199 protein-coding genes, 1 tRNA gene, 1 other RNA gene, 2 pseudogenes and 1 riboswitch (1 of these 204 cut by a window edge) are annotated in these 229,818 nt (G+C 66.6%); of the genes and pseudogenes, 94 read left to right on the top strand and 109 right to left on the bottom strand.

What is annotated here, in order from left to right; all coding sequences use genetic code 11:
- Nucleotides 1-380, top strand: partial view of a 2-hydroxychromene-2-carboxylate isomerase gene (locus WJ16_RS03830; protein ID WP_069255914.1) — the 3' portion only. The gene continues 259 nt to the left of window position 1, outside the view; the window shows 380 of its 639 coding nt (coding positions 260-639); its start codon lies off the left edge, out of view; the stop codon is at nt 378-380.
- A 69-nt stretch (nt 381-449) separates the two neighbouring features.
- The gene (locus tag WJ16_RS03825) at nt 450-1,397 is read left to right on the top strand and encodes a LysR family transcriptional regulator (RefSeq protein WP_069255913.1); all 948 of its coding nucleotides are present in this window, start codon (nt 450-452) and stop codon (nt 1,395-1,397) included.
- A 28-nt stretch (nt 1,398-1,425) separates the two neighbouring features.
- On the opposite strand, the gene WJ16_RS03820 is transcribed toward WJ16_RS03825, so the two are convergent.
- The 4 genes from WJ16_RS03820 to xdhA all read right to left on the bottom strand — a co-directional run bounded on the left by WJ16_RS03820 (nt 1,426) and on the right by xdhA (nt 6,479).
- Entirely contained in the window at nt 1,426-1,827 is a 402-nt protein-coding gene (locus WJ16_RS03820) for a polyketide cyclase (RefSeq protein ID WP_069255912.1), read from the bottom strand.
- An 88-nt stretch (nt 1,828-1,915) separates the two neighbouring features.
- Nucleotides 1,916-2,533: a xanthine dehydrogenase accessory protein XdhC gene (gene xdhC / locus WJ16_RS03815; RefSeq protein WP_069255911.1), complete on the bottom strand. Its 618-nt coding sequence runs from the start codon at nt 2,531-2,533 to the stop codon at nt 1,916-1,918.
- Nucleotide 2,534: 1 nt separating this feature from the next.
- On the bottom strand, nt 2,535-4,889 hold the full coding sequence (gene xdhB, locus WJ16_RS03810; RefSeq protein WP_069255910.1) for a xanthine dehydrogenase molybdopterin binding subunit: 2,355 nt from the start codon (nt 4,887-4,889) through the stop codon (nt 2,535-2,537).
- Nucleotides 4,890-4,907: 18 nt separating this feature from the next.
- Nucleotides 4,908-6,479, bottom strand: a complete 1,572-nt coding sequence (gene xdhA, locus WJ16_RS03805) for a xanthine dehydrogenase small subunit (protein ID WP_069255909.1) — start codon at nt 6,477-6,479, stop codon at nt 4,908-4,910.
- A gap of 336 nt (nt 6,480-6,815) precedes the next feature.
- Here xdhA and WJ16_RS03800 point away from each other — a divergent pair, with 336 nt between their 5' ends.
- Complete coding sequence (locus WJ16_RS03800) at nt 6,816-8,030, top strand: MFS transporter (protein WP_069255908.1); 1,215 nt, start codon at nt 6,816-6,818, stop codon at nt 8,028-8,030.
- A 123-nt stretch (nt 8,031-8,153) separates the two neighbouring features.
- Here WJ16_RS03800 and WJ16_RS03795 read toward each other — a convergent pair whose 3' ends face one another.
- The gene (locus tag WJ16_RS03795; protein ID WP_069255907.1) at nt 8,154-9,044 is read right to left on the bottom strand and encodes a DMT family transporter; all 891 of its coding nucleotides are present in this window, start codon (nt 9,042-9,044) and stop codon (nt 8,154-8,156) included.
- Between the two features lie 137 nt (nt 9,045-9,181).
- Between WJ16_RS03795 and WJ16_RS03790 the strand changes: the two genes are divergently transcribed.
- On the top strand, nt 9,182-10,117 hold the full coding sequence (locus tag WJ16_RS03790; RefSeq protein ID WP_069255906.1) for a helix-turn-helix domain-containing protein: 936 nt from the start codon (nt 9,182-9,184) through the stop codon (nt 10,115-10,117).
- A 28-nt stretch (nt 10,118-10,145) separates the two neighbouring features.
- Here WJ16_RS03790 and WJ16_RS03785 read toward each other — a convergent pair whose 3' ends face one another.
- The gene (locus WJ16_RS03785; protein ID WP_069255905.1) at nt 10,146-11,357 is read right to left on the bottom strand and encodes a pyridoxal-phosphate-dependent aminotransferase family protein; all 1,212 of its coding nucleotides are present in this window, start codon (nt 11,355-11,357) and stop codon (nt 10,146-10,148) included.
- Between the two features lie 752 nt (nt 11,358-12,109).
- On the opposite strand from WJ16_RS03785, the gene WJ16_RS03780 reads away from it, so the two are divergent.
- The 5 genes from WJ16_RS03780 to WJ16_RS03760 all read left to right on the top strand — a co-directional run bounded on the left by WJ16_RS03780 (nt 12,110) and on the right by WJ16_RS03760 (nt 17,734).
- Entirely contained in the window at nt 12,110-13,093 is a 984-nt protein-coding gene (locus WJ16_RS03780; RefSeq protein ID WP_069255904.1) for a LysR family transcriptional regulator, read from the top strand.
- A 30-nt stretch (nt 13,094-13,123) separates the two neighbouring features.
- A complete protein-coding gene (locus WJ16_RS03775) occupies nt 13,124-14,122 on the top strand; it encodes a 2-hydroxyacid dehydrogenase (protein WP_069255903.1) in 999 nt (332 codons plus the stop codon).
- Nucleotides 14,123-14,302: 180 nt separating this feature from the next.
- On the top strand, nt 14,303-15,070 hold the full coding sequence (bluB, locus tag WJ16_RS03770) for a 5,6-dimethylbenzimidazole synthase (RefSeq protein ID WP_069255902.1): 768 nt from the start codon (nt 14,303-14,305) through the stop codon (nt 15,068-15,070).
- Nucleotides 15,071-15,310: 240 nt separating this feature from the next.
- Nucleotides 15,311-16,480, top strand: a complete 1,170-nt coding sequence (locus WJ16_RS03765; RefSeq protein WP_069255901.1) for an MFS transporter — start codon at nt 15,311-15,313, stop codon at nt 16,478-16,480.
- Between the two features lie 93 nt (nt 16,481-16,573).
- Nucleotides 16,574-17,734, top strand: a complete 1,161-nt coding sequence (locus tag WJ16_RS03760; protein WP_069255900.1) for an MFS transporter — start codon at nt 16,574-16,576, stop codon at nt 17,732-17,734.
- Between the two features lie 172 nt (nt 17,735-17,906).
- Here the strand turns inward: WJ16_RS03760 and fahA are convergent, their stop codons facing one another.
- Genes fahA through WJ16_RS03735 form a run of 5 tightly spaced genes read right to left on the bottom strand, consistent with a single transcriptional unit; the run spans nt 17,907 to nt 23,838 of the window.
- A complete protein-coding gene (gene fahA / locus WJ16_RS03755) occupies nt 17,907-19,211 on the bottom strand; it encodes a fumarylacetoacetase (protein ID WP_069255899.1) in 1,305 nt (434 codons plus the stop codon).
- On the bottom strand, nt 19,208-20,542 hold the full coding sequence (hmgA, locus tag WJ16_RS03750) for a homogentisate 1,2-dioxygenase (RefSeq protein WP_069255898.1): 1,335 nt from the start codon (nt 20,540-20,542) through the stop codon (nt 19,208-19,210). The genes fahA and hmgA overlap by 4 nt, the downstream gene beginning before the upstream one ends.
- A 15-nt stretch (nt 20,543-20,557) precedes the next feature.
- Nucleotides 20,558-21,919: an MFS transporter gene (locus tag WJ16_RS03745; protein ID WP_069255897.1), complete on the bottom strand. Its 1,362-nt coding sequence runs from the start codon at nt 21,917-21,919 to the stop codon at nt 20,558-20,560.
- Complete coding sequence (locus WJ16_RS03740) at nt 21,916-22,146, bottom strand: DUF2783 domain-containing protein (protein ID WP_069255896.1); 231 nt, start codon at nt 22,144-22,146, stop codon at nt 21,916-21,918. Before WJ16_RS03740 ends, WJ16_RS03745 begins: the two co-directional genes overlap by 4 nt.
- A gap of 30 nt (nt 22,147-22,176) precedes the next feature.
- Nucleotides 22,177-23,838 carry an FAD-dependent oxidoreductase gene (locus tag WJ16_RS03735; protein ID WP_069255895.1) on the bottom strand — a complete coding sequence of 554 codons (1,662 nt, stop codon included), beginning with the start codon at nt 23,836-23,838 and terminating at the stop codon, nt 22,177-22,179.
- 353 nt (nt 23,839-24,191) lie between these two features.
- Here WJ16_RS03735 and WJ16_RS03730 point away from each other — a divergent pair, with 353 nt between their 5' ends.
- Nucleotides 24,192-24,995, top strand: a complete 804-nt coding sequence (locus tag WJ16_RS03730; RefSeq protein WP_069255894.1) for an EAL domain-containing protein — start codon at nt 24,192-24,194, stop codon at nt 24,993-24,995.
- 243 nt (nt 24,996-25,238) lie between these two features.
- On the opposite strand, the gene WJ16_RS03725 is transcribed toward WJ16_RS03730, so the two are convergent.
- Both WJ16_RS03725 and WJ16_RS03720 read right to left on the bottom strand, forming a co-directional pair.
- Nucleotides 25,239-25,649 (bottom strand): GFA family protein, encoded by a 411-nt coding sequence (locus WJ16_RS03725; RefSeq protein WP_069255893.1) that lies wholly within the window; start codon nt 25,647-25,649, stop codon nt 25,239-25,241.
- Nucleotides 25,650-25,777: 128 nt separating this feature from the next.
- Nucleotides 25,778-26,569 carry an IclR family transcriptional regulator gene (locus WJ16_RS03720; RefSeq protein ID WP_069255892.1) on the bottom strand — a complete coding sequence of 264 codons (792 nt, stop codon included), beginning with the start codon at nt 26,567-26,569 and terminating at the stop codon, nt 25,778-25,780.
- Between the two features lie 114 nt (nt 26,570-26,683).
- Here WJ16_RS03720 and WJ16_RS03715 point away from each other — a divergent pair, with 114 nt between their 5' ends.
- A complete protein-coding gene (locus WJ16_RS03715; RefSeq protein WP_069255891.1) occupies nt 26,684-27,871 on the top strand; it encodes an acyl-CoA dehydrogenase in 1,188 nt (395 codons plus the stop codon).
- A gap of 150 nt (nt 27,872-28,021) precedes the next feature.
- Here the strand turns inward: WJ16_RS03715 and WJ16_RS03710 are convergent, their stop codons facing one another.
- Nucleotides 28,022-28,660 (bottom strand): peroxiredoxin, encoded by a 639-nt coding sequence (locus WJ16_RS03710; RefSeq protein WP_034182833.1) that lies wholly within the window; start codon nt 28,658-28,660, stop codon nt 28,022-28,024.
- A gap of 318 nt (nt 28,661-28,978) precedes the next feature.
- Between WJ16_RS03710 and WJ16_RS03705 the strand changes: the two genes are divergently transcribed.
- From WJ16_RS03705 to WJ16_RS03695, 3 genes are all read left to right on the top strand, one after another.
- On the top strand, nt 28,979-29,281 hold the full coding sequence (locus WJ16_RS03705) for an ElaB/YgaM/YqjD family protein (RefSeq protein ID WP_006494044.1): 303 nt from the start codon (nt 28,979-28,981) through the stop codon (nt 29,279-29,281).
- Nucleotides 29,282-29,406: 125 nt separating this feature from the next.
- Nucleotides 29,407-29,796, top strand: a complete 390-nt coding sequence (locus tag WJ16_RS03700) for a phage holin family protein (protein WP_069255890.1) — start codon at nt 29,407-29,409, stop codon at nt 29,794-29,796.
- Nucleotides 29,797-29,839: 43 nt separating this feature from the next.
- Nucleotides 29,840-30,292, top strand: a complete 453-nt coding sequence (locus WJ16_RS03695) for a DUF3318 domain-containing protein (protein ID WP_069255889.1) — start codon at nt 29,840-29,842, stop codon at nt 30,290-30,292.
- A gap of 53 nt (nt 30,293-30,345) precedes the next feature.
- On the opposite strand, the gene WJ16_RS03690 is transcribed toward WJ16_RS03695, so the two are convergent.
- The 7 genes from WJ16_RS03690 to glyA form a co-directional block, all read right to left on the bottom strand.
- Nucleotides 30,346-30,792 carry a type IV pilin protein gene (locus WJ16_RS03690; protein WP_069255888.1) on the bottom strand — a complete coding sequence of 149 codons (447 nt, stop codon included), beginning with the start codon at nt 30,790-30,792 and terminating at the stop codon, nt 30,346-30,348.
- Nucleotides 30,789-31,313, bottom strand: coding sequence for a hypothetical protein (locus WJ16_RS03685; protein WP_175913012.1), 525 nt, complete (start codon nt 31,311-31,313; stop codon nt 30,789-30,791). Before WJ16_RS03685 ends, WJ16_RS03690 begins: the two co-directional genes overlap by 4 nt.
- A 140-nt stretch (nt 31,314-31,453) precedes the next feature.
- A complete protein-coding gene (locus WJ16_RS03680) occupies nt 31,454-32,287 on the bottom strand; it encodes a type IV pilus assembly protein (RefSeq protein WP_069255887.1) in 834 nt (277 codons plus the stop codon).
- Entirely contained in the window at nt 32,277-32,678 is a 402-nt protein-coding gene (locus WJ16_RS03675) for a hypothetical protein (RefSeq protein ID WP_069255886.1), read from the bottom strand. Before WJ16_RS03675 ends, WJ16_RS03680 begins: the two co-directional genes overlap by 11 nt.
- A gap of 5 nt (nt 32,679-32,683) precedes the next feature.
- The gene (locus WJ16_RS03670; RefSeq protein ID WP_069255885.1) at nt 32,684-33,247 is read right to left on the bottom strand and encodes a GspH/FimT family pseudopilin; all 564 of its coding nucleotides are present in this window, start codon (nt 33,245-33,247) and stop codon (nt 32,684-32,686) included.
- Nucleotides 33,248-33,400: 153 nt separating this feature from the next.
- Nucleotides 33,401-33,880, bottom strand: coding sequence for a transcriptional regulator NrdR (gene nrdR, locus WJ16_RS03665; RefSeq protein WP_006476792.1), 480 nt, complete (start codon nt 33,878-33,880; stop codon nt 33,401-33,403).
- Nucleotides 33,881-33,886: 6 nt separating this feature from the next.
- Entirely contained in the window at nt 33,887-35,134 is a 1,248-nt protein-coding gene (gene glyA / locus WJ16_RS03660; RefSeq protein ID WP_069255884.1) for a serine hydroxymethyltransferase, read from the bottom strand.
- A gap of 137 nt (nt 35,135-35,271) precedes the next feature.
- Nucleotides 35,272-35,372: riboswitch (ZMP/ZTP riboswitch) on the bottom strand.
- 180 nt (nt 35,373-35,552) lie between these two features.
- Here glyA and WJ16_RS03655 point away from each other — a divergent pair.
- From WJ16_RS03655 to WJ16_RS03615, 9 genes are all read left to right on the top strand, one after another.
- Entirely contained in the window at nt 35,553-36,299 is a 747-nt protein-coding gene (locus WJ16_RS03655) for an SDR family NAD(P)-dependent oxidoreductase (RefSeq protein ID WP_069255883.1), read from the top strand.
- Nucleotides 36,300-36,399: 100 nt separating this feature from the next.
- Nucleotides 36,400-36,885 (top strand): tol-pal system-associated acyl-CoA thioesterase, encoded by a 486-nt coding sequence (gene ybgC / locus WJ16_RS03650; RefSeq protein ID WP_069255882.1) that lies wholly within the window; start codon nt 36,400-36,402, stop codon nt 36,883-36,885.
- Between the two features lie 130 nt (nt 36,886-37,015).
- Nucleotides 37,016-37,693, top strand: a complete 678-nt coding sequence (gene tolQ, locus WJ16_RS03645; protein WP_006484959.1) for a protein TolQ — start codon at nt 37,016-37,018, stop codon at nt 37,691-37,693.
- Between the two features lie 10 nt (nt 37,694-37,703).
- A complete protein-coding gene (gene tolR, locus WJ16_RS03640) occupies nt 37,704-38,153 on the top strand; it encodes a protein TolR (protein ID WP_006484943.1) in 450 nt (149 codons plus the stop codon).
- A complete protein-coding gene (gene tolA / locus WJ16_RS03635) occupies nt 38,150-39,205 on the top strand; it encodes a cell envelope integrity protein TolA (protein WP_069255881.1) in 1,056 nt (351 codons plus the stop codon). Before tolR ends, tolA begins: the two co-directional genes overlap by 4 nt.
- Before the next feature lie 109 nt (nt 39,206-39,314).
- Nucleotides 39,315-40,610 carry a Tol-Pal system beta propeller repeat protein TolB gene (gene tolB / locus WJ16_RS03630; protein WP_069255880.1) on the top strand — a complete coding sequence of 432 codons (1,296 nt, stop codon included), beginning with the start codon at nt 39,315-39,317 and terminating at the stop codon, nt 40,608-40,610.
- 17 nt (nt 40,611-40,627) lie between these two features.
- A complete protein-coding gene (pal, locus tag WJ16_RS03625; protein WP_006484980.1) occupies nt 40,628-41,140 on the top strand; it encodes a peptidoglycan-associated lipoprotein Pal in 513 nt (170 codons plus the stop codon).
- Nucleotides 41,141-41,159: 19 nt separating this feature from the next.
- The gene (gene ybgF, locus WJ16_RS03620; RefSeq protein ID WP_069255879.1) at nt 41,160-41,909 is read left to right on the top strand and encodes a tol-pal system protein YbgF; all 750 of its coding nucleotides are present in this window, start codon (nt 41,160-41,162) and stop codon (nt 41,907-41,909) included.
- Nucleotides 41,910-42,017: 108 nt separating this feature from the next.
- A tRNA-Lys gene (locus tag WJ16_RS03615) sits at nt 42,018-42,094 on the top strand.
- A gap of 297 nt (nt 42,095-42,391) precedes the next feature.
- On the opposite strand, the gene WJ16_RS03610 is transcribed toward WJ16_RS03615, so the two are convergent.
- From WJ16_RS03610 to WJ16_RS34630, 3 genes are all read right to left on the bottom strand, one after another.
- Nucleotides 42,392-44,245 (bottom strand): hypothetical protein, encoded by a 1,854-nt coding sequence (locus tag WJ16_RS03610; protein ID WP_157126714.1) that lies wholly within the window; start codon nt 44,243-44,245, stop codon nt 42,392-42,394.
- 319 nt (nt 44,246-44,564) lie between these two features.
- Nucleotides 44,565-46,892: an NHL repeat-containing protein gene (locus WJ16_RS03605; protein ID WP_157126713.1), complete on the bottom strand. Its 2,328-nt coding sequence runs from the start codon at nt 46,890-46,892 to the stop codon at nt 44,565-44,567.
- A gap of 77 nt (nt 46,893-46,969) precedes the next feature.
- Nucleotides 46,970-48,052, bottom strand: coding sequence for a beta-propeller fold lactonase family protein (locus WJ16_RS34630; protein WP_069255876.1), 1,083 nt, complete (start codon nt 48,050-48,052; stop codon nt 46,970-46,972).
- Between WJ16_RS34630 and WJ16_RS34625 the strand changes: the two genes are divergently transcribed.
- Entirely contained in the window at nt 48,051-48,380 is a 330-nt protein-coding gene (locus WJ16_RS34625) for a hypothetical protein (RefSeq protein ID WP_069255875.1), read from the top strand. The genes WJ16_RS34630 and WJ16_RS34625 overlap by 2 nt on opposite strands.
- A gap of 315 nt (nt 48,381-48,695) precedes the next feature.
- Here the strand turns inward: WJ16_RS34625 and yiaA are convergent, their stop codons facing one another.
- Together yiaA and WJ16_RS03585 are read right to left on the bottom strand one after the other, a co-directional pair.
- Nucleotides 48,696-49,139, bottom strand: coding sequence for an inner membrane protein YiaA (gene yiaA, locus WJ16_RS03590; RefSeq protein WP_011351064.1), 444 nt, complete (start codon nt 49,137-49,139; stop codon nt 48,696-48,698).
- A 102-nt stretch (nt 49,140-49,241) separates the two neighbouring features.
- Nucleotides 49,242-50,189: a cupin domain-containing protein gene (locus WJ16_RS03585; RefSeq protein WP_069255874.1), complete on the bottom strand. Its 948-nt coding sequence runs from the start codon at nt 50,187-50,189 to the stop codon at nt 49,242-49,244.
- Nucleotides 50,190-50,318: 129 nt separating this feature from the next.
- Here WJ16_RS03585 and WJ16_RS03580 point away from each other — a divergent pair, with 129 nt between their 5' ends.
- The 3 genes from WJ16_RS03580 to cysC all read left to right on the top strand — a co-directional run bounded on the left by WJ16_RS03580 (nt 50,319) and on the right by cysC (nt 53,008).
- Nucleotides 50,319-50,648, top strand: coding sequence for a carboxymuconolactone decarboxylase family protein (locus WJ16_RS03580; RefSeq protein ID WP_044844086.1), 330 nt, complete (start codon nt 50,319-50,321; stop codon nt 50,646-50,648).
- Between the two features lie 220 nt (nt 50,649-50,868).
- Nucleotides 50,869-51,702: a class II glutamine amidotransferase gene (locus WJ16_RS03575; protein WP_069255873.1), complete on the top strand. Its 834-nt coding sequence runs from the start codon at nt 50,869-50,871 to the stop codon at nt 51,700-51,702.
- Between the two features lie 775 nt (nt 51,703-52,477).
- Nucleotides 52,478-53,008, top strand: a complete 531-nt coding sequence (gene cysC, locus WJ16_RS03570) for an adenylyl-sulfate kinase (protein ID WP_091921266.1) — start codon at nt 52,478-52,480, stop codon at nt 53,006-53,008.
- Between the two features lie 123 nt (nt 53,009-53,131).
- Here cysC and WJ16_RS03565 read toward each other — a convergent pair whose 3' ends face one another.
- From WJ16_RS03565 to WJ16_RS35735, 21 genes are all read right to left on the bottom strand, one after another.
- Entirely contained in the window at nt 53,132-53,812 is a 681-nt protein-coding gene (locus tag WJ16_RS03565; protein WP_069255872.1) for a GNAT family N-acetyltransferase, read from the bottom strand.
- The gene (locus tag WJ16_RS03560) at nt 53,809-55,137 is read right to left on the bottom strand and encodes an aminotransferase class I/II-fold pyridoxal phosphate-dependent enzyme (RefSeq protein WP_069255871.1); all 1,329 of its coding nucleotides are present in this window, start codon (nt 55,135-55,137) and stop codon (nt 53,809-53,811) included. The genes WJ16_RS03565 and WJ16_RS03560 overlap by 4 nt, the downstream gene beginning before the upstream one ends.
- Before the next feature lie 64 nt (nt 55,138-55,201).
- Nucleotides 55,202-56,113, bottom strand: a complete 912-nt coding sequence (locus WJ16_RS03555; RefSeq protein WP_069255870.1) for a UDP-3-O-acyl N-acetylglycosamine deacetylase — start codon at nt 56,111-56,113, stop codon at nt 55,202-55,204.
- On the bottom strand, nt 56,110-63,741 hold the full coding sequence (locus tag WJ16_RS03550; RefSeq protein ID WP_069255869.1) for a type I polyketide synthase: 7,632 nt from the start codon (nt 63,739-63,741) through the stop codon (nt 56,110-56,112). Before WJ16_RS03550 ends, WJ16_RS03555 begins: the two co-directional genes overlap by 4 nt.
- 3 nt (nt 63,742-63,744) lie before the next feature.
- Entirely contained in the window at nt 63,745-65,274 is a 1,530-nt protein-coding gene (locus WJ16_RS03545) for an LTA synthase family protein (RefSeq protein ID WP_069255868.1), read from the bottom strand.
- Complete coding sequence (locus tag WJ16_RS03540; protein WP_208606991.1) at nt 65,271-66,062, bottom strand: SDR family NAD(P)-dependent oxidoreductase; 792 nt, start codon at nt 66,060-66,062, stop codon at nt 65,271-65,273. Before WJ16_RS03540 ends, WJ16_RS03545 begins: the two co-directional genes overlap by 4 nt.
- Nucleotides 66,055-67,260: a capsule biosynthesis protein gene (locus WJ16_RS03535; protein WP_069257947.1), complete on the bottom strand. Its 1,206-nt coding sequence runs from the start codon at nt 67,258-67,260 to the stop codon at nt 66,055-66,057. Before WJ16_RS03535 ends, WJ16_RS03540 begins: the two co-directional genes overlap by 8 nt.
- A gap of 391 nt (nt 67,261-67,651) precedes the next feature.
- Nucleotides 67,652-68,608 (bottom strand): phytanoyl-CoA dioxygenase family protein, encoded by a 957-nt coding sequence (locus WJ16_RS03530; protein WP_084636001.1) that lies wholly within the window; start codon nt 68,606-68,608, stop codon nt 67,652-67,654.
- 140 nt (nt 68,609-68,748) lie between these two features.
- Entirely contained in the window at nt 68,749-71,082 is a 2,334-nt protein-coding gene (locus WJ16_RS32805; RefSeq protein WP_236858175.1) for a glycosyltransferase family 2 protein, read from the bottom strand.
- 193 nt (nt 71,083-71,275) lie between these two features.
- Nucleotides 71,276-73,540, bottom strand: coding sequence for a glycosyltransferase family 2 protein (locus WJ16_RS03525; protein ID WP_084635999.1), 2,265 nt, complete (start codon nt 73,538-73,540; stop codon nt 71,276-71,278).
- Between the two features lie 20 nt (nt 73,541-73,560).
- Entirely contained in the window at nt 73,561-74,103 is a 543-nt protein-coding gene (gene rfbC / locus WJ16_RS03520) for a dTDP-4-dehydrorhamnose 3,5-epimerase (protein WP_069255866.1), read from the bottom strand.
- Nucleotides 74,100-74,984: a glucose-1-phosphate thymidylyltransferase RfbA gene (gene rfbA, locus WJ16_RS03515; protein ID WP_069255865.1), complete on the bottom strand. Its 885-nt coding sequence runs from the start codon at nt 74,982-74,984 to the stop codon at nt 74,100-74,102. The genes rfbC and rfbA overlap by 4 nt, the downstream gene beginning before the upstream one ends.
- 18 nt (nt 74,985-75,002) lie before the next feature.
- Nucleotides 75,003-75,893, bottom strand: a complete 891-nt coding sequence (gene rfbD, locus WJ16_RS03510; RefSeq protein WP_069257944.1) for a dTDP-4-dehydrorhamnose reductase — start codon at nt 75,891-75,893, stop codon at nt 75,003-75,005.
- A 2-nt stretch (nt 75,894-75,895) separates the two neighbouring features.
- Entirely contained in the window at nt 75,896-76,954 is a 1,059-nt protein-coding gene (rfbB, locus tag WJ16_RS03505) for a dTDP-glucose 4,6-dehydratase (protein WP_069255864.1), read from the bottom strand.
- 101 nt (nt 76,955-77,055) lie between these two features.
- Complete coding sequence (locus WJ16_RS03500) at nt 77,056-79,965, bottom strand: rhamnan synthesis F family protein (protein WP_069255863.1); 2,910 nt, start codon at nt 79,963-79,965, stop codon at nt 77,056-77,058.
- Nucleotides 79,966-79,967: 2 nt separating this feature from the next.
- Nucleotides 79,968-81,818, bottom strand: a complete 1,851-nt coding sequence (locus WJ16_RS03495) for a methyltransferase domain-containing protein (protein WP_069255862.1) — start codon at nt 81,816-81,818, stop codon at nt 79,968-79,970.
- 42 nt (nt 81,819-81,860) lie between these two features.
- Nucleotides 81,861-82,514 carry an ABC transporter ATP-binding protein gene (locus WJ16_RS03490; protein WP_069255861.1) on the bottom strand — a complete coding sequence of 218 codons (654 nt, stop codon included), beginning with the start codon at nt 82,512-82,514 and terminating at the stop codon, nt 81,861-81,863.
- A 13-nt stretch (nt 82,515-82,527) separates the two neighbouring features.
- Nucleotides 82,528-83,322: an ABC transporter permease gene (locus tag WJ16_RS03485; RefSeq protein WP_069255860.1), complete on the bottom strand. Its 795-nt coding sequence runs from the start codon at nt 83,320-83,322 to the stop codon at nt 82,528-82,530.
- A complete protein-coding gene (locus tag WJ16_RS03480; RefSeq protein ID WP_236858174.1) occupies nt 83,312-84,424 on the bottom strand; it encodes a KpsE/RkpR family capsule polysaccharide export protein in 1,113 nt (370 codons plus the stop codon). The genes WJ16_RS03485 and WJ16_RS03480 overlap by 11 nt, the downstream gene beginning before the upstream one ends.
- The gene (locus tag WJ16_RS03475; RefSeq protein ID WP_069255859.1) at nt 84,421-85,605 is read right to left on the bottom strand and encodes a polysaccharide biosynthesis/export family protein; all 1,185 of its coding nucleotides are present in this window, start codon (nt 85,603-85,605) and stop codon (nt 84,421-84,423) included. The genes WJ16_RS03480 and WJ16_RS03475 overlap by 4 nt, the downstream gene beginning before the upstream one ends.
- 206 nt (nt 85,606-85,811) lie before the next feature.
- Entirely contained in the window at nt 85,812-85,937 is a 126-nt protein-coding gene (locus tag WJ16_RS35735; RefSeq protein ID WP_257785857.1) for a hypothetical protein, read from the bottom strand.
- 105 nt (nt 85,938-86,042) lie between these two features.
- Between WJ16_RS35735 and WJ16_RS03470 the strand changes: the two genes are divergently transcribed.
- The 4 genes from WJ16_RS03470 to WJ16_RS03455 all read left to right on the top strand — a co-directional run bounded on the left by WJ16_RS03470 (nt 86,043) and on the right by WJ16_RS03455 (nt 91,828).
- The gene (locus WJ16_RS03470; RefSeq protein ID WP_069255858.1) at nt 86,043-87,194 is read left to right on the top strand and encodes a glycosyltransferase family 4 protein; all 1,152 of its coding nucleotides are present in this window, start codon (nt 86,043-86,045) and stop codon (nt 87,192-87,194) included.
- Nucleotides 87,195-89,234, top strand: a complete 2,040-nt coding sequence (locus WJ16_RS03465; protein WP_076605867.1) for a capsular polysaccharide biosynthesis protein — start codon at nt 87,195-87,197, stop codon at nt 89,232-89,234.
- A gap of 231 nt (nt 89,235-89,465) precedes the next feature.
- Nucleotides 89,466-90,278 (top strand): mechanosensitive ion channel family protein, encoded by an 813-nt coding sequence (locus WJ16_RS03460; RefSeq protein WP_069255857.1) that lies wholly within the window; start codon nt 89,466-89,468, stop codon nt 90,276-90,278.
- A gap of 122 nt (nt 90,279-90,400) precedes the next feature.
- Nucleotides 90,401-91,828, top strand: coding sequence for a mannose-1-phosphate guanylyltransferase/mannose-6-phosphate isomerase (locus tag WJ16_RS03455; RefSeq protein ID WP_069255856.1), 1,428 nt, complete (start codon nt 90,401-90,403; stop codon nt 91,826-91,828).
- A 185-nt stretch (nt 91,829-92,013) separates the two neighbouring features.
- Here WJ16_RS03455 and WJ16_RS03450 read toward each other — a convergent pair whose 3' ends face one another.
- On the bottom strand, nt 92,014-92,697 hold the full coding sequence (locus tag WJ16_RS03450; RefSeq protein ID WP_069255855.1) for a DedA family protein: 684 nt from the start codon (nt 92,695-92,697) through the stop codon (nt 92,014-92,016).
- A 173-nt stretch (nt 92,698-92,870) separates the two neighbouring features.
- On the opposite strand from WJ16_RS03450, the gene mutL reads away from it, so the two are divergent.
- Nucleotides 92,871-94,868: a DNA mismatch repair endonuclease MutL gene (gene mutL, locus WJ16_RS03445; protein ID WP_069255854.1), complete on the top strand. Its 1,998-nt coding sequence runs from the start codon at nt 92,871-92,873 to the stop codon at nt 94,866-94,868.
- A complete protein-coding gene (miaA, locus tag WJ16_RS03440; protein ID WP_069255853.1) occupies nt 94,865-95,839 on the top strand; it encodes a tRNA (adenosine(37)-N6)-dimethylallyltransferase MiaA in 975 nt (324 codons plus the stop codon). The genes mutL and miaA overlap by 4 nt, the downstream gene beginning before the upstream one ends.
- A 5-nt stretch (nt 95,840-95,844) precedes the next feature.
- On the opposite strand, the gene tetR is transcribed toward miaA, so the two are convergent.
- Nucleotides 95,845-96,474 carry a tetracycline resistance transcriptional repressor TetR gene (tetR, locus tag WJ16_RS03435; RefSeq protein WP_069255852.1) on the bottom strand — a complete coding sequence of 210 codons (630 nt, stop codon included), beginning with the start codon at nt 96,472-96,474 and terminating at the stop codon, nt 95,845-95,847.
- Between the two features lie 63 nt (nt 96,475-96,537).
- Between tetR and tet the strand changes: the two genes are divergently transcribed.
- On the top strand, nt 96,538-97,731 hold the full coding sequence (gene tet, locus WJ16_RS03430; protein ID WP_069255851.1) for a Tet(A)/Tet(B)/Tet(C) family tetracycline efflux MFS transporter: 1,194 nt from the start codon (nt 96,538-96,540) through the stop codon (nt 97,729-97,731).
- Between the two features lie 34 nt (nt 97,732-97,765).
- Here tet and WJ16_RS03425 read toward each other — a convergent pair whose 3' ends face one another.
- Nucleotides 97,766-98,161: a YybH family protein gene (locus WJ16_RS03425; RefSeq protein WP_069257941.1), complete on the bottom strand. Its 396-nt coding sequence runs from the start codon at nt 98,159-98,161 to the stop codon at nt 97,766-97,768.
- Between the two features lie 110 nt (nt 98,162-98,271).
- Nucleotides 98,272-99,327, bottom strand: a complete 1,056-nt coding sequence (gene purM / locus WJ16_RS03420; protein WP_069255850.1) for a phosphoribosylformylglycinamidine cyclo-ligase — start codon at nt 99,325-99,327, stop codon at nt 98,272-98,274.
- A gap of 250 nt (nt 99,328-99,577) precedes the next feature.
- Between purM and hda the strand changes: the two genes are divergently transcribed.
- The 8 genes and pseudogenes from hda to WJ16_RS03385 all read left to right on the top strand — a co-directional run bounded on the left by hda (nt 99,578) and on the right by WJ16_RS03385 (nt 105,670).
- On the top strand, nt 99,578-100,312 hold the full coding sequence (gene hda, locus WJ16_RS03415) for a DnaA regulatory inactivator Hda (protein WP_069255849.1): 735 nt from the start codon (nt 99,578-99,580) through the stop codon (nt 100,310-100,312).
- 11 nt (nt 100,313-100,323) lie between these two features.
- Nucleotides 100,324-101,001 carry a histidinol-phosphatase gene (locus WJ16_RS03410; protein ID WP_069255848.1) on the top strand — a complete coding sequence of 226 codons (678 nt, stop codon included), beginning with the start codon at nt 100,324-100,326 and terminating at the stop codon, nt 100,999-101,001.
- Between the two features lie 5 nt (nt 101,002-101,006).
- On the top strand, nt 101,007-102,548 hold the full coding sequence (gene pcnB / locus WJ16_RS03405) for a polynucleotide adenylyltransferase PcnB (protein WP_069255847.1): 1,542 nt from the start codon (nt 101,007-101,009) through the stop codon (nt 102,546-102,548).
- A 35-nt stretch (nt 102,549-102,583) separates the two neighbouring features.
- Nucleotides 102,584-103,126, top strand: a complete 543-nt coding sequence (gene folK / locus WJ16_RS03400; protein ID WP_069255846.1) for a 2-amino-4-hydroxy-6-hydroxymethyldihydropteridine diphosphokinase — start codon at nt 102,584-102,586, stop codon at nt 103,124-103,126.
- A complete protein-coding gene (locus tag WJ16_RS03395) occupies nt 103,123-103,809 on the top strand; it encodes a deoxynucleoside kinase (protein ID WP_069255845.1) in 687 nt (228 codons plus the stop codon). The genes folK and WJ16_RS03395 overlap by 4 nt, the downstream gene beginning before the upstream one ends.
- A gap of 45 nt (nt 103,810-103,854) precedes the next feature.
- The gene (gene panB / locus WJ16_RS03390) at nt 103,855-104,670 is read left to right on the top strand and encodes a 3-methyl-2-oxobutanoate hydroxymethyltransferase (protein ID WP_069255844.1); all 816 of its coding nucleotides are present in this window, start codon (nt 103,855-103,857) and stop codon (nt 104,668-104,670) included.
- Nucleotides 104,671-104,835: 165 nt separating this feature from the next.
- A pseudogene (locus tag WJ16_RS35900) lies at nt 104,836-105,215 on the top strand (BPSL0067 family protein).
- Nucleotides 105,212-105,670, top strand: a complete 459-nt coding sequence (locus WJ16_RS03385) for an STY0301 family protein (RefSeq protein ID WP_069255843.1) — start codon at nt 105,212-105,214, stop codon at nt 105,668-105,670. The pseudogene WJ16_RS35900 and the gene WJ16_RS03385 overlap by 4 nt, the downstream one beginning before the upstream one ends.
- Before the next feature lie 207 nt (nt 105,671-105,877).
- On the opposite strand, the gene WJ16_RS03380 is transcribed toward WJ16_RS03385, so the two are convergent.
- The 5 genes from WJ16_RS03380 to grpE form a co-directional block, all read right to left on the bottom strand.
- Complete coding sequence (locus WJ16_RS03380; protein ID WP_069255842.1) at nt 105,878-107,815, bottom strand: chorismate-binding protein; 1,938 nt, start codon at nt 107,813-107,815, stop codon at nt 105,878-105,880.
- A 4-nt stretch (nt 107,816-107,819) separates the two neighbouring features.
- Nucleotides 107,820-108,956, bottom strand: a complete 1,137-nt coding sequence (gene dnaJ, locus WJ16_RS03375) for a molecular chaperone DnaJ (RefSeq protein WP_069255841.1) — start codon at nt 108,954-108,956, stop codon at nt 107,820-107,822.
- 255 nt (nt 108,957-109,211) lie between these two features.
- Complete coding sequence (gene dnaK, locus WJ16_RS03370) at nt 109,212-111,164, bottom strand: molecular chaperone DnaK (protein WP_069255840.1); 1,953 nt, start codon at nt 111,162-111,164, stop codon at nt 109,212-109,214.
- A 147-nt stretch (nt 111,165-111,311) separates the two neighbouring features.
- A complete protein-coding gene (locus WJ16_RS03365; protein WP_069255839.1) occupies nt 111,312-111,764 on the bottom strand; it encodes a thioredoxin family protein in 453 nt (150 codons plus the stop codon).
- A 10-nt stretch (nt 111,765-111,774) separates the two neighbouring features.
- The gene (gene grpE, locus WJ16_RS03360) at nt 111,775-112,320 is read right to left on the bottom strand and encodes a nucleotide exchange factor GrpE (RefSeq protein WP_069255838.1); all 546 of its coding nucleotides are present in this window, start codon (nt 112,318-112,320) and stop codon (nt 111,775-111,777) included.
- 354 nt (nt 112,321-112,674) lie between these two features.
- Between grpE and WJ16_RS35205 the strand changes: the two genes are divergently transcribed.
- Nucleotides 112,675-112,836, top strand: coding sequence for a hypothetical protein (locus WJ16_RS35205; RefSeq protein ID WP_006476841.1), 162 nt, complete (start codon nt 112,675-112,677; stop codon nt 112,834-112,836).
- Here the strand turns inward: WJ16_RS35205 and WJ16_RS03355 are convergent.
- From WJ16_RS03355 to hrcA, 3 genes are all read right to left on the bottom strand, one after another.
- Entirely contained in the window at nt 112,808-113,215 is a 408-nt protein-coding gene (locus WJ16_RS03355; RefSeq protein ID WP_069255837.1) for an RNA-binding S4 domain-containing protein, read from the bottom strand. The genes WJ16_RS35205 and WJ16_RS03355 overlap by 29 nt on opposite strands.
- 66 nt (nt 113,216-113,281) lie before the next feature.
- Nucleotides 113,282-114,346, bottom strand: coding sequence for a ferrochelatase (hemH, locus tag WJ16_RS03350; RefSeq protein WP_069255836.1), 1,065 nt, complete (start codon nt 114,344-114,346; stop codon nt 113,282-113,284).
- Between the two features lie 147 nt (nt 114,347-114,493).
- Nucleotides 114,494-115,516 carry a heat-inducible transcriptional repressor HrcA gene (hrcA, locus tag WJ16_RS03345; protein ID WP_069255835.1) on the bottom strand — a complete coding sequence of 341 codons (1,023 nt, stop codon included), beginning with the start codon at nt 115,514-115,516 and terminating at the stop codon, nt 114,494-114,496.
- A 131-nt stretch (nt 115,517-115,647) separates the two neighbouring features.
- Here hrcA and WJ16_RS03340 point away from each other — a divergent pair, with 131 nt between their 5' ends.
- Nucleotides 115,648-116,550 carry an NAD kinase gene (locus tag WJ16_RS03340; RefSeq protein ID WP_069255834.1) on the top strand — a complete coding sequence of 301 codons (903 nt, stop codon included), beginning with the start codon at nt 115,648-115,650 and terminating at the stop codon, nt 116,548-116,550.
- A gap of 19 nt (nt 116,551-116,569) precedes the next feature.
- Entirely contained in the window at nt 116,570-118,219 is a 1,650-nt protein-coding gene (gene recN, locus WJ16_RS03335) for a DNA repair protein RecN (protein ID WP_069255833.1), read from the top strand.
- 118 nt (nt 118,220-118,337) lie between these two features.
- Here the strand turns inward: recN and glnE are convergent, their stop codons facing one another.
- Entirely contained in the window at nt 118,338-121,139 is a 2,802-nt protein-coding gene (glnE, locus tag WJ16_RS03330; protein ID WP_069257940.1) for a bifunctional [glutamate--ammonia ligase]-adenylyl-L-tyrosine phosphorylase/[glutamate--ammonia-ligase] adenylyltransferase, read from the bottom strand.
- A 229-nt stretch (nt 121,140-121,368) separates the two neighbouring features.
- Here glnE and WJ16_RS03325 point away from each other — a divergent pair, with 229 nt between their 5' ends.
- From WJ16_RS03325 to WJ16_RS03300, 6 genes are all read left to right on the top strand, one after another.
- Nucleotides 121,369-125,568: a YhdP family protein gene (locus tag WJ16_RS03325; RefSeq protein WP_069255832.1), complete on the top strand. Its 4,200-nt coding sequence runs from the start codon at nt 121,369-121,371 to the stop codon at nt 125,566-125,568.
- Nucleotides 125,569-125,631: 63 nt separating this feature from the next.
- On the top strand, nt 125,632-126,459 hold the full coding sequence (locus tag WJ16_RS03320; protein ID WP_069255831.1) for a carbon-nitrogen hydrolase family protein: 828 nt from the start codon (nt 125,632-125,634) through the stop codon (nt 126,457-126,459).
- 85 nt (nt 126,460-126,544) lie between these two features.
- A complete protein-coding gene (tldD, locus tag WJ16_RS03315; RefSeq protein WP_069255830.1) occupies nt 126,545-128,011 on the top strand; it encodes a metalloprotease TldD in 1,467 nt (488 codons plus the stop codon).
- A gap of 402 nt (nt 128,012-128,413) precedes the next feature.
- The gene (aroG, locus tag WJ16_RS03310; RefSeq protein WP_069255829.1) at nt 128,414-129,487 is read left to right on the top strand and encodes a 3-deoxy-7-phosphoheptulonate synthase AroG; all 1,074 of its coding nucleotides are present in this window, start codon (nt 128,414-128,416) and stop codon (nt 129,485-129,487) included.
- Between the two features lie 112 nt (nt 129,488-129,599).
- A complete protein-coding gene (locus WJ16_RS03305; RefSeq protein ID WP_069257939.1) occupies nt 129,600-129,869 on the top strand; it encodes a type II toxin-antitoxin system Phd/YefM family antitoxin in 270 nt (89 codons plus the stop codon).
- Entirely contained in the window at nt 129,866-130,255 is a 390-nt protein-coding gene (locus WJ16_RS03300) for a type II toxin-antitoxin system VapC family toxin (RefSeq protein WP_069255828.1), read from the top strand. The genes WJ16_RS03305 and WJ16_RS03300 overlap by 4 nt, the downstream gene beginning before the upstream one ends.
- 78 nt (nt 130,256-130,333) lie before the next feature.
- Here WJ16_RS03300 and hmpA read toward each other — a convergent pair whose 3' ends face one another.
- Together hmpA and WJ16_RS03290 are read right to left on the bottom strand one after the other, a co-directional pair.
- Nucleotides 130,334-131,542: an NO-inducible flavohemoprotein gene (gene hmpA, locus WJ16_RS03295; protein ID WP_069255827.1), complete on the bottom strand. Its 1,209-nt coding sequence runs from the start codon at nt 131,540-131,542 to the stop codon at nt 130,334-130,336.
- A 92-nt stretch (nt 131,543-131,634) separates the two neighbouring features.
- Nucleotides 131,635-132,186 carry a cob(I)yrinic acid a,c-diamide adenosyltransferase gene (locus WJ16_RS03290; protein ID WP_069255826.1) on the bottom strand — a complete coding sequence of 184 codons (552 nt, stop codon included), beginning with the start codon at nt 132,184-132,186 and terminating at the stop codon, nt 131,635-131,637.
- Between WJ16_RS03290 and WJ16_RS03285 the strand changes: the two are divergent.
- The 6 genes and pseudogenes from WJ16_RS03285 (at nt 132,089) to proC (ending at nt 139,450) form a co-directional block, all read left to right on the top strand.
- Nucleotides 132,089-133,769, top strand: a pseudogene (locus tag WJ16_RS03285) (FAD-binding oxidoreductase). The gene WJ16_RS03290 and the pseudogene WJ16_RS03285 overlap by 98 nt on opposite strands.
- A gap of 41 nt (nt 133,770-133,810) precedes the next feature.
- Nucleotides 133,811-135,304, top strand: coding sequence for an FAD-linked oxidase C-terminal domain-containing protein (locus WJ16_RS03280; RefSeq protein ID WP_069255825.1), 1,494 nt, complete (start codon nt 133,811-133,813; stop codon nt 135,302-135,304).
- 122 nt (nt 135,305-135,426) lie between these two features.
- Nucleotides 135,427-136,515 (top strand): glycolate oxidase subunit GlcE, encoded by a 1,089-nt coding sequence (glcE, locus tag WJ16_RS03275; protein ID WP_069255824.1) that lies wholly within the window; start codon nt 135,427-135,429, stop codon nt 136,513-136,515.
- 7 nt (nt 136,516-136,522) lie between these two features.
- The gene (glcF, locus tag WJ16_RS03270; RefSeq protein ID WP_069255823.1) at nt 136,523-137,749 is read left to right on the top strand and encodes a glycolate oxidase subunit GlcF; all 1,227 of its coding nucleotides are present in this window, start codon (nt 136,523-136,525) and stop codon (nt 137,747-137,749) included.
- 137 nt (nt 137,750-137,886) lie between these two features.
- On the top strand, nt 137,887-138,585 hold the full coding sequence (locus WJ16_RS03265; protein ID WP_069255822.1) for a YggS family pyridoxal phosphate-dependent enzyme: 699 nt from the start codon (nt 137,887-137,889) through the stop codon (nt 138,583-138,585).
- 52 nt (nt 138,586-138,637) lie between these two features.
- Nucleotides 138,638-139,450: a pyrroline-5-carboxylate reductase gene (gene proC / locus WJ16_RS03260; protein WP_069255821.1), complete on the top strand. Its 813-nt coding sequence runs from the start codon at nt 138,638-138,640 to the stop codon at nt 139,448-139,450.
- 97 nt (nt 139,451-139,547) lie between these two features.
- Here the strand turns inward: proC and ubiA are convergent, their stop codons facing one another.
- The 7 genes from ubiA to recG all read right to left on the bottom strand — a co-directional run bounded on the left by ubiA (nt 139,548) and on the right by recG (nt 147,836).
- A complete protein-coding gene (gene ubiA / locus WJ16_RS03255; protein WP_069255820.1) occupies nt 139,548-140,411 on the bottom strand; it encodes a 4-hydroxybenzoate octaprenyltransferase in 864 nt (287 codons plus the stop codon).
- Nucleotides 140,412-140,720: 309 nt separating this feature from the next.
- Nucleotides 140,721-141,209, bottom strand: coding sequence for a non-specific DNA-binding protein DpsA (dpsA, locus tag WJ16_RS03250; protein WP_069255819.1), 489 nt, complete (start codon nt 141,207-141,209; stop codon nt 140,721-140,723).
- A 121-nt stretch (nt 141,210-141,330) separates the two neighbouring features.
- Nucleotides 141,331-141,570 carry a hypothetical protein gene (locus WJ16_RS34620; protein WP_157126711.1) on the bottom strand — a complete coding sequence of 80 codons (240 nt, stop codon included), beginning with the start codon at nt 141,568-141,570 and terminating at the stop codon, nt 141,331-141,333.
- Between the two features lie 34 nt (nt 141,571-141,604).
- A complete protein-coding gene (katG, locus tag WJ16_RS03245) occupies nt 141,605-143,791 on the bottom strand; it encodes a catalase/peroxidase HPI (protein WP_069255818.1) in 2,187 nt (728 codons plus the stop codon).
- 101 nt (nt 143,792-143,892) lie between these two features.
- The gene (locus WJ16_RS35730) at nt 143,893-144,021 is read right to left on the bottom strand and encodes a hypothetical protein (protein WP_257785856.1); all 129 of its coding nucleotides are present in this window, start codon (nt 144,019-144,021) and stop codon (nt 143,893-143,895) included.
- Nucleotides 144,022-144,414: 393 nt separating this feature from the next.
- Nucleotides 144,415-145,374 (bottom strand): hydrogen peroxide-inducible genes activator, encoded by a 960-nt coding sequence (locus tag WJ16_RS03240; protein WP_069255817.1) that lies wholly within the window; start codon nt 145,372-145,374, stop codon nt 144,415-144,417.
- 125 nt (nt 145,375-145,499) lie between these two features.
- Nucleotides 145,500-147,836: an ATP-dependent DNA helicase RecG gene (gene recG, locus WJ16_RS03235; protein ID WP_069255816.1), complete on the bottom strand. Its 2,337-nt coding sequence runs from the start codon at nt 147,834-147,836 to the stop codon at nt 145,500-145,502.
- Between the two features lie 167 nt (nt 147,837-148,003).
- Between recG and queA the strand changes: the two genes are divergently transcribed.
- The 5 genes from queA to secF all read left to right on the top strand — a co-directional run bounded on the left by queA (nt 148,004) and on the right by secF (nt 154,079).
- Complete coding sequence (gene queA / locus WJ16_RS03230; RefSeq protein WP_069255815.1) at nt 148,004-149,071, top strand: tRNA preQ1(34) S-adenosylmethionine ribosyltransferase-isomerase QueA; 1,068 nt, start codon at nt 148,004-148,006, stop codon at nt 149,069-149,071.
- Between the two features lie 153 nt (nt 149,072-149,224).
- Nucleotides 149,225-150,412 carry a tRNA guanosine(34) transglycosylase Tgt gene (tgt, locus tag WJ16_RS03225; protein ID WP_069255814.1) on the top strand — a complete coding sequence of 396 codons (1,188 nt, stop codon included), beginning with the start codon at nt 149,225-149,227 and terminating at the stop codon, nt 150,410-150,412.
- 246 nt (nt 150,413-150,658) lie between these two features.
- A complete protein-coding gene (gene yajC, locus WJ16_RS03220; RefSeq protein ID WP_006476868.1) occupies nt 150,659-150,982 on the top strand; it encodes a preprotein translocase subunit YajC in 324 nt (107 codons plus the stop codon).
- Between the two features lie 106 nt (nt 150,983-151,088).
- The gene (secD, locus tag WJ16_RS03215) at nt 151,089-153,110 is read left to right on the top strand and encodes a protein translocase subunit SecD (RefSeq protein ID WP_069255813.1); all 2,022 of its coding nucleotides are present in this window, start codon (nt 151,089-151,091) and stop codon (nt 153,108-153,110) included.
- An 18-nt stretch (nt 153,111-153,128) separates the two neighbouring features.
- A complete protein-coding gene (gene secF, locus WJ16_RS03210) occupies nt 153,129-154,079 on the top strand; it encodes a protein translocase subunit SecF (RefSeq protein WP_069255812.1) in 951 nt (316 codons plus the stop codon).
- Nucleotides 154,080-154,465: 386 nt separating this feature from the next.
- On the opposite strand, the gene WJ16_RS32790 is transcribed toward secF, so the two are convergent.
- Nucleotides 154,466-155,038, bottom strand: coding sequence for a lysozyme inhibitor LprI family protein (locus WJ16_RS32790; RefSeq protein WP_236858173.1), 573 nt, complete (start codon nt 155,036-155,038; stop codon nt 154,466-154,468).
- Nucleotides 155,039-155,384: 346 nt separating this feature from the next.
- Between WJ16_RS32790 and WJ16_RS03200 the strand changes: the two genes are divergently transcribed.
- Nucleotides 155,385-156,935 (top strand): S41 family peptidase, encoded by a 1,551-nt coding sequence (locus WJ16_RS03200; protein WP_208606989.1) that lies wholly within the window; start codon nt 155,385-155,387, stop codon nt 156,933-156,935.
- 18 nt (nt 156,936-156,953) lie between these two features.
- Here WJ16_RS03200 and WJ16_RS03195 read toward each other — a convergent pair whose 3' ends face one another.
- The 4 genes from WJ16_RS03195 to WJ16_RS03180 all read right to left on the bottom strand — a co-directional run bounded on the left by WJ16_RS03195 (nt 156,954) and on the right by WJ16_RS03180 (nt 160,193).
- The gene (locus WJ16_RS03195; RefSeq protein WP_069255810.1) at nt 156,954-158,231 is read right to left on the bottom strand and encodes an MFS transporter; all 1,278 of its coding nucleotides are present in this window, start codon (nt 158,229-158,231) and stop codon (nt 156,954-156,956) included.
- A gap of 186 nt (nt 158,232-158,417) precedes the next feature.
- Nucleotides 158,418-158,999, bottom strand: a complete 582-nt coding sequence (locus WJ16_RS03190; protein ID WP_069255809.1) for a YceI family protein — start codon at nt 158,997-158,999, stop codon at nt 158,418-158,420.
- Nucleotides 159,000-159,063: 64 nt separating this feature from the next.
- Nucleotides 159,064-159,624 (bottom strand): YceI family protein, encoded by a 561-nt coding sequence (locus tag WJ16_RS03185; RefSeq protein ID WP_069257936.1) that lies wholly within the window; start codon nt 159,622-159,624, stop codon nt 159,064-159,066.
- An 8-nt stretch (nt 159,625-159,632) separates the two neighbouring features.
- Nucleotides 159,633-160,193, bottom strand: coding sequence for a cytochrome b (locus WJ16_RS03180; RefSeq protein WP_069255808.1), 561 nt, complete (start codon nt 160,191-160,193; stop codon nt 159,633-159,635).
- Between the two features lie 257 nt (nt 160,194-160,450).
- Between WJ16_RS03180 and WJ16_RS03175 the strand changes: the two genes are divergently transcribed.
- The 6 genes from WJ16_RS03175 (at nt 160,451) to WJ16_RS03150 (ending at nt 168,092) form a co-directional block, all read left to right on the top strand.
- Nucleotides 160,451-161,116, top strand: a complete 666-nt coding sequence (locus tag WJ16_RS03175) for a paraquat-inducible protein A (protein ID WP_069255807.1) — start codon at nt 160,451-160,453, stop codon at nt 161,114-161,116.
- Nucleotides 161,113-161,742 (top strand): paraquat-inducible protein A, encoded by a 630-nt coding sequence (locus tag WJ16_RS03170; RefSeq protein WP_069255806.1) that lies wholly within the window; start codon nt 161,113-161,115, stop codon nt 161,740-161,742. The genes WJ16_RS03175 and WJ16_RS03170 overlap by 4 nt, the downstream gene beginning before the upstream one ends.
- On the top strand, nt 161,735-163,354 hold the full coding sequence (locus WJ16_RS03165) for a PqiB family protein (RefSeq protein WP_069255805.1): 1,620 nt from the start codon (nt 161,735-161,737) through the stop codon (nt 163,352-163,354). The genes WJ16_RS03170 and WJ16_RS03165 overlap by 8 nt, the downstream gene beginning before the upstream one ends.
- Nucleotides 163,351-164,076 (top strand): PqiC family protein, encoded by a 726-nt coding sequence (locus tag WJ16_RS03160; protein WP_069255804.1) that lies wholly within the window; start codon nt 163,351-163,353, stop codon nt 164,074-164,076. Before WJ16_RS03165 ends, WJ16_RS03160 begins: the two co-directional genes overlap by 4 nt.
- A gap of 412 nt (nt 164,077-164,488) precedes the next feature.
- Nucleotides 164,489-166,612 carry a site-specific recombinase gene (locus WJ16_RS03155; protein ID WP_069255803.1) on the top strand — a complete coding sequence of 708 codons (2,124 nt, stop codon included), beginning with the start codon at nt 164,489-164,491 and terminating at the stop codon, nt 166,610-166,612.
- A 166-nt stretch (nt 166,613-166,778) separates the two neighbouring features.
- Nucleotides 166,779-168,092 (top strand): THUMP domain-containing class I SAM-dependent RNA methyltransferase, encoded by a 1,314-nt coding sequence (locus WJ16_RS03150; protein ID WP_069255802.1) that lies wholly within the window; start codon nt 166,779-166,781, stop codon nt 168,090-168,092.
- A 96-nt stretch (nt 168,093-168,188) separates the two neighbouring features.
- On the opposite strand, the gene WJ16_RS03145 is transcribed toward WJ16_RS03150, so the two are convergent.
- Nucleotides 168,189-168,653, bottom strand: coding sequence for an SRPBCC family protein (locus tag WJ16_RS03145; protein ID WP_069255801.1), 465 nt, complete (start codon nt 168,651-168,653; stop codon nt 168,189-168,191).
- Nucleotides 168,646-168,978, bottom strand: a complete 333-nt coding sequence (locus WJ16_RS03140; protein WP_069255800.1) for an ArsR/SmtB family transcription factor — start codon at nt 168,976-168,978, stop codon at nt 168,646-168,648. The genes WJ16_RS03145 and WJ16_RS03140 overlap by 8 nt, the downstream gene beginning before the upstream one ends.
- 169 nt (nt 168,979-169,147) lie before the next feature.
- Between WJ16_RS03140 and WJ16_RS03135 the strand changes: the two genes are divergently transcribed.
- Nucleotides 169,148-169,552 carry a VOC family protein gene (locus WJ16_RS03135; protein WP_047851604.1) on the top strand — a complete coding sequence of 135 codons (405 nt, stop codon included), beginning with the start codon at nt 169,148-169,150 and terminating at the stop codon, nt 169,550-169,552.
- Nucleotides 169,553-169,625: 73 nt separating this feature from the next.
- Nucleotides 169,626-170,312, top strand: a complete 687-nt coding sequence (locus WJ16_RS03130; protein ID WP_069255799.1) for a helix-turn-helix transcriptional regulator — start codon at nt 169,626-169,628, stop codon at nt 170,310-170,312.
- Nucleotides 170,313-170,391: 79 nt separating this feature from the next.
- Here WJ16_RS03130 and WJ16_RS03125 read toward each other — a convergent pair whose 3' ends face one another.
- Nucleotides 170,392-171,315 (bottom strand): carbon-nitrogen hydrolase family protein, encoded by a 924-nt coding sequence (locus WJ16_RS03125; RefSeq protein WP_069255798.1) that lies wholly within the window; start codon nt 171,313-171,315, stop codon nt 170,392-170,394.
- A gap of 80 nt (nt 171,316-171,395) precedes the next feature.
- Between WJ16_RS03125 and WJ16_RS03120 the strand changes: the two genes are divergently transcribed.
- The 3 genes from WJ16_RS03120 (at nt 171,396) to mnmA (ending at nt 174,202) form a co-directional block, all read left to right on the top strand.
- Nucleotides 171,396-172,316 (top strand): LysR family transcriptional regulator, encoded by a 921-nt coding sequence (locus WJ16_RS03120; RefSeq protein ID WP_069255797.1) that lies wholly within the window; start codon nt 171,396-171,398, stop codon nt 172,314-172,316.
- 234 nt (nt 172,317-172,550) lie between these two features.
- Complete coding sequence (locus tag WJ16_RS03115; RefSeq protein ID WP_069255796.1) at nt 172,551-173,060, top strand: NUDIX hydrolase; 510 nt, start codon at nt 172,551-172,553, stop codon at nt 173,058-173,060.
- Complete coding sequence (mnmA, locus tag WJ16_RS03110) at nt 173,057-174,202, top strand: tRNA 2-thiouridine(34) synthase MnmA (RefSeq protein ID WP_069255795.1); 1,146 nt, start codon at nt 173,057-173,059, stop codon at nt 174,200-174,202. The genes WJ16_RS03115 and mnmA overlap by 4 nt, the downstream gene beginning before the upstream one ends.
- Before the next feature lie 37 nt (nt 174,203-174,239).
- On the opposite strand, the gene WJ16_RS34610 is transcribed toward mnmA, so the two are convergent.
- The gene (locus tag WJ16_RS34610) at nt 174,240-174,416 is read right to left on the bottom strand and encodes a hypothetical protein (protein WP_208606988.1); all 177 of its coding nucleotides are present in this window, start codon (nt 174,414-174,416) and stop codon (nt 174,240-174,242) included.
- Between the two features lie 339 nt (nt 174,417-174,755).
- Here WJ16_RS34610 and WJ16_RS03105 point away from each other — a divergent pair, with 339 nt between their 5' ends.
- Nucleotides 174,756-176,375 carry an FMN-binding glutamate synthase family protein gene (locus tag WJ16_RS03105; RefSeq protein WP_069255794.1) on the top strand — a complete coding sequence of 540 codons (1,620 nt, stop codon included), beginning with the start codon at nt 174,756-174,758 and terminating at the stop codon, nt 176,373-176,375.
- Between the two features lie 116 nt (nt 176,376-176,491).
- Here the strand turns inward: WJ16_RS03105 and WJ16_RS03100 are convergent, their stop codons facing one another.
- Complete coding sequence (locus tag WJ16_RS03100; RefSeq protein WP_069255793.1) at nt 176,492-177,106, bottom strand: glutathione S-transferase family protein; 615 nt, start codon at nt 177,104-177,106, stop codon at nt 176,492-176,494.
- A 183-nt stretch (nt 177,107-177,289) separates the two neighbouring features.
- Between WJ16_RS03100 and WJ16_RS03095 the strand changes: the two genes are divergently transcribed.
- From WJ16_RS03095 to WJ16_RS03050, 10 genes are all read left to right on the top strand, one after another.
- Entirely contained in the window at nt 177,290-178,675 is a 1,386-nt protein-coding gene (locus WJ16_RS03095; RefSeq protein ID WP_069255792.1) for an aminopeptidase P N-terminal domain-containing protein, read from the top strand.
- A 40-nt stretch (nt 178,676-178,715) separates the two neighbouring features.
- Complete coding sequence (locus WJ16_RS03090) at nt 178,716-179,903, top strand: UbiH/UbiF/VisC/COQ6 family ubiquinone biosynthesis hydroxylase (protein WP_069255791.1); 1,188 nt, start codon at nt 178,716-178,718, stop codon at nt 179,901-179,903.
- A gap of 124 nt (nt 179,904-180,027) precedes the next feature.
- The gene (gene dusB / locus WJ16_RS03085; RefSeq protein ID WP_006497523.1) at nt 180,028-181,095 is read left to right on the top strand and encodes a tRNA dihydrouridine synthase DusB; all 1,068 of its coding nucleotides are present in this window, start codon (nt 180,028-180,030) and stop codon (nt 181,093-181,095) included.
- Nucleotides 181,092-181,325, top strand: coding sequence for a Fis family transcriptional regulator (locus WJ16_RS03080; RefSeq protein WP_006476892.1), 234 nt, complete (start codon nt 181,092-181,094; stop codon nt 181,323-181,325). Before dusB ends, WJ16_RS03080 begins: the two co-directional genes overlap by 4 nt.
- Nucleotides 181,326-181,369: 44 nt before the next feature.
- Complete coding sequence (gene purH, locus WJ16_RS03075; protein ID WP_069255790.1) at nt 181,370-182,935, top strand: bifunctional phosphoribosylaminoimidazolecarboxamide formyltransferase/IMP cyclohydrolase; 1,566 nt, start codon at nt 181,370-181,372, stop codon at nt 182,933-182,935.
- A 151-nt stretch (nt 182,936-183,086) separates the two neighbouring features.
- Nucleotides 183,087-183,629, top strand: a complete 543-nt coding sequence (gene ruvC / locus WJ16_RS03070) for a crossover junction endodeoxyribonuclease RuvC (RefSeq protein WP_069255789.1) — start codon at nt 183,087-183,089, stop codon at nt 183,627-183,629.
- A gap of 154 nt (nt 183,630-183,783) precedes the next feature.
- Nucleotides 183,784-184,365 (top strand): Holliday junction branch migration protein RuvA, encoded by a 582-nt coding sequence (gene ruvA, locus WJ16_RS03065; protein WP_069255788.1) that lies wholly within the window; start codon nt 183,784-183,786, stop codon nt 184,363-184,365.
- Nucleotides 184,366-184,498: 133 nt separating this feature from the next.
- Nucleotides 184,499-185,569, top strand: a complete 1,071-nt coding sequence (ruvB, locus tag WJ16_RS03060) for a Holliday junction branch migration DNA helicase RuvB (protein ID WP_069255787.1) — start codon at nt 184,499-184,501, stop codon at nt 185,567-185,569.
- Nucleotides 185,570-185,597: 28 nt separating this feature from the next.
- Nucleotides 185,598-186,548: an oxygenase MpaB family protein gene (locus tag WJ16_RS03055; protein ID WP_069255786.1), complete on the top strand. Its 951-nt coding sequence runs from the start codon at nt 185,598-185,600 to the stop codon at nt 186,546-186,548.
- 162 nt (nt 186,549-186,710) lie between these two features.
- On the top strand, nt 186,711-187,838 hold the full coding sequence (locus tag WJ16_RS03050; protein WP_069257935.1) for a ParB/Srx family N-terminal domain-containing protein: 1,128 nt from the start codon (nt 186,711-186,713) through the stop codon (nt 187,836-187,838).
- 59 nt (nt 187,839-187,897) lie between these two features.
- On the opposite strand, the gene WJ16_RS03045 is transcribed toward WJ16_RS03050, so the two are convergent.
- From WJ16_RS03045 to tyrS, 3 genes are read right to left on the bottom strand one after another with little or no spacing between them, the layout of a single operon-like run.
- Nucleotides 187,898-188,560, bottom strand: coding sequence for a histidine phosphatase family protein (locus WJ16_RS03045; RefSeq protein WP_069255785.1), 663 nt, complete (start codon nt 188,558-188,560; stop codon nt 187,898-187,900).
- 23 nt (nt 188,561-188,583) lie between these two features.
- Entirely contained in the window at nt 188,584-189,042 is a 459-nt protein-coding gene (gene dtd / locus WJ16_RS03040) for a D-aminoacyl-tRNA deacylase (RefSeq protein WP_069255784.1), read from the bottom strand.
- Entirely contained in the window at nt 189,039-190,280 is a 1,242-nt protein-coding gene (gene tyrS / locus WJ16_RS03035) for a tyrosine--tRNA ligase (RefSeq protein ID WP_069255783.1), read from the bottom strand. Before tyrS ends, dtd begins: the two co-directional genes overlap by 4 nt.
- Nucleotides 190,281-190,422: 142 nt before the next feature.
- Here tyrS and WJ16_RS03030 point away from each other — a divergent pair, with 142 nt between their 5' ends.
- Nucleotides 190,423-191,583 carry an anhydro-N-acetylmuramic acid kinase gene (locus WJ16_RS03030; protein WP_069255782.1) on the top strand — a complete coding sequence of 387 codons (1,161 nt, stop codon included), beginning with the start codon at nt 190,423-190,425 and terminating at the stop codon, nt 191,581-191,583.
- A 113-nt stretch (nt 191,584-191,696) separates the two neighbouring features.
- On the opposite strand, the gene erpA is transcribed toward WJ16_RS03030, so the two are convergent.
- The 4 genes from erpA to rplM are packed head-to-tail and all read right to left on the bottom strand — an operon-like array spanning nt 191,697 to nt 193,119.
- Nucleotides 191,697-192,068 carry an iron-sulfur cluster insertion protein ErpA gene (erpA, locus tag WJ16_RS03025; protein WP_069255781.1) on the bottom strand — a complete coding sequence of 124 codons (372 nt, stop codon included), beginning with the start codon at nt 192,066-192,068 and terminating at the stop codon, nt 191,697-191,699.
- Between the two features lie 20 nt (nt 192,069-192,088).
- On the bottom strand, nt 192,089-192,277 hold the full coding sequence (locus tag WJ16_RS32775) for a hypothetical protein (protein WP_226240777.1): 189 nt from the start codon (nt 192,275-192,277) through the stop codon (nt 192,089-192,091).
- A 9-nt stretch (nt 192,278-192,286) separates the two neighbouring features.
- Nucleotides 192,287-192,679 (bottom strand): 30S ribosomal protein S9, encoded by a 393-nt coding sequence (rpsI, locus tag WJ16_RS03020; protein ID WP_011883283.1) that lies wholly within the window; start codon nt 192,677-192,679, stop codon nt 192,287-192,289.
- Between the two features lie 11 nt (nt 192,680-192,690).
- Nucleotides 192,691-193,119: a 50S ribosomal protein L13 gene (gene rplM, locus WJ16_RS03015; RefSeq protein WP_009687896.1), complete on the bottom strand. Its 429-nt coding sequence runs from the start codon at nt 193,117-193,119 to the stop codon at nt 192,691-192,693.
- Between the two features lie 311 nt (nt 193,120-193,430).
- Between rplM and WJ16_RS03010 the strand changes: the two genes are divergently transcribed.
- Nucleotides 193,431-193,736 (top strand): DUF1090 family protein, encoded by a 306-nt coding sequence (locus WJ16_RS03010; protein ID WP_069255780.1) that lies wholly within the window; start codon nt 193,431-193,433, stop codon nt 193,734-193,736.
- Between the two features lie 411 nt (nt 193,737-194,147).
- The gene (locus WJ16_RS03005) at nt 194,148-194,612 is read left to right on the top strand and encodes an OsmC family protein (protein WP_076605865.1); all 465 of its coding nucleotides are present in this window, start codon (nt 194,148-194,150) and stop codon (nt 194,610-194,612) included.
- Nucleotides 194,613-194,681: 69 nt separating this feature from the next.
- Here the strand turns inward: WJ16_RS03005 and rnpB are convergent.
- The 3 genes from rnpB to pyrC form a co-directional block, all read right to left on the bottom strand.
- Nucleotides 194,682-195,093: RNase P RNA component class A (gene rnpB / locus WJ16_RS03000), an RNA gene on the bottom strand.
- Between the two features lie 12 nt (nt 195,094-195,105).
- Nucleotides 195,106-195,996 carry a DUF3025 domain-containing protein gene (locus WJ16_RS02995; protein ID WP_069255778.1) on the bottom strand — a complete coding sequence of 297 codons (891 nt, stop codon included), beginning with the start codon at nt 195,994-195,996 and terminating at the stop codon, nt 195,106-195,108.
- Nucleotides 195,993-197,057, bottom strand: coding sequence for a dihydroorotase (gene pyrC, locus WJ16_RS02990; protein ID WP_069255777.1), 1,065 nt, complete (start codon nt 197,055-197,057; stop codon nt 195,993-195,995). The genes WJ16_RS02995 and pyrC overlap by 4 nt, the downstream gene beginning before the upstream one ends.
- A 204-nt stretch (nt 197,058-197,261) precedes the next feature.
- On the opposite strand from pyrC, the gene WJ16_RS02985 reads away from it, so the two are divergent.
- Together WJ16_RS02985 and WJ16_RS02980 are read left to right on the top strand one after the other, a co-directional pair.
- Complete coding sequence (locus WJ16_RS02985) at nt 197,262-198,167, top strand: class II glutamine amidotransferase (RefSeq protein WP_069255776.1); 906 nt, start codon at nt 197,262-197,264, stop codon at nt 198,165-198,167.
- Between the two features lie 523 nt (nt 198,168-198,690).
- Nucleotides 198,691-203,952, top strand: coding sequence for an autotransporter outer membrane beta-barrel domain-containing protein (locus WJ16_RS02980; RefSeq protein WP_069255775.1), 5,262 nt, complete (start codon nt 198,691-198,693; stop codon nt 203,950-203,952).
- A gap of 91 nt (nt 203,953-204,043) precedes the next feature.
- On the opposite strand, the gene WJ16_RS02975 is transcribed toward WJ16_RS02980, so the two are convergent.
- From WJ16_RS02975 to WJ16_RS02950, 6 genes are all read right to left on the bottom strand, one after another.
- Entirely contained in the window at nt 204,044-204,769 is a 726-nt protein-coding gene (locus WJ16_RS02975) for an amino acid ABC transporter ATP-binding protein (RefSeq protein ID WP_069255774.1), read from the bottom strand.
- Nucleotides 204,766-205,443: a glutamate/aspartate ABC transporter permease GltK gene (gene gltK, locus WJ16_RS02970; RefSeq protein ID WP_069255773.1), complete on the bottom strand. Its 678-nt coding sequence runs from the start codon at nt 205,441-205,443 to the stop codon at nt 204,766-204,768. Before gltK ends, WJ16_RS02975 begins: the two co-directional genes overlap by 4 nt.
- Nucleotides 205,443-206,183 (bottom strand): amino acid ABC transporter permease, encoded by a 741-nt coding sequence (locus tag WJ16_RS02965; RefSeq protein ID WP_069255772.1) that lies wholly within the window; start codon nt 206,181-206,183, stop codon nt 205,443-205,445. The genes gltK and WJ16_RS02965 overlap by 1 nt, the downstream gene beginning before the upstream one ends.
- Before the next feature lie 84 nt (nt 206,184-206,267).
- A complete protein-coding gene (locus tag WJ16_RS02960; RefSeq protein ID WP_069257934.1) occupies nt 206,268-207,161 on the bottom strand; it encodes a glutamate/aspartate ABC transporter substrate-binding protein in 894 nt (297 codons plus the stop codon).
- A 218-nt stretch (nt 207,162-207,379) separates the two neighbouring features.
- A complete protein-coding gene (locus WJ16_RS02955; protein ID WP_069255771.1) occupies nt 207,380-208,666 on the bottom strand; it encodes a Glu/Leu/Phe/Val family dehydrogenase in 1,287 nt (428 codons plus the stop codon).
- Nucleotides 208,667-208,968: 302 nt separating this feature from the next.
- Complete coding sequence (locus WJ16_RS02950; RefSeq protein ID WP_069255770.1) at nt 208,969-209,922, bottom strand: LysR substrate-binding domain-containing protein; 954 nt, start codon at nt 209,920-209,922, stop codon at nt 208,969-208,971.
- Nucleotides 209,923-210,151: 229 nt separating this feature from the next.
- Between WJ16_RS02950 and purB the strand changes: the two genes are divergently transcribed.
- Entirely contained in the window at nt 210,152-211,540 is a 1,389-nt protein-coding gene (gene purB / locus WJ16_RS02945; RefSeq protein WP_069255769.1) for an adenylosuccinate lyase, read from the top strand.
- Nucleotides 211,541-211,622: 82 nt separating this feature from the next.
- On the opposite strand, the gene WJ16_RS02940 is transcribed toward purB, so the two are convergent.
- On the bottom strand, nt 211,623-213,044 hold the full coding sequence (locus WJ16_RS02940; RefSeq protein WP_069255768.1) for an NAD(P)/FAD-dependent oxidoreductase: 1,422 nt from the start codon (nt 213,042-213,044) through the stop codon (nt 211,623-211,625).
- Nucleotides 213,045-213,321: 277 nt separating this feature from the next.
- Here WJ16_RS02940 and WJ16_RS02935 point away from each other — a divergent pair, with 277 nt between their 5' ends.
- Nucleotides 213,322-213,984, top strand: a complete 663-nt coding sequence (locus tag WJ16_RS02935) for a TetR/AcrR family transcriptional regulator (RefSeq protein WP_069255767.1) — start codon at nt 213,322-213,324, stop codon at nt 213,982-213,984.
- A gap of 62 nt (nt 213,985-214,046) precedes the next feature.
- Here WJ16_RS02935 and WJ16_RS02930 read toward each other — a convergent pair whose 3' ends face one another.
- From WJ16_RS02930 to edd, 4 genes are all read right to left on the bottom strand, one after another.
- On the bottom strand, nt 214,047-214,550 hold the full coding sequence (locus WJ16_RS02930; protein WP_069255766.1) for a gluconokinase: 504 nt from the start codon (nt 214,548-214,550) through the stop codon (nt 214,047-214,049).
- A gap of 13 nt (nt 214,551-214,563) precedes the next feature.
- Nucleotides 214,564-215,925, bottom strand: coding sequence for a GntP family permease (locus WJ16_RS02925; RefSeq protein WP_069255765.1), 1,362 nt, complete (start codon nt 215,923-215,925; stop codon nt 214,564-214,566).
- A 219-nt stretch (nt 215,926-216,144) separates the two neighbouring features.
- Nucleotides 216,145-216,771, bottom strand: coding sequence for a bifunctional 4-hydroxy-2-oxoglutarate aldolase/2-dehydro-3-deoxy-phosphogluconate aldolase (gene eda, locus WJ16_RS02920; RefSeq protein ID WP_069255764.1), 627 nt, complete (start codon nt 216,769-216,771; stop codon nt 216,145-216,147).
- Between the two features lie 23 nt (nt 216,772-216,794).
- A complete protein-coding gene (gene edd, locus WJ16_RS02915; protein ID WP_069255763.1) occupies nt 216,795-218,651 on the bottom strand; it encodes a phosphogluconate dehydratase in 1,857 nt (618 codons plus the stop codon).
- 282 nt (nt 218,652-218,933) lie between these two features.
- Here edd and WJ16_RS02910 point away from each other — a divergent pair, with 282 nt between their 5' ends.
- Nucleotides 218,934-219,779, top strand: a complete 846-nt coding sequence (locus WJ16_RS02910; protein ID WP_034206404.1) for a MurR/RpiR family transcriptional regulator — start codon at nt 218,934-218,936, stop codon at nt 219,777-219,779.
- 99 nt (nt 219,780-219,878) lie between these two features.
- Here the strand turns inward: WJ16_RS02910 and WJ16_RS02905 are convergent, their stop codons facing one another.
- The 9 genes from WJ16_RS02905 to WJ16_RS02865 all read right to left on the bottom strand — a co-directional run bounded on the left by WJ16_RS02905 (nt 219,879) and on the right by WJ16_RS02865 (nt 229,159).
- Nucleotides 219,879-220,301, bottom strand: a complete 423-nt coding sequence (locus tag WJ16_RS02905) for a CopD family protein (protein ID WP_107312379.1) — start codon at nt 220,299-220,301, stop codon at nt 219,879-219,881.
- Nucleotides 220,302-220,320: 19 nt separating this feature from the next.
- Nucleotides 220,321-221,592, bottom strand: coding sequence for a glutamate-5-semialdehyde dehydrogenase (locus tag WJ16_RS02900; protein WP_069255762.1), 1,272 nt, complete (start codon nt 221,590-221,592; stop codon nt 220,321-220,323).
- A 135-nt stretch (nt 221,593-221,727) separates the two neighbouring features.
- Nucleotides 221,728-222,822 (bottom strand): DNA polymerase III subunit delta, encoded by a 1,095-nt coding sequence (holA, locus tag WJ16_RS02895; RefSeq protein WP_069255761.1) that lies wholly within the window; start codon nt 222,820-222,822, stop codon nt 221,728-221,730.
- Nucleotides 222,823-222,840: 18 nt separating this feature from the next.
- Complete coding sequence (locus tag WJ16_RS02890) at nt 222,841-223,395, bottom strand: LPS-assembly lipoprotein LptE (RefSeq protein WP_039361502.1); 555 nt, start codon at nt 223,393-223,395, stop codon at nt 222,841-222,843.
- A 38-nt stretch (nt 223,396-223,433) separates the two neighbouring features.
- Nucleotides 223,434-226,028, bottom strand: a complete 2,595-nt coding sequence (leuS, locus tag WJ16_RS02885) for a leucine--tRNA ligase (protein WP_069255760.1) — start codon at nt 226,026-226,028, stop codon at nt 223,434-223,436.
- Between the two features lie 291 nt (nt 226,029-226,319).
- Nucleotides 226,320-226,775, bottom strand: a complete 456-nt coding sequence (locus WJ16_RS02880; protein WP_069255759.1) for an ExbD/TolR family protein — start codon at nt 226,773-226,775, stop codon at nt 226,320-226,322.
- Between the two features lie 24 nt (nt 226,776-226,799).
- Nucleotides 226,800-227,468, bottom strand: coding sequence for a MotA/TolQ/ExbB proton channel family protein (locus WJ16_RS02875; RefSeq protein WP_069255758.1), 669 nt, complete (start codon nt 227,466-227,468; stop codon nt 226,800-226,802).
- Between the two features lie 18 nt (nt 227,469-227,486).
- Entirely contained in the window at nt 227,487-228,284 is a 798-nt protein-coding gene (gene dapB, locus WJ16_RS02870) for a 4-hydroxy-tetrahydrodipicolinate reductase (RefSeq protein ID WP_069255757.1), read from the bottom strand.
- A 62-nt stretch (nt 228,285-228,346) separates the two neighbouring features.
- On the bottom strand, nt 228,347-229,159 hold the full coding sequence (locus WJ16_RS02865; protein WP_069255756.1) for an outer membrane protein assembly factor BamE: 813 nt from the start codon (nt 229,157-229,159) through the stop codon (nt 228,347-228,349).
- A 142-nt stretch (nt 229,160-229,301) separates the two neighbouring features.
- Between WJ16_RS02865 and fur the strand changes: the two genes are divergently transcribed.
- Nucleotides 229,302-229,730 (top strand): ferric iron uptake transcriptional regulator, encoded by a 429-nt coding sequence (fur, locus tag WJ16_RS02860; RefSeq protein ID WP_034182711.1) that lies wholly within the window; start codon nt 229,302-229,304, stop codon nt 229,728-229,730.
- Nucleotides 229,731-229,818 lie beyond the last annotated feature (88 nt).

Genomic DNA, 229,818 nt, shown 5'->3' with positions numbered 1-229,818 from the left:
CGTTCGATTCCGACAAGGTGCTGCGCCTCGCGATCGCGCTGCGCGCCGATATCGCGACGGTGCTGGAGATATTCCGCTTCATCTGGCGCGACGGCAACGACCCGTCGACGCCGGAAGGCTTCGCGGCGCTGTGCGAACGCGTCGGCGTCGGCCACGGCGACGAGCTGATCGAATTCGAGGAAACCGCCGCGCAACTGGCCCGCAACAATGCCGACGCGATCGCGCTCGGCGTGTTCGGCGTGCCGACCTTCTGGATGAACCGGCAGCTGTTCTGGGGCGAGGACGCGCTGCCGATGGTGCTGTACTGCGCGCGCACGCCGAACTGGCTCGAATCGCACGAGGTCAAGCGGATCAGCACGCTGCCGAAGGGCCGGGCGTGATGGCCGGTATCACGCACGCGAACGCGCGGCTGCGGTAAGGTTACGCTTCGCGTGAATCACCCTTCAACGATGGAAGACGACGACCGTACCGCCTCGCTCGACATCTGGCTCGTGCGCGTGCTGCGCACGCTGCTGCTCGAGCGCAGCGTCACGCAGGCCGCGCTGCGGCTGAACCAGACGCAGCCCGCGATCAGCACCGCGCTGCGCAAGCTGCGCGAGACGCTGAACGACCCGATCCTCGTGCGCGGCAAATCCGGGATGGTGCCGACCGAATACGGCGCGTCGCTGCTCGGGGCCGCGTCGCGCGCGCTGCGCGAGGTCGACTTCATCGCGACGCCGCACGGCGACTTCGATCCGTCGTCCGCGCGGCGCACGTTCCGCGTCGCGGCGCCCGACTACCTGAACGATTTCTTCATGCCGACGCTGATCGAGCGCTTTCGCGACGCGGCGCCGCATGCGCATCTGGAAATCGATTCGCTGAATCCCGCGCTCGATCACGCGGGCGCGCTCGAATCGGGCGCGCTCGATCTCGTGATCGGCAACTGGCCGAAGCCCGACCCGCAGTTCGCGCGCCAGGACCTGTTCTCCGACACGATCGTGTGCCTGATGCGCGACGCGCATCCGCTCGCGCACGCGCCGCTCACGCGTGAAGCGTATGCGTCGGCCGCGCACGTCGCCCCGACGCCGTACACCGGCGACAAGCGCAACGCGATCGAGATCGGCCTTGCACGCGCACGCCTCACGCGGCGCATCGTGACGACGCTGCCGTACTTCGGGATCGTGCCGCAGGTGTTGCTGCAGTCGGACCTGATCTTCACGACGACGCGCCGCTTCGCGACGCACTACGCGCAACTGCTGCCGCTCGTCGTCGTCGCGCCGCCGGTGCCGTTCCCGCGCATCAAGAGCTACCTGCTCACGCATCCGCAGCCCGACCGCCCGACCGACATCGCGTGGCTATGCGCGCTGATGCAGAGCGTGTCCGACGAGCTGACGGTCGCCCGCGCGCGCAAACGCTGATACGCGACGCAAAACGGCGCGCGGCCGCTCAGGCCGTGCAGAAGGTTTCCTGTAGATGGGCCCAGCGCACGACGCCTGCCGCGTCGCGCTCGAACACGGCGGTCGCGCGACGCGCGGGCAGTTCGCCCGCGCTCGCGTGCTGCGCTTCGAGATAGGTGATCACCGCATGCGACGTGTCGGCCGCGAGCACGCGGATGTCCGACAGCGTGATGCGCAGCCCCGGCTTGGCGCCGCCGAGCGTCGCGAACAGCGCGCGCATGCCGGCGTGATCGACCACGCGGCCGTCGGTCAGGATCATCGTGAATGCGGCGGAAAACGCGGCCATCAGCGTGTCGAGCGCGTCGGGCGCGGTATCGACGCCGGACAGCCAGCGCTCGATGGCGACGAGGCTCGCGTCGAGCGTGTCGAGATAGATCGGGTGATCGGACATGGTGCGGGCACGGTAAGGCGCGGCCCGATGCCGCGCGTCGCCGTGCAGTGTATGCAAAAACGCGCGGCGCTGCGCTGAGCGCGCCGCGCTACCGCGCACAGGACACGTCGTCGCGCGCACGCCCCGACGCGGCCGCCTTCGCATCGGCCACCGGCATGCCCGAGCGCGCCTGCAGCAGCTCCGCGCACACGGCCACCGCGATCGCGCCCGGCGCCTTGTCGACGATGCCCGCAACGCCGATCGGGCACACCATCTCCACGAGCCGCGCCGGATCGACGCCGCGCGCGGCGAGCCGGCGCTCGAACTTCACGCGCTTGGTGCGCGAGCCGATCATCCCGAAGTACGCGTAGTCGCGCCGCCGCATGATCTGCGCGGCGAGCGAGAAGTCGAGCGCGTGGTTGTGCGTCATCACGAGGAAGTACGCGCCGGGCGGCGCCGCGTCGACGACCGCCTCCGGCGTGTCGGTCGGCTCCGGCTGCACGTTCGGCGGACATTCGTCCGGGAACAGCTCGTCGCGCGTGTCGACCCACTGCACGACGCACGGCAGCGCGCCGAGCAGCGTGACGAGCGCGTGCCCCACGTGCCCGGCGCCGAACAGCACGATGTGCATCGGCGCCGGCGTGCCGGTCGCGCGGTTGCGCTGGCCGGTACCCGGCTCGAAAGCCGGGCGCTGCGCGGTGCGAAGCGGGCGGGCGGGGCCGTGCATGTCAGCCTGCCTTCGCCGCGCGCACCGCGTTGACCGCGCGCAGGATCGATTCGCCGGTCGCCGGCGCATCGAGCGGCGGGTTCACGCGGTAGTCGCCGACCGCGGCCACTGCGTCGCGCACCGCGAAGAACACCGAGAACGGCAGCAGCAGCGGCGGCTCGCCGACGGCCTTCGAACGGTGGATGCTGTCCTCGACGTTGCGGTTCTTGAACAGCTTCACGTTGAACTCGGGCGGCGTGTCGTTCACCGTCGGGATCTTGTACGTGGACGGCGCATGCGTCATCAGCTTGCCGCCCTTGTTCCACCACAGCTCTTCTGTCGTGAGCCAGCCCATCCCCTGGATGAACGCGCCTTCGACCTGGCCGACGTCGAGCGCCGGGTTCAGCGACGCGCCCACGTCGTGCAGCGCATCCACACGCAGCGTGCGCATCTCGCCCGTCAGCGTGTCGATCACGACTTCCGACACGGCCGCGCCGTACGAGTAGTAGTAGAACGGCCGGCCCTGCAGCTTCGACTGGTCCCAGTACAGCTTCGGCGTCGCGTAGAAACCGTCGGACCACAGCTGCACGCGCGCGAGGTACGCCTTAGCGATCACTTCGCCGAACGGCACGCTCGCGCCGCCGACCCACACGAAGTCGTTGCCGAACTTCACGTCGGCCGCATCGACCTTGCCGTCGCCGAACTGCTTCGCGGCGAACACCGCGAGCCGCTCGCGCAACTGACGCGCCGCATCCTGCGCGGCCTTGCCGTTCAGGTCCGAGCCCGTCGAGGCCGCCGTCGCGGACGTGTTCGCGACCTTGCTCGTGTCGGTCGCCGTCACGCGGATCCGGCCGAAGCGGATGCCGAGCTCGTGCGCGACGACCTGCGCGACCTTCGTGTTGAGCCCCTGCCCCATCTCCGTGCCGCCGTGGTTCACGAGCACCGAGCCGTCGGTATAGATATGCACCAGCGCGCCGGCCTGGTTGAAGTGCGTGACGTTGAACGCGATGCCGAACTTCACCGGCGTGAGCGCGATGCCCTTCTTCAGCACCGTGTTGCGCGCGTTGAATTCGCGCACGCCCGCGCGCCGCGCGCGGTAGTCGCTCGTCGCCTCGAGTTCGCCGAGCAGCTCGGGCAGCACGTTGTCCTCGACGGTCTGCCCGTACGGCGTCACGTTGCGCTCGGTCTTGCCGTACAGGTTCGCGTAGCGCACGTCGAGCGGATCGCGGCCGAGCGAACGCGCGATGTCGTCGAGGATGTACTCGATCGCGAACGCGCCCTGCGGGCCGCCGAAGCCGCGGAACGCGGTGTTCGACTGCGTGTTGGTCTTGCCGCAGTAGCCGGCGATCGCGACGTCGCCCAGCCAGTACGCGTTGTCGAAGTGGCACACCGCGCGCGTCATCACCGGGCCCGACAGGTCGGCCGAGAAGCCGCAGCGCGACGTCATGTCGAGCGCGACGCCGTCGATGCGGCCATCGTCGTCGTAGCCGACGTCGAAGCGGTAATGGAAGTCGTGCCGCTTGCCGGTGATCATCATGTCGTCGTCGCGGTCCGGACGCAGCTTCACCGGGCACAGCAGCTTCCATGCGGCGAGCGCCGCGCAGCACGCGAACAGGCCCGACTGCGATTCCTTGCCGCCGAAGCCGCCGCCCATCCGGCGGCATTCGACCAGCACGTTGTGCGACGCGACGCCGAGCACGTGCGCGACGAGGTGCTGCATCTCGCTCGGGTGCTGCGTCGAGCAGTACACGTGCATGCCGTCGTCGTCCTTCGGCACCGCGTACGCGATCTGGCCTTCGAGATAGAACTGCTCCTGCCCGCCGAGCAGCATTTCGCCGGACTCGCGGTGCGGCGCGACGGCGAGCCGCGCGGCCGCGTCGCCGCGCGCGAGCTTCAGCGGCGGGATCACGTAGGTTTCGGCCGCCCGCGCTTCCTGCGCGGTGAGGATCGCGGGCAGCTCCTCGTAGTCGACCTGCGCGCGGCGCGCGGCGAGCCGCGCGGTTTCGTGCGACGTCGCGACGACGATGAACATCGGCTGGCCGACGAACTGCACGACGCCCTTCGCGAGCACCGGGTCGTCGTGGATGATCGGGCCGCAGTCGTTGACGCCCGGGATGTCGTCGGCCGTGAACACGGCGACCACGCCCGGCGTCGCGCGCACCGCGTCGAAGTTCATCGACACGATTCTTGCGTGCGCTTTCGCCGACAGGCCGAGCGCCGCGTGCAGCGTGCCCGCGACGACCGGGATGTCGTCGGTGTAGGTCGCGCGCCCGCTCACGTGCAGGTGGGCGGATTCGTGCGCGCGCGAGACGTGGACCTGCGCGGCGTCGGCTTGCGGGTCGAGGGTGCTCAGGAACGGTTCTGCTTGCTGGTTCATGTTCGGTGTTCTCCGTCTTCAGACGCGCGCCGCGTCGGTGCCGGCGTCGGTGCCGGCTTCGGCGGCCACTTCACGCACATTCAGGGCTTGCGGCGGCAGCGGGTCGTGCGCACGCGTCTCCAGCCAGAATCGGTACATCAGGTTCTTCGCGGTATCGAGGCGGTATGCGCTCGTCGCGCGCATGTCGGACAGCGGCTGGTAGTCGCGCTCCAGCGCCTGCATCGCGGCCTGCGCGGTGGCTTCGTGCCACTGCGCGCCGTCGAGCACGGCTTCCGTTTGGGCCGCGCGCTTCGGCGTCGCGGCCATCCCGCCGAACGCGACGCGCGGTTCGCGGATCGTGTCGCCGTCCGCGATGAACGCGAACGCCGCGCACACGGCCGAGATGTCGGAGTCGAACCGCTTCGACAGCTTGTACGTGCGAAACTGCAGCTTCTCGCGCGCGCCGGTGCGGGTCGGCACCCTCAGGCCGACGACGAATTCGTGCGGCGCCATGTCCTTCTGCTGGTAACCCGTGTACAGCGCCTCGAGCGGCAGCTCGCGCACCGTGTCGCCGCCGCGCAGCACCACGCGCGCGCCGAGCGCGATCAGGCCCGGCATCGAATCGCCGATCGGCGAGCCGTTCGCGACGTTGCCGCCGATCGTGCCCGCGTTGCGGATCGGCAGCGACGCGAAGCGCTTCCACATCTCGGTCAGCTCCGGATACGTGCCGGCGAGCGCCGCGTAGGCCTTCTCGACCGTCACGCCCGCGCCGATCTCGATCCAGTCGCCGCGTTCCGCGACGCGCCGCAGTTCGGCGATCTGGCCGACGTAGATCAGGTCGTCGAGCCGGCGCATCTGCTTGGTGACCCACAGGCCGATGTCGGTGCTGCCGGCCAGGATGCGCGCGTCGGGCCGCTCGGCCTTCAGCGCGGCCAGCGCGTCGAGCGTGCGCGGCGCCGCGAAGCGCGCGCCGTTGAGCGTCGTGTAGTCGAACGTATCGTCGCGCTTGAGCGACGCGAGCGTGCGGGCCAGCGCGGCCGTGTCGACCGGTGCCGACGGAGCCGGCCCACCTTCGCCGGCCGCGTCAAACATCTGCACGGCCGCATCGACGATCGGGCGATAGCCGGTGCAGCGGCACAGGTTGCCGGTCAGCGCATCGGCGATCTCGGTGCGCGTCGGCACGTCCTTCGCCTTCGCGCACGCCGTGCCGCAACCTTCGTGGCCGTGCTTCTCGTACAGCGCCCACATCGACATCACGAAGCCGGGCGTGCAGAACCCGCATTGCGACCCGTGGCAGTCGACCATCGCCTGCTGCACCGGATGCAGCGTGCCGTCCGGCTGGCGCAGGTCCTCGACCGTCAGCAGCGCCTTGCCGTCGAGCGTCGGCAGGAACTGGATGCATGCGTTGACGGCCTTGAACTCGACCGCGCCGGCGTCGGTCAGTTCGCCGACGACGACCGTGCACGCGCCGCAGTCGCCTTCCGCGCAGCCTTCCTTGGTGCCGGTGCAATGCGCGTCTTCGCGCAGATACTGCAGCACGGTGCGGGTAACGTCCGCGCCGCTGACTTCGCGGATCGCGTGACGATGGTAGAAGCGGATCGGCTCACTCATGTCTCGATGATTCTTCAAATGGGGGGCAAGGCGGCCCGCGCAGTGCGCTCGACCGACGTTTTTCTGACAGTTTGCACGCTATCACCATCAAATTTCGCAACCCATAGCCCATCACGCATGGGGCCCATATAACTGACGCGATATGAGCGCCGCGGCGGCCCGGCGGCCTGCCTGACGGGGCTCCCGGCCCTGTCCCCGCGCCGCCGCCACCGTCCGTCGGCCTCCAGAACAGGTCGCGATTAACTAAATGGTACCTGCGCCAAAACCGGTTCCATGGGAAAATCCCGATTCCCTTTTCCCCGTCTTTCGTGCGTTTCGCTCATTCGTTCCGACCCCATGTCAACCGACTCCGCCACACCGCCGCGCAGCGGGTTCGCGGTCACGCTGCAAATCGTGTCCGTCGTCTGCTTCACGTTCATCTGCTACCTGACCATCGGCCTGCCGCTCGCGGTGCTGCCGGGCTTCGTCCATGACGACCTCGGCTTTTCCGCGATCGTCGCGGGCGGCGCGATCAGCGTCCAGTATTTCGCGACGCTCGCATCGCGGCCGCTCGCCGGGCGCTTCGCCGATACGCTCGGCCCGAAGCAGACGGTGCTGCGCGGGCTGATCGGCTGCGGTGTGTCGGGCGTGCTGCTGCTCGTCGCGCTGCTGCTCGCGCACTGGCCGGTCGCGAGCCTCGTGCTGCTGGTCGCGAGCCGGCTCGTGCTCGGCGTCGGCGAAAGCCTGTGCGGCACCGGCGCGATCCTGTGGGGTATCGGCCGGGTCGGCGTCACGCACAACGCGAAGGTGATCTCGTGGAACGGCATCGCGACCTACGGCGCGCTCGCGCTGGGCGCACCGGTCGGCGTCGCGATCGCGCATACGCTGAATCCGGCGCTGATCGGCGTGATCGTCATCGCGCTGGCCGCGCTCGGCTTCTACCTCGCGCGCCTGATCGATCCGGTGCCGCTCGTGCACGGCGAACGGATGTCGTACGCGAGCGTGTTCACGCGCGTGCTGCCCCACGGCCTCGGCCTCGCGCTCGGCTCGGCCGGCTTCGGCTCGATCGCGACCTTCGTCACGCTGTACTACGCGGCGCGGCACTGGCCGAACGCCGCGCTGTCGCTGACCGTGTTCGGCACGCTGTTCATCGGCGCGCGCCTGCTGTTCGCGAACACGATCAAGACCTACGGCGGCTTCCGCGTCGCGATCGTGTCGTTCGCGTTCGAATGCTCGGGCCTCGTGCTGCTGTGGCTCGCGCCCGTGCCGCACGTCGCGCTCGTCGGCGCCGCGCTGACGGGCTTCGGCTTCGCGCTGATCTTCCCGGCGCTCGGCGTCGAGGCGGTCGCGCTCGTGCCGCCCGCGAGCCGCGGTGCGGCGCTGTCCGCGTACTCGGTGTTCCTCGACCTGTCGCTCGGCATCACGGGCCCGCTCGCCGGCTATGTCGCGGGCGCGTTCGGCTATCCGCAGGTGTTCCTGTTCGCGGCGGTGGCGGCCGCGGCGGGCGTCGCGCTGTCGATGGTGCTGTACCAGCGCCAGGCGCGAGTGGCGGAAAGCGGCGCGGCGGCCTGATCGCGCGGCCCGTTGCAACGAAGCCGGTCGCGGCAATCACGCGGCCGGCCACCCCAAATAAAAACGCCCGCATCGCGCGGGCGTTTCCGTATCCGGACGAAGCCGGTGCGGCGGGCAGGCCGGTCACGCGGCCCGGAGAAACAACCGCCGCGTCAGGTCGAACGCGACCAGGTTGCCGGCCACCACCAGCAGCAGCCCGACGACCGCGAGCGGCGACCACTGGTAACCCTCGAACACCGTCGACACGGCCAGCGCGACGATCGGAAACAGCACCGTGCAGTACGCGGCCCGCTCCGGCCCGATCCGGCCGACGAGCGTCAGATACGCGGTAAAGCCGATCACCGAGCCGGGCACGGCCAGGTAGACGAGCGCGCCGAGATAGCGCGGGCTCGTGTCGAGCGTGAACGGCAAGCCGGCCACCGCGCTGCCGACGGTCAGGATCGCCGCGCCGATCAGCATCGCCCAGCCGTTGGTCACGAGCGGATGCAGCCCCATCGACTGCATCCGGCTCGACAGCAGGTTGCCGGCCGAGAAGCACATCGTGCCCGCGAACGCGATCGCGAGGCCCATCCAGGTCGCATGGTCGTCGAGATGGCCGGCCATCTGCTGCCAGAACAGGCACGCGATGCCGGTCAGCCCGAGCAGCGCGCCGGCGATCGCCGACGGCCGCAGCGGACGGCCCATGAACAGCCGGCCGTTGATCGAGTTCAGCAGCGGCGCGGTCGAGAAGATCACCGCGACGAGGCCGCTCGGCACGACCTGCTCCGCGTAGTAGAAGCACAGGAAGTTCACGCAGAACAGCGCGAAGCCCTGCGCCACAAGAAAGCGCCACGCTTCGCGCGGCGGGCGCACCGGCCGGCGCATCACGCGCAGCAGCGCGAACAGCACGGCGGCCGCGAGCCAGAAGCGCCATGCGATCGACACGGGCGGCGGCACCGAGCCGAGCTGCCACTTGATCGCGATCCAGGTGGTGCCCCAGATCAGCACGGTGACGAAATAAAGCGACAGGTTCATGGCGGCAACGATCCGAAAAGACGAATGAAACGGGAATCCGACTATGCCGCCGCCCGGCGCGCGCCGATTGTCCGGAATTGCGGTCTTTTTCGGGACGCCGCACGCGGCGCTGCGCACCCGCTTATACTCGGCGCATCATGAGCGTCTCTCTTTCCGCCCCGCCCGTCGACCACCCCGCCGCCCTGGCCGGCGGCGATCTGCCGTTCGGCCTGCAGTCGGTCTGCCGCACGCTCGCCGACGCGAACGCGACGCTCGAGCGCTTCGCGTGGCTCGGCGACCATCTCGCGATCGCAGAATGGACGCGGATCACCGACGAAAGCGAGACGATTTACGAGCAGCCGGGTCACCACACGCTGTCGTGCTACCTCGACGGCGGCTACCGGACCGAGCGCCAGCGCGTGCCGCGCTACGGCGCGCCGAGCCTGCTGTGCGCGCTGCCGGGCGACCATGAATCGCGCTGGTGGGTGCGCGGCGAGATGCACTTCATCCACCTGTATTTCCTGCCCGAGCACTTCACGCAGCGTGCGATCCGCGAGCTCGACCGCGAACCGCGCGAACTGAAGCTCGCCGACCGCACCTACTTCGAGGATGCGCGCGTCGCCGCGCTGCTGCGCGCGCTCGCCCTGGATGGCTGGGACGACGCCGACGAACGGCTGCGCGTGAACGAGACCGCGCACGAAGTGCTGAGCCTGCTGCTGCGCGGACAGAGCGCGACGCGCACCGACACGTCGTTCCGCGGCGGCCTCGCGCCGGCCGTGCGCCGCCGCGTGCGCGACTACATCGACACGTACCTGACGCAGCCGCTGACACTCGGCGAACTCGCCGAAGTGGCCGCGCTGTCCGAATACCACTTCTCGCGGATGTTCCGGCTGTCGTTCGGCCGCGCGCCGCATGCATGGGTCGCCGAGCAGCGCCTCGCGCGGGCGCGCGAGCTGCTGCGCACGACCGCGCTGCCGCTCGCGCAGATCGCGGCCGACTGCGGGTACGCGAATGCCGGCCACTTCAGCCATCGCTTTCGCGACGCGCACGGCACGACGCCGAATACGTACCGGCGCGCGATGCAGGGCCGCTGAGCGCGGCCCCTTTCGTCGCTTTCGCGCGTTACGCGCCGCGCCGCGACAGTTCCTGTTCGAGCGCCGCGACGCCGGCCGGCAGGTCGACCGGCACCTTGAGGTCGACCATCGTGCGGCCGAACGCATGCAGCGTGCGGAACAGGTTGTGTTCGCGGCATTGCTCGCCCATCTGCCCGATCCGCACGATCGGCAACCCGAACGAGCCCGAAATCTCGACCTGGTACTGCTTCGAGATATGCCCGCAGACCATGCCCGGCGTGAGCCCTTCCGGCGTCTCGATCCCGACGACCGAATTCAGCCGGCAATCCTTCGGCGCATAGAGCTTGAGCCCCATCGACTCGACCCCGGCCTGCAGCGCGAGCGAGCAGCGCAGATGGCGCGCGAAGCGGCTTTCGAGCGTCTCCGCGCACACGAGCCGCAGCGCCTCGTGCAGCGCGAGCACGCCGGACACGGGCGCCGTGTAGTGATAGCCGGCGTTGTGCCAGAAGTTCTCCGCGAGCGCCATGTCGAGGCACCAGTGCGCGTTCGGTTCGGGGCGGTGCTTCATCCGCTCCCACGCGGCGTCGGAGAATGCGATCAGCGACACGCCCGGGATCGACGACAGCCCCTTCTGGCCGCCGGTGATCACCGCGTCGATGCCCCACGCGTCCATCTCGAGCGGCATCGTCGACAGCGTGCACACCGCGTCGACCACGACCAGCGCGCCGGCCGCCTTCGCGATCGCCGCGATGTCGCGCAGGTCGCGGTTCCACACGGTGTTCGACGTCTCGCCCTGCACGATCGTGACGATCTCGGGCCGCTCGCGCGCGATCGCGTCCGCGACCTCGTCGAGACTGGCGACCGCGCGGTCGGCCACTTCGAGCGTCGCGACGTCGGCGCCGACGCGCGTGGCCATCTCGGCCATCCGCGCGCTGAAGAAGCCGTTGCGGATCGACAGCACGCGCGTACCGCGCCACGCGAGGTTCGAGATCGCCATTTCCATCGCGGCCGATCCGGGGCCCGCGACGCCGAGCACCCACTTCGTGCGGGTCTGGAACACGTAGCGCGCCATCTCCTTCACCTGCTCGATGATCTTCGCCATCGTCGCGCCGAGGTGATTGATCACGATCGTGTTCGCCTTCGCGACGGCGGCCGGGATCGGAACCGGGCCGGCGCCCATCATCAGCAACGGTTCTTCGGGCAGGATCGCGTCGAGCGGCACGACGACGGGACAGGGAATCGGCGAGTAATCGATGGACATGGCTGGTCGAGAAGAGGAAAGGAAGTGCACTGACGCCCGCCTCGCGGCAAGCGAATTGATCGATCATTCCGCGTTCCGCCGTCACGCGCAAGAGGCACGCGCGGCCGGACAGCGCGGCGGTGGCCCGGTCGCCGGACCGGGCCGGTCGGCCGTATGCGGGCGGCGGGCCGGTCGATCCGATTGAAAAAGGAATGCCGGCCGGGCCGTGAAACGGTTCCATTCGTGCGTCAAGCGCGCGATTTACTTACCCAATAACGCCACGATTCGCCGACATCGACGGTTCAGACCGACTTCCGCCTCGAAAAAATAGACCCGCTCCACGGTAAAAATCTCCTCCGGGAATCATATAAGCGAAATTCGCGCACGAGCGAAGAACATCCATTACGTCTACATGTATTGGGGCACGCTTTCTGGCAATACCTGATCCAACCCATGCGAAATCCATGCAAGCCATTGATTAACATGGCAAACATTCGCCACAGTCACATTAATTCATTTACCGGATCGCCTTTGAACGGCAGCCATACGAGACAGCACTTCGTTTAACGCGTTACCCTCGATTTCGATTTTCCGCAACCCGCCCCTTTTCTCAGGTTGACGGATATCGCCTCTGTATTTAACAATTGTCTGCGGAATCGAAAAAAACGATTTTTCGATACAGGAAAGAACCGGGTATCGCACGATGCGCTTTCGAGGCCGTGCGGCGAAATACCACCACCATAATCAATCAACCGGGCCAGAAATACGCAGCCATGAACCAGATTCAGACCATGCGTGTATTCGTCTGCGTCGCCGAGCAGCAGAGCTTCCGGCGCGCGGCACACCATCTCGGCGTGTCCAATGCCCTCGTCACGCGTTCGATCGCGATGCTCGAGGGTCACCTGAACACCCGGCTGATCCATCGCACCACGCGCAACCTGTCGCTGACCGAGGCCGGCGTGCGCTACCTCGACGGGTGCCGCGCGCTGCTGGAGGAATTCGATCACCTCGAATCGTCCGTCGCGCATGCCGTGCGCGAGCCGGCCGGCACGCTGCGCGTCGTCGCGTCGGGGCTGCTGTCGCCGCTGGCGCTGACGCCGCTCGTCAGCAGCTTCCGGCACCGCTACCCCGAGTTGCGCGTGCAGCTGACCGTCGCCGAAGGGCCGCTCGACGTGCTCGATTCGGGTTACGACGTCGGCATCGTCACCGGCAACCGGTTCGACGGCAACCCGACGCTGATCGGCCATGCGCTCGCGCCGAACCCGTTCGTCGCGTGCGCGGCGCCGGCCTATCTCGAGCGGCGCGGCGAGCCGCGCGTGCCCGACGACCTCCCCGGCCACGACTGGGTCACGCTCGCACCGCACCAGCATGCGCCCGCGTGGCAACTGGTCGGCCACGACGGCGTCGCGCATGCCGTCACGGTGCGCCCGACCTGCACGGTCAACCAGCTCGCGCTCGTCCAGGCGGCCGCCGTGGCCGGCGCCGGTATCGCGGTGCTGCCCGAGCCGTGCGTCGCCGACGCGCTCGCGAGCGGCACGCTCGTGCGGTTGATGGCCGGCTACCGGATCGACGATCCCGATACGCAGTTGTCGCTCGTCTACCCGAATCGCCAGTACGTGCCGGCCCGCACGCGCAGCTTCGTCGAACATGCGCTCGACCACTTCAGCGCGCAGCCGGCCCGCGAACGGACCGACTACGGCTTCCTGCGGCCGCCGCGCGGGCCCGATCGCGCCGACATCGTCACGGGCCTGCAGTAAACTGCGCGCGTCAGCCATCGGAGGTGCAGCGTGCGCGTGATCCTGTTCAGCAGCCGCCAGTACGACGACGATTCGTTTGCGGCCGCCAACCGGCAGTTCGGCTATCGGCTGCACTTCCAGCCGTCGCACCTCGACGCGGAAACGGCGATCCTCGCGCACGGCTATGACGTCGTTTGCCCGTTCGTCAACGACAGCGTCGACGCGGCCGTGCTCGAACGGCTCGCGGACGGCGGCACGCGCCTGATCGCGCTGCGCTCGGCGGGCTTCAACCATGTCGACCTGGCGGCCGCCGAGCGGCTCGGCGTCACGGTCGTGCGGGTGCCCGCCTATTCGCCGCACGCGGTTGCCGAACACGCGGTCGCGCTGATCCTGGCGCTCAACCGGCGCCTGCCGCGCGCGGTCGCGCGTACCCGCGAGGGCGACTTCTCGCTGAACGGGCTGCTCGGCTTCGACCTGCACGGCAAGACCTTCGGCGTGATCGGCACCGGCCTGATCGGCAGCGTGTTCGCGAAGATCATGATGGGCTTCGGAATGCACGTGCTCGCGCACTCGATGCCGCCGTACGACGACGAGCTGATCGCGTTCGGCGCACGCTACGTCGAGCTCGACGAGCTGCTGCAGCGCGCCGACATCGTCAGCCTGCACTGCCCGCTGCTGCCGTCGACCCACCACCTGATCAACGAACGGACGCTCGCGCGGATGAAGCCCGGCGCGATGCTGATCAACACCGGGCGCGGCGGCCTCGTCGACGCGCACGCGCTGATCGACGCGCTCAAGAGCGGCCGGCTCGGCCATCTCGGGCTCGACGTGTACGAAGAGGAAAGCGGGCTCTTCTTCGAGGATCACTCCGACCTGCCGCTGCAGGACGACGTCCTCGCGCGCCTGCTGACGTTCCCGAACGTGATCGTCACGTCGCACCAGGCGTTCTTCACGCGCGAGGCGCTCGCCGAGATCGCGCACACCACCCTGCTGAACATCGAAGCGTGGCATGCGGGCACACCGCAGAACGTCGTCACCGCGAATCGCTGAGAAACCAACGAAATACCCGCATTTCACGCGTGCCGGCGAGAACGCAATCGTTTGCTTTTCGATTTCGCTGCACCGCCGACATTTTTCGTCAACAATTTTGCGCTTTGTTTCGACTGATGTAGCGATTCCCGCGCCGCGTCTGCTATCGTTGCGCCGACGTTATCCCGCCGCCTGCCCCTCATGCGTTTCGACGACTCCGACATCGCCGCCGTCTACCGCGCCATTTTCGAACGGCGCGACATGCGCCACTTCACGCCGGCGCCCGTCGATCCGGCCGTGCTCGCGCGTCTGCTGCGCGCGGCGCATCACGCGCCGAGCGTCGGCTTCATGCAGCCGTGGCGTTTCATCCGCATCACCGATCCCGCGCTGCGCACCGCGATCCACGCGCTGGTCGAGGCCGAGCGGCGCGCGACCGCCGACGCGCTCGGCGAGCGCCAGGACGAATTCATGCGGCTGAAGGTCGAAGGCGTGCGCGAATGCGGCGAGTTGCTGGTCGTCGCGCTCGCCGACGGCCGCGAGCGCCACGTATTCGGCCGCCGCACGTTGCCGGAAATGGACCTGGCGTCTACCGCATGCGCGATCCAGAACATGTGGCTCGCGGCCCGCGCCGAAGGGCTCGGGATGGGCTGGGTGTCGCTGTTCGACGTCGACGCGCTGCGCGCGCTGCTGCGGATGCCCGACGGCGCGAAGCCGATCGCCGTCCTGTGCGTCGGGCACGTCGACGCGTTCTATGCGAAGCCGATGCTCGAGCAGGAGCGCTGGGCCGCGCGGATGCCGATCGAAGCGTGCCTGTTCGAAAACGGCTGGGACGATCCGGCCGCGGCCGATGCGACCGGAGCGCCTTCGTCGCTCGCCAACGCGGAACCGGCAGCGGGTACCGGCGCCGGCGCCGACGCGGCAAACTCGCCGACTCCAAGCGTCGACGGGTTCCCGGAACGCGTCGCCTGACGCGCACACCGGCGCCGCCGCCGTTCCGTCCCCCCGCCCGATTCACCGCCGCAAACCCCGCCGAATCCCACACTGTGAGTTTCCCGCGCGCTGCCCCGTCGCACGCCGGCAACATCCGTTTTGGCCCCAAGCATAGGGGTTTTCACTGAAGTAGAATCGCGACTGTCGTCCGCCTCGCCGTCCGTCCGCCCCGCGCATCCCGCGCCCGCCCGAGCGACGGCTTTTCCCGAGCCTTCCGCGATGCCCTTACCTCTTTTCGCCCTCGCCGTCGCCGCATTTGGAATCGGTACCACCGAGTTCGTGATCATGGGGCTGCTTCCGAACGTCGCGCGCGACCTCGGCGTGTCGATCCCGGCTGCCGGGATGCTCGTGTCGGGCTATGCGCTCGGCGTGACGATCGGTGCACCGATCCTCGCGATCGTCACCGCGAAGATGCCGCGCAAGCGTGCGCTGATGGGCCTGATCGGGCTGTTCATCGCGGGCAACCTGTTCTGCGCGATCGCGCCCGGCTATGCGGTGCTGATGGCTGCGCGCGTCGTCACCGCGTTCTGCCACGGCGCGTTCTTCGGGATTGGCTCGGTGGTCGCGAGCAATCTCGTCGCGCCGAACCGTCGCGCGCAGGCGATCGCGCTGATGTTCACCGGCCTCACGCTCGCGAACGTGCTCGGCGTGCCGCTCGGCACCGCGCTCGGCCAGGCGTTCGGCTGGCGTGCGACGTTCTGGGCCGTCACCGGCATCGGCATCGCCGCGGCCGCCGCGCTCGCCGTCTGCCTGCCGAAGCACCTCGCGATGCCCGACACCAGCATCACGCGCGAATTCGGCGTGCTGAAGCACCCACAGGTGCTGATGGTGCTCGGCATCAGCGTGCTCGCGTCGGCGAGCCTGTTCAGCGTGTTCACGTACATCACGCCGATCCTCGAGGACGTGACGGGCTTCTCGCCGCGCCAGGTCACCTACGTGCTGCTGCTGTTCGGCCTCGGGCTGACGGTCGGCGGCACGCTGGGCGGCAAGCTCGCCGACTGGCGCCGGATGCCGTCGCTGATCGCGACGCTCGCATTGATCGGCGTGGTCCTCGCGCTGTTCGCGGGCACGATGCATCTGCCGTTCGCCGCGCTCGCGACGATTTTCGTGTGGGGCATCCTCGCGTTCGCGATCGTGCCGCCGCTGCAGATCCTGATCGTCGACCGCGCGAGCGACGCGCCGAACCTCGCATCGACGCTGAACCAGGGCGCGTTCAACCTCGGCAACGCGACCGGTGCATGGCTCGGCGGCATGGCGATCGGTTCCGGCGTGTCGCTCGTGAGCCTGCCGTGGGTCGGCGTCGCGATGGTCGTCGCCGCGCTCGCGCTCACGCTGTGGTCGGCGTCGCTCGAACGCCGCCCGGTGGCCGTGCCGACCGAATACGTATGAAGCCGCGCTGTCGCGATCGTTGCGCACGCAACCCCACGCGGACCTGATGGCCTTCATGGACCTTTCAAGGGCCGCGGTGTAGCATCCCGGCCGATGAAAGCCATTCTCAATCGTGATTTCCTTGCGCTGATCCTGAGCGTCGCGGTCGTCGGTCTCGGCACCGGCGCCACGCTGCCGCTCACCGCGCTCGCACTGACCGAGGCCGGACACGGCACCAACGTCGTCGGCATGCTGACGGCCGCGCAGGCGCTCGGCGGCCTCGCGATCGTCCCGTTCGTCACCGCATTGGCGCGGCAGATCGGTGCGCGCCGCGCAATCGTCGTGTCGGTCGTGCTGCTCGCGGCGGCTACCGCGCTGATGCAGTTCACGTCGGACCTGGTCCTGTGGGGCGCGCTGCGCGTGCTGTGCGGCGCCGCGCTGATGCTGCTGTTCACGATCGGCGAGGCGTGGGTCAACCAGCTCGCCGACGATGCGACGCGCGGCCGCGTCGTCGCGATCTACGCGACCAATTTCACGCTGTTCCAGATGGCGGGCCCCGTGCTCGTGAGCCAGATCGCCGGCGCGACGGGCATCCGCTTCGCGCTGTGCGGCGCGCTGTTCCTGCTCGCGCTGCCGACGCTCGCGACGATCCGGCGCGCGCCGCTCGCCGGCGACGACGCGCATCACGAAGCGCACGGCCGCTGGCTCGACGTGCTGCCGCGCATGCCCGCGCTGATCATCGGCACCGGCTTCTTCGCGCTGTTCGACACGCTCGCGCTGTCGCTGCTGCCGCTCTATGCGATGGATCACGGCGTCGCGAGCGCGACCGCCGTGCTGCTCGCGTCGATCATGCTGTTCGGCGACACCGCGATGCAGTTCCCGATCGGCTGGCTCGCCGACAGGCTCGGCCGCGAACGCGTGCACCTCGGCGCGGGCTGGATCGTGCTCGCCGGCCTGCCGCTGCTGCCGTTCGTCATCGCGAATCCGTGGCTGTGCTGGCCGCTGCTGTTCGTGCTGGGCGCGGCGGCCGGCAGCATCTACACGCTGTCGCTCGTCGCGTGCGGCGAGCGCTTTCGCGGTGCGGCGCTCGTCACCGCGAGCTCGCTCGTCTCGGCGTCGTGGAGCGCCGCGAGCTTCGGCGGCCCGCTGGTCGCCGGTGCGCTGATGGAACAGCTGGGCAGCCACGCGCTGGTCGGCGTGCTGGTCGTCTGCGTCGCGGCGTTCGTCGCGGCCGCGCTGTGGGAGCGCCGCGCCGCGTTGCAGCGCGCGGTCTGACACCGGCACATACGCGCCGCGACGCAGCAACGCGCGGCGCCGACACGACCGTCGCGCGCACTCGCGCGGCGCGGCCCCGGCAGCGCCGTTCGCACCGCGAAAACGACGACGGCCCGCGCCATGCGGGCCGTCGTGTTCGGGTCGCGATACGTCGCGTATTACGCGTTACGCGTTACGCCTTCAACGCCGGCAGGATCTTGCCGGCACACGTGCCGAACCCGACGCGATAGCCGTCGCCCTCGCACCATCCGGCGAGCGTGAGCTCGTCGCCGTCCTCGATGAACGTGCGGCTGCCGCCGCCGTTCAGCGCGACCGGCTCCTTGCCGTTCCACGTCAGTTCGAGCAGGCTGCCGAACGAATCCTTCGTCGGCCCGCTGATCGTGCCCGAACCCATCAGGTCGCCCACGCGCGTGTTGCAGCCCGCGACCGTGTGATGCGCGAGCTGCTGCGCCATCGTCCAGTACATGTGTCTGAAGTTCGTGCGGCAGATCGACGTCGCCTCCGCTGCCCCGTCGGCGCGCAACGTCACTTCGAGCGCGATGTCGAACGCACGCTTGCCCGCGTGCCGCAGATACGCGAGCGGCTGCGGCGACTGCTCGGGCTGCGCGACGCGGAACGGTTCGAGCGCGTCGAGCGTGACGATCCACGGCGAAATCGTCGTCGCGAAACCCTTCGAGTTGAACGGGCCGAGCGGCACGTATTCCCACTGCTGGATGTCGCGCGCGCTCCAGTCGTTCAGCAGCACCATCCCGAAGATGTGCGCTTCCGCGTCCTCGCACGCGATCGGTTCGCCGAGCGCGTTGCCCTTCCCGACGATGAAGCCCGTCTCCAGTTCGATGTCGAGCTTGCGGCATGCGCCGAATACCGGGCGCTCCTGGTCGGGCAGCTTCAACTGCCCGTTCGGGCGCCGCACCGGCGTGCCGCTCACCACCACCGACGACGCACGGCCGTTGTAGCCGATCGGCATCTCCGACCAGTTCGGCAGCAGCGCGTTCTTCGGATCGCGGAACATCGAGCCGACGTTGGTCGCGTGCTCCTTCGACGAATAGAAATCGGTGTAGCCGGGAATCTCGACCGGCAGATGCAGCGTCGCATCGCGCTGCGCGACCAGCACCTGCGCACGCAGCGCCGCGTCGTCGCGCAGCCGCGCGTTGTCGCGCGAAAACAGATCGGACAGCTGCACGCGCACGCCGCGCCATGCGTCGCGGCCGAGTGCGATGAACGCATTGAGCGTCGGCGCGGCGAACACGTCGGCGCCGGCCGGCAGCGTCACGAGGCCCGCGCGCGCGAGCGCCGCCAGATCGACGATCTGGTCGCCGAGCGCGACGCCCGCACGGCGCGAAGCTTGCTTCGCATCGCTGAAGATCCCGAACGGCAGATTCTGGATCGGGAAATCGCAGGCGGCGTCGTTCGCCGACTCGACCCAGCTCTTGCGGGCCGGGTCGAGCGTCGCGCGCCAGTCTTGGGTATCGCTCATCGTTGCTCCGGATTGAAGTGTTTCTTGATGCGTTGCCAGCATTCGAAGTAGTCGGCCTGCAGCTGCGCGGTGTCGAGCGCGTAGCGCGTCGGCCGGATCAGCGTGCGGGTTTCGAACATGAACGCCATCGTCGCGTCGACCTTGTGCGGCTTCGACGTGTCGCTCGCGGACGCCTTCTCGAACGTGTCCGCGTCGGGCCCGTGGCCCGACATGCAGTTGTGCAGGCTCGCGCCGCCCGGCACGAAGCCTTCGGCCTTCGCGTCGTACGCGCCGTGCACGAGCCCCATGAACTCGCTCGCGACGTTGCGGTGGAACCACGGCGGGCGGAACGTATCCTCGGCCGCGAGCCAGCGCGGCGGGAAGATCACGAAGTCGATCGTGTCGACGCCCGGCGTGTCGCTCTGCGACTGCAGCACGAGGAAGATCGACGGATCGGGATGGTCGAAGCTGATCGAGCCGATCGTGTTGAACAGGCGCAGGTCGTACTTGTAAGGCGCGTAGTTGCCGTGCCACGCGACGACGTCGAGCGGCGAATGGCCGATGTCCGCGCGCCACAGGCGCCCGTTCAGCTTCGCGATCAGTTCGAATGCGCCTTCACGGTCTTCGTACGCGGCCTGCGGCGTCAGGAAATCGCGCGGGTTCGCGAGACCGTTCGAGCCGATCGGGCCGAGATCCGGCAGACGCAGCAACGCGCCGAAGTTTTCGCAGATGTAGCCGCGCGCGTCGCCGTCCGGCAGCGCGACGGTAAAGCGCACGCCGCGCGGGATCACCGCGATCTCGAACGGCTCGACGTCGAGCCGGCCGCATTCGGTCGCGATGAACAGGCGCCCCTGCTGCGGCACGATCAGCAGTTCGCCGTCCGCGCTGTAGAAGAAGCGGTCCTGCATCGAGCGGTTCGCCGCGTACAGGTGGATCGCGCAGCCGTTCATCGCGGCGGCCGAACCGTTGCCGGCCATCGTCACCAGTCCGTCGACGAAATCGGTCGACTCGACCGGCATCGGCAGCGGATCCCAGCGCAACTGGTTCGGCGGCGTCGGCGGCACGTCGGCCGAGTCGCCGAACTCCGATACGAGCCGCGGCGAGCCCGCGTACGGCTCGAACGGCCGGTGCACGGCGGCCGGGCGAATGCGGTACAGCCACGAGCGTCGGTTGTGGCCGCGCGGCGCGGTAAACGCGGTGCCCGACAATTGCTCCGCATACAGTCCGTACGGTGCGCGCTGCGGCGAGTTGCGGCCGTGGGGCAGCGCGCCGGGCAGTGCCTCGGTCGCGAATTCGTTCGCGAAACCGCTCAGGTAGCCGGCAGTCGCCGGCTTCGACAAATCAAGCGTCATCGTTTCCTTTCTCCGTCAATTCATGGCGGCGTTCGGCGCCTGCGCGCCGTTGCGCCGCGTGACGCCCGCCAGGCCGAGAACGAACAGCGCCGAGCACAGCACGGGCACCGCGGCCGCGTGGAACAGCGCGCCGTTCGACCAGTTGAGCGCAATCAGTTGTCCGCCGACGAGCGGCCCGAGCACCGAGCCGATCCTGCCGATGCCGAGGCTCCAGCCGATGCCCGTCGAGCGCAGCGACGTCGGGTAATACTGGCCCGCGAGCGCGTTCACGGCCGGCTGGCCGCCGACCACGCAGAACCCGCCCGCGAACACGACCACCAGCAGCCACGGCAGCGCATGCGCGACTGAACCGATCAGCCCCACCGACACGGCCGCGCACGCGAAGCACACGAACAGCACGCGCACGAAGCCGTAGCGTTCGATGAACCAGCCGAGCGACAGCGTGCCGATCACGCCGCCCGTCTGCAGCACCGTGCCGACGATCACCGCCGTGCCCGGCGAATAGCCGGCGTCGCGCATCACGGTCGGCAGCCAGTTCGACAGGAAGTACAGATCGATCAGGTTCATGAAGCTGATCGCCCACAGCAGCAGCGTGACCGGCAGGCGGCCGTGGCTGAACAGTTCGGCGACCGGCGCCCCGCTCGCCGCGCGCTCGCGCACGACGAGCCGCGTGGCCGCATCGATGCCGGCCTGCGGCGCGAATCGCGCGAGCCAGTCGCGCGCCTGCGCGACGCGCCCTTTCAGCACCAGGAACTGCAGCGACTCCGGCAGCCGCGCGACCATCGCGAGCGTCAGCACGAGCGGCACCGCGCCGCCGACGAAGAACACCGAGCGCCAGCCGAACGCCGGAATCAGCGCCGCGCTGATGAAGCCGCCGATCGCCGCGCCGAGCGTGAAGCCGCACGACACGATCATCATCCGCTTCACGCGATGCGCGGCCGGGCTGAACTCGCCGACCAGCGCCATCGCGTTCGGCATGATGCAGCCGAGGCCGAGCCCCGTGACGAAGCGCAGCGCCATCAGCACGGGGATCGAGCCCGCGAACGGCGTCGCGAGCATCGTCACCGCGAAGAACAGCGTCGAGCCGATCAGTACCGGGCGCCGCCCGATCCGGTCGGCGAGCACCGACAGCCCGAGCGCGCCGAGCAGCATCCCGAACAGGCTCGCGCTGAACACCGGGCCGAGCGCCTGCTTCGGCACGCCCCATTCGGCGATCACGCTGGGCGCGACGTAGCCCATCGCCTGCGCATCGAAACCGTCGATCACGAGGCACAGCCCGCACAGCACCAGCAGCATCCAGTGAAAACCCGGGCGATGGGTCTCGTCGATCACGCGCTCGACTTCGAGCACGCGCGCGTCGGCCGGCGCCGCGCTCATTGCGCGACCTCGGCGGCCGGGTGGACGGGCGGCGTCACGCCCTGGCGCGCGAGCGCCATCGCTTCGCGCAGCACGTCGGCATCGCCGATCTGGTTCGCGAGCAGCAGGATCAGCTTTGCGTTGACGAGTTGGCTGTCGGCGTCGGACAGGTCGCGATGCATGTCGATCAGCGCTTCGTAGAACGCGTCCGGATCGGTCAGGCGCGGGCGGGTGTCGAGTGAGGCCATGGCGAAGTCTCCGGTGTCTTTGTCGTGTATTCAGCGGGCGCAGGTCGCGCGCGCCAGTGCGTCGGCGATCGCCCGACGGTCGAGCGTGCGCGTGCGTGCGCAGACGTGCTGGTCGGGCCGCAGCAGGTAGAACGTGCCGGGCTGCGCGTCGTAGCGTTGCGCGGCGAGGCCGTCGACGTCCTCCACGACGTCGACGCCGGCCACCGGCTGCGCGTGCCCGGCCGGCACGACGAGCACGGGCCGCACCGGCAGCGCGAGGCCGTCGAGCGCCTGGGCGAGCGCGGCCGCGTCGCCCGGCAACCCGAACAGCATGCCGGTGAAGCCGCGGCCCAGATGCTGCAGCAGCCAGCCCGGCGCGCCCTGCGCACGCACCGGCGCATCGGCCGCCGCGGCACCGGGGCGCATTGCCCCCGCGAACGCGTCGCCGTCACGGTCGGGCGTATTCAGCGGCGAATCGGCGAGCACCGCCGGCACCGACAGGCGGCCGCTGTTCACGAGCTTGCGCGCGAACTCGCAGTCGCGCGCGAGCTTCAGCGTCGCGTCGCGGAACACGCGCGACACCGGGCTCTTCGGCGTGATGAAGTCGGTCGAGCGCGTCGAATTGCGGATGTTCTCGTCGGCCGCGAATTCGCGTTCGCTCGCATACGTATCGAGCAGGCTGTCGGCCGCCCGCCCTTCGAGCACGAGCTTCAGCTTCCATGCGAGGTTGTCCGCGTCCTGCACGCCGCTGTTCGCGCCGCGCGCGCCGAAAGGCGACACGCCGTGCGCGGAATCGCCCGCGAACAGCACGCGGCCGTGACGGAACGACTCCATCCGCTGGCAGCGAAACGTATAGACGCTCACCCATTCGAGCTCGAACTCGACGTCCGGCCCGAGCAGCGCACGCACGCGCGGGATCACGCGCTCCGGCTGCTTCTCCGCGACGGGGTCGGCGTCCCAGCCAAGCTGGAGGTCGATGCGCCACACGTTGTCGGGCTGGCGATGCAGCAGCACCGACTGATTCGGGTGAAACGGCGGGTCGAACCAGAACCAGCGCTCGGTCGGAAACTCCGCCTTCATCTTCACGTCGGCGATCAGGAAGCGGTCCTTGAACGTGCGGCCGTGGCTTTCGAGGCCCATCATCGTGCGCATCGGGCTGCGCGAGCCGTCGGCCGCGATCACGTACCGCGCGCGCAGCGTCGCGACGCCATCCGGCGTCTCGATCGTCACGACCGCGTGCTCGGCCGACTGGTCGATGCCCGTCACCTTGTGCTTCCAGCGGATGTCGATGTTCGGCAACTCGAACGCGCGCTCGGCCAGATAGCCTTCAACGTAATACTGCTGCAGGTTGATGAACGCGGGCCGCGCGTGCCCTTCCTCGGGCAGCAGGTCGAATGCGTACAGCTGCTCGTCCTGCAGGAACACCTTGCCGACGTGCCAGCTCACGCCCTTGTCGACGAAGCGCTCGCCGCAGCCGAGCCGGTCGAAGATCTCGAGCGTGCGCTTCGCGAAGCAGATCGCGCGCGAGCCGGTCGACAGCGTGTCGTCGTCGTCGAGCAGCACGACCGGCACGCCCTGCTGCGCGAGGTCGATCGCCGCCGCGAGGCCCACCGGGCCCGCGCCGACGACGATCACCGGATGAACGGTTGCGTCCTGCGCACACGGACGGTATTCGAACTTCAGCGTCTGGTAATCGATGCTCATGGTCGCCATCCGCTCCTCAACCCTGCCGGGCGCCCGACGGCGCGCCCGTGTTGCCTTTCATCTCCTGCCGGCGCGCGTGCCCGCCTGTCCTGTCAACCGCCACGTCTCGCTCCTTGCTTCCTGTTGATTCGTGAACGGCGCCGTTTCCCGGCGCCCGCATGCCGCATTTCTTGATCGGCGACAAATCCCTGGATTTACGAATAGTAAAACCAATTACGAATAGTGAAATCAACGTAAACCCTAGGCGCTCCTGCCGGGACGGGATAACCATATGAGCGAAACGCCAAGCCGAGCCTGGCGCGCGCTGCTAATATCGAGATACGAGGCGGCCCTATCGGCCGCCGTTTTTCCTTTTCACGCCGATGATTCCGCCCACCATCCCCGAGCTGGTCGCCCGTGCCGGGCAACTGCCGTATCTGCGGGAGCACCTCGCGCTGGCCGAAGGCGGCACCGCGTGCGCGAATCTGCCCGAGCGCACGCTCGCCAGCGCGTACGAACCGATCTACGACGTGACGATGCCCGGCGCGCCGCAGTCGACGTCGTTCGCCGACGCGATCGAGCGCTACGGCGACGAACTCGGCTTCCAGGCCGTCACGGTCGTCACGGGCGCGCCGCACGATCCGGTCGACTCGGCCGTCGAAGACCAGACGCTCGTCGCGATCGACCGTCTGTCGCGCGCGCTGCACGCGATCAATTTCTTCGGTGCGCAGCGCCACGGGCTGCTGTTCCTGCGCGTACACGAGCGGCTGCTCAAAAGCGTGAAGTACGACCACGGCAAGCATTTCTCGACGGTGCTGCAGCGCTTCGGGCTGCCGACCGAGCGGATCGTGATCGAGCTGCCGGCGGTCGCGGTCGCGCACAAGACCTTCCTCGGCTACCTGACGCGCAGCTACCAGCACCACGGCTTCAAGGTCGCGGACAAGCTGCCCGACCCGGGCCGCATCCTCGCGGTCGAATCGGAAATGGCGCGGCCCGACTACATCAAGATGGATGCGGGCATCGCGCTGCGCGGCGGGATGGTCAAGGCGCTCGTCGCGTATGCGCAGCGCATGCGGATTCCGTTGATCTTCGACGGCGTCGTCGACGAGACGCAGTGCGATCTGCTGCGCCAGCACGACGTGCGGTTCATGCAGGGGCCCGTGTTTGCGAAAGTGGTGACGGCGTGAAGACGGGTGTGACCCTTCGCCCGACGATCGGGCGTCAACGCACCGCGTAGTGCGCGCGAGAAGCCGCGTGCCGGCAGGGGTAGAGTCGCCCGGCACGTTTCGGCAGGTAGATGCGGAACCGGAACGCTTGCGCGGCCCGTCACGCGAGGCCGGGCGGCGCGTTATCCACAGTGCCGATAGGCCGAACGCGGGTGGGAACCGCTCGCGCGTCCGGAATCGGGAAGTCGATACGGACGGCCAAGCCTAGTCCTCACCGCCATCGTCGTACTTCGGCAGATCGTCGTCGATCTCGATGCCCGGGAAACGATCCCCATACCAGACGTGCCACGCGGGGCGCAGCCGCGACGGCTCGTCGAGCGTCGCGTAATTGATTTCGACCGTTTCGGGCGCATCGATGAGCCGGTATTCGAGCTGCGCGCCGCACCGGTTGCAGAAACGCCGCTCGCCCCACGCGCTCGACGCGTAGACCGTCGGCTCGCCTTGCAGGTACGTGAACGCGTCGATCGGCACCGATGCCGATGCGACGACCGCCGCCCCGGTCGTGCGCTGGCAGAGCCGGCAGTGGCAAAAACCGGCGTCGGCCGGAACATCGGTGATCCGGTATCGAATCGCGCCGCATGCGCATCCGCCTTCCATCGGTTCCGCGTCGGACATGGCAACCCTCTTCGTCGGTGACCCGGCGACCGATCATGCGCGCGGTTCGTCCGTCGCACAACCGCCGGCGACGATACGATGCCCGTCGGTACCCGCTCGAGCCGGGGGCAGGCTCCGCGCGGCCCTGCTCAGACGGTCTGCCCGAGCCGCTGCGCGAGCGCCTTCAGCTTCGGCCCGACCCGCGTGCGAAACACGTCCTCGCCCATCGACGACGCCGGGCCGCTGCAGCTCAGGATCAGCCAGCGCCCCTCGCGCGGCTCGCGAAACGGCACGGCCGCCGCGTTGACGTCCATGTGCCACGCGCGAAACGAATAGCAGCATCCACCGTCGGAAAACTCCGCCACCGCCTGCTGCGCGGCTTCGACGAGCGCATCGGCATCGGCCGCACCGTCCGCCGCGCGGTGCAGTTCCGCATAAAGCGAGCGGCGCGCGTCCTCCGGCTGCACGGCCAGGTACGCGCGCCCCATCGAGCTGGTCAGCATCGACAGCCGCGAGCCGGGCGCGAGCCCGAGCGTCAGCGCGGTCTCGCTGCGGATCGTCTCCAGATAGATCATGTCGAGCCCGTCGCGGCAGCCGAGCGACACGGCCGCGCCGATCTCGCGCGCAAGCGCCTGCATGTGCGGCCGCGCGAGGTCGAGCGTCCCCGAACCCGACAGCAGCGCGTAGCCGAGGGACAGCACGCCGGCGTCGAGCGCATACTTTCCGAGCGTCTCGTCGTAGCGCAGGTAGCCGAGCACGGTCAGCGTATAGGCGAGCCGGTTCACCGTCGCCTTCGGCAGCCCCGTGCGCTCCGCGAAGTCGCGGTTGCCGAGCATCGTCTCGCCGGGCCGGAATGCGCGAAGCAGGTCGAGCCCGCGCGCGAGCGCGACGACGAACTTGCGTTCGTCGATCGTGGTTTCGTCGATGGTTGAAAGTGTCATCCGGTGCTACACTGGGTTCGATTTGCAAAACATTGTTCCGCACAGCGGAACTTGAGTCAAGCGAACTTTTGGCATGGGCCCGGCTGGAAGACCGGACCAACAGGAGATGAGACGATGAGTGCTGCAACTTTTCATTGGGACGATCCGCTGCTGCTCGACCAGCAACTGACCGAAGAAGAGCGAATGGTGCGCGATGCCGCCCAGGCCTACGCGCAGGACAAGCTGGCCCCGCGCGTCACCGAAGCGTTCCGCCACGAGCGCACCGACGCCGAAATCTTCCGCGAGATGGGCGAAGTCGGCCTGCTCGGCCCGACGATTCCCGACGAATACGGCGGCCCCGGCCTCAATTACGTCAGCTACGGGCTGATCGCGCGCGAAGTCGAGCGCGTCGACTCCGGCTACCGGTCGATGATGTCCGTCCAGTCGTCGCTCGTGATGGTGCCGATCTTCGAATTCGGCTCCGATGCGCAGAAGCAGAAATACCTGCCGAAGCTCGCCACCGGCGAATGGATCGGCTGCTTCGGGCTGACCGAGCCGAACCACGGCTCCGACCCGGGCAGCATGGTCACCCGCGCTAAGAAGGTGTCCGGCGGCTACTCGCTGTCCGGCGCGAAGATGTGGATCACGAACTCGCCGATCGCCGACGTGTTCGTCGTGTGGGCCAAGCTCGAGGAGAACGGCAAGGACGCGATCCGCGGCTTCATCCTCGAGAAAGGCTGGAAGGGCCTGTCGGCGCCCGCGATCCACGGCAAGGTCGGGCTGCGTGCGTCGATCACCGGCGAAATCGTCCTCGACGAAGTGTTCGTGCCGGAAGAGAACCTGATGCCGAACGTGAGCGGCCTGCGCGGCCCGTTCACGTGCCTGAACTCGGCGCGCTACGGGATCGCATGGGGCGCGCTCGGCGCCGCCGAATCGTGCTGGCACACCGCACGCCAGTACGCGCTCGACCGCCAGCAGTTCGGCCGGCCGCTCGCCGCGAACCAGCTGATCCAGAAGAAGCTCGCGGACATGCAGACCGAAATCACGCTCGGCCTGCAAGGCGTGCTGCGCCTCGGCCGGATGAAGGACGAAGGCACGGCGGCCGTCGAGATCACGTCGATCATGAAGCGCAACTCATGCGGCAAGGCGCTCGACATCGCACGGCTCGCGCGCGACATGCTCGGCGGCAACGGCATCTCCGACGAATTCGGCGTCGCGCGCCACCTCGTGAACCTCGAAGTGGTCAACACATACGAAGGCACGCACGACATCCACGCGCTGATCCTCGGCCGCGCGCAGACGGGCATCCAGGCATTCTTCTGATCGTCCGGCTGCCGCGCACGCGGCAACCCGCGCGCGCCGCGCACGCGCAAAAGACACGGCCCGCCCGGCATGACTGCCGGGCGGGCCGTTTTTCACAGGAGTCGCGCGCCGGACCGCCGGCCCGGGATCGCGCGCATCTGCAGCCGATGCTTACTTGTTCGGCTGCGGCGTGAGACGCAGATACGGACGCACCGCGTTGAAGCCCTTCGGGAAGCGCTTCTTCAGTTCCTCGGGATCCTGCAGCGACGGCACGATCACGACGTCGTCGCCATCCTTCCAGTTGCCGGGCGTCGCGACCTTGTAGTTGTCGGTCAGTTGCAGCGAGTCGATCACGCGCAGCACTTCGTCGAAGTTGCGCCCGGTGCTGGCCGGGTACGTGATGGTGAGGCGCACCTTCTTGTTCGGATCGATCACGAACAGCGAACGCACCGTCAGCGTTTCGTTCGCGTTCGGATGGATCATGTCGTACAACTGCGAAACCTTGCGGTCCGCATCGGCGATGATCGGGAAGCCGACGACCGTCGATTGCGTTTCGTTGATGTCGTTGATCCAGCCCTTGTGCGACTCCACACCGTCGACCGACAGCGCGATCACCTTCACGTTGCGCTTCTCGAATTCGCCCTTCAGCTTCGAGGTCAGCCCGAGCTCGGTCGTGCACACCGGCGTGTAGTCGGCCGGATGGGAGAACAGGACACCCCAGCTGTCGCCCAGCCATTCGTGAAACTTGATCGGGCCCAGGCTCGATTCCTGCTCGAAATCCGGTGCGATGTCGCCAAGACGCAGACTCATGATGTTCCCTCCTCGAACGATGCTGGTTGAAACCGCGCGCGGGTCGGCGCGGGAAAGTGTGTCAGCTTACGGGAAGCCATGGGGCGTGCGAACGATTATTCCGTTTGATATTCATACTTTTTTGTCATTTTTGCGCGGTATCGGTACAGGATGGGCGGCCACACTGGAAACTTTTCACCCCGTTTGGCGCTCTGTTCATCATTACAAGTCGTTTACCATGCAGTCTTGCAGTGCCGCCGTGTGTCTTCCCGGCTCGCCAGCAGGCAGGCGTTTCGCTACGATGTGAACCTGCAGCATGACAGCACGAAGGGAGTTGCAATGTCGGAAATCAACAAGGAGAAACTGATGTCGGATATCAAAACCGTTCTCTCGGACGCCGAAGACCTGCTCAAGCAAGCTGCGAGCAGCACGGGCGACCGTGCGGCCGAACTGCGCGAAAAAGCCATGTCGCGCCTGAAGCAGGCCAAGGAAAAGGCAGCCGACGTCCAGGTCGTGGTGGTCGAGAAAGGCAAGAAGGCGGCCCGCGCGACCGACGACTACGTGCACGAGCATCCGTGGACGTCGATCGGCGTCGCTGCCGGCGTCGGCGTGCTGATCGGCCTGCTGATCAACCGCAAGTAACGCGCTCTGCGCGGTTTTCGTCCCGCGGGCGCGCATCGCGCGGCTTGCGGGCGTCGAAGCCAGCCGGTGGAAACCGCCGGCCGGCTTTGTCCTAGCTGCACACTGCACGCGCACGCACCTCACCCATGACGACAGACACCCCCTCGCAGCCGTCCGGTCACGGACCGCTGCGCCGCCTCGTCGGCTCCGCGATCGGCCTTCTACAGACGCGCCTCGAACTGGTGGGCATCGAGCTTGCCGAGGAAAAGGAGCGCCTGATGGGCGTGCTGTTCCTCGGACTCGCCGCGATGATGCTCGCGACGATGGCGCTCATCAGCCTGACCGTGCTCGTCGCGATCGCGTTCTGGGATACCTACCGCTGGCAGTCGCTGGCCGCAATCACCGCGGTGTATGCCGTTGGCGGCATCGTATGCGCGCTGAAGGCGCGCTCCGGCCTGCGCGACGCGCCGACCGTATTCGAGGCGACGCTCGCCGAGCTCGAGAAAGACCGCGAACTGTTCCGCGGCAAGCCGTGAACGCACACGCGCTCACCCTTTCCACCTACTTCGCGGACGCGCCATGAGCCAGAACGTCACGGGCAATTCACCCCGCTCCCATTCGTCGCGATCGAACTGGAGCGCGTCGCAGCATCGCGCGCTCCGCAAGGAACTGCTGATCCTGCGATCCGAAGTCGAGCGGCTCGAACTCGCGGAAGCCGCCGGCGACATGCGCCGGACCGTCACGCGCTTCAGCTGGCTGAAAGTGTTCATCCCCGGGATGTCCAGCCACAAGTTCAGCCAGTCCGCCAAGAACCTGAACGCGAATCTCGGCCACCTCGTCAACCAGTATCCGATGCTGAGTTCGCTTGCGTCGCTCGTGCTCGCGAAACCCGTTCGCTCCTTGCTGCGCGCGAGCGCGGGACCCGCGCTGAAGTGGGGCACTGTCGGTTTCGCCGCCTGGGAGGTCTACCGGATCTGGAAGCAGTCCCGCGACGAGCGCGAACTCGACACGCCCGACACGCACGACGACTGACACCCGCATCCCGCGCGCACGGCCCTGCGCCGTGGCGCGCCCGCCATCCGGCTTCAACGCACACCCCAGCACGCCGCGACCTGTCCGTCGGCGCCATCGCTTCGCACATTGCCTTTCGTCCCGTCCGAGCGCAGCGTGAATACGCCGCATGCGTCGCCGTGCATCGGGCCCGTGTCGAGCGGGATGGCTTCCAGTTCATAGCTCACCGGCCCATCGTCGCCGTCCGGTCGCGCGAGCGCCAATCGATAGACCGCCCGCCCGTCCGGTGGCGCTTGCGTGAGCGACGCCGGCAATGACGAAGGCGGCACACCCTCCCGCGTTTCGAGATACTGGGCCGCCCGATACAGCGCGGCGACCGCCGATGCGCGATGAACGTGCACGACATGCCCGCGATACGACGGGATGCCCCATCCGGCCAGCACCGCGACGATCGCGAGCACGATCATCAGCTCGATCAGCGTGAATCCCGCCGGGCGCGACCTGGGCAGGCGCTCGCTCATCGAAGCACCGTCGCGACGCGACGCCAATGCAAGGCGACGATGTGTCCATCGCGTATCGCGACCTGATACTGCAGCCAGACGACGCTCGATGGATGCGTACCGACGCCGCGCGCGGTGACGACGTAAGCACGGCCACCGGCCGGCCCTGCTCCGCGCCATGCTTCGATCAGGCATCGCGGCGGTTGCGCAGCCGTCGGCCAGCCGGCGAACGGCGCGAATGCTTCGGCGGCCGCCAGCGTCGGCATGCGCCGCCAGGCGTCGGGCTCCGTATGCGACTCGCGTTCGCTCACGTAGGGCGCCGTACCGCGACGCAATCGCGCGGTGCACGCGGCAAGCGCGGCATCGGCCGCGTGGAACGCAATCAGCCGATCGGACAACGCTCGCGTGCGGCGCGACTCCGTCAGTGCGGCTTCGAACCACGTGCCCGTCAGCGCGGCAATCGCCGCGCCGACCGCGATCACCGCGGGCAATGCAAGCCCCGCGTCGCGACGCCAGCCACGGCTGGCCGACCGCAACCGCATGGGCGGCGCCCGCCGGCTCGTGGTGAGGACTTCCGCACCTGTCGCGTGCCGCGGCTCGTCGCGGTTTGTCGCGATACGTTCATGCGTGCTGCGTGCCGCAACGCATCGCGATCGCTCCCGTGCATGCTGCCCCGCTCCGCTCATCGCAGCACCCCGCGTGCATCCGGTGCATCGCGCGACGTATCGTCGACTGCGCGAGCGGAATTCCTCAACGCGACGATCCGATCGAGCGCCAGACGCGCGCGACCGTCATGCGCGACGACCGTGCGGCCGTCGCAGTCGACGTGCCGTGCCAGCTCCCCCGCCGGTTCGCCGCGCGCCCGCACGCAGACATGCACGGCCACGACATCGCGCCAGTCGTCGCCGCGCAACGCATCGGCATCGACGAACCGCATGCCGCCTCGACGAAGATAACGCACCCGCAATTGATCGATTCCCGACACGACCGGCTGCGGCGTGCCTGGGCGGCCGTTTCCTTCGCAATACAGTTCGGGCTCGCCCGTCGACGGACTGACGTGCACATCGAAGCGGTTCTCCACCGGCGCAGGCTCGCCGGACGTACCGACACCTTGCCCGAGGCAATCCGATACCTGGCCGCTGACGGTGGCCCACGTCGACACGGTGTCGCCGACATACCGGATCAGCAATGCGTCAGACGCCGCGCGCGCGGGCTCACACCGTACCTGCGCGCCATCCCCTCTCACACGCGCCATCGAACAGCCGAATACCGGCGGCAACGACGATACCCCTTTCGCATCGAGCGGCCGGAATCCGGCCATCTGGATCTGCTGGCCGATCAGCATCAGTGCTGCGCCGGCTGCATCACGCATCAGGAACCCGTCGTCCGCGCGCCGCTGTGCGACGCGCTGCGCGTGGTACAGCGCACCGGCCGCCGCGAGCACGAGCAAACCGACGGTCATCGCAATCAACACTTCAAGCAGCGTATGCGCGCGCATGCGGCGATCAGCGTTCATCGTCGTCGGCCTCCCGATACGGCATCCGGACGCACGACGGCGGCTGCGCCGACCTGCCCGCCGCTTCGCATCGCGGCCCGGTGGCCGCAGTGCCGCTACGCCAGCCGACCACCGCATAGCGCACGCCGTCCGGCCCGTCACCGCGCGTCATCGTGCCGCCGGGCAACGACGCCGCGGCTCGCGCCGCCAGATCATCCTCGGCTCCCGGCGCAACGTGCACGCGCTCGATGCGCGCATCCGCGAGCCACAGCGCGCGTTCGCGCCAGATCGTCGCGCGCTGCGCCCGCGCCATCGCGAGCTGGCTACCTGCCACTGCCAGCATCACGGCCGCGAGCAGCGCGATGGCCAGGGTCGCTTCGATCAGCGACGTGCCGCGCATGGCATGGCGCATGGCGCTCACGCCGCGTCGCAGCGGCCGGCGACGACCCGCGCCCGGCCGCCTGCCGCGATCCGCACGCAACGCGATGCACGCGTGTCGTCAGCCCCCGACATGTCGCGCCTCGGACGCAATTCGAAACGCCGGATGCCGCCGATTGCCTGACCGATCGGCGGTGCGAACGCGAGATCGTGCGCGGCCCCCGCAACGGTGACTTCGGCATCGTGCGGATAGCGCCGCAGCACGCGTGACTGCCCGTCGATTTGCCCGCTCACGATCCAGTCGCACGACCATTCGGCCGGATCGCATCGCTCACCGGCGCGCAGACAGGTGCCGCCGCGCCCGGCCCGACACAGCGTGACACGCACGCCGAGGCGCGCCGCCTCGGTACGGGCGAACGACAGCGCACCGAGCAACGTGCGTGCGCGTGCGTCCACCCGTTCGCGCATGCGCCACTGGTCGAACACGGGCGCCGCATAAAGCGCGAGCCCGGCCGTCAGCGAAAGGGCAACCATCAACTCGACGAGCGTGAACCCGCCCGAGCGTCGCGTTGAATCTTTCAGGGGTAGAGCGTGCCGTCCCATCGCAGTCGTCCTTCGCCAAGATGATGCGTCGACTGTAGCGGTACATGAGCCATGCGCACCATTGGCCGAACGGCCGAGTGGCGGCGTGCGATCGCAACCGACACAATCGGCGCGAACTGACCAACAGAGAAGACGATGAACGGACGCAGCGCGTCAGCGCTTACGTGGGGTCTTGGCGGGAGAGGCGCGACGGAATTCTTCGATCACGTCGGCAAATTCGGAAACGTCCTCGAACCGGCGATACACCGATGCGAAGCGGACATAAGCAATCGTATCGAGGCCGCGCAACTCGTTCATCACGAGTTCGCCGAGCTTCTCGCTACGCACTTCGCGCTCGCCTGTCGCGAGCAATTGATATTCGATACGGGCGACCGCCGCGTCGATCGCGTCGGCGGCAACCGGCCGCTTGCGCAGCGCGAGTTGCATGCTGGCGACGATCTTGCGACGGTCGAATTCCGTGCGGCTGCCGTCCTTCTTCACGACGAACGGCAGCGACAACTCGACCCGCTCGTACGTCGTGAAGCGCTTGTCGCAAGCCGAGCAGCGACGGCGCCGCCGGATCGCGGCGCCATCTTCGGACACGCGGGAATCCACGACCTGCGTGTCGTCATGCCGGCAGAACGGGCAGCGCATCGTCGATCAGCGATAGACCGGGAAACGCTTGGTCAGCTCGGCAACCTGCGCGCGCACGCGCTCGATCGTCGCTGCGTCTTCCGGGTTGTCCAGCACGTCCGCGATCAGGTTGCCCACCTGTTCCGCTTCCGCCGGACCGAAGCCGCGCGTCGTCATCGCGGGCGAGCCCAGACGGATGCCGCTCGTCACGAACGGCTTTTCCGGATCGTTCGGGATCGCGTTCTTGTTCACCGTGATGTGCGCCGCGCCCAGCGCCGCTTCCGCTGCCTTGCCGGTGATGTGCTTCGCGCGCAGATCGACCAGCATCACGTGGCTTTCCGTGCGGCCCGACACGATCCGCAGCCCGCGCTTGACCAGCGTTTCGGCCAGCACGCGTGCGTTCTCGACCACCTTCTCCTGGTACGCCTTGAACTCCGGCGACAGCGCTTCCTTGAACGCCACCGCCTTGCCCGCGATCACGTGCATCAGCGGGCCGCCCTGGATGCCCGGGAAGATCGCCGAGTTGATCGGCTTCTCGTACTCAGCCTTCATCAGGATCACGCCGCCGCGCGGGCCGCGCAGGCTCTTGTGCGTCGTCGTCGTCACGAAATCCGCGTGCGGCACCGGGTTCGGGTACACGCCGGCCGCGATCAGCCCTGCGTAGTGCGCCATGTCGACCATCAGGTACGCGCCCACCGACTTCGCGATCTTCGCGAGACGCTCGAAGTCGATCTTCAGCGAGAACGCCGACGCGCCCGCGACGATCAGCTTCGGCTTGTGTTCCTGCGCGAGCTTCTCGGCCGCTTCGTAGTCGATGTCTTCGTTCTCGTTCAGGCCGTAGCTCACCACGTTGAACCACTTGCCCGACATGTTCACCGGCGAGCCGTGCGTCAGGTGGCCGCCGTGCGCGAGGCTCATGCCCATGATCGTGTCGCCCGGCTTGAGCATCGCGAAGAACACGCCCTGGTTCGCCTGCGAGCCCGAGTTCGGCTGCACGTTCGCGGCTTCCGCGCCGAACAGCTGCTTCACGCGGTCGATCGCGAGCTGCTCGACGACGTCCACGTATTCGCAGCCGCCATAGTAGCGCTTGCCCGGATACCCTTCCGCGTACTTGTTCGTGAGTTGCGAGCCCTGCGCGGCCATCACGGCCGGGCTCGTGTAGTTTTCCGACGCGATCAGCTCGATGTGATCTTCCTGGCGGCGGTTTTCCTGTTCGATCGCGGCAAAGATTTCGGGATCGACGTTCGCGATGGTGCTTTGGGCTCTGTCAAACATACGGGTTCCGTTAAGTGTGTACAGGTTGACCGGGGTGACCGAGTACGGTGCGCCGCTGGCGGGACCCGCTCGACGTGGCGGAAGAATCCGGATGACGCGAGGCAGGACAGCCACCGGCGATGCACGCGACGGCGCACAACGGCTGCCCAGGCGAACGGCAAAAACGGCGCCCCGCGCTTCACGGTGGGATGCTCCACCTTGAACCCGAAGGGTTCTATCGCCAGTCACGCGGGGGTGATGAGCGCGTTAGTGTATTGGATGCGTCATGAATAGGCAACCGCACGGCAGTGCGCCGGAGATAATTGGGGCCGGATTCTACGCGCCCGTGCCGGAACGCTTTGGCGCCTTGCCGCGGTGCGGCAATCTCAGTAGGCTTGCGGGATACCACCCGCTATTTTGTCATCGACCAGGAGCAGCAATGATCGTGTTCGTCACAGGCGCGTCCGCCGGCTTCGGCGCCGCCATCGCCCGTGCCTTCGTCAATGGAGGCCACCGCGTCGTCGCGACCGCGCGCCGCAAGGATCGTCTCGATGCGCTCGCCGCCGAACTCGGCGATGCCCTTCTGCCGCTCGAGCTCGACGTGCGCGATCGCGCGGCCGTCGAGGCCGTGCCGGCCACCCTTCCCGCCGATTTCGCAGCGCTCGACGTGCTCGTCAACAACGCCGGCCTCGCGCTCGGCGTCGAGCCGGCCCAAAAGGCCAGCCTCGACGAATGGCACACGATGATCGACACGAACTGCACGGGCCTCGTCACGGTCACGCACGCGCTGCTGCCCGGCATGATCGAGCGCGGCCGCGGGCACATCTTCAATATCGGCTCGGTCGCGGGTTCGTACCCTTATGCGGGCGGGAACGTCTACGGCGCCACCAAGGCTTTCGTCAGACAATTCAGCCTGAACCTGCGCGCGGACCTGCTCGGCACGCCGCTGCGCGTCACCGACATCGAGCCGGGTCTCTGCGGCGGCACCGAATTCTCGAACGTCCGCTATCGCGGCGACGACGCGAAAGCGGCGAACGTCTACCACAACGTCCAGCCGCTGATGCCCGAAGACATCGCCGATACGATCTACTGGATCGCGACGCGCCCGGCCCACGTCAACATCAACGCGATCGAGCTGATGCCGATCGCGCAGGCACCCGGCGGCCCGACCGTCCACCGCGGCTGAAGCCCGCGGGCCGGCCTGTTCGGGCCGGTCCGCGGCGTGCTACGGCATACTACATTCCGTTACGAATCGGTTACGAATCAGGCCCCGGCCTTCCGGTAGAATGCGCGCCATGACTCAGCCTACCCGCTCCCCGGAAGCGCCCTCCGGCTTCATCTGGCCGGTGCGCGTCTACTACGAGGATACCGACGCAGGCGGCATCGTCTTCTATGCCAACTACCTGAAGTTCTTCGAACGCGCCCGCACCGAGTGGCTGCGCGCCTGCGGCATCGACCAGCGTCGGCTCGCCGACGATACCGGCGCGATCTTCGTCGTGCGCAGCACGTCGCTCGACTACCGCGCACCGGCGCGACTCGACGACACGCTGGCGATCACGAACCGGCCGGCGCGCATCGGCCGCGCGTCGGTGGAATTCATGCAGGAAGCCTGGTGTGGCGACACGCTGCTCGTGGCCGGACACATCCGCCTCGGCTGCGTCGACCGTACCGGCATCCGGCCCGCGGCCATCCCGCCGCCCGTGCTCGACGCGCTGCACCGTGGGCCCATCGTCGACGACGCGCAGCGTCAACTGTCAACGAAGCTCGCGTGAGCGCCGTTTAGACAAAGCCTATGAACTTGCCTTTCTGATTCGATACTAAGCAAGGTTCGGCGCCAGGCATGGCCGGCGCGCCGCGCCGCACGCATACCCGGCGCCCCGAAGGGACGTTACTCAAACCTCTATGAATACTTCTCAAGACCTGTCGATCATTTCCCTCGTCCTCAACGCGAGCGTGCTGGCCCAGGCCGTGATGGGGCTGCTGCTGCTGCTGTCGCTGATGTCGTGGACATTCATCTTCCGCAAGTGGTTCGCGATCCGCCGCGCACGCGCGCAGACCGAACGCTTCGAGAAGGATTTCTGGTCGGGCGGCGACCTGCAGGCGCTGTACCAGAGCGCAGCGAACAACCGCCACACGATCGGCGCGCTCGAGCGGATCTTCGAATCGGGCATGCGCGAGTTCCTGAAAGCGAAGGAAAAGCGCCTCAGCGATCCGGGCCTCGTGCTCGACGGCGCACGCCGCGCGATGCGCGCGTCGTTCCAGCGTGAAATGGACGTGCTCGAAGCAAACCTCGCGTTCCTCGCATCGGTCGGCTCGGTCAGCCCGTACATCGGTCTGTTCGGCACGGTCTGGGGGATCATGAACTCGTTCCGCGGCCTCGCGAACGTGCAGCAGGCCACGCTCGCGAACGTCGCGCCGGGCATCGCCGAGGCGCTCGTCGCCACCGCGATCGGCCTGTTCGCCGCGATCCCGGCGGTGGTCGCGTACAACCGTTACGCGCACGACATCGACCGCCTCGCGATCCGCTTCGAGACCTTCATCGAAGAGTTCTCGAACATCCTGCAGCGTCAGGCCCAGTAAGGAGCGCGCCATGGCAGGAAGCCCCATCCGATCCAGCATGCGCGGCGGCCGCTCGCGCCGCGCAATGGCCGACATCAACGTCGTGCCGTACATTGACGTGATGCTGGTGCTGCTCGTGATCTTCATGGTCACCGCACCGCTCGTCGCCCCGTCGATCATCAACCTGCCGACCGTCGGCAACGCCGCGCCGCAGGAGCAGACGCCGCCCGTCGTCGTCAACATCAAGGCCGACCGCACGATGAGCGTCAAGTACAAGGGCGACTCGGGCGCGACGCAGGAAGACACAATGACGAAAGCCGAGCTCGACAGCTTCATCTCGGCCCGGCAGGCCGATCACCCCGACCAGCCGGTCGTGATCGCAGCCGACAAGACCGTGCAGTACGATGCCGTCATGACCGTGATGTCCGATCTGAAGGCGCGCGGCGTCAAGCGCGTCGGCCTCCTCGTCAAATCGCAATGAACCGGCAGCAATCCTCGCGCAGTACCGCCTACCCGCCTCGCCCTCCCCGCGAGCGCGGCACCGGGCGCGCATTCGCGCTCGCCGCGCTGATGCACGTGCTGCTCGCGCTGTTTCTCTATCACGGCGTGCAATGGCAGAACAGCACGCCGGCCGGCGCCGAAGCCGAGCTGTGGACCGAGGTGCCCGACGTCGCCGTGCCGCGGCCCGTCGTCACGCCCACGCCGCCCGTGAAGGTCGCGCCGCCGCCTCCCCCGGTGCGCGACGAGCAGGCCGACATCGCGCTGCAGCAGAAGAAGCGGCAGCAGGAAGCGGCCGCGCGTGAAGCGCTGCTCGAACAGCAGCGCCGCGCACAGCAACTGAAGGCCCAGCAGGAAGAGGAAGCCCGGCGTGCGCAACTCGCGGCGCAGCAGGCAGCCGCCCTCGCCGCGCAGAAGGCCGCGGAACGCGACAAGCAGAAGCAGGCCGACAAGCTCAAGCAACAGCAGCTCGCGGAGCAGCAGAAGCTCGAACAGCAGAAACTCCAGCAGCAGAAGCAGGCGCAGCTCGAAGCGCAGCAGGCGGCGAAGGCGAAGGCCGACGCGGCCGCGAAGGCGAAGGCGGAAGCGCAGGCCAAGGCGAAGGCCGAAGCCGCGGCGCGCGCGAAGGCCACCGCGGCGGTGAACGCGAAGCTCGACCGCGAGCGCAGCGCGCGTCTCGCCCAGATGCAGGGCCTGTCCGGCGCCGGCGAAGGCGGCGGCGAAGGCCTCGCGAAAAGCGGCACGGGCACGGGCTCCGGCGGCAATGCCGCGACGCCCGGCTATGCCGACAAGGTGCGCCGCCGCGTCAAACCGAACATCGTTTGGGGCGGCGAGCGGGCAGGCCTGACCACCGTCGTCAAGATTCGGTGCACGCCGTCCGGTGACGTATTGAGCGCATCGGTTTCCCGTTCCAGCGGGAATTCGGGGTGGGATCAAGCCGTGGTCAATGCGATCCACGCATCGGTCCCGTTGCCGCCCGATTCTAACGGTCGTACCCCGTCTGACATTACGATTACCTTCAAGGCGGCGGAGTGAAAGGAAATGCGCTTACACTCCGGGCGTCGCGGTCGGACGGGAACGAATCGGGTATTTTTACTGTCTCTGCCGTTGCGCAGCGATCCAAGCCATACGGGAAGCAAGAAGCATGAGTTTGATGACAAAGCTAGGTTTCAGGGCACTCGTGGCCTCGTGTCTGATTACGGCGGGCAGCGCCGCTAACGCTCAGGTCAACGTGCTGATCACCGGGGTCGGCTCGACCCAGTTCCCCATCGCCACCGCGAATTTCGCGAACGAGGCGAACCTGCCGCAGCAGGTCACGTCGATCGTCCGTGCCGACCTCGCCCGCAGCGGCAAATTCACCAACATCGACGCAGGCAGCACGCCCGTGCCGGAAACGGCATCGGTCGATCTCGGCGCGTGGAAGGCCAAGGGCGCGAATGCGTTCGTCGCCGGCAGCGTGAACCGCGAGGCGAACGGCCAGTACAAGGTCAACTTCATCCTGTACGACACCGTGAAGCAGCAAAGCCTCGGCGGCCTGTCGCTGACGGCCACCGACACCACGCTGCGCACGGCCGGCCACAAGATCGCCGACTACATCTACCAGAAGCTGCTCGGCGTGCGCGGCGTGTTCGCCACGCGCCTGTCGTACGTGATCAAGACCGGCAACCGCTACCAGCTGCAGATTTCGGATTCGGACGGCCAGAACGCGCGCATCGCGCTGTCGAGCACGGAGCCGATCATCTCGCCGTCCTGGTCGCCGAGCGGCACGAAGGTCGCGTACGTGTCGTTCGAGCGCAAGAAGCCGATCGTCTACATCCACGACCTGCCGACCGGCCGCCGCTACATCGTCTCCGACCAGAAGGGCAACAACAGCGCACCGGCATGGTCGCCGGACAGCAACACGCTGGCCGTCGCGCTGTCGCTCACGGGCAATACGCAAATCTATACGGTCAACTCGACGGGCGGCGGCCTGCGCCGCCTCACGCAGAGCAGCTCGATCGACACCGAGCCGTTCTACTCGCCGGACGGTCGCTGGATCTACTTCACGAGCGATCGCGGCGGCGCGCCGCAGATCTACCGGATGCCCGCACAGGGTGAAAGCGCCGGTGCCGCGCAGCGCGTGACCTTCACCGGCAGCTACAACACGAGTCCGCGTATCAGCCCGGACGGCAAGCTGCTCGCTTACATCTCCCGCACGGGCGGGGGCTTCAAGCTGTACGTTCAGGATCTGCAGACCGGCGCGGCGAACGCCATCACGAATACGAATCGCGACGAATCGCCGAGCTTCGCGGCAAACGGCCAGTACCTTCTGTACGCCACCCAGTCGGGTGGTCGCAATGTTCTGGCAGCAGTGCCCTCCGACGGCAGCGCGCCGCCGCAGATCCTGTCCGTCCAGGGCGGCTCCGTACGTGAGCCGTCGTGGGGGCCCTTCATGCAATGACCACAAGGAGAGTAACCATGATGTCGAATAAAGCTCGTCTGGCCCTGGCCGTGATGATGATCAGCGCGCTCGCAGCGTGCAAGTCGGGCGTGAAGCTCGACGACAAGGCAAACAACGCGGGCGCGGTCAGCACGCAGCCGAGCGCTGACAACGTCGCACAAGTGAACGTCGATCCGCTGAACGACCCGAACAGCCCGCTCGCGAAGCGCAGCATCTACTTCGACTTCGACAGCTATTCGGTGAAGGACGAGTACCAGCCGCTGATGCAGCAGCACGCTCAGTACCTGAAGAGCCACCCGCAGCGCCACGTGCTGATCCAGGGCAACACCGACGAACGCGGCACGAGCGAGTACAACCTCGCGCTAGGCCAGAAGCGTGCGGAAGCCGTGCGTCGTGCGATGGCACTGCTCGGCGTGAACGACTCGCAGATGGAAGCCGTGAGCCTCGGCAAGGAAAAGCCGCAGGCAACGGGTCACGACGAAGCATCGTGGGCGCAGAACCGTCGCGCCGACCTCGTCTACCAACAGTAAGTAACGGAAGAATCGCCGTATGACGCACCGTGTAACCTGGCTGCGCGTTGCCGCAGCATTCTGCGTCGCGGGCGCGGCGTGGTCGGCCGCGCCGGCGCACGCCGGCGTGTTCGACGACAACGAAGCGCGCCGCGCCGTGCTCGACCTGCGCAGTAAAACCGACAACCTGGCGAGCCAGTTGTCCGCCGCCCAGCGTACGATCCTCGATCAATCCGGCCGTATCGACCAGCTGAACCAGCAGGTCGCGACGCTGCGCGGCGAGAACGAGGACCTGACGAACCGGCTGACGACGCTCGAACGGCAGCAGAAGGAGTACTACCAGGATCTCGACACGCGACTCAAGAAGTTCGAGCCGCAGCAGGCGACGATCGATGGTGTCGAAGGCACCGTGCAGCCGGGTGAAACGGATGCGCTCAACGCGGCGCAGCAGCAGTTCCGCAACGGCAACTTCAAGGCGGCCGCGGCTTCGTTCCGCGCGTTCATCGCGAAGTATCCGCAGAGCCCTTACCAGCCGACCGCGCAGTACTGGTACGGCAATGCGCAATACGCGCTGCGCGATTACCGCGGTTCGACGGCAACGTGGCAAGGGATCGTCAGCAAGTTCCCGCAGCATCCGCGCGCAGCCGACGCACTCGTGGCAATCGGCACGAACCAGCTCGAGCAAGGCCAGAAGGCGGCCGCGAAGAAGACGTTCGAGCAGGTCGTTTCGCAGTACGCCGGGTCGAACGCGGCGCAAACGGCGCAGGGCAAGCTTGAAACGATCAAATAATTATCGTGACGGGTTGTTGACAGCCTGATAACCCGTCGCTATAATCTTTTGCTCTTTGGGTCGTTGCCAAAGTTGTTGAAGCAACGAGCCAACAGGTTTCAAGAACGTGGGGTGGTAACTCAGTTGGTTAGAGTATCTGACTTTTAATCAGAGAGTCGAGGGTTCGAGTCCCTCCCACCCTACCAACTATCTTCGATAGTGCAATTAAAGCCTCCCAAGTGGAGGCTTTTTTGCGTCTGTCGCTTGCGGTGTCAAGTTCGGGAACCCGGCATGGTTGAGGCACGCGCGGCCGGCGAATATGTGAATTTGAAGCAAGGCCTGGCAACCATGCCAGACCCTTCTTAATTTCCCAGGCGATCACCGATGCGCCAACCGGCCATTACATTGCGGTTCGCGACTTGAATGTTGTGCCGCGCTTGGCATGGCTCCCGCTCTTACGCATCCCTCTTCTCGCGAGCCCGCAAGCCTCCTTGAGGGTGCCGTCAAGCACTCAAGCCAGGTAACGGACCGGCGCGCAAAGCCATCGTCAAATCTCGGGACGTTTGCCGTTCAAGTTCCGCGGTTCGATTTCGTAGCGACTCGATCTCGCCGCGCGATACTTCAAGTTGATTTCGTAGACTCGATAGTTCGTTTTCAAGCAAACGGGTCCGCATTGCAAACCCGTTCGTCGATGCCGGCTGCCCGTCGGTAGCGGCATCGTCCGATGCGATGTGTGCGCCCCCCGTACCCACGTGCAACTGCGTCAGTTGCTCCGCATGGGTGTGTGAACGCTCCAGTTGCTGACGCAACAGCAATTCAATTTCCCGACGCGAGTTCGCCAGTTTCCCCTGCGTGTCCATCAAACGCTTCTCCAACTCATCAGCGCGCCTCGCATGCTCTTCAATCAGCAGTGCAAATCTTTTCTCGGCGGCATCAATCGACGCAACACGTTCCAGATCGATCCTCTTGTATGTATCGGTGAGTGCCTCCGCATACTCCTGCTCTCTTTCCGCCTGTCGTCGCAACAGCGATTCCACCTCGCTGCGGACATTCAATTCAACCTTCGCCCGGTCTGCATCCAACCTGACGCGCTCGAGGGTCAACGCTTCCTCGCGCTCACGCAACTCCCGTACCTTCTCACGGAACTCGTCGTTCGCTCTCGCCCAGCCGGTGTTCGATTCCACCGTCCAGATCCGCCCTACCTCATATTGCCCATGAGCAATGAAGTGGCCATAGGGGGCAATACCCGCCGTAATCAGATCGACGTTGTTCAACAGATAAGCAATCGGATCAAAATCTGCCGGAATCGCCGGATCGCTTGCCAAATGCCAGTCGATATTCAGCAGGGCATTTGCAACATCGACGGCACCGGATTGCTGAGTCAGCGTAATCTTCTCCAACGCCCAGTCCAGCACAAGATCCTGTACGCGCGCCTTGTGACCAACTGCGTTGTCGGCTGCTTCCCTTGATGCTTGGACGGCATTCTGCTGGCGATCGGCTTTTTTAGCCCCCCCGGAAAGCGACACAACATCGGCCCCGCCGAAAAATTCCTTGTTGATCCAGTCCAGATCGCCGCCGTAGCGCCGTTCAAGCTCACTCTCGGCAGCTGCACTTACCTCAACGGCCTCAGATTTGGCAAACGGGTCCGCATAGATCATGCGATCCGAAATTTCCTCGGAGAAAGCACCACCGAATTCCCGATTGATCCTACGAAGAAGATCACGCTCTACGCCAGTCAGCGAGCGGTTGACGATCAGGTCCTGATAATCAAGAGCATCAATACCGATCAGGTCGACAAAGGAATCAACCACCCGCTTGTTGATCGCCTCATAGCTGATTACGGTAATTTCATCACGCGAAAGCGCCTCGGCGAGCGACCGGAGTGTACGAGCGTGAAGCCACTCGGCAGTACCAACCCATACCTCGAAATCCTCATACATCCCATGACGCTTAATAAGCTGATCATAGACGGATTTCATGAACGGGATCACATTTCGCACGTAGAAAATCACACGCAGCTCGATGCCATTCTCTCGGCAGACATTCGCGAGCAGGCGCCAGTTTTCCGGGGAAAATTCACTAAACAGTTCCGACGAACAAATCGCATTGGAACTACTATCAAAATAGGACCTGATGACTGCGGCGACCGACGCCGTGTTTTCCTCGCACTCACAAACAGCTTCGCGCAGCATTTCGCCGTTTCCGCTCGATATCTGATGCTCGAAGGATATTCCGGCTTTATTTAGATATCCTACACCACATGCAGCAATCTTTTCGGAGTTGAACTCAAGAAAACTTTGCAGCGCGGACGATCCTGTTTTAGGACCACCTGCATGCAAGAACAAAGTAGATTTCATGTTATTTTCAATCACCCCAGATCGACCGGAACCCCGCAATTTTGAATTCACTTCTAGACGGAAGAAAACATCAACGTCTTGATAATAATTTATTTAAATTCACTCATTTAATCAACGTCGCCCCCCGGCAAGTCAAAGGCGCCCTACTGAAACTTGCTTACAACAACCAGAAACTTCAAAGGCTGATTCAAATATTCTTGCACTGCAGCCGCAACGTTGGTTTACCGGAATCTTACTGCTTTTCGATACAATTCTCCACGAAATTCCGTATTTCAATAGGCCTGATATAAGCTGACGAAAGCGCACGGCAGCGCACCGGTCAGGGCTGAGAATCCGCAGGACCCAGCGTCAGCCGGGCTTCCGATGTCGCCGCCGCAACCGGCACCTGCGCCGCGGCAGCGCCCGGTGCGCGCAATCGCATGATCCCCACGTCGCCGACTTCCACGAACAGATCGCCGTTCGGCGCGACGACCATCCCCGCCGGACGATTCAGCGACCCCGGCAATGCGCCCGGTCGATTGCCGCGTGATCCGAGTTGCCCGGCGATCACCGCAGCGTCGCCCTTCGCGTCGATCCGCAGCACGGTATGGTTTCCGCTATCGCTCACGTACACGTTGCCGCTCGCATCGGCCGCGATCCGGTCGGGCATGCACCACGTCCAGTCGCAACTGATCAGGTTGTTCGTCAGCCGGTCTTCCTCGTCGCGCGACTTCGCATTCGCCAGCGCGCCGTAGTACGCATGCTCCGCAGCCGGCCACGGCCCGGGCAGGAAATGGATGCGGTGGGCGCCGGTCGCGGGGTCGATCTGCCAGATCACGTCGCGACTCAGTACGTAGAGCTGTCCTTGCGGGCCGATCGCCAGATCCTCGTAGCTACCCGGCCGTCGCCCGCTTGCGACGAAGCGTTCGACGTCTTCGCGCGGAATCTTGTATTGCTGCGCCTCGCGCGCCACCGTCGCGACCGTTCCCGTCGAGAAGTCGAGCCGGCGGATACTCGCGCCGCGGCCGGCCACGTAAGGGCTGTCGTCGAGCACGTACAGCCGGCCATCGCGATCGAAACGCAGGTAACGCGGCCGCCAGAACGTTGCCTGCGCAAACGCGCCGTCGACCCGCGTCTCGTCGCTGACCTTGCCGCTCACCGTCTGCACGTTGCCGCGCGAATCGATACGCCGGATCAGCGCATTGCCGCTGTCGGCGACATAGAGGTTGCCCGCCGAGTCCAGCGCAAGCCCCGACGGATAGCGAAAGCGCGCGGTCAGGCGCGGCCCGTCGTTGCGCCCCTTGACGTCCGGCGCGCCGGCCCACAGCTCGCTCTTGCCGTCGGGCGCAATCCGGTAGATCGCATCGTCGAGCCGGTCGACGTAATAGATCGTGCCGTCGGCGGCCACCGCGAAATCGTCGTCGACCGACCCCGGCAACCGCACGCGCTTCGCGTCGGCGGTGCCGGTCACCAGCAGCGCATCGCCGCGGTTGCTCACCCCGGCGTAGGCGAGCAGGCGGCCGTCCGGCGCCGCCTGCAGCACGACCTCGCCGCTGCCCGTCGTGACCAGCCCGCGGCCCGATCCGTCAATCGCCAGCGACGTCAGGTCGCGATCGTCCGAGCGTCCGCGCTGCAACGCAGGCTGCGCGATGCGCACGGTCGCGCCCGGCTTGCCGTCGGCACCGATCGCCGAGATCGACCGCGCCGTGGCCGCGATCATCTGCCCCGCGCCGTCGAACGCCAGCGCGATGTAATCGGGATCGTCGCGCGTATCGCTTGATTCGGCCTGCTTGTCATTTTCGCTCGCCGGCGCCATGCCGATGAACGGCACGCTTGCGGCCAGTGCCGCGACCGGACCCGGCTCCGGCGGCATGCGAACCGGCACCGCCGACGACGCATCGTCCCGCGCATCGGCGGTCTTGCACGAGGACGACGGCGAGTAGCCATTCGGCGTCACATGGCCGAACGCCTTGCCGTCGGTGATCCAGATCGCACCGTCCGGGCTCGCCGCGATCGCGCGGATCCCCGATGGCGTGCAATCGCCGTCGGGCTGCTTCCACGTCGCCACCGATCCGTCGGCGCCGACGATGCGCAAATGGCCCGAATACTGTTCGAGCGTCCAGAGCCGGCCCTGCCCGTCCAGCGCGATGACATCCGGGTGATCGAGCTGACCGACGCCGCGCGGGCCATCCGCGTCTCCCGACTGGCCCGGCACGCCGGCGATCGTCGCGACGGTGCCGTCAGGCCGGATCGCGCGCACCAGCGAGTTGCCGGTGTCGGCCACATAGACGGTGCCGTCCGGCGCGCGCACGGCATCGCCGGGCTGGTCGAAGCGCGCGGCGCCAGACACGCCATCCTGGTACGCGCGCACGCCGCTGCGACCGGCCAGCGTCGTCACATGGCCTTGCGTATCGATATGTCGCACGGTCGACGCGTACTTGTCCGCCACGAGCATGCCGCCGTCCCGGTCGGCATGCAGCCGCAGGCCGCCGGCAAAGCGGGCGCTCGTACCGGCACCGTCGAGATTGCCTTCCGAACCGGGTGTGCCAGCCACCCACTCGAGCGACGGCCCGCCTGCCTGCTGAAAGTTGCCGCACGCGCTCAGCAGCACGGCCACGGCCGCGCAGGCTGCGATACGCACGCCGAACCCATTTGCATTCCCGATCATCTTTGTCTCCTCGCCATTCCATGTGCGCCGGTTGCCGGCATGCGCATTGCGCGGGCAAGCCGGCCGACTCCCGTCATTCATTGCGCCGCGGCCTGCGCGGCCGGCCGGCAAAACAGCTCGCCACTGGCGGCCACATAGTCGGTGAGCCGCCCCGGGTCGCGTATATCGAACAGCGACACGCTGCCGGCCTGGCTCGCATTGAGCACCGCGAGCCGGCTGCCGTCCGGATTGAACGCCAGCGCAAGCGGCCATTCGCCGGTGCGATAGGCGGCACGCAGCAGGCCCGTCGTGCGATCGACGACCAGCACCGTGTTCTCCTGCGGCAAGCTGAACGCGATCAGACGACCGTCCGGACTGAACGCGAAGCGGTAGCTCGTCAGCGCACGGCAATACTGCGCGGCCTGGCGCGGCTTCAGCGTGTTCGCATCGTAGATCGCGATGCCGTCGCGAAACAGCGCAACCAGTTCGCCGGAGCCCGGTTCGACCGCCACGTCGAACGCGTCGGCATCGGCAATCGTGCCGACCTGCGCGCGCGTCTGCGTATCGAATGCGTCGATGCCGCCCGCCACGCCGTTCGTGACGAACAGGCGCCGCCCGTCCGCCGACAGCGCAAGCGCAGCCGGGCGGCCGAACGGCTGGTTGCCGGCGCTGCCGCCGTTCAGCGCAATCGGCTTGCCGACCGTGCGGAACGTCGCGAGATCGATGACGGATACCGAGTTGGCAACCACGTTCAGCACGTAGGCGCGCGCGCCGTCCGGCGACACCGCGACAGCCTGCGGAAAGCGCTGCACCTTCGCGACGCTGTCGATCTGCCCGCTGTCGAGGTCGAGTTTCGCCAGCGAATCGGGACGCATCGAGCTGACATACGCATGACGCTCGTCGGCCGCGATCGCAATACCCGTCGCTCCCATCCCGCGGCAGAAGTTGTCGGGACAGCCATCCTTCGCAACCTTCGCCGGTCGCTCGCCAAGGTCACGCATGCGCTGCCCGGCCGCAACGTCGATCACCGCGACGGTGTTGTCGCCGTTGCTGGCGACGTACAGCCGCTTGCCGTCCGGCCCGAACGCGATGCCGGCCGGCTCGTTCCCGACCGCAATGACGCCCGGCGCAGCGGGCGCCGTCTGCGCGCACGCGCCGGCCGCCAGCATCGAAAGCACCATGGCAAGCACGGCCCGATGCAGCACCCGCGGTTTGAAATCGACTCTCACGCTCTTTCTCCCGGAAGAGGGTCACACGGCATCGAACGATGCGTCCGCGCACCCTCGCGTCCCGCAGCACGCCGCCCTGTCCCGCGTACAGATTGTCGTCGAGCGGCTCGGAGCGGAATTGCACGAACACGTCGCGCCGAAACACGTCGTTCTTTGCGTCGTAGTTGCCGGTGCTCGCGCCGATCTCGACGAAGTCGACCGGGCGGGCGGCCAGCGCGGCAATCTCCGCGCACGCATCGGCCGGCAGTCCGTCGTGTGCGATGATCCATTGCGCGAGTGACGCGGGCCGCACGGTCTGCTTCGACAGCGCCAACACGAGGTGCTTCAGACTGTCGACGGCCTATGCGCCCTCCGCCGCCGCGCCGGTCGTCCGTCTCCCGCACGAGCACGGCCTTCGCCGCCCTCGAACGCGATGCGCGCAGGTGCGCCGCGTGGTTTCCGCACAGTCAGGCATCCGGAATATCACCCTCGTCATGCGCATCGGCACGGATGAGACGAACGGGCGAGAAACCCGCCGCACAGCGACGATTGCAGGTCGCCCGCGCGCCGTCGTCGCGAAACGGGCAGCGCTGCAACGCGCCCGCTTCGCGTGGCGTCACTCCTGGACGGACGGCGCCGATTCGGCGTCGGTATAGCGCGGCTTCGCGTTCTGCAGGTCACGCGTATTCTTCTGCACGGCGACCGCACCGAATAGCGCGAGCACGAACGACATCGCGTAGAAGCCCTTCTCGCTCAATTGCAGCGTCGCGTTGAAGAGACCGACGACCAGCAGCGCGATCGACAGCAGCAGCGCGATCCAGCTGAGGCCGTAGTAGATGCCGGTGACGGGAATGCCTTCCGCGCGGTCGCGAACGCTCTTCTGCAGCGAGATCGCCGCATAGAGGCCGAACACCAGCACGGTGAAGTAGTAGCCCTTCTCGTTGAGCTGCATGCCGGCGTTCCAGAGCCCGATCAGGAATGCCGCGAAACCGGCGAGCAGTGCGGCCCACGACGCGGCCACGAACGCGAACGACGGTTGCTGGATGGTGGTCTGGTTCATTGCTTTGCCCTCTCTTTCTTCTTGTTCGAAATCATTTTCGTTGAACTGCGTGTCGCGCATGGTAGCAGCTTTGGTACGCGGCAAGACCGCTTGCTTGCAGTCTTACGGTTCGCGCTGCGCCCGTCGCCAGCGGCCCGGCGTCGTGCCGAGCACCGCGCGAAACGCCTTGCCGAACGCGGCCTCGGACTGGTAGCCGACCGCCTGCCCGATCTCCGCCTGCCCGCGCTGCGTGTCCTGCAGCAGCGCGCACGCATGCATCATCCGGATCTGCGCGACGAACGCGCCGACACTCATCCCGGCCCGCTCGCGGAAATGCCGCGCGTACGTCGCACGCGACATCGCGGCTGCGTCGCCGAGCGACTCGACCGTCCACGGTTTCTCGGGCGCCTGCAGCACGGCCTGGACCGACGGGCCGAGCCGCGCGTCGGCTGCCAGCGCGAGCCAGCCGGACGGCACGCGCGCGCCGCGGCCGTATGCGCGCAACGCATACGCGAGCAGCGCCTGGCCGAGCGCATTCACGATCGCACCCGCGCCCGGCTGCGCGTTCGACGCCTCGGCGCGCAGCACGCTCGTCAGTAGTTGCAGCGGCGCGAACCCCGATGCCTCGCGCAACCCGACATGCAGCACGTGCGGCAGCGTGCGCATCAGCAGCTCGCCCGCGCCGCGCGCATAGACGAACCGCCCGCACAGCAGGTCCACGCTCGCGCCGTCCGGTTCGGCCGGATCGAGATTCGACATGACCGGCAGCACCGCGCCGCCGCTCGCGCCCCGTTCGCGCAGCGCCGCGGCCGGTCGCGACCGGCCGGCGCCCGCGTCGAGCAGGTCGTGCGCGCCACCGGCGGGCAGCAGCACGAAATCGCCGTCGGCGAGCTGCAGCGTGCGTCCGTCCGCGGTACGCAACCGGCACGTTCCGGCCAGCACGAGATGAAACACCGCTTCGCCGGGCGGCAGCGGGTCGTGCGGCATCGCGAACGGCCCGTCGAGCAGGCAGCGCACGTCGAGCTCGACATGGCTGCGGCCCAGCGACAGCAGTTGACTCAGAGCATCCATGAGACGATCGCGCTAAAAATTGACACTGTAGCGTATCGAAACCCTCAGCGCGAACGATCAGAATGGTCCTGCATCGCCCGATAGCGCGGCGCCCGCCGCTCTCGTCACCTCTTCTCGAAAGGACGCATCATGCTGAACTGGAACGAATACCGGAAGGAACTCACGACGCGCATCGGCGACATCGCCAAGCTGTCGCCCGATACGCTGGCCGGCTACAAGGCGCTGTCCGGCGCCGGCGCCAAGACGGGCCATCTCGACGCGAAGACGCGCGAGCTGATCGCGCTCGCGGTCGCCGTCACGACGCGCTGCGACGGCTGTATCGCCGTGCACACCGCGGAAGCGGCCAAGCATGGCGCAACCAAGGAGGAAGTGGCGGAAGCGCTCGGCGTCGCGATTGCGCTGAACGCGGGCGCGGCGCTCGTCTATTCGGCGCGCGTGATGGACGCGCTCGGCGAGTGAGCCTGGACGGCCGCGGCGCTGCCGTCAGGTGGCGGCGCCCGGCCGCATGGAACGCATGACCGCTGGTCCGCCCGTGTCGCATCGCGCCTCCGGGCGGACCAGCGATGTATGACGATAGGTCGGCGTCCCTGGTCGAATGGCCAGCCGGGCCCACACCAGCGCGAATGCGCGACGAAGTCGGCTACCATGCTCCGAACGATCCATCGTGAAGGAGCGCTCCATGTGCCGCTGGCTCGCCTATACGGGTAACCCGATTCATCTCGAGACCGTCCTGTTCCGCGCGAAGCATTCGCTGATCGACCAGAGCCTGCATTCGGAGCTGGGCGCGACGACCACCAACGGCGACGGCTTCGGCATAGGCTGGTACGGGCACCCCGACGAACTCCCGTTCCGCTATCGCTCCGTGCATCCCGCATGGAACGACCGCAACCTGCGCGAAGCCGCGCGCGCGATCCGTTCGCGCATGTTCATCGCGCACATTCGCGCGGCCACCGACACGCCCGTACAGGAAACCAACTGCCACCCGTTCCGCCACGGCCGTTGGCTGTTCGCGCACAACGGGCTGATCCGCGACTTCCACAAGCTGCGCCGCGACCTCACGATGAAAGTCGATCCCGCGCTGTTCCCGACGCTCGAAGGCTCGACCGACTCCGAACTGATGTTCCGCCTCGCGCTGACCTACGGCCTCGAGCACACGCCGCTGCCGGCGCTCGAGCGGATGGTCGGCGTGGTCGAGGAAACCGCCGCGCGGCATCGCGTGGCCGACGCGCTGAACATGACGATCTGCGCGACCGACGGCGACCGGATCATCGCGGTGCGCTATTCGAGCGAACGGCAATCGCGCTCGCTGTTCCACAGCACGTCGTTCAAGCACCTGCACGAGCTGTATCCGCACAACCCGCGCATCGCCGAAGCCGGCGACGACGCGTTCATGGTCGTGTCCGAGCCGCTCGTCGACTTGCGCGGCGCGTGGGAGGAAGTGCCGGAGAGCACGGCGATCGTCGCGCAGGGTGCCGATGTGCAGCAGCGGCCGTTCGCGCCGCGGCGGAAGTGACGCACTGCAGTCCTGACGAAATGGAGCGCATTCCGGTATCGAGTACATCAGCGCGACATGGTAATCGCGGCCGTCCCGTTTTCAGTAGCCGGCACTCGCTACCGCGACGGTAGCCGGAAGGGATGCGCAACCGTGCCCGAAAAAATAATTGAGCAGGACTCCGCCAATAATGCCCCGATTCAATAACTCGGCGACGGAGTAGAGCTACGGAAGCAAACCGCGAGGACGCTTCCGCAGATTTCACTGAATAAAAAATTAATACTCTTGCAATTTCATGCCGGCCAGGAATCGAGTCACATAATCAGCTGACGGTCGGAGATGTTTGCAGGAATTCTGCGGCACCTCTTCTGGAAATCGTCGTCATTCTTCTAACAAATACGGCACCAGTCGTTTGCTCTCCCGACTCCCTCGTGGCACAGGCCCCTACCAGGACTTGCGGCAAGCGCGACCGGAAGGCGAAAGGGGCGAAGATTCTACGCGCCTTTATACCTTCTCGGCCACGCGCGTTTATTTCGAACCGTTACGAAGAACCGGAAATCATTACCGAGCAGATACTGCACGCAAGCCGTCGCGCGACATATGGACAAAGCTTTATTCCTGATTAAAATATTCAAGTTACAAAAAATCAGAAGGCACGTTACAATTCGCCTACGGACGAATCCGAACCACAATAAAGTAACGACGCAGTTCCCGGCACATCGAATCCGAGATGACTCAAGATCTCCAGACCACTCTCCCTGTCACGCTGACGGGTAATCAATCCGTGCTTTCCAGCATGAAGCAGGATCATGCCTTCGTGGTATGGCTCACCGGGGTTTCCGGTGCCGGGAAATCGACGCTATCGAATCTCCTGAAGGAACAGCTCGATGCTCGAGGCCTTCGTTCCTTTCTGCTGGATGGCGACCAGCTCCGCGAAGGATTGAATCAGGATCTGGGGTTCAGTGACGCGGACCGCCACGAGAATATTCGTCGGACGGCCGAGGTCGCACGCCTGATGGTGAATGCAGGGCTTGTCGTCATCGTCGCCCTGATCTCGCCGTTTCAGGAAGCGCGCGCCAGGGCGCGCGCGCGCTTTGCCCCCGGGGAGTTTTTCGAAGTCTTTGTCGACGTTGAGCTGGATGTCGCGGAAGCGCGCGACCCAAAGGGGCTGTATGCGTTGGCAAGGCAAGGCGCCATTCGGCAGTTCACCGGCATCGAATCGACCTATGAAAAACCGGTATCGCCCGACGTGCATGTGCGCACGGGTAAAGCAAGCCCGCTGGAATGCGTGCACGCAATCGTTCAGAAATTGCCATTGAACGCCTGATACCGGCACGACCGCCGGCTCGTCAGCTCGCCTACTACCCTCACCTTTTTCGGCGCGCCATTTTGGCGGGCGACGGTTGAACTGCCTGCTTTGCGCCTCGCCGACCGCCTCGCCGACCGACTGTCATGGTTGGCCGCGACGATCAAACCGCATCCGGACCGAATCAAGTCCGGCGGGCAGCCGGCGCGAACGGGCGCGCGGCCGCGGCAGTGCGGCGAACCCGAGCCGTTCGTACAGCGCTCGGGCCCTCGCGTTGCGGGTCAGCACGTCGAGGACGACATCGCGGCTGCCGTCGGCCGGCAATGCCCCCGCGTCCAGCGCGTCACGGAACAACACACTGAAGATCCCCGTGCCGCGCTGTCGCTCGTCGGTTGCGCAATGCGCGACGAGAATCTGCGAACGCTTCGGCGCCGGAATTTCCGTTTCGAGAATCAGCCCGCGCAATAGCTGCCCGATCGTGCGGCGCACGCCGAAGAAGCGCGCCAGCGCCCACACGACATGCACGTCGTCGAACATCGTCCGTTGCCCGTCGTGAATCGCCATCACGGCGAGCACGGTGCCGTCTTCAGCGACCGCGACGCGATGCCGGCGCCACGAAAAGCGCCCATGGCGCGACCGGAACGCCTGCTGCAGGAAAGCGATGCAGCGCGCATCGCTTTCGCCGAGAAAAAAACCGAATTCCGCCACACCGGACGCAAACACGAGCGGCCCGCACGACGCCGCGTCATTCGCCTCGGCCGCACGAAACCGCACGCGCTCGCCAGCACGCGGAGCCGCTTGCAGGAACGCGCCGGCCAGCGTCATCCGCCGCGCCCCGCGAGCCGCGACAACACGGCAATCGTCCGGCTGATCTGCTCCGGCTCGTGCGTCGAGCAGATGAAGAAGCGCAGGCGCGCCGCCTTTTCCTCGACGGCCGGATAGAAGATCGGCTGCACGTTGATCCCTTCGTCGAACATCGCGTTGGCCCATTGCGCGGCCTTCAGCGAGCTGCCCGTGATCACCGGCACGACCGCGAACCCGGCGCTCGTCCCCGTATTCAGCCCGGCGGCGCGCGCTTCGGTCAGGAACTGTCGCCCGCGCGCCTGCAGTCGCGCGACACGCTCCGGCTCCGCCTGCAGGCGTTCGAGCGCGGCCAGCGACGCTTCGGCGAGCGTCGGCGCGAGCCCGACGCTGTACAGGAAGCCCGGCGCCAGGTGACGCAGCATGTCGACGAGCGGCTGGCAACCGGCGATGAAGCCGCCGCAGCCCGCCAGCGTCTTGCTCATCGTGCCCATCCACATGTCGACCTGGTCGGACGCGACGCCGCCATGCTCGCGGATGCCCCTGCCGGTCGCGCCGAGCACGCCGAGCGAATGCGCTTCGTCGACCAGCAGGAATGCGCCGTGACGCGTCTTCACGTCGACGAAGCGCTGCAGGTCGGGGAAATCGCCGTCCATGCTGTACAGCCCTTCGATCGCGATCAGCACGTGCCGGTATTCGCGGCGCACGCGCGACAGCAGTTCGTCGAGCGCCTGCCAGTCGTTGTGCGCGAAGCTCAGCCGCTTCGCGCCGCTCAGCTGCGCGCCCTGCACGATGCTGTTGTGCGCGAGCGCATCGTGGACGATCAGATCGCCGGGGCCGAACAGCGCGCCGATCACCGTCACGTTCGTCGCGTGGCCGCTCACGAACGCGACGCAGTCGTCGGTCTCGTAGAACGCGGCCAGCGCGCGCTCGAGGTCGCGCTGCACCGGACGCTCGCCCGCGACCATCCGGCTCGCGGAGGCCGACGTGCCGTAGCGGTCGATCGCGGCTTTCGCGCGCGAGGACACGGCCGGATCGCCGGCAAGACCGAGGTAGTTGTAGTTCGCGAAGTTCAGATACTCGCGGCCGCCGATCAGCGTCGTCGCACCGGCCACGCCGTCGTGCACGCGGAAAAACGGCGAGTCGACGCGCAGCTTCTCGCCCATCTCGCGCATGATCCGCACCTGCTGATACTGCGGCATCGATTCGAAGCGGCTGCGCGCCGATGCGCCCTGCGCGGCGGGCGTGCCGGGCACGCCCGGTGCCGCGGCCGCCTCGGTCGCGCGCCCCAGTTGCCGTTTCAGCGCTTTCGCCGCCAGTTGCTGGCGAAGATGCTCTCCCAGTGCCATTGCTTCCTTCGCTCTGTCTCGAAAAGACGCTATGTTACGCCGCGCGTCATGAAAACGCGTGGTGTCACGCGTCGGGAAACTCGGCCCACTCCCACGCGGCGGGTTCGGCCAGCAGCGCGTCCACCAGCCGGAAGTTCATCTCGTGGCTCGGCCGCAGCGCGCTCACGCGTGCCAAGAGCGGCGCGCCGGCCAGCGCGAGATCGCCGACCAGGTCGAGCACGCGGTGCCGGACGAACTCTTCCGGCAGCCGCATCCCGCCCAGCACGCGATTGCCGACGATGGACGCCGTACACGACGGCCGCGCACCGCGCAGGATCGGCACCCCGCGCAGATAGCCGGCGACGATCGCGGGCACCGCCCACTTCACGCGGCCATACGAGCGCGACGGCGCGATTTCGGTCGCAAACGCAGCCGGCGTCAGCGCGCCGTCCCAATGCATGTCGCCGAAGCCGCGCAGGTCGTTGCGCACGCTCAGTTCGTAACGCGGCGCCGGCTCGATCCGCATTTCGCGCCGCTGGTCGCCGTCGGTGACGACGACGGGCCGCAGCACCCGGATGAAACGTTTCGGCGCATCGAGCGCGACGCGCCCGCACGCGCGGATCGCGTCCACCCACGGCGCGGCACTGCCGTCGAGAATCGGCACTTCCTCGGCATCGATCTCGACGATCGCGTGATCGATCTCGCACGCGAGCAGCGACGCGAGCAGATGCTCGATCGTGCGAACGCCGACGCCGTCGGCATTGCGCAGCATCGTGCAGAGCGGCTGCGCACGGCGCAGCGCGGGATCGACCGGCAGCGTCGCGAGCGTGCGCCCCTGCGCGACGCGACGGAACGCAATGCCCGTCACGCCCTCTTCCGGACGCGCGGGCAGGATCCGCACGCTCACCCGGCGCCCCGTGTGCAGCCCGTGACCGTCGATCGTCAGCGGACCTGCCAGCGTGCCCTGCCGCGATGCCCAGCCGGACGGCGCGCTCATCGCGCGACCTCCAGCGTCGGCGACACCTGGCCCGCCACGGGCGCGTGCCGGCTATCGAGCATCGCGCGCGCTTCGCCGTCGATCGCGTGCTTCGCGGCGAGCGCCGCGACGGCCTCCTGCGCGGCATCCGTCGTGGAGCCGGCGTCCGCGTCGGCCGACGCGCCGATCGAATCGACGATACGTCCGGCCAGCGTCGTCACCGATGCGCCCTCGGCAATCGCCATCACCGACAGCTTGACCTCGAATGCTTCCTCGACCGCGAGGCCGAGTTCCATTCCCATCAGCGAATCCATCCCCATGTCGAGCACGGATTTGTCGAGCGCGATGCGATCGGGCGTCATGTGCAGGATCCGCGCGATCTGCGCCTGAAGCGTCCGCGCAACCAGTGCGATCGCTTCGTCGCGCGGCAGCGCCAGCACTTCTTCCCGCAATTGCGTGCCGCCGTCGCGCGCATCGCCGCCCTGTGCATGCGATTGCAGCAGCGCATACCGGCGTGCCTTCGCCGCCGGCATCCCGCGCGCCACCGCGTGCCAGTCGAGCCGGACCACGGCTTCGCCTGCCGCACCGGCCATCAGCGCGCGTTCGAGCGCGACCATCGCTTCGTCGGACGTGATCGATGCGCCGCCGATCCGCGACTGCAACGCCTCGCGCGTATCCGCGTGGCGCGCGAGGAAGCCGACGTCCTCGAGCGGCCCCCAGGCCATGAACGTGCCCGGCAGGCCCGCCGCGCGACGATGTTCGACGAGCGCCTCGAGGAAGCTGTTGGCCGCGACGTAGTTCGACTGCCCCGGATTGCCGAGATAGGTCGTCGCCGACGAATAGACCACGAACAGGTCGAGCGGCAACGCGCGCGTCGCGCGATGCAGGTTCCACGCGCCGGCCACCTTCGGGGCGAGCACCGCGGCCATGCGCGCATCGTCGAGATTGCGCACGAGGCCGTCGTCGATCGACATCGCGGAATGCAGCACGCCCTTCAGCGGCGCGCCGCCCCGGACGATCGCGTCGATCATCGCATCGACCGCCGCCGCGTCGGTCACATCGCACGACACGACCTCGACCGTGACGCCGAGCGTCGCGCGCCAGCGCTCGACTTCCTCGCGTGCGGCAGCAGCGAGTTCGCCGGAGCGGCTCGCCAGCGTCAGCCGGCGGGCGCCGCGCTCGACCATCCAGCGCGCGCTCGCAAAGCCGAGCCCGCCCGTGCCGCCAACCACCAGGTACATGCCGTGCGGATCGAGTGCGAGCGAACCCGCGCGCGTGACGCCGCGCGTCGGGGCCGGCGTGCCGGACGGATAGGTCACGAGCACCTTGCCGATCTGGCGCGCCTGCTGCATGTAGCGGAACGCGTCCTCCGCCCGTTCGGCGGGAAACGCGCGATACGGCAGCGGATGCAGCACGCCGGCTGCGAACAGCGCCATCACGTCGCCGAACAGGCGCGCGGTCAGCTCCGGGAGCGCCCCCATCAACTGGTCGGCGTCGATGCCGAAGTAGCTGATGTTGTTGCGGAACGGCCGCAGCCCGATATGGCTGTTTTCGTAGAAGTCGCGCTTGCCGAGCTCGAGGAAACGGCCGAACGGCCGCAGCGTATCGATGCTGCGCACCATCGCCTCGCCGGCGAGCGAGTTCAGCACGATGTCGATACCCTCGCCGCCCGTCATCGCGCGAATCTCGTCCGCGAACGCGAGGCTGCGCGAATCGAGCACGTGCTCCGCGCCGAGCAGGCGCACGAACTCGCGCTTCTCGTCGCTGCCGGCCGTCGCGAACACTTCCGCGCCGAAGTGGCGCGCGAGCTGGATCGCGGCGATTCCGACACCGCCCGCGCCGCCGTGCACGAGCACGCGCTCGCCGCGACGCAAGCGCGCAAGCTCGACGAGTGCGTAATACGCGGTGAAGAACGTGGTCGGCACCGTCGCCGCTTCCTCGAACGACAGCCGTTCGGGTTTCAGCGCGATCGCCTGCGCGCGCGTCCTGACGCGCGTCGCGAACGACGCCGGCGCGAAGCCGAGAATCGCATCGCCCGGCGCGAATTCCGTCACGGCGTCGCCCACCCGGACGACGCGGCCCGACAGCTCCATGCCGATCGTCGCGCCTGCGAAGCCGGTCTCGACCGCTTCATCGGACAGCAGCCCCATCGCATACATCACGTCACGGAAATTAAGGCCGGTCGCAACGGGCTCGATCTCCACCTCGTCCGCGCCCAGCGCGCTTTCCGGCAACGCGAACCATTCGAGATTGCGCAACGAGCCCGGCGCATCGAACGCGAGCACGGCCGCACGCGCGATCGCACCGTCGTTGCGCGCCGCAGCCTGTGCGGCGGTCAGCATGCGCGGCACCTGCCGCCCGTGTGCGCCCAGAATGACTTCTTCCTCGACGGCGGCACCCGTCAGCTCGTGAATCAATGCGTCGGGGAGGCTGTCCGCCGCGCGATCGACATCGATCAGGCGGCAGGCGAGTTCGGGATGCTCGTTCGCCAGCACGCGGCCGAGACCCCACAGCGTCGCCTGTTCCGGATGCGCATTCGCGCTCCCGGCGAACGGCGCGCCGCCGCGTGTGACGACGGTCAGCCGCATGGCCGCGTTCGGCTGCGCACCGAGCACACGCACGAGCGCCGCCAGCGCGATCACGCCGTTACGCTGCGCAGCCATCAGGTCGTCCCCCGTCGTCGATTCGACGAGCGGCGTTTCCGGCGCGCAGAACACGACATGCGCCGGCTGCCCGGCCGGCAACGATGCGATTGCATCGGCCGCGTGCGTGACGTCGACGATATCGGCCGGATAGCCCGCGCGCGCCAGCGCATCGGCCAGCTGCCCGCCGAAACCGCCGGCGGCGTCGGGTGCGTGCATCACGAGCCATTGCTCGCTGCGCGCCAGCGTATCGAGATCGTTCGATTCGTCGTCGCGTCGCGCGGCGATGGCGCTCGCGGGGTTGCGCGCGATGACGAGCGTCGGCGTGCCGTCCAGATCGAGCGACTGCTCGACGTGCCGTACGACGTCGACGTAGCCCGCGCGTTCGAGCGCCGACTCGAGCGCCGCCGGCGTCGGCGGCACGGCCGCATCGGCTTCAGCCGACGCAGCCTGCGCGCCCGATACGATGTCGGAGAAGCGCCCGCGCCGCGATTCGGCCAGCAGCAACAAGCCGCCCGGCGCCAGCCACGACCGCATCGCATTCAGTGCGTCGGCCACGTCGCGATGGCCGCTCAACGCGCGGTTCGCGACGATCAGGTCGTACGGGCCGGCGTCGTCGGCCGCCAGCGACAGCCGCTCGCCCGACTGCAGCGCGACCGTGCGCACCGCCGCTTCCGCATCCGTGTCGAACCCGGCCAGTTGGCCGGCCGTCGCGGCGATCGTGTGATCGCAGCGCGCGGCCGCGAGATGCATGCCGAGCGTCTGCAGCACGTCGCCGTCCGTCGCGCCCAGTTCGAGCACGCGCAACCGGCGTGCCGGCTGCCATTCGTCGACGGCCTGCTCGACGCTTGCGCCCAGCAACGCGTGCACGTGCTGCCACGTCGGCGATGCGGCAAGAAGTTGTTCGACGAGACTGTGCCCGGTCGGCGACAGCAGGCGCGCGCCGTCCTTCTCCCCGCTCAGCACGTCGGGCAACGCCGCGCCGCAGTGCGCGAGCAACGTCAGCTCCGCCACGTGCCCCGGCGATTCGGCCAGCAGCCCGCGCCACAGCTCGTCGAGCGGCGGCAGCGCCGCACATGCCGCGTCGTCGCGCACGAGCAGCGCGCCATCGCGATGCGCGAGACCGTCCTCGACCAGCATGTCCGCAAGACGCGCGGCCAGCGCGTCGCGCCCGGCCGCCGGCTGCCACGTGCCGGAGAAAGCGCCGAGCGCGTCGAACGCGCGAAGCGCGTAGAGGCTCGCCAGCACGTCGAGCAGCGGCAGGATTTCGGTCAGATGCTGCGTCCGGCGGCCGTCGTGCCCGGCCGCATCGAGCCGCGCAACCGCCTGCGCGAGCAGCACGTCGGGCGCCGGCAAACCGGCTGCGTCGACGTCGCCCGGCAGCGGCATTTCTTCAAGGCGGTAGACGAAACGCGCGGGCGGATTCTGCCGGCGGCCGACGAGATCGACGCGCCGGAACCGGCAGCCGCCGAGCCGCGCGACGATCGCGCCCCGCGCGTCGAGGAATTCGAAATGCGCAACGATCGAATGCGGGCTGTGCCTGTCGATCCGCACGCGCACCCGCTCGACCGTGTCGCCGCGCAGATAGTCCACCCGACCGATCTGCACCGGCACGTAGGCCGGATGCTCGCCTTCGCGCGCGTGCGCCGCCAGCAACGCGAACAGTGGATGAAACCCGCTGTCCATCAGCGCCGGATGCAGCAGATAGGCGGACATCGCCTGCGCGTCGCCGCACGCGGCCGGCGCGGCGACGTCGGCCAGCGCCTCGCCGTCGCCCGCGGCGACCCGCACGGTGCGGACCCAGCGGAACGCCGGCCCGTAGCCGAGGCCGATGGCCGCCGTGTTCGCGTACAGCGTGTCGCCGTCGGCGGCGGGCAGCGCGAGCAGACGGGCGAGCGCGTCGGCCGGCACGACGCTCGCATCGTCGAGCGTGTTGCCGCTTTCCAGCATCCGCCCCGTCACGTTCAGCGTCCACGCGCCGTCGGACATCCGGTCGCGCGTCTCGATCGTGAAGGTCGCGGTGCGCGGCTCGATCACGAGCCGAAACAGTTTCGCCTGCTGCGGCTGGAATACCACCGGCGTGCGGATCTCGACGTTTTCGAGCGCCGCATCCGGCGTATCGAAGAAGATGCGTGCCGCCGCGAGCGCCATTTCCACGTACCCGGCCCCCGGGAACGCGACGCCGCCGTCGACGACGTGATCGGCCAGCATCGGCAGCTTCGCCGGATCGAGCTGGTTTTCCCATGCGAACGCGTGCTCATGCAGGCGATAGCCGAGCAGCGGATGCGCGCGGCGGCGATTGACGAGGCCGTAGCCTTCGACGGTCGGCGTCAGCCAGAAGCGCTCGCGCTGCCACGGATAGGACGGCAATGGGGCACGCGATGCGCCCGGCGCGAAGCGCTCGGGATCGACGCTCGCACCATGCGCGATCGCCGCGAGAATCGCCTGCCGCAGCATCGCCGCGCTGCCGTGATCGCGCTTGAGCGTCGGCAGCGCCACGCCGTTCACGCCGGCTGCCGAGAGTGCCTGCTTCACATAGCTGCGCAGGATCGAATGCGGCGAGACCTCGACGAACAGCCGGACGCCTTGCTCGATCAGATGCGCGATGCCGTCGCCGAAGCGCACCGGTTCGCGAATGTTGCGCCACCAGTAGCGGGCATCGAGCTCGGTGCCCGCCAGCGCGCCGCCGGTCACCGTCGATACGAACGTGCCGTTGCCCGGCTGCGGCCGCAGGCTCGCCAGTTCGGCCAGCACGACCGGCTCGATGCGGTTCATGTGGCTGCTGTGGAACGCGTAGTCGAGATCCAGCATCTGGAAGAACTTGCCGCTGCCGCGCAGCGCGGCCTCCAGCGCCTGCAGCCCTTGCAGCTCACCCGCGAGCGTCACCGCATCGGGGCTGTTGATGCCCGCGATCTCGACGCGCCGCGCCAGCCCGTGGCGCGCGATCAGTTCGCGCGCCGCTGCATCGCCGATGCCGACGGCCGCCATCCGGCCGCTGCCGCGCGTCATCGCCTGCGCACGGCTGCGGATCTTGATCACGCGAACCGCGTCGGCGAGCGACAGCGCGCCCGTCACCCACGCCGCGGCGATCTCGCCGACGCTGTGGCCGATGGCCGCGTCGTAACGCATCCCGCGCGCGTCGATCACGCGAACCATGCCGACCTGGATCGCGAACAGCAGCGGCTGCGCGTTCTCCGTCGCGGCCAGCCATTCGGCGCCCGCGCCGGCCAGCCATTCCGCGCCCGGGCCGCCGCGCATCACGTCGACGAGCGACGGGCTGCCGTCGGCACACCACAGCGCGTCGACCTCGTCGAGCGCCGCGCGGAAGACCGCGTTCTCCGCATAAAGCTCGTTGCCCATCCCGACCCACTGGCAGCCGTTGCCCGAGAAGACGAGCGCGGTGCGCACCGCGTCGGCCGGGGCCTGGCCGGTCGCCAAGCACCCCGGCAGCCCTTCCGACGCCGGCTGGGCCAGCGCCGCAAGCGCCGCGCGCCCTTCGGCCACGTCAGCCGGCGCGACGATCGCGCGATGCTCGAGCCATTGGCGACGACGCGCGGCCGCAGCGGCCAGCGCCTGCCAGTCGCCGCCGTTCTCGAGTGCAGCCAGATAGCGGCCCGCGAGCGCGCCCAGCGCGATCGCGCTGCGCGCGGTCAGGACGAGCGGAGACAGTTGCGCGGGAGCCTGCTCGGGCGCGGCCTTCGGCGCCACGTTTGCAGCCGGCGCCTCGGTCAGCACGACGTGGGCGTTCGTTCCGCCGAAGCCGAACGAGTTGACGCCGACCGTCAGCGGCGCGTCGCCCGCGTCGAGCGGCATGTAGCGATCGACGACGCGCAGGCGCCCGCCGTCGAAATCGATCCCGGGATTGGGCGTGACGAAGTGCAGCGAGCGCGGTACCGCGCGATGCTTCAGGCACAGCACGGCCTTCAGCAGCCCGGCCATGCCGGATGCCGTCTCGAGATGGCCGATGTTGGTCTTGACCGAGCCGATGAGCAGAGGACGATCCGCCGGGCGTTCGCCCGACACGACGTCGATCAGCGCCCGCGCCTCGATCGGATCGCCGACCGCGGTGCCGGTGCCGTGCGCCTCGAGATACGCGAGCGACTGCGGGTCGATGCCCGCGCGCGCGTACACGCTGCGCAGCAGCGACGCCTGCGCGGCCGCGCCGGGCACGCTGATGCCGCCGGGCGAATGGCCGACCGAGTTCACGCCGGAGCCGGCGATCACTGCATGGATCGTGTCGCCGTCGGCGAGCGCGCGATCGAGCGGCTTGAGCAGCACGAACGCGCCGCCTTCCGAGCGGACATAGCCGTCGCCGGTCGCATCGAACGCACGGCAACGGCCGCGCGGCGACAGCATCGACGCCTTGGAGAAGCTGACGAAACCGAACGGGTGCAGCAACAGGTTGACGCCGCCGGCGAGCGCCACGTCGGCTTCGCCGGACTGCAGCGCCTTGACGGCCTGATGGAGCGCGACGAGCGACGACGAGCACGCGGTGTCGACGGACATGCTCGGGCCGCGCAGGTCGAACAGGTAGGACACTCGGTTCGACGCGATGCTCAGCGTATTGCCGGTCGCCGAATACGGATCGATCACGTTCAGATCGTCCATGTTGCGGTTGCCGTAGTCGGTGCCCGCGACGCCGACATAGACGCCGCAATTGCTGCCGCGCATGTCGGCCGGACGCACGCCTGCATCCTCGAAGGCTTCCCATGCGAGTTCGAGCAAGAGGCGCTGTTGCGGGTCCATCTGGGCCGCTTCGCGCGGAGAAATGCCGAAGAACGCGGCGTCGAAGCCGGCGACGTTGTCGAGCACGCCGGCCGAGAACGTGTAGCTCTTGCCCGGTTCGCGCTTGGACGGGTGCTGGTAGAAGTCGGTGCCGAAGCGGTCCGGCGGGATTTCGGTGACTGCGTCGCGTTCGTCGCGCAGCAGTTGCCAGAAGTCGCCGAGATTGTTCGCGCTCCCGGGAAACCGACACGCCACCCCAATTATTGCAATCTTACTGTTCATCTTTTATGTCGCTTTCTCGGACGCGCACGGCTGTTCCGTGCGATTTCCGTCATCTTGTACCACATGCAAAAGTACCGACCCGAGTTCTTCGGCCACCAAATTCCGGCATTCGGGAGTGTCTGTGCCGTAATTTCGCCAAATGAAGTAGTCGCTGTGTTGCGGATTAACGCCGAGCTTCTCGAAGACATGAGGCAGTGCGGGGACGTGGTCGCCGTAGAAGCAAACGACTGTTTCACGATCGCTGGTGCGCAAATAATCGAGCAAGCGCCCGATCATTGCGTCTGCATTTTCAATGTGCCGCAGATATGCAGTCAGGTCACGCCAGGAGGCGTCTTCGCCAAGAGTATGCCTTGAAGACGATTCTCCGGGCAAAACCTGCTCGAGATGCAGGGGGCCGTGGTTTTCCATTGTCATTGCGAAGAGGAAGTGCGGGCGCTCGCGCCCGCTCTCCAGCGCGGCGATCACCGCATCCAGCACGGCTGCATCGGAGACGTACGGGCCGGCACGCGGCGCCTCGGCAAAGTATTCGATGTCGAGAAATGTGTTGAACCCGAGCAACGGAAAGACACGATTGCGACCAAAGAAGTCGGCGTAGTAAGGATGAATCGCCAGCGTGTCGTAACCGCCACGGCCGAACCAGCTTGCGATCGACGCGCACGTACGGCGCACGAACGCATACGGATAAAAGCGCGCGTAGCCGAGGCGCTCGAACGGCAGGCCGGTCAGCATCGCGAATTCCGTGCGCATCGTGTTTGCGCCCCATGCCGGGACCGAAAGCTCGCCGTAACAGACCGATTCGTGTCTCGCCCGATCGAAATGGGAAAGCACGGTAGGCGCAATCGCCGGCGAAATACGTCGCACGTCGAACAGCGATTCGCTCTGGATCACGATGACGTCGGGGCGCTGCGCCGACGTACCGGTGACGAAAGGCCCTGTTTCGACCACGCGCCGAAAGGCTTCGAACGTCGCGGGACGCATGCCGTTCAGCAAGTATGCGATGAAGACTGCGAAAAAACCGTGACGGCGCTGATCGTCCTCGGCGTCGAGCGCCAATGGCAGGTGCGCTGCAATGTATCGCGCCAGTAAGAATGTGAAGGCAACAACGGCCACCAGCGCGAGCACGGGACGCGGGGTGACGGGCGCTTCGGAGAGATAGCCGGCGATGACTAGTACGATCCCTGCTCCGATTGCAACAACCTTGCCCACGCTCAGGAACGGCAGATAGAGCCGCGGATGCGAGAACAATTGGCTGAAGAGACTGAGATCAGTAAAAACGAACGGCTCGCGCAGGGATTCGTACTTGGCATTGCTGACGACCGCGACGAGCCCGACCAGCGCGACCGCGACGGACGACGAGAAGATCGGACGGGCGGTAACGAGCAATATCAGCGACGCAAGGAACACGACGGAGAGCACTTGCAAAAGCAGTGCATCTGCGCGACGCCGAAATGAGGCACGCGGAACTGCGATTTGATCCGGTAGAAACGACACGCCGGCCGCAACGGCGAACGCGAGCCAGATTGCGCCCGTCAATTTACGTCTTCCTTGCCGGGTAGATACGAAAGCTTGTCGAGGATCGCATCGGCCAACTTGACGGGAAGCACGGTCAGGATCCGCATGCCGAACGCTAGCAGGCCCGGGAATGCGATTTCCACACGCCCCGCATCGAGCTTCTTGCGAATGTATGCGGCTGCCTGATCGGCAGTCCACATGAACGGCTTGTCGCCGGGGAAAGCGTCGCTCATCGACGTCTTGACGAAGCCGGGGAGAATGACCGAGACACCGATACCGTCGCGCTTCAGCAGTGGGCGGACGGAATCGGCATAAGCCTTGATTGCCGATTTGCTCGCGCAATACGCAGGCGAGATGGCCATGCCGCGAAGGGCGGCCAGGGAACTGACCGCGGCGATGCGGCCATGCTTGCGGGCGCGCATACGCTCTACAACCGGGAGGACAGTATGCATCGCACCGTAGAAATTCGTATCGACGACGGTGGTGATACGGTCGAGATCCTCCCAGTCGGATGCAGAGGACAGCGTGCTTGCCACACCTGCGTTGGCGATGAGCAGATCGATCGGATACTGGTCGTCGAAACGATGCAGCCACGAGCGAACCGGATCGGGCTCCCGCACGTCGACGATGCCGACGATCACCTTTGCGCCGCGCGCCCTGCACACTGCCGCGGTGGATTCGAGCTGCGCTTCGTTCCGGCCGACGATGCCGAGCACGGTTTCGGGCTGTGCGTATGCGAGCGCAAGCGCCCGGCCAATGCCCGCGCTTGCACCGGTGACGACAACGTGCCGAACCGGCGGATTAGTCATCCGCATGCTCTAGTCGAGCAACCGCACCTGCAATCGCCATCGAGATGCCAGTCCGGGTGTAGAAATCGCCGTTGATCTGTGTGTGATGCATCACATAGTCGAGGAACGCGTGATAGAGATCCATATCTGGCGGCACGCCTCCGAGCCAAAAATCATCGAGATCGCCCTGCCAGGTCAGGCCGCTGAAGTTGTAGATGGCGGAGCCGAGCGCAACCAGCGGCCGCTTGTGATGCAGCGCAGACAAACCGACCGTACTGTTGATAACCACAACTCCGCGAGCGTGTTCGAGCAATGTCGGAAGATGGCCGGCATCGATGAAACGAATCCGATTCTCCATCCCTGCGGCATGCGCAATTTTAAGCGAAAAATTGCGATACTCGATCAGCCCTGTATCTAGGGGGTGATTTTTGATCACCAGCAACGCATCTTGCGGCGCATGTCGCGCGAATGATTCCACGACGTGGCGGATCGCCGCGCGAATTCCATCGAAAGACGAATGCACGACGATTTGTGCGTCGGAATTCAATTGCAAAGGAAACAGGTAGTAAGTCCGGCCGCTATCGAGCAATTCGCGCGTAACAGTCTCTGCTTCGCGTCGATGTTTACGCTGCAGAAGCATCCGAACGGCAAGCCCCGAATATTCGAAGAGGCCGTTTTTCGGCCGGTGGCTGCGGTACCTCGGAAACCGGGGCCAGCATACCGTGTTCGCAAAACGATACGTGATGTCGTGGAAGGCACGCTCGTACAGGTTGTAGCCGGTGGCTTGCCACTGCTTGGCGGGCGGCGTCACGCCGCGGTGCTGCCGATACCATGCAGGATCACGCGGCAGCAATGAGCGCCCGTTGACGCCGTGGCGCTCCAGCGTGATCCAGTGCGGTCGAACGTAGCCTTCCTCGAACACGTGGACTCGCAGGCCATGCGCCGTCGAGACACCCAGCATTTCGCGATGAATGTCCCGGCAGTCGCCGAACATGACGACGTCGGTGATTCCTTCTTGCCGGACGATATTGTCATACCATTGCGGCAAATTCCGAACCTCACCTCTATAATTTAAAACAGTCCCAGCCCTCCCGTACAGCAAGTCGCCACCGCAAAAATTGACACGATAGACGGCAAACCCCTTGTCCTGGAGCGCGCGTGAGAGCCGGTGGAAAAAAAGCGAGGCTGTGCCTTGCAGCACGAGAAACGAGCGCGACATCTGGGTTATTGTATGGAAGCCCGAAGAAGCACGAATATTTCCGCCATGCCATAGAAAGGCAAATGTAATACGCGCAAAATTCCGGACCAGACTTAGTGGCTGAGTGAGGCGGCGATGACCGCAGGAGGTGTGGAGGATACCGCATTGCAATACAAATGCGAAATATATGTCATCGTCAAAAAAAGACATATGCCGCCTGCCAAAACCAAATTCGTCGGCGTGTCACATTTGTGTCGGCGGGACTGCCCCGGCATCGCGGCGCCTCCCCCTATTCGTTGCGACGACCTGACCTGTGCCGAGCGCTCCTTCATCGCAATGCACGCCATACCACTACGACACCAGCCAATCCTCGGTCATTGGCTGGCCGCGAATGACAATCACACGGGCGGGTTCAAGCGAAACGCACCCACCTGCGCAATTTTCCTGCCAGGGTTCGCGACTTGCGCGTCCCTGCGGCAGATGGCACCACCTCTTCACCGAGATACGAATTAGGCTTTCTCGCGCCATCGACAATGTTGACCAGATTACGAAGCTGCAGGCGGCCCAGATACTCGTCGGAAAATGCAGGCGTGTAGTAAACGCAATCGTCGAAGAAATAGTGGGTCACCTGCGACCAGCGCGACATGGCCGGATCGATTTGAGGGCTCCCACCGTGCAACAAATTCGCGCACCAGATCAGCGCTTGCCCCTTGCGCGCCTCGAATGTCTTGATACCGGCGCCCTTTGCTTCCACCATGGCGTCCCAGATTTCCTGATACGGCAATTGCGCCGATTCACTAGGCACGCCAAACCCTCGCCGGCCAGCCATCGCATTATCGATCATGGGCCAATTGTGCGATCCCGGGACGAACTGAAGCGGCCCCGCCTCCGCCGCGACATCTTCCAGTGCGACCCACACTCCGCACATGAACCGTTGCGGGATCGACGAGAAGTGCACAGCGTCGGTATGCAACTTTTGCTGCGTACCGACCCGGAAATTGAGCGTCTGAAATGGAAATGCACGTCGGCCATACAAGCGCGCGAGCAAATCCAGCATCTGAGGATTGGCGGCAATCGCCTTCACGTCCGGATCATTGATCCATGCGTCCTGAATGCGCCCGGCCGCATGAAACACGCCGTCCGCGCTCAATCCAGTGTCGGCGAACCGCGGAGTCAGGCGCTCCCGAATACGCGCAATCCGCGCGCCGAGGTCAGGATCCGGGAAATCGATCACAGCATAGCCGTTACGGTTCAGAGCAATCGCGATCTCGCGCTCGGCAGGTGTCAGCTCGGCCTGGGCAATCTCGCTATCGAAGAGCGGCGACTCGATCAAGGGAATGCCTGGAAGCAGGCGCTTTTTTTCATCCATGAATATTCCTTCGGCGTTACTTGATTCCCGCCGGGCCATCCGGAAGAATCACACAACTGCCACATTCACCATGATTTGGAAACCGCGCATGTTTCTAGGCGGCAGACGCAACACACATCCAGTCAAATAATTCAACCCACTCAGGTGCGCCAAGGATCACTCAGCCTTGGGAAATCAGCAATGGTAAAATCTTCTCGATCGAGGGTCAAATTTTGATTATAGTACGGGTCATTTAAACGATCCGTGCGCCAACGAGCAAGCATAAAATTCTTTTCCCCATTAAATCTCGCACGCTTCTCGGGAGACATTTGGTCGTCCCCGCGACTGTAGGATTCATAATGGTTCAAGACTGCATAAGGCGTCCACAATATTCGGTAGCCCTCCTCTCGCACTCGAAGGCACAAATCTACATCATTGAATGCAACCGGAAGATTTTCTTCATCAAATCCACCGACAGCATGAAATACATCCCGGCGCATGACCAGACACGCCGCCGTGACCGCCGAAAAATTTTGGACGAGAGCCGCTCTTCCAGTGTAGCCGGGATGCAACGAAGGATATAGCCGGTGTGCATGACTGGCGAACCCCCCGATCCCCATCACGACCCCTGCATGCTGAATGAATCCGTCGGCATAGAGGAGCTTCGCCCCCACGGCGCCGATTTCCGGGCGCAACGAATGCGAGACCATCTCCCCGAGCCAATCCGGTTGGATTGCCTCAACATCGTCATTCAGAAAGCACAGTACTTCACCCGAAGCATGTTTTGCTGCAAAGTTGTTGATTGACGAATAATTGAATGGAAAATCATACTTCAGCACCTTCACATCGCTTCGCAACGACAGCGATTGCAGGTAGTCGAGCGTCTCCGGATTCCTGCTTTGGTTATCGACGACAATGACTTCCAGATTCTCGTAGGCCGTCCCGTGAAACACACTGTGGACGCATCTTTTCAGCAGTGGGCCACCATCCCGGGTCGGTATGACGATAGTGACCCGGGGTGCGGGCTCCGGGACCGGATATTGCACCCGAAAGGTTCCATTCAGAATTCCACGGGAAACACGCACTCCGGGCTGGTCCTTGAAAAAATCCTCAAGCGCCCTTCCCCTCGCGGCATCGCCGGTTTTTCCGGCATTTGATTCCAACGATTCGGATTTTCCGCACTGACGAGCATGATAGAGCACGCGCGGAATGTGACAAATCTGGGACGATGTGCTTTCCTTCACGCATCGGAGCGCAAGATCGTAGTCCTGTCCACCTTCAAATTCGACACGAAACCCACCTATCTCGCGCACGAGAGAAGTTCTATAGGCGGCCAGATGAGAAATGATGTCACAGGAAAAAAATAAATCAGGATTCCATGAACTCTTGAAGCATACGTTACTCCTGATGCCACTACCGTCAATCTCATCCTTATCGGAATATATAACGTTCAGCCCGTCGACTTCATTAATCTTCAGAGCAACAAAATACAACGCATGCGGTGAAATTACATCATTAACGCCGAGAATCGCAGTGAACTCTCCTTTGGCAGATTCCAGCGCGCCATTGGTCGCAACCGACGCACGCCCAGTTGCGCTCAGAAAAACAACCTTTATCCGCCCCCCGTGCTTTTGAAGCGATTTCAAGTACGACGCCGTTTTCGAGTCGACGCCTTCATCAACAGCAATGCACAATTCCCAGTTCCCATAGATTTGCCCAAACACCGACTCGACAGTGGATTCCAGAAAATCGACCGAGGCCCCGCAGACCGGAATTAGAATTGAAATCAACGGCTTCTTCGCAAGCGAGTCGATATGCGCCCTGATTGATGCGACGTCGGCCGGGAGCAGCGTATCGAATTTACTTACGTACGACTCGTAGTCCAGCGGCGCGGAATGGAATCGCAATTTCGCGCAATCCGCATACGCCCCTCGCAGATCGGTCAGCAGGCGGCCCCACGTGACATTGTGTTTTCTCGCCTGGCCGGTATTCCTGAATTTCAGCAGATCGCCAACGACGCACTCGGCCATCCGGGAGATTCTTTCCACCCACGATATTTCCGTTATTCGCAGGAACTCCAGCCGAACGACGCCTTCGCCCCGCATGGGCAACAAGCGCAACCGTCGCACCTCGAGCGGGATCCGAATGATGTGCTTGATGTTCCCCGCTCGAGTCGCGGGAATGAAAAAGGAATCCACATCCGAAAAACCCGCCCCGGCATCCATCTGGAGCCGAGCCACCAAATGCGCTCCGCGTCGGATCATCCTGGACTCGACATATACCCAGCCGGTTGGCACGACTGCGTTCCCGTCTTCCGGTTCCAGATCGAAAGCGGGATCATCTCCCGTCGACGTCCAATCGAAAGATGTCGTCCCCGACAAGGCCAGATCCCGGACCGGATTGACCTTGAATCGAACGGTGCGACGAACTATTGACAGGAAGAGATCTCTCATATTGCTCGGAAAAGGTAACTCTGGATCGGTGGCATGAAGCATGCCGGCGAGAATCGGCTCCCGCCCCGCCGAGAGGATTGCTTGCCCGCAAACGCGCGCGGATTGCCGGCAACAACCCGCATCCCACTACAGGCATACCTGCCCGGCCATGCTCTGCCACCTCTAGAGCACGAACGATCCCCCCGCGCATCAGCCCGGGGCAAGCGTCGACGAATTGATTCCCAACGATCCGTTGTCAGGTCGACGTTGTGCCGGGCGCATGTCGTGCGAGACGCCGCAGCGAGGGCACACGTGGCGGCCACGCCAGTTGACAATCGAATTGATCGAGAGACAGATTCGGGTTATAGGCTGGATCATTCGCGATCAGGTCACGCCAATGATGCCGCATGTAATCGATCTCCGCGGTTGCCCGGGCGATCTTCTCGGCAGTATCGTCCCGGCCGCGCGTGGCCGACTCGTGGTGATACAAGACGGCATGCGGTGTCCAGACTACCGTATAGCCCGCCTCTCGCACTCGAAGGCAAAAGTCGACATCGTTGAATGCAACGGCGAGATCGCGTTCGTTCAATCCACCGAGTTGCCGATACAGCGATCGCCTGACGACGAGACATGCACCGGTTACCGCAGACAACGACTGCGTCGTTACAGCACGCGCCTGATATCCCGGTTCGTCGCGCCCCAAACCGCGATGCAGGTGATCGGCGCAGCCGGCGAGCCCGACGATTACGCCCACATGCTGAACGGTGCCGTTCGAATAGAGCAACTTGACACCGACAACGCCGACCTCCGGGCGCGACGCATGCCCCATCACCTCGTCGAGCCAGTCGCCATCGATGATTTCGACATCGTTGTTGACAAGCGCCACGAACTCCCCTTGCGCAATATCGACCGCGCGATTGTTGAGCGCCGAGTAATTGAACGGACTATCGTCCCGGAGAATTCGAACGCCCCGATCGACCGACAGCCGCGCCATGTAATCAAGCGTGTCCGGATCATCGGACCCGTTGTCGACGATGATGATCTCGAAAGCGGGATATTGCGTTTTTGCGAAAATCGAATCGACGCAACGGCTCAGTAGCGAGAATCCGTTACGCGTGGGAATGATGATCGTGACGAGCGGCGCCGGTTTCGGAACGGGATACCGTACGTGACGGCCGTATTCCGTCGATGTGACCGTTGCCTGAACCCCGGCCCGCGCGAGGTGACGTACGACTGCGAGCCTGCCTGCATCGCGTGCATCGCGTTCGGCAACCAGATCCCGACTCGATTCAGGTTCGGCACGCGCGTGATATAGCACGCGAGGAATGTGAATGATCCTGTCCCGATGGGTATGTGCTAGGCAGCGCAGCGTCATGTCGTAACACAACGCAGCCCCGTGGCGATGATCCCGCCCGCCGGACGACGTAAAAACATCGGTCCGGTAAACGCCCAGACCGGAAAACAGATCCGACGAGAGCATCAGATTTTCGTCCCAGTCGCTCTTGAAGCGCGGACTGTGTCGAACGCCTTCTCCGTCGATGCAGTCCTCGTCCGAATAGAGCAGGTCGACGTCGGGAGATCGCATGATCGCATCGGCCACGACATAAAGACTATGGCGCGGGAGTACGTCGTGCTCGCCGAGGAACATGACCCACGCCCCGCTCTCGGCGAGCGCCCGATCAAGCGTCGATCGGGCTTCCGCCAGAGGGTGGCGTCCAATCACACGGATGCGCGTATCCGCACGAATGTCCAGTGGAATCAATTCAGCGAGATCCGGGCCCGGACGGCAATCGACAATCAGGAGTTGCCAATGCGCGTAGATCTGCGTCACGACCGAACGGATGGCCGTTTCCCAGTATGGCGATCGCGCGTCGGACACCTCCACGCCGATCGCAAACGTCGGGCCACCGACAAATTCGCTTAGATTGTCCTGCATGATCCGGCAGGTATCGGTGCTCGGCGTGTCGAAGTGACGAATCCAGTCCGGGTATCCGACCAGCAGTTCCGATGCATCGAACAGACGACAGTAATCGTGCCACGCCCGCGCAATGTCGGCTCGATCGTGGCGAGCCTCCGGCAAATCGTAGTCGTCGCCGCATGGCTTGTACCTTGGGTGCAGCGCTTCGAGCTTGGTCATGAGGCGCGAAAGCGCAAACCGCGTCGTGACCCTCGCGAGGCGAAACGTCTCGATTCGGTCGACGGAGCGATCGTCGAGATCGATCTCGATTTCGATCTTTCCGCGTGCAGGGAGATGTACGAGCCGCTTGCGCACCTGGCGTGCGTCGAGTTCCATCGCGAGCGTCGCGGACGATGGTCCGGCGTGCAGCCTCAACCGCGCTCGCACCTGCGCCGCCCGGCCATTCGGGCGAAGCTCGATCATGTACCAGCCTGGCAGCAACTGGACGTCGACCAGGTAAGCCCGGGATCCCGGCTGATCATCCGACGAGCGCGATTCGGCATCGGACAGATCAACCAGGAAGGGCATCCCCCACGTCAGGCGCAGGGCATTGAAGTCAAACATGGACTGGCGCGGGAAACGACTCAAAAGTATTCTGCATCCCTGAAAGCAGGCGCTGCCCCGTCCTTTCCGGACACCAGCGGTTCACCGGAGATGGGCCATTCGATAGCAAGCGTCGGATCGTCCCAGCGGATCGCCCGTTCGGCATCCGGATACCAGTAATCGGTGGTCTTGTACAAGAACTCCGCTGCATCGGACATGACGACAAAGCCGTGCGCGAAACCTTCCGGAACCCATAACTGGCGCTTGTTCTCCGCAGACAACACCACGCCGACCCATTGCCCGAACGTCGGCGACGCGCGACGGATATCGACCGCGACGTCGAACACTTCCCCCGCGACTACCCGAACCAGTTTGCCCTGTGCGTGACTGATCTGATAGTGCAGGCCTCGAACGACGTTCTTCGCCGATTTCGAGTGATTGTCCTGCACAAACTCGACGGAATACCCAACCGCTTCCTCGAATACGCGATGGTTGAAGCTTTCAAAGAAGAAGCCGCGTGCATCACCGAACACTTTCGGATCGAAGATCTTGACATCGGGAATGGCAGTTGCAGTTACGTTCACTGGACCTTTCCTTCTTTCAGAATGTTCAACAGGTAGCGGCCATAGCCATTTTTGCTGAGCGGCTGCGCGAGACGTTCGAGCTGTTCGGCGTCGATATAGTCGAATCGATACGCAATCTCTTCGACGCATGCGATCTTCAGCCCTTGCCGATGCTCCATCGTAGCGATGAAGTGCGACGCCTCGAGCATCGAATCGTGCGTACCGGTATCGAGCCATGCGAAACCACGCCCCATGGTCTGCACGTTGAGCAAACCATCCCGCAGGTACAGGGCGTTCAAGTCGGTGATCTCCAACTCCCCGCGCCGCGACGGCTTCAACGATTTCGCAAAGTCCACAACCTTCTCGTCGTAGAAGTAAAGGCCCGTCACCGCATAGTGCGATTTCGGAACCTCGGGCTTTTCTTCGATGCTGATCGCCTTGCCCGTCGAATCGAACTCGACGACGCCATACCGTTCGGGATCCTGTACGTGATAGGCGAAGACCTGCGCACCCGAGGTCTTGTCGGCCGCCCCCTTCAACAGGCTGTCAAGATCATGCCCATAAAAGATGTTGTCGCCCAGAATCAGCGCCGACGGGTCCCCACCGATGAAAGATTCTCCCAGGAGGAACGCCTGAGCGAGACCGTCCGGACTGGGCTGCACCTTGTATTGCAGACGAATCCCCCATTGCGAGCCGTCGCCCAGCAATTGCTCGAACCGTGGTGTATCCTGGGGCGTCGAGATGATCAGAATATCCTGGATCCCCGCCAGCATCAGCGTGCTCAGCGGATAATAGATCATCGGTTTGTCGTAGATCGGCAGAAGTTGCTTGCTGACCGCCTGTGTCGCCGGATAAAGACGGGTGCCCGACCCTCCGGCAAGAATAATGCCTTTGCGCTTCATGCTTGTTCTTCTTTCGTGTCAGTCGTGCAGTTGCTCGAAAACGTAATCAACACCGTGGCGCCAATCCGGAAGCGATATTCCGAACGTCGACATCAGCTTGCCGCAATCGAGTCGCGAGTTCATCGGTCGCTTCGCAGGCAGCGGATACTCGTGTGTCGCGATCGGTGCGATATCGGTCGAGCGCAATTTCAGATCGAGACCCCGTGCTTCCGCAAGCGCCACGATGTGACGCGCATACGCGCACCAGTTCGTCTCGCCCGATGCTGCGAGATGGTATGTCCCGAACGCAAAGCGTTCGCGATGCTTGAAATAGCAGGCGACTAGGTGCGCTGTCACATCGGCGATTAGCGCAGCCGAAGTGGGCGCCCCCGTCTGATCGGCCACGATGCGCAGCTGGTCGCGTTCACCGGCGAGGCGCAGAATCGTCTTGAGGAAATTGCCGCCGTGCGCGCCCACGACCCAGCTCGTTCGAAGAATCAGGTGCTGCTCATAGGCTTGCCGAATGGCATCCTCGCCTTTGCACTTGGTCGCCCCGTAGACCGATTGAGGGTTGATGGGAGCGTCCTCCCGGTACGGCTCTACACCCGTGCCGTCGAATACGTAGTCGGTCGAGTAGTGGAAGAGCGACACGTTGCGCGCGCGCCCCCATCGAGCCATGACGCCCGGCGCCTCGGCATTGACCGCTCGGGCCTGCTCCGGCTCGCTCTCCGCCTTGTCCACTGCCGTGTACGCTGCAGGATTGACGATGAGGTCGGGTTGATGGCGATCCAGCGCCGCTACGATGCTGGCGGCATCGCCGAGATCCATGTCGCGGCGAGTCAGCGCGACCACCTGTCCGAGCGGCGCAAGCGCACGCCGCAACTCGAAGCCGACCTGCCCATTCGAACCCGTAATCAGGATGCGCGGCATCGTCATTCTCCGTAGTGGCTTTCGATCCACGTACGATACTGGCCACTTGTGACGTTCTTCACCCATACCTGATTCGTCAGGTACCACTCGACCGTCTTGCGGATACCGGTATCAAATGTCTCCGCAGGTTTCCAGCCAAGTTCGCGCTCGAGCTTGCGCGCATCGATCGCATAACGGCGATCATGGCCCGGTCGGTCCTGAACAAAGCTGATCTGCGCCGCATACGACTTACCGTCATCGCGCGGCTGCAGTTCATCGAGGATCGTGCAGATCGTACGCACGACCTCGATGTTCGGTTTTTCGTTCCAACCGCCAACATTATAGGTCTCACCGAGCGCACCATTCGCCAGCACCGTGCGAATCGCTGAACAGTGATCCTTGACGTAGAGCCAGTCGCGAATCTGCTGACCATCGCCATAGATCGGCAGCGGCTTGCCTGCGAGCGCGTTCAGGATGATCAGCGGAATCAGCTTTTCGGGGAAGTGATACGGACCATAGTTGTTCGAGCAATTGGTGGTCACAACCGGCAACCCGTACGTATGGTGCCACGCGCGCACCAGATGATCCGATGCGGCTTTGCTCGCCGAATAGGGGCTGTTCGGCTCGTACGCATTGGTTTCAGCAAACGGCGGATCGTTCTGCGCAAGCGTGCCGAACACTTCGTCGGTAGAGACGTGCAGGAACCGGAATGCGCGACGCTCGTCTTCCGAGAGATCCGACCAGTATGCGCGGACCGACTCAAGCAGATTGAATGTACCGACAATGTTCGTCTGGATGAAATCGCCCGGGCCGTGAATCGACCGGTCGACGTGCGACTCGGCCGCGAAATTAATCACCGCACGCGGTCGATGTTCGGCAAGCAGCTTCGAAACAAGCTGACGATCACCGATGTCGCCGCGAGCAAAACTGTATCGTGAATCGCCTTCCAGCGATTTCAGCGTGTCCAGGTTCCCTGCATAAGTCAACTTGTCAAGGTTGACGACAGGTTCATCGGAACCTGCCAGCCAATCGAGAACAAAGTTTCCGCCGATGAATCCGGCTCCCCCCGTAATCAGCAACATGCTAGTTACCTTTACTCACTTCAATTGATTGATGTCCTATGCGTGATCGCGAGGCATTCGTCAAACTCGAACCCTGTCTTCCTCGCAATCACGTATCCAGCTTACTCGACCACAATGCCTCGGCCGCAGTAGAAATCATCGAGGGCAAGCGCTGAAAAGACCTGCTTTTCGTTGCCGGACAATCTCGCCACGAACCGCGAAAACAGCTCCTCGCAACTCGTCTTGCTGATTTGCAGTGTCCCTGACATCTCGTCGCGGAAACGGACCGCTTCCTTGACGAAATCCATTGCGCCTTGCTGCAACTCGTGCCGGCATTCCCGCCCCTGATCGATGTAATCGCCCGCTTCGCGATACTCGACGGAATCGGAAGATGCATAGCGGATCACCTGCTCGTCATCCGCGCTCAGCATCTTTTCCAGCAAGAAGCTGTTGAGGAACATCAGCGGCGCAGTCGGCGCCCGCTCCACCCCTTCCGCAAAGCATCCCGCCACCGTGACACCGTCGCTGGCTTGCAGTGCCTGCCCCTTCGTATCGGTCATCAGATAGAGACCATGCACCTTCTGATCGAGCAGCTTGACCAGATGCCGCTGAATGGTCGCGCCATAACCAACATCGACCACGGCCCCGTTACCATCGGCATCGAGCCCCTTGTCGCGCAAGTAATCCAGCGCGCTTTCACGCTCCACACTCGCCTGCCTGAGAATGTGAGGCGTGATGAAGTGCAGGAACGGGCGAATATGGTCGATATCGTGATCCATGATCGTCAGGGGCTCGTTTCGCGACCATACCTTTGCCCGCTCGCATGCTGCCCACTGCCGATCGTCCAGCACGGTGCCAAATCGCTCATCCAGGAACATCGCCATGGATGCGCCATAGAAATTGTTTGCCGCCGCAATGTCGAAAATATCCTCGACCGTGCGAATGCACGGCACGGTGACCGCCCGACGTGAAATCAGCAGATATTCGCTGCGGACCGCGTTCTCCTGACCTTCCTGCCAGCAATCAAAGACCTGCTTGAGGAACTTGCCCTCGCGCGCCAGAAAATACAGGCGATCCAACTCGTTGTCTCGCACCTTGTCACGCAGCCATTCCGAAAAGGCAACCACGACCGGACCGAGCAGGCTGTATCCGACCGCGCGCGCGTTCGCGCCGAACATATCGTCGGCCGAAAAATCGGGGTAGCTGATCGGCCCGAAGTTTTCCGACGCAAGCGTGCCGAACAGAAACTGATCAGCCGCCGGCGCGGTTTCCGCGTTCGGGACCAGATCGGTGAGTCGCGGCATCGCGCGCATCATGTTAGTCGGTTTGACAATGTGCAATGCCCTGATGCCCATATCCGCAGGGATCTGGAAATCCGACCGCTCGTTGTCGCCGATCATCACCATTTGGTTCGGCGTAATTCTCTCCTGAGCCAGAATGTGCTCATACAGCTTGCCACTGTCCTTGCGTACACCGACTTCAGACGACAGATAAAGGTGGTCCCAACCGTCGATGCCGCAGCGCTTCAGCATCTCCTCAATGACCGGACGCGTCAGGAACATGTCGCTGGCCAAGATGACCCGTTTGCCCTTTTGTGCGGCAAATTTCAGGAGCGTCGCAACTTCACGCCTCGGCCGGACCGACTGGATTTCGAGTTCGATTTCCCGGTGGGGTGTCAGGAATTTCCGCTCGCCGCGCTGCTCGACGGCAAGCTGAGCGTAGATGTCGTGGATATCGACATCGGTCCCCTTGATTTCTCTCGCCCGGCCTTCAGCCTGCACACGAAGCTCGCGGAACCCGGCGATCCCGTTCCGTACATATTCGGCATCCAGCAGGCACTTGACGTAGTCGGCATCGAGCAATGGCCGCGTTAACAGCGTGTCGAAAATGTCGAACGCAACGACCTTCACATCGTCGTTCGCGATCGCGGAATGCAGATGTTCAAGCGGCCGATCAATATACTGATTGAGCCGCCAGCGCGACCAGCTCGGCGTGCGCGTATCACGAAGGACACCAAGCTGGAAATTGCGTGACGTCGGGATGACGCCGAGCATCCGCTCGATGCCATGCGCCAACGTACCGTCGGTCTGCCCCTGCTCTGGCGGGAAATTGCTCCACTCCAGCCCTGCTTCCAACAGCGGTCTGACCGCTTCGGTGCACGCCCAGAACATCGAGCCGGCCGGGAAATCAAAATAACCGTCCGGGAGTTTCTCCACGCCGAAACGCGGAGCCCATGCTCGCGCCACGCCCGAATTGGCCAGCCACGTATTGGCCATATAGGGCAGGTTGTAGAAACATTGCGGATAGATCATGCCGTAGCGGCCACTCTTGAGCGCTCGCAAAAACAACGCGATCCTTTCAGGCTGCTCGAAAAGCGAATTCAGCAAGTACTCACGCCAGCCGTCCGTTTTCCCGTTGTTGTACAACGACTTCTTGGTCTGGATATGCGAAATGACATCGTATTTCGCCATTTCCTTGCCGAACTCGACAACGAACGGCGCGATATCGCGCCCGATATTGGGCACCACGCGGACATCGACCCGTGCAGCATTCGGAATGGTCGAAAAAACCCTTGCGACAGACTCGCGGGCGGCCTCGTTTGCAGTCGAGGCATAAAGGTCGAACGAGCAGGGTATCCGGCTCAGATACTGGGCGAACTCGCCAGCCAGATCCGCATAGTACATATGCGCGTGCACCGCGACGGAAATACCCTGAACCGCGGATACGTCGATACCACCCGGACCAACGAACTCCGCCGGCTGCGCACGCATATGGTCGAGATCAGGCCGGTCCGAAAAGTCGCCGCCTTCGATCCTTTTGAGGAGATCATTTATCCCGGAATAATTTTCCGTAAAATAAGTGAAATTGGCCGACGGCTTTCTTCCGATCCGCGCACCGATCCATAAATAATGATAAGCCGGCTCGAGACCAATCCAGGCGACGTCCGGGTACTCTCTCAAATACCATTCGGCGTCAAAATGCTTCCAACCGCGAATTGCGGCTACCTTTCTCTCATTGATAGCTTCAATCACAGTTACACCCCTTTTTTAACAATGCGACCTTCTTTAATACCATGATTGATATAGTGCCGCAGAGGATCGGTTCTACCCTCCAGAACATCGGGGTAAGTGGCAACATAATCATCTGAATCGAACAGCCCTTGCTCCTTCAGCGAGACTTTCTGCCACTTGTGGCTGAAATAGGCCGGAAGCCAGGCGAGCGCCCGCGCCTTGGTGGAAGTTGAAAATCCTTTGGTCAAAACGGAGATGACCCGGCACAACCATTCGATCTGCATGGTCATACTCGAGATATGCTGATCGCGCTCCTGAATCAGTCGCGTCAAACCGCCGATCTCGCGAAAGCGCTCGTGCAGGCGGTCATCGCTCGTCGCTTTCTGGGCGGCAACGTCGGCGAGCCGGGCTTCAAAAGTACGCTGCCTCTCCGCAGAATCCGCGTGCCCCTTCGCAATTTCCGCGGTCAGGGCCTGCATCTGCCGGCCCAATTCCTCGATATGCAGATCGCGTTCTTGAATGATCCGTGTCAAACCGCCGATTTCACGAAAACGCTCGTGCAAACGGTCGTCGCTGGACGCCTTTTGAACAGCTAGTTCCGCAAGCGCGGCCTCGAAAGATTCTTGTCGGGCGGCGGTACCGGCACGCTCCCTCGCGAGCTCCGCCGTCAATGCCTGCAACTGCGTACCCTGTTCGTCGCGCTGCTGATCGTGTTCCCGTACAAGCTGGACCAGATCGTCGATTTGCTTATGCAAACGCTTTTCGTTCGCCGCCCGCTGAGTGTCGAGTTCCACACGTTGCGACTCGAGCGTCCGCTGCAACGCGGTGACATTCGCACGCTCCCTGGCGATTTCGGCAGTCAGTGCCTGCAACTGGTCATCCTGTTCCGCAAGTTGCTGGTCGCGTTCGCGGACACGCGCCATCAGCGCTTCGATGCGTTCCTGCAGACTCTCCTCACTTGAAGCATGCCGGGCGGCCAATTCCGCAAGCTGTACGTCAATGGACTGCCGCAACGCGGCTGAGTCGACCCGCTCGGTCTCAAGCGCCTCGGTCAGCGCCCGCAACTGGCCGCTTTGCTCCTCGATACGCTGGTCTCGCTCCTGAACGAACTGCGTCAGACCGCCGATCTGCACGTGCAGGTGAGCTTCGCTCGCCGCTTTCTGGGCAGCGAGTTCGGCGAGGCGTGCCTCGGAAGAACGCTGAAGCTCTGTAACATGCGCCACTTCATCACGCGCTTGGCGCAGAAGTCGCATGTCCTCGCTTTCTTCTGCCGCATTGACAATCAGCGACGACCGCCAGTTCAGCGCATTGGTACAACGAACCTTGTTGTGGACAAAATCCAGATTGAGTTCGGCGTCACAGGGCCCACGACGGAACACTGCGCAGAAATCGTTCCAGGAATCGATTTCCCGTTCCGCGATGAAGCTTTCCACAAGGATCAGATCGAACCCTTCGCTACGCGCCAGATCCTCCAGCGCAAGCCCCGAATCCGGATAGAAACGCCAATAATCCTTCGGATAACGATGCACCGAACCGTTGGAAGGCGCACTTATATAGATGTGACCGCCCGGCTTCACCTTGCGGCACATTTCGATAAAGGTGCGCCAGAAGGCGTTATCGTGTTCGAAGACCGACGAAGCGATGACCAGATCGAAATGCGCATCCGGCACGCCCCAATCGTTGACGCTCGTGATGACGATGTCGACCCCGGCGCCGGCCTCGAAATCCAGCCCGACGTACTCGGCGTTGCGCGGAGAATGATCTCGCAGCGTGCCATTGATATTCTGCGCACCGATCTCAAGTATTTTTGACGAGATCGAAGGCAGATAAGTACCCATGACCAGACCGCCGATCTTATATGCAGTGTTATGCATATACTGATTCCTTGTATATAGAGTTCATTCTCGCTTTATATTTCAAAGCGACTCATAAATTTGAATCGCGTCTTCCACGGTTTCACAAGTCTTGAGTACGCCATTATCCAGGACAGCCGCATGAGTGCAGACATTGCGGATCAGGTCCGTCTGGTGCGCAACAATGATCATCGCTCGATCACCGCGTTTCTCGAACAGTTCGACGTTGCATTTCTGGTGAAAGCGGTGATCCCCGACCGACATGCCTTCATCGATCAGGAAACAGTCGAATTCGATCGACATCGAGATGGCAAACGCCAGCCGCGACGCCATGCCGGAAGAGTAGGATTTGACCGGCTCGTCGAGATACGAACCCAGTTCTGCAAAATCCTCGACCAGATCCAGCGTCTTGCGATAATCAACGTTGTATATGCGGGCAATCAGGCGCACGTTGTCTTTGCCCGTCAGGCTGCCCTGGAACGTGCCGCCAAATGCCAGCGGCCACGACACCGACATCGTCTTGACTACCTCGCCGGAATGCGGTTTGTCCGACCCGCTGATAATGCGAATCAACGTCGATTTCCCTGCACCGTTGCGCCCCAGGATGCCCCACCGCTCACCTGCCCGAACACGAAGGTTGACGCCTTTGAGCACTTCTCGATGCGACCGCCCGTGATGGATCGAGTACCGTTTAGTGACATTACGCAGTTCAATCATGCCCGACCCCAGCTCAGTTCAACTGCACACGCCGAATGGCGATATGCGCAATCGACAGAGCAAAGAGAGTAAAAAATGACAACACTGTCACGGTATAGCCGAGGTAGTACAGCGTCGGCATCCGATCGCCGTAGTAACCATGGTGGAAATACTCGACCGCATCAACCAGCGGAAAATACGTCAACAGTTCGGCGAGTTTCGGAGGCAGAACGTACGTCGGAATGAAGACCCCCGAAAAAGGAATCATCAAATAGAGGATGACGTGCGAAATCCGCTCGATCGCCTCGCTCATCTCGGACAACGCCGCCATGGTCATCACGAAGTTGAACGAAAACCAGACGACCAAAAAGTATCCCAGAATCATGCTGAGCAGGTCGGCCGGAAGTTGGCAGATACCGATCACGACCAACACTGAGTACAGCACAAGAAACGAAGCAGTAGCGCCTGCGAATTCGAGAATGATGCGTGAATACAGTATATCGATCGGCCGAATCGGCTTGTGATGCAGCAATGAGCGGTTGTATTCGATGGCCTTGATTACCCGGCTCGTCGTGTTTCGCCAGAATAGCAGGGTGGGATAGCTGACAGCCAAATACTCGGCCACCGAATACTTTGCCTTTGTTTCGGTATGGCTGAAGATAATCATCACGCCAACCACGAACATCGCCGGCTCAGCCATCATCCACAATACACCCAGCCCTTCGCGGCCAAAGCGAGTGATCATCTCGCGCATGACCAGCGCCCAGACCACCCTGACTTGGATGCGCGCCTGCTCCCAGAATGTCGGCGGACGATAATCAGCGGTCATAGTGCTCTTTCACTCCACCGATCACGATGGTCAACACGCCCCACAGAATAAGGCCGAGCAGGAAGGTAGCGAGAATGGCACGTCCGCGGCGCGGACTCATCGCATAGTCCGGCAGGCTGGGTTCAGAAATGCGCTCGAGGTAGAGCTGCTTGCGCTCGGCCTCGACACGCGCCTGATCCAGCAACGTGATGGCGCCGGCAAGGATCTTGTCGGCAACTTCCTTCTCCAGTGTCAGGCGCTGAAATTCGGCCGCCTTGCTGGCGAGCGATGCCCCTTGCCCGCCGGCCACGCGCTGGCTCACCTGATCGATCGCCTGCTGCAGCAGCTTTGCGCGATCCCGCAGCGTCGGCAGCCCCGGATTGTTCGGCGACAGTCGCTCCATTTGGGCGATCTGCACGCGAGTTGCAATCAGATCGTCCTGAAGCTTGCCCACCTGCTGCAGCGGAATCGTCGACTGACGCTCCGGGTCGATCACACCCGCGGAATTCCGGTAATGTGCTAGCGCCAACGTGGCGACCCGGTCACTTTCCTTGGCCACGTCGACGTCGTGCTGTGCTGAATTGATCAAATCCGCGCGGGCCCGGGTGTTCATCTGATTGACGATCCGCTCGCCCAGTTCCAGCAGGCGCTTGTTCATGCTCCATGCAAGATGAGGGTCGTACGCGTTCGTGCTCAAAGTCACAATCGGGGACTCGCTATCGACCTTTGCATCGACAATATTCTTGCCGTAGTAAAGGTAGAACTCTTCCAGACTGTCATTCAAGCCAAGGAAGGAAAAACGGTTAAAAAAATCAATCGCCCCGCTCTGGAAGGCCGACTTGATGTTCTGCTCCTTGTCCAGCACCATCATCGCATCTCGAGATAGGATGTATTTCTGAACCGTATACGAATCCCCCTCGGACTGAGAAAATCCCCCGACACCCTTCAGCAGGCCGCCCAACCCCGAAACACTGGATTGCTGCGGGCTACGAATCAGAAAACTGCTGACCGACGTATATTGATCGCTCGCAATGAGACCAAAATAAATAATTGAAATAGCAGTAGGGATAACGACCGTTATCAAAAACAAACGGTTAGCGCGCTTCAGAAATTTCATAATCATTTGAATGTCTGGACGCCAGACACGATCGGATAAGCGACGGAGAACACCAAATTCAGCACCTTCTGCAGTTCCGCGACCGGCGCATTGGAAACGTAGAGAACGTCCTTGTTGCCCATCATGAAGCTTTGCGCCACGAAGAACGAATCCGGATCCTTCAGGTTGATGTGATAGATAACCGGAACTTTGCCGTTCGCCGTCGTGCGCACCGGCTGATTGGGCCACTGGAGCGCTTGCTGATCCTCCAACCGGAAGATGAACACGCCCTGCGCGTCCGAGCGCGAATCTTGTAGACCGCCCGCCCGCGCCAACGCCTGCGCCAGCGTAATACCTTGCGCCTCGAAATTGACTTCCTCGTTCTTGCCCGTCGCGCCAAACGCCGTAAAGCTGTAAGGCTGGAACAACGCCGTGACGACGTCGCCCGCCTTGAGCGGCACATTCTGGCGCGGGTCGCGAATCACCGACTCCAGCGGCTCCTGCGCGACGGTTTCGCCACGCGTCACCTGAATCATGATCTTGTTGATCGGCTGCTTGACGCCGCCGGCTGCAGCGACTGCGTCGAGCACGCGCTCGCCGCGCGCGCTCAACTGCATGCGCGTGCTGCTCGACACATCTCCTACCACGGTGACGTACGAGGTTTCGTTACGCGCCAGCTGCACTAGCACCTGCGGGTCGTGCGCGATGGTCTTGAGACGCGCGGCAATATAGGATTGCAATTGACTTGGCGTACGACCCACCGCCTTTATCGCGCCAACGAACGGCACATGGATGTTGCCGTTTCCGTCGATCACTTGCGTCGGCAGCTTGGTCAACCGTGCGCCGGTTGGGACACTGCTAGGCGTCGGGGCGTCGCTCGTACCCCCGCCAAACAGCGTGGCAGGCGGCGCTTCCCAGATCGACACCTCCACGACGTCGCCCACGCCCAACTGTTGCTGAAACGCAGAGTTGTCGCCCAGGGTCGCTGCGAAGTCCGTATTCTTTCGGCCCGCATAGAGTTGCCGCGCAATCTGGTCAGTCACATCAACGACTTGAATGCCTTGCAGACTGACCTGATTTGTGCCAGTACCGCTGGCATTAATTTCGGAACGACTGGGCCCAGACGTGGGAATGGCCCCGCACGCAGCCAACCCAATGGCACCGCCGATGGCGGCGGCCAACAATACACCGCGATTTAAACTCTGCATTTAACAATCCAGTCATTCAAAGGCCGCCGGATTTTACCGCACAATGTAAGATGTACCGGTAAATTTCCCGGCATGGCGCAGCCGAAACGTCGATAGGAAACCGTCAGGTTTCGTCGGCATTTGGCAGTCCAGCTCCCCGGTTTTACACGTAGCCGAATCCCTCGTCTGGTAAGGTGCGGGCCGGTGCGGCACAAAATGGGGCGGGCTCAGTAGTCATTGCTGCCGCGCAAGGGCGCGAGCGGATCGGTAAATCTGACATCAAACTTCAGTTGTTCGGCATGCTCGCCGCTTGCGCTGATCAATAAACGCGCACGCACGAATTGTCCCGCCATGCGAGATGCCATAGAATTACCCGGCGGAATTGTTGCATGAGCCATCAGGCTTGGGCAAACAGAAACATTCTTCATTTTCCGCACGCACAACCAAATTGCACCCGCGTGACAAAAATACTTCTAGACGTCACCCGTCTTGCCACCCGCTTTTATGATGGCCTGATCCCCACCGGGGTAGACAGAGTTGGACTGGCGTACATCCGCCGATACGGCGATCGCGCACGCGCAGTCCTGAGTGAACGCGGTTTTTCCACCGTTTTAACGGAAAAAGACTCACAGAAGACGTTTTCGTTGCTGCTGTCGCCCGATCGCGACCGATGGGCGCTGCGCAGAATAATTGCTTCCGCGTTGCTAAACCGGCTTCGATCGACGAAATTCGATCGCGCAATTTTGTTGCATACAAGTCACAACGGGATGGAGTTCACCCGTTACTATCGGGCGATGGCGCAACGCAACGCGCACGCGGTCTTCATGGTCCACGATCTCATTCCGCTGACGCACGCCGAGTACTGCCGCCCCGGTGTGGACGCATCGCATCGTGCCCGCATCCATACCGCACTACGTTATGCGAGCGGCCTGATCAGCAATTCACAGGCGACCTACGACGAACTGGCGAACGAAGCCCGGCGAGCGTCGCTGCCGCTCCCCCCCGTCGTCGTCGCGCCGCTCGCACCCGCCGTGGAACCTCATCCGCCGAGCATGGCTCCGATCGAGGCTCCCTACTTCGTGATGCTCAGCACGATCGAGCCGCGCAAGAACCATTGGTTCATCCTGCACGTCTGGCGGCGCCTGGTCGAACAGATGGGAGAATCCGCCCCCAAGCTCGTGGTCATCGGTCGGCGCGGCTGGGAATGCGAGAACGTTGTCGATATGCTGGAGCGCTGCGCCACGATCCGCGGTGCGGTCATCGAAGAATCGGATTGCAGCGACGAACGACTCCATGCTTGGTTGCAGCACGCGCGGGCACTCGTCTTCCCGTCGTTCGCCGAAGGCTACGGCATGCCGCTCGTCGAAGCGTTGATGTTGGGCGTGCCGGTGCTCGCCAGTGACTTGCCGGTCTTTCACGAGATCGCGTCGGACATTCCTGACTATCTCGACCCGCTCGACGGACCGGGATGGCTCTCGCGTATCCGAGAGTACGCTCGTTCGGACAGCAGCGAGCGTGCGAATCAACTCACGCGGATCGAGCGCTTTCGAGCCCCGACCTGGGGCGAGCACTTCGACCGTATTGATGGCTTCCTCGATTCGCTCCGGTAAATGATTCCGGCCCCTACTGAGCATCCGATGACGTCCGCCCCCCGAGGATTCGACGCACGTGCAATCGCACGAGGCAAACGCTTGATAGGCTGGCTGACCGGAACGTCGCCGTTCGTGTGGATTGACTCCCGGCTTGGCGTCGCGCTTGCCCGAACTTCCGCGTCGATCGGACGCCCTGTGTACCCGGTATGCCCGGGCCCCGTCTTCGCCCGCCACGCAGCGCATGCGCCGCCCCTTTCGTGGTTCCATGTTCCATTGGATCTGGTTGCCCGCGGCGGGCTGGTCGGGGCACTCGAGCGCATGCTCAAGGCCTCTCACATCACCGACACTGACGAGCGATGCCGCGACCTGATACGCCGAGTGCTCGACAGCGACGCGTTGCATGTTCGGCATCGGGTAGCCGCATTGCCGAATGCATGGCTCGAATCCGGCAATGCCAAGCGCATTGTGCTGATCGATGAACGCGAAACGTCGCATGTCGACATGTGTACTCGTGCAACGCTCCGCCGCCGGAACTTTGCTGCGATGGCGGATGCGGCGTGTGCTGCACACCCCGACGCCGACCTGTGGATCCTGCGCTCAGCCGATGCAGGTGTCGGCAATTGGCTTTCGACGAAGACGCAACTGCCCGGAAAGGCGAGGATCCTCGACATCGCGCATTCCTTGCGGGACGTGCTGCGGCGCGCCGATGCCGTCCATGTCGTGGGTGCGTCTGAAGGGATGGCGGCACTTCTGGCCGGCGTACCCGTCCATGTGTTCGGCACGCCCTACTACGCAGGCTGGGGACTGACGCACGACCACACCGCCATGCCGGAGCGCCGTGCACGCCCTTCAGTATCCGCATTATTTGATGCCGCATTCCTGCAGCTCGCGTGTTACCTTGACCCGACGCATGGCACACAAGGCACGCTCGATACCGCACTCGACTGTATCGAACTGCAACATGCCGTCGCCGACCGGTACAGTGATCTCGGCCGAGTGGCCGGCGTGCGCTTCCAATGGTGGAAGCGGCCCTACGCCACCCCCTACTTGTCCGCGGGAGGCGGAGCGCTGCGCTGGATCGCGGATCCGCGCGATACCGATGCCGACGAACACGCTGCGATATGGGGCGGACGATCAGCCGACGGCCTGCCGACCGGCGTCGCCCACGTCCGGATCGAAGACGGCTTCATCCATTCGACGGGACTCGGTTCCGACATGTCGCCGCCGTGCAGCCAGGTAATCGACCGCCGCGGCCTGTATTTCGACGCGAGTCGTCCAAGCGACCTGACCGTCATCCTCAATCAGACCACGTTCGACGAAGCGGAATTACAGCGCGCGGCAACACTCAGGCAGGAGATCGTGCGGCTCGGGCTCACGAAATACAATCTCGGCCGTCAGGCGCCGACATGGCATATCCCCCATGACAAGCATGTCGTGCTCGTGGCCGGCCAGGTTGCCGACGACGCGTCAATCCGTTTGGGAACAGGCACGATAGCCACATCGGAAGCATTGTTGAAGGAAGTGCGTGCTCGCCGGCCGGATGCATTCATCATTTACAAACCGCATCCGGACGTACTGTCCGGTAATCGCGCCGGTCTCGTCGACGCGGAACATCTCGCGGACATCGTCGACACGGACGCGGATCTCATTTCGCTGATCGACGTGACGGACGAACTACATACGCTCTCGTCACTTGCCGGCTTCGACGCATTGATACGCGGGAAGGAAGTCCATACCTATGGCCTGCCCTTTTATGCTGGCTGGGGACTGACGCAGGATGCGCTGGAACAGCCGTGGCGCGAACGTCGACTATCGCTCGACATGCTGACGGCGGGGGTGCTGCTTCGCTACGCGATCTATTGGGACTGGCAGCTCTCTTTGTTCACGACGCCAGAGGCAATCGCCCGGCAACTCGCGCCGAATGCGGCCCGGCCGCTCGATAAAATACGCGGAAACCGCGCCCGCCCGCTCGTCAAGGCAATACGCTGGACTCGCAACGCGATCCGTTATGCCGGCTGGCAAGGGCAGCAGTATTTTCGCAATCGAGCGATGCACTGACGACGATCGGCACAGTGGGTGCCTGACGACATAGTCGCTCACGGATGCATCGGGCACTTGCCGTTCGAACCGGTTCAGATGCCGTTTGCACGGCACGCACACGCGTCCTGCCCGTTTCCCATTACGTCAACCAATGTCAGCCCGGTTGCCCGCCCGTCACAGCTCAGGTTATAAAAGCGCCACCCATCCGGTGCATGCGCCGCCCCTTCCACCCTTGACTTCGGAGAACGCATGATCGATCTCGCCACCGCCCAGCAATTCCTGATGACCCGCGGCCTGGACTTCGGCCTCAACCTCCTCGCCGCGATCGTGTTGTGGTTCGTCGGCCGCTGGGCGATCCGCATCGGCACCCGCCTGCTCGGCAAGGTCGTGCGCCGCAGCGGCAAGGTCGACCCGACGCTGACCGACTACCTGACCTCCGTCGTCGGCGTGCTGTTGACGATCCTGCTGATCCTCGCGATCCTGCAGATCTTCGGTGTACAGACGACTTCGTTCGCCGCGCTGCTCGCCGGCCTGGGCCTCGCGATCGGCACCGCCTGGGGCGGCCTGCTCGCGCATTTCGCCGCCGGCGTGTTCATGCAGGTGCTGCGCCCGTTCAAGATCGGCGACGTGATCAGCGCGGGCGGCGTCACGGGCACCGTGAAAGAGCTCGGCCTGTTCGGCACGACGATCATCACCGCCGACAACATCGTGACGATCGTCGGCAACAACAAGATCTTCTCGGACAACATCGCCAACTACAGCGCGACGTCGCACCGCCGCGTCGACCTGACCGCGAAGATCGCGAACAGCGTCGATGCGGTCGACGCGATCAGCCGCCTGAAGGCGTCGATCCAGCAGATCCCGAACGTGCTGACCAGCCCGGCGCCGGACGTCGGCGTGCTGCAGTTCACGCCGGAAGGCCCGCTGCTGTTCGTTCGCCCGTCCACGGCACCCGAAAACTACTGGCAGGTGTACTGCGACACCAACCGCGTGATCCTCGAGACGTTCCGAGACGCGCAATACCCGACGCCCGAAACCCCGGTCGCGCATCGCACCGCGTAACGGCAACATCGGACGAAGAAAAAGCGCGGCGCGTGCCACGCTTTTTCATTACCACGCTTTGTTAGAATGACTCCCCCGGCAACCGAGCCGTCACCCATTCGCCCTGACCCAGGCATCCCCGCATGAGTCTCCACCCGATCCTCCTGTGCGGCGGCAACGGCAGCCGGCTGTGGCCGATGTCCCGCAGCAACTACCCGAAGCAGTATCTGAAGCTGGCGGGAGAACAAACCCTTGTCCAGCAGACCGTTCTGCGCGCAAGCGAAATACCTGGTGTCGCGCCTCCCGTCATCGTCGCGAACCACGCGCATCGCTTCATGATTGCCGAGCAGCTGCAGCACACCGGTGTCGAGCCGCAGACCATCGTGCTCGAACCGCTCGGCCGCAACACCCCGCCGGCGATTGCCGTCGCGGCACACCTCGCGTTGCGCGACGATCCGGATGCGTTGCTTCTGGTATTGCCGTCGGACCACATCGTCCAGAATCTGCCGGCATTTATCACGGCCGTCGACACTGCGACCGCGGTCGCAAAGCGCGGACATCTCGTCACATTCGGGATTCCCCCCGCCGAGCCGCACACCGGATACGGGTATATCCGCCGCGGCGAAGCGCTTGAAACCGGCAATGGCGCTCATGCCGTCGATGCGTTCGTCGAAAAGCCGAACCGCGAGCGCGCGGCAGAATTCCTCCATGACGGCCGCTATTACTGGAACAGCGGCATGTTCCTGCTGAACGCATCGGTCTATCTCGACGAGATCGCGCAACATGCACCCGACATCGCCCGACATGCAGCATTGGCACTCGAACGGGCGCAACAGGATTACGATTTTCTGCGTCTTGATACCGAGGCATTCGCCGCTATTCCGGACATCTCCATCGACTACGCCGTCATGGAAAAGACGAAACGCGCGGCCGTGGTCGCAGCTCCCGAACTCGGCTGGAGCGATGTCGGTTCGTGGAGTGCGCTCGCCGATATCGCCACGCGCGACGGCCAAAACAATACGATTTCCGGCGACATCTATACGGATAACGTCGCAAACTCCTACATCCGTGCGGAGCATCGGATGGTTGCGGCAATCGGCGTCCGGGATGTGGTCGTAGTCGAAACCGCGGACGCCGTCCTGGTCGCGCATCGCGACCACGTCCAGGACGTAAAGAAGGTCGTCGAACAACTGAATCGTTCAGGACGACTTGAATCCGTCACGCACCGTCGAGTCCCGCGACCGTGGGGCTCCTATGAAAGCATTGATTCCGGCGATCGCTTCCAGGTCAAGCGGATCATCGTCGCTCCCGGAGCACAACTGAGCCTGCAAATGCACCATCACCGTGCCGAACATTGGATTGTCGTGAAAGGTACGGCGCTCGTGACGAATGGCGATGCAGAAATCATCCTTACCGAGAATCAATCGACGTACATCCCTCTCGGCACTCCGCATCGGCTTAGAAACCCCGGCAAGATTCCGCTCGAACTGATCGAAGTCCAGTCGGGCTCGTATCTCGGTGAGGACGACATCGTCCGCTTCGAAGACACCTACGGTCGCGCAGCATCGTAGCCGCGGCATTTCGCGATTCACACTACCCCAGGTCTCGATCCAGCGCCCGGAAGCACAATACCCGACGCCCAAAACCCCCGTCGCGCATCGCACCGCGTAACGCGCAACACCCGCAACGGACGAAAAAAAAGCGTGGCACCCGCCACGCTTTTTCACTGCACCGAAAAGAAAACGAAACACCCCGCTCAGCGCCCACCCGCCTTCGGCACATTGTCCGACTGCTTGCCGCGCACCAGCTTCCACACCGCGCCAAGCGCAACCGGCACGACCGCCGCCCCGATCCCGGCCAGCACGATCACGTTCAGGTACTGGCGGATGAACGGGATATTGCCGAAGAAATAGCCGAGCAGCACGAGCAGCAGCACCCACACCAGCGCACCGATCACGTTGAACAACTGGAAGCGCGCGACGCTCATCGACGACGCGCCCGCGACGAACGGCGCGAACGTACGCACGACCGGAATGAAGCGCGCGAGCACGATCGTCTTGCCGCCGTGCTTGTCGTAGAACGAGTGGGTCTTCTGCAGCGCGGCGCGATCGAGGAAGCGCTCGAGCACCGGGATATGGGTATTGAACACCTTCGGGCCGACCCAGCGGCCGATCATGTAATTGACCGTGTTGCCGGCGATCGCCGCGACGAGCAGCAGCACGATCAGCGCGCCGACGTTCATTTCCCCCGTCGCCGCGAACGCCCCGCCGATGAACAGCAGCGAATCGCCGGGCAGGAACGGAAACACGACGAGCCCGGTCTCGCAGAACACGATCAGGAACAGCACGAGATAGACCCATGCGCCGTACTGCCGGATGAAATCGCCGAGGAAAGCGTCGATATGCAGGACAAGGTTGACGAAATGAAGCAGCGTATCCAAATGCGATTCCTCGATGGCGATAGGGCCGGAACGGCCGAAAAAGGCTGGCGCGCCCGCCGGTCAAGGCGGTGCGTGTAACGAGGCCATGATACCGAAACTACCTTAAGGCTCCGTGAAAAAACGTAACCGCCGCTCGCCCCGGCACGCATTCGCCGCCTCGCTATAATTCGGCCATGTCCGATATCACCGAAACGGCCGCGGGCGCCGCGCCCGCCCCCGCCGCGCGCCCGCTGCGCGCGATCCAGCCCCTGCCCGACCAGCTGATCAGCCAGATCGCCGCCGGCGAGGTCGTCGAACGCCCGGCGTCGGTCGTCAAGGAGCTGCTCGAGAACGCGATGGACGCCGGCGCCACGACGCTGCGCATCGTGCTGGAAGAAGGCGGCGTGAAGCGCATCTCGATCACCGACGACGGCTGCGGGATTCCGCCCGACGAGCTGGCGCTCGCGCTGATGCGCCATGCCACCAGCAAGATCCGCTCGCTCGAGGAGCTCGAGGCGGTCGCGACGCTGGGTTTTCGCGGCGAAGCGCTCGCGTCGATCGCATCGGTCGCCGAGATGTCGATCACGAGCCGCACGGCCGATGCCGCGCATGCGATGAAGATCGACGCGCAGACAGGCGTGCTGTCGCCCGCCGCCGGCGCGACCGGCACGACGATCGAGGTGCGCGAGCTGTACTTCAACACGCCCGCGCGGCGCAAGTTCCTGAAGAGCGAGCAGACCGAGTTCGGCCACTGCCTGGAAATGATTCGCCGTGCGGCGCTCGCGCGGCCGGACGTTGCGATCTCGGTGCTGCACAACGGCAAGGCGGTCGAGCACTGGAATGCGACCGAGCCCGCGCAGCGCGTCGCGAAGATCCTCGGCGACAGCTTCGCGACCGCGCACCTGCCGCTCGACGAGCAGGCCGGCCCGCTTGCGGTGTACGGCTGCGCAGGCCTGCCGACCGCGAGTCGCGGTCGCGCCGACCAGCAATACTTCTTCGTCAACGGCCGCTTCGTGCGCGACAAGCTGCTGACGCACGCGGTACGCGCCGCCTACGAGGACGTGCTGCACGGCGACCGCTACCCGTCGTACGTGCTGTTCCTCGACCTGCCGCCCGAAGCCGTCGACGTGAACGTGCACCCGTCGAAGATCGAGGTGCGCTTCCGCGATTCGCGCTCGATCCACCAGTACGTGTTCCATGCGGTCCAGCGTGCGCTCGCGCGTCACGCAGGCGCGTCGCCGGAAACCACCGCGGGCGGCCATGCCGCGCAACTGTCACCGGCGCCGCGCGGGCCCGCTTCGTTCCTGGATACCCCGCTCGGCCAGGCCCCGCACGGCAACGCGACCGGCGGCAGCGGCTTCTCGCCGTCGTCGTCCTCGTCCTCGTCCGGCAACACCTGGATGCGCCAGGCGCGGATGACCCAGGGCACGCTGCCCGTCGCACAGCCGCTCGCGCTCTATGACGCGCTGTTCGGCCGCAAGGACACGGGCGCAGGCACGCCGGACGGCACGACGCTCATCGCGCGCGATTCGGCCGATTCGGCCAACGCACCGATCGCACCGCGGTCGGGCTTCGCGGCTTCGCCGCTCGCCGCCACCGCGCACGACGAGCAGCCGCTCGGCTTCGCGCTCGGCCAGATCCACGGCATCTACGTACTCGCGCAGAACGCGCACGGCCTCGTGATCGTCGACATGCACGCGGCCCACGAGCGGATCCTGTACGAACAGTTCAAGAACGCGCTGGCCGATCGCACGGTCGCCGTGCAGTCGTTGCTGCTGCCGGTCTCGATGACGGCCACGCCGGTCGAGATCGGCACGGTCGAGGAAGAACGCGACACGCTCGAATCGCTCGGCTTCGACCTGGCGGTGCTGTCGCCGACGACGCTCGCGATCCGCGCGGTCCCCGCGCTGCTGAAGGATGCCGACCTGCAGTCGCTCGCGCGTGCGGTGCTCGCCGACCTTCATGCGTTCGGCGGTTCACGCGTGCTCACCGAGCGGCAGCACGAACTGCTCGGCACGCTCGCCTGCCATCACGCGGTGCGCGCGAACCGGCGCCTGACGCTCGACGAGATGAATGCGCTGCTGCGGCAGATGGAAGCGACCGAACGCGCGGACCAGTGCAATCACGGCCGGCCGACCTGGTATCAGCTCACGCTGAACGATCTGGACCGCCTCTTCATGCGCGGCCAATGAGCGCGGCACTTCACGCCAGCCCGACGACGATCGCCTGCCTGCTCGGCCCCACCGCGTCGGGCAAGACGGCCGCGGCGCTGGCGCTCGCCGCGCGCCGCCCGATCGAGATCGTCAGCGTCGATTCGGCGCTCGTCTACCGCGACATGGATATCGGCACCGCGAAGCCTTCGCGCGAAGAACGCGCGAGCGTGCCGCATCACCTGATCGACATCATCGACCCGGCCGACGCGTATTCGGCCGCGAGTTTCCGCGCGGACACGCTGCGCCTGATCGGCGAGATCGCCGCGCGTGGCCGCACGCCGCTGCTCGCGGGCGGCACGATGCTGTACTACAAGGCGCTGACGCAGGGGCTCAACGACCTGCCGGGCGCCGATCCGGACGTGCGCGCCACCCTCGATGCCGAAGCCGCGCGCGACGGCTGGCCCGCGCTGCATGCGCGGCTCGCGCAGGTCGATCCCGACACGGCCGCGCGGCTCGCGCCGAACGATTCGCAACGCATCCAGCGCGCGCTCGAAGTGTTCATGCTGACCGGGCAGCCGATGTCGGCGCTGCTGACCGCGCCGCGGCGCACCGACGATGCGGCCGCCGCTTACCGCTTCGTGCCGGTCGCGCTGGAGCCGTCGGATCGCGCGGTGCTGCATGCCCGGATCGCGCAGCGCTTCGACGCGATGCTCGATGCGGGCTTCATCGACGAAGTCGAGCGGCTGCGCCGTCGCGAAGATCTCCATCCGGACCTGCCGTCGATGCGCTGCGTCGGCTACCGGCAGGCATGGGAATTCCTCGACGGCGACACCGACTACCGGACGATGCGCGACAAGGGGATCTTCGCGACGCGGCAGCTCTGCAAGCGCCAGATCACCTGGTTGCGCGCGATGCCGGAACGGATCGTCGTCGACTGCATCGCGCCGGACGCGACGGCCCGCGCACTGGACGCGCTCGAACGCGTGCTCGACGGCAACCCACCGGGCTGACCGCGTCAGCGCGTCCGACGCGCCGCCAGGCGCGCGCGCGCGCCGTCGACGATCCACGCGATGCCGCGCTCGAATGCCGCGTCGCCGCTGCGCTCGCGCAGCGCGGCCCAGCCGTTCGCAAGCAGCGGATACTCGGCGGCGTCCGGCAGCGGCGCAGCGTCGTCGTCCGGCCCGGCCTGCTCTTCCAGCACCCATCCGACCACGAAACGGCCGATCGCGTACATCACGTCGACCGCCTCGTCCGGCGTGAATCCCGCGTCGCAGAGCAGCGCGACCTTGCGTTCGATCGAGCTGAAGTGCAGCGCGCGCGGCCGCGTGCCGGCATGCAGGCGCGCGCCGTCGCGATAGGCCAGCAGCGCGTGGCGGAAACTGCGCGCGTTGTCGACGAGCCACGCATCCCACACTTCGCCCGCGCGCGGCAGCGACGCGTCGTGGCGCTCGAGCATGATCGCCTCGGCCATCGCGTCGAGCAGTTCGCCCTTGTTCCGGAAATGCCAGTAAAGCGTCGGCGACTGCACGCCGAGCCGCTCGGCGAGCCGCCGCGTCGACAGCCCGTCGATCCCCACTTCATCCAGCAGGTCGAGCGCCACGCGCAATACCGTGTCGCGCGTCAGCCGCGCGCCTGTGTCCTTCATCTCTATCACCGATAGGGAAAGCTGTGGAATAATCGCCACTCTATCACTGATAGAGTCACGCCCTTGAATCCGTCCCTGATTGCCATTCTGGCCACGGTCCTGCTCGACGCGATCGGCGTCGGGATCGTGATGCCGATCCTGCCCGGACTGCTGCGCTCGCTTGCCGATGCGGGCAGTACTGACACCCACTACGGGATGCTGCTCGCGCTGTACGCGTTCGCGCAGTTCCTGTGCGCACCGCTGCTCGGCGCGCTGAGCGACCGCTTCGGCCGCCGGCCCGTCCTGCTCGTCTCGCTCGCCGGCGCCGCGCTCGACTACCTGCTGATGGCGCTCGCGCCGACACTCGCGTGGCTTTACGTCGGGCGGCTGATCGCGGGGATCACCGGCGCGAACGTCGCGGTCGCGACCGCGTACATGACCGACGTCACCGCCGAACCCGACCGCGCGCGACGCTTCGGCCAGCTCGGTGCGATGATGGGCATCGGCTTCATCGCGGGCCCGTTGATCGGCGGCCTGCTCGGCGCGCTGCATCTGCGCGCGCCGTTCGTCGCGGCCGCGGGGCTCAACGCGCTCAATCTCGCGCTCGTCTGGCGCGCGCTGCCGGAATCGCGGCCGCGTTCGGCCCGCGAAGGCCATGCGGCGGGCGCACTCAACCCGTTCGCCGGCCTGCGCCGGTTGAGCGGCGCACCGGCGCTCGTGCCGCTGATCGGCATTTACGTGATCGTGGCGCTGGTGTCGCAGGCTCCCGCGACGCTGTGGATCCTGTACGGCCAGGAACATTTCGGCTGGTCGACGCCGATCGCGGGACTGTCGCTGGCGGGCTACGGCGCGTGTCACGCACTCGCGCAGGCCTTCGCGATCGGGCCGCTGATCGCGCGGCTCGGCGAGCGTCGCGCGCTTGCGCTGGGCCTCGCGGGCGACGCGATCGGGCTCGCTGTGATCGCGTTCGCGACCGCCGCATGGGTGCCATTCACGCTATTGCCGCTGTTCGCGGCCGGCGGCATGACGCTGCCGGCACTGCAGGCGATGCTCGCACGGCAGGTCGACGACGCGCGCCAGGGCGAACTTCAAGGCACGCTCGCGAGCGTGTCGAGCCTGATCGGCGTCGCCGGGCCGCTGGTCGTCACCGCCACCTACGCGGCGACGCGCGCGACGTGGCCGGGGCTCGTCTGGGCCGCGGCCGCACTGCTTTATCTGCTCGTGCCGCCGCTGCTGGCCGGCGCGCGGCCCACGGCGGCGGCGCGGCCGTCCGCATGAGTGTCGGCCTGCACGGTCACGCCCGCTGCCGCACTCAGTGCGCGAGCGTCACGAGATTCGCGTCGCGTACGAGCTGCCAGCGGCCGTCGGTCTTGCGGAAGATCGTCAGCGTATGACCCGAACGGCGGATCGCGTCGCCGCCCGGCGGGGTCGCGTCGATCTCGATGAAATTGCGCATGTACGCCCAGTCGCCCAACACGCGCAGTTCGTCGATCCGGTAACGGCCGTCGATCTTCGGTGCGGCCGCGCCCGCGGCGTTCGCGTCGCGCGATGCGGCTGCAAACGCCGCCTTGTCGAACGGCGGCTTGCCGGCCACCATGAAGATCGCGTCGTCGGCGATCAGGTCGAGCACGGTCGCCAGGTCCCCGCGGCGGCTCGACACGAACCAGTTGTCCACGAGCTCGCGGATCGCGCGTTCGTCTTCGGTCATCGTCGTCCCTCCTTCATCGGCGCGCACCGGTACGCCGCGCACCGTGCGAAAAAAAGCCGCCCGGATCGACTCCGGGCGGCTTTCCTTGCTGCATCTGCTGCTGCGGCGTGTCAGACCACGACCGTCTGCGCCTCGCCTTCGCGGGTCGCACGCACGGTGCCGATCTTCCACACCTGTTCGCCGGCGGCGGTCAGGTCGGCGATCGCTGCGTCCGCATCGGCCGCCGAGACGATCACGGCCATGCCGATCCCGCAGTTGAACACGCGGTGCATTTCCGCATCGGCGACGCCGCCGTGCTCCTGCAGCCACTTGAACAGCGGCGGCAGCGGCCACGCCTTCTGGTCGAGCTCGGCGGTGAGGCCTTCGCGCAGCACGCGCGGGATGTTCTCGACGAGACCGCCGCCCGTGATGTGCGCCATGCCCTTCACCGACAGCTTCTGCATCAGCGCGAGCAGCGGCTTCACGTAGATGCGCGTGGGCGCCATCAGCGCGTCGGCCAGCGAGCGGCCGTGGAAATCGGCCGACAGGTCGGGGTTCGCGCGCTCGATGATCTTGCGCACGAGCGAGAAGCCGTTCGAATGGATGCCGCTCGATGCGAGGCCCAGCACCACGTCGCCTTCGGCGATCGTGCTGCCGTCGATGATCTTGCTCTTCTCGACCGCGCCGACCGCGAAGCCGGCCAGGTCGTATTCGCCGTCCGGGTACATGCCCGGCATTTCGGCCGTTTCACCGCCGATCAGCGCGCAGCCCGACAGTTCGCAACCTTGCGCGATGCCCTTGACGACCGTCGCAGCGGTATCGACGTCGAGCTTGCCGCACGCGAAGTAATCGAGGAAGAACAGCGGCTCGGCGCCTTGCACGAGGATGTCGTTCACGCTCATCGCGACGAGATCCTGGCCCACGGTATCGTGTTTGTTCAGATGAAACGCCAGCTTGAGCTTGGTGCCCACACCGTCGGTGCCCGACACGAGCACCGGCTCCTTGTACTTCTTCGGCACTTCGAACAGCGCGCCGAACCCGCCGATGCCGCCGAGCACGCCGTCGCGCAGGGTTTTCTTCGCAAAAGGCTTGATCTTGTCGATGAGCGCGTCGCCCGCGTCGATGTCGACGCCTGCGTCGCGATAGGACAGACCCTGAGCGTCGGGAGCGGATTTCGGAGGATTCATGGGGGAATGCGAGAAGGTCGGTAAAATGCGATTTTACCCGAAGCCGGCCCGTTGGCCGGAATTCCCAGCACCGAATCGTCAGGGATTGCATCTTGGTCGACACGTCCCCGTTTTCAACGCCGAGCGAACCGCGCCGAAACCCGCGCGGTGCCGTGCGTGCGGCCGCGCGTGAAGCCCATGGAGCCGCAGTTTCCGCCGCGTGCCCGGCGTACGGCACGCGTATTTTCAACCGACCCGCATTGTGACTGTTGTGTCCCGTCAACTGACGCTCGATCTCGGCACGCCGCCGCCCGCCACGTTCGACAACTTCATCATGAACGAGGAGAACGACGAGCTCATCTCGCGCCTGCAGAAGCTCGACCTCGCGCTCGCGGCGGGCCCCGTGCCGGACCGGTCGTTCTATATCTGGGGCGAGCCCGGCAGCGGCCGCACCCATCTGCTGCAGGCGCTCGTGAGCGACGCGTCGTACGGCTATGCGCGCTATCTCACGCCGCAGAGCCCGCTCGGCGCGTTCACGTTCGACCCGCGCATCGGCATCTACGCGATCGACGACTGCGACCGGATGAGCGACACGCAGCAGGTCGCGCTGTTCAACCTGTTCAACGAAGTGCGCGCCCACCCGTCGAGCGCGTTCGTCGCAGCGGGCCCCGCGGCGCCGCTCGCGCTCGACGTGCGCGAGGATCTGCGCACGCGCCTCGGCTGGGGGCTCGTCTTCCACCTGTCGCCGCCGTCCGACGCCGGCAAGATCGCGGTGCTCAAGCTCGCGGCAAAGGAGCGCGGAATCGCGCTCACCGACGACATCGCCGCCTACCTGCTGACCCATTTCCGCCGCGACATGCCGAGCCTGATGGCGCTGCTCGACGCGCTCGACCGCTTCTCGCTCGAACAAAAGCGCGCGGTCACGCTGCCGCTGCTGCGCCGCATGCTCGCGCGTCCCGGCGACGACATCACACCACCGGGCGCGGGCCCCCACCGCTTCGAGTAAAATGCGCTTCCATGACTAATCTGGCACTCTTTGACCTCGATCACACGCTGATCCCGACCGATAGCGACCACGAATGGGGCCGCTTCATGGTGAAGCTCGGCATCGTCGACGCGGAAAGCTTCTCGCGTCAGAACGATCAGTTCTTCGCCGACTACAAGGCCGGCAACCTCGACATCCACGCGTATCTCACCGCGATGCTCACGCCGCTCGCGAAGTATTCGCGCGCGCAGCTCGCGCAATGGCACGAGCAGTACATGCACGAGGTGATCCGGCCCGCAATGACGCCCGCCGCGCTCGAACTCGTGCGCCGGCACCTCGATGCGGGCGATCTCTGCTGCGTCGTGACGGCGACCAACGAATTCATCACGCGCCCGATCGCGTCCGCGTTCGGTGTCGACACGCTGATCGCCTGCGAGGTCGAAACGACCGACGGGCATCCCGATTCGCCGTACACGGGCCGGCCGACCGGCACGCCGAGCTATCGCGAAGGCAAGATCGTGCGGACCGAAGCGTGGCTCGCGTCGCTGGGCAAGCAATGGAGCGACTTCGAACACACGTATTTCTACAGCGACTCGCACAACGACATTCCGTTGCTCGAGAAAGTCACCGACCCGATCGCGACCAACCCTGACGACACGCTGCGTGCGCATGCAAGCAACCGCGGCTGGCGCATCCTCGATCTCTTCTGAACGTCGTGATCAAAAAATTCATTCGCAAGCTGCTCGGCCAGGACGAAACCGAGCAAACCTCTCCCGCAGCGGCCCCGGCCGACGAAGCGGCCCCTGCTGCCCCGCGTGCCCCGAAGGGCGCCCGCGGCGGCGGCGCGAAGAAACCGCGCAGCAACCACGAGCCGACCGTCGTGCCGGCCAGCGTGCACGGCATCAATCCGGCGCTGATCTCGAAGAATGCGGTGCGCGTGACCGACACGCTGCAGCAGGCGGGCTTCCGCGCATTCATCGTCGGCGGCGCGGTGCGCGACCTGCTGCTCGGCATCGCGCCGAAGGATTTCGACGTCGCGACCGATGCGACGCCGACCGAAGTGCAGCGCCTGTTCCGCCGCGCGCGCCTTATCGGCCGCCGCTTCCAGATCGTCCACGTGCAGTTCGGCCAGGAGCTGATCGAGGTGTCGACGTTCCGCGCGCTGGTCGATGCGCCGCCTGAAGCGGCCGCCACCGCCGAGCCGCCGAAGCGCCTGAAGCGCGACGAACTCGATCGCCGCACCCACGCGGTCGATGCGAGCGGCCGCGTGCTGCGCGACAACGTGTGGGGCGAGCAGCACGAAGACGCCGCGCGCCGCGACTTCACGATCAACGCGATGTACTACGACCCGTCGACGCAGACGGTGCTCGACTACCACGACGGGATGGCCGACGTGCGCGCCCGCCTGTTGCGGATGATCGGCGATCCGGCCACGCGCTTTCGCGAGGATCCGGTGCGGATGCTGCGCGTCGTGCGCTTCGCCGCCAAGCTCGGTTTCGAGATCGAGCCGCATACGCGCGAGCCGATCGGCGCACTGGCCGACCTGATCAACAACGTGCCTGCCGCGCGCCTGTTCGACGAAATGCTGAAGCTGCTGCTGTCGGGCCACGCGCTCGCGTGCCTGACGCGGCTGCGCAAGGAAGGCCTGCACCACGGGCTGCTGCCGCTGCTCGACGTCGTGCTCGAACAGCCGCAGGGCGAGAAGTTCATCACGCTCGCGCTGAACAACACCGATGCGCGCGTGCGCGCCGGCAAGCCGGTGTCGCCGGGCTTCCTGTTCGCGACGCTGCTGTGGCACGACATGCGCCAGCGCTTCGAGCAATACACGGCCGACGGCGAAATCCCGGTGCCGGCGCTCCATCGCGCGATGGACGACGTGCTCGACATGCAGACCGAGAAACTCGCGATCCACAAGCGCTATTCGGCCGACATGCGCGAGATCTGGGGGCTGCAGCTGCGCCTCGAGAAACGCTCGGGCCGCAGCGCGATGCGGCTGCTGGAACACCAAAGGTTTAGAGCGGGGTATGATTTCCTCCTGTTACGCTGCGAATCCGGCGAGCTCGATATGGAAGTCGGACAGTGGTGGACGGATTTCATCGAAGGCGATGCGGCAGCTCGCGAGACCTTGCTCACGCAGGGCGGCTCGAAGGAAAAATCGCCCCGCAAGCGGCGCCGCCGCGGCGGCGCGCGAAACCGCAAGCCGGGTGAAGGTGCCGCCGAGCCGGCGCCGGATACCGCGGGCGGCTCCGACGACTGACGCACGCGCCGGCGAACGACGTAGGAAGTGATGCCATGACGGTTGCATATATCGGACTGGGGGCGAATCTCGGCGACGCACGCCAGACCCTGAAAGACGCGGTGGTGTGCCTCGCGCAGCAGCGCACCATCTCGATTCTCGGCAAGTCGAGCCTGTATCGCACGGCGCCCTTCGAAGCGGGCGGCGACGACTACTACAACTGCGTCGTCAAGCTCGACACGACGCTGTCGGCCCGCGAGCTGCTCGCGCTCTGCCAGAAGATCGAACATCACTTCGGCCGCGAGCGCCCGTATCGCAATGCGCCGCGCACGCTCGACCTCGACATCCTGCTGTTCGGCGCCGATTCGATCGACGAACCCGACCTGATCGTCCCGCACCCGCGCCTCACCGACCGCGCGTTCGCGCTCGTGCCGCTCGTCGAGATCGAGCCGGCGCTCGACATCCCCGCGCGCGGCCGTGCCGCTGCGTTCCTCGCCGCCGTCGCAGACCAGCGCGTCGAGAAGGTACAGACCTGCCAGTGCCCGATGCAGAAGGCGCTCGCCGCCGGCGAAGACGCCGACAAGAACCGCTGCCGATGACCCCGACTCCCCTTACCGTCACCGCGCCCGACCTGCGCGCCCCGCACCGCTATCTCGTGATCGAAGGCCCGATCGGCGTCGGCAAGACGACGCTCGCGCGGCTGCTCGCCGAGCGCTGGTCGATGCAGGCGCTGCTCGAGCGCCCGCAGGACAACCCGTTCCTCGAACGCTTCTATCGCGACACCGCGCGCTACGCGCTGCCCGTGCAGCTGTCGTTCGCGCTGCAGCGCGCGCAGCAGGCGCGCGAGCTGATCGGTGCGCTCGAAACGGGCCGCCCGGTCATCGCCGATTTCATGCCGCAGAAGAACGACATCTTCGCGCGGCTGAACCTGCCGGAAGACGAATGGCAGCTGTATCGCTCGGTCGCGACGCACGTGGACGTGCCGCAGGCGCCGTCGCCCGACCTCGTCGTCTACCTGCAGGCGAGCCCCGAGGTGCTGTTCTCGCGCATCCAGAAGCGCGGGCTGCCGATGGAGCTGCAGATCAGCGATGCGTACCTGCGCTCGCTCGTCGACGCGTACAACGAATTCTTCTACCACTACGACCGCACGCCGGTGCTGACGGTCGCAGCCGAACACCTGAACCCGCTGGACTCCCCCGAAGACCTCGCCCTGCTGATCGAGCGCATCGAGACGATGCGCGGCCGCAAGGAATTCTTCGTCAAGGGCGAGACGACGCGCTGACGCGTCCTCGCCTGTCGTTCCTCACCCATCCGAACCGGATTTCCCATGACCTATCTCCAGGAATCGAGCCGGCCTGCCGTCACGGTGCCCAAGCTGCAGGCAATGCGCGACGCCGGCGAGAAGATCGCGATGCTTACGTGCTACGACGCGAGCTTTTCCGCCCTGCTCGACCGCTCGGGCGTCGACGTGCTGCTGATCGGCGATTCGCTCGGCAACGTGCTGCAGGGCCACACCACCACGCTGCCCGTGTCGATCGACGACATCGCGTATCACACCGCCTGTGTCGCGCGGGCCCAGCCGCGCGCGCTCGTCGTCGCCGATCTGCCGTTCGGCACGTACGGCACGCCCGCCGACGCGTTCGCGAATGCGGTCAAGCTGATGCGCGCAGGCGCGCAGATGGTCAAGCTCGAAGGCGGCGAATGGCTCGCCGAGACGATCCGCTTCCTCGTCGAACGCGCGGTGCCCGTGTGTGCGCACGTGGGCCTCACGCCGCAGTCGGTGCATGCGTTCGGCGGCTTCAAGGTGCAGGGCAAGACCGAAGCCGGCGCCGCGCAACTGCTGCGCGACGCACGCGCGGTCGAGGACGCCGGTGCGCAGCTCGTCGTGCTCGAAGCCGTGCCGACGCTCGTCGCGACCGAAGTCACGCACATGCTGAAGATTCCGACGATCGGTATCGGCGCGGGCGTCGACTGCTCGGGGCAGGTGCTGGTGCTGCACGACATGCTGGGCATCTTCCCCGGCAAGCGCCCGCGATTCGTGAAGGATTTCATGCAGGGGCAGCCGACCATCCAGGCGGCCGTCGAAGCCTATGTGAGCGCGGTGAAGGACGGTTCATTCCCCGGCCCCGAACACTCCTTCTGATTTTGAACGACGCGGCGACGCGATGCGGACACACGCGTCGCCGCCTGCTCGACGACACCCGTCGTTCGTCGTTCGATCTGACAGCCTGGCATTTCAAACACGTCCCATATCCGCGCCTCTTCGTTACTGAGACCATTGCGCTTCCATCGCTCCACGGAGGCAAAAATGTCCCACGTATTCGAACGCGCAGCCGCCTTGGAAGGCGAACCGCTACAAGGCGACGGCGAGTGCGTCGCGCTCGTGAAGGCTCATACCAGAGTGGGTGCGGCCTCGGGCTGGCGGCCGGAAAAAATCGTCAAGGGCGATTCGGCCATTCGTCCGGGCACGGTCATCGCGACCTTTGACAACAGCGTTATCCGAACAGACCGCACGGCAACCATGCAGCGTTCTATCTGGGTCAAGATTCGACAGGCATCTACGTCGTCGAACAATGGCGCAGTCTGTCGAAGGTCAGGAAACGGCACATGCGGTTCCAGGGCAAGGACAGAAACGGTCGCTATATCGACCCGAGCAACAACGCCGATGCGTTCTCGGTGGTGAGATGACGATGTCGCGCGCCTTTTTTCCGGCCGGCGCGGCACTCGCCACGTTGCTGACAATCGTTTGCATGTCGTCGGCATACGCCACGTCGGCACTCGTCCAGTGTCCGGCCCGTCTGCCGGTTTCACAAGCGGTCAACGGTCCTGCACCCGAGGGCTGGAAATCCTACGATTCGCAGAAAGCGCATCCGCTGATCGGCGTGTCGTTCTGGGCCGGACCGCCCGATCGACTCGCGATGCTCGCCCCGTCGGGCGGTGTCAAACGCGGCAATACGCTCGTCGATACATGGTCGCTTGCCTCGGCCGACACCGAGTACTGGGTGAGTTGCGAGTATTTCGACACCGCCGCGACTGTCGCCCGGCCGCTCGGCACCGCCGCGCGAACCTGCACGGTCCGCTACGACGCGAAGCGGACGCCATCGACAATGATCGACTGGCACTGCAAACCGCCAGCGCGCTGATTCGACGGACCGGGAGGCAACCAGCCGAAGGCTCGCGTCATGCCGCACGCGTGGTTGCATCGATCCGGGCGATAACGCCGATGCCTTTTCGGTCGTGAAATGAGGGATGCGCATGCGCCCGACAGGCACCGACGTGCGTCGCGCGATACAGACGTGGGCACACCATCGTGCAAAGCTGGCGATGTACGCCGCAGAAGTAATCCGCGTTCAGGCCGGTGCGCAGCCATGAATCAGCCGCGCTTCCATCGGCCCGCGCAACGCATTGCAGATCATCAGTTCCTCCGCGTTCAGCACTTCATCGAGCGTCAACGCACGCTCTTCTGCGCCCAGTGCTGGATCCTCGAGCAGCACGCCGCGCATCACGCCCGGCAGCACGCCACTCGCCAGCGGCGGCGTCACCCACTGGCCGTCGAGCTTCACGAACACATTCGAGCGGCCGCCTTCCGTCACCTCGCCACGCTCGTTGACGAACAGCATGTCGAAGCCGCCGAGCGCTTCCGCCGCCTGCCATGCACGGTCGTATTCGGCGCGACGCGTCGTTTTGTGCAGCAGCAGCGCGTCGTCGGTGCGGGTCGGCGCGAAGCCGTGCGCGGCCGCGAGCATCACGCCGACCGGCCCCGCGGGCAGCGGCTTCAGCGCCGCGGCCGTGATGTCGAGCATGCCGTCCTTCGCGAGCGCGAGCTTCATCCGGTACGGGCCGTCGCCGTCGAGCGCCGCGCAGCGCGCATCGACCTCGCGACGCAATGCGTCGGCGTCGAGGCGGAAGCCGAACGCGTCCGCGCTTCCCTGCAGCCGCGCGAGATGGCGCTCGAAATACCGGATGCCGTCTGTACGCGTGGCCGCCGTGGTTTCGAACAACTGGAAGCCGGGATCGGCGTCGGTCAGGAATCGTGCTTTCAATTCACACTCCGCATATTCGTCGGCGGCAACGCTGTCGAGCACGATGCCCGCGCCGACCCCCATCGTGCCACGCCGCCGGCCGGCCCGGCGAGCCGCCGCCTCGCGCGCGTCGACCGTTGCGACAGCATCGATACCGACCGCTTCGAGCGTCAGCGTCCGGATCGCGACCGACAGGCAGAAATCGCCGCAGCCGGCCACACCGTCGGGCGCCGCATCGCCTGTCGACTGGTCTTCCTTCGGCGCATCGAGCCAGCCGATCGCGCCCGTGTAGAGCCCGCGCGGCGTCGACTCGATCGTGTCGATCAGCTGCATCGTCTTGTACTTCGGCGCGCCGGTGATCGACCCGCAAGGGAACAGCGCGCGCAGCATCTGCGCGAACGTCGTCCCGTCGCGCCAGCCGGCCTCGACCGTCGACGTCATCTGCCACACCGACGCATACGGCTCGACCGAGAACAGCGCCGGCACCTTGACCGTGCCCGTGCGCGCGATCCGCGACACATCGTTGCGCAGCAGGTCGACGATCATCACGTTTTCCGCGCGGTTCTTCGGATCGCTCGCGAGGAACGCGGCGGCGGCCGCATCGTCGCGCGGATCGGCCGAACGCGGCGCGGTGCCCTTCATCGGCCGCGCGCGCAGCACGTCGCCGTGCTTCTCGACGAACAGCTCGGGCGAGCACGACACGACCCAGGTACCGTCGGGCAACGCGATCAGCGCGCCGTAGCGCACCGGCTGGCGCGCGCGCAGCCGCCGGTACAGCGCGAGCGGCGTGCCGAACACGTCGAAATTCAGCCGGTACGTGTAGTTGACCTGATACGAATCGCCGGCGCGCAGCGCATCGTGCACGGCGGCGATCGCCGCGTCGAACGCATCGCGCGACACGCTCTTCGCGACATGCGCGACACCCGCGATCGACGGCGTGCCGCCGCCGTCCTGCTGCGCGAGCCACGCGTCGACTTCGTCGCGCGACAGGCGCTCGCAGCGCGCATACAGCAAAAAGCGCAGCGGGGCGTGGCCCGGCTGCGCCCGTTGCAGGTTGCGTCCGAATTCGTAATCGCCGACGACGACCGCATGCAGCCCGTCGCGCAGATCCTGCGCCACCGCCGCATCGATCGCGTCGAGTTGCGCCGGATCCGTGCACACGCGTTCGTGCACGAAGCCGGAATACAAACGACTCGACCGCGCGAGCGCGGTCGAGTCGCAATCGTCCAAGAGCGCGAACGACGCGCTCTCGTTGCCTTCAGTCATGCTGTTACTCGAAGAAGCTCTTCACCCGGTCGAACCAGCTCTTGCTCTGCGGGCTGTGACGCGCGCCGCCCTCCGCCAGCGACTTCTCGAACTGCTTGAGCAGGTCGCGCTGCTGGTCGGTGAGTTTCACCGGCGTTTCGACCTGCACGTGTACGTACAGATCGCCCGCGATGCTCGAACGCAGCCCCTTGATGCCCTTGCCGCGCAGACGGAACGTCTTGCCCGACTGCGTGCCTTCCGGCACCGGGAACGACGCACGGCCGGCCAGCGTCGGCACCTCGATCTCGCCGCCGAGTGCGGCGGTCGTGAACGGGATCGGCATCTGGCAGTGGAGATCGTCGCCGTCGCGCTCGAACACCGAGTGCGGCTTGATGTGGATCTCGACGTACAGGTCGCCCGGCGGCCCGCCGTTGATGCCCGGCTCGCCGTTGCCGGCCGAGCGGATGCGCATCCCGTCGTCTATGCCGGCCGGGATCTTCACTTCGAGCGTCTTGGTTTCCTTCACCTTGCCCGACCCGTGGCAATGCACGCACGGCTCGGGGATGTAGGTGCCCGTGCCGTGGCACTTCGGGCAGGTCTGCTGGATGCTGAAGAAGCCCTGCGACATGCGCACCGTGCCCTGGCCGTGACAGGTCGGGCAGGTTTCCGGCTTCGTGCCCGGCTTCGCGCCCGATCCGTGACAGACTTCGCACGATACCCAGCTCGGCACGCGGATCTGCGTGTCGTAGCCGTGCGCGGCCTGCTCGAGCGTGATTTCCATGCTGTAGCGCAGGTCGGCGCCGCGATACACCTGCGGGCCGCCGCGGCCGCCGCGCGCGGCACCGCCCGCGGCCTGGCCGAAGATGTCGCCGAAGATGTCGCCGAATGCATCCGCGAAGCCGCCGAAGCCCTGTGCGCCCGCACCGCCCATGTTCGGATCGACGCCCGCATGCCCGTACTGGTCGTACGCAGCCCGCTTCTGGCCATCCGACAGCATTTCATAGGCTTCCTTCGCCTCCTTGAAATGCTCTTCCGCATCCTTGCTGTCCGGATTGCGGTCAGGGTGATACTTCATCGCAAGCTTGCGATATGCCTTCTTGATTTCGTCGTCGCTCGCATTCTTCGCGACGCCCAGAACCTCGTAGTAATCCCGTTTCGCCATATCGATTCACTGTGCCGCCACGCATCGCGCACGCGGCGGCTCCTTTCGCCTGCAGTAAAGTCTCTCGACTCGTCTGGCGCTGCGCCGTCCGCGGACGGCTCGCGCAGCACCCGCCAAAAAACAAATGTGCCCGGAGGGCCGCAAAGCCCGCCAGGCGTGGAGTCGATCCGGCCATCCGGAAGGAAAGACAGACCGCTTGTCAGCCGCGCCGCGCGCGTTTTGCGCGCGCGGCGTACGGTGCCATTGCAACCCGGCTTAGTCCTTCTTCACTTCCTTGAACTCGGCGTCGACGACGTCGTCGGCAGCCTGTTGCGCACCGCCCGCATGGGCCGCGCCTTCCGCTGCACCGGCCGCGCCGGCCGCACCCGCCTGCTGAGCCTGCATGTCGGCGTACATCTTCTCGCCGAGCTTCTGCGACACCTTGCCGAGCTCCTCGACCTTCGCGTCGATCGCAGCCTTGTCGGACGACGTGTCCTTCAGCGCGTCCTCGAGCGACTTCAGCGCCGCTTCGATCGCTTCCTTCTCGCCCGCGTCCAGCTTGTCGCCGTACTCGGTCAGCGCCTTCTTCGTGCTGTGGACCAGCGCGTCGCCCTGGTTGCGCGAATCGGCCAGCTCGCGCAGCTTGTGGTCTTCCGCTGCATTCGCTTCCGCGTCCTTGATCATCTGGTCGATTTCAGCCTCGGACAGACCCGAGTTCGCCTTGATCGTGATCTTGTTTTCCTTGCCGGTCGCCTTGTCCTTCGCGCCGACGTGCAGGATGCCGTTCGCGTCGATGTCGAAGGTCACTTCGATCTGCGGCACGCCGCGCGGTGCCGGCGGGATGCCTTCGAGGTTGAACTCGCCGAGCAGCTTGTTGCCCGCTGCCATTTCGCGTTCGCCCTGGAACACCTTGATCGTCACGGCGCCCTGGTTGTCGTCGGCCGTCGAGTACACCTGAGCGTGCTTCGTCGGGATCGTCGTGTTCTTGTTGATCATCTTCGTCATCACGCCGCCGAGCGTCTCGATACCGAGCGACAGCGGGGTCACGTCGAGCAGCAGCACGTCCTTGCGGTCGCCCGACAGCACCTGGCCCTGGATCGCCGCGCCGACTGCGACGGCTTCGTCCGGGTTCACGTCACGGCGCGGATCCTTGCCGAAGAACTCCTTCACCTTCTCCATGACCTTCGGCATGCGGGTCTGGCCGCCGACCAGGATCACGTCGTCGATGTCCGACACCTTGACGCCTGCGTCCTTGATCGCGATGCGGCACGGTTCGATCGTGCGCTCGACGAGGTCTTCCACCAGCGCTTCCAGCTTCGCGCGGGTGATCTTCAGGTTCAAGTGCTTCGGGCCCGACGCGTCCGCCGTGATGTACGGCAGGTTGATTTCGGTCTGCTGGCCCGACGACAGCTCGATCTTCGCCTTTTCAGCGGCTTCCTTCAGGCGTTGCAGCGCGAGCACGTCCTTCGACAGGTCGACGCCCTGCTCCTTCTTGAACTCGCCGATGATGTAATCGATGATGCGCTGGTCGAAGTCTTCGCCGCCAAGGAACGTGTCGCCGTTGGTCGACAGCACTTCGAACTGCATTTCGCCGTCGACGTCCGCGATCTCGATGATCGACACGTCGAACGTACCGCCGCCGAGGTCATACACGGCGATCTTGCGGTCGCCCTTCTCGGCCTTGTCGAGGCCGAACGCGAGCGCGGCCGCGGTCGGCTCGTTGATGATCCGCTTGACTTCGAGGCCCGCGATGCGGCCGGCGTCCTTGGTCGCCTGGCGCTGGCTGTCGTTGAAGTACGCCGGCACCGTGATCACGGCTTCCGTGACCGGCTCGCCGAGGTAGTCTTCGGCCGTCTTCTTCATCTTGCGCAGCACTTCGGCCGACACCTGCGGCGGCGCGAGCTTTTCGCCGTGCGCTTCGACCCATGCATCGCCGTTGTCGGCCTTGATGATGCTGTACGGCATCAGGCCGATGTCCTTCTGGACTTCCTTCTCTTCGAAGCGGCGGCCGATCAGGCGCTTCACCGCGAACAGCGTGTTCTTCGGGTTCGTCACCGACTGACGCTTGGCCGGCGCGCCGACGAGCACTTCGTTGTCGTCCATGTACGCGATGATCGACGGCGTGGTGCGGGCGCCTTCCGAGTTCTCGATGACCTTGACCTGGTTGCCTTCCATGATGGCGACGCACGAGTTCGTGGTGCCGAGGTCAATACCGATGATCTTTCCCATTTTTTCCTAATCTCCAGAAATGCTTGTTTGCTGCGCAAAAACCCGCGTTTTGGGGCGGCTTTGCGCGCCAGAATTCAACTCTGTTCCCGAAATGCGTCCGGCCGGTCCGTTTTCAAGACCCGACGAGCGATGCGGATATTAAATTTTTCAATCGCTGCCGGCTAGCGGATCGCCGCCCGGCGAATCGCCGCCCGACGCGACGATTTTCGCGCGTGCCGCCGATACGGCTGCCTGGAACTGCGCGAGGCCATGCCAGCCCGTCGCGCGACCGAGCCGCTTGCCGCGATGGAAGAAGAACCACGCCGGCACACCGTGCAGCCCGAAGCGGCGCCCCAGCTGATGGTTTTCGTACACGTTGCAATGGAACCACTTCAGGCCCAGTGCGCGGATCGCATCGGGCTGCGCGAGCATCGCCTTCTTCGCGACCTCGCAGTTGAAGCAGTCGACGCCCCAGAAGAACACCACCGCGAGCGCATCGCCAGCGCCGTCGATCGCCGCGTCGAACGTGCCGGCGTCCAGCGCCTGCATGTCGAACGCGCCCCAGAAGGTGACTTCCTTCGGAGCATCGAACGCGGCCGGATCGACGCCGGCGGGCAGCATCGCGACGGCCTTACTTCGGCTGGGCGACGGTGACGAGCGCCGGGCGCAGCACGCGGTCGGCGATCATGTAGCCCTTTTGCAGCACCGTGACGACGGTGTTCGGCTCCTGCTCGGCCGGCACCATCGAAATCGCCTGGTGCTGGTGCGGATCGAACTTCTCGCCGACCGGGTTCAGCGCGACGACGCGGCCCTTCTCGAGCGCGCTCGTGAGCTGGCGCAGCGTCAGCTCGACGCCTTCGCGCACCTTCGCGATGTCGCCGGACGTATCGTTGACGGCCGCTTCCAGACTGTCCAGCACGGGCAGCAGATGCTCCGCGAAGCTCTCGATCGCGAACTTGTGCGCCTTCGAGACGTCGTCCTGCGCACGGCGGCGGACGTTCTCGGTCTCGGCCTTCGCCCGCAGGAAGCTTTCCTGCAGCTCGGCGACCTTGGCCTGAGCCTCCGCGAGCGCCGCGTCGGCTGCTTCGGCGGCGGGGGCAGCGCCTTGCGCCGCCTGCTTCTCGCTGCCGATATCTTCGGCCGATTGGGTAGCCGGGTTCTCTTGCGTGTTTTCCATGTCGCTGAAAGTCGATTAGAGGTTGAAGCCAAATCGGCAACCGCCGAGCCATATACCCGGCGGCACCGCACATTGCTGGTGCAAATAAGGGTGAAAACGACGATTTCAAGGGGGTTATTCGCCGACATTCGCCATTGCCGCGAAACAACCGCGCGCGGCACCGGTGCATTGCCCGCATAGTCCGCCGCAGGGGCGAAACAGGCGGTAACAACGCTTACCTGGCAAGTACTAGCTTGACACAGGCCCGCTGCACTACACTCCATCCAGACGTCGGAAAAGCGTGTTTACCCCTAGCTGACCGTCGCCTGACATCCACCTGGCGCCGTTTTCACCCTTCTTTCGAGGGGGAGTACCGTGAAACTGACCTTTGCGATATCGGTGGTCGCGCTGGTACTCATTGCCGGCACCACCACCATCTGCCTGTCTGGAGCCGTTACCGACCGCACGACCGAATACGGGAGCGCGCGGGCGACGTTCGACCAGATGTTCAGCTCCCACCAGAAAATCTGTCGATGATGCGCCGGTCGCGCTTCGTCGGCCGGCCGTGCAATTCGGCCGCCGGCTCGCGATACGTGCGGCGGCGCTCCAGTTCGGCGAGCCGCGCGGCCCGCCCCGCTCCCGTTTCCTCGTAAAGCGTCTGCGCGACGCTCGCCGGCCCGCGCACGTCGCACACGCCAAGCACGGCAATGTGCCAGACGATGCCGTCAATCGCAATCTCGACCTCGTCGCCCACCCGCACGTCCTTGGCCGGCTTGACCGCCGCGCCGCCGATCTTCACGTGTCCCTTGTCGACCGCCTCGGTCGCGAGCGAACGCGTCTTGAAGAACCGGGCTGCCCACAGCCATTTGTCGATGCGCAGCTTCGCGCCCGGATCGGTCGAAATCTTGTAGTTCATGTCAGTCTCCGCCGGGCCGCCTCAAGAGGGCTGACCGCCCGAAGAGCGCGCAAGGATCGTTTCATCTCAACTCACCGTTTCGGGCTGCACGGCCTTGACCGGCCAGCCCTGCAGATTCTCGGCGACGATCTCGCCGAGCGCGCCGATCCAGGCGGGCGCGCCGTTCAGGCACGGAATGCGGTGGAACGCCTTGCCGCCGCCGGCGAGGAACTCGTCGCGCACTTCCATGCCGATCTCCTCGATCGTCTCCAGGCAGTCGGCCGTGAAACCGGGACAGAACACGTCGGCCCGCCGCACACCGGCCTCGCCGAACTCGCGCAGCGTGGGCGCGGTATAGGGCTGCAGCCATTCGGCCTTGCCGAAGCGCGACTGAAACGTCACGCGGCATTCGGTCGTCGACAGCCCGAGCGCGGCCATCAGCAGCGCGCCCGTCTGCTGGCACTGGTCGTGGTAGGGGTCGCCGAGGTCGAGCGTGCGCTTCGGCACGCCGTGAAAGCTCAGCACGAGCTTGTCGCCGGCAGCGAAGTCGGGCCGGCCATGCTGCGCCCAGTACTGGCGCACCTGCTCGGCCAGCGCGTGGATATAGGCCGGATGGTCGGCGTAGTGCCGCACCGTGCGCACCTCCGGCTGGTTGCGCATGCGCGCGAGCGCGTTGAATGCGGCGTCGAATGCGGTGGCCGTGGTCGACGCCGAGTATTGCGGATACATCGGCATCAGCAGCACGCGCTCGACGCCCGCGCGCTTGAACTGCGCGAGTGCGTGCGAAATGTTCGGACTGCCGTAGCGCATCGCGTAGTCGACCGTCACGTGATAGCCGTTCGACGTGAGCAGGTGGCGCACGCTGTCGGTCTGGCGCTCGGTGTACACGCGCAGCGGCGAGCCCTCGGGCATCCAGACGGCCGCGTATTTCTTCGCGGACGCACGGCCGCGCAGCGGCAGGATCAACGTGCGCAGCAGCACCTGCCAGACGGCCTGCGGAATCTCGACGACGCGCGGATCCGACAGGAATTCAGCCAGATAGCGGCGCACCGCGCGTGGCGTCGGAGCGTCGGGCGTGCCGAGATTGATCAGCAGCACACCGGTGCGATGGGCGGCCGCGGTGCTCGAAGGCGGCTCAAGATCGAAACGCATGGGCAAGAACGTGCTCGAGGCACGGGACCGGACGGCTCTCAATTATAGCGGGCCGCCTCGCGGCGGTCGGCTGGCCGTTCGGCCGACTGTCGGGATGCACGCCGCCGCGGCACGATGGCGGTGCGGGATCGGGCTGGCGGCGGCAGGCTACTGCTGGCTCAGCGTGAGCGACAGCAGGCGCGCGGTGATGTCGACGATCGGTATCACGCGGTTGTACGCCATGCGGGTCGGGCCGATCACGCCGAGCGTGCCGACGATCTGCCCGTTCACCTCGTAAGGCGCGGTCACGACACTCATTTCCTCGATCGGCACGAGCGTCGATTCACCGCCGATGAAAATCTGCACGCCCTGGGCGTGGCTCGACACGTCGAGCAGTTGCAGGAAGCCCGTCTTTTGGTCGAATACGTCGAACAGCTTGCGCAGCCGCGCCATGTCGGAAGAGAGATCCGCCACCTCGAGCAGGTTGCGTTCGCCGGAAATCAGCACGGTGTCCTCGGTGTCGGGCACCTCGGTGCTAGCCGTCACGGCCGCGTGCATCAGCGCGGTCATGTCGCCGCGCAACTGGTCGATCTCGTCGCGCAGGCGGCGGCGCACCTCGTCGAACGACAGTCCGGCGAAATGCGCGTTGATGTAATTGGACGCTTCGGTCAGTTGCGACGGCGAGTAGTCGCGCGGCGTCGCGAGCATCCGGTTCTGCACGTCGCCCTCGGGCGTGACGATGATCAGCAGGATACGCTTGTCCGACAACCGCATGAACTCGATCTGCTTGAACACGTGGCTGCGGCGCGGCGTCAGTACGACGCCCGCGAACTGCGACAGGTTCGACAGCACGCTCGCGGCAGCCGCCACGACGCGCTGCTGCGGCTCGCCGGCCTGCAGCGTGTTCTGCACCTGCCGCGCGACGGCCTCGGCGTCGATCGGCGCCTCGACCGTCAGCATCGTGTCGACGAACAGCCGGTAGCCGCGCGGCGTCGGCACGCGGCCGGCCGACGTGTGCGGGCTCGATACGAGGCCGAGCTCCTCCAGGTCGGACATCACGTTGCGGATCGTCGCCGGGCTCAGCTCGAGCCCGGAGTAACGGGACAACGTGCGCGATCCGACTGGCTGACCGTCGGCGATATACCGTTCGATCAGGGTTTTCAGGAGGGTTCGTGCGCGAGGATCTAGCATGGTGGAAAATTCTAGCGCAACCGCGCGGGCGCGGCGAGTGGCGTCGGCAACCATTGCGCGGGCCGGCCCGATCCGGCCCCGCCCGCGCACAGCCGGTTCTTTTCGTCAACGAGCTATGGTGTAATGCCGGCATGAAAACCGGTAATCAGTTCAACACTGTCGCGCTCGTCGGCCGGAGCAACACGCCCAACATCGCCGAGCCGCTCGCCACGCTGGCCGCCTGCATCGCCAAACGGGGCTTCGAGGTCGTCTTCGAAGCCGAGACCGCGCGCGAGATCGGCATCGACGGCTACCCGGCGCTGACCCCGGCCGAAATCGGGGCGCGCGCCGACGTGGCGGTCGTGCTGGGCGGCGACGGCACGATGCTCGGCATCGGCCGCCAGCTCGCGCCGTACAAGACACCGCTGATCGGGATCAACCACGGGCGGCTCGGCTTCATCACCGATATCGCGGCGGCCGACATGCAGGCGCTCGTGCCGGTGATCCTGTCGGGCAAGTTCGAGCGCGAGGAGCGCTCGCTGCTCGAGGCCCGGATCATGCGCGACGGCGAACCGATCTACCATGCGCTCGCGTTCAACGACGTCGTCGTGAACCGCAGCGGCTTCTCCGGCATGGTCGAGCTGCGCGCGTCGGTCGACGGCCGGTACATGTACAACCAGCGTTCGGACGGCCTGATCGTCGCCACGCCCACCGGTTCGACCGCGTATGCGCTGTCGTCCGCCGGCCCGATCCTCCATCCGCAGCTGCAGGGCGTCGTGCTCGTGCCGATTGCGCCGCACGCGCTGTCGAACCGGCCGATCGTGCTGCCCGACGATTCGAAAATCGCGATCCAGATCGTCGGCGGGCGCGACGTCAACGTGAACTTCGACATGCAGTCGTTCACCGCGCTCGAACTGAACGACACGATCGAGGTGCGCCGCTCGAAGCACACGGTGCCGTTCCTGCACCCGATCGGCTACAGCTACTATGCAACGCTGCGCAAGAAGCTGCACTGGAACGAACACGCCTCGAACGAAGACGACAAGGCGTCCTGACGCCGCTCCGCCCGACATCATGCTCCGCCACCTCTCGATCCGCGACTTCGTCATCGTCGCCGCGCTCGATCTCGAATTCGACAGCGGCTTTTCCGTCTTTTCCGGCGAGACCGGTGCCGGAAAATCGATCCTGATCGACGCCCTCGCCCTCGCGCTCGGCGAGCGTGCCGACGCGAGCGTCGTGCGCACCGGCTGCAGCCGCGCCGACATCACCGCCGAATTCACGCCGCACGACCGCGTCGCGCGCTGGCTCGACGAGCATGCGTTCGACGCCGAGGACACCGTGATGCTGCGCCGCGTGATCGACGCGAACGGCCGGTCGCGCGCGTTCATCAACGGCACCAGCGCGACGCTCGCGCAACTGCGCGAACTCGGCGAAATGCTCGTCGACATCCACGGCCAGCATGCGCACCAGCTGCTGATGCGGCCCGACGCGCAGCGCGAGCTGTTCGACACGCACGCGGGGCTCGTCGCCGACGCGGCGAACGTCGCACGCGCATGGCGCGTGTGGCGCGACGCGACGCAGGCGATCGACGCCGCGAAGGCGCACGAGCGCGAACTGCAGCTCGAACGCGAAAAGCTCGCATGGCAGCTCGCCGAGCTCGACAAGCTCGCGCCGCAGGCCGGCGAATGGGACGAAGTCAGCAACGAGCACAAGCGCCTGTCGCATTCGGCGAACCTGATCGAAGGCGTGCGCGGTGCGCTCAACGCGCTCTCCGAGTCCGACGACGCGATGCTCGCGCAGCTCGGCACGATCGTGTCGAAGCTGCGCAGCCTCGCCGACTACGACGCGGCGCTCGGCGACGCGCTCGCGTCGCTCGAACCGGCCGAAATCCAGTTGCAGGAAGCCGTCTATTCGCTGTCGCACTATGTGCAGCGCATCGATCTCGATCCGGAACGGCTCGCGCAGGTCGAAACGCGGCTCGACGCGCTGCACTCGACCGCCCGCAAGTTCCGGCTGCCGCCCGACACGCTGCACGAAGAACACGCGGCACGCCGCGCGCAGCTCGCCGCGCTCGACGCGGCCGCCGATCTCGGCGCGCTCGAGGCGGTGCAGGCCAAGGCGCGGGAAGCCTACCTCGCCGACGCCAGACATCTGTCCAAGGCACGCACGCAAGCCGCCAAGGCGCTCGGCACGGCCGTCACGGCCGGCATGCAGGAGCTGTCGATGGCGGGCGGCAGTTTCGAAGTCGCGCTCGTGCCGCTCGCCGACGGCGGCCCGCACGGGCTCGAGCAGGTCGAGTTCCGCGTGGCCGGGCACCCGGGCGTCCCGCTGCGGCCGCTCGCGAAGGTCGCATCGGGCGGCGAACTCGCGCGGATCAGCCTCGCGCTCGCGGTGATCGCGAGCGCGGCCAGCCCGACGCCGACGCTGATCTTCGACGAAGTCGATACGGGAATCGGCGGCGGCGTCGCCGAAGTGGTCGGCCGCCTGCTGCACCAGCTCGGGCGCGATCGCCAGGTGCTGTGCGTGACGCACCTGCCGCAAGTCGCTGCACGCGGCGACCACCACTTCCAGGTCGCGAAAGGCGCCGACGATCGCGGCGGCACGGTGTCGACGGTCGTCGCGCTCGACCGGGCCAACCGGATCGAGGAAGTCGCGCGAATGCTCGGCGGGCTCGAAATCACGGCCACGACGCGCAAGCACGCGAAGGAAATGCTCGCGGCCTGACGCCGGCCATCCGTTGATCCGTTGATCGAACGCGAAAAGACCGGCGCACGCGCCGGTCTTTTTCCGAGCACGGCGGCACGATCGCGTCCGCCCTGCCCCACCAGATCGAACGGCCGTTTCAACTCTCCGTTTCAACCGAGCCGAACACGCGCGTCCACAGCGCCGTCACGGCCGCCCGCTCGTCGGCCACCACGGCCGGATCGACCCGCGCCTTCTCCATCCCGTCGAGCCGCAGCTTGTGCTGCAGTTTCCGGTACGTACGGTAGGCGGCGCCGACGCGCTCGGCCTCGTCCTCGCCCATCAGCCCGAAGCGCGCGACCTCGCGCAAGAGCGCGATATTGCCCGTGTTGCGGATCAGCTCGGCGTCGCTCGACGCGTGCAGCAGCACCCAGTACTGGACGATGAATTCGATGTCGACCATCCCGCCGCGGTCGTGCTTCAGGTCGAACAGCTCGGTCTGGTTCGGGTGGCCGGCAAACACCTTGCCGCGCATGTCGACGATTTCCTTCGCGAGCACGGCGCCGTCGCGCGGGGTCGTCAGCACCTGCTGGCGGATCGCCTCGAAATCCGCGCCGATCTGCGCGTCGCCCGCGCTGTAGCGGGCGCGGGTCAGCGCCTGGTGCTCCCAGACCCACGCGGTGTTCGCGGCGTCGCCCTCGCGCAGCTGGTAGCGGCGGAACGCGTCGAGATCGGTGACGAGCAGCCCCGCTTCGCCATTCGGCCGCAGCCGCAGGTCGATGTCGAACAGCGCGCCGGCCCCGGTCGCGGTGGTGAGCCACGTGATCAGGCGCCGCGTGAAGGTCGTGTAGACGTCCGCCGAGCGCTCGTCGGCGTCGTCGTACAGAAAGATCAGGTCGAGATCGGATGCGTAGCCGAGCTCCTTGCCGCCCAGCTTGCCGTACGCGATCACCGCGAACTTCGGCACGTCGCGATGGCGCTTCGCGAGCTGCGACCAGACGACCTCGATCGTCACGTCGAGCACCGCGTCGGCCAGCTCGGACAACCGGTCGCTCACGTGCTCGACCGACAGTTGCCCGGCCAGATCGATCAGCAGGATTCGGAACACCTCCGCGTGCTGCGCGTGCCGCAGCAGGTCCATCTGCTGCTCGGGGCCGTCGGCCGCGGCGAGGCGCGCGCGCAGCGCGTCCTTGAACGCCGGCCAGTCGAACGGGCTGGCGATCGCCTCGTCGTCGAGCAGCTCGTCGAGCAGTTGCGGGTGGCGGATCAGGTAGCCGCCGCCCCAGCGCGTCGCCCCGAGCACCGACAGCACGCGGTCGAGCGCGGCCGGGTATTCGGTCAGCAGCGCGAGATAGACCCCGCGCCGGCTGACCGTCTCGAGCAGGTCGAACAGGCGCACGATCGTGTCGTCGCGGCGCGCGGCGTCGATCTTCGGCGCGGCGTCGAGCGCCCGCTGCGCGACGCTGTCGAAGCGCTGCCGGCTCTTTTCCGGCAGGCCCGTGTAGCGCGAGGACTGCCAGATCGCGCGCAACCGCGCGAGCACGGCTGCCGGATCGGTAAAGCCGAGGCCGTCGAGGCGCGCGACCAGCGCGTCGTCCTCGCCGTCGTCGGCCAGCGCGCCGCTCCAGATCCATGCGGCCGCCGTGTCGTCACCGGCCGCGCAGGGCATGCCGCTCGCCTTGTCGGCAAAAATCTGGTCGAACTGCGCCTCGACGAACGTGCGGTGGCCGTCCAGCACCGTCATCAGCGCCGCATAGTCGGCAAAACCGAGCGACGCGGCCAGCGCCGCGCGTTCGCCGGGCTCGACCGGCATCGCATGCGTCTGCGCGTCGTCGCGGTACTGCAGCCGGTGCTCGAGCGTGCGCAGGAAGTTGTACGCGTCGGTCAGGCGGGCGCGCACATCGTCGCCGATCAGCCCGCGCGCCTGCGCATGGCGCAGCACCACGAGCGTCGGCCGCACGCGGAATTCCGCATCCTGGCCGCCGCGGATCAGCTGGAACACCTGCGCGCTGAACTCGATCTCGCGAATGCCGCCGCGCCCGAGCTTGATGTCGTCGGCCTTGTCGGGCCGCATCGACGCCCGGCGCGCGGCTTCGTGACGAATCTGCTGGTGCAGCGAACGAATCGCGCCGATCACGCCGAAATCGAGATAGCGCCGGTACACGAACGGCTTGACGATCGATTCGAGCTGCGACGCCAGCCGCTGCGCCGCGTCGCTGTCGCCTTCCGACACGAGCCTGCCCTTGATCCACGCGTAGCGCTCCCACTCGCGCCCCTGCACGTAGAAATACTCTTCGAGCATCCCGAGGCTGCAGACGAGCGGCCCCGAATCGCCGTTCGGGCGCAGCCGCATGTCGACGCGAAACACGTAGCCGTCGGCGGTGACCTCCGACAGCACGCCGATCAGGCGCCGGCCGAGCCGCGTGAAGTATTCCTGCGTGGACAGCGGCGAACGCGTGCCGCCGGTCGTCTCGCCGTCGTCCTCGTAGACGAAGATCAGGTCGATGTCCGACGACACGTTCAACTCGCGGCCGCCGAGCTTGCCCATCCCGACCACGCCGAGCACGACGCGCTGGCCGTCGGCGCCGCGCGGCTCGCCGTACAGCGCCTCGAGTTCGGCCGACAGCAGCGCGAGCGAGCGCTGCACGGCCACTTCGGCGAGATCGGTCATCGCGCCCGTCACCTCGGCGACGTCCGCGAGCCCGCGCAGGTCGCGCTCCGCCACGGCGCCGAATGCCTCGGCCCGCAGTTGCCGCAGCGCGCGCTTCAGTTGCTCCTCGGTCGGCGCGGCCGTGCCGGCCGGCGTCGCGAGCAGCTCGGTCAGGCGCGCGTCGAGCTGCGCGCGACCGAGCGGCGCGGCGGCCCACGCGGCGACCTGGTCGGCCAGCGCGGGTCGCGCGGCCGCCGCGCGGGCCAGGTAACGGGAATAGGACGTGCAGATCAGGGCGGAAGCGTCGGTCATCGAGAAGCGGGCCTGGCGGAAAGGCCGGCCGGCACCGGAAGCGCATGCGCGCCCCGCGCCCGGCCGGCCCCATGGACTCGGCGCGGCATCGCGGAACGCAGGTGCGCCCGTCGCGAAACCGCGCGCCGGAAAGCCCGTGCCGCGCTGCCGCAACGGCCGCCGGCACGAACCCGTGTGATACATTTCAACGTCAGTCTGCAAAACTACCATATCGCCGCCCGTCCGCCGCATGTCCGACCGTCAGGAATCCGCCGTAGCTGCGCCCGAAGCGGGACCTCCGAAGCACGATCATCCGGTCCTGCGCCGCGTGTTCAGGGTGACGCTGGCAGTCGGGATCGGCACCTACTTCGTCGCGGCCGGCGCGTTCCTCGGGCTGCGCTACGTAGTGCTGCCCCGCATCGACGAATTCCGCCCGCGCATCGAGCAGGCGGTGTCCGACAAGCTCCACGCGCAGCTTTCGATCGGCAAGCTTTCCCCCAGCTGGTCCGGCATGCAGCCGGGCGTCGAACTCACGAACCTGACGATCCGCGGCCGCGACGGCCAGGTCGCGCTGTCGGTGCCGCACGCGACGGCCGCGCTGTCGTGGCTGTCGCTGCTGCGGCTGTCGCCCGCGCTGTCGAGCCTGATCGTCGATCAGCCCGACCTCGTCGTCGCGCGTACGGCCGACGGCTCGCTGAGCATCGCCGGCGTCGGCGTGGCGACCACCCACGGCGGCAACGACACGTTCGGCACGTGGCTGCTGAAGCAGGAGGCGATCGTGCTGCGCGGCGGCACGCTGCGCTGGCGCGACGCGCAGCACGATGCGCCGGAACTCGTGCTGTCGGGCATCCGGCTCGCGGTACTCAACGACGGCCGCGTGCACAAGGCCGCGCTGCAGGCGCCCGCGAACGGCACGCTGCTGCTCGGCCCGCTCGATTTCCGCGCGCGCTTCAGGCACAAGCCGCTCGCGCCGGTCGGCAAGCCGTCGAACTGGACGGGCGATGCGTACCTGTCGACGGGCCCGGTCGACCTGCAGACGCTCGCGCGCTACCTCGACATGCCGCTCACGATTCACGCGGGCCGGATCGACAACGCGATCTGGGCCACCTTCGGCGACGGCCACCTGCACTCGGCGGGCGGCAACCTGCAGGGCGCGGACGTCGCGCTGCGCGTGCGCCCGACGCAGCCGCGGCTCGACGTGCCGACGGTCGGCTTCGGCTGGGACATGCAGCTCGACGCCGGCCACGACTACATGCTGCACCTGACGCGCTTCAACGCGGAGCTCGGCCAGCCGCCGCTGCCGGACGGCACGCCGCTCGCCCGCTCGCTCGCGCTGTCGACGCTGACGGCCCGCTACCGCGTGCCGACCGCGAACCAGGGGCAGTTGCTCAGTGTCGTCGGCGACCGCGTCGATCTCGGCATCCTCAGCGAGTTCATCCGCGGGCTGCCGCTGCCGGCGCGCCTTCGCAACGAGCTGATCAAGCTCGACCCGCGCGGGATGGTGTCGAACTATCACATCGAGGTCGAGCGCGCGAAACCCGCGCATGCCGATCTCGCCGACGAGGAGCGGCGCATGGGCGCCGCGCCGATCGTCCGCTACCGTTTCCTCGGCGACCTGCAAGGCATCAGCTTCGCCGCGCAGGAGCCGCCGCCGGGGCTCTCGCCGCGCGGCCACCCGCGCGCGGGCTGGCCGGGCGTCGAGAACCTGTGGGGCCGCGTCGATGCGAGCGAGACGGGCGGCTCCGCGCATATCGACACGGTCGACGCAGCCGTCACGGTGCCGGGCGAATTCGACGAGCCGCGCCTGACGTTCGACCGGCTGCGCGGCAACGCGAAATGGGCGATCACGCCCGCGCCCGGCGACAAGCATGCGCGCGTCGACGTCTCGCTGTCCGACCTGTTCGTGTCGAACCCCGATGCCGAAATTGCGGTGTCGGGCTCGTACACGAACCCCGGCCACGGCCGCGGCTCGCTCGACCTGCGCGCCGATTTCGCGCGCGCGTCGGTCGCGCGCATTCCGCGCTACCTGCCGACCGGGATGTCCGAGCACCTGCGCGACTATCTCGGCCACGCACTGCAGGACGGCAAGGTGACCAAGGGCGCGTCGATCGTCGCACGCGGCCCGCTCGAAAAATTCCCGTTCGAACACGAGCCGGACGCCGGCGTGTTCCACATCGTCGCGCCGTTCACCGGCGGCCGCTTCGAGCCGACGCCGTACCCGCCGCGCAAGCTCGCGAACGGCACGCCAAGCGTCTGGCCGGCGCTCGACGGGATCGACGGCGTGTTCGAGCTCGCGCAGAACAAGCTGCGCTTCGACATCGGGCGCGCGCACTACAAGCGCGTCGCGTTGACGAAGGTCACGGGCCGCATCGACGATCTCGGCAACCCGACCCACTCGCCGCTGATCATCGACGGCCATGCGCAGGGCCCGCTCGCCGACCTGATCGACTACGCGGACAACAGCTCGCTCGGCACGATGAGCGGCCATATCGGCCAGCGGATCGACGCGCAGGGGCCCGCGTCGCTCGCGCTCAAGATCACGATTCCGCAGCACGTCGCCCATCCGCATACGCATATCGAAGGGGCGCTCGCATTCGGCGGCAACACGCTGTCGACCAGCGGCGTGCCGCCGTTGTCGGCGCTGCGCGGCAGCGTCCGCTTCACCGAGGCCGGCGCGTCGCTGCACGACCTGTCCGGGCGGTTCCTCGGCGGCCCGGTGCGCGCGAACGGCAACTTCCAGTCGCACGGCCCGTACGCCGTGAACGTCGACGGCCGGCTCGCGCTCGACGCCGCACGCGGGCTGAATCTGCACGGCCCCGCCGCCGCGCTGCTCGAGCACGTGGTCGGCGATGCGCCGTACAAGGTCGCCGTGCGCGGCGCGCCGGGCCGGCTGCCCGACGTCAGTGCGCATTCCGACCTGACGGGTGTCGCGCTGAACTTCCCGGCGCCGTTCGCGAAACCGGCCGGCACGCCGATGCCGTTCAGCTTTACGCTGCAGCCGGCGCCGCAGGCGGACGGCAAGCGCCTCGAACATGCCGACCTGACGCTCGGCCCCGTGTCGGCCACCTACCTGCTCGACGCGACGCACGGCCAGCCGCTGCGCGCGGTACGCGGCGCGATGGGCATCCACCGGATGCCCGACATGCCGCAGGACGGCGTGAGCGCGGCCGTCGACGTCAACGAGCTGGACGCCGATGCGTGGCTCGCGCTGGCCCGTACGCTGAAGCCCGACACGCCGCGCGTGCCGGAGCCGCAGAGCGCGCCGCGCGTCGATTTCGCGAGCTTTGCGCCGAAGCGCTTCGCGCTCCATTTCGGTACGCTGAAGCTGCTCAAGCGCAACTGGGAAAACGTGATCGTCGGCGCGTCGCACGTCGACGAGCTCTGGCAGGCGAACATCGCGTCGAACCAGGTGTCGGGCTACCTGTCGTGGGCGCCGGGCGGCGGCCACAACGGCGCGGGCGTGCTGAACGCGCGGCTCGCGAAGCTCGTGATCCCGGACAGCGCGCAGCACGATCTCGTCGGCCGCGCGATGAACCTGCCGACGCCGACCGATCGCCCGATGCCGTCGATCGACCTGATCGTCGACCAGGTCGTCGCGCGCAACCACGACATCGGCCGCCTGGTCGTCAACGCGCGCAACATCGACGAAGACGGCACGCCCGTGTGGCAGCTCGACAAGCTGGAGCTGTCGAACCCGGCCGCGAAACTGACGGCGACCGGCAACTGGCGCACGTCGCGCCGGGCGCTCGCCCGCGGCGCCGACGAGAGCGATGCGCCGCGCCGCACCGTGTTCGACTTCAAGCTCGACATCGACAACGCGGGCGCGCTGCTCGATCGCGTCGGCCTGCCGCGCACGCTCGCGGACGGCCACGGCTCGGTCACCGGCAAGGTGGGCTGGCGCGGCGGCCCGACCGCGCTCGACTTCCCGTCGCTCGGCGGCCAGATCGCGCTCGATCTCGAACACGGCCAGATCCTGAAGGTCGATCCGGGCGCGGCGAAGCTGCTCGGCGTGCTGAGCCTGCAGAGCCTCGCGCGCTTCCTGACGCTGAATTTCCGCGACGTGATCGGCAAGGGGCTGCCGTTCGACAAGATCACCGGTACCGGCCGAATCTCGAACGGGATCGCCCGCACCGACGACTTCTCGATGATGACGGGGCCCGCAAACGTCACCGTACGCGGCGCGGTCGATCTGGGCACCGAGACGCAGGACCTGCACGCGCACGTCGCGCCGAAAATCAGCGCGGGCGCGGCCGCGATCGGGGCGGCGATCATCAACCCGCTGCTCGGCGTCGGCGTGCTGGCCGCGAACTACGCGCTGTCGGAGACGCTGTCGCACGCGTTCGCGCTCGACTACGCGATCACCGGCTCGTGGGCGCACCCGCACATCGAGCGGGTGCGGGGCGATCAGGGTAAGATGAATCACGGTCCGGCCGATGCGGCGAGTCATTGAGCCGCGCATCGAACCGCGCACGGTGCCGGGCCGCACCCCATTTATCACGCAACCGATCCTGCGATGACCGACCTTACCCGTTCCGCCACGCCCTTCCGGGTCGCCGCGCTGCAGATGGTGAGCACGCCGGACGTCACGCGCAATCTCGACGAAGCGCGCCGCCTGATCGCGGAAGCCGCCGGTGAAGGCGCACGGCTCGTGCTGCTGCCCGAATACTTCTGCTTCATGGGTCAGCGCGACACCGACAAGCTCGCGCTCGCCGAGCCTTACCAGGACGGCCCGATCCAGCGCTTCCTGGCGGACGCCGCGCGCCGCCACGGCGTCTGGGTGATCGGCGGCACGCTGCCGCTGAAGGCGCCGGAGGCCGATCGCGTGCTCAACACGACGCTCGTCTTCGATCCGTCCGGCAACGAGGCCGCGCGCTACGACAAGATCCACCTGTTCAACTTCGAGAAGGGCGACGAATCGTTCGACGAGGCGCGCACGATCCGCGCGGGCGACACGGTCGTCGCGTTCGACGCGCCGTTCGGGCGGGTCGGCCTGTCGGTCTGTTACGATCTCCGCTTTCCGGAGCTGTATCGCCGCCTGGGCGACTGCGCGCTGATCGTCGTGCCGTCGGCGTTTACGTATACGACGGGCCGCGCGCACTGGGAAACGCTGCTGCGCGCGCGGGCCGTCGAGAACCAGTGTTACGTGCTCGCGGCCGCACAAGGCGGCAAGCACGAGAACGGCCGGCGCACGTGGGGTCACAGCATGCTGATCGACCCGTGGGGCGAGATCGTCGCGGTCCGCGACGTGGGCGCCAGCGTCGTGCTCGGCGCGATCGATCCGCAGCGCATCGCCGATGTGCGCCAGAGCCTGCCCGCGTGGCGACACCGCGTGCTGACCTGAATTCGCCGCGCTGCTTGAAACGCCGCGCGACCAACCCATCTGCCCAGCAGCACCCGACAACTTTTTGAGAACCCCCGATATCCGCATGAACATCATCGAACCCGGCATCCGCAACCTCGCGCTGGCGAAGGACATCCTGCTCACGCCGTACGGCCTCGACGAAAGCCTGCTCACGCGCACGATCGCCGACATCTTCACGCATCGCGTCGACTACGCGGACCTGTACTTCCAGGCGACCCGCAGCGAAGCGTGGAGCCTCGAGGAAGGCATCGTCAAATCGGGCAGCTTCAGCATCGACCAGGGCGTCGGCGTGCGCGCGGTCGCGGGCGACCGCACCGCGTTCGCTTACTCGGACGACCTGTCGCCGGAAGCGATCGCGCAAGCCGCCGCGGCCACCAAGGCGATCGCGGCGGCCGGCGGCGGCCGCCAGAAGATCAAGGCGGCGACGTCGCTGACGGGCATCTCGGGCCGCGACCTGTACCTGCCGTCCGATCCGCTCGCGTCGCTCGATGCGACGGCCAAGGTCAAGCTGCTCGAGCGCATCGAGCAGATGGCGCGCGGCCGCGACCCGCGCATCACGCAGGTGATGGCGGGCCTCGCCGGCGAATACGACGTCGTGCTGGTCGCGCGCAGCGACGGCGCGCTCGCGGCCGACATCCGCCCGCTCGTGCGCGTGTCGGTCACGGTGATCGCGGAACAGAACGGCCGCCGCGAGATCGGCTCCGGCGGCGGCGGCGGCCGCTTCGACTACGGCTACTTCACCGACGACGTGCTGTCGCGCTACGTCGACGACGCCGTGCATGCAGCGCTCGTGAACCTTGACGCCCGCCCCGCGCCGGCCGGCGCGATGACAGTCGTGCTCGGCCCGGGCTGGCCGGGCGTGCTGCTGCACGAGGCGATCGGCCACGGCCTCGAGGGCGATTTCAACCGCAAGGGTTCGTCGGCGTTCGCCGGCCGGATCGGCGAGCGGGTCGCCGCGAAGGGCGTGACCGTCGTCGACGACGGCACGCTGCCGAACCGCCGCGGCTCGCTGAACATCGACGACGAAGGCAACCCGACGCAGTGCACGACGCTGATCGAGGACGGCATCCTCAAGGGCTACATCCAGGACACGCTGAACGCGCGCCTGATGAAGATGCCGGTCACGGGCAACGCGCGGCGCGAGTCGTACGCGGCGCTGCCGATGCCGCGCATGACGAACACGTACATGCTCAACGGCGACAAGGACCCGCAGGAAATCATCGCGTCGGTGAAGAACGGCCTGTACGCGGTGAACTTCGGCGGCGGCCAGGTCGACATCACGAACGGCAAGTTCGTGTTCTCGGCCTCCGAGGCGTACATGATCGAGAACGGCAAGGTCACCTACCCGGTGAAGGGCGCGACGCTGATCGGCAGCGGCCCCGAATCGCTGAAGGACGTCAGCATGATCGGTAACGACATGTCGCTCGACAGCGGTGTCGGCGTATGCGGCAAGGAAGGCCAGAGCGTGCCGGTCGGCGTCGGCCAGCCGACCCTGCGGATCGACAGGATGACGGTCGGCGGTACGGCATAACCGCATCGCCGCGCAGACATTCCGCGTATTTTGAAGAAAACGCGCGGAATGTCCGCATTTTCGACCACCCCCGGTTGCCAGCCGCGCGGCGACGGGGTATAAATTCCGAATCAACTTTTTTGACGAACTCCATTTCCGTCATGTCCGCCAAGTTTTACTTTTACTTTTTTTGGCATCTCAGACCGTTGGCGGATCGAGAGGGTTGATGGCGCGTCAAGCGCAACCGAAATTCCCGAAAAAACCGCCGGCGAACCCGGCGGTTTTTTTTCGCCCTTCGCCAGCCGGTCGCCGCCGCAGCGACATCGCGGCCCCGACCGAAACCACTGAATCGCTTGAATTGATGAATCTGCCGCACGCGCACTCGCACTGACCGAACGGCGCCCGGAACTTAGGAGAAACTGCATGCCCCCGCACAATACCGACGACGTCCGCATTCGCGAACTCAAGGAACTGACGCCGCCCGCCCACCTGATCCGCGAATTCGCGTGCTCCGAAGCCGCATCCGAGCTGATCTACAACGCGCGCCAGTCGATGCACCGCATCCTGCACGGGATGGACGACCGGCTGATCGTCGTCATCGGGCCGTGCTCGATCCACGACACGAAGGCGGCGATCGAATACGCGGGCCGGCTCGTGAAGGAACGCGAGCGCTTCAAGGGCGAGCTGGAAATCGTGATGCGCGTGTACTTCGAGAAGCCGCGCACGACGGTCGGCTGGAAGGGGCTCATCAACGATCCGCACCTCGACAACAGCTTCAAGATCAACGAAGGGCTGCGCACCGCGCGCGAGCTGCTGCTGCAGATCAACGAGATGGGGCTGCCGGCCGCGACCGAATACCTCGACATGATCAGCCCGCAGTACATCGCCGACCTGATCTCGTGGGGCGCGATCGGCGCACGCACGACCGAGTCGCAGGTGCACCGCGAGCTTGCGTCGGGGCTGTCGTGCCCGGTCGGCTTCAAGAACGGCACCGACGGCAACGTGAAGATCGCGGTCGACGCGATCAAGGCCGCGTCGCAGCCGCACCATTTCCTGTCGGTGACGAAGGGCGGCCATTCGGCGATCGTGTCGACGGCCGGCAACGAGGACTGCCACGTGATCCTGCGCGGCGGCAAGACGCCGAACTACGATGCCGACAGCGTGAACGCCGCGTGCGCGGACATCGGCAAGGCCGGCCTCGCCGCGCGCCTGATGATCGACGCGAGCCACGCGAACAGCTCGAAGAAACACGAAAACCAGATCCCGGTCTGCGCGGACATCGGCCGCCAGATCGCGGCCGGCGACGCCCGCATCGTCGGCGTGATGATCGAGTCGCACCTCGTCGAGGGGCGTCAGGACCTGAAGGAAGGCTGCGAGCTGACCTACGGCCAGAGCATCACCGATGCGTGCATCGCGTGGGACGACAGCGTGAAGGTGCTCGAAGGCCTCGCGGAAGCGGTGAAGGCGCGCCGCGTCACGCGCGGCAGCGGGAACTGACGGACGCCAGCAGGTTGGCCGCCGGGCGGCGGATCGGCCATGCGGCCAGCCTGCGGTCGTCGCTTCGGTCTGCCAGACTAGCTAACATCATTTGGCTAGCCAAGGGACGATCATGCCGACCGTCAACATGCACGACGCCAAGTCACGGCTCTCGAGCCTCGTCGAAGCGCTTGAACTGGGGCGAGAATCCAAAGTCGTGATCGCCCGCAATGGTCATCCGGTTGCCCGGATCGTTCCTTATGCTGCGCCGAAGCGGATCGGTGCAGCCCGTCAGTTGCTTGCGGGGCTGAATATCCCGACCACCGTCGAGGCATTCAATACCGGCGATGAATCGATTGCCACCGACTTCGATGCCAGCTCGGAACAGGGGCTCGCACCGTGAAGCTGCTGCTCGATACGCACATTGCGCTATGGGCGGCTGAGGGTGCGCGTCAACTTTCGGCAACTGCGGCAGCGTGGATCGAACATCCGGAAAACACGCTGTACGTCAGCGCTGCGTCCATCTGGGAAATCGCGACCAAATACCGCAAAGGCAATCTGCCCGTCCATCCACGCGATGCGCGTTCGGCATTCCGGCTTGCGGGTTTTGCGGAATTGCCGATCAGCAGCGATCACGTCGAAGGTGTCGCCGCACTACCCGATTTTCCGGATCATGCCGATCCGTTCGACCGCGTGATGGTCGCGCAGGCACTCCATGAAGGCATGCCGCTCGTCAGCGCCGATCCCAAAGTGTGGCGCTATCACGCGACGTTGGTGCTGCGCGCCTGACGCCCTGCCCCCGTGCAAAAAGCAAAACCCGGCTCGTGCCGGGTTTGGCTTACAGGCCGGAAAACGATCGTCGGGCCATCACTCGAGCGCGCCCGAGCCGAAGATCTCGGTATGGATGCGCTCCGGCGCGACGCCGAGCGCGGCCAGCGCGTCACGTTGTGCCTTCATGAACGCGATCGGCCCGCAGATGTAGTAGTCGGCGTCCGGCACCAGCGCGTATTGCTTCACGCGCTCCGGCGTCAGGCGCCCTTCGAGATCGTGATCGATACCGGCACGGTCGGCCGGGCCGACCCGTTCGTACAGCACCGTGCGCCTGACGTTCGCGTGCGCGCGCGCCGTGTCGTTCAGCCAGTCGCGGAACGCGTGCACCGCGCCCGAGCGGCACGCGTGGACGAACCGCACGTCGCGCTTGCTGCCTTCAGCCACCAGCGTCGACGCCATCGACATCATCGGCGTGATGCCGACGCCGCCGGAGATCAGCACCACCGGCGTCTCGACGCCGCGCTTCAGCGAGAACTCGCCCATCGGCGCGGTCACCTCGACGATCGCCCCTTCCTCGACGCCGTCGTGCAGCAGCGTCGACACCTTGCCGGCCGGAATGACTTCCGGCTTGCCCGCCTCGCGCTTCACCGAGATGCGCAGCCACTTGCAGTGCGGCGCGTCGGACAGGCTGTACTGGCGCGGCTGGTCGACGCCGAGATCGCCGACGAAACGCTTCACCGTGACGTACTGGCCCGGCTCGAACGTCGGCGCTTCGCCGCCGTCGGCGGGCGTCAGGTAGAACGACGTGATCTCGTCGCTTTCGCGCACCTTGCGCTCGACCTTGAACGGACGGAAACCGCTCCATGCCGCGTTCGCGTACAGGTCGGCTTCGGCGCCGATCATGATCTGCGCGAGCTGGCCATATGCGACGCGCCATGCTTCGAGCGTTTCCGCGTCGACCGCGTCGCCCAGCACCTCGACGATCGACGCGAGCAGGTTCTCGCCGACGATCGGGTAATGCTCCGGGCGGATGTTCAGGCTCGCGTGCTTGTGCGCGATCCTGGTCACGGCGCCGCCCAGCGCGCCGAGATTGTCGATGTTCGCCGCATACGCGTAGACGGCCTTCGCGAGCGTCTCCGGCTGGCTGCCGGTTTTCTGGTGCGTCTGGTTGAACAGGTTCTTCAGTTCCGGATGGCGCGCGAACATGCGCTGGTAGAAATGCTTCGTGATCGTCGCGCCGTGCTCGGCGAGGACAGGGGCAGTGGCCTTCACGCGAGCCATCTGGTCAGCGGTGATGTGGGTCATGTTCGTTCTCCGTTAAACATGCACATACAATACATGTTTAAGAAAACATGCCCCTCGGTCAAATTGTCGCAGCGCAAAAAGGAGACGAAGCGTCAGCGGACGCGGCCGCGCTCCCACAGCACGTCCGACCCGCCGTCGGTACGGTTCAGTACGCGCGCCAGCACGAACAGCAGGTCCGACAGCCGGTTCACGTAGCGCCGCGGCGCATCGTTGAGCGTGTCGGTGCGCCCGAGCGCGACGATCGAACGCTCCGCGCGGCGGCACACGGTCCGGCACACGTGCGCGAGCGACGCCGCGCGCGAGCCGGCCGGCAGGATGAATTCCTTCAGCGGCGGCAGCGTCGCGTTGTAGTCGGCCAGCCAGCGGTCGAGCCGCGCGAGATGCGTGTCGTCGAGCACCGTATGGCCGGGAATGCACAATTCGCCGCCGAGATCGAACAGGTCGTGCTGGATCGTGACCAGCGCCGTGCGCACATCGTCCGGCAGCGTTTCGGCGAGCAGCACGCCGAGGTTCGAGTTCAGCTCGTCGACGTCGCCGATCGCGGCGATGCGCGTATCGTCCTTGCCGACGCGCCGGCCGTCGCCGAGGCCGGTGGTGCCGTCGTCGCCCGTGCGCGTGGCGATCTTGCTCAAGCGGTTGCCCATGCGAATGTCCTCTCGTGCTCGGCCGCGACGCGGCCCGGTTGCGTTCGAACGCGATTATCGCAGCCCGCGGCGGCAGGCGCAGCGGGCGTTACAGCGTAGAATGGGCCGAAACCCTGCAGCACGGGAGCCGGGGCGGCGCCGATGCGCTCACCCGGATCGACAAGGAGACGTTCGTGAATCACCCTGCCCCGCCGGCCGCCACGCGCCGCCCGCTTCCCCCCGCCATGCTCGATGCGCTGCGCGCCGCCTTCGGCGAGCGCGTGTCGACCGCCGATGCCGTGCGCGCCCATCACGGGCGCGACGAATCGCCGTTCGACCCCCAACTGCCCGACGCCGTCGTGTTCGCGCACAGCGCGGACGACGTGCGCGAAGTCGTGTCGCTGTGCGCGCTGTACGGCGTGCCGCTGATCCCGTACGGCGCCGGCTCGTCGCTCGAAGGCCACCTGCTCGCGGTGCGCGGCGGCGTGTCGCTCGACCTGTCGGAAATGAACCGCGTGCTGTCGATCAACGCCGAAGACCTGACCGTCACCGTCGAGCCGGGCATCACGCGCAAGGCGCTCAACGAAGCGCTGCGCGACACCGGCCTGTTCTTCCCGATCGACCCGGGCGCCGACGCCAGCATCGGCGGGATGACCGCGACCCGCGCGTCGGGCACCAACGCCGTGCGCTACGGCACGATGCGCGAGAACGTGCTCGGCCTCACCGCAGTGCTCGCCGACGGCCGCGTGGTGAAAACCGGCTCGCGCGCGCGCAAGTCGTCGGCCGGCTACGACCTCACACGCCTGTTCGTCGGCTCCGAAGGCACGCTCGGCGTGATCACCGAGATCACGCTGCGCCTGCATCCGCTGCCCGAAGCCGTATCGGCCGCGATCTGCACGTTCCCGTCGATGGGCGACGCGGTGCGCACCGTGATCGAGACGATCCAGATCGGCGTGCCGATCGCGCGCGTCGAATTCGTCGATGCGCTCGCGGTGCGCTCGATCAACCGCCATTCGAACCTGACGCTGACCGAAGCGCCGACGCTGTTCTTCGAATTCCACGGCACCGAAGCCGGCGTGAAGGAACAGGCCGAGCTCGTGCAGGCGCTCGCCGGCCAGAACAACGGCCAGGGCTTCGAATGGGCGACCCGCCCCGAGGACCGCAGCCGCCTCTGGGCCGCGCGCCACAACGCGTATTTCGCGATGCTGCAGTTGAAACCCGGCTGCCGCGCGGTGACGACCGACGTGTGCGTGCCGATCTCGCAGCTCGCCGCGTGCGTCGAGGAAACGGAAGTCGACCTGCGCGCGTCGTCGCTGCCCTGCCCGATCGTCGGCCACGTCGGCGACGGCAATTTCCACGTCGCGATCCTGATCGATCCCGACAAGCCGGAAGAAATCGCGGAAGCCGAGCACATCAACGACCGGATCGTCGAGCGCGCGCTGCGCCTCGGCGGCACCTGCACGGGCGAGCACGGCGTCGGGCTGCACAAGATGCGCTTCCTGCCGAAAGAGCATGGCGACGCCGCGATCGATACGATGCGTGCGATCAAGCTCGCGCTCGATCCGCGCAACCTGATGAATCCGGGCAAGATTTTCACGTGCTGACACGGCGGCGCGAGACCGCGCCGCTTGCTGCTGGAGACCCCATGAACGCTCCCGTCGAACTGTCGAGCGCGGCACGCGCGCAGCGCCAGCGCGAAGTCGTGCAGGCGCTGATGGCCGTGCTGCCGACGCACTGCCTGCTGTACCGCGACGAAGACACGGCGCCGTACGAATGCGACGGCCTGTCCGCGTACCGCCGCCTGCCGCTCGCGGTCGCGCTGCCCGAAACGGAATCGCAGGTGCAGCGGATCGTGCAGATCTGCCGCCGCATGGAAGTGCCGATCGTGCCGCGCGGCGCGGGCACGAGCCTGTCGGGCGGCGCGCTGCCGATCGCGCTCGGCGTCGTGCTGTCGCTCGCGCGCTTCACGCGCATCGTCGAAGTCGATCCGTACGCGCGCACGGCGACCGTGCAGCCGGGCGTGCGCAACCTCGCGATCTCGGAGGCCGCCGCGCCGTACGGCCTGTATTACGCGCCCGATCCGTCGTCGCAGATCGCATGCACGATCGGCGGCAACGTCGCGGAAAATTCCGGCGGCGTCCACTGCCTCAAATACGGGCTGACCGTGCACAACGTGATGCGCGTGCGCGCGGTGACGATCGACGGCGAGGTCGTCGAGTTCGGCTCGCTCGCGCTTGACGTGCCGGGCCTCGACCTGCTCGCCGTGATGATCGGCAGCGAAGGGATGTTCGCGATCGTCACCGAGGTCACGGTGAAGCTGATCCCGAAGCCGCAAACGGCGCAGCTCGTGATGGCGAGCTTCGACGACGTCGTAAAGGGCGGCGAGGCCGTCGCGGCGATCATCGCGTCGGGGATCATCCCGGCCGGGCTCGAAATGATGGACAAGCCGGCCACGCAGGCGGTCGAGGCGTTCACGCACGCGGGCTACGACCTCGACGCGAAAGCGATCCTGCTGTGCGAATCGGACGGCACGCCGGAAGAAGTCGCCGAAGAGATCGTGCGGATGACGGCCGTGCTGCGCGAACACGGCGCGACACGCATCCAGGTATCGCGCAACGAACACGAGCGGCTGCGCTTCTGGTCGGGCCGCAAGAACGCGTTCCCGGCCGCCGGCCGCATTTCGGCCGACTACTACTGCATGGACGGCACCGTGCCGCGCCGCGCGATCGGCCCGCTGCTCGCTCGCATCGAGCAGCTCGAAACACGCTACGGGCTGCGCTGCATCAACGTGTTCCACGCGGGCGACGGCAACATGCATCCGCTGATCCTCTACAACGCGAACGATCCGGACGAGTTGCACCGCGCCGAGCAGTTCGGCGCGGAAATCCTCGAATGCTGCGTGGAATTCGGCGGCAGCGTGACGGGCGAGCACGGCGTCGGCATCGAGAAGCTCAATTCGATGTGCGTACAGTTCTCGCCGCAGGAGCGCGATGCGTTCTTCGCGGTCAAGCGCGCATTCGACCCGGCGGGGCTGCTGAACCCGGACAAGGGCATCCCGACCCGTGCGCGCTGTGCCGAATACGGCCGCCAGCACGTGCGCGGCGGGCTGCTGCCGCACCCCGACCTGCCGCGCTTCTGAGCAGCGCGCGGGACGCGGCCCGGCCATGCGGCCTGAAATACGGGGCTTAGGGATAGTCGCGATGTGGATTCGCGCCACCCCGGTACAATCGACCGGACAACAAGTCGAGGCAGCAACAGAACATGGAAGAGGACGACATCGTCGCCGGATGGGCCGAGCGCATCCGCGCCGCCAGTGCCGACGGCCGGCCGCTGCGGATTCGCGGCGGCGGCACCAAGGACTGGTACGGCCAGACGCTCGAGGGCGAAATACTCGACACGCGCGCGTTTCAGGGCATCGTGTCGTACGACCCGGCCGAACTCGTCGTCACGGTGCGCGCGGGCACACCGCTCGCGCAGCTTGAAACCGTCCTCGCCGAGTGCGGCCAGATGCTGCCGTTCGAGCCGCCGCACTTCGGGCGCGCGGCCACCGTGGGCGGCTGCGTCGCGGCCGGCCTCGCGGGCCCGCGGCGCGCCACGTGCGGCGCGCCGCGCGATTTCGTGCTCGGCGTCACGCTGATGAACGGCCGCGGCGAAATGCTGCGCTTCGGCGGCCAGGTCGTGAAGAACGTCGCCGGCTACGACGTGTCGCGGTTGATGGCCGGCGCGCTCGGCACGCTCGGGCTGATGCTCGACCTGTCGATCAAGGTGCTGCCGATGCCCGTCGCCGAAGTCACGCTGAAGTTCGAGATGACGGCGACCGACGCGGTGCGCAAGCTCAACGAATGGGGCGGCCATCCGCTGCCCGTCAGCGCGAGCGCGTGGCGCAACGGCACGCTCGTGCTGCGCCTGTCGGGCGCCGAAGCGGCCGTGAAATCCGCGAAGACGCTGCTCGGCGGCGAAGTGGTCGACGCGGTCGAGGCCGAACGCTTCTGGGCCGGCCTGCGCGAGCATACCGACCCGTTCTTCAACGGCATTCCGCCCGGCTATGCGCTGTGGCGCCTCGCGCTACCGTCGATCACCGAACCGATGCACCTGCCCGGCACCCAGCTGATGGAATGGGGCGGCGCGCAGCGCTGGTGGATCACCGATGCCGATGCGCAGACCGTGCGGATGAGCGCGAAACAGGCCGGCGGCCACGCGACACTGTTCCGCGCGGGCGACAGCTACGACCGCAGCGCCGGCGTGTTCACGCCGCTCCCCGCGCCGATGATGAAAATCCACCGCGGACTGAAGGCCGCGTTCGATCCCGCGCGCATCTTCAACCGCGGCCGGCTCTACCCCGATATCTGAGGGCTCGATGCAAACGAACCTCGCCGATTTCATCCGCAATACGCCCGACGGCGACGAGGCCGACGCGATATTGCGCAAGTGCGTGCATTGCGGGTTCTGCACCGCGACCTGCCCGACCTACCAGTTGCTCGGCGACGAACTCGACGGCCCGCGCGGCCGCATCTACCTGATCAAGCAGATGGTCGAAGGCGCGCCCGTCACGCGCAGCACGCAGCAGCACCTCGACCGCTGCCTCACGTGCCGCAGCTGCGAGACGACCTGCCCGTCCGGCGTCCAGTACGGCCGGCTCGTCGAGATCGGCCGCAAGCACGTCGAGGCGCAGGTGCAGCGCCCGGTGCAGCAGCGGCTCGTGCGCCGCGTGCTCGCGAGCCTCGTGCCGAACGCCGCGCTGTTCTCGCCGGTGATGCGGCTCGGCCAGCACGTGCGCCCGCTGCTGCCGAAGCGGCTGCGCGACAAGGTACCGCCGCGCACGCGACTGCTCGAATGGCCGCATCGCACGCATACGCGCAAGATGCTGATGCTCGGCGGCTGCGTGCAGCCGTCGATGCTGCCGAACATCAACATCGCGACCGCGCGCGTGCTCGATGCGCTCGGCATCGAGACGGTCGTCGCGCCCGATGCGGGCTGCTGCGGCGCGATCCGCCTGCACCTGAACTACCACGACGAAGCGCTCGACGACGCGCGCCGCAACATCGACGCATGGTGGCCGCATGTCGAACAGGGCGTCGAGGCGATCGTGATGAATGCGTCGGGGTGCGGCGCGACGGTGCTCGAATACGCGCACCTGCTGCGCGACGACCCGGCTTACGCGGAAAAGGCGCAGCGCATCGTGTCGCTCACGCGCGACATCTCGGACGTGCTGCTCGCGTTCGAGGCCGAGCTCGCCACGCTCGCGCGGCGCCGCGCGATCCATACGGTCGCGTATCACCCGCCGTGCACGCTGCAGCACGGCCAGCAGTCGCGCGGCAAGGTCGAACGCCTGCTGGAGACGCTCGGCATCGACGTGCGGCTGCCGGCCGACAGCCATCTGTGCTGCGGCTCGGCCGGCACCTATTCGCTCACGCAGCCGTCGCTGTCGTACCGGTTGCGCAAGCAGAAACTGCTGAAGCTGCAGGCGCTCGAGCCGCAGATGATCGTCTCCGGCAATATCGGCTGCATCGCGCACCTGCAGAGCGGCACGCAGATTCCGGTCGCCCACTGGATCCAGCTCGTCGAGCATCTGCTGTACGGCTAGCGCGCGGTCACGCGAACGAAGGGCGGAAACCGGGCCGCGGGCGCGGGCGCGGCGTCCGTATAATGGGCGGATCGATGCGTCGCGTGCCGCGGCGCATCCGCTCCATGCCCGCTTTTGTGCCCGCTCCCGTGCCCGTCATGTCCGATCTCGCCGCCCGTCTCGAATCCGTTCATCGCCGCATCGCCGACGCCGCCCGCGCGGCCGGTCGCGACCCCGCGACCGTATCGTTGCTCGCCGTCTCGAAGACGTTTCCCGCCGACGACGTGCGCGCCGCGCATGCGGCCGGCCAGCGTGCATTCGGCGAAAACTACGTGCAGGAATCGATCGACAAGATCGACGCGCTCGCCGACCTGCGCACGAGCCTCGAATGGCATTTCATCGGGCCGCTGCAATCGAACAAGACGCGCCCGGTTGCCGAACGCTTCGACTGGGTCCATTCGGTCGACCGCCTGAAGATCGCGCAGCGCCTGTCGGAACAACGCCCCGCGCATCTGCCGCCGCTCAACGTGTGCGTGCAGGTGAACATCAGCGGCGAGGCGTCGAAGAGCGGCGTCGCGCCGGCCGACGTGGCCGAGGTCGCGCGCGCGGTCGCCGCGCTGCCGTCGCTGCGACTGCGCGGCCTGATGGCGATTCCCGAACCGGCCGATACCACCGACGCGCAACGCGTGCCGCATCGCGCATTGCGCGCGCTGTTCGACACGCTGCGCGCCGACGGCCTGCCGCTCGACACGCTGTCGATGGGCATGTCGGCCGATCTCGACGCGGCGGTGCTCGAAGGCGCGACGATCGTGCGCGTGGGCACCGCGATCTTCGGCGCGCGCGATTACTCGCACTGAACGCCGCGCCCTTTTCCGTCTTTCCGTTCACTCACTCGCTCAATCCGACATCATGAAAATCGCATTCATCGGCGGCGGCAACATGGCCGCGGCCCTGATCGGCGGCCTGATCAAGCGCGGCGTCGCCGCCGACGGCCTGTATGCCATCGACGTCAACGAAGAGGTACGCGCACGCGCCGCGCTGCAGTTCGGCGTGCGCACCGGCGCGGCCATCGACGCGACGCTCGCCGACTACGACGCGATCGTGCTCGCGGTGAAGCCGCAGGTGCTGAAGGACGTCGCGCAGGCACTCGCGCCGCACCTGACATCGCAGCTCGTGATCAGCATCGCCGCCGGCATCCGCGGCACGGACCTCGCGCGCTGGCTCGGCGACTACCCGCGCATCGTGCGCACGATGCCGAACACGCCCGCACTCGTCGGCATGGGCGTAACGGGTCTCGCCGCGCTGCCGGGCGTCGATGCGGCGGGCCGCGAACTCGCGTCGACCGTGCTCGGCGCGGTCGGCGAGATCGTGTGGTTTGACGACGAATCGCAACTCGACGCGGTCACGGCCATTTCGGGCAGCGGCCCCGCCTACGTGTTCTATTTCATCGAAGCGCTGCAGGAAGCCGCGCGCCGCCTCGGCATGAACGACGAACAGGGCCGCGCGCTCGCGGTCGCGACGTTCGCGGGCGCCGCGCAACTCGCCGCGCAATCGGGCGAACCGGCGAGCGTGCTGCGCGAGCGCGTGACGTCGAAGGGCGGCACGACGGCCGCCGCGCTCGCGTCGTTCGACGCGCAGGGCGTGAAGGAAGCGATCGTGCGCGGCGCGCTCGCGGCTGAGGCGCGCGCGAAGGAAATGGGCGACGAGCTCGGTCGCGCGTAAGCGCGCCGGCGGTACCTGCTGCTCGGGTATCGGACGAAAAAAAAGCGGCCAACTGGCCGCTTTTTTATTGGCTGTGCACGCCGACACACGCCGTCGTTCAGCTGCCCGCCAGCAGGTAATGCACGGCGATCCCCGCGAACAGCACGCCGCCGAGCCAGTTGTTGTGGCGGAACGCCGCGAAGCACGGCATCCGTTCGCGACCCTTGATCAGCGTGTAGTGATACAGCGCGCAGCCGACCGCCGCCGCCCAGCCCGCCCAATACGCGAGGCCGAAGCCGAGCGTCACGCCGATCCACACGTAGATGCCGAGCGTCGCCGCATAGCACGCCATCACGGCCGCGACGTCGAAGCGGCCGAACGTCAGTGCCGACGTGCGGATGCCGATCTTGATGTCGTCGTCGCGATCGACCATCGCGTATTCGGTGTCGTAAGCGACCGACCAGAAGATGTTCGCGACCAGCATCACCCAGGCGATCGTCGGCACCGTATCCTGCACCGCCGCGAACGCCATCGGGATGCCGAAACCGAACGCGATGCCGAGATATGCCTGCGGAATCGCGAAGAAGCGCTTCATGAACGGATACGAGCCCGCGACGAACAGCGCGACGACCGACAGCTGCTTCGTGAGCGTGTTGAGCGGCAGGATCAGCAGGAACGAGATGAACGCGAGCCCGACCGCGATCGCAACGGCTTCCCACGCGCGGATCTTGCCCGACGTCAGCGGCCGATCGGCCGTGCGCTTCACGTGGCGATCGAAATCGCGGTCCGCGTAGTCGTTCATCGCGCAACCGGCCGAGCGCATCAGCAGCGTGCCGAGCGAGAAGATCACGAGCAGCGGCCAGCGCGGACGGCCATCGGACGCGATCCACAGCGCGTTGAGCGTCGGCCACAGCAGCAGCAGGCTGCCGATCGGCTTGTCCATCCGGACGAGCCGCAGATACAGGGGAAAGCGGGCAAGCATGGCGAAGCACCGGGAAGATAACTCCGGCATTTTAGAGCCGAGCGGTGCTTCGCGTCATGTCGGCGCGGGTCGCGGCCGGCCGGCGCTGCGCCCGCATCGGCCGCGGCGGCCCGCCGCACGGGGCCGGCCGTGTCGCACGCCCATCAAGGGACCGATTCGCCGAGGGCGCTGCGGAGCCTGTTCATTCCAGGCCTTTGCCCGCCGGAACGGGCTGCCGCGGGGATGCACGCGAACTGGCCCGAATTCACCGGACGTGCGCCCTGTTCCGGCCGCGCCGAGCCGCGCCGGAGCGACCGAGCAGCGACGGACTTACGCGAGCAGCGATCGCAGCATCCACGCGGTCTTTTCGTGCGTCTGCAGGCGCTGCGTCAGCAGGTCGGCGGTCGGTTCGTCGCTCGCCGCGTCGGCGATCGGGAAGATCTCGCGCGCGGTGCGCACGACCGTCTCGTGCCCTTCGACGAGCTCACGGATCATCTCTTCGGCCGCCGGCACGCCGTTCGCCTCCGCCACCGACGACAGCTTCGCGAAATCCGCGAATGTGCCCGGTGCAACGACGCCGAGCGTGCGGATGCGCTCGGCGACCGAGTCGACCGCGAGCCACAGTTCGTTGTACTGCTCTTCGAACATCAGGTGCAGCGTATTGAACATCGGCCCCGTGACGTTCCAGTGGAAATTGTGGGTCTTCAGGTACAGCGAAAACGTATCGGCGAGCAGGCGCGACAGGCCGTCCGCGATCTTCTTGCGGTCCTTGTCGCTGATGCCGATGTTGATCTGCGTGGCGTTGCCTTTCTTGGCCATCTTCGGGACTCCTCATTCGAAATGTTGAACCGGCGAAAATGCGTCGAGCAAACCGCGTGCCGCATCGCGCGGCTTGCGCTTGCGGGCGGCGGGGCCCTGCAGGGCGGGCGAACCGCGGCGCTCAGCCGCCGGCCGCCGAGACGAACGGCGCGAGCGCGTGCAGCGCCTGCGAAACCAGCTCCGCGGCACCGCCGACGACGATCGCGAAACCGACGACGTATCGCGCCACCCCGGCCGGCGATCGCAGAACGGGCGCCGCCACGGCGGCACGCAAGTTGAGCATCATTTGCGTCATGGTCGTCACTCCTTCGACAACGGATTGGAAGAAAAAACGGCCGGTCGTACGATCCGGCCGTTTCACGTTACAACGTGGCTGCACTACCGCCGCGCGACATTCACGCGAGATCGAAGCGATCGAGGTTCATCACCTTGTTCCAGGCCGCGACGAAGTCTTGCGCAAACTTCTCCTTCGCATCCGCGCTGCCGTACACCTCGGCCAGCGCACGCAGTTGCGCATGCGAACCGAAGATCAGGTCGACACGCGTACCGGTCCACTTGACCTGCCCCGTCGCCCGATCACGCCCTTCGAACACGTCGTTCGCGGGCGACGCCGGCTTCCACTCCGTGCCCATGTCGAGCAGGTTCACGAAGAAGTCGTTCGTCAGCGCTTCCGGACGGTCGGTGAACACGCCGTGCTTCGCACCGCCCGCATTCGCGCCGAGCACCCGCAGCCCACCGACCAGCACCGTCATCTCCGGCGCGCTCAGCGTCAGCAGTTGCGCCTTGTCGACCAGCAGCGCTTCGGCCGGCGTCTTGTACGCGTGCTTCAGGAAGTTGCGGAAGCCGTCGGCCAGCGGTTCGAGCACGGCCATCGCGTCGATGTCCGTCTCTTCCTGCGTCGCATCCGCACGGCCCGGCGCGAACGGCACCGTCACCGTAATGCCCGCGTTCTTCGCGGCCTGCTCGACGCCGGCCGCACCGGCCAGCACGATCAGGTCGGCGAGCGACACCTTCTTGCCGCCCGTCTGCGCGTCGTTGAACGCCTTCTGCACGCCTTCGAGCGTCTCGAGCACCGTCGCGAGCTGCGCGGGCTGGTTCACTTCCCAGTCCTTCTGCGGCGCGAGGCGGATGCGCGCGCCGTTCGCGCCGCCGCGCTTGTCCGAGCCGCGGAACGTCGCCGCCGACGCCCATGCGGTCGATACCAGCTGCGACACCGTGAGGCCCGATGCGAGCACCTTCGCCTTCAGCGCCGCGACGTCGGCGGCGTCGATCAACGGGTGGTCGACGGCCGGAATCGGGTCCTGCCACAGCAGATGCTCGGCCGGCACTTCCGGGCCGAGATAGCGGGTACGCGGGCCCATGTCGCGGTGCGTGAGCTTGAACCACGCGCGGGCGAACGCATCGGCGAACTCGGCCGGGTTCTCGTAGAAGCGGCGCGAGATCTTTTCGTAGGCCGGATCGAAACGCAGCGACAGGTCGGTCGTCAGCATCGTCGGGCGATGCTTCTTCGACGGGTCGTATGCATCCGGAATCACTTCGTCGGCGTCCTTCGCGACCCACTGGTGCGCACCGGCCGGGCTCTTCGTGAGCTCCCACTCGTAGCTGAACAGGTGCTTGAAGAAGTCGTTGCTCCACTGGGTCGGCGTCGACGTCCACGTGACTTCGAGGCCGCTCGTGATCGTGTCCTTGCCCTTGCCCGTGCCGAACGTGCTCTTCCAGCCGAGACCCTGCTGCTCGAGGCCCGCGGCTTCCGGTTCCGGGCCGACGTTCGAGGCCGGACCCGCGCCGTGCGTCTTGCCGAACGTGTGGCCGCCCGCGATCAGCGCGACCGTTTCCTCGTCGTTCATCGCCATGCGCGCGAACGTCTCGCGGATGTCGTGCGCGGCGGCGACCGGGTCGGGGTTGCCGTCCGGGCCTTCCGGGTTCACGTAGATGAGGCCCATCTGCACGGCGGCGAGCGGGCTTTCGAGCTCGCGCTTGCCCGAGTAGCGGCTGTTCGGGCCGCCGCTCAGTTCCAGCCAGATCTTTTCCGAGCCCCAGTACACGTCGTCCGGTTCCCACGTGTCGACGCGGCCGCCGGCATAGCCGAAGGTCTTGAAGCCCATCGATTCGAGCGCGACGTTGCCGGTCAGGATCAGCAGGTCGGCCCACGAGATGTTGCGGCCGTACTTCTGCTTGATCGGCCACAGCAGGCGGCGCGCCTTGTCGAGACTCACGTTGTCCGGCCAGCTGTTGAGCGGCGCGAAGCGCTGCTGCCCGCCGCCCGCGCCGCCGCGGCCGTCGGCCGTGCGGTAGGTGCCGGCGCTGTGCCAGGCCATGCGGATGAACAGGCCGCCGTAGTGGCCGAAGTCGGCCGGCCACCAGTCCTGCGACGTCGTCATCAGCGCGTGCAGGTCCTTCTTTACCGCTGCGAGGTCGAGCTTCTTGAACGCCTCGGCGTAGTCGAAATCCTTGTCCATCGGATCGGACAGCGGCGAGTGCCGATGCAGGACGTTCAGGTTCAGCTGGTTCGGCCACCAGTCCTTGTTCGTCGTGCCGCTGCCAACGGTGTGGTTGAACGGGCACTTCGTTTCGTTCGACATGCTTTTTCTCCTTTACTTGCTCGTAGGCCCCCACGTGCCGGGCGCGGTTCGTGGAGCATTGCGGGGGATAAGAAACGGAACAGGCGGGTCCTCCTGTCGTACTACGGGATGTCGTGTGCGGCGTTCGGCGCGCGTTCCCGCTGCAACGCGCCGCAGGCGGTGCGCTCGGGGAAGCGGCGGCCGGCAGTCGTCGTGCCGGCGATGCGTGTGGTGTTCCAGCTGTCGGACATGCAATGCTCCCTCATGACTTGACGACGGGTGAATCGGGGGAACAGGAAACCGGCGTGCGGCGGCACTCATCCGCCATACACACGGTCCGCCAGGTACGCGAACGCAATCGGACGCAGGCTGCGAACCGCGGCCCTGGCGCGATGTACGACCGCGTCGCGCGCGAGGATGTTCCGCTGCGCGTGCTGCAATACCGACCGCATCATGACATCCTCCTTTGACGCTTGCATCGAACGTGAAGATCGGCAGTCGACACGACGTCGATCCATGAAGAAGATTCTATCCATATCTATCAAATATTTGAATTTGATAAATTTCATCTATGCGATAGAGAAAAATAAACGGGGTCGCAAACCCCGTTCATCGTGCTGCCCTAAGTGCATGCCGGAGCGTGCTCAGTTCATCGTCGCCGGCATGTCGAGCTTCGCGACGCCCGGCAGTTCGCACGCGGCAATCGCGTCGCTGATCGCATCGATCGCGGGCATCCGCGTGAAGCTCTTGCGCCACACGAGCACCACGCGGCGGTCGGGCACCGGCTCGTTGAACGGCACGTACGACAACAGCTCGGCATCGGGACCGTTCGCGCGCGGGCCGATTTCCGCGACCGACATCCGCGGCAGCACGGTGATGCCGACACCGCTCGCGACCATGTGGCGGATCGTCTCGAGCGACGAGCCCTCGAAGGTCTTCTGGATGCCGTCGGCCGTCTGCGAGAAGCGCATCAGCTCCGGGCACACGCCGAGCACGTGATCGCGGAAACAGTGACCGTTGCCGAGCAGCAGCATGGTTTCCTGCTTCAGATCCTCGGCATCGATTTCCTCGCGCTTTTCCCACGGGTGCCCTGCCGGCAGCGCGACGACGAACGGCTCGTCGTACAGCGGGCGCACCATCAGGCCGGTTTCAGGGAACGGCAGCGCCATGATCGCGGCGTCGATCTCGCCCTGCTTCAGCAGTTCGAGCAGCTTCAGCGTGTAGTTTTCCTGCAGCATCAAGGGCATCTGCGGCACACGCTGGATCATCTGCTTGACGAGCGTCGGCAGCAGGTACGGACCGATCGTATAGATCACGCCGAGCCGGAACGGGCCGACCAGCGGGTCCTTGCCCTGCTTCGCGATCTCCTTGATCGCGAAGGTCTGCTCGAGCACGCGCTGCGCCTGTGTGACGATCTGGTCGCCGATCGGCGTCACGCTCACTTCGCTCGCGCCGCGCTCGAAAATCTGCACGTTGAGCTCGTCTTCCAGCTTCTTGATCGCCACCGACAGCGTCGGCTGGCTCACGAAGCAGGCTTCGGCCGCGCGGCCGAAATGCCGCTCGCGCGCAACCGCGACGATGTATTTCAATTCAGTCAGCGTCATTGTGGGTCAATCAGGGATATACAGGCGATAGGTTTAATTTATACACCCTGTGGCACCGGTTCGCCAAGTTTCTCTGCATCGGAATACGTCGAACGGCGATTTTAAATCCGCCCCCAATCGACGGATCAGGCCTTCAGATACTGCTCCCGCGCGCCGAGCCAGCGTGCGAGATGCTGTGTGACGATCTCGGGATACGCGGCAATCAGCCGCGACGCGGCTTCCCGGGCCGGATCGATCAGCCAGCCGTCGGTCTCGAGATTCGCGAAGCGCAGCATCGCCGCGCCCGACTGGCGGGCGCCGAGGAATTCTCCGGGGCCGCGAATTTCCAGGTCGCGCCGGGCGATCTCGAAGCCGTCGGTCGTCTCGCGCATCGTCTTCAGCCGCTCGCGGCCGGTCGGCGACAGCGGCCCCGTGTACAGCAGCACGCACACCGACGCCGCGGTGCCGCGCCCGACCCGGCCGCGCAACTGGTGCAGCTGCGCGAGGCCGAAGCGCTCCGCATGCTCGATCACCATCAGCGACGCGTTCGGCACGTCCACGCCGACTTCGATCACGGTCGTCGCGACGAGCAGCTGCACCTCGTTGCGCGTGAACGCTTCCATCACGGCCGCCTTGTCGGCCGGCGACAGCCGGCCGTGCACGAGCCCGACCTTCAGTTCGGGAAGCGCCGCCGCCAGCGTCTCGTAGGTTTCGACGGCAGTCTGCAGCTGCAGCGTCTCGCTCTCCTCGATCAGCGGGCACACCCAGTACACCTGGCGCCCGGTCAGCGCGGCCTCGCGCACACGGGCGATCACCTCGTCGCGCCGCGCATCGCCGACGAGGCGCGTCAGCACCGGCGTGCGGCCGGGCGGCAGTTCGTCGATGGTCGACACCTCGAGATCCGCGTAGTACGTCATCGCGAGCGTGCGCGGAATCGGCGTGGCCGACATCATCAGCTGGTGCGGCTGAAAGTCGCGCGCGCCGTTGGCCGCATTCGCGGCCTTCGCGCGCAGCGCGAGCCGCTGCTCGACGCCGAAACGGTGCTGCTCGTCGACGATCACGAGGCCGAGGCGCGCGAATTCGACCGTGTCCTGGATGATCGCGTGCGTGCCGATCACGAGCTGCGCGGTGCCGAGCGCGGCGGCCTCGATCGCCGCGCGCTTGTCCTTCGCCTTCAGGCTGCCCGCGAGCCACGCGACCGTGACGCCGAGCGGCTCGAGCCACGCGCGCAGCTTGCGCGCGTGCTGTTCCGCGAGGATCTCGGTCGGCGCCATCAGCGCGGCCTGGTAGCCGGCGTCGATCGCCTGTGTGGCCGCCAGTGCCGCGACGACCGTCTTGCCGCTGCCGACGTCGCCTTGCAGCAGGCGCTGCATCGGGTGCGCGAGCGTGAGGTCGTGCGCGATCTCGTCGACGACGCGTGCCTGTGCGCCCGTCAGCGTGAACGGCAGCGCCGCGTAGAGCCGCGTCGTCAGCGCCTGCGCATCGCTCGCGGCGCGGCGCGGCATCGCGGGCGCCGCGCGCGTGCGGCGCTCCTCGTGCGCACGCTTGAGCGACAGTTGCTGCGCGAGCAGCTCCTCGAACTTGATGCGCGTCCACGCCGGATGCGAGCCGTCCATCAGCGCGGCCTCGTCGGAATCGACGCGCGGGTGGTGCAGGATGCGCACCGCCTGCTCGAGCGACGGTACGTCGAGCGGCTTCAGGTAGTCGCGCTGGATCTCGGGCGGCAGCAGTTCGGGCAGCGGCGTGCGCTCGACCGCGTTCTCGATCGCCTTGCGCAGATAGGCCTGCGACACGCCGGCCGTGCTCGGATAGACGGGCGTGAGCACCTGCGGCAGCGGCGCATCGGCTTCGACGACGCGCACCGCCGGATGCACCATCTCCAGCCCGAAGAAGCCGCCGCGCACGTCGCCGCGCACGCGCAGCCGCTGGCCGACGGCCATCTGCTTGACCTGCGAGCCGTAGAAATTCAGGAAGCGCAGCACGAGGTGATCGCCGTCGTCGTCCTGGATCTTCACGACGAGTTGGCGGCGCGGCCGGTACGCGACCTCGTTGTCGAACACGACGCCTTCGGTCTGCGCGATGCCGCCCGGCAGCAATTCGCCGATCGGCGTGAGCGTGGTTTCGTCCTCGTAGCGCATCGGCAGATGCAGCACGAGGTCGATCGAGCGCGTGAGGCCGAGCTTCGCGAGCTTGTCGACGGTCTTCACGGGCTTGTCGGCGGCCGGCTTCTTCTTGCGCTTCGTGCCGGCCGCGGCCGCCGGGTCGCCCTCTGCGCCATCCGCGCCTTCGGCATCGGGCGCGGCGGCGGCCGGTTGCGCGAGCCGCCCATCGGCGCCGCGTTTCGGGCCCGCGCGGCGCGGCGCGGCACGTTCCGTGGAACCGCGCTCGTCCGTGCTTTGCGCGGGGAGCGCGACATCGTCCGCGTCGAACGGATCGGCGGAATCGGCTACTGCGGCAGGAGAACGGCGTGGTGACACAGGCATCGGATCGTCTGGGTGCTTCGCAAGGCAAGTACAATAGCGGCTTTCACGTCGTCCGAACCAGCGACGCCGGCCAGGCCGCGCATCCCGTCATCATAGCGGCTCGCGCGCCCCATTTACGCGTTTCCGCCCGGTCGGCGACGCGCGCCGGCCGCTTCGAACCAGCCCGCATGTTCACGCTTTCCGATTTCGATTTCAATCTGCCGCCCGAGCTGATTGCACAAACCGCGCTGCCCGATCGCACCGCGAGCCGCCTGCTCGAGGTCGACGGCACCGTCGCGCCCGCGCGCCTCGTCGACCGTCGTTTCACCGAGCTGCCGTCGTGCATCGCAGCCGGCGACCTGCTCGTCTTCAACGATACCAAGGTGCTGAAGGCGCGTTTCTTCGGCCAGAAGGCCAGCGGCGGCAAGGTCGAGGTGCTGATCGAGCGCGTGACGGGCACGCACACGGCGCTCGCGCAGATCCGCGCAAGCAAGTCGCCGGGCGCCGGCACGACGCTGCGGCTCGCCGACGCGTTCGACGTGACCGTCGGCGAGCGCGTCGAGCCGTTCTTCACGCTGAACTTCCCCGAGCCGTGCCTCGACCTGATCGAGCAATACGGCCGCCTGCCGCTGCCGCCCTATATCGAACACGATCCGGACGCGACCGACGAGACGCGCTACCAAACCGTCTACGCGAGCAATCCGGGCGCGGTCGCCGCGCCGACGGCCGGGCTGCACTTCGACCAGCCGATGCTCGAGCGGCTCGACGCGATGGGCGTCGAGCGCGCGACGCTGACGCTGCACGTCGGCGCCGGCACGTTCCAGCCGGTGCGCGTCGACAACATCGCCGAGCACAAGATGCACAGCGAGTGGTACGACCTGCCGCAGTCGCTGGTCGACAGGATCGCCGCGACCCGCGCACGCGGCGGCAACGTGATCGCGGTCGGCACGACGTCGATGCGCGCGCTCGAAGCCGCGGCGCGCGCCGCCGACGAAGCGGGCCGCCCGCTCGCGGCCACGCAGGCCGAGACCGACATCTTCATCACGCCCGGCTATCGTTTCCGCGTGGTCGACCGGCTGATCACGAACTTCCACCTGCCGAAGTCGACGCTGCTGATGCTGGTGTCCGCGTTCGCCGGCGTCGACACGATCCGCGCCGCGTACCGGCATGCGATCGACGAACGCTATCGCTTCTTCAGCTACGGCGACGCGATGCTGCTCACGCGGCGCGACACGCCGGAGGCGCCGCGCGTTTGAGCGAAGCAGGCGCGACGGCCCGCACGCCGCTCAGCCGCCGGTCGCCCGTCGCGCGCTACGATGGCGCACACCCCGTTTTTCCCCGCTGCCGGCTTGCCGGCGGCGTTTCCAACACGCGCCGGACTGTTCTCCGGTGGCAAGGAGAATGACGCGATGACCGAAGGTTCATCCCACGATACGCACGCCCCCGTGCAGGACCGCCCCGTGGGCGGGCTCGAATTCGAACTGCTGACGACCGACGGCCATGCGCGCCGCGGCCGTGTGAAGCTCAACCACGGCACGGTCGAGACGCCGATCTTCATGCCGGTCGGCACGTACGGCACCGTGAAGGCGATCCAGCCGCGCGAGCTGCACGAGATCAAGGCCCAGATCATCCTCGGCAACACGTTCCACCTGTGGCTGCGCCCGGGCCTCGACACGATCGACGCGCACGGCGGGCTGCACGGCTTCATGGGCTGGAACAAGCCGATCCTGACCGACTCGGGCGGCTTCCAGGTGTTCTCGCTCGGCGACCTGCGCAAGATCACCGAGGACGGCGTCACGTTCGCGTCGCCGATCAACGGCGACAAGCTGTTCCTGTCGCCGGAAGTGTCGATGCAGATCCAGAAGGTGCTGAACTCCGACGTCGTGATGCAGTTCGACGAGTGCACGCCGTACGCGACCAACGGCGTGCCGACCACGCACAAGGAAGCGGCCGACTCGATGCGCATGTCGCTGCGCTGGGCGAAGCGCTCGCTCGACGAGTTCAACCGGCTCGGCAACCCGAATGCGCTGTTCGGGATCGTCCAGGGCGGAATGTTCGAGGACCTGCGCGACGAATCGCTCGCGGGCCTCGCGGAACTCGGCTTCCACGGCCTCGCGATCGGCGGGCTGTCGGTCGGCGAGCCGAAAGAAGACATGATGCGCGTGCTGCGCCATGTGGGCCCGAAGCTGCCGGCCAACAAGCCGCACTACCTGATGGGCGTCGGCACGCCGGAGGATCTGGTCGAGGGCGTCGCGAACGGCGTCGACATGTTCGACTGCGTGATGCCGACCCGCAACGCGCGCAACGGCTGGCTGTTCACGCGCTTCGGCGACGTGAAGATCCGCAACGCGACGCACAAGAACTCGCTGAAGCCGCTCGACGCGAGCTGCACGTGCTACACGTGCCAGAACTTCTCGCGCGGCTACCTGCATCACCTGCACCGCGTCGGCGAAATCCTCGGCGCGCAGCTCAACACGATCCACAACCTGCACTACTACCTGCAGCTGATGAGCGAGATTCGCGAAGCGATCGAAACCCATACGTTCGATGCGTTCCGCCAGCGCTTCGCGGAGGACCGCGCGAGAGGGGTCGACTGACGGGCCGGCAACCTAGGCGGGCGGCCAGATGGGCGGCCCGTCACATAGGACGCGTACTAAATGTCACGGCCCAACTGTCGGTCCCGACCGCCAAACATTACAATTGCCTTTCCAAACAAGTCGCAACGGTATCGGTTCGCGCTTTAACAGCTTGATCCGAAAGCGCATTTGCCGAACCGTTTGCGCATGGGGCCGGTGGTAGAATAACCGGCTTATTTTTCGATCTTCCCCTACGGAGAGACCAACGTGCCGTTCATTTCCAATGCCTTCGCGCAAGGTGCCGGTGGCGCCGAATCGAGCCTGATGAGCTTCCTGCCGCTCATCCTGATGTTCGCCGTGCTCTACTTCATCATGATCCGTCCGCAGATGAAGCGTCAGAAGGAGCACCGCAACATGCTCGCGGCCATGGCCAAGGGCGACGAAGTCGTCACGAGCGGCGGCCTCGTGGGCAAGGTGACGAAGGTCACCGAAGGCTACATCGGCGTCGAGATCGCCGAAGGCACCGAAATCACCGTGCAGAAGGCTGCCGTCACGACCATTCTGCCGAAGGGCACGATCAAGTCGCTGTAAGCCCTTCACCGAGCGTCCGGCCCCCCGCGCCGTGCCCGCCTGAGAGAGCGGGCCGCCGCGGCGCCGGACGCGACGCTTTCACGCCAACCACCCGTTCGGCCCCCTCATGAATCGTTATCCACTCTGGAAATATGTCGTGATGGTCGTGGCGCTCGCCATCGGCCTTCTGTACACATTGCCCAACTTCTTCGGCGAAGCGCCGGCGGTGCAGGTGTCGAGCGGCAAGGCCACGGTCAAGCTCGACTCGACCACGCTGACCCAGGTCGAATCGGCACTCGCATCCGCGCAGATCAAGCCGGACGACATCACCTTCGAGAACACGGCGACCAACGCGAACATCCGCGTGCGCCTGAAGGACACCGATACGCAGCTGCGCGTCAAGGACCTGCTGCAGAAGTCGCTGAACGCCGACCCGAACGATCCGCAGTACGTCGTCGCGCTGAACCTGCAGAGCGCATCGCCGCGCTGGCTGACTGCGCTGCACGCGCTGCCGATGTATCTCGGCCTCGACCTGCGCGGCGGCGTCCACTTCCTGCTCCAGGTCGACATGACGGGCGCGCTCACGAAGAAGCTCGATTCCGACGCGTCCGACGCGCGCACGCTGCTGCGCGACAAGAACATCCGCGACGGCGGCGTGAGCCGCGTCGACCAGTCCGTGGTCGTCAACTTCAGCGATGCGCAGACTGCGGACGACGCCCGCAAGGTGCTCGCCGCGTCGATCACCGAACTGCAATGGGCGACCCAGCCCGGCGGCGGCGGCACGCAGGTCGTCGGCACGTTCACGCCGGCCGTGCAGAAGGCCGTGGAAGACGCCGCGCTCAAGCAGAACCTGACCACGCTCCACAACCGCGTGAACGAACTCGGCGTGTCCGAGCCGATCCTGCAGCAGCAGGGCAGCGACCGTATCGTCGTCGAATTGCCGGGCGTGCAGGACACCGCAAAGGCGAAGGACATCATCGGCCGCACCGCGACGCTCGAGGCGCGCCTCGCCGACCCGATCAACACGCATCCGAACCCGAACGATCCGGTGCCGCCGGGCGAAGAGCTGTTCACGCAGGGCAACCAGGCCCCCGTGCTGCTGAAGAAGGACGTGATCTTCACGGGCGACCGCATCATCGATGCGTCGGCCGGCTTCGACGAACACCAGCGTCCGTCGGTCAACATCCGCCTCGATTCGGCGGGCGGCCGCTCGGTGCGCGCGGTTTCGCGCGAGAACATCGGCAAGCCGATGGCGATGGTGCTGTTCGAAAAGGGCAAGGGCGAAGTGCTGACGGTCGCGACGATCCAGTCGGAACTCGGCGACCGATTCCAGATCACCGGCCAGCCGACGCCGCAGGCCGCGGCCGACCTCGCGCTGCTGCTGCGCGCCGGTTCGCTCGCGGCGCCGATGGACATCATCGAGGAACGCACGATCGGCCCGAGCCTCGGCGCCGACAACATCAAGATGGGCGTCCACTCGGTGATCTGGGGCTTCTGCGCGATCGCCGTGTTCATGATCGCGTACTACATGCTGTTCGGCGTGGTGTCGGTGATCGGCCTGTCGGTGAACCTGCTGCTGCTCGTCGCCGTGCTGTCGCTGATGCAGGCCACGCTGACGCTGCCCGGTATCGCGGCAATCGCGCTCGCGCTCGGTATGGCGATCGACTCGAACGTGCTGATCAACGAGCGCGTGCGTGAAGAACTGCGCGCCGGCCAGCCGCCGCAGCTCGCGATCCAGGCCGGCTACGCGCACGCGTGGGCGACGATTCTCGACTCGAACGTCACGACGCTGATCGCCGGCCTCGCGCTGCTCGCGTTCGGTTCGGGCCCGGTTCGCGCGTTCGCGATCGTGCACTGCCTCGGTATCCTGACGTCGATGTTCTCCGCGGTGTTCTTCTCGCGCGGGATCGTCAACCTCTGGTACGGCGGCCGCAAGAAGCTGAAGTCGCTCGCGATCGGCCAGGTGTGGAAGCCGGAAGGCGCCGCTGCCGCCGCATCGTTCACCGATGCCGACGAATCGACCGATACCGCGCGCGCCGCGAAGCTCGCCGCCCCGGCGAAGGGCAACGCGCCGCGCGCCGGCAAGCCGCAGCTGCGCAACCGCGCGCAGCAGGGCGTGTCGCCGAAGAAACCGGGCTCGACCCAATAAGGCCCCGGAGACGAGACCATGGAATTTTTCCGCATCCGTAAAGACATTCCGTTCATGCGGCACGCGCTGGTGTTCAACGTGATCTCGCTGGTCACGTTCCTCGCCGCGGTGTTCTTCCTGTTCCATCGCGGGCTGCACCTGTCCGTCGAATTCACCGGCGGGACGGTGATCGAGGTGCAGTACCAGCAGGCCGCTGAACTCGAACCCGTGCGCGCGACGCTCGGCAAGCTCGGCTACGCCGATGCGCAGGTACAGAACTTCGGTACGTCGCGCAACGTGCTGATCCGCCTGCAGCTGAAGGAAGGCCTCACGTCCGCGCAGCAGAGCGACCAGGTGATGGGCGCGCTGAAGGCGCAGAGCCCGGACGTCACGCTGCAACGCGTCGAGTTCGTCGGCCCGCAGGTTGGCCGGGAACTCGCGACCGACGGTCTGCTCGCGCTCGCGTGCGTCGTGATCGGCATCGTGATCTACCTGTCGTTCCGCTTCGAGTGGAAGTACGCAGTGGCCGGCATCATCGCCAACCTGCACGACGTCGTGATCATTCTCGGCTTCTTCGCGTTCTTCCAGTGGGAGTTCTCGCTGGCGGTGCTCGCGGCGATCCTCGCGGTGCTCGGCTACTCGGTCAACGAGTCGGTCGTCATCTTCGACCGGATCCGCGAAACGTTCCGCCGCGAGCGCAGAATGAGCGTGCAGGAAGTGATCAACCACGCGATCACGACCACGATGTCGCGTACGATCATCACGCACACGTCGACGGAAATGATGGTGCTGTCGATGTTCTTCTTCGGCGGCCCGACGCTGCACTACTTCGCACTCGCGCTGACGGTCGGCATCATGTTCGGTATCTACTCGTCGGTGTTCGTCGCGGGCTCGCTCGCGATGTGGCTCGGCATCAAGCGCGAAGATCTGATCAAGGAAAAGAAGTCCGCGCACGATCCGGACGATCCGAACGCGGGCGCGCAGGTTTAAGCGTCACGCTGCTTCGACGGATACAGGAAGGCCGGTCCCTCGTGGACCGGCCTTTTTTCATGCGCGCGTCGCCGCCCTGTTCTCGCGGCGCGACGGTACGGGTGGCCGGCTACGGCGTCGTATCGGGCTGACTCGTGCCGCCGTCTCGCAATGCGGATGTCGACCGTGTGCCGCCGTAGTACCGGGAAGTCGATCTCGCGCGCCCCATGCGGACCGGACCACGTCCGACCCGTTCGCGCCGGTGCGCAAAGCGCGGCAGACGTTGCACGCGCAGCGCGAGCGCGCGAAGTTCGATCCGTCGACGAGCGCAGCGCTGTTGCAGCGCGAAGCCGGCACGCTCGCCGACTGGCAGCTTCGGCAGACGGTCAACGCGCTGGGCGGGCACGCTACTTCAACGGCAAATCAGACACCGCGTCGCGTAGTTGCGCGGCGCGTCTGTTATTGAGTTCCGCGATACAAGCCAGACGCTGCATCTCGAGCGCATTGCCAATAGCACCGCCACCCAACGCAGAGGCAAATGCACATTGCGCTTCGCGGTATTTAACGAAGGCTTTCTTCGACGCGGCCAGCCTGGTCTTGGCCAGATTGATGTACCTGGAATCCTCATCCCACTTGGCAAACGCCTCTCGTACTTTTTCTTCGGCACGCTTGAGCTCGACCTCGCTTGCTTCTTGCTTCCGCTGCAAACATTCTCTTACGCCGGTTATTTCATACGAGCATTCGCCGCGCAGTTCGCGCTCGCTTTGCACTGGAGTACTCGGGGCGGCTATCGAGATGAGTGGGGAAAAAGTAGCGGCTACTAGCAGTACTATCTTGCGCATACCATCTCCCCTCCCTTTTTGCATCACCTTCAACACGTAATCAAGTTTCGTGGCGTAATTGATATCGCGACCTCCGTTGTAGCGTTGCGCCATCAATGTTGTAGAGATGTACCGCCAGCTTGTAATGACACGTTGCACGGATGCTTTCCGATACTTCAACACGTGACCAGGTCGCAAAACACTAACGGCCGGATTTAACTTTTTCCGTACCTCGACCGTGCTTCCTTGCGTCTTCGCAATCTTGTCGAGGCTGTCGCCAGCTTTGACGACGATTGCTCATTGAGCCACTGACAATCGCTCTCAAACCCTCCATGGTTTTCTGCGATGTCCTTTTTCATGCCCGCGCGATCACCACGCATCGCGCAACCCGCTCGCGCCGGCCCGTCGCGCGCGTCGGCTACAATCGTGCCGTCCCGCCGCGCCGCATGCCGGCCGCAAACCGGCGGGACAGCGCCTTCGCCCTCCGTTCAAACGTGCGGTCCCGATGATGCCTCCGACGCGTGCCGTTCTCCGCCTTGCCGTTCGTGCAGCCGTCATGGCCGCGCTTCTGCCGGGCGTTTCATCCGCCGATGCGCCACAGCCAGCGTCGGCCCCACCCGCTTCTGCGCCTGCTTCGGCTCCCGCTTCCGCCGCCGCCCACCCGCCTTCGCCCTGTCCGCCCGACTGGGAGCCGCAGATCTGCGAACTCAAGGCGGCGGTCGAAGTCCTGAAGCGGCAGCACCTGACCGACGTCGACATCGGCGCACTGCTCGACGCAACGACTCACGCGGGCATCAAGACGTTGCCGTACGCGCGTTTCTTCGATCCGAAGGAAGAGCAGGAACGGCGCGAAGACGAACGGCGCGCCCGCGACGGCACGCCCGGCATCGGCATCGTGTTCGAGACGCGGCCAGACGGGCTGCACATCGTCGACGTGATCCCCGACGCGCCCGCGGAAAAGGCCGGCGTGCGCCCCGACGATCTCGTCGTCGCGATGAACGACACGAGCGTCGTCGGCATCGACGCCGCCGATCTGGCCCGGCTCGCCAAGGGCGACGCGGGTGTGCCGCTGAAACTGACGGTCCAGCGCGGCCGCTCGCATGCGGTGCTGAGCTTCGCGCCGGTACGGACGATCCTCAAGCCGCATCCGGCGACCGCGAAACGGCTCGACGGCGACATCCTGTACACGCGGCTGTCGAGCTTTCCGGAACCGGCGGTCGGCGACTACATCGACGCGGTGCAGGCCGCGCGCCGCGCGGGGCCGCCGGTGAAAGGCCTGATTCTCGACCTGCGCATCAACGGCGGCGGCGCGCTCAACGCGGCGATCGGCATCACCGCGCTGTTCGCGGGACGCGACCGCACCGCGATGGTGACGGTCGAGCGCGGCGACGCCAACCGCCGCCGCTACACGACCAACTGGCCCGATTACGCATTGCCGGTCATGCATGAACAGGATCCGCTCGCGCCACTGCAGGCCGACGACTGGTGGCGCACCGTGCCGCTCGTCGTGCTCGTCGACGGACAGAGCGCGTCGGCCGCCGAAGCGACCGCAGCCGCGCTGAAGGATCTCGGCCGCGCGAAGCTGCTCGGTATGCCGACCTACGGGAAGGGGCTCGCTCAGACGGGCGTCGACCTGATCGACGGCACGCGCCTGAATTTCACGTTCGCGCGCAACCTGCGGCCGAACGGCTGCCCGATGGACGGCTACGGCGTCGTACCGGACTGGCTCGTGCCGCCGCGCCGCGACTCGGACATCGACGGCGTGCTGCTGTGGTACCGGGAAGCCGATCTCCCCCGTGCGCCGTATGCGGACCGGCTGGCGCCCGATCCGTTCGCGAAGGTGCGCAAGGAACGGCAGAAGCTGCGCGAGCAGCGTGCGCTCGCGAAGATCGATACGGCGAAGAGCGCGGCGCTGCCGCAGCGCGAGTTCGGCACGGCAGCCGACTGGCAGCTCGCGCAGGCGCTTGCCGCACTGGCCGGGCGCCACGTGCAGACGATCGCCCCCAATCCGCAACTGATGCCCGCACGGCCCGTGTGCGAGCGCGCCGGCAACTGACGCGCGCCGCCCGTCCTGTTACCGGAACCCGAACCGCCTGCGCAGCACGACCAGCGCCGCGAGGCTCAGCACGGCCGCGAACATCAGGTAGAAGCTCGGCGCGGTCTTCATCCCGGTCGCCTTGATCAGCCACGCGATGATGAACGGCCCGAAGCCGCCGAAGATCGTCACCGCGACGTTGTACGCGAGCGACATCCCGGTCGTGCGCGTCTGCACCGGAAACACTTCGGACAACAGACCCGGCAGCGCCGCGAAGTAGCCCGTCATCAGGAACGCGAGCAGCACCTGCAGCGCGATCAGCGTGCCGAAGCCCGGATGCGCGACCAGGTACGCGAACGCCGGATAGATCAGCACGAGGATGCCGACGGCCGGCGCGATCATCACGCGCACGCGGCCGTATGTGTCCGACCAGTGGCCGACGAGCGGCGCGAACGCCATCTGAATCACGCCGACCACGAGGATCGCCGCGAACGCGGCCGACGGCGCGAGGCCGAGCTGCTTCACGCCGTAGGTCGGCATGAACAGCACGAGATAGGTGGCGACGGTGCCGAGCACGACCACGCCCATCGCGGCGACGAGGCGCGCCTTGTGCGACGCGAACGTGTCGCGCAGCGGGTTCGCGGTGCCTTCGGCGGCGAGGAACTCGGGCGTCTCGTCGACCTTCGTGCGGATGTAGTACGCGACGGGCCCGAGCAGCAGCCCGAAGAAGAACGGCACGCGCCAGCCCCACGACGCCATCTGCGCGGCCGACAGCTGCGCGTTCAGCACGGTGCCGAAGCCGGCGGCGAGCAGCGTCGTGAGCCCCTGGCTCGCCACCTGCCAGCTCGCGAAGAAGCCGCGTCGCCCCGGCACGTGTTCGGCGAGAAATGCGGTCGCGCTGCCGAATTCGCCGCCGGCCGAGAAGCCCTGCATCAGCCGCGCGGCCACGAGAATCACCGGCGCGGCGACGCCGATCGTCTCGTAGGTCGGCAGCACCGCGATGATCAGCGTGCCGGCCATCATCAGCAGGATCGACAGCGTGAGCGCGGCCTTGCGGCCCGCGCGGTCGGCATACGCGCCGAGCACGATCGCGCCGAGCGGGCGCATGAAGAACGACACGCCGAACGTGCCGAGCGTGAGCAGCAGCGACACGGTGTCGTTGCCGGCCGGGAAGAACAGCTTCGAGATCGTCACCGCGAAGAAGCCGTAGACGACGAGATCGAACCACTCGAGCGCGTTGCCGATCGACGCGGCGACCACCGCGCGCCACACGCGCGGCGACGAGGCCATGGAACGGGACGGCGTGACGGCATGCATCGGCGATCTCCTTGTCGTTGTACGTTCTGTTCGAGGCGGCCGCTCGCGCGCCGTCGGCCTGCCCCCGGCGCCGCGTGCGACGCTCGGGCGATTATAGGCGCGCAAAAAAAACCGCCGCGCCCCCTGACGGGAACGCGGCGGCGTGCTTGCGGCGGGCCGGCGCGAAGTCAGGCCCGGCCGGCGGGCTTACTGCTGCTTGACGGCTTCGGCCGTGATCAGCAGCTTCGTCTTCATCTTGAAGCCGTACTGCTTGCCGTAGTCGAGGCCGAAATCGTCGCGGCTGAATTCACCGACCGCGTCGACGCCGCACACCTCACGCTTGAGCATCGGGTGCGGCATGCACTTGAACGAATCGATCTTCAGCGTGAGCGGCTTCGTGACGCCATGCAGCGTCAGGTTGCCGACCACCGACACCGGCTTGTCGCCGTCGAACTTGATCATGCCCTTGTAGTTGGCCTGCGGGAATTTCGCGACGTCGAAGAATTCGTTCGTCTGCAGGTGCTCGTCGAGCTTCGCACTGCCGGTGTGGATCGACGCGATGTCGGTCGTCACGTCGACCGTGCCGGTCTTCGCCGCGCGGTCGAGCGTCACGGTGCCGCTCGACTTGTCGAACTTGCCGCGCCAGACCGACAGGCCGCCGAAGTGGTCAGCCTCGAAGCTCGGGTACGTGTGGCTTGGGTCGAACTGGTAGGTCGCGCTTTCGGCGAACGCCGAGAACGACAGCGAAGCGGCCAGCGCGCCGGCGGCGATCAACAGATGCTTTTTCAAATCATTCTCCTTGGAACAGCGCCGCGCCATCGCGCGGCATTCGGGTGAGGCAACAGGCCGCCGCTTACTTCGTGGCGACGAGATGGAACTTGATCTGCACTTCGTCCGCGACGACCGACGTGTCCTTCCACTCGCCGGTGCCGACGTTGAACGTCGAACGCTTGATCGGCAGCACGCCGTCGAAGGTCTGCGTCGCGCCGCTCTGCGTGACCGTGACGGGCACCGTGACGGTCTCGGCCTTGCCCTTGATCGTCAGCTTGCCGGTCACGTTGTACTTGTTGCCGCCCGCCGGCGCGATCGCCGACGACACGAACGTCGCCTGCGGATACGCCTTCGCGTCGAACCAGTCCTTGCCGGCGACCTGGTCGTTGTACATCTTGTCGCCGAGATCGTAGCTGGCGACGTCGATCGTCATCTGGGCGCTGCCCTGCGCGGCTTTCGCCGGATCGAACTTCACCTGCGCGGCGAACTTCTTGAACACGCCTTCGGTCGGCACGTTCATCTGCTTCGACACGGCGGACACCTTGCTCTTCGCGAGATCGACATCGGCGAGCGCCGCGCCCGACGCGACAAGTGACACCGCGGCGAACGCGGTCAGCACGGAGCGGGAGAAAGACACTTTCATGGGATCCTTCATTTGGCAAAGGGAAGCATTCGCGACAACAGGCCGTCGCGGTCCAACAACTGGTGCTTGAGCGCCGCGACCACGTGCAGCGACACGAGCGCAAGCAGAATGTAATTCAATGACACGTGAAGCGTCTTGAAGGTTTCCTTCAGCACCGGATCGGGGTCGATCAGCCGCGGCAGCGGCACGATGCCGAGGTAGACGACCGGGATGTTCGACGCCGAGCTGTACAGGTAGCCCGTCACCGGAATCACGATCATCAGCAGGTACAGCAGGATGTGCACGCCGTGCGACGCCGCCCGCTGCCACGCGGGCGTGCCGCCCGGCAGCGGCGGCGGCACGTGGGTCGCACGCCACAGCACGCGGATGACGGCCAGCGCGAACGCCGTCACGCCGATCCACTTGTGCCACGAGAAATACTTCAGCTTGGTCGGCGTGAAGCCGGGGATGTCGGTCATCACCCAGCCCAGCGCGAACGCGCAGACGATCAGCAGCGCGATCAGCCAGTGCAGCGCGATCGCGGTCTGCGTGTAGCGGACCGGCGGGGCCGGCAGCGATTTCGATGCCATCTTGGATTCCTCAGTTCAGCGAACGGCTGCGCCGGCCATGCGTCCGACGCTTGTCAAGGGCGCCATGCTACCGCAACCTTTTGACCCGCGCGGACTCTGAAGACAGGCGCGTCAGCCGGCCGACGGTTTCCTGTCATGTTACCGACCAGTCACTGTTCAGCCGTGCGTTGACACGCCGAAAAATGCCTTTTGGTAAGATTGGCGCGGGTTCCGGCCCCGTCGACGCCTGCCCCAGCCGTCGCACCACCGCCTTTTCCATGCAACGAAACGACCTGATTGCCTGTCACGAGTGCGACGCACTGTTGCACAAACCACGCCTGAGCGGGCGTGAAATCGCGCGCTGTCCGCGCTGCGACGCGCTGCTCTATCGCAACAGCGCCGCGCAGATCGAGCGGATCTGCGCGCTCGCGCTCGCGGCGCTGATCACGTTCACGATCGCGCAGGGCTTTCCGATCCTCGAAATGGACGTGAACGGCAACCGCGTGCAGACCACGCTGATCGGCGCGATCGATTCGCTGTGGCACCAGGGCATGGAAATCGTCGGCGTGATGGTGTTCTGCTCGACCGTGCTGTTCCCGCTCATCGAAATGGCCGCGCTGCTGTACCTGCTGCTGCCGATACGGCGCGGCGTCGTGCCGCCCGGTTTCAACCTGGTGCTGCGCGCGATCGAGCTGGTGCGGCCGTGGGGGATGATCGAGGTGTTCATGCTCGGCATCCTCGTGACGATCGTGAAGATGGTCAGCCTCGCGCGCGTGGTGCCGGAAGCCGCGCTGTTCGCGTTCGCCGCGCTCACGCTGATGATCGCGGTCGTGCTGATGTTCGATCCGCGCACGCTGTGGGACATCGCCGACGACCTGCGCGCCGGGCGCGCGCCCGGGCAGCCCGACGATGCCGCCCCGCTGCCGGAAACCGCCCGCCGATGACGATCCCGACCGCCGCCCGCGAAGGCTACGTCAGCTGCCACGCATGCGGGCTCGTGCAGACGCTCGACCATCCGCACGCACACTGCGCGCGCTGCGGCGGCGCGCTGCATTTCCGCACGCCGAACAGCCTGATGCGCACGTGGGCGCTGCTGCTCGCGGCCGCGATCCTCTACATTCCGGCGAACCTGCTGCCGATCATGCGCACCGCGTCGATCGTCGGCTCGCAGGAAGACACGATCATGAGCGGCGTCATCTATTTCTGGGTATCCGGCGACTGGCCGCTCGCCGTCGTCGTGTTCGTCGCGAGCATCCTCGTGCCGATGCTCAAGCTCGGCGTGCTGCTGATCCTCGTGATCAGCGCGCAGCGCCGCACCGCGTGGCGGCCGCTGCAGCGCACGCGGCTGTTCCGGATCGTCGAGCGCATCGGCCGCTGGTCGATGCTCGACATCTTCGTCGTGACGCTGACCGTCGCGCTCGTCCATTTCCGTTCGCTCGCCGTCATCACGGCCGGCCCCGGCGCGCTCGCGTTCGGATCCGTCGTGATCCTGACGATGCTCGCGTCGATGCAGTTCGATCCCCGCCTGATCTGGGATCCAGTCGAAACCTCAGGGAATCACCATGAATAGTCCACAAGGCCCGCAGCACGACGCGCCCCGGCCGCCCGATCCGACGATCTCGACGAAAAGCGGCTGGCTGCCGTCGCTCGTCTGGCTCGTGCCGCTGATCGCCGCGCTGATCGGCATCGGCCTCGTGATCAAGTCCGTGCGCGAGCGCGGTCCGGAAATCACGATCAGCTTCCACAGCGCCGAAGGGCTCGAGCCCGGCAAGACCCAGGTCAAGTACAAGGACGTCGAGATCGGCATGGTCAAGACGATCAAGCTGTCGAAAGACCTGTCGCGCGTGCTCGTCCAGGTGCAGCTCAAGAAGGAAGCCGAGGATTTCGCCGTGCAGGGCTCGCGCTTCTGGATCGTGCGGCCGCGCGTCGGCGCGACCGGCGTGTCGGGGCTCGGCACGCTGCTGTCCGGCGCGTACATCGGCGTCGATGCCGGGCACGGGCAGGACACGCTGACCGACTTCACCGGCCTCGAGACGCCGCCCGCCGTCACGGGCGACCAGAAAGGCACGCAGTACGTGCTGCGCGGCGATTCGCTCGGCTCGGTCGACATCGGCTCGCCCGTCTACTACCGGCGCGTGCAGGTCGGCCAGGTGGTCGGCTTCTCGCTCGACAAGGACGGCACGGGCGTGACGTTCAACGTATTCGTCAATGCACCGTACGACCAGTACGTCGGCGTGAATTCGCGCTGGTGGCAGGCGAGCGGCGTCGACCTGCGGCTCGATTCGAGCGGCCTGAAGCTGAACACGCAGTCGCTCGCGACGGTGATCCTCGGCGGCATCGCGTTCCAGACGCCGCCGAACCAGGGCAGCGGCGCGACGGCGCCGAACAACACCACGTTCCGCCTCGCCGCCGACGAGGGCGACGCGATGCGCGACCCGGACGGCCAGCCGCTGCATGTCGTGATGAACTTCAACCAGTCGCTGCGCGGGCTCGCCGTCGGCGCGCCGGTCGACTTCCGCGGGATCGTGCTCGGCGAAGTGACGAACATCGGCATCGACTACGATCCGAAGACGAAGAACTTCACGATGCCGGTGACGATGAACGTGTATCCGGAGCGCCTCGGCCGCCGCTTCCGCGAGACGATCGAGAGCAAGGGCGAACCGGCCCGCCGCGAGATCGTCGAGCGGCTCGTCCAGCACGGGCTGCGCGGCCAGCTGCGCACCGGCAACCTGCTGACGAGCCAGCTGTACGTTGCGCTCGACTTCTTCCCGAAGGCGCCCCCCGTGAAGATCGACACCGCACGCCAGCCGCTCGAGCTGCCGACGGTGCCGAACACGCTCGACGAGCTGCAGCTGCAGGTCGCCGACATCGCGAAGAAGCTCGACAAGGTGCCGTTCGACCAGATCGGCGCGAACCTGAACAGCGCGCTCGCGAATGCCGACAAGCTGTTCAAGCAGCTCGACACGCAGGTCGCGCCGGAAGCGCGCGACACGCTGTCGGCCGCGAAGCAGACCTTCTCGACCGCCGAAGCGACGCTGCAGCAGGATTCGCCGCTGCAGTCCGACGTGCGCGGCGCACTGAAGGAGCTCACCCGCACGCTGCAGTCGCTGAACGCGCTCGCCGACTACCTCGAGCGCCACCCCGAATCGCTGCTCAAGGGCAAGCCAGGAGATAAACAATGACGACACGCGTGAACGGTTTCGCGAGCGGCGCGGCGGCGGCTGTCGCCGCTATTGCGCTCGCCGCATGCAGCTCGCCGCCCGCGCGGTTCTACACGCTCAGCCCTGCCGACGCCGCAGCGCCCGTGCGCACCGCGCCGGCCAATCCGGCGTTCCTGATCGAAGTGCCGGCCGTCGGCGTGCCCGAGCAGGTCGCGAAGAACCAGCTGGTCGTGCAGAAGAACGCCGCGCAGGTCGACGTGCTCGAGCAGGAACGCTGGGCGTCGCCGCCCGCCGACGAGATCCGCCGCGCGCTGTCTGACGATCTCGCCGCGCAGCTCGGCACGATCGACGTCGCGAATTCCGCGTACCCGCCCGGCGTGCCCGTGTATCGGATCAGCGTCAACGTGCAGCGCTTCGAGTCGTGGCCAGGCAAGCGTGCGGCGGTCGACGCGGTGTGGAGCGTGCGCTCGCTCGCCACGCAGGCCGTGATGACCTGCCGCACGAGCGTCGCGGAACCGGTCGCCGACGGCTACGACGCGCTCGTCGCCGGCCACCGGCGCGCACTCGACGTGATTGCCGCGCAAGCCGCGGCCGGCGTGCGCGCGATGGCCGCGCGCCGCAGCGCACCGGCTGCGACGGCGCCGGCGGCCGGCGGCAAGATGGCCGCCGCGCCGGTCGTGCCGTGCCCGGCCAACCCGACATCCGGCGGCGACGCCGGCGCGACGGGCAAGTCCGGCGCGTAGGCGTGCGGCGCGCGGGCGAACGCTCGACGACGCGTTCGCCCGCGCGGCCTCGTCCCGCGCAACGCGCCCACTCGCGCTCGCCGGTAGCCGTCGGCGAGGCCGTGCCGCAGCCGGCCTCGCATCGCGGCCATCGGCCGGATGGCCATTTGCATTGTTTGTCAAAGTGGGCCGGAACCGGCGCCATGCAAAGTAGTCTGCTTGCGTTTTCGGGCCCGATTGACGATCCTACGCACTTTCAGGCTCGCGCCGCCCGTCGTGCGCGCCAGCCAGCGGCGCCGGGCCGCGTTCGGCCCGACCGCCGTGCCTCCCGGCGTCCGGCTACCGGCCCCGTCTCACCCGTTCCCCCGGCGCCGCGCCGTCTCCCCGGCCGGCATCCCGAACCCGCCCGCCGAGGGCTTTCGCTATTCCGTATATGTTTCGTTCCCTGACGACCCTGATCAAGAAGTGGCGCGCGTCGCGCAGTGCCGGTCACCAGCTCGATGCGCTGCTCGCGCACGCCGACGCCGATGCGTCGTACGCCGAGCGCAGCGAATGGCTGATCGAGCTCGCGCACTGGCTGCGCCGCACCGGCACGATGCAGGCCGTGCAGGACGCGCCGGCCGAACGCGACGCCGAGGCACGCGCGTATCCGGCCCATGCGCGGCTGCGCTACCTGTTCCACGTGCTCGATCGCAATCCCGCGTGGAAAACGCACGCCGCGCGCATCCTGCGCGGCATCCTGCGCGAATGCGACGGCATCTCGCTGTTGTGCGACGCCGGCATGCCCGTGCACTCCGGCTTCTTCGGCGCGCTGTTCGAGCGGATCGACTCGTCGCTGATCCCGCCCGCGCCGAACCGCCGCGAGCTGTCGGCGCTCTTCACGCTGATGTTCCCGACGCCGGAAGACGCGCAATGGATCGACGCGCTGCCGGCCGACCTCCTCACGCGCCTCGCCGAGCTGATCGCGTTCGACGTGACCGACGAAGAGCGCCACGAGCCGGGCTCGTTCTCGCGCGACCTGCTGGCGGCACTGCACAACCTTACCTGCCAGATCAGCTCGACCGGCCTGTCGCAGACGGTGCGCAGCCGGCTTTCCGACGACGATGCGCGCAAGCCGATCGAAACGCAGCCGTTCTACCGCCTTACGCGCGCAATGCTCGCGGTTGAAACCGCGCACGCGGCCGTCGAGGACGGCGGCGACCCGAGCAAGCTGCTGCACGAGGTGAACTACCTGCGCGTGCTGCTCGACCAATGCCGGATCGCCGTCGACGACGTGTTCACGCACCTGTACCGCAACGGCGTGTCGGTCGACATCGTGTTCCAGGTCGAGCGGATGCGCATGCGCATCCTGCGCGCCGAGATGCTGCTCAACGCATGGATGGCGCGCGACGACCTGCACGGCATGGCGCACCTGACGGCCGAGCTCATCGACGCGAACCACAACAGCCAGAGCGTGTCGCACCTCGTGCGCAGCAACTTCTCGCTGTTCGCGCGCAAGCTCGTCGAAACCAACGCGGACACCGGCGAGCATTACATCTCGCGCGGCCGCGCCGAGTACCTGAAGATGCTGCGGATGGCTGCGGGCGGCGGCCTCGTCACCGTCGTGACCGTGTGCGTGAAGTTCTCGATCACGGGCGCGCACCTGCAGTCGATGCTCGAAGGACTGCTCGCGGGCATCAACTACGCGGCCAGCTTCATGCTGATGCACTTCCTGCACTTCACGCTCGCGACCAAGCAGCCCGCGATGACCGCGCCGACGCTCGCGCGCGAGCTCGACGACACCGGCCATGACGAAGGCGTGAAGGCGTTCGTGTCGTCGGTGATCGCACTGATCCGCACGCAGGCCGCCGCGATTTCCGGCAACGTGCTCGTCGTGCTGCCCGTATGCCTGCTGGTGCAGCTGTTCGCGAGCAACGTGCTGCACGCGAACGTGATCTCGCCGCAGAAAGCCCATGCGACGCTGCACTCGTTCTCGCTGCTCGGCCCGACGCCGCTCTACGCGGCGCTGACCGGCGTGCTGCTGTGGGCGTCGAGCCTGCTCGCGGGCTGGGCCGACAACTGGTTCGTGCTGCACCGTGTCGGCGATGCGCTCACGTACAACCGCCGGTTGCGCCTCACGCTCGGTGCGGCCGGCGCCGCGAAGCTCGCGCACTTCTGCCGGTCGAACGTTGCCGGCGTGGTCGCGAACGTCGGCCTCGGCCTGATGCTCGGCCTCGTACCGGCGATCGTCACCGTGTTCCTGTTCCCGTTCGAGGTGCGGCACGTGACGCTGTCGGCCGGTTCGATCGGGATCGCGCTCGGCGTGCTGGGAAAGGACGCGCTCGGTACGCCCGAGCTGTGGTGGGCCGCCGGCGGCGTGCTCAGCATGGCGATCCTCAACGTGCTCGTGAGTTTCGCGCTCGCGTTCACGATGGCCGTGCGCTCGCGCAGCCTGCGCCCGACCAAGGTGCGCGCGCTCGTCGCCGCAATCGTGCGCACGGTGCTCGCGAATCCGCTCGCGCTGTTCTGGCCGGGCAGCGGCCAGGCCGCGCGTGCCGGCCAGCCCGGCGCGCACTGAGTCCCGCAGCGGCAGGGCGGTGCCCGCCCGGGCGCCGCCGCGCGGGCGCCCGGCCCGCATGTATGGCGCCCCGGCCCGCGCCGCGGCACCGAAATACGGCGCAACGCCGGCCCCGGCCGCCTGCGCCGCGTACAATGGTGGACTTTTGCACGTCCTCACCCGCCTTATGTCCTCGCCCACCCTGTACGAATTCTTCGCCCCCTGCCCGCGCGGCCTCGAAGCGGCGCTTGCCGCCGAGCTGGCCGAAATCGCCGGCCGCCACCTGAACGGCGCGCCGTTCACCGCGGGCGCGCAGGTGCCGGGCGGCGTCCACTTCAGCGGCGGCTGGGCCGCAGGCATGGCCGCGAACCTCCATTCGCGGATCGCGAGCCGGGTCCTGCTGAAGATCGCGCACCGCGCGTACCGCAACGAGCAGGACGTCTACGCACTCGCGCTCGAGCAGCCGTGGGAGCGCTGGTTCGCGGCCACGCAGACGCTGCGCGTCGACATCACCGCGATCAAGTCGCCGCTGAAGAGCCTCGAATTCGCGACGCTGCGCGTGAAGGACGCGATCTGCGACCGGATGCGCGACAAGACCGGCGCGCGCCCGAGCATCGACACGGGTGCGCCCGACGTCCGCGTGTTCGCGTTCCTGACGGCGGGCGAGTGCACGCTGTACCTCGACACGTCGGGCGAGCCGCTGTTCAAGCGCGGCTGGCGTCTCGACAAGGGCGCGGCGCCGCTGCGCGAGAACCTCGCGGCCGGCATCCTGCGCCTGACGGGCTGGACGCCCGGCACCGCGCTGTACGACCCGATGTGCGGCAGCGGCACGTTCCTCGCGGAAGCCGCGCAGATCGCGCTGGGCGTCGCGCCCGGCGTCGAGCGCCGGTTCGGCTTCGAGAAGCTCAAGCAGTACGACATCACCGCGTGGCAGGGGCTGAAGGTGCCGGCGCTGGACGCGAAGCGCGCGGCGCGCGGCAAACGCGGCGAAGCGCTCGGCGTGTACGGCAGCGACATCTCCGGCGACATGCTCGAGAAGGCGCGCGCGAACCTCGAGCGCGCGGGCGTGCCGTCGGTATGGCTCAAGCAGGTCGACGCGCGCGGGATGACGCCGCCGTGCGACGGCCCCGGCATCCTCCTCGCGAACCCGCCGTACGGCGAGCGAATCGAAGTGCGCGGCCGCAGCGCGCGCGGCGAAGTGCGCGAGACGGGCCGCAACCGCGGCAACGACGATGCGTTCCGCCGCACCCACACCGACGCCCCTGACAGCGAGTTCTTCAACGCGCTCGGCGATGCGCTGAAACAGCGCTTCACGGGCTGGCAGGCGTTCCTGCTGACGTCCGACCGCTCGCTGCCGGGCCAGCTGCGGCTGCGCGAATCGGCGAAGACGCCGCTGTTCAACGGCGCGCTCGAATGCCGGCTGTTCCGCTTCGACCTGATCGCCGGCAGCGTGAAGGCGCGCCCGGCCGCGCCGGAAGGCGACGCGTCATCCGCCTCATGATCGCAATGGGGCCGCTTGCGTGGCCCCTCTGCGGCAACCGGAACGCCGCCGTTACCGCACCCGCGGCTACGGCGGCGTTTCGTTTCAGTGCTTCGTTCAGTGCTTCGAGCACGCCCAGCGCCCCATCGTGAACGGCAGCGCCTGCCCCGTCTCGAGCAGCGTCTTGAGACTCGACAATACGACCGGCCACCCGCCGCGAATCCCGCGATCCATCTCCGAGCCCGGCACCAGTCCGTCGTGCGTGACGGTCAGCTTCACGACGCCCTCGTGCGGCTCGACGACGTAGGTCACGCGCGACTCCTCTCCCTCCCCCGACGGCGTGCGCCACGTGACGACCAGCTTGCGCGGCGGGTCGCGCTCGACCACTTCGCCGACGATGTCGACCCGCGACGGATCGTCGTAGTCCTGATGTTCCCAGCGCGAGCCCGGCCGCCAGTCGGGCGACACGTTGCGATGCCGCACCCAGTAGTCCTTCGTCAGCTCGGCGTTGGTCAGCGCATCGAACACGCGCTCGGGCGTCGACGCGATGAACGTCACGTACACAAAGGCGGGATTACTCATCGTTGCCTCCAGAATCGCCGGCCGCTTCCAGCCCGCGCTTGAGATCCGCCAGCGCCTGCAGGCGCTGACGCTCGAACTTGCCGATCCAGCGTTCCGCGATGTCGTGGATCGGCACCGGATTCAAGTAATGCAGCTTCTCCCTGCCGCGCCAGGTGGTCGCGACGAGATTCGCGGCCTCGAGCAGCGCGAGATGCTTGCTCACGGCCTGCCGGCTCATCGCGAGCCCGTCGCACAGCTCGGACAGCGTCTGGCCGCTTTTCGCATGCAGCAAATCAAGCAACTGGCGGCGCGTGGCATCGGCCAGCGCCTTGAAAACGAGATCCATGCCGCTCCCGGGTCGATGGCCTTATTATGCAACCAAATGGTTGCATGTCAAGGGTGACAACTCTACTGACAATACGGTGTCAGCAGGCCGCGATCACACTGCAATCCCGGCGCAATACAACGCTGGTTTCCGCACGAAACCCGAACAACAACGCAACAAGGAGCACGCCATGACGTCCGCAACTGCCACCGCTACCCTCGAGCGCGCGATCGCGTGGTTCGACATTCCGTCCCTCGATTTCGACCGGGCGATCCGCTTTTACGAAACCGTGCTGCAAACGACGCTGCAGCGCGCGGTGATCGGCGGCGTGCCGATGGCCACGTTCGACCGCGACGCGTCGAGCACGGGCGGCAGCATCGTGTTCGATCCGCAGCAGATGAAGCCGAGCGCGAACGGCGTGCTCGTCTACCTGAACGCCGGCGAATCGGTCGTCGCGGCGCTCGAACGCGCGAAGCGCGCGGGCGGCGTCGTGCAGGGTTCGGTCGTCGAGCTGCCGAACAACTACGGCTACGTCGGCTACCTGATCGACACCGAAGGCAACCGCGTCGGCCTGCACGCGCCGAAATGCCACTGAGCGCACCGGCCGCCCGGCACACGCGGCGCTATCATCGCGACATCCCCACCGCCGTTGGAGTCGAGGTGCCGTCATGACGCGCCGTGCCGACCGCTTGTTCCAGATCGCCGAGCTGTTGCGCGGACGTCGCCTCACGACCGCGCAGCAACTGGCCGACTGGCTGTCGGTGTCGCCGCGCACCGTCTATCGCGACGTGCGCGACCTGCAACTGTCAGGGGTGCCGATCGAAGGCGAAGCCGGCATCGGCTACCGGCTGAACCGCAACGCGAGCCTGCCGCCGCTCACGTTCACCGCCGAGGAGCTGGCGGCGCTCGCCACCGGCGCGCGCATGCTCGAGACCTGGGGTGGCGCGCGCTTCGCGAGCGGCGCGCGCTCGGCGCTCGCGAAGATCGCGTCGGCGATGCCGGCCGACAAGCGCACGGCGCTCGACCGGCTGCCCGTGTTCGCGCCGTCGTTCCACATCGACGAAACGTTTTGCGCGAAGGTCGATGCGATCCACCAGGCCATCGACACACGCCATGTGGTCAGCTTCGGCTACCGCGACCGGCTCGGCGCGCATTCGCAGCGCCGCGTGTGGCCGCTCGGGCTCGTCTACTGGGGCGGCCGCTGGACGATCGGCGCATGGTGCGAGCTGCGCGGCGACTTCCGCACGTTCGACATCGCGCGGATGGGCGACATCACCGTGCACGAGCAGTTTCCGGACATGGAAGGACGGCGGATCGCCGATTACATGCGGATCGCGGAAGCGCCGATGCGCTGATGCGGCACGACGGCGGGCGCGTTGCGCGTCGCCGCCGTTCGCGTTCCGGGCCGCGATGCAGCGCCCGGCCCGCCCTTCCCTACGCGCCGAACACCACCGTCCGCTTCGGCCGCTCGTCGACGTGCAACGAGAACACGTCGGGCCGCGCGTAATGCCCGACCACGTCGAAGTCGTAGCGCGCCCGCACGAGTTCATCGGTATCGATGCACGCGGTCACGAGCCCGGCTTCGCCGATCAGCGGCTCCGTCAGCAGATCCCCGAGCGGCCCGACGATCACGCTGCCGCCGCGAATCAGCGGCCGCTCCGAATCCCAGCCCGGTACGTCGATGCCGAGCGCGCGCGGCGACGGCTGCACCTGGCACGCACTGACGACAAAGCAGCGCCCTTCGTGCGCGATATGCCGCATCGAGCTCTGCCAGACGTCGCGTTCGTCGACGGTCGGCGCGCACCAGATCTGCACGCCCTTCGCGTACATCGCGCAGCGCAGCAGCGGCATGTGGTTCTCCCAGCAGATCGCGGCGCCTGCGCGGCCCGCGGCCGTGTCGACGACGGGCAGCGTCGAGCCGTCGCCCTGCCCCCAGATCAGCCGCTCGGTGCCGGTCGGCATCAGCTTGCGGTGCTTCGCGACGAGCCCGTCGCACGGATCGAAGAACAGCGCCGTGCAGTACAGCGAGCTGCCGCCGCGCTCGATCACGCCGACCACGAGGCTCGCGCCGGTGCGCTGCGACAGCGCGGCCAGCTCGTCGGTTTCGGGCCCCGGCACGTCAATCGCCTGCGCGGCGTAGCGCGCGTATGCGTCGCGGCCTTCCGGCAACCGGTAGCCGAGTCGCGTGCCGAAGATCTCGCCTTTCGGATAGCCGCCGAGCACGGCCTCGGGCAGCACGATGAGCGACGCGCCGCTGTCGCGGATCGCGGTTTCGTAGCCGAGAATCGTGTCGAGCGTGGCGCGCGTGCCGGCGGGCGAGGCGCCGATCTGCAGCGCGGCGATGACTGACGTGGACATGAGGGCGTCTCCGGTGAATGGGGTAACGCAATCTTTATCGATATGATGTCATCGATCAAATCGATAGAACGATATGTGTCATGAATGCGGATGATATCGCCAGTCTCGACCTGAACCTGCTGAAAGTGTTCGAGGCGCTGTACGAGGAAGGCGGCGCGAGCCGCGCAGCGCTGCGGCTCGGCCTCACGCAGTCGGCGGTGAGCGCGGCGCTGGCGCGGCTGCGCATGATCTATGCCGATCCGCTGTTCGTGCGCACCGGGCGCGGGCTTGCGCCGACGCCACGCGCGGACGAACTGAAGCCGATCCTGTCCGACGCGCTCGACCGTTGCCGCGAAAGCCTCGCGATCGCGGCCGACGGTGGCGATCGTATCGGCCGCACGATCTCGATCGGGCTGTCGGACGACTTCGAGATCGCGCTCGGCCGCGCGCTGATCGACGCCGTTGCGCGGGAAGCCGCCGGCATCCGGCTGATCTTCCGGCAGACGCACAGCGGCATCGCCGGCGACGCGCTGCTGCGTCACGGTGTCGACCTCGCGATCGCATCCGGCGGCTTTTCGGCGAACGGGCTGAGCCGGCGCGCGGTCGCGACGGGCGGCTATGCGTGCCTGATCGACCCGGCCGCCCGCCCGAAGCCGCCGCGCACGCTGACGCTCGCCGATTTCCTGCGGCGCGACCACCTGCTCGTGTCGTCGGGCGGCGTGATCGGGATCGTCGACGAGGCGCTGGCCCCGCTCGGCCGCAAGCGGCGCGTCGCGGCGTCGACCACGCATTTCGCCGCATTGCCGTACCTGCTCGCCGGCTCCGGCGCGATCGCGACGATTCCCGCGCACGCGGCACGCACGATCGCGCAATCAACCCCGCTGCGCGCGCTCGCATGCCCGGTCGACCTGCCGCACTACCCGGTGGAAATCGGCTGGCGCACGAGCACGCAGCGCGATCCGGCGATCGTGCGCGTACGTGACACGATTGCCGCATGTGTCGCGAATCTCGTCGCACCATGAGCGAACGCGCGGCGGCAGTGCCGATTGTGGCGCCAACGCGTGTCTCGCACGCGCAATGGCGCTGACGCCGCACCTTCATGCGGGTCGGCGGCGGCGCATCCGGTTCGGTCATGCACGCATGCCACGTCGAGCGGGCCTGCGACGCCGCCATCCGCAGGATTCGAGCTTACGGGGTCGGATTCGTTTGACGCAGCGACCGGCAGCGTTCGGGCGCAACCGGTAAAATGCCGAACCATGAAACCCGAAATCTGGACCCCGCATGTGACGGTCGCGGCGCTCGTCGAGCGCGCGGGCCGCTTTCTCATGATCGAGGAAGAAACCTCGTCGGGCCTGCGCATCAACCAGCCGGCAGGCCATCTCGAAGCCGGCGAAACGCTGGCCGACGCCGTGATCCGAGAGACGCTCGAGGAAACCGCGCACCCGTTCACCCCCGACGCGCTGGTCGGCGTCTATCTCGCGCACTACGACCGCCCCGGCACCGCCGGCGCAACCTACCTGCGTTTCACGTTCTGCGGCACGGCCGGCGAGCCGATCGCGGGCCACGCGCTCGACGACGGCATCGTCCGCACGCTGTGGATGACCGCCGACGAACTGCGCGCATGCAGCGAGCGCCATCGCTCGCCCGCGGTGCTGCGCTGCGTCGACGATTACCTCGCCGGGCGGCGCATTCCACTCGATTTCGTGCATACGCATTCGGTCGCGCCGCGCGCCGAAGCATTCGAACGTCAGGCGGTCAACAAATGAGCAAGCGCCGTGTAGTAGTGGGCATGTCGGGCGGCGTCGATTCGTCGGTGACCGCGTGGCTGCTGAAGGAACAGGGTTACGACGTGGTCGGCCTGTTCATGAAGAACTGGGAAGACGACGACGACGGCGAATACTGCTCGACGCGCCAGGACTGGATCGATGTCGTGTCGGTGGCCGACCTGATCGGCATCGACGTGGAAGCCGTGAACTTCGCGGCCGAATACAAGGACCGCGTGTTCGCCGAATTCCTGCGCGAATACTCGGCCGGCCGTACGCCGAACCCCGACGTGCTGTGCAACGCTGAAATCAAGTTCAAGGCGTTCCTCGATCACGCGATGTCGCTCGACGCGGAAATGATCGCGACCGGCCACTATGCGCGCGTGCGCGAGCGCGACGGGCGTTTCGAACTGCTGAAGGCCTTCGATCATACGAAAGACCAGTCGTACTTCCTGCACCGGCTGAACCAGGCGCAACTGTCGAAGACGATGTTCCCGCTCGGCGAGATCCCGAAGACGAAGGTGCGCGAGATCGCCGCGCAGATCGGGCTGCCGAATGCGAAGAAGAAGGATTCGACGGGCATCTGCTTCATCGGCGAACGGCCGTTCCGCGATTTCCTGAACCGCTATCTGCCGACGAAACCCGGCCCGATGAAGACGCCGGACGGCAAGGTCGTCGGTGAGCACATCGGCCTCGCGTTCTACACGTTCGGCCAGCGCAAGGGCATCGGGCTCGGCGGCAGCAAGAGCGGCAGCGGCGAACCGTGGTTCGTCGCCGCGAAGGACATCGCGTCGAACACGCTGTACGTCGTGCAGGGTCACGATCATCCGTGGCTGCTGGCGCGGCAGCTCGTCGCCGGCAACGTGAGCTGGGTCGCCGGCGAACCGCCGGCCGAGGGCTTCGCGTGCGGCGCGAAGACCCGCTACCGGCAGGCCGACGCCGCGTGCGCATTCGGCGCCGCCACCCGCCCGGCGGGCGAAGCGCGTTTCTCGCTCGCGTTCGACGACCCGCAGTGGGCCGTCACGCCCGGCCAGTCGGCCGTACTGTACGACGGCGAAATCTGCCTCGGCGGCGGGATCATCGAATCCGCGCTGTCCGGCAACACGCAGGCGGACCCGGCGCCCGCCCTCGCGCTCGCCCGCTGACGCGCACGCGGAAGCCGACGACAAGCAGCCGAGCCGCTCACCGCATGTTCCGCACCGACGCGTCGTAGCGCTCGCGTGCCGCGTCCAGATCGGGGAAATGGCGCTCGGCCCAACGGTCGAGCGCCACGAGCGTCTCCACCAGCAACCTCGCCACCGCCGTCAGCCGGTACTCGACGTGCGTGCGCCGCGCGCCGGCAGGACACGCGCGTCGCACGATGTGTCGCCGACTACCGCTTGCGGCTGCGCGACCGGGCCGTAGGCCGCGCGTGCCGTTCAACCGCGATGAAAATTTCGGCGACGATCCCCGGCTGAAACCCGGCGCACAGCCCGTTCATCCGCCCGGCCGAAGCCGGCCGGCAGGCGACGCCCGCTCGGCAACGCGAGCTTCACGACACCCGTAGTAGACTCTCGACCATCGTGGGCGCCGGCGGCGGCGGGTACGGCACGGGCAGCATGCCCGCCGGGCCTGCGCGATGCCTCGGGCGCCGACCTGCCGGCCGCCGCGCGATCCTGGCGACGTGACGGCCATCCAGACAATTACGATGGAGTCCCCATGTTTTCCCGACGCTATATCGCGATGTGGTGCGCGGCCCTGCTGTTCGTGGCCGTCGCGGCGCTCGCCGCCCGGCACACGATCGCGTGGCTGTGGCTCGTGATCCCGGCCGCGCTCGTCGCGCTCGGCCTGTACGATCTGAAGCAGGACCGCCACGCGATCCTGCGCAACTATCCGCTCTGGGGCCACTTCCGCTTCCTGTTCGAATTCATCCGACCTGAAATCCGCCAGTATTTCGTCGAGGACGACACCGACGAAAAGCCGTTCTCGCGTGCGCAGCGCAGCCTCGTCTACCAGCGCGCGAAGAACGTCGCCGACAATCGCCCGTACGGCACCGAACTGAACGTGAAGGCCGTCGCGCACGAATGGATCAGCCATTCGCTCGCGCCGACGAAGCTGCCGAACCACGATTTCCGCATCCGCGTCGGCGCGAATCGCGCGCAACCGTACGACATTTCGATCTTCAACATCTCGGCGATGAGCTTCGGCTCGCTGTCCGCGAACGCGATCCGCTCGCTGAACCTCGGCGCGAAGAAAGGCGGTTTCGCGCACGACACCGGCGAAGGCTCGCTGTCGAAATACCACCGCGAGAACGGCGGCGACATCATCTGGGAAATCGCGTCCGGCTACTTCGGCTGCCGCAACGACGACGGCACGTTCAACCCCGACAAGTTCGCGAAGCAGGCCGCCGATCCGCAGGTCAAGATGATCGAGGTGAAGCTGTCGCAGGGCGCGAAGCCCGGCCACGGCGGCGTGCTGCCCGCCGCGAAGATCACGCCGGAGATCGCCGAGACGCGCGGCGTGCCGATGGGCAAGGACTGCATCTCGCCCGCGACGCACTCGGAATTCTCGACGCCGCGCGGCCTGCTCGAATTCGTCGAACGGCTGCGCACGCTGTCGGGCGGCAAGCCGACGGGCTTCAAGCTGTGCATCGGCCATCCGTGGGAATTCTTCGGGATCGCGAAGGCGATGCTCGAGACGGGCATCGTGCCGGACTTCATCGTCGTCGACGGGGCGGAAGGCGGCACGGGCGCGGCGCCGCTCGAATTCACCGATCACGTCGGCGTGCCGCTGCAGGAAGGGCTGCTGCTCGTGCACAACACGCTCGTCGGGATCGGCGTGCGCGATCGCGTGAAGATCGGCGCGAGCGGCAAGATCATCTCCGCGTTCGACATCGCCCGCACGCTCGCAATCGGCGCGGACTGGGTGAACTCGGCGCGCGGCTTCATGTTCGCGGTCGGCTGCATCCAGGCGCAGCACTGCCACACCGACCGCTGCCCGACCGGCGTCGCGACGCAGGACCCGGTGCGCCAGCGCGCGCTCGTCGTGCCCGACAAGGCCGAGCGCGTGTACAACTTCCACCGCAATACGCTGCACGCGCTGCAGGAACTCGTGCAGGCCGCCGGCCTCGCGCATCCGTCCGAACTGCGCGCGCATCACATCGTGCAGCGGGTCGCGCCGCACGAGGTGCGGCTGATGTCGCAGTTGCTGAAGTACCTGAAACCGGGCGCACTGCTCGACGGCAACACCTGCGGCTTCACGCTGTACGACAAATGGTGGCCGATCGCGCGCAGCGATTCGTTCACGCTCGGCGAAGCCGTGTACGCGTCGATCGAGTGACGCGCTGCCGCCCCGCGCCGGCGGCGGCCTGCGCGGCAAAAAGAAAAGCGCCCCGCGGGGCGCTTTTCTTTCGTCTGGCGAATGCTTGCGTGCGTGAATGCGTGAGCGGCTGCGGCTCAGTTCTGCGGCAGCGTGTCGGCGAACGATTGCCGCTGCTGCAGCTTTACGAAATGCTTGTCTAGGTTCGGGTGACGATCGCGCCAGTTGAGCTCGGGCATCCGGAAGTCGAGATAGCCGAGCGCGCAGCCGAGTGCGATGTCGGCGAGCGAGTAATGATTACCGACGCACCACGTCTTGCCGCCGAGACCCTGCGACATCGCGACGAGCCCGTCGTCGATCTTGCGCTGCTGGCGCGCGATCCAGCTCGCGCTGCGCTGCGCCTCGTCGCGCATCGTGTGTTCGAGACGAATCGCGACCGCCGCTTCGATCACGCCGTCGCCCAGCGCTTCCCAGCAGCGCACCTCGACGCGCTCGCGGCCCGACGGCGGAATCAGCTTGCCGACCGGCGACAGCGTATCGACGTATTCGCAGATCACGCGGGAATCGAACACCGCGGCACCATCTTCCATCACGAGGCACGGGACCTTGCCGAGCGGATTCGCCGCATGAATATCCGTCTCCGGCGCCCACACGTTCTCGAGCTCCAGCTTGTAGTCGATCTTCTTTTCAGCCAGCACGATCCGCGCCTTGCGGACGTACGGGCTGCTGAGCGAACCGATTAATTTCATCATCTGCCTTTTTAAGGGAACCGCCGAGAGTATACGTTGTCGCCGATCATAACCGGCCAGCGCGGCGCGACAGAAAATCGCCCGGCCGGCCTGTGGATGGTTTGCAACAACCGCGGCGCGGGCCTTCCCGGGCGGCTTGCCGCCCCTCCTCTCACGCACGGCGTCCCGCAGCGCTACAATCGCACGATGAATGCGCCCCTCGATACCGCCATCGCCGTCGACGTCTACCGCCAGCGCCGTGAACGCGTGCTTGCCGCACTGCGTGCCGCCGGCGGCGGCGTCGCCATCGTCCCCACCGCGCCCGAAGTGCCGCGCAACCGCGATACGGACTATCCGTACCGGTTCGACAGCTACTTCCACTACCTGACGGGCTTCACCGAGCCGGATGCCGTGCTCGTGCTGAACACGGCCGCGCCGCACGGCGCGCCGGAGTCGATCCTGTTCTGCCGCGGCAAGAATGCCGACCGCGAGATCTGGGAAGGTTTCCATTACGGGCCCGACGCCGCGCGCGACACGTTCGGCTTCGACGCGGCGTTCGCGGTCGACGTGATCGACACCGAAATGCCGCGCCTGCTCGCCGACGCGGGCACCGTGCACTACCGGTTCGGCGCATCGGCCGCCTTCGAGCGCCAGCTCGCCGGCTGGCTCGATGCGGTGCGGGCGCTCGCGCGCACGGGCGTCGCCGCGCCGGACGCGATGCTCGACCTCACGCCGCTGCTCGACGACATGCGGCTCGTGAAGGACGAGCACGAGCTCGCGATCATGATGCGCGCCGCGCACATCTCCGCGCTCGCGCACCGCCGCGCGATGCAGGCGTGCCGCCCCGGCATCCGCGAATACGAACTCGAGGCCGAGCTCCTGTACGTATTCCGCAAGCACGGCGCGCAGTCGCCCGCATACGGCTCGATCGTCGCGGCCGGCGCGAACGCGTGCGTGCTGCACTACCCGGCCGGCAACGCGGTCGCGCAAGACGGCGACCTGATCCTGATCGACGCCGCGTGCGAACTCGACGGCTACGCGTCGGACATCACGCGCACGTTCCCGGCGAACGGGCGCTTCTCGCCCGCGCAGCGCACGCTGTACGACATCGTGCTTGCCGCGCAGCAGGCCGCGATCGATGCGACGCGCGCGGGCGTGCCGTTCGAGGCGCCGCACGACGCTGCCGTGCGCGTGCTCGCGCAGGGCCTGCTCGACACCGGCATCATTCCGAAAACACGCTTCTCGAACGTCGACGACGTGATCGCCGAGCGCGCGTACACGCGCTTCTACATGCACCGCACCGGCCACTGGATCGGCATGGACGTGCACGATTGCGGCGACTACCGCGAGCGGCTCGCCGAGCGCGACGGCAACGGCGCGCTGCCGTGGCGCACGCTGAAGGCCGGCATGACGCTGACGATCGAACCCGGCCTGTACGTGCGCGCCGCCGACGACGTGCCGCCCGAATATTGGAACATCGGCATCCGCATCGAGGACGACGCCATCGTGCGCGAGCACGGCTGCGAACTGATCACGCGCGGCGTGCCCGTCGCGGCGGACGAGATCGAAGCGCTGATGCGCGCGGGCGCATGACCGGCTGCCGCCGACCGTTACCTCCGTTTCACCACTCAAGATGACGACCGCTTCTTCCCCGGCCACGCCGGACTACGACCTCGCCATCGTCGGCGCGGGCCCCGTCGGGCTCGCACTCGCCGGCTGGCTCGCGCGCCGCAGCGCCACGCAGCACGCGTCGATCGCGCTGATCGATGCGCGCGAACCGGCCGCGAGCGCGAACGATCCGCGCGCGATCGCCGTGTCGCACGGCAGCCGCGTGCTGCTCGACACGCTCGGATGGCCCGCCGACGCGACGCCGATCGAACATATCCACGTGTCGCAGCGCGGCCATTTCGGCCGCACGCTGATCGAGCGCGACGAGCACGACCTCGCCGCGCTCGGCTACGTCGTGCGCTACGGCTCGCTCGTGCAGGCGCTCGCGGGCGCCGTGCGCGGCACGCGCGTCGACTGGCTCACGTCGACCACCGCGCGCGCGCCGCAGCAGGACGCCGACGGCGTCATGCTGACGCTCGACGGCCCGCAAGGCGAGCGCACGCTGCGCGCACGCATCGTCATCAATGCCGAGGGCGGGCTGTTCCACGAACAGCAGGCCGATACGGCCAAGCATCGCCGCGACTACGGGCAGACCGCGCTCGTCGGCACCGTCACGGTATCCGCGCCGCGCCCGAACGTCGCATGGGAACGCTTCACGCACGAAGGCCCGCTCGCGCTGCTGCCGCTCGGCGGTCCGCGTCAGGCCGAGTACGCGCTCGTCTGGTGCTGCACGCCCGACGAAGCGGCGCGCCGCGCCGCGCTGCCCGACGACGCATTCCTGCGCGAGCTCGGCGGCGCATTCGGCGAACGCATGGGCGAGTTCGTCGCGATCGCGGGCCGCGCGTCGTTCCCGCTCGGGCTGAACGCCGCGCAGACGCTCGTCAACGGCCGCGTCGCCATCGTCGGCAATGCCGCGCAAACCCTGCACCCCGTCGCGGGCCAGGGGCTCAACCTCGGGCTGCGCGACGCGCATACGCTCGTCGATACGCTATCCGCGCAAGGCTTCGAGCCGATCGCGCTCGCCGCCTTCAACGCGCGCCGCGCGCTCGACCGGCGCTTCACGATCGGCGCAACCGATACGCTGGCGCGCCTGTTCACGATCGATTCGGGCCCGCTCCCCCTGCTGCGCGGCGCCGCGCTCACCGCGCTCGAGTTCGTGCCGCCGCTCAAGCGGATGATCGCGCGCCATATGATGTTCGGCCAGCGCAACTGACGTGCGGCGCGCCCGGCCGCGTCACTCAAACCGGGTCAAATCGGCGGGGCATGGGAATACGGTAAAATGCGCGTTTCCGTCTGCCCTTTTCCTGCCCGCGCCCGCCGCGGGCGGCGCCATTGCGATGCCCGTTATCGGCCCTCACGTATTGCGTAACAACCTGTTCGTCGCCCCGATGGCCGGCGTGACGGATCGTCCGTTCCGCCAGCTCTGCAAGCGGCTGGGCGCCGGTTACGCGGTGTCCGAGATGGTCGCGTCCAACGCGCAGCTGTGGAAAAGCGCGAAGACGATGCGCCGCGCGAACCACGAAGGCGAAGTCGAGCCGATCGCGGTGCAGATCGCCGGCGCCGATCCGGCGATGATGGCCGAAGCGGCCCGCTACAACGTCGACAACGGCGCGCAGATCATCGACATCAACATGGGCTGCCCGGCGAAGAAGGTCTGCAACGTCGCGGCCGGCTCCGCGCTGCTGCAGAACGAGCCGCTCGTGCAGCGAATCGTCGAGGCCGTGGTCGCGGCGGTCGGCACGGGGCCCGATGCGGTGCCCGTCACGCTGAAGATCCGCACCGGCTGGGATCGCGAGCACAAGAACGCGATCACGGTGGCACGCCTGGCCGAAGCCGCCGGCATCTCGATGCTCACCGTGCACGGCCGCACGCGCGCCGACCTGTACCGCGGCGACGCCGAGTACGACACCATCGCGGCCGTGAAGGCGGCCGTGCGGATTCCGGTCGTCGCGAACGGCGACATCACGTCGCCCGCGAAGGCGAAGGCCGTGCTCGATGCCACCGGCGCCGATGCACTGATGATCGGTCGCGCCGCGCAAGGCCGGCCGTGGCTGTTCCGCGAAATCGATCATTTCCTGCAAACCGGCGAGCTGCTGCCCCCGCCGCGGATCGACGAGATCCAGCACGTGATGAACGAACACCTGGAAGACCACTACGCGTTCTATGGTGAATTCACGGGCGTCCGTACTGCGCGCAAGCACATCGGCTGGTACACTCGCGGCCTTTCCGGTGCCAACGGGTTCCGGCACAGGATGAACACGCTCGATTCCACCCGCGAGCAGCTCGCCGCCGTCAATGCATTCTTCGAGGCGCAAAAGGCGCTGTCGGACCACCTCGTCTACGTCGATGACGAAGAGGAAAACGGCCAGGGCGAGTCGGACGACCATAACCAGTTAGCAGCATGAGCAAGCACAACATCGAACAATGTGTCCGCGAGAGCCTGGACGTGTATTTCCGGGATCTAGACGGCTCCAATCCGCACGACGTCTATGAAATGGTGATGTCCTGCGTCGAAAAGCCGATGCTCGAGGTCGTGCTCGTACAGGCAGGCGGCAACCAGTCGCTCGCCGCCGAGTACCTCGGCATCAATCGCAATACGCTGCGCAAAAAGCTGCAGCAGCACGGCCTGCTGTAAGCGGCCGTCCCGTCCCCGTTTCCCTGGCTACTGGTGGTTCCATCATGATCAAGCAAGCGCTCATTTCCGTTTCCGACAAGACCGGCATCGTCGACTTCGCGAAGTCGCTGTCCGACCTCGGCGTCAAGCTGCTGTCGACGGGCGGCACCGCGAAACTCCTCGCCGACGCGGGCCTGCCCGTTACCGAAGTGGCCGACTACACGGGCTTCCCGGAAATGCTCGATGGGCGCGTGAAGACGCTGCACCCGAAGGTGCACGGCGGCATCCTGGCCCGCCGCGACCTGCCCGAGCACATGCAGGCGCTGGAACAGCACGGCATCCCGACGATCGACCTGCTCGTCGTGAACCTGTACCCGTTCGTCGCGACGATCGCGAAGGACGACTGCACGCTTGCCGACGCGATCGAGAACATCGACATCGGCGGCCCGACGATGCTGCGCTCCGCTGCGAAGAACCACCGCGACGTGACGGTCGTCGTCGACCCGGCCGACTACGCGGTCGTGCTCGATGAAATGAAGGCGAACGGCAATGCGATCGGCTACCCGACCAACTTCCGCCTCGCGACGAAGGTGTTCGCACACACCGCGCAATACGACGGCGCGATCACGAACTACCTGACGAGCCTGACCGACGAGCTGCAGCACGCGTCGCGCAGCACATACCCGGCCACGCTGAACATCGCGTTCGACAAGGTGCAGGACCTGCGCTACGGCGAGAACCCGCACCAGAGCGCCGCGTTCTACCGCGACCTCGCGACGCCGGCCGGCGCACTGGCGAACTACCGCCAGCTGCAGGGCAAGGAACTGTCGTACAACAACATCGCCGATTCCGACGCGGCGTGGGAATGCGTGAAGACGTTCGACGCGCCGGCCTGCGTGATCATCAAGCACGCGAACCCGTGCGGCGTCGCGGTCGGCAACGATTCGGCCGACGCGTACGCGAAGGCATTCCAGACGGACCCGACCTCCGCATTCGGCGGCATCATCGCGTTCAACCGCGAAGTCGACGAAGCGGCCGCCCAGGCGGTGGCCAAGCAGTTCGTCGAAGTGCTGATCGCCCCGTCGTTCTCCGACGCCGCGAAGCAGGTATTCGCCGCGAAGCAGAACGTCCGCCTGCTCGAAATCGCACTCGGCGACGGCCACAATGCATTCGACCTGAAGCGCGTGGGCGGCGGCCTGCTCGTGCAGTCGCTCGATTCGCGCAACGTGCAGCCGAGCGAGCTGCGCGTCGTCACGAAGCGCCAGCCCACGGCGAAGGAAATGGACGACCTGCTGTTCGCATGGCGAGTCGCGAAGTACGTGAAGTCGAACGCGATCGTGTTCTGCGGCAACGGCATGACGCTCGGCGTCGGCGCCGGCCAGATGAGCCGCGTCGATTCCGCGCGCATCGCGAGCATCAAGGCGCAGAACGCGGGCCTCACGCTGGCCGGCTCGGCCGTGGCATCGGATGCGTTCTTCCCGTTCCGCGACGGCCTCGACGTCGTCGTGGCGGCAGGCGCGACCTGCGTGATCCAGCCGGGCGGCTCGATGCGCGACGACGAAGTGATCGCGGCGGCCGACGAGCATGGCATCGCGATGGTCCTGACGGGCGTACGCCACTTCCGTCACTGATCGCATGCGGCCCGCGCGGCCGCTGCACGACAACCCGGCGGCATCGCACCCGCCGGGTTTTTTATTGCGCGGCGCCCTCGCGCGCCACCGTGCGGCCGGCGCCCCGCACCATTCGTTGTAGTATCGCTGCATCGGGCTTTTCTCCTTACTCATGCGAATCCTTGGCATCGACCCCGGCCTGCGCGTCACCGGCTTCGGCATCATCGACGTCAGCGGCCATCGGCTCGCGTATGTCGCGAGCGGCGTGATCCGCACGCCGACCGCCGACCTGGCCACCCGGCTCGGCACGATCTTTCAGGGCATCTCGACCATCGTGCGCGAGCACGCCCCCGATCAGGCCGCGATCGAAAAGGTGTTCGTCAACGTGAACCCGCAGTCGACGCTGCTGCTCGGCCAGGCGCGCGGCGCCGCAATCTGCGGCCTCGTCGCGGGCGGCCTGCCCGTCGCCGAATACACGGCGCTGCAGCTCAAGCAGGCGGTGGTCGGCTACGGCCGCGCGACCAAGACGCAGATGCAGGAAATGGTCACGCGCCTGCTCAACCTTTCCGGCCAGCCCGGCTCGGACGCGGCCGACGCGCTCGGCATGGCGATCTGCCACGCGCACGGCGGCAACACCCTCAGCACGCTCGGCGGCCTCGCGCCGGCGCTCGCGAAGAAAGGCCTGCGCGTGCGGCGCGGGCGCCTCGTCGGCTGACACCGGCTGCCCGCGCGCGGCGCGCCCGATCGACCGTCGTGACCGCACGCGGCGCGCCCGCGCGCCGCCATCGCACCGGCGTGATGGCCGATCCCGTCGGCATGGCGCCGCACGTGCGCTACACTCGCGCTTTCTTCTTCGCATCCCGCCATCCATGATCGGTCGCATCGCCGGCATCCTGCTCGAAAAGAACCCGCCTCACCTGCTCGTCGACTGCAACGGCGTCGGCTACGAAATCGACGTGCCGATGAGCACCTTCTACAACCTGCCGCAAACGGGCGAACGCGTCGTGCTGCTCACGCAGCAGATCGTGCGCGAGGACGCGCACCTGCTGTACGGCTTCCTGACGCCGCAGGAGCGCACGACCTTCCGCGAGCTGCTGAAGATCACCGGCATCGGCGCGCGCATGGCGCTCGGCGTGCTGTCCGGCATGAGCGTGCAGGAACTCGCCCAGGCCGTGACGATGCAGGACGCCGCGCGCCTCACGCGCGTGCCCGGCATCGGCAAGAAGACGGCCGAGCGCCTGCTGCTCGAACTGAAGGGCAAGCTCGGCGCCGATCTCGGCGCGCTCGCCGGCGCCGCTTCGCCGTCGGACCACGCGACCGACATCCTCAACGCGCTGCTCGCGCTCGGCTATTCCGAAAAGGAAGGCCTCGCCGCGATCAAGAACGTGCCGGCCGGCACCGGTGTGTCCGAAGGCATCAAGCTCGCGCTGAAGGCGCTGTCGAAGGCATGACGTGCGCATGACGCGCCGCCGGGCGGTACGCTGAAAGCGGTGCGTCGAAGCCAGTGTCGCGCGGCGGCGCGGCACCCGCCAGTCGGCCGTTCGGCCAGGTAGGCGGGACAGCGGCGCGCGGTACAATGGCCGCATGATTGAAACCGACAAACTCGCCACCGAGCCGCGGATCATCGCCGCCACGCCCGCCTCGTCGCACGAGGAGGTGTTCGAACGTGCGCTGCGGCCGCGCCAGCTCGACGACTACGTCGGCCAGGAAAAGGTGCGCGGCCAGCTCGAAATCTTCATCGAAGCCGCCAAACGCCGCTCCGAGCCGCTCGATCACGTGCTGCTGTTCGGGCCGCCGGGTCTCGGCAAGACGACGCTCGCGCACATCATCGCGCGCGAGATGGGCGTGAACCTGCGCCAGACGTCCGGCCCCGTGCTCGAGCGCGCGGGCGATCTCGCCGCGCTGCTGACGAACCTCGAAGCGAACGACGTGCTGTTCATCGACGAGATTCACCGGCTGTCGCCGGTCGTCGAGGAAATCCTGTATCCGGCACTCGAGGATTACCAGATCGACATCATGATCGGCGAAGGGCCGGCCGCGCGCAGCGTGAAGCTCGACCTGCAGCCGTTCACGCTGGTCGGCGCCACCACCCGCGCCGGGATGCTGACCAACCCGCTGCGCGACCGTTTCGGGATCGTCGCGCGCCTCGAGTTCTACGACGCCGATCAGCTGTCGCGCATCGTGCGGCGTTCGGCGTCGCTGCTGAACGCGCAGATCGATCCGAACGGTGCGCTCGAAATCGCGAAGCGTGCGCGCGGCACGCCGCGGATCGCGAACCGGCTGCTGCGCCGCGTGCGCGACTTCGCGGAAGTGAAGGCGGACGGCCAGATCACCGCGGCCGTCGCCGATGCCGCGCTGGCGATGCTCGACGTCGATCCGGTCGGCTTCGACCTAATGGACCGCAAGCTGCTCGAAGCGATCCTGTACAAGTTCGACGGCGGCCCGGTCGGGATCGACAACCTCGCGGCGGCGATCGGCGAAGAGCGCGACACGATCGAGGACGTGCTCGAACCGTACCTGATCCAGCAGGGCTTCCTGCAGCGCACGCCGCGCGGGCGCGTCGCGACGCTGCTCACCTATCGCCACTTCGGGCTTTCCGTACCTGACGCCCGTCGCACCGAACGCGGCGAATGGGATACGCCCGACGGGGACTAACCCACCCGCCGCCCGAGCCGCGCCCGCCATGACCACGCCCCCCAGCCACCCCGCCGCACCCGCACCGGGCCCGCGCTGGGCCGAGCCGATCCGCAAGCGGCTCGTGGCCGGCGTCACGCACCTGACGGTGGGCGGCGGCGGCCCGTCGCTCGACCTCTCTTCGCCGCCGGGCGACCCGGGGCTGTTCGGCCCCGACGCGATCTGCTGGCGCGTGCATGCCGACTTCACGTCGATGATGACGGGCGGCATCGCCGCGCTTCTGCTGCAGGCGCTCCATCCGCTCGCACTCGCCGGCGTCTGGGATCACTCGTCGTTTCGCACCGACATCCTGGGCCGCTTGCGGCGCACCGCCACGTTCATCACCGGCACGACGTTCGGCAGTCGCGCGGACGCACTCGCGCTGATCGAGCGCGTGAAAGCGATTCACGCGCGCATATCGGGCACCGCGCCGGACGGCCGGCCCTATCGCGCCGACGATCCGGCGTTGCTGACCTGGGTGCACGTCGCCGAAGTGTCGAGTTTCCTCGCCGCGCATCTGCGCTACGTGAACCCGGCGCTGCCGGGCGAGTTGCAGGACCGCTACTACGCCGAAACGGCGCTGGTCGCCGAACTGCTCGGCGCACATGCGGTCCCCCGTTCGCGCGCCGAAGTCGCCGCGTATCTCGCACGCATGCAGCCCGAACTCGAGGCTGGCCCGCGCACGTTCGACGTGATGTCCATCCTGCTGAACGTGCCGGTCGCGAGGCCCGCGCTGCGGCCGGCGGCGTCGCTGGTCATGCACGCCGGGATCGACCTGCTGCCGCCATGGGCGCAGCGCATGCTCGGCGTATCGACGTTCGCGCCGCTGCGACGCGCGGTGGTCCGGCCCGGCATCCGGGCCGTCGCGCCCGTGCTGCGCTGGGCGCTCGTGAACGGCGCGTCGAAGCGCGCGCGCCGCCGCGCCACCGCGGTACCGCCCGACGGCACACCGCCCGCCTGACGATCCGCTTCTTCGTATCATTTCAATTTACTGTCAAATACCTGTGTCAAGCTGACGGGCTTGCACCCGCGCACGGTCGCACGCACCGTCCGTCCCGCCTGTCCGTGACCCGCGCGGTGTCCCGCCCACCAGACTGACACCCGACCGACACCGATGCCCGCGATGCCACGCCTGCCGATCCGTTTCGCCCTTGCCGCCAGCCTGTCCACCGTCTTCGCGCTCGCCGCCTGCGGGGGCGACGACGTCACCGCCGTCGCGCGCTCGGACGCGCAAACGCCGTCCGGCGGCACCCCGGCCGCGCCTGCCCCCACGCCGCCCGCCACCGTCACGCCGCCGGCGGGCAAGTGGAAGGCCGCTCGCGCGGGCGACCTGATCGACGTGACGCTCGGCGATCTCCATCCGACGCAGGGTGCGATCGGCTACGACCAGATCTACTACAAGCTCGGCCGCTACGAACTGCAGCCCGACAAGAAATTCGACGACTTCTGCGCGGACGAAGGCCTCGGCGGCGTCGCTTCGGGCGGCTACACGGCCAGGTCGGTGCTGCGCGAGCCCGCGAGCTACACGTGCATGACGACCGACGCGAACGCCCGCGACCGCTCGGTGCTGAACCCGGTCGTGATCGGCCCGAACGGCGATGCGCTGTACCTGACCGACGGCCACCACGGTCTGTCGACCTACTACGAGACGCCCGACGGCGGCCCGGCGCTGCACGTGCACGTCGTCGTCAAGGACAACCTCAGCGACTACTCGGGCGATGCGTTCTGGCAGCAGATGCGAAGCCGCGGCTACCTGCGCCTGAAGAATGGCGACGGCAAGCCGATCAGCGCCGCACAACTGCCGACCGGGCTCGGCCTGAAACTCGGGATGACGAACGACCGCTACCGCTCGCTCGTCTATTTCACGCGCGACATCGGCTACAGCAAGCCCGCTCAATCCACGGACTACCTCGAGTTCTACTGGGCCGACTGGCTGCGCGCGCAACCGGGCACGTTCTCGCTCGCTGCCTATGACCTGACGCGCGCCGGCACGACCGACCCGGACCCGGCGAAGGCCGACACGGGCTACCTGAACGCGGTCTGGAACGCGTCGACGCGTATGGTCGCGGCCACGGACCCGGTGATCGACGGCAAGACGGGCGCCGATCTCGGGCGCGCGGACGCGATCAACGGCGGGAAGAAGTACAACAAGGGGGAATTCGACAAGCTGCGCCAGCCGATCACGGCCGACAAGCCCGGCAAGATCGCGTACGCGCTCGACTACAAGACGCGCCACGCGCTGCCGCAGTAAGCGGCGCGCACCGCGCAGAAGAACACCCCGGCCGGCCGTGCCGGACGGGGCCGGCCGGCTCAGAGCACCTTGCGGTACCCGTCGTCGTCGCTGGCGGCGTCCAGATGCGACACGTCGGCCCACTGCACGACCTGTGCGCGCCCGTCCACGTAATCGACGACGTTGATGCTCGTGTTGAGCAACTGATAGCTGCGCGGCGCCGACAGCTCGATGCCGTTCGCAAACCGGTACACGCAGTCGAGCACGCCGCCGTGCGCGACGCACGCGATCCGGCCGCCCGGATGCGCGGCCACGATCGGCTCGAGCGCATGCAGCACGCGGTGATAGAACGCGCGCTGCGACTCGCCGCCTTCCGGTGCGAAGCCGGGGTCGCGCGTCTGCCACGCCGCGTACGCGTCCGGAAACAGCGCCTCGATCTCGCTGCTGTCGTGCCCCTGGAACGCACCGTACGAGCGTTCGCGCAACCCGTCGCGCAGCAGCAGCGGCAACCCGAGCGCATCGGCGAACGGCTGCGCGGTCTGCTGCGCACGCATCAGGTCGCTCGAATAGACCGCGTCGATCCGCGCACCGTCACGCGCGTCGCGTACGAGCCGCGCGGCGAGCTTTTGCGCCTGTGCGAGCCCGGTGTCGGCCAGCGGGATGTCGATGTGCCCCTGGATGCGCTTGATGCGGTTCCAGGCCGTCTCGCCGTGGCGGATGAAAAGTATCTGGGTGGTGGCCATCGCTGCGCGTCTCGGGGGAGGAATCAGGGCCGCACTTGCAGCCAGAACGTCACGGGGCCGTCGTTGACGAGCGATACCTGCATGTCGGCGCCGAACTCGCCCGTCTCGACGACCGGATGACGCGCCCGCGCGGCCGCGACGAAATAGTCGAACAGCCGCGCGCCTTCGTCGGGCGGCGCGGCCGGCGTGAAGCTCGGACGCAGCCCGCTGTTGGTATCGGCGGCCAGCGTGAACTGCGACACGAGCAGCAGGCCGCCTGCGCGGCCCGCGCCGTCGATGTTCGACACCGGCAGGTTCATCTTGCCGGCGGCATCGCTGAACACGCGGTAGCCGAGCATTTTCGCGAGCAGCTTGTCGGCCGCGGCTTCGGTGTCGCCTCGCTCCGCGCAGACCAGCGCGAGCAGGCCCGCGCCGATCTCGCCCGTCGTGCGATCGCCGACGCGCACGTCGGCGCGCTTCACGCGCTGGATCAGCGCGATCATGCGGTCAGCGTGACGCGGGCGAAGCGGCGCTTGCCGACCTGCACGACGAATTCGCCGGCCTCGACCTTCAGGCCCTTGTCCGACACGGTCGCGCCGTCGATCTTCACACCGCCCTGCTCGATGTTGCGCAGCGCTTCGCTCGTCGACGGCACGAGGCCGGCCTGCTTCAGCAACTGGCCGATCGCGAGCGGTGCGCCAGCGAGCGTGACCGACGGAATGTCGTCGGGCACGCCGCCCTTCGCGCGGTGGTTGAAGTCCTCGAGCGCACGCTCCGCGTCGGCCTGCGAGTGGAAGCGCGCGACGATTTCCTGCGCAAGCAGCACCTTGAAGTCGCGCGGGTTGCGGCCGCCTTCGATCTCGCGCTTGAAGCCGGCGATCTCGTCCATCGGACGGAACGACAGCAGTTCGAAGTAACGCCACATCAGCGTGTCCGAAATGCTCATCAGCTTGCCGAACATTTCGGTCGGCTTCTCGCTGATACCGACGTAGTTGCCCTTCGACTTCGACATCTTCTCGACGCCGTCGAGGCCCTCGAGCAGCGGCATCGTGAGAATGCACTGCTGTTCCTGTCCGTACTGCTTCTGCAGTTCGCGGCCGACCAGCAGGTTGAACTTCTGATCGGTGCCACCGAGTTCGAGATCGGCATTCAGCGCGACCGAATCGTAGCCCTGCATCAGCGGGTACAGGAATTCGTGGATCGAGATCGGCACGCCGCCCTGGAAGCGCTTCGTGAAATCCTCGCGCTCGAGGATTCGCGCAACCGTGTAGCGCGACGCGAGCTTGATCATCCCGTCCGCGCCGAGCGGCATCGACCACTCGCTGTTGTAGCGGATCTCGGTCTTGTCGCGGTCGAGCACGAGCGCGGCCTGCTCGAAGTAGGTCTTCGCGTTCGATTCGATCTGCTCGCGCGTGAGCGGCGGGCGCGTCGCGTTGCGGCCCGACGGATCGCCGATCAGCGACGTGAAATCGCCGATCAGGAAGATCACCGTGTGGCCGAGATCCTGCAGCTGACGCATCTTGTTCAGCACGACCGTATGACCGATGTGGATGTCGGGCGCGGTCGGATCGAGGCCGAGCTTGATGCGAAGCGGCGTGTTCGTGGCCGCGCTGCGCGCGAGCTTCTGCGCGAACTCTTCCTCGATCAGCAGCTCGTCGACGCCGCGCTTCGTGACGGCGAGCGCATGCCGGACTTCGTCGGTGATCGGGAAAACAGGCTTGGAACTGGGTTCGGTGCTCATCGGTGCCAGGAAGAATGTCGCAAAAACAGTGATTTTCCCATAACTTGCGCGCGCATCGCTTAACGGCGCGCCACGTTGCGCGGATAATCGGGCGCAAGGCGCGCGGCACCGGCCCGCGCCGCACGATCCAGGAGGACCCAACGTGCCGCAACGACAGCCGCAACACGCCCACCCGGCCGACGGCATCTACTTCGGGCTGATGTCGGGAACCAGCATGGACGGCGTCGACGGCGTCGCCGTGCGTTTCGAGGCCGGCAACGCGCCGGTCGTGCTCGCGGAAGCGTTCGTCGGCTTCGCGCAATCGCTGCGCGACACGCTGTTCGCGCTGCAACGGCCCGGCGACGACGAGATCGACCGCGAATCGGTCGCGGCGAACGCGCTGGTCACGCGCTATGCGGTGTGTTGCCACGAATTGCAGCGCACGGCCGGGCTGTCGCGCGACGAGATCCGCGCGATCGGCGTGCACGGGCAGACCGTGCGCCATCGCCCCGAGCGCGGCTACACGCGGCAGATCAACAACCCGGCGCTGCTCGCCGAGCTGACCCAGGTCGACGTCATCGCCGATTTCCGCAGCCGCGATGTGGCCGCCGGCGGCCACGGCGCACCGCTCGCGCCGGCGTTCCACGCGACGGTGTTCGGTGCGCCGGGCGAAACGCGCGTCGTCTGCAATCTCGGCGGGATCAGCAACATCACGATCCTGCCCGGCGATACGAACGCGCAACGCGGCGAAGTGCGCGGCTTCGACTGCGGCCCCGCGAATGCGCTGCTCGACGAATGGGCGACCCGCCATCTCGGCAAGCCGTACGACGACGGCGGCAAGTTCGCCGCGCGCGGCACCGTCCATGCGGCGCTGCTCGACGCGCTGCTCGACGAGCCCTATTTCCGCGCACCGCCGCCGAAAAGCACCGGTCGCGACCTGTTCAATCCGGCGTGGCTCGACGCGAAACTCGCCGCGTTTGCGCAAGTCGCGCCGCAGGACGTGCAGGCAACGCTCACGGCGCTCACGGCCGTGTCGATCGCACGCGAGATCGCGCAGCACGCGCCAGGCTGCAAGGCCGTGTTCGTATGCGGCGGCGGCGCACGCAATCCGGTGCTGCTCGACGCGCTCCGGCACGCGTTGCGTGACGCGGGCGTGCCGGCCACCGTCGATACGACGGCCGCGCTCGGCGTGCCGCCGCAGCAGGTCGAGGCGCTCGCGTTCGCATGGCTCGCGTACCGCTTCACCGCGCGCCTGCCCGGCAATCTCGCAACGGTCACAGGGGCGGCCGGCAACCGCGTGCTCGGCGCGCTCTATCCGCGCTGACGCGACGCCTGCCGCACGGCAGGCGTCGTCTTTTCATCGCAAACGGGCATAAAAAAACGGGACACGAAGCCCCGTTTCTCGTTCCGGCGAACCGGATCGGATCTGTCGTGCGCTCAGACCGAGAACGACGAACCGCACCCGCAGGTGGTGGACGCGTTCGGGTTCTTGATCACGAACTGGGCGCCGTTGAGGTCGTCCTTGTAGTCGATCTCGGCGCCGACCAGGTACTGGTAGCTCATCGAGTCGATCAGGAGCTGGACGCCGTTCTTGTCCATCACGGTGTCGTCCTCGTTGACTTCCTCGTCGAACGTGAAGCCATACTGGAAGCCGGAGCAGCCGCCACCCTGCACGAACACGCGCAGCTTCAGGTCGGGATTGCCCTCTTCGTCGATCAGTTGCTTGACCTTGTCAGCCGCGGCGTCGGTGAAGACGAACGGAACCGGCATGTCGGTGGTCGTTGCTGCGGATTCGGTAACAGCGTTCATTGCGAACTCTCCAAGAAGCTTTAGCCGCTATTGTAGGGCCGTTCGGAAGATCGTGCTGAAGTCCATGAAATCAACAGGTTCTTGTCGATTTCATCAAGCGGACCCGCGCGGGCTGCCGCTGCGGCGGCCTGGAAGCGGCCATAAAAAAACCGCCAGCGCGAAAGCTGGCGGTTTTTTCGGCGAACACCGCCCGAAAGCGGCGCGGCCATGAAGCGGAATTAACGCTTCGAGAACTGCTTTGCGCGGCGTGCCTTGCGCAGACCGACCTTCTTACGCTCGACTTCACGTGCATCGCGCGTGACGAAGCCTGCGTTCGACAGCGACGGCTTCAGCGTCGCATCGTAGTCGATCAGTGCACGGGTGATGCCGTGGCGCACTGCACCTGCCTGACCCGTTTCGCCGCCGCCGTTGACGTTGACCTTGATGTCGAACGTCTGGCCGTGGTTCGTGAGTTCCAGCGGTTGACGCACGATCATCAGCGACGTTTCGCGCGAGAAGTAGTCAGCGATGGGCTTGCCGTTGACGATGATGTCGCCCTTGCCAGCCTTGATGAAGACACGTGCGACTGCGCTCTTGCGGCGGCCCGTACCGTAGTTCCAGTTACCGATCATGTGGGCTCCCCTTAGATCTCGAGCGCCTTCGGCTGTTGAGCCGAATGCGGATGCGTAGCTTCAGCGTAGACCTTCAGCTTCTTGATCATCGCGTAGCCGAGCGGGCCCTTCGGCAGCATGCCCTTGACCGCTTTCTCGAGCGCGCGGCCCGGGAAGCGTTCCTGCATCTTGCCGAACGTCGTCTCATAGATACCGCCCGGGTAGCCCGAGTGACGGTAGTACTTCTTGTCCAGAGTCTTGTTGCCCGTGACCTTCAACTTGCTTGCGTTGATGATGATGATGAAATCACCAGTGTCGACGTGCGGGGTGAACTCAGGCTTGTGCTTGCCGCGCAGACGGCGTGCCACTTCGCTGGCAACACGGCCGAGAACCTTATCCGTCGCGTCAATCACGTACCATTCGCGCGTCACCTCATGGGCTTTTGCGGAAAACGTCTTCATGATCGATCCAAAAAAATTGCTTTGCCCGATGTGTTCTTCCTGCTTGTCTGTGTGCGCTTCGAGGCGCGGTGCAGGCTCTCCCTGTTCTTTTTCCGTGGGCATGAATGCGGAAAAGCCCTGAATTATAAAGGAAATACGGCAACGCGGTCAAAGAGAATCCACTTCCCGTGCGCACGACGGCCGAAATGGGCCAAAATCCGGTCGTGCCCCGACCAGCCAGGCGAACCGAGCGCCCGGGGAGGCACCCATCGACGCGCGGCACGCGACCTTGCCGCGCCAGACCGGCCGAACACGGAAAACAACAAACAAGCATGATGAATCAACGACTCACGCCCTTCCTTGCGGCCGCGCTGCTGGCCGCCGCGACGCCTGCCACCGCTGCCCGCGCCGACTGCGAAGCCAAGCTCGACGCACTCGATACCCGCCTGGCCGAAGCCCGGGCCGCCCATGCCGAGGAGCGCGTCGCCCGCCTGCGCGCGGTGCGCGAACGCGTTCGCCAATTCTGCTCACGCGGCCACGGCCATGCGTCGGCCGTCCGCGCGCCGGGGCCCGACGCACGCTCGCCCGCCACGCCGCCCGGGGCGACGTCGCAGCCGGCGGCCAGACAGCCCGCGTGACGCTGCCGGGCCGCGCAAGCCGCGCGCCGATGTTTGCATGGGACGAAAAAAAGCCCGAACGGCTGGTTCGGGCTTAATCCACCATAGGAGGAGGGTGGAGGAGACATTCGGAGGTTGCCGCAGCGCGACAACCAATGAGGCTCATTATACGAACGCGTCGTCGACTTCACAAGAAAATTTGCATTACGAAATCGAACATCATAATGTGGGATTTTTTGACGGCCCGCTTGAGAAAACGATTTTCTCTTTTAAATCAATCACATGATCGCAGCAAGCATGATCGGGAACCGCCTTCGTCTAGAACAAAACCCCTAATTCCGCAGGGGAATTGGCCGTTCGGCAGGCCGCGCGGGCGGCGCCGGCATTGCGCGTCGTGCAGCGCATCAGCCGACCGTTGCGCAGCGGGCTACAATGCCGGATCGAATCCGAATCAGGCAACGCTGGAGTGCAAGCATGGAATGCAAAGTAAGCTGGATGGGCCAGGACGGCATGGCGTTTTCCGCCGAGACCGGCAGCGGCCATCTCGTCACGATGGACGGCGCGCCCGAAGGCGGCGGTCACAATCTCGCGCCGCGCCCGATGGAAATGGTGCTGCTCGGCACCGGCGGCTGCACGGCCTATGACGTCGTGCTGATCCTGAAGAAGAGCCGCCAGGAAGTCAGCGGCTGCTCGGTCACGCTGAAGGCCGAGCGCGCGAGCGAAGATCCGAAGGTGTTCACGAAGGTGCACTTCCACTTCACCGTCACCGGCCGCAACCTGAACCCGGCCACGGTCGAACGCGCGATCAACCTGTCGCACGACAAGTATTGCTCCGCGTCGATCATGATCGCGAAGACGGCCGAACTCACGCATTCGTTCGACATCGTCGCCGGCTGAACGCACGGCGAACGCGCATGAAAAAAGGCCGGCGCTCCGTTGGGAGACGCCGGCCTTTTCGCATTCGAACGGCAAAGCAGGCCGATAAGCCGGATTCTGTGCACGCTGCGCGCCGAAGCACGCAACGCGTGGCAGCCATTCCTCTAGGCGCGCCATTGCTGACGCGCTCAAGCTTCCTACCCGCAGACGAGACGGGGGCCCCGTCCTGCATCCGAAAATGCGCGCCTGCCTACTTGGAATTGCTCCGGGTGGAGGTTACCGTGCCGGCGAACGTCGCCGTCGCCGCGGTGCGCTCTTACCGCACCGTTTCACCCTTACCTGATCCCGGCTTGCGCCGGGCCATCGGCGGTTTGCTTTCTGTTGCCCTGTTCCGCGTGTCGCCACGGATGGCCGTTAGCCATCACCCTGCCCTGTGGAGTCCGGACTTTCCTCGCCCCCGCGCGCCCGAAGGCGGCGAGGCCGCGACTGCCTGGCCTGCTTTGCGACGCGCATTCTAGCACTGCGCGCCGCCACCGGCAGCGCGCGAGCGGCGGCCGCTGCGAAACACGGCCGGATCGTCGTAGAACGCGGCCTCGCCGTTCGCCTCGCACCAGCCCGGCACACCGAGCACCGGGAGCGGCGCGAAATCGCGGCTCGTGAGCGCGCGCGTGGCGAGTTCGGCGGCGACGCGCGCATCGACATGCGCGATCCGCTGCGCATCGGGCCACGAGAAATAGTCGGCGCTCACTTCGACGATCCACGTGTGCGCGGTGCAGGACTTGTAGGGCGCGACGAGCTTCTCCAGCAGCGCATGGCCGACGAGCCGCGCTTCGCAGCGCGTGCCCCATGCATCGCGCGCGGCGACCAGCAGCCGCGCCCAATCGAACCCGCGCAGCGCGTCGGCAAGCGTGCGGTCGGCCGTCACGAACAGCGCGGCATTTTCGTCGAACAGCGTGAGCGCATCGCGCAGCGTGCCGCGCACCGGGCCGACCCCGCCCGCCGCGTCGATCGCCGCGGCCTGGCGCGCATTCAGTGCGGCCTTGATGCGCGGATACGCGAACCAGACGAGCGCATTGAAGAAGTCGTGCAGATTGTGGCGGGTCGGAACATGGCCCGTCTCCGCGATATGGGTCTCGTACGCGACGCCGGGCGGCAACGCGGCCTGCGGCACGAACCGGAGCCGCCGGCCGCAGCCGCTGACACGCGGACCGTCGGGCCCGGCGTCACGCGACGCGCGGTTCAGCGCGTCGAGCAGCGCGGCCTCGCCTGCCCGTACGGCCGCCTGTATCGCGCGGCCGCGCGCCGCGTAGGGCGCGAGCCACGGCACGGACCAGTCGATCCGCGCAAAATCCGCCGCCGCGCGGCCGGCCGCATGGCCGGGTTCGCGCGGCGGCGCGAATGTCACGCCAGTTTCCAGCCGATCGTCTCGCCGCCGCGCAGCGGCACGACGGGCGTATCGCCCGCGAAGATCTCGCGCGGCAGCTCCCATGCCTCGCGGCGCAGCGTGACCGTCTCGGCGCTGCGCGGCAGCCCGTAGAAATCGGCGCCGAAGAAGCTCGCGAAGCCTTCCAGCTTGTCGAGCGCGCCGGCGGTGTCGAACGCTTCCGCATACAGTTCGAGCGCGTGCAGCGCCGTGTAGCAGCCCGCGCAGCCGCACGCGGTTTCCTTCGCGTCGCGCGCATGCGGCGCGCTGTCGGTGCCGAGGAAGAAGCGCGGGTTGCCCGACGTCGCGGCTTCGACCAGCGCGACGCGATGCGTCTCGCGCTTGAGCACCGGCAGGCAATAGTAATGCGGGCGAATCCCGCCGACGAACAGCGCGTTGCGGTTGTACAGCAGGTGATGCGCGGTGATCGTCGCGCCGAGCAGGCCGGGCGCCGCGTCGGCGTCGCGCACGTAGTCGGCCGCGTCCTTCGTCGTGATGTGTTCGAACACGACTTTCAGGCCCGGGAAATCGCGGCGCAGCGGCGTCATCACGCGGTCGATGAACACTTTCTCGCGGTCGAACAGGTCGATCGACGCATCGGTCACCTCGCCGTGCACGAGCAGCGGCATGCCGGTTTCCTGCATCGCCTCGAGCGTCTTCGCGCATTTCGCGAGATCGGTGACGCCGTGGTCGGAATTCGTCGTCGCGCCGGCCGGATACAGCTTCACGCCGTGCACGAAGCCGCTTTCGCGCGCGCGGCGGATTTCGTCGGGCGGCGTGTTGTCGGTCAGATACAGCGTCATCAGCGGCTCGAACGTCATTCCGGCCGGCAGCGCGGCGAGGATGCGCTCGCGATACGCGTGCGCCTGCGCGGTGATCGTGACCGGCGGCTTCAGGTTCGGCATGACGATCGCGCGGCCGAACTGGCGGGCGGTGTGCGGCAGCACGGCGGCCAGCATGTCGCCGTCTCGCAGGTGCAGGTGCCAGTCGTCGGGACGGGCGAGCGAGAGCGTCGCCGGGGAGGAAGCGTTCGAGGCAGTCATAGAAGGCGTCGTGAGGATGAGGCTGGCCATCGGCGGGGCCGGAACGCGCGCGTGCGGGCCGACTGACGGCAAACCGCAACACGGGGCCTTCGGCCGGCGGAATCCGCTTTTTACCGCTCAGGGCTCGGTGATATGCTAGAAGCCGCATTGTACCGGGGTTCGCCCGGTTCGTTACCCCCGCCTCAGCCTGCTGCCCCAAGTAAAATGTGCCAACTCTTAGGAATGAACTGCGCCGCGCCGACGGACGTCACATTCTCCTTCACAGGTTTCGCGGCCCGGGGCGGGCTCACCGATCACCATGCCGACGGCTGGGGCATCGCGTTCTTCGAAGACAAGGCCTGCCGCCTGTTCATCGATCACCAGGCATCGGCCACGTCGCCGATCGCCGAAATGGTGAAGCGCTACCCGATCAAGTCCAAGAACACGATCGCGCACATCCGCAAGGCGACGCAGGGGCACATCCTGCTCGAGAACAGCCATCCGTTCATGCGCGAGCTGTGGGGCCGGCACTGGATCTTCGCGCACAACGGCGATCTGCAGGACTACGCACCGGACATGGACGGCAGCGTCTACCATCCGGTCGGCACGACCGACAGCGAGCAGGCGTTCTGCGTGCTGATGCAGGGGCTGCGCGAAGCGTTCCCCGGCGCGCAGCCGCCGCTGCCCGAACTGTTCGAGCGCGTCGGCGAGCTGACGCGCGGCATCACCGATCACGGCGTGTTCAACTTCCTGATGTCGAACGGCCAGGCGCTGTTCGCGCACTGCTCGACGCGGCTGCACTACCTCGTGCGGCGCTGGCCGTTCTCGACCGCGCACCTCGTCGACGAAGACCTGTCGATCGACTTCGCGAAATACACGACGCCCGAGGATCGCGTCGCCGTGATCGCGACGCAACCGCTCACCGACAACGAAGTCTGGACCGCGTTCGAGCCGGGCGAGCTGATCATGTTCCAGTGCGGCGACGTCGCCGCGCGGATGCGGATTCCGGTGCCCGAGCGCGTGCTCGAGAAGCTGCGCAATCCGGCGCTCGACGCATCGGCGTCGGCGCCGCGCGATGCGCGCGAGGCGCTCGCCACCGAAGTCGATTCCGACGACGCGATCGACTTCTGAGCGCGCCGCGACCGCTTTCGTGATGCGTGTCGCGTGGCCATATCGCCCGCCCCGGCAAATCGACGCGTCGTCATCCAGCATTCGCTTGATTTAATTCATTTCCCATAGAAAATGAATTAAATTCTAAAACGAATAAATCACGCGATCGAAATACGTATAATCCGGAAACCGCATTTTAACGGATCGCCTCGTCGCAAACCGTGCGCCACCCCACCGATCCGGAAAACACGAACCCATCCGCAACAAACTGAAAAAATCCTTATCCATCAAGGCTTTCAGTTCGATTCATCACACAATCCAGAAATACCGGATGAAATCGACATGATTGCCGCATTTGTTAGCTTTCCGACAATTAGCCGCTTCCCCGGCAACTAGACTCCGCCCATCCTCGGTGTAACGAATCGCGATTGGCGGAGAAACGGCCACGGCCGCCGCACACCCATTCACGCCATTCCCCACCGCGGATTGCGATTTCACTGCACCGCGGTGAAAACCACATCAAAAGAAGAGAGAGGGGTTTGTCGTGAATCATTCATTTCGATCGATATGGAGCGAGACCACAGGCTGCTGGGTCGCGGCTGCGGAAACGGCACGGGCGCGCGGCAAGCGCTCGGGCCGCCCGTCCGGCACCGGCCGGCGCGCCGCGCACGCGGCCACGCGCCGGACCTCGCTTCGCATCGCGGCACTCGGCGCCGCGCTGGCCGCGCTGTCGGCCGGCCCGGCGTACGCATCGACGTGCGGCAACGGCTCGGCCGTCGCAAGCGGCGGCACCTGCGCGCTCGGCAGCTTCAGCCCGACGGTCAACGACGACCTCGTCGGCGCCACGACCGTGTCGGGCGGCGACCGGGTCGGCCTGACGGGCGCGTGGACGGGCGCGACCGGCGACATGGGCTACACGCCGATGCCGCTCGGCAGCACGTCGATCATTTCGGGCAACCCGAACCAGCCGCTGGTGTCGCTCGGCGGCAAGACGCAAAGCGTCGGCACCCCCGACTCGATCACGGGCGGCCGCACGTCGGTCGCCACCTACGATTCGTCCGCATTCGTCGCGTCGACCGCGGGCTCGACCGTCGTGCAGGTCTACCACGACGTGAACGGCGACCAGTACGTGAACACGCGGTTCGGCACGGTCGCGAACTCGGGCGGCACGCTCGACGTATCGATCGGCTCGCCGGGGAGCGCGCCGACGGCCGCCGGCAATGCGATCACGATCGCGGCCAAGCAGACCGACCTCACCTACGCGGACGGCACCGGCTCGACACCGAGCGTGATCAACTGGAATTCGCGCAACCAGATCTGGTTCATCACCGGCGACTATCTCGCGAGCGGCGGCCCCGTCGGTACCGTCGAGCTCGACGTGCCAGCCTACGCGGGCACCTTCAAAGCGTTCGATGGCAGCACGTGGACCGTCACCGACGCCGCATCGCTCGCCGCGTACAACGACTTTCTCGTGCGCTCGGTCCAGAGCGGCGCACTCGGCTCGCAGGCCGCCTACGACACCGCGTTCGGCCAGGCCGTGACGATCACCCCGCAGACCTTCGAGTATGCGAACAACGTGTCGCCCGGCGACAAGAACGCGCTGCCCAGAAACTATCCGACCGCGATGCACGGCACCGGCGCGAACGCGACGCTGCATATCGGCAAGGACGGCCAGATCGACTTCCGCGGCTCCAACACGATCGACGAGAGCGCCGCCGTCGTCGCGGAGAACGGTGCGCACTTCATCAACGACGGGCGCCTGTCGGGCGACTTCACGCTGGTGCGCCTGCTGAGCGGCGCGAGCGGCGTCAACAACGGCACGATTTCATCCGGCTATACGTCCGGCGACAACGTCGCCACCGGCGGCAGCACGCGGCCCGACAACTTCGGGCTCGATACGTACGTCGAAGGCAGCGGCGTGTACGCAAACGGCGCGGGCACCACGTTCGTCAACAACGGCGTGATGAACGTCGGCGCGTGGGATCTCGTCCACAACCGCCCCGACCTGCAGAACTACGCGGTGGCCGCAACCGACGGCGCGCGCGCGTCGAACGCCGGCACGATCAACGTCGGCGTCAACGCGACGACGCTCGACAGCCAGGTGATCGGCGGCCTCGTCGCCGGCGGCAGCTTCACGAACGAAGCAGGCGGCACGATCTACCTCGGCCGCGCGGCCCAGTACGACGCCGGCGCGCCGGAAGCCGTGAACGACGTCGCGCTGTCCACGCACGCGTACGGCGTCCTGCTCGGCGCATCGGGCACCGCGAGCAACCTCGGCACGATCGTGATCGGCTCGCAGACGCAGAACGGCGCCGCGCTGGCGAGCATCGGCTCGTCGTCCGGCACGCTGAGCAACGCGGGGGCGATCGTCGTCAACGGCGCGGCGGCCGGCACGCCGCTCGCCAACGTCGGCATCCTCGCGGCCAACACCGCCGCGACCGTGACCAACACCGGCACCATCACGCTGAATGGCGTCAACGGCATCGGCATCATGGTCGTCGGGACCGGCACGAACGCGACGGCCGCGACCTCGACCGGCACGATCGACGTGGCCGGCGGCCTCGATCCCGCATCGGGCACCCGCAACTACGGCGTGTGGGCCGAGGGGCCGCTCGCGAAGGCCACGCTCGACGGCGCCCTCAACCTGACGGGCACCGGCGCGATCGGCGCGCACGCGCGCTCGGGCGCGACGATCGACGTCGGCGCCAATGCCGTACCCGCGTTCATGTCGGGCACCAACCAGATCGGCTTCTACGCGTACGGCGCGGGCTCGAAGATCAACGTCGCCGCGCAGCACCTGAGTGTCGACACCGACGATTCGACGCTGTTCCGCGTCGCGGGTGGCGCGGCCTACACGGGCACGTCGATGGCCGGCGCGCTGACGACCGACGTCAACGGCCAGCGCGCGCACGGCGTGCTCGCGACCGACACCGGCACCGTGCTGTCGACCGGCAACGCGACCTACAACGTCAACGGCGCGAACGGCATCGCGATCGCGGTCGAAGGCGGCGCGCAAGGCACGATCGACGCGGGCGCGACGATCAACCTGAACGCGGGCGGCGCGATCGCCGGCGTCGTCGACGGCCAGGCGCACGATCTCGCCGGCGCCAACGCCGGCGCACCGGTCGCGACGACGCTGACCAACCACGCCGCCGTCACGTCGTCGACGGCCGGCGTGACGGGCTTCGTCGCGCAAAACCTCGGCACGCTCGAGAACCGCGACACGGTACTGCTGACGGGGGCCGGTTCGACGGGCGTCGTGATCGGCACGCTCGGCACGGTGAACAACGCGTCGACGATCCGCGTATCGGACGGCACCGGCGCGCTCGTCCAGGGCGCATCGGCGACGCTCGCCAACACGGGTTCGATCGAAGCCGACGACGGCATTGCAGGCGTGCGCCTGACGGGTGCCGGCGCATCGGTCGCGCTGTCGGGTGCGGGCACCGTGACCGCGAACGGCAGCGCCGACGGCGTGCTGATCGACTCGACCGTGACGGGAGGCGGGCTCGCGGCCGGCGCGACGTCGATCGCGGTGGGCGGCTCGGGCAAGGGGATCGACAACCAGGGGACGAACGCGACGATTACGCTGTCCGGCACGCAGATCGGCACGACCGGCGGCGGCGCCGACGGCTTGTCGTCGACGGGCGCCGGCGCACGCATCGCGGCCGATGCGGCAACCGTCGTCCGGACCACCGGCGACCACGCGCGCGGCTTCTTCGTGTCGGGCGCGGATTCGACGCTGACGGCCGACGGGACGACCGTCGCGACGACTGGCGCGAATTCCGCCGCGGTCGTGACGAACGACGGCGCGACCGCGGTGCTGTCGGGCGCGAAGCTCACCACGGCCGGCGCTGCCGCCGACGGCCTCGTCGCGCAGAACGGCGGCCGCATCGGCGATACGGGCTCGACGATCGTCAGCGGCGCCGGCAACGGCGCCACCGCCGACAGCGGCGGCGTGCTCGCGTTGACCGGCACGACGCTCAAGGGCGCGACGGCCGGCGTGCTGGCCTCCGATACGCTCGGGAACGGCGCGACGAGCACCGTGCTGGTCGACGGCGGCAGCGTCGCGTCCGTCAGCGGGCCGGCCTTCGCCGTGCGCGGCGGCACGGCCGACATCGCCGTGCGCAACGGCACGGTCGTGACGGCCGGCAACGGCACGCTGCTCGACCTGTCGAACGGCGGCAACGCCACCTTCACCGCGTCGGCCGTGAATCTGGCAGGCGACATCGTTTCCGATGCATCGAGCACCGGCAACGTGTTCCTCGCGAACGGCACGACGCTGACCGGCAAGATCGACCCGGTCGCGCTGAGCGTCGACCCCACCAGCACGTGGCGCATGACGGGCAGCTCGGTGCTGAGCAGCCTGAACAACGCGGGCCTCGTCGCGTTCGCCGCACCGACCGGTGCGCCGACGCTCGCGGGCAGCTACAAGACGCTCACAACGGGCAGCTACGTCGGCAACGGCGGCACGATCGCGCTCAACACGTTCCTCGGCGCCGACGCATCGCCGACCGACCGGCTGATCGTGAACGGCGGCACCGCAAGCGGCACGACGGGCCTGAAGATCGCCAACACGGCCGGCACCGGCGCGCAGACGAAGGGCGACGGGATTCCGGTGGTGGTCACGGCCAACGGCGGCACGACCACCGCATCGGCGTTCCAGCTCGCGGGCCCCGTGCAGGCGGGCGCGTACGAGTACCGGCTCTATCGCGGCGGGCAAGGCGACGCGAACGGCTGGTACCTGCGCTCGCAGCTCGATCCGTCGAACCCCGACGACCCGATCCACCCGTCCGGCGACGGCGATGGCAACGGGAACGGCAACGGCGGCACGCTCGCGTACCGCCCGGGCGTCTCGGGCTACGCGCTCACGCCGCTGCTCAACGCCGACTACGGCTTCTCCACACTCGGCAAGCTGCACGAGCGCGTCGGCGACATCTACAACCTCGAAAAGCAGCAGCCCGGCAATCGCGACGGCGTATGGGGGCGCATCGGCGGCCAGAGCCTCGACGCGAACGCGGGCCGCTTCTCGGCCGACGAGCGCACGTTCTTCGCGCAGTTCGGCAAGGACTGGACGCTCGACCAGGCACCGAACGGCGGCGGCAGCACGCACGCGGGCGTGACGGCCAGCATCGGCGTGTCGAACGCGAGCTTCAGCGACATGGCGCGCGCCGATACGGCCAACCTGTCGACGTCGACGGGCTCGGTCGAGATGCATGCGCAGAGCGTCGGCGGCTACTGGACGAAATACCTGTCCGACGGCACGTACTTCGACAGCGTCGGGCAGGTCACGCACTACGGCAACCGCTATCGCGACAGCTACGGCAACGAGGCGTCGCAGAACGGCTTCGGCGTCGCGCTGTCGCAGGAAGTCGGCAAGCCGTTCGCGATCGGCGGCCTGCCGGTCGCGGTCGAGCCGCAGGCGCAGCTGATGTATCAGTACCTGAAGCTGAACGGGTTCAACGACAACGTGTCGGCGGTATCGGGTACGACGACGAATGCGTTGCGCGGCCGCGTCGGCGTGCGCATCTTCCGGCCGAACCTGCAGTCGGATTCGGGCGGCGGCGCTGCCACGCCGTACTTCACGGCAGACGTGCTGCACGACTTCCTGTCGCCGGGCCAGACCGTCGTCGGCGGCACGCCGTTCGCAACGCACCTCGGCCGCACGTGGTACGAGCTCGGGGTCGGCGTGACCGCGAGCTTCGGCAAGTCGGGCGAGCTGTACGCGAACGCGAAGATCGCGCGCAACATCGGCGGCGACTACCGGCGCGGCATCGTCGGGCAGGTCGGCTACCGCTACAGCTGGTAACGCGCGCGGGCAGCGGACGAAAAAAAACCGCCCGGCACGCGCCGGGCGGTTTTCGTTTCGGCGCACCTGCGGCGCCGACCAGCGCGAACGCTCAGTGCAGGATCTTCGCGAGGAAGTCCTTCGCGCGCTCCGACTTCGGATTCGAGAAGAAATCGTCCTTGCGGTCGTCCTCGACGATCGCGCCCTTGTCCATGAAGATCACGCGGTGCGCGACCTTCTTCGCGAAGCCCATCTCGTGCGTGACGACCATCATCGTCATCCCTTCCTGCGCGAGTTCGACCATCACGTCGAGCACTTCGTTGATCATCTCGGGATCGAGCGCGGACGTCGGCTCGTCGAACAGCATCGCGATCGGGTCCATCGACAGCGCGCGCGCGATCGCGACACGCTGCTGCTGGCCGCCCGACAACTGGCCCGGATACTTGTGCGCGTGCGCCTTCAGGCCGACGCGATCGAGCAGCTTCATCCCCTTCTCGTTCGCCTCGTCCTTGCCGCGGCCGAGCACCTTGACCTGCGCGAGCGTCAGGTTCTCGGTAATCGACAGGTGCGGGAACAACTCGAAATGCTGGAACACCATCCCGACCTTCGAGCGCAGCTTCGACAGGTTCGTCTTCTTGTCGCCGACCGACTGGCCGTTCACGAGGATCTCGCCCTGCTGGAACGGCTCCAGACCGTTCACGGTCTTGATCAGCGTCGACTTGCCCGAACCCGACGGGCCGCACACGACGACCACTTCACCCTTCTTGACCTCGGTCGTGCAGTCGGTGAGAACCTGAAACTGGCCGTACCACTTCGAAACGTTCTTGATGGAAATCATCGTGTGACCTTTTTCTGGAGACTCTTGACGAGAACAGACGCCAACGAGCAAATCACGAAATAGCATGCGCCGGCGAACAGGACCATCTCGACGGTCGTGCCGTCGCGATCGCCAATGTTGGCGGCCGTGCGGAAGAAGTCCGCGAGACTGATCACGTACACGAGCGACGTATCCTGGAACAGCACGATCGCCTGCGTGAGCAGCAGCGGCACCATCGCGCGGAACGCCTGCGGCAGAATCACGAGGCGCATCGCCTGCGCGTAGTTCATGCCGAGCGCGAACGCGGCGTTCACCTGCCCGCGCGGCACCGACTGGATGCCGGCGCGGATGATCTCGGAATAATACGCGGCTTCGAACAGCGAGAACGCGACCATCGCCGATGCGAGGCGGATGTCGATCGTCGGCGACAACCCGAGCACGCCCTGCAGCAGCTGCGGCACGATCAGGAAGAACCACAGCAGCACCATCACGAGCGGAATCGAGCGGAACACCGTCACGTAGCCCTTCGCGAACCACGCGAGCGGCTTGACGCCCGACAGCCGCATCAGCGCCAGCAGTGTGCCCCAGACGATCCCGACCACGATCGCGATCAGCGTGATCTGCAGCGTGACGACCGCCCCCGTCCACAGCGTCGGCAGCGCGCCGGGAATACTACTCCAGTCGAACTGATGCATCACTTGCCTCCGATATAGCCGGGCAGCCGCGTACGGCCTTCGATCCAGCGCATGAGCGCCATCACGACGAGGTTGATCAGCACGTAAGCGAGCGTGACCGCGATGAACGACTCGTACGTCTGCGCGGTGTAGTCGACGAGCTGGCGCGCCTGCGCGGACAGGTCGAGCAGGCCGATCGTCGACGCGACCGCGGAATTCTTGAAGATGTTCAGGAATTCCGACGTGAGCGGCGGCACGATGATCCGGTACGCGACGGGCAGCAGCACGTAGCGGTACGTCTGCCATTGCGTGAAGCCCATCGCGAGGCCGGCGGCGCGCTGGCCCTTCGGCAGCGCGTTGATCCCGGAGCGCACCTGTTCGCACACGCGCGCGCCCGTGAACAGGCCGAGACAGACGATCGACGCGGTAAAGAACTGCGTGCCGGGCGGCAACTGCTTGATCCAGGTGCCGATCGACACGGGCAGCAGCTCGGGTATCACGAGATACCAGATGAAGAACTGCACGATCAGCGGAATGTTCCGGAAGATCGACACATACGCGGTGCCGATCGCGGACAGCCATTTGTTCGGCACGGTGCGCAGCACGCCGAACAGCGAACCGACGATCAGCGCGATGACCCAGGCGACGAGCGACACTTCGATGGTCACCCGGAAGCCGGACATCAGCCATCCGAAATAAGTCGTCGGCTCGCCAGTCGATACGGGGCTCAGGAAGATGCCCCAGTTCCAGTGGTAAGACATGGGCAAGACTCCAGCAAAAAGAGACGGAAGAAGCGTGGCCTCTTCCGTCTCATGAGCGTCATTTCTGCATCAACGGCCGTTCGGTCAGTCGAGCGCCTTGTCGTTCGGGTTCGCGTACAGCTTCTTCATCGACTCGGACAGCGGGAAGTTCAGGTTCAGCCCCTTCGGCGGGATCGGGTTCTCGAACCACTTCGCGTAGATCTTCGCGGCTTCGCCCGACTTCTCGACTTGCGAGATCGCGTCGTCGACGACCTTCTTGAAGTCGGCGTCGCCCTTGCGCATCATGCAGCCGTACGCTTCTTCCGATTGCGGCGTGCCGACGATCACCCACTCGCCCGGCTGCTTCGCCTTCGCGCGCTCGCCCGCGAGCAGCGCGTCATCCATCATGAACGCGACCGCGCGGCCCGATTCCAGCGTGTTGAACGAATCGCCGTGATCCTTCGCGCTGATGATGTTCATGCCCATCTGCTTGTCGTTGTTCATCTTGCGCAGCAGGCGCTCGGACGTCGTGCCGGCGGTGGTCACGACCGTCTTGCCCTTCAGGTCGGCGAAATCCTTGACGCCCGAATCCTTCTTCGTCATCAGGCGCGTGCCGATCACGAAGATCGTGTCGGAGAACGCGGCCTGCTGCTGACGCTCGGCGTTGTTGGTCGTCGAGCCGCACTCGATGTCGACCGTGCCGTTCTGCACCAGCGGAATGCGGTTCTGGGACGTGACCGGGATGTTCTTCACCTGCAGGTTCGGCAGGTTCAGCTTCTTCTTCACCGCGTCGACCACCTTCATCTGGAATTCGCGCGAATAGCCGACCACTTGCTGGCTCTGGTCGTAGTAGGAGAACGGAATCGACGATTCGCGGTGGCCCAGCGCGATCACGCCCGTGTCCTTGATCTTCTTCAGCGTGCCCGTCTCCTGAGCATGTGCGCCGCTTGCGAACGCGCAAAGCGCCGCGACCATGAGGACTGCCTTTTGGTATTTCATGTTGGTCATCTCCTTGGCTTAAACCCGCGCCAGTGTATCAAAGTAATATTTTTGAAAGTACCTGTTGTTTACCGCACGTCGCGGCGCCCTGCGCGAAGCCTTCCTCCCGGCTCCGGTCGCCCGAATGCGCGCGCGGGCGATGCCGGATCCGGCACCGCCCGCGAGGGTTCATAGCCGCAATCGGGTGGATTGCGTCATGAATGGATCATAGTCAACGATCAGGGGTAGAGGCCACGCATTTCGCGCGCCATCAGGATGCGCTTGCACGCGACGATGAACGCCGCCGTACGCACCGACACCTTGTGCTCTTCCGCGACCGCCCACACGCCGGCGAACGCTTCGCGCATCACGCGCTCGAGACGGTGGTTGATCTCGTCTTCCGTCCAGAAGAAGCTCGAGAAATCCTGCACCCATTCGAAGTACGACACGGTCACGCCGCCCGCGTTCGCGATCACGTCCGGGATCACGAGCACGCCGTTCGCGGTCAGGATGTCGTCCGCCGCCGTCGTCGTCGGGCCGTTCGCGCCTTCGACGATGATCTTCGTGCGGATCTTCCCCGCGTTCTTCTCCGTGATCTGGTTTTCCAGTGCCGCCGGGATCAGGATGTCGGTTTCGACCGTCCAGAACTCGTCGTTCGGCATCGGCTCCGCGCCTTCGAAGCCCGCGACGCCGCCCGTGTGTGCGACGTGGTCGAGCAGCTTGTTCGAATCGAGGCCGCCCGGCTGATAGATCGTGCCCGTGTGATCCTGCACCGCGATCACCTTCGCACCCGCTTCCTGGAACAGCTTCGCCGCGATGCCGCCGACGTTGCCGAAGCCCTGCACCGCGATGCGTGCGCCTTCGATCTCGAGGCCCTTCTTCTTCGCCGCTTCGCAGCCGACGACGAACACGCCGCGGCCCGTCGCTTCCTTGCGGCCAAGCGAACCGCCGAGCGCGATCGGCTTGCCGGTCACGACGCCGGTCGACGTCTGGCCCTGGTTCATCGAGAAGGTGTCCATCATCCACGCCATCACCTGTTCGTTGGTGTTGACGTCCGGCGCCGGAATGTCGGTGTTCGGGCCGATGATGATGCCGATTTCGCTGGTGTAGCGGCGCGTCACGCGCTCGAGCTCACCACGCGAAAGCTTGCGCGGGTCGACGCGGATACCGCCCTTCGCGCCGCCGTACGGCACGTTCACGGCCGCGTTCTTGACCGACATCCATGCGGACAGCGCCATCACTTCCGACAGCGTCACGTCCTGGTGGTAGCGCACACCGCCCTTGCCCGGGCCGCGCGACACGTTGTGCTGCACGCGATAGCCTTCGAAGTGCGCGACGGTGCCGTTGTCGAGCTCGATCGGCACGTCGACGACCAGGATGCGCTTCGGGCGCTTCAGCGTTTCGAGCCAGCGCGACAGCGAGCCGAGGTACGGCGCGACGCGATCGACTTGCTGAAGGTAGTTGCCCCACGGGCCGAGATCGTCGGCGTGCAGGTAGGACGGGATGGACTGCAATTGCGAAGACATGGATGCTCCAACGGTCAACAGGTGCGCACATTGTCGAAAAACCCGTTTTTTTTATCCAATGCCGTTTGCTTATTCGATTATGCGTTTCTTGCATGATCGCGATTTTTCGCAAATCTGCGGTCGATCTGCGCGAGAACGCCCGCGATCGATCGTGCATCGCGGGCATGGAGAATCGCGGTTTCCGGATCCCGCATGACCGCCGGACAGCCGCCCGACAGGGCGCTGCAAGCCCGGCGACAGCCGGCCGTGCCGGCCAGTCGGCGGTTCGGTCGGCGGCCCAGGCAGCGGTTAACCGCCGACGGTTAACCCGCGGTTTCGCGCAGTTCGTCGCGCACGACGTCCCACAGCGCACGCACGAGCTTCTGCCGCGGATCGTCGCCCTGCAGCGCGAGCTTGTCGCAGTACAGCCGGATCTCCATCGTCAGCGTGAACGGATACGCGCCGCCGCGCACCGACCGGTCGAGCCGGATCAGGCGGCCGCCCGCGACCGCATCCTCGACCGCGCTGTGCGGCAGGAACGCGACGCCGTGGCCCGCGAGCGCCATCGCCTTCAGCCCTTCGGCCATGTCGGTTTCATAGACGCGATCGAGGAACAGCGGCGTCGTCGCATTCGCGACGATGACCTCCGTCATCCGGCCGAGATACGCGTTCGGCGTATAGGACAGGTACGGTACGCGCGCGTCGGCCGTGCCGGGCAGCGTATAGCGCGGCCGCCCCGCGCGGCCCGGCGCCGAGAACGGGCTGATCGGCTCGCTGCCGAGAATCAGCATGTCGTAGCGCGCCGGGTCGAGCGCGACCGGATGGCTCGGGTGGTGGTAGCCCATCACGAGATCGCAGCCGCCCTCGACGAGCGACAGCACCGCGTCGTGCACGTTCAGCGCGCGCAGCCGTGTGTGGACCGGGCCCATCTTCGCCTCGATCCGCTGCAGCCAGCGCGGGAAATACGTGAGCGACAGCGTGTGCGGCACCGCGAACTCGATCGTCGGCACCGGCGCGCCGACGTGGCCGCGCAGCAGCGTGCGCGCCTCGTGCGCCTGCGACAGCATCGTCAGCGCCTGTTCGTAGAAGATCTGCCCGGCCTGCGTGAGCCGCGTCGGATAGACCGAACGATCGATCAGTTCGGTCGCGAGCCACGCCTCGAGCGCCTGGATGCGCCGCGAAAACGCCGGCTGCGACACGTGCCGCAGCTCGGCGGACCGGCTGAAACTGCGCGTTTCAGCGAGTGAAACGAAGTCTTCGAGCCATTTCAGTTCCATGCAGGCGGGCGCGGCGGGCGGCGATCGGGAAGAAGCCTGCATTCTACCGGCGGGCGGCCCCGGCCGGCGGCGCCATGCGCGGCCCGGCACCCCGCCGCGAAAGGGCGCCGGCGCAGCGGCCGCATCCGGCGGCGCCGGCCGGCCGCGCGCGACCGGGATCGCCCCGCGCCGATGGTAAAATGCCGGATTCTCCCCCCTCGCTCGACCCGGCCCCAAGGCCCGCCCGATCATGTCCGACACTCGTCCCGATACGCTTTTCGCCCTCACCGCGCTCTCGCCCATCGACGGCCGCTACGCCAGCAAGACCGAAGCGCTGCGCGACTGGCTCTCCGAAGCCGCCTTCATGCGCCACCGCGTCACCGTCGAGGTGCACTGGCTGATCGCGCTGTCGCGCGCCGGCTTCGCGGAAGTCCCGCGCTTCTCCGACGCATCCGAACAATTCCTGCTGCAGCTCGCCGAGCGATTCACCGCGCACGACGCCGCCCGCATCAAGGAAATCGAGCGCGTGACGAACCACGACGTGAAGGCCGTCGAATACTGGCTGAAGGAATCGGTGAAGGGCCAGGAAGAACTCGAAAAGGCCAGCGAATTCATCCACTTCGCGTGCACGTCGGAAGACATCAACAACACGTCGCACGGGATGATGCTCGCCGGCGCGCGCGAGCACGTGATCGTGCCGGCGCTGCGCACGGTCCACCAGCGCCTCGTCGCGCTCGCGCACGCACACGCCGAGCAGCCGATGCTGTCGCGCACGCACGGCCAGCCGGCCAGCCCGACGACGCTCGGCAAGGAAATCGCGAACGTCGCGGCCCGCCTCGATCGCGCGATCGCGCGCATCGAGAAGGTCGAGATCCTCGGCAAGATGAACGGCGCGGTCGGCAACTTCAACGCGCATCTGTCGGCGTATCCGGAATTCGACTGGGAAGCGTTCTCGCGCGACGTGATCGAAAACCGCCTGAAGCTCACGTTCAACCCGTACACGATCCAGATCGAACCGCACGACTACATGGCCGAACTGTTCGACGCGGTGGCGCGCGCGAACACGATCCTGCTCGACCTTGACCGCGACGTGTGGGGCTACATCTCGGTCGGCTACTTCAAGCAGAAGACGAAGGCCGGTGAAATCGGCTCGTCGACGATGCCGCACAAGGTCAACCCGATCGACTTCGAGAACTCGGAAGGCAACCTCGGCCTCGCGAACGCGACGCTGCGCCACCTCGCCGACAAGCTGCCGGTGTCGCGCTGGCAGCGCGACCTGACCGACTCGACGGTGCTGCGCAACATGGGCGTCGCGCTCGGCTACTCGCTGCTCGCGTACGACTCGCTGATCCGCGGCCTCGACAAGCTCGAAGTGAACCCGCAGCGCCTGAACGAAGATCTCGACAACTGCTGGGAAGTGCTCGCCGAGCCGGTGCAGACGGTGATGCGCCGCTACGGCATCGAGAACCCGTACGAGCAGCTGAAGGAGCTGACGCGCGGCAAGGGCATCACGCGCGAAGCACTGCAGGAATTCGTCGGCACGCTCGCGATCCCGCAGGACGCGAAGGATCGCCTGCTCGCGATGACGCCCGCGTCGTACATCGGCAAGGCGGTCGAACTCGCGAAGCGGATCGCGTAAGCGCCGCCGTCTGCGCCCGTAAAAAAAGCCCGATGCGAGCAATCGCATCGGGCTTTTTCCTTGGCCGCGCGCGCCCCGACGATCAGAACGAAATCATCCGCCCCGGGTTGAGCGCGCTCATCACGCTCATCGCGGCCTTCGCCGCGGGGATGGCGATCGGCGACAACTGCCGGCCGAGCGGAATCTCGCGATGGTCGATACCGGTCAGCATCGAGAAATCGTCGTTGCGGCCGACGAAGTCGTCGCAGATCGCCTTGCCGATCCGCACAGTCTGCGCGACGCCATGACCGCTCCAGCCCTGCACCATGTACATCGGCACGCGGCCGTCGGTCTTGCGGCTGTCGGTCGCGCCGTTCAGCGTGAAATCGCTGACGCCACTCCAGCAGTAGTCGAGCGCGAACCGGCCGTCGATCTGCGGAAACACGGTGTTCAACCGCGTCAGCAGATACGCGTTGACGTCCGGCTGCGCCCAGCACGTGCCGGTGCCCTGCCCGCCGAACAGCAGGCGGTTGCCGCGCACCGGCCGGTAGTAGTCGATCTGGAACTGCGTGTCGTACACGGGCATGCCGGCCGGCAGCAGCGTCGCGACGTCGACGTCGAGCGGCGCCGTCACGCTCACGTAGGTAAAGAACGGCACGGTGGTCGCCGCGCCGTCGTCCAGCAGCCGGAACGTCGTGTTGTGCAGCGCGAGCACGACGCCCTTGCGCGCGGTGATCGTGCCGCCCGGCGTCGTCGCGACGACGCCGGCGGGCGTCTCGTCGAGTTCGCGTACCTCGGTACCCTCGAACAGCGCGCCGCCGTTCAGCCGGAAGCCGTGCACGAGGCCGCGCACCAGCGCGAGCGGGTGAATCTGCCCGCCGATCGCGTCGATCGCCGCGCCGTGATACAGCCCGGAGCGCACGTATTCGTCGTGCAGCTGATGGCGGCCGACGAGCGTCACGCCCGCGTCGCCGAGATGGCGGCGCGCATCCGCGCCGTCGAGCAGCGCGCTCATGTGGCCCGGGTGGACCGCGGCCGTCACGTGGCCGCGCTTGCGGTCGAGTTCGAGCGCGTAGCGCGCGCCGATCGCATCGATCAGGTCCATCGACTCGGCCGACGCGAAGCGCCACAGCCGCTTCGCGTCGTCGTGCGACAGGTGGTCGATCATGTCGGCCGCTTCCCAGCGCGCGAGGCCGGGCGTCAGTTGGCCGCCGTTGCGGCCCGACGCGGCCGAGCCGACGTGGTGCTTGTCGACGAGGATCGTATCGACGCCCGCTTCCGCGAGATGCAGCGCGGCCGACGCGCCGAGCAGCCCGGCGCCGATCACCAGCACGTCGCACACGGCATCGTGCGCGAGCGGCGCGCTGTTTTCATGGCGCGACAGCGACGCCTCGTACCAGTTGGCCGGGCGTTCGCCGTCGTAGCGGGCCGGCTCGCACCAGTTCCAGTTGTCCTTTTCGATGTTCAGTTGCGTGGGTTCGAAACGCGATTCGCCCTGGATCAGGGGTCGGTTGTTGGAAGTCATGATTGCACTTGCATGGTCTTGGGCCGCCAGTCGAAGAGCCTTCTGGCTTCGCGGGTGGGGCAGCCGGTTCCACATGGGTGTCAACGAGAAGAAGGGGCGCGATGGCCCGTGTTGACGGCGGGCACGCTCGTGCCGCCTGGATCCCGGACTGTGCGAAAGCACGTATTGAAAGGTGCCGGGACACCCAATTTCTACACCGCAGAAATAATTCTACAGTGTAGAATACGCTTTCGTCAAGCTGACAACCGGCATCGTACCGGCGTCTCGGTCCCCCTCGATGAAAGACAAACCCACCCAAGGCCCGCGCGGCCTCGACAAGGACGCGATCGTCGCGGCCGCGCTCGCGCTGCTCGAAGAAGTCGGCGAAGCCGCGTTCAGCGTGCGCAAGCTCGCGCAGTCGGTCGGCTGCGACCCGATGAGCGTGCTGTATCACTTCAAGTCGAAGGACGGCCTGAGCCGTGCGATCGCGAACGCGCTGTCGCGCTCGCTCGTGCCGGTCGACGCCGCGCAGCCGTGGCGCGAACGGCTGCGCGATCTCGCGCGCCAGTACCGCGCGCTCGCGCTGCGCTACCCGGCCGCGTTCGCGCTGCTGCAGCGGCACATGAGCACGGGCCCGGCCGATCTCGCGCACATCGAGGCCGTGCATCGCGCACTGGCCGACGCCGGCATCCCGCGCGCGGCGCTGCCGTCGGTATGCGTCGGCTGGTATGCGAGCGTGATCGGGCTGGCCGCGGCCGAGGCCGGCGGCCTCACGCGCGCCGCGAACGACGTCGAACTCGCTGAGATGGAAGCGCTGCCCGACGCCGGACACCCGCTCGTCAAGGCGGCCGCGCCGCTCTATGCGCAGCTCGATCCGGGCACCGTGCACGACACGATGCTCGACGTGCTGCTCGACGGCATCGCACAACGCGCGGGCGGCGCGACCGACCCGCGCGGCTGAAACGAAAAAGGCACCCGAGGGTGCCTTTTTCGTTGTCGCCTGACGATTGCGGCGAACCGCGCTCAGTGCTGCTGCGCGGTGCCGATCTTCAGCATGACCTGATCGACGATCTGTTCGGGCGTCAGCTCGATGCTGACCTCGATCGCTTCGTCCGGGCCCGGTTCCTCGAGCGTGTCGAGCTGGCTCTTCAGCAGCGACGGATCGAAGAAATGGCCGGTGCGGCTCTTCAGGCGCTCGTGCAACACCTCGAACGAGCCCTTCAGATACACGAACCGCACGTCGGTGTCGGTGCCGCGCAGCACGTCGCGGTACGACCGCTTCAGCGACGAGCACGTGAACACGGCCGTCTCGCCGGCCCGCTGCTTTTCCTCGATGGCCGCGCGAATCGTGCGCAGCCACGGCCAGCGGTCTTCATCGGTCAGCGGAATGCCGTGATGCATCTTTTCCTTGTTCGCCGCGCTGTGAAACGCGTCGCCATCGGTATAGCTGCACGACAGGCGTTCCGCCAGCATTTCGCCGATCAGCGACTTGCCCGCGCCCGACACGCCCATTGCGATCAGAATCATTGACTACCCCTTGTTACAGAACCATGCTCAGCAGCAGCGTGAAGCTCAGACCCAGCACCGAGATGATGGTTTCGAGCAACGACCAGGTCTTGAACGTCTGACCGACCGTCATCCCGAAGTATTCCTTGATCAGCCAGAAGCCGCCGTCGTTCACGTGCGAGAAAATCAGCGAGCCCGAGCCCGTGGCGAGCACCAGCAGTTCCGGGCTGACCGTCGTGCCGGCCGCCGCCGCGATCGGCGCGACGATGCCGCAGGCCGTCGTCATCGCAACCGTCGCCGAACCCGTCGCGAGACGCATCAGCGCCGCGACGAACCAGCCGAGCAGCAGCGGCGACAGATGCGCGTGCTTCGCGGTTTCGACGATCTGCTGCGAGATCCCGCTGTCGCGCAGGACGCCGCCGAAGCCGCCGCCCGCGCCGACGATCAGCGTGATGCCGGCGATCGGCGCCAGGCACTCGCCGCAGAATTTCTGGATCTGGTCGCGGTTGAAGCCCTGCAGCTTGCCGAACGTGAAGAAGCTCACGAGCACCGCGATCAGCAGCGCGACATCCGAGTTGCCGGCGAAGCGCAGCAGGTTGTTCGGCAGCGACTTCGGCGTGAACACCAGGTCGGCCCAGCTGCCGACGAGCATCAGCACGACGGGCAGCAGGATCGTGAACAGCGTGATGCCGAAGCTAGGCAGTTCGCGCTTGCGGCCGTCCGTGCTCGAATCGACGAATTGCGAAGCGAGCGGGTTGTTTTCCGGCAGCTTCACGAACTTCGAGATCATTAGCGCGAACAGCGGGCCCGCGATGATCGCGGTCGGCACGCCGACGATCAGGCCGAACGCGATCGTCTTGCCGATATCGGCGCCGTATTGCTGAACGGCGAGCAGCGCGGCCGGGTGCGGCGGGATCAGGCCGTGCACGACGGACAGGCCGGCCACCATCGGCAGGCCGACGACGAGCAGCGACTTGCCGGTGCGCTTCGCGACGTTGAATGCGATCGGGATCAGCAGCACGAAGCCGACTTCGAAGAACACCGGCAGGCCGACGATGATCGCGACGAACATCATCGCCCAGTGGATGTTCTTTTCACCGAACCAGTCGATCAGCGTGGTCGCGATCCGTTCGGCGCCGCCCGATTCGGCCATCATCTTGCCGAGCATCGTGCCGAGGCCGACGACGATCGCGATGTGGCCGAGCGTGCCGCCGGTGCCCGTCTCGAACGACTTGACGATCTTGTCCATCGGCATGCCGACGACGAGGCCGAGGCCGAGCGAAACGATGATCAGCACCAGGAACGGATAGATCTTGTAGCGCGCGATCATCAGGATCAGCGCCACGATCGCGATCAGCGTGAATACGAGCAGCATGCTGCCTTGGACAGCCCCCATGTGGACTCCTCCTAGAATTGTTCGAACCGGGCGAGCTGTTGCGAGTATGCCCGGCTATGCAGGTCTCCGAAACACGGGCGGTACCCACCCCGTCAGGACGCTGAATTTTACTTATCTTTACGGTTCGCGGATAGAACCGGTTCCATCAGCAAAAACCCTCGGTAAAACAAGCACTAAGCGCTTGCTTCCCGAGGGTCAAACCTTCATTTCGTACAAGTTTTAGCGGGGCAGCTGGCTCGCTGCTTGCGCGAGGCGCGTGACTTCGGCCCAGTCCTGCGCGGCGAGCGCGGCCTTCGGGGTGAGCCACGAGCCGCCGACGCACACGACGTTCGGCAGTTTCAGGAAATTCGGCGCGGTGTCGACCGTGATGCCGCCGGTCGGGCAGAACTTCAGCCCCGGGAACGGGCCGTGGAACGCCTGCAGCATCGGCACGCCGCCTGCCTGCTGCGCGGGGAAGAACTTCACGATGTCGTAGCCGAATTCGAGCGCCTGGATGATGTCGCTCGGCGTCATCACGCCCGGCAGCAGCGGCAGGCCCGCGTCGAGCGACGCGAGGTGCAGCTCTTTCGTCAGGCCCGGCGACACGCCGAACTTCGCGCCCGCGCGCTTCGCCTGCGCGCAGTGCTCGGGCTTCGTGATCGTGCCGACGCCGACGACGATGTCGTCCGCGAGCTGGCTCGCGCGCTGGATCGCCTCCAGGCCGGCCGGCGTGCGCAGCGTGATCTCGAGCACCTTCACGCCGCCTGCGTGCAGCGCACGCGACACGTGTTCGCCCTGCTCGACCGAGTCGAATGCGAGCACCGGAATGACCGGGCCCAGCTTCACGATTTCAGCTATCGTCTTCATTGAGTTGGCTCCTTCCTTGAAATTCATGCGGCGACGTGGGCGGCCGTTTCGCCGACCAGCGCGCCGAAAACCGATGCGCCCTGCTCGGCCGGCGCCGCGGCCGCGCGGAACACGCCGAACAGTTCACGCCCGAAACCGACCTCGTTCTCGGCCTGATGCAGCGGCTGCGCGACCGGGCGCGCCTGCCACTCGGCGTCGTCGACCTCGATATCGAGCACGCCGGCTTCCGCGTCGATCACGAGCGTGTCGCCCGTCTTCACCTTGCCGAGCGGGCCGGCCAGCAGCGCTTCCGGCGACACGTGGATCACGGCCGGCACCTTGCCCGACGCGCCCGACATGCGGCCGTCGGTGACGAGCGCGACGTGGAAGCCCTGATCCTGCAGCACGCCGAGCAGCGGCGTCAAACGGTGCAGCTCGGGCATCCCGTTCGCGCGCGCGCCCTGGAAGCGCACCACCGCGACGAAATCGCGCTCCAGCTCGCCGCGATCGAATGCTTCCTGCACGGCTTCCTGCGAATCGAACACGATCGCGGGCGCGGTCACCTTTCGGTGCTCCGGCGCGACCGCCGAAATCTTGATCACGCCGCGGCCGAGGCGCCCCTGCATCAGACGCAGGCCGCCGTCCGGCTGGAACGGGTCGCGGATGCCGCGCAGCACCTTGGTGTCGTGGCTTTCGGCCGCGCCGTCGACCCACGCGAGCTTGCCGTCGATCAGCTTCGGCTCCTTCGTGTAGTGCGACAGCCCACGGCCGGCGACCGTCGTCACGTCCTCGTGCAGCAAGCCGCCCTCGAGCAGGTTGCGCACCAGGAACGCGACGCCGCCTGCCGCGTGAAAGTGGTTCACGTCGGCCTTGCCGTTCGGATAGATCTTCGCGAGCAGCGGCACGACGGCCGACAGTTCGTCGAAGTCGTTCCAGTCGATCAGGATGCCGGCCGCGCGCGCGATCGCGACGAGGTGCAGCGTATGGTTGGTCGAGCCGCCCGTCGCGAGCAGCGCGACGATCCCGTTGACGATCGCCTTCTCGTCGATCACGTGGCCGATCGGCGTGTAGTGGCCGCGCTCGACGGTCAGGTCGAGCACGCGGCGCGCGGCCTCGGCCGTCAGCGCGGTGCGCAGCGGCGTGTGCGGATGGACGAATGCCGAGCCCGGCAAGTGCAGCCCCATCAGCTCCATCAGCATCTGGTTGCTGTTCGCAGTGCCGTAGAACGTGCAGGTGCCGTGGCCGTGATACGCGGCCGATTCGGCTTCGAGCAGCGCGTCGCGGCCGACCTGGCCGGTCGCGAACTGCTGGCGGATCTTCGCCTTGTCGTCGTTCGACAGGCCGCTCGTCATCGGGCCGGCCGGCACGAAGATCGTCGGCAGATGGCCGAACTGCAGCGCACCGATCAGCAGGCCCGGCACGATCTTGTCGCAGATGCCGAGGCAGAGCGCCGCGTCGAACATGTTGTGCGTAAGCGCGATCGCCGTGCCCATCGCGATCGCTTCGCGCGAAAACAGCGACAGCTCCATGCCCGGGTTGCCCTGCGTGACGCCGTCGCACATCGCCGGTACGCCGCCCGCGAACTGCGCGACACCGCCGTTCTCGCGTGCAGCCGCCTTGATGATATCGGGGAAATCCTTGTACGGCGCATGCGCGGACAGCATCTCGTTGTACGAGGACACGATGCCGATGTTCGGCTCGCGGATCGCCTTGATCGCGAACTTGTCGTTGCCCTCGAGCCCCGCGAAGCCGTGCGCGAGGTTCGCGCACGACAGCGCGCCGCGCGCCGGGAACTTGCCTTGCGCGCCGTCGATGCGCTGCAGATAGGCGGAACGGGTCGATTGGCTGCGGGCGATCACGCGTTCGGTGACCTTCGCCAGAGTGGGGTGCAGCGACGTCATGCTGGGCGCTCCTGTATGCCGGCCGACACCGGCGGTTGGAATCGTGGGGACGGTCGAACACGTCGACAGAACGAAGCCAGTCTAGTAGAAAAACTACAAGCACGCAATGTGGATTCATCGCCTCGCAACCCCTATTCCCGCTACCAGCAAGGCGATACCTAGTGAAAACCCTAATTATTCTCACCAGAATCATCGAGGAGGCGCTAGTATTTCCATGTAGATTTTCTACAATTCGATTGCGATACACTCGCTCATCCGAACCCGATTTCCGCCTGCCGTCCCATGCTGCCCCGCATTGAAGCGATCCGCGCCGAGTTGCGCCCGTCCGAGCGCAAGCTCGCCGACTACATCCTCGCCGCGCCGCGCGAGGTGCTCGACCTCGCGATGACCGAGCTGTCGACGCGCGCGGGCGTCAGCCAGCCGACGATCGCCCGCTTCTGCCAGGCGCTCGGCTGCAGCGGTTTTCGCGAGTTCAAGATCCGGCTTGCGCAGAGCGTCGCGCCGGGCGTGTCGTCGGTGTACCGCGACGTCGAGCCCGACGAACCGGCGCCCGGCATCATCGGCAAGGTGTTCGACCGCACGATCGGCGCACTGATCGAGGTGCGCAACAGCCTGTCCGCGGGCAGCGTCGCGGATGCGATCGCGCTGCTGTCGAACGCGTCGCGCATCGAGTTCTACGGCGCCGGCGGCTCGGGCATCGCCGCGCAGGACATCCAGCACAAGTTCTTCCGGCTCGGCGTGCCGAGCGTCGCGTATTCGGATCCGCACACGTTCTCGATGTCGTCCGCGCTGCTCGGGCCGCACGACGTCGTCGTCGCGATCTCGAACACCGGCCGCACCCGCGACATCGTCGACGCCGCGCGCTCCGCGCTCGCGTGCGGCGCGAAGGTCGTCGCGATCACGCAGAGCCATTCGCCGCTCGCGAAGCTCGCGACGGTGAGCCTCGCGTCGAACGTCGCGGAGGAAACGGACGTGTTCTCGCCGATGACGTCGCGGATGTCGCATCTCGCGATCGGCGACATCCTCGCGGTCGGCGTTGCGCTGTCGCGCGGCCCCGCGCTGATGGAACGCGTCGGCCGCGCGAAAGAGGCGATCACGCGGCGCCGGATCGACGACGCGAAGGATTGAGCCGGCATCGCGCGAAACGGCACGTCAACGAAAAACGGCGCCCCGAAGGGCGCCGTTGCGCAGGTTCCGGCGGCGGCACGCAAGCGCCGGCCGCATCGCTCAGAACGGCTTGATCACGACCAGCGCGACCGCCGCGAGCATGCCGAGCACCGGCAGCTCGTTGAACACGCGATACCACTTGTCGGTGCGGCGGTTCTCGCCGCGCTCGAACACGCGCAGCAGGTGCCCGCAATACGCGTGATAGACGATCAGCAGCACCACCACCGTCACCTTCGCGTGAATCCAGCCCTGCCCCTGCCCGATACCGATCGACAGCCACAGCCACAGCCCGCAGGCCAGCGCCGGCACCGCGATCATCGTCATGAAGCGAAACAGCTTGCGCGCCATCAGCAGCAGGCGCCGCACGGCGGCCGGATCGGTCTCCATGGCCAGGTTCACGTAGATGCGCGGCAGGTAGAACAGCCCCGCGAACCACGCGGCGATCAGAACGATATGGAACGTCTTGACCCAGAGCATCGCCATCGGTTGTGTGCCTCGCTTTTTATTGGCGGCCTTCGCCGTGTCCGAGCACCACGTACTTCAGCGACGTCAGCCCTTCCAGGCCGACGGGGCCGCGTGCGTGCAGCTTGTCGTTCGAGATGCCGATTTCCGCGCCGAGGCCGAATTCGAACCCGTCGGCGAAACGCGTCGACGCGTTGACCATCACGCTCGCCGAATCGACTTCGCGCAGGAAGCGCATCGCGCGGTCGTGATCCTCGGTGACGATCGCATCGGTGTGATGCGAGCCGTAATGGTTGATGTGCTCGATTGCGGCGTCGAGGCCGTCGACGACCTTGATCGCGAGCACCGGCGCGAGATACTCGGTGTGCCAGTCTTCGTCGGTCGCGTCGACGAGCGGGCCGACGCCCGCATCGGCGAGCACCGCGCGCGCGGCCGCATCGACGCGCAGTTCGACCTGCTTGTCGCGATACAGCTTGCCGAGCGGCGGCAGCAGCGCCGCCGCGATGCCGCCCGACACGAGCAGCGTCTCCATCGTGTTGCAGGTGCCGTAGCGGTGCGTCTTCGCGTTGTCGCAGACGGTCAGCGCCTTGGCCAGATCGGCGCGATCGTCGACGTACACGTGGCAGATGCCGTCGAGGTGCTTGATCATCGGCACGCGCGCCTCGTTGATCAGGCGCTCGATCAGGCTCTTGCCGCCGCGCGGCACGATCACGTCGACGAATTCGGTCATCGTGATCAGCTTGCCGACCGCCGCGCGATCGGCCGTCGCGACGACCTGCACCGCGTCCTGCGGCAAGCCGGCCGCCGCGAGCCCTTCGCCGATCAGCTTCGCGAGCGCCGCGTTCGATTCGAGCGCTTCGGAGCCGCCGCGCAGGATCGTCGCATTGCCCGACTTCAGGCACAGCGCGGCCGCGTCGATCGTCACGTTCGGGCGCGATTCGTAGATGATGCCGATCACGCCGAGCGGCACGCGCATCTGGCCCACCTGGATGCCGCTCGGGCGGTACTTGAGATTGCCGATCTCGCCGATCGGATCGGCCAGCGACGCGACCTGGCGCAAGCCTTCGACCATCGTCTTCAGTGCCTTGTCCGACAGCGTCAGGCGATCGACGAACGCCGCATCGAGCCCCTTTTCACGGGCACGGGCGACGTCGCGGGCATTCGCGTCCTTCAGCACCTGCGCATCGCGCTCGATCGCGCGGGCCACCGCGTCGAGCGCCGCGTTCTTGGCTGCCGTGCTGGCGCGCGCCATCGCGCGGGAAGCGTGCCGGGCGCGACGGCCCAGGTCGGTCATGTACTGATCGATATCCATCGTGTGACTCGAGAAGCGCGCCGCGCTGGGCGGCATGAATTCGTGGGAAAGCGTGGGCGGCGGCCGGAGAGCCGCGCCAGCCATCGAAACATTGTAAGCGGGTTGCGCAGCGTGCGCTGAAGGCCCGAACGGGACTTAGCGTCGCACGCGACCCGCGGTCGGCGGTCGTTCGCCGCGCGCGCCGGCCACCGTCATCGCGAGCTGGAACAGCCCGTCCCACGGATCGGGCGGCGGTTCGTCCTGCGTGCGGCGGCCCGGCACGACGGCCGTGAGCCCCTTGACCTGCCGGTCGAGCTTCGCGGCGAATGCGAGCGCCTTCTCGAGCACGGCTTCCGACACGCGGTTCAGCGCGGGGCCGATCAGCCGCTCGCGCGGCCCCCACACGCGGTTCTCGCGCAGCAGCGTGGCCAGCGGCTTGCCGGCCGTCGTGCCGCGCTTGATCCGCAGCAGCGTGCGCAGTTCCTCGACGACGGCCCACATCACGAGCACGATCGCCTCGCCCTCGCCCTTCAGCCCGTCGATCATGCGCGCGAGCCGCGCGGCGTCGCCGGCGAGCATCGCTTCGTTCAGCTTGAAGACGTCGTAACGCGCGACGTTCAGCACCGCGTCGTGCACCTGCTCGAACGACAGTGTGCCCTGCGGATACAGCAGCCCGAGCTTCTGGATTTCCTGGTGCGCGGCGAGCAGGTTGCCCTCGACGCGCTCGGCGATGAACTGCAGCGCGCGCCGCCCGTCCTCGCCCGGTGCGGCGCGCTGGCCCTGCATCGCGAGACGCTGGCCGATCCAGTTCGGCAGTTGCGCGCGGTCGACCGGATCGATCTTCAGCGCGACGCCGCCGTTCTGCAACGCGGTAAACCACGCGGATTTCTGCGTGGCCGCGTCGAGCCGCGGCAACGTGACGAGCATCAGCGCGTCGGGGTTCGGCGCGGCCGCGAGCGTCTTAAGCGCATCGGCGCCTTCCTTGCCGGGCTTGCCCGACGGAATGCGCAGCTCGATCAGCTGGCGCTCGCCGAACAGCGACATCGCCTGGGTCGCGCCGAGCAGCACGCTCCAGTCGAAGCCGCGCTCGACCGTATGCACCGATCGCTCGGTGAAGCCTGCCGCGCGCGCGGCCGCGCGAATGCGGTCGCACGCTTCCTGCGCGAGCAGCGGCTCGTCGCCGTAGACGGTATAGAGCCCGGCCAGCCCCTTCGCGAGGTGCGGCTCCAGCGCATCAAGTCGCAGTTGCATCGGTGCGTACGCCGTCGATCAGAGCGGCGGCGGCGGCAACGGCGCGCGCGGCGCGACGCCCGGCACCACGTCTTCCGGCGCCGGCGTCAGCGAATGGACGATCGCGAGACGCCGCATCAGCTGGTCGACCGCGTCGTTCTGCATGTCGCCGTACAGGATGTCGGCTTCCTGCGCCTTCGCGTTCGTGTACTGGTCGCTGTACGTCATCGCGCGGTTCAGCGCGATCGCGCTCGGCGGGATCAGCACGGTGCCGTCCTTGCTCGTCAGCGTGTAGTTCAGCGTGTAGAACAATGCGTATTCCTGCGCCGAGCCGTACTTGTTGAGCGTCAGCGTGTTCTGGCCACGCGACTCCCACATGCGCAGCACGGCATCGGCGTCGTCCGCCGACTTGACGATCTTCGTGTCGCTGCCGGCCTCGACGAGACGCACGAGCCGCGCCTCGACGGGCGCCGGCGCGCCGGCGATCAGCAGGTGCTTGAACGCGTAGTCCTGCTGGCCGCGCAACTGGAAGCCGCATGCCGACAGCGCGACTGCGCTGCCGACGGCGAGCATCAAAAACGATCTGCGGATCACCTTCGCTCCTTCTGGGTACGTCCGACGGCCGGCGGCCGTCAGACGACGATGTTCACGAGACGGCCCGGCACGACGACGATCTTCTTCGCCGGCTTGCCGTCGCTGAACTTCGCGAACGCGTCGTCCGCCACCGCCGCGGCTTCGATCGCGTCGCGGCTCGCGTCCTTCGCCACCTTCAGCGCGCCGCGCACCTTGCCGTTCACCTGCAGCACGAGTTCGATCTCGGCCTGCTCGAGCGCGGCCTCGTCGACCTTCGGCCACGGAGCGTCGAGCAGCGGGCCGAATTCGTCCGCGTAGCCGAGCGCCTTCCACAACTCGAACGTGATGTGCGGCACGACCGGGTACAGCACGCGCAGCAGCACGCCGTACGTTTCACGCAGCACGCCGGGCGTCGCGCCCTTCGCGCCGTCGATCGCGTTCAGCATCTTCATCGCGGCCGACACGACCGTGTTGTACTGCAGGCGCTGGTAGTCGAAATCGGCCTGCTTCAGCACGCTGTAGATCTCGCGGCGCAGCGCCTTGTCGGCGTCGCCGAGCGCCGCCGCATCGAATCCGGCGCGCGCGGCGAGCGCGTCACGATTGCCGGCGCCGAAGCTCCACACGCGGCGCAGGAAGCGGCTCGCGCCTTCGACGCCCGCACCCGACCACTCGAGCTGCTGCTCCGGCGGTGCCGCGAACATCGTGAACAGGCGCGCGGTATCGGCGCCGTACTGGTCGATCAGCACCTGCGGATCGACGCCGTTGTTCTTCGACTTCGACATCTTCTCGATGCCGCCGAGCACGACCGGCTGGCCGTCCGCATTCAGCGTCGCGCCGACCGGGCGGCCCTTGTCGTCGTGCGTGACCGTCACGTCGGCCGGGTTGTACCAGGTCTTCTTGCCGGAAGCGTCTTCGCGATAGAACGTCTCGTTCAGCACCATCCCCTGCGTGAGCAGGTTCTTCGCCGGCTCGCCGAACTTCACGAGGCCGAGGTCGCGCATCACCTTGGTCCAGAAGCGCGAATACAGCAGGTGCAGGATCGCGTGCTCGATGCCGCCGATGTACTGATCCATCGGCATCCAGTAGTCGGTGCGCGCGTCGACCATCGTGTCGGCGTCCGGCGCCGTATAGCGCGAGAAGTACCACGACGAATCGACGAAGGTGTCCATCGTGTCGGTTTCGCGCTTCGCGGCCGCGCCGCACTTCGGGCACGTGCAGTTCACGAATGCTTCCGACTTCGCGAGCGGGTTGCCCGAGCCGTCCGGCACGAGGTCTTCCGGCAGCACGACGGGCAGATCCTGCTCGGGCACCGGCACGTCGCCGCACGACGGGCAGTGGATGATCGGGATCGGCGTGCCCCAGTAGCGCTGGCGCGACACGCCCCAGTCGCGCAGTCGCCACGTGACCTGCTTGTCGCCGAAGCCGCCGGCGTTCAGGTCGGCCGCGACCGCGTCGACGGCTTGCGCATAGCGCAGGCCGTCGTACTTGCCGCTGTTCACGCAGACCGCGGTTTCCTTGTCGCCGTACCACTCCTGCCATGCGTCGAGCGAGTACTGCCGGCCTTCGGCCGCGATCACCTGCTTGATCGGCAGGTCGTATTTCTTCGCGAACGCGAAATCGCGCTCGTCGTGGCCCGGCACGCCCATCACCGCGCCTTCGCCATAGCTCATCAGCACGTAGTTGCCGATCCACACCTCGACCGGCTCGCCGGTCAGCGGGTGCGACACCGAGAAGCCCGTCGCGACGCCCTTCTTTTCCATCGTCGCGACGTCGGCCTCGGCGACACCGCCGCGCTTGCATTCGTCGATGAACGCCTGCAGTTCGGGCTTGCCCTGCGCAAGACGCGTGGCGAGCTGATGCTCGGCCGCGATCGCGCAGAACGTGACGCCCATGATCGTGTCGGCGCGCGTCGTGAACACGCGCAGCAGCTTCTTCTCGCCGTCGAGTTCGTACGGGAAGCCGAAGTTCACGCCGAAGCTCTTGCCGATCCAGTTCTGCTGCATGATCTTCACGCGCTCGGGCCAGCCGAGGCCGTCGAGGTCGCTCAGCAGCTCATCCGCGTACTGCGTGATGCGCAGGTAGTACATCGGGATCTCGCGCTTCTCGACGAGCGCGCCCGAACGCCAGCCGCGGCCGTCGATCACCTGCTCGTTCGCGAGCACGGTCTGGTCGACCGGGTCCCAGTTCACGGTGCCCGTCTTCTTGTACGCGATGCCCTTCTCGAGCATCTTCAGGAACAGCCACTGGTTCCACTTGTAGTAGTCGGGCTTGCACGTCGCGATTTCGCGCGACCAGTCGATCGCGAGGCCCATCGACTGCATCTGGCCCTTCATGTAGTCGATGTTGTCGTAAGTCCACTTCGCGGGCGGCACGCCGTTCGCCATCGCGGCGTTTTCGGCCGGCATCCCGAACGCGTCCCAACCCATCGGCATCAGCGTGTTGTAGCCGTTCATCCGCAGATAGCGGTACATCACGTCGTTGATCGTGTAGTTGCGCACGTGACCCATGTGCAGCTTGCCGGACGGATACGGCAGCATCGACACGCAGTAGAACTTCGGCTTCTGCGAATCTTCCTTCGTCTTGTAGGCATCGGCTGCGCGCCAGTCGCCCTGGGCGGCGGCTTCGACGTCGGCGGGTACGTATCTCTCGTGCATGGTGTGGTTCGGACTAGGCTTTAAGCGACGCGACGGCGCGCGCGCAGGAGTGGATCGAAAATCGTGCTTGCCCGGTGGACCTGCAGGTTCGCTGTTGCCGCACCTGTTCGCGGTTCCGGGCATTTTCCGGGTAACCCGCAGCATGGCCGGGCAGCCTGGAAAATTCCGGGTTACCTGAAAAATGCCTGCCAACCGGGAAAAACGTTGATTATACCGCCCGCACGGGCCCATTCGACCGGTCGTGCGGCGTGCGGCCCGATCCCGCGGCGCGGGCGGGCCCGCCGGATCCGCTCAGCGGCCGGCCGGCACGGCAGGCGCGGAACCGCCCGCCTGCGGCGGCACGTCGGTCACGAAGCCGATCCGCGAGAGGCCGGCGGCCTGCGCGGCGCCCATCACCTGCGCGATCACCTCGTAGCGGGTCGTGCGTGACGCGCGCAGCCGCAGCTCGGGCGGCGCACCGCCCGCGGCGGCGGCCCGGAAGCGCGCGGGCAGCGCGTCGAGCGCGACGGGCGCGTCGTCCCAGTACAGTTTGCCCGCGTCGTCGATCGACAGGGTGACGGATTGCGGCGTGTCGCGCACGACGCTGGCCGCGACCTTCGGTAGCTCGAGCCGGATCGCGTGCGTCATCAACGGCGCGGTGATGATGAAGATGACGAGCAGCACCAGCATCACGTCGATCAGCGGGGTCATGTTGATTTCCGCCATCGGCGCGGACGTCTTGTGGTGCTCGAGTCCGCCGAATGCCATGGTCGCTCCTCCGGAATGGGCGCGTCAGGCTGGCTGCGCGCACACGAACACGTGCAGGTCGCGCGCGAAGCCGTCGAGTTCCTCGGCGAGCTGCCGCACGAGCCGCCCGAGGATGTTGTAGGCCAGCACCGCGGGAATCGCGACGACGAGCCCGAATGCGGTCATGATCAGCGCCTCGCCGACCGGCCCCGCGACGTTCTCGATCTGCGCCTGCCCGCTCGCGGCGATGCTGCCGAGCGCATGGTAGATGCCCCACACGGTGCCGAGCAGCCCGACGAACGGCGCAGTGCTGCCGATCGACGCGAGCAGCACCTGGCCGAATTCGAGGCGCCGCTGCGAGCGCAGCATCGCGTGCCGCAACGCGCGCAGCACGCGTTCGCCGCGCTCGACGCGCGCGGCCAGCGCGGCCGGGTCGTGGTCGTCGGCCGCGTCGCGGGCAGCTTCGGCGAGCGGGACGAACACGCGCTCGCGATCGGCGCCGGCGAGCGCGGCAATGCCGGCGTCGAGCGTCGGCGCACGCCAGAACGCGGCGAGCGCGCGCGGCCCCTGCCGCTTCGCACGGACCAGCAGCCAGGCTTTCATGAGAAGGAAGCACCAGCTGGCGACGGACATCGCCAGCAGCACGTAGGCGACGGCGTGCGTGATCGCATCGCCGCTTTCGAGGTAGTGGACAACGCCGGTGGGTATCGCCATCGGAGTTTCCCCGTGGTGTCAGCGCAGGCCGAGGACGTCCTGCATGTCGAACAGGCCGGCGCCGCGCGCCGACAGGAAACGGACCGCGCGCAGCGCGCCCTGCGCATACGATACGCGGCTCGACGACTTGTGCGTGATCTCGATGCGCTCGCCGATCCCGGCGAACAGCACCGTGTGATCGCCGACGATGTCGCCGCCGCGCACCGCGGCGAAGCCGATCGACGACGGATCGCGTTCGCCCGTCACGCCGTGGCGGCCGTACACCGCGCAGTCGTCGAGCGAGCGCCCGAGCGCGCCGGCGACGGCTTCACCCATCATCAGCGCGGTGCCCGACGGCGCGTCGACCTTGTGGCGGTGATGCGCCTCGATGATCTCGATGTCGTAGCCGTGCGAGAAATGCTTCGCCGCGAATTCGAGCAGCTTCAGCGTGACGTTCACGCCGACGCTCATGTTCGCGGCGAACACGATGCCGATCTTGGCCGCCGCGGCCTGCAGCTCGGCCTTCTGCTCGGCGGTGAAGCCGGTCGTGCCGATCACGAGCTTCACGTCGTGGCGCAGCGCGGCCGCGAGATGAGCCATCGTGCCTTCCGGACGCGTGAAATCGATCAGGTAGTCGGCCTGCGCGAACACGGCGTCGAGGTCGGCGGTCAGCTTGACCCCGGTTTCCTTGCCGAGAAACGCGCCGGCATCCTGGCCGAGAAACGGCGAATCGGCGCGGTCGAGCGCGCCGACGAGCTGCGCGTCGGCATCGTTGAGAACGGCTTCGATCAGCATCCGGCCCATACGGCCCGATGCGCCGGCAATCGCAATCTTCATGGCTTTCTACACGACAGGTCTAAAGACGGGCGGCGCATGCCGCCCCGTTTCCGCACGCGGGCTTACTGCGCGGGCGCGGTGAGCGGCTGGTTCTGCAGCGTGTCGGAGCCTTGCGGGCCGACCGGCGGCGCTGCCTCGCTCGTCGCGTTCGGCGGCGGCGGACGATGGAACTGGAACTGCGGCTGGATCGCCGGCACCGCGCCCGGCGGCTGGCCGCCCGGCACCGGCGCACCGCCGGCAGCCTGGGTGGACGGCGCGAACCGGCGTGCGGCCGTGCCCTGACCCGACACCTGGTTGGTCGCGCGGTTCGCCGCGCGGGCCGCCTGCGCGTTCGCATCCTGGTCGACCGCCGCGCCGGACGCCGGCACGGCGGACGGGCTGGCGACCGCCTCCGGCGCGCTCGCCGCCGCCTGCGCGGCGCTGGCGGCGGCGGCAGCCTCGGCGGCCTTCTTCGCCGCTGCGGCCGCCTTCGCCTTCCTGCCGCCGCGATCGCCGTCGATGTCGGCCAGCAGATCGAGTTCGGAAGGCAGGTTTTCCGCCCCCGTCCAGCTCGCCACGCGATCGCCCGCGAACGTCACGACGAGATCGCGCTGCTGGACGACTGCCGTCGAGCCGCGCTTGAAGTAGAAGAGGTAATCCCAGCGATCGGCGTGGAACATGTCCGCCAGCAGCGGGGTGCCGAGCAGCGCGCGGACCTGCTCGCGCGACATGCCGACCTGCAGCTGCGCGGCCTTCTCCTGCGACACGAAGTTGCCCTGCACGACGGTGATCCGATAGGGGGTGATGCTCTGCGCGATGCGCTGCGTCACGCTGTCGTACGACGAACAACCAGCCAGCGCGGCAACGGCGGCGGCAGCGATGATGACACTCCGCATGCGGCTCCTCTGAAAGTGCGAAAGAGATTCTGGAATCATTTCCCTCACCGTGCAGGCCCGCGTCGCAGGCCGCGCGTGTTTCTGGAACGGCGAAAAGCCGGTAACATTGAAGCCCTGCATTGTACTCTAGGGATGCCTAGCCATGACCAATCCGACGGATCTCAAGAATATCGGGCTAAAGGCCACCCTACCGCGCCTCAAGATTCTCGAGATCTTCCAGCAAAGCCCGGTGCGCCACCTGACGGCCGAAGACGTGTACCGGAACCTGCTCAACGAGCAGCTCGACATCGGGCTTGCCACCGTCTACCGCGTGCTGACGCAGTTCGAGCAGGCCGGCCTGCTGTCGCGCAGCAACTTCGAATCCGGCAAGGCCGTGTTCGAACTGAACGAAGGCTCGCACCACGACCACCTCGTGTGCCTCGATTGCGGCCGTGTCGAGGAATTCTTCGACGCCGAGATCGAAGGCCGCCAGCAGGCGATCGCGAAGGAGCGCGGCTTCCGGCTCCAGGAGCACTCGCTCGCGATGTACGGTTCCTGCACGACCGAGAACTGCCCGCACCGCAAGCACTGATTCGCGCGATCCGCGCACGCAACACGGCCCGGACGGCATCTCGCCGCCCGGGCCGTGTTCTTTTCGGGATAGCGCCGCGCACACCGCC

It is taken from the genome of Burkholderia metallica (assembly GCF_001718555.1).
GTDB lineage: Bacteria > Pseudomonadota > Gammaproteobacteria > Burkholderiales > Burkholderiaceae > Burkholderia > Burkholderia metallica.
This window is presented reverse-complemented; position numbering and strand designations above follow the sequence as displayed.

What these genes read in the sequence shown, in the direction of transcription:
- WJ16_RS03825 (WP_069255913.1), top strand. Translation starts at nt 450, where the DNA reads ATGGAAGACGACGACCGTACCGCCTCGCTCGACATCTGGCTCGTGCGC.
- WJ16_RS03820 (WP_069255912.1), bottom strand. Translation starts at nt 1,827, where the DNA reads ATGTCCGATCACCCGATCTATCTCGACACGCTCGACGCGAGCCTCGTC.
- xdhC (WP_069255911.1), bottom strand. Translation starts at nt 2,533, where the DNA reads ATGCACGGCCCCGCCCGCCCGCTTCGCACCGCGCAGCGCCCGGCTTTC.
- xdhB (WP_069255910.1), bottom strand. Translation starts at nt 4,889, where the DNA reads ATGAACCAGCAAGCAGAACCGTTCCTGAGCACCCTCGACCCGCAAGCC.
- xdhA (WP_069255909.1), bottom strand. Translation starts at nt 6,479, where the DNA reads ATGAGTGAGCCGATCCGCTTCTACCATCGTCACGCGATCCGCGAAGTC.
- WJ16_RS03800 (WP_069255908.1), top strand. Translation starts at nt 6,816, where the DNA reads ATGTCAACCGACTCCGCCACACCGCCGCGCAGCGGGTTCGCGGTCACG.
- WJ16_RS03795 (WP_069255907.1), bottom strand. Translation starts at nt 9,044, where the DNA reads ATGAACCTGTCGCTTTATTTCGTCACCGTGCTGATCTGGGGCACCACC.
- WJ16_RS03790 (WP_069255906.1), top strand. Translation starts at nt 9,182, where the DNA reads ATGAGCGTCTCTCTTTCCGCCCCGCCCGTCGACCACCCCGCCGCCCTG.
- WJ16_RS03785 (WP_069255905.1), bottom strand. Translation starts at nt 11,357, where the DNA reads ATGTCCATCGATTACTCGCCGATTCCCTGTCCCGTCGTCGTGCCGCTC.
- WJ16_RS03780 (WP_069255904.1), top strand. Translation starts at nt 12,110, where the DNA reads ATGAACCAGATTCAGACCATGCGTGTATTCGTCTGCGTCGCCGAGCAG.
- bluB (WP_069255902.1), top strand. Translation starts at nt 14,303, where the DNA reads ATGCGTTTCGACGACTCCGACATCGCCGCCGTCTACCGCGCCATTTTC.
- WJ16_RS03765 (WP_069255901.1), top strand. Translation starts at nt 15,311, where the DNA reads ATGCCCTTACCTCTTTTCGCCCTCGCCGTCGCCGCATTTGGAATCGGT.
- WJ16_RS03760 (WP_069255900.1), top strand. Translation starts at nt 16,574, where the DNA reads ATGAAAGCCATTCTCAATCGTGATTTCCTTGCGCTGATCCTGAGCGTC.
- fahA (WP_069255899.1), bottom strand. Translation starts at nt 19,211, where the DNA reads ATGAGCGATACCCAAGACTGGCGCGCGACGCTCGACCCGGCCCGCAAG.
- hmgA (WP_069255898.1), bottom strand. Translation starts at nt 20,542, where the DNA reads ATGACGCTTGATTTGTCGAAGCCGGCGACTGCCGGCTACCTGAGCGGT.
- WJ16_RS03745 (WP_069255897.1), bottom strand. Translation starts at nt 21,919, where the DNA reads ATGAGCGCGGCGCCGGCCGACGCGCGCGTGCTCGAAGTCGAGCGCGTG.
- WJ16_RS03740 (WP_069255896.1), bottom strand. Translation starts at nt 22,146, where the DNA reads ATGGCCTCACTCGACACCCGCCCGCGCCTGACCGATCCGGACGCGTTC.
- WJ16_RS03735 (WP_069255895.1), bottom strand. Translation starts at nt 23,838, where the DNA reads ATGGCGACCATGAGCATCGATTACCAGACGCTGAAGTTCGAATACCGT.
- WJ16_RS03730 (WP_069255894.1), top strand. Translation starts at nt 24,192, where the DNA reads ATGATTCCGCCCACCATCCCCGAGCTGGTCGCCCGTGCCGGGCAACTG.
- WJ16_RS03725 (WP_069255893.1), bottom strand. Translation starts at nt 25,649, where the DNA reads ATGTCCGACGCGGAACCGATGGAAGGCGGATGCGCATGCGGCGCGATT.
- WJ16_RS03720 (WP_069255892.1), bottom strand. Translation starts at nt 26,569, where the DNA reads ATGACACTTTCAACCATCGACGAAACCACGATCGACGAACGCAAGTTC.
- WJ16_RS03715 (WP_069255891.1), top strand. Translation starts at nt 26,684, where the DNA reads ATGAGTGCTGCAACTTTTCATTGGGACGATCCGCTGCTGCTCGACCAG.
- WJ16_RS03710 (WP_034182833.1), bottom strand. Translation starts at nt 28,660, where the DNA reads ATGAGTCTGCGTCTTGGCGACATCGCACCGGATTTCGAGCAGGAATCG.
- WJ16_RS03705 (WP_006494044.1), top strand. Translation starts at nt 28,979, where the DNA reads ATGTCGGAAATCAACAAGGAGAAACTGATGTCGGATATCAAAACCGTT.
- WJ16_RS03700 (WP_069255890.1), top strand. Translation starts at nt 29,407, where the DNA reads ATGACGACAGACACCCCCTCGCAGCCGTCCGGTCACGGACCGCTGCGC.
- WJ16_RS03695 (WP_069255889.1), top strand. Translation starts at nt 29,840, where the DNA reads ATGAGCCAGAACGTCACGGGCAATTCACCCCGCTCCCATTCGTCGCGA.
- WJ16_RS03690 (WP_069255888.1), bottom strand. Translation starts at nt 30,792, where the DNA reads ATGAGCGAGCGCCTGCCCAGGTCGCGCCCGGCGGGATTCACGCTGATC.
- WJ16_RS03685 (WP_175913012.1), bottom strand. Translation starts at nt 31,313, where the DNA reads ATGCGGTTGCGGTCGGCCAGCCGTGGCTGGCGTCGCGACGCGGGGCTT.
- WJ16_RS03680 (WP_069255887.1), bottom strand. Translation starts at nt 32,287, where the DNA reads ATGAACGCTGATCGCCGCATGCGCGCGCATACGCTGCTTGAAGTGTTG.
- WJ16_RS03675 (WP_069255886.1), bottom strand. Translation starts at nt 32,678, where the DNA reads ATGCGCCATGCCATGCGCGGCACGTCGCTGATCGAAGCGACCCTGGCC.
- WJ16_RS03670 (WP_069255885.1), bottom strand. Translation starts at nt 33,247, where the DNA reads ATGGGACGGCACGCTCTACCCCTGAAAGATTCAACGCGACGCTCGGGC.
- nrdR (WP_006476792.1), bottom strand. Translation starts at nt 33,880, where the DNA reads ATGCGCTGCCCGTTCTGCCGGCATGACGACACGCAGGTCGTGGATTCC.
- glyA (WP_069255884.1), bottom strand. Translation starts at nt 35,134, where the DNA reads ATGTTTGACAGAGCCCAAAGCACCATCGCGAACGTCGATCCCGAAATC.
- WJ16_RS03655 (WP_069255883.1), top strand. Translation starts at nt 35,553, where the DNA reads ATGATCGTGTTCGTCACAGGCGCGTCCGCCGGCTTCGGCGCCGCCATC.
- ybgC (WP_069255882.1), top strand. Translation starts at nt 36,400, where the DNA reads ATGCGCGCCATGACTCAGCCTACCCGCTCCCCGGAAGCGCCCTCCGGC.
- tolQ (WP_006484959.1), top strand. Translation starts at nt 37,016, where the DNA reads ATGAATACTTCTCAAGACCTGTCGATCATTTCCCTCGTCCTCAACGCG.
- tolR (WP_006484943.1), top strand. Translation starts at nt 37,704, where the DNA reads ATGGCAGGAAGCCCCATCCGATCCAGCATGCGCGGCGGCCGCTCGCGC.
- tolA (WP_069255881.1), top strand. Translation starts at nt 38,150, where the DNA reads ATGAACCGGCAGCAATCCTCGCGCAGTACCGCCTACCCGCCTCGCCCT.
- tolB (WP_069255880.1), top strand. Translation starts at nt 39,315, where the DNA reads ATGAGTTTGATGACAAAGCTAGGTTTCAGGGCACTCGTGGCCTCGTGT.
- pal (WP_006484980.1), top strand. Translation starts at nt 40,628, where the DNA reads ATGATGTCGAATAAAGCTCGTCTGGCCCTGGCCGTGATGATGATCAGC.
- ybgF (WP_069255879.1), top strand. Translation starts at nt 41,160, where the DNA reads ATGACGCACCGTGTAACCTGGCTGCGCGTTGCCGCAGCATTCTGCGTC.
- WJ16_RS03610 (WP_157126714.1), bottom strand. Translation starts at nt 44,245, where the DNA reads ATGAAATCTACTTTGTTCTTGCATGCAGGTGGTCCTAAAACAGGATCG.
- WJ16_RS03605 (WP_157126713.1), bottom strand. Translation starts at nt 46,892, where the DNA reads ATGATCGGGAATGCAAATGGGTTCGGCGTGCGTATCGCAGCCTGCGCG.
- WJ16_RS34625 (WP_069255875.1), top strand. Translation starts at nt 48,051, where the DNA reads ATGGCAAGCACGGCCCGATGCAGCACCCGCGGTTTGAAATCGACTCTC.
- WJ16_RS34630 (WP_069255876.1), bottom strand. Translation starts at nt 48,052, where the DNA reads ATGGTGCTTTCGATGCTGGCGGCCGGCGCGTGCGCGCAGACGGCGCCC.
- yiaA (WP_011351064.1), bottom strand. Translation starts at nt 49,139, where the DNA reads ATGAACCAGACCACCATCCAGCAACCGTCGTTCGCGTTCGTGGCCGCG.
- WJ16_RS03585 (WP_069255874.1), bottom strand. Translation starts at nt 50,189, where the DNA reads ATGGATGCTCTGAGTCAACTGCTGTCGCTGGGCCGCAGCCATGTCGAG.
- WJ16_RS03580 (WP_044844086.1), top strand. Translation starts at nt 50,319, where the DNA reads ATGCTGAACTGGAACGAATACCGGAAGGAACTCACGACGCGCATCGGC.
- WJ16_RS03575 (WP_069255873.1), top strand. Translation starts at nt 50,869, where the DNA reads ATGTGCCGCTGGCTCGCCTATACGGGTAACCCGATTCATCTCGAGACC.
- cysC (WP_091921266.1), top strand. Translation starts at nt 52,478, where the DNA reads ATGAAGCAGGATCATGCCTTCGTGGTATGGCTCACCGGGGTTTCCGGT.
- WJ16_RS03565 (WP_069255872.1), bottom strand. Translation starts at nt 53,812, where the DNA reads ATGACGCTGGCCGGCGCGTTCCTGCAAGCGGCTCCGCGTGCTGGCGAG.
- WJ16_RS03560 (WP_069255871.1), bottom strand. Translation starts at nt 55,137, where the DNA reads ATGGCACTGGGAGAGCATCTTCGCCAGCAACTGGCGGCGAAAGCGCTG.
- WJ16_RS03555 (WP_069255870.1), bottom strand. Translation starts at nt 56,113, where the DNA reads ATGAGCGCGCCGTCCGGCTGGGCATCGCGGCAGGGCACGCTGGCAGGT.
- WJ16_RS03550 (WP_069255869.1), bottom strand. Translation starts at nt 63,741, where the DNA reads ATGAACAGTAAGATTGCAATAATTGGGGTGGCGTGTCGGTTTCCCGGG.
- WJ16_RS03540 (WP_208606991.1), bottom strand. Translation starts at nt 66,062, where the DNA reads ATGACTAATCCGCCGGTTCGGCACGTTGTCGTCACCGGTGCAAGCGCG.
- WJ16_RS03535 (WP_069257947.1), bottom strand. Translation starts at nt 67,260, where the DNA reads ATGTCGCGCTCGTTTCTCGTGCTGCAAGGCACAGCCTCGCTTTTTTTC.
- WJ16_RS03530 (WP_084636001.1), bottom strand. Translation starts at nt 68,608, where the DNA reads ATGGATGAAAAAAAGCGCCTGCTTCCAGGCATTCCCTTGATCGAGTCG.
- WJ16_RS32805 (WP_236858175.1), bottom strand. Translation starts at nt 71,082, where the DNA reads ATGCTTCATGCCACCGATCCAGAGTTACCTTTTCCGAGCAATATGAGA.
- WJ16_RS03525 (WP_084635999.1), bottom strand. Translation starts at nt 73,540, where the DNA reads ATGTTTGACTTCAATGCCCTGCGCCTGACGTGGGGGATGCCCTTCCTG.
- rfbA (WP_069255865.1), bottom strand. Translation starts at nt 74,984, where the DNA reads ATGAAGCGCAAAGGCATTATTCTTGCCGGAGGGTCGGGCACCCGTCTT.
- rfbD (WP_069257944.1), bottom strand. Translation starts at nt 75,893, where the DNA reads ATGCCGCGCATCCTGATTACGGGTTCGAATGGGCAGGTCGGCTTCGAG.
- rfbB (WP_069255864.1), bottom strand. Translation starts at nt 76,954, where the DNA reads ATGTTGCTGATTACGGGGGGAGCCGGATTCATCGGCGGAAACTTTGTT.
- WJ16_RS03495 (WP_069255862.1), bottom strand. Translation starts at nt 81,818, where the DNA reads ATGCATAACACTGCATATAAGATCGGCGGTCTGGTCATGGGTACTTAT.
- WJ16_RS03490 (WP_069255861.1), bottom strand. Translation starts at nt 82,514, where the DNA reads ATGATTGAACTGCGTAATGTCACTAAACGGTACTCGATCCATCACGGG.
- WJ16_RS03485 (WP_069255860.1), bottom strand. Translation starts at nt 83,322, where the DNA reads ATGACCGCTGATTATCGTCCGCCGACATTCTGGGAGCAGGCGCGCATC.
- WJ16_RS03480 (WP_236858174.1), bottom strand. Translation starts at nt 84,424, where the DNA reads ATGATTATGAAATTTCTGAAGCGCGCTAACCGTTTGTTTTTGATAACG.
- WJ16_RS03475 (WP_069255859.1), bottom strand. Translation starts at nt 85,605, where the DNA reads ATGCAGAGTTTAAATCGCGGTGTATTGTTGGCCGCCGCCATCGGCGGT.
- WJ16_RS35735 (WP_257785857.1), bottom strand. Translation starts at nt 85,937, where the DNA reads ATGGCGGGACAATTCGTGCGTGCGCGTTTATTGATCAGCGCAAGCGGC.
- WJ16_RS03465 (WP_076605867.1), top strand. Translation starts at nt 87,195, where the DNA reads ATGATTCCGGCCCCTACTGAGCATCCGATGACGTCCGCCCCCCGAGGA.
- WJ16_RS03460 (WP_069255857.1), top strand. Translation starts at nt 89,466, where the DNA reads ATGATCGATCTCGCCACCGCCCAGCAATTCCTGATGACCCGCGGCCTG.
- WJ16_RS03455 (WP_069255856.1), top strand. Translation starts at nt 90,401, where the DNA reads ATGAGTCTCCACCCGATCCTCCTGTGCGGCGGCAACGGCAGCCGGCTG.
- mutL (WP_069255854.1), top strand. Translation starts at nt 92,871, where the DNA reads ATGTCCGATATCACCGAAACGGCCGCGGGCGCCGCGCCCGCCCCCGCC.
- miaA (WP_069255853.1), top strand. Translation starts at nt 94,865, where the DNA reads ATGAGCGCGGCACTTCACGCCAGCCCGACGACGATCGCCTGCCTGCTC.
- tetR (WP_069255852.1), bottom strand. Translation starts at nt 96,474, where the DNA reads ATGAAGGACACAGGCGCGCGGCTGACGCGCGACACGGTATTGCGCGTG.
- WJ16_RS03425 (WP_069257941.1), bottom strand. Translation starts at nt 98,161, where the DNA reads ATGACCGAAGACGAACGCGCGATCCGCGAGCTCGTGGACAACTGGTTC.
- purM (WP_069255850.1), bottom strand. Translation starts at nt 99,327, where the DNA reads ATGAATCCTCCGAAATCCGCTCCCGACGCTCAGGGTCTGTCCTATCGC.
- WJ16_RS03410 (WP_069255848.1), top strand. Translation starts at nt 100,324, where the DNA reads ATGACTAATCTGGCACTCTTTGACCTCGATCACACGCTGATCCCGACC.
- folK (WP_069255846.1), top strand. Translation starts at nt 102,584, where the DNA reads ATGACGGTTGCATATATCGGACTGGGGGCGAATCTCGGCGACGCACGC.
- WJ16_RS03395 (WP_069255845.1), top strand. Translation starts at nt 103,123, where the DNA reads ATGACCCCGACTCCCCTTACCGTCACCGCGCCCGACCTGCGCGCCCCG.
- panB (WP_069255844.1), top strand. Translation starts at nt 103,855, where the DNA reads ATGACCTATCTCCAGGAATCGAGCCGGCCTGCCGTCACGGTGCCCAAG.
- WJ16_RS03385 (WP_069255843.1), top strand. Translation starts at nt 105,212, where the DNA reads ATGACGATGTCGCGCGCCTTTTTTCCGGCCGGCGCGGCACTCGCCACG.
- WJ16_RS03380 (WP_069255842.1), bottom strand. Translation starts at nt 107,815, where the DNA reads ATGACTGAAGGCAACGAGAGCGCGTCGTTCGCGCTCTTGGACGATTGC.
- dnaJ (WP_069255841.1), bottom strand. Translation starts at nt 108,956, where the DNA reads ATGGCGAAACGGGATTACTACGAGGTTCTGGGCGTCGCGAAGAATGCG.
- dnaK (WP_069255840.1), bottom strand. Translation starts at nt 111,164, where the DNA reads ATGGGAAAGATCATCGGTATTGACCTCGGCACCACGAACTCGTGCGTC.
- WJ16_RS03365 (WP_069255839.1), bottom strand. Translation starts at nt 111,764, where the DNA reads ATGCTGCCCGCCGGCGTCGATCCGGCCGCGTTCGATGCTCCGAAGGAA.
- grpE (WP_069255838.1), bottom strand. Translation starts at nt 112,320, where the DNA reads ATGGAAAACACGCAAGAGAACCCGGCTACCCAATCGGCCGAAGATATC.
- WJ16_RS03355 (WP_069255837.1), bottom strand. Translation starts at nt 113,215, where the DNA reads ATGAACTACAAGATTTCGACCGATCCGGGCGCGAAGCTGCGCATCGAC.
- hemH (WP_069255836.1), bottom strand. Translation starts at nt 114,346, where the DNA reads ATGCGTTTCGATCTTGAGCCGCCTTCGAGCACCGCGGCCGCCCATCGC.
- hrcA (WP_069255835.1), bottom strand. Translation starts at nt 115,516, where the DNA reads ATGCTAGATCCTCGCGCACGAACCCTCCTGAAAACCCTGATCGAACGG.
- WJ16_RS03340 (WP_069255834.1), top strand. Translation starts at nt 115,648, where the DNA reads ATGAAAACCGGTAATCAGTTCAACACTGTCGCGCTCGTCGGCCGGAGC.
- recN (WP_069255833.1), top strand. Translation starts at nt 116,570, where the DNA reads ATGCTCCGCCACCTCTCGATCCGCGACTTCGTCATCGTCGCCGCGCTC.
- glnE (WP_069257940.1), bottom strand. Translation starts at nt 121,139, where the DNA reads ATGACCGACGCTTCCGCCCTGATCTGCACGTCCTATTCCCGTTACCTG.
- WJ16_RS03325 (WP_069255832.1), top strand. Translation starts at nt 121,369, where the DNA reads ATGTCCGACCGTCAGGAATCCGCCGTAGCTGCGCCCGAAGCGGGACCT.
- WJ16_RS03320 (WP_069255831.1), top strand. Translation starts at nt 125,632, where the DNA reads ATGACCGACCTTACCCGTTCCGCCACGCCCTTCCGGGTCGCCGCGCTG.
- tldD (WP_069255830.1), top strand. Translation starts at nt 126,545, where the DNA reads ATGAACATCATCGAACCCGGCATCCGCAACCTCGCGCTGGCGAAGGAC.
- aroG (WP_069255829.1), top strand. Translation starts at nt 128,414, where the DNA reads ATGCCCCCGCACAATACCGACGACGTCCGCATTCGCGAACTCAAGGAA.
- WJ16_RS03305 (WP_069257939.1), top strand. Translation starts at nt 129,600, where the DNA reads ATGCCGACCGTCAACATGCACGACGCCAAGTCACGGCTCTCGAGCCTC.
- hmpA (WP_069255827.1), bottom strand. Translation starts at nt 131,542, where the DNA reads ATGACCCACATCACCGCTGACCAGATGGCTCGCGTGAAGGCCACTGCC.
- WJ16_RS03290 (WP_069255826.1), bottom strand. Translation starts at nt 132,186, where the DNA reads ATGGGCAACCGCTTGAGCAAGATCGCCACGCGCACGGGCGACGACGGC.
- WJ16_RS03280 (WP_069255825.1), top strand. Translation starts at nt 133,811, where the DNA reads ATGAACGCTCCCGTCGAACTGTCGAGCGCGGCACGCGCGCAGCGCCAG.
- glcE (WP_069255824.1), top strand. Translation starts at nt 135,427, where the DNA reads ATGGAAGAGGACGACATCGTCGCCGGATGGGCCGAGCGCATCCGCGCC.
- glcF (WP_069255823.1), top strand. Translation starts at nt 136,523, where the DNA reads ATGCAAACGAACCTCGCCGATTTCATCCGCAATACGCCCGACGGCGAC.
- WJ16_RS03265 (WP_069255822.1), top strand. Translation starts at nt 137,887, where the DNA reads ATGTCCGATCTCGCCGCCCGTCTCGAATCCGTTCATCGCCGCATCGCC.
- proC (WP_069255821.1), top strand. Translation starts at nt 138,638, where the DNA reads ATGAAAATCGCATTCATCGGCGGCGGCAACATGGCCGCGGCCCTGATC.
- ubiA (WP_069255820.1), bottom strand. Translation starts at nt 140,411, where the DNA reads ATGCTTGCCCGCTTTCCCCTGTATCTGCGGCTCGTCCGGATGGACAAG.
- dpsA (WP_069255819.1), bottom strand. Translation starts at nt 141,209, where the DNA reads ATGGCCAAGAAAGGCAACGCCACGCAGATCAACATCGGCATCAGCGAC.
- katG (WP_069255818.1), bottom strand. Translation starts at nt 143,791, where the DNA reads ATGTCGAACGAAACGAAGTGCCCGTTCAACCACACCGTTGGCAGCGGC.
- WJ16_RS35730 (WP_257785856.1), bottom strand. Translation starts at nt 144,021, where the DNA reads ATGTCCGACAGCTGGAACACCACACGCATCGCCGGCACGACGACTGCC.
- WJ16_RS03240 (WP_069255817.1), bottom strand. Translation starts at nt 145,374, where the DNA reads ATGACGCTGACTGAATTGAAATACATCGTCGCGGTTGCGCGCGAGCGG.
- recG (WP_069255816.1), bottom strand. Translation starts at nt 147,836, where the DNA reads ATGCCTGTGTCACCACGCCGTTCTCCTGCCGCAGTAGCCGATTCCGCC.
- queA (WP_069255815.1), top strand. Translation starts at nt 148,004, where the DNA reads ATGTTCACGCTTTCCGATTTCGATTTCAATCTGCCGCCCGAGCTGATT.
- tgt (WP_069255814.1), top strand. Translation starts at nt 149,225, where the DNA reads ATGACCGAAGGTTCATCCCACGATACGCACGCCCCCGTGCAGGACCGC.
- secD (WP_069255813.1), top strand. Translation starts at nt 151,089, where the DNA reads ATGAATCGTTATCCACTCTGGAAATATGTCGTGATGGTCGTGGCGCTC.
- secF (WP_069255812.1), top strand. Translation starts at nt 153,129, where the DNA reads ATGGAATTTTTCCGCATCCGTAAAGACATTCCGTTCATGCGGCACGCG.
- WJ16_RS03200 (WP_208606989.1), top strand. Translation starts at nt 155,385, where the DNA reads ATGATGCCTCCGACGCGTGCCGTTCTCCGCCTTGCCGTTCGTGCAGCC.
- WJ16_RS03195 (WP_069255810.1), bottom strand. Translation starts at nt 158,231, where the DNA reads ATGCATGCCGTCACGCCGTCCCGTTCCATGGCCTCGTCGCCGCGCGTG.
- WJ16_RS03185 (WP_069257936.1), bottom strand. Translation starts at nt 159,624, where the DNA reads ATGAAAGTGTCTTTCTCCCGCTCCGTGCTGACCGCGTTCGCCGCGGTG.
- WJ16_RS03180 (WP_069255808.1), bottom strand. Translation starts at nt 160,193, where the DNA reads ATGGCATCGAAATCGCTGCCGGCCCCGCCGGTCCGCTACACGCAGACC.
- WJ16_RS03175 (WP_069255807.1), top strand. Translation starts at nt 160,451, where the DNA reads ATGCAACGAAACGACCTGATTGCCTGTCACGAGTGCGACGCACTGTTG.
- WJ16_RS03170 (WP_069255806.1), top strand. Translation starts at nt 161,113, where the DNA reads ATGACGATCCCGACCGCCGCCCGCGAAGGCTACGTCAGCTGCCACGCA.
- WJ16_RS03165 (WP_069255805.1), top strand. Translation starts at nt 161,735, where the DNA reads ATGAATAGTCCACAAGGCCCGCAGCACGACGCGCCCCGGCCGCCCGAT.
- WJ16_RS03160 (WP_069255804.1), top strand. Translation starts at nt 163,351, where the DNA reads ATGACGACACGCGTGAACGGTTTCGCGAGCGGCGCGGCGGCGGCTGTC.
- WJ16_RS03155 (WP_069255803.1), top strand. Translation starts at nt 164,489, where the DNA reads ATGTTTCGTTCCCTGACGACCCTGATCAAGAAGTGGCGCGCGTCGCGC.
- WJ16_RS03150 (WP_069255802.1), top strand. Translation starts at nt 166,779, where the DNA reads ATGTCCTCGCCCACCCTGTACGAATTCTTCGCCCCCTGCCCGCGCGGC.
- WJ16_RS03145 (WP_069255801.1), bottom strand. Translation starts at nt 168,653, where the DNA reads ATGAGTAATCCCGCCTTTGTGTACGTGACGTTCATCGCGTCGACGCCC.
- WJ16_RS03140 (WP_069255800.1), bottom strand. Translation starts at nt 168,978, where the DNA reads ATGGATCTCGTTTTCAAGGCGCTGGCCGATGCCACGCGCCGCCAGTTG.
- WJ16_RS03135 (WP_047851604.1), top strand. Translation starts at nt 169,148, where the DNA reads ATGACGTCCGCAACTGCCACCGCTACCCTCGAGCGCGCGATCGCGTGG.
- WJ16_RS03130 (WP_069255799.1), top strand. Translation starts at nt 169,626, where the DNA reads ATGACGCGCCGTGCCGACCGCTTGTTCCAGATCGCCGAGCTGTTGCGC.
- WJ16_RS03125 (WP_069255798.1), bottom strand. Translation starts at nt 171,315, where the DNA reads ATGTCCACGTCAGTCATCGCCGCGCTGCAGATCGGCGCCTCGCCCGCC.
- WJ16_RS03120 (WP_069255797.1), top strand. Translation starts at nt 171,396, where the DNA reads ATGAATGCGGATGATATCGCCAGTCTCGACCTGAACCTGCTGAAAGTG.
- WJ16_RS03115 (WP_069255796.1), top strand. Translation starts at nt 172,551, where the DNA reads ATGAAACCCGAAATCTGGACCCCGCATGTGACGGTCGCGGCGCTCGTC.
- mnmA (WP_069255795.1), top strand. Translation starts at nt 173,057, where the DNA reads ATGAGCAAGCGCCGTGTAGTAGTGGGCATGTCGGGCGGCGTCGATTCG.
- WJ16_RS03105 (WP_069255794.1), top strand. Translation starts at nt 174,756, where the DNA reads ATGTTTTCCCGACGCTATATCGCGATGTGGTGCGCGGCCCTGCTGTTC.
- WJ16_RS03100 (WP_069255793.1), bottom strand. Translation starts at nt 177,106, where the DNA reads ATGATGAAATTAATCGGTTCGCTCAGCAGCCCGTACGTCCGCAAGGCG.
- WJ16_RS03095 (WP_069255792.1), top strand. Translation starts at nt 177,290, where the DNA reads ATGAATGCGCCCCTCGATACCGCCATCGCCGTCGACGTCTACCGCCAG.
- WJ16_RS03090 (WP_069255791.1), top strand. Translation starts at nt 178,716, where the DNA reads ATGACGACCGCTTCTTCCCCGGCCACGCCGGACTACGACCTCGCCATC.
- dusB (WP_006497523.1), top strand. Translation starts at nt 180,028, where the DNA reads ATGCCCGTTATCGGCCCTCACGTATTGCGTAACAACCTGTTCGTCGCC.
- WJ16_RS03080 (WP_006476892.1), top strand. Translation starts at nt 181,092, where the DNA reads ATGAGCAAGCACAACATCGAACAATGTGTCCGCGAGAGCCTGGACGTG.
- purH (WP_069255790.1), top strand. Translation starts at nt 181,370, where the DNA reads ATGATCAAGCAAGCGCTCATTTCCGTTTCCGACAAGACCGGCATCGTC.
- ruvC (WP_069255789.1), top strand. Translation starts at nt 183,087, where the DNA reads ATGCGAATCCTTGGCATCGACCCCGGCCTGCGCGTCACCGGCTTCGGC.
- ruvA (WP_069255788.1), top strand. Translation starts at nt 183,784, where the DNA reads ATGATCGGTCGCATCGCCGGCATCCTGCTCGAAAAGAACCCGCCTCAC.
- ruvB (WP_069255787.1), top strand. Translation starts at nt 184,499, where the DNA reads ATGATTGAAACCGACAAACTCGCCACCGAGCCGCGGATCATCGCCGCC.
- WJ16_RS03055 (WP_069255786.1), top strand. Translation starts at nt 185,598, where the DNA reads ATGACCACGCCCCCCAGCCACCCCGCCGCACCCGCACCGGGCCCGCGC.
- WJ16_RS03050 (WP_069257935.1), top strand. Translation starts at nt 186,711, where the DNA reads ATGCCACGCCTGCCGATCCGTTTCGCCCTTGCCGCCAGCCTGTCCACC.
- WJ16_RS03045 (WP_069255785.1), bottom strand. Translation starts at nt 188,560, where the DNA reads ATGGCCACCACCCAGATACTTTTCATCCGCCACGGCGAGACGGCCTGG.
- dtd (WP_069255784.1), bottom strand. Translation starts at nt 189,042, where the DNA reads ATGATCGCGCTGATCCAGCGCGTGAAGCGCGCCGACGTGCGCGTCGGC.
- tyrS (WP_069255783.1), bottom strand. Translation starts at nt 190,280, where the DNA reads ATGAGCACCGAACCCAGTTCCAAGCCTGTTTTCCCGATCACCGACGAA.
- erpA (WP_069255781.1), bottom strand. Translation starts at nt 192,068, where the DNA reads ATGAACGCTGTTACCGAATCCGCAGCAACGACCACCGACATGCCGGTT.
- WJ16_RS32775 (WP_226240777.1), bottom strand. Translation starts at nt 192,277, where the DNA reads ATGGCCGCGCCGCTTTCGGGCGGTGTTCGCCGAAAAAACCGCCAGCTT.
- rpsI (WP_011883283.1), bottom strand. Translation starts at nt 192,679, where the DNA reads ATGATCGGTAACTGGAACTACGGTACGGGCCGCCGCAAGAGCGCAGTC.
- rplM (WP_009687896.1), bottom strand. Translation starts at nt 193,119, where the DNA reads ATGAAGACGTTTTCCGCAAAAGCCCATGAGGTGACGCGCGAATGGTAC.
- WJ16_RS03010 (WP_069255780.1), top strand. Translation starts at nt 193,431, where the DNA reads ATGATGAATCAACGACTCACGCCCTTCCTTGCGGCCGCGCTGCTGGCC.
- WJ16_RS03005 (WP_076605865.1), top strand. Translation starts at nt 194,148, where the DNA reads ATGCCGGATCGAATCCGAATCAGGCAACGCTGGAGTGCAAGCATGGAA.
- pyrC (WP_069255777.1), bottom strand. Translation starts at nt 197,057, where the DNA reads ATGACTGCCTCGAACGCTTCCTCCCCGGCGACGCTCTCGCTCGCCCGT.
- WJ16_RS02985 (WP_069255776.1), top strand. Translation starts at nt 197,262, where the DNA reads ATGTGCCAACTCTTAGGAATGAACTGCGCCGCGCCGACGGACGTCACA.
- WJ16_RS02975 (WP_069255774.1), bottom strand. Translation starts at nt 204,769, where the DNA reads ATGATTTCCATCAAGAACGTTTCGAAGTGGTACGGCCAGTTTCAGGTT.
- gltK (WP_069255773.1), bottom strand. Translation starts at nt 205,443, where the DNA reads ATGCATCAGTTCGACTGGAGTAGTATTCCCGGCGCGCTGCCGACGCTG.
- WJ16_RS02965 (WP_069255772.1), bottom strand. Translation starts at nt 206,183, where the DNA reads ATGTCTTACCACTGGAACTGGGGCATCTTCCTGAGCCCCGTATCGACT.
- WJ16_RS02960 (WP_069257934.1), bottom strand. Translation starts at nt 207,161, where the DNA reads ATGAAATACCAAAAGGCAGTCCTCATGGTCGCGGCGCTTTGCGCGTTC.
- WJ16_RS02955 (WP_069255771.1), bottom strand. Translation starts at nt 208,666, where the DNA reads ATGTCTTCGCAATTGCAGTCCATCCCGTCCTACCTGCACGCCGACGAT.
- WJ16_RS02950 (WP_069255770.1), bottom strand. Translation starts at nt 209,922, where the DNA reads ATGGAACTGAAATGGCTCGAAGACTTCGTTTCACTCGCTGAAACGCGC.
- purB (WP_069255769.1), top strand. Translation starts at nt 210,152, where the DNA reads ATGTCCGACACTCGTCCCGATACGCTTTTCGCCCTCACCGCGCTCTCG.
- WJ16_RS02940 (WP_069255768.1), bottom strand. Translation starts at nt 213,044, where the DNA reads ATGACTTCCAACAACCGACCCCTGATCCAGGGCGAATCGCGTTTCGAA.
- WJ16_RS02935 (WP_069255767.1), top strand. Translation starts at nt 213,322, where the DNA reads ATGAAAGACAAACCCACCCAAGGCCCGCGCGGCCTCGACAAGGACGCG.
- WJ16_RS02930 (WP_069255766.1), bottom strand. Translation starts at nt 214,550, where the DNA reads ATGATTCTGATCGCAATGGGCGTGTCGGGCGCGGGCAAGTCGCTGATC.
- WJ16_RS02925 (WP_069255765.1), bottom strand. Translation starts at nt 215,925, where the DNA reads ATGGGGGCTGTCCAAGGCAGCATGCTGCTCGTATTCACGCTGATCGCG.
- eda (WP_069255764.1), bottom strand. Translation starts at nt 216,771, where the DNA reads ATGAAGACGATAGCTGAAATCGTGAAGCTGGGCCCGGTCATTCCGGTG.
- edd (WP_069255763.1), bottom strand. Translation starts at nt 218,651, where the DNA reads ATGACGTCGCTGCACCCCACTCTGGCGAAGGTCACCGAACGCGTGATC.
- WJ16_RS02910 (WP_034206404.1), top strand. Translation starts at nt 218,934, where the DNA reads ATGCTGCCCCGCATTGAAGCGATCCGCGCCGAGTTGCGCCCGTCCGAG.
- WJ16_RS02905 (WP_107312379.1), bottom strand. Translation starts at nt 220,301, where the DNA reads ATGGCGATGCTCTGGGTCAAGACGTTCCATATCGTTCTGATCGCCGCG.
- WJ16_RS02900 (WP_069255762.1), bottom strand. Translation starts at nt 221,592, where the DNA reads ATGGATATCGATCAGTACATGACCGACCTGGGCCGTCGCGCCCGGCAC.
- holA (WP_069255761.1), bottom strand. Translation starts at nt 222,822, where the DNA reads ATGCAACTGCGACTTGATGCGCTGGAGCCGCACCTCGCGAAGGGGCTG.
- leuS (WP_069255760.1), bottom strand. Translation starts at nt 226,028, where the DNA reads ATGCACGAGAGATACGTACCCGCCGACGTCGAAGCCGCCGCCCAGGGC.
- WJ16_RS02880 (WP_069255759.1), bottom strand. Translation starts at nt 226,775, where the DNA reads ATGGCATTCGGCGGACTCGAGCACCACAAGACGTCCGCGCCGATGGCG.
- WJ16_RS02875 (WP_069255758.1), bottom strand. Translation starts at nt 227,468, where the DNA reads ATGGCGATACCCACCGGCGTTGTCCACTACCTCGAAAGCGGCGATGCG.
- dapB (WP_069255757.1), bottom strand. Translation starts at nt 228,284, where the DNA reads ATGAAGATTGCGATTGCCGGCGCATCGGGCCGTATGGGCCGGATGCTG.
- WJ16_RS02865 (WP_069255756.1), bottom strand. Translation starts at nt 229,159, where the DNA reads ATGCGGAGTGTCATCATCGCTGCCGCCGCCGTTGCCGCGCTGGCTGGT.
- fur (WP_034182711.1), top strand. Translation starts at nt 229,302, where the DNA reads ATGACCAATCCGACGGATCTCAAGAATATCGGGCTAAAGGCCACCCTA.